This window comes from Colwellia sp. F1 (assembly GCF_056238625.1).
Genome location: NZ_JBWDLI010000001.1, coordinates 214,343 through 419,071 on the forward strand (window position 1 = coordinate 214,343; position 204,729 = coordinate 419,071).

Consider the following 204,729-nt stretch of genomic DNA (forward strand, 5'->3'; position numbering starts at 1 on the left):
GTCTTTGTTATCCGTAGTTAGTTCTTCATTTATTGCCGCAATACGAACATTACTGTCTTTATGTTGCCAGTTATTTTTACTTTTAAAGAAATTGAAAATCATGGGAGATCACGTTTCGCTGATAAATAACCCCCCTATTTTTCTTGTATGAACTTTAAAAAATAGGGTTGTGATTATTATAGGTTGGTAAAATGAGCAATATTACTCTGAGTATTTTTTTCATTGTCTGCATCGGGCTTAACACATGGTGTTGTTGGCTTATCTTTAGCGGCAGTGGTAAAGCCTGCTTTTAATTGAACCTTGTTTTTATGCACCATTTGCCCATCACTGCCAATGGTTAACATTTCATCACTATTAAGGTGACGCGCTTGGTAAGCCATTATTAATTGTAATGCAGTATCACGTTGGGCTTGATCTACTGGGGTTCCTTCTGGCCACTTGCCTGTTTCTGCTGCACACTTCAAGCGCAAATACATAGCCTCTGGCATATGTTCAATAGTATCTTGTAAGTTCATAGTTGACTCGTGTTATTTTTTTCGTTTAAAAAAGAGTAGTTTTACTCGGATAATTAAATACATAATAAAACCAATCACGGTACTGGCCATTGCTAAGGTATGCTGCCAAGTGCCTTCTTCTACATTATCCCAGAACATAAATAAGAAGCCACCGCAAAATAATAGCATGGCAATAAAGGAATAATTCATAAGTCGTTGGGCTTTATTAATTCGATTAACACGATTTATGTTTGCTATTTTCTCACTGTCTAATGCTTGTAAAGATAAGCCACAGTGACTACATTCCTTTGCTTTATCTGAAATTTTCTTTTTACATTGAGGACAATTGATGACTGCCATTTTGATAAACTTCTGTGGAATAATTTTACTTATATTCTACCTCTTTTGCGTTGAAAAAAAACGTCTGTACAGACGTTTTTTAACAGAATCACTATATATGTTGCATTAAGGCATATTTATGTCGTTATTCTTAGACTTATTCAGCCGCTCCTCCCAGAAGGTGGCATTTTTTATCCCTAACTTTTGAGGATCAAAAGTGTATGTTTTAACGTTGGCTTTTTGCTGCGCTTCATAATCTTTTAACGCTTTAATAGCGGGTTTAGACATAAAGAAAATAATAATTATCCCTATGATATTTAACCAAGCCATTAAGCCAACGCCAATATCACCAAGCGCCCAAGCAATATTAGCGGCTTTTATCGTACCGTAAAAAGCAGCAATGATAATAACTGACTTCAATATAAATAGCGCGCCTGGTAGTTTAAAAGTACGTTTAATGTAATAGATATTGTTTTCAGCAATAAAGTAATAAGCCAAAATGGTGGTAAAAGCGAAGAAAAACAGTGCTAACGCAACAAATGGCTTACCTACTCCTGTAAAAACACTTTCAACAGCGGCTTGAGTAAATTCAGGCCCGCTAGCGGCAAGGTCTCCAGCAATATTTTGTACAATAAATGTATCACCAACGCCATGTACGTTATAAGCACCTGTGATAATAATCATAAAGGCGGTCGCTGAACAAATAAACAACGTGTCAATATAAACAGAAAATGATTGCACCAAACCTTGTTGTGCTGGGTGCTCTACTTCTGCAGCGGCAGCAGCATGTGGGCCAGTTCCTTGACCTGCTTCATTTGAATAAACTCCCCGTTTAACGCCCCAGCCAATAGCAGCACCAAAACCAGCCATGGGGCTAAAAGCATCGGTGATAATCAGCATAAAGGCATTAGGTAATGCAGTAATATTTAAGGCGATAATGATTAATGAAATTAAAATATACGCTAAAGCCATAAAGGGTACGGCCACTTGAGCAAAGTTTGCGATCCGTTTAATTCCGCCAAAAATAATAAACCCGAGTAATAAAACAATAACAGTGGCAGTATAGAGTTTGGCATAACTAATAACACCAATAGCGGTGTCAATGCTACCTGCGTCTGAAAATACTTGCTCTATTGCAGAGCCAATGGTATTAGACTGCACCGTAGGTAAAAGCACACCAGTGGCGAGAATTGTGGCAACAGCGAAAATCCAAGCATACCATTTTTGCCCCATAGCCTTTTCAATGTAATAAGCGGGCCCGCCATAATATTTTCCGTCGTGCTCTTCTTTATAAATTTGAGCGTTGGTTGATTCAATATACGCCGTTGCCGCGCCAAAGAAGGCCACTACCCACATCCAAAAAACAGCGCCAGGTCCGCCAAAACCAATTGCAGCAGCAACACCGGCAATATTACCTGCGCCAACACGCCCAGACAAAGAAACAGCAAGTGCTTGAAAAGACGAAATACCCTGTGCTGAGCTTTTGCCTGACATTAATAAGCGCCACATCTCAGAAAATTGCCTTAGTTGAACAAAACGTGTTAACACACTAAAGAACAAACCTGCACCTAAGCACAAGTAAATTAGCGCACTACTCCAAATATATCCGTTAATGGTATTAATTATATTTTCCACGTAAACGCCCTCTTTTTATTGTTATTTTATCGTTTAATTACTCTGCATATTTTTATACGTTTTATTACGCTGCCTCCGTAATAAAACGCTAGTTGTAGGCCATAACTTACTGCGATTAACCTAGGGTTTACAGTGATATTTTATCTTAGGTCATCAATAATATGGAATATACCTGTTAAAAAGTCTCGTCCCAATAAACTGCTTCGAATATCAGACCAACCCATACTATAGTCGGGCAATAAATCATTATCTTTAAAGGGCATTTCAACTGTGTACGCTAAACATTTAAACTGATTTCCAACCCAGTTGGTCCCTACTGTAGGGTCCGCTTGACCAGGTTCGTCTTTGTCATAACCGCGATCATCTTGAAACTCTGGTGTGATTGATAATAGAATACTTTTAAACTTATCTTCAAGTGCTTTATGACGCTCATCATAATTAACTACGCCTTCACAACCAGCAACAAAGTTTACTGGTAAAGCTTCATCGCCATGAATATCTAAAAACATATCAACGCCTGTTTCAAGCATTTTTTCACGTACTAAATACACTTCAGGGCTACGTTCCATCGAAGGTTCTAGCCATTCACGATTTAAATTTGTGCCAACGGCATTGGTACGAAGGTGCCCGCGCACACTACCGTCTGGGTTCATGTTAGGGACGATATAAAACACTGCTTTATTTAATAATGCACGTGCAACACCATCATCTTCATCAAGTAGGCGGTCAAGTAAACCTTCAATAAACCATTCTGCCATAGTTTCCCCTGGGTGTTGTCGAGCCGTTAACCAAACAACGGGCTTGCCTTCACCCTCTTCGCCTACTTTTAATAAGCTAATATCTCTTGCGTCAAGTGTTTGGCCTAATACTTGTAGTTGGCAATCAATAGCCATTTGAGCATTGTGTAACAAGTCTTGATGACGTTCATAGCTATAAGGTGAAAAATAGGCAAAATAAACTGCGTCGTACTCAGGCGTTAAGGTGATAGTGAGCTTGTCACCGTCGAACGTAGTAGGTACACGGAACCAGTGGTCGCGATCATACGAGGCTACAGCTTGATAGTCTTGCCAGCCGTCTACATATGCGGCTTTGCCTGCGTTAGTAAGGTGAATAACATGCGCTTGTCGTGCACTGTTTGAGGTGGCATCCGTTTGTAATTTAAAATGGAACCATTGAAAAAATTCAGACTGGTTATCGTGCTTTATTTCTAATTGAATGTTCTTGATGTCAGTAGCGTCAATTACACGGATATTACCGCTATCAAAGTTGTCAGATATTTGCATAATATAAAGTGCCTTTTTCTTTCATACCAATAACTGCTTACATGGCATGGATTAAAGAGTAAGGAAACAGTGTACACAAACATACCTCATTTAACTATAATGTTACTAAAGAGATCTTAAATAAAGCCCAAGTTCTGAAGAATATCCTAAAGATTTACCAATAACCGTATTTTCTTCGCTAAAAATATAATAACTGGGGTAAGCAGAGATTGAAAAAGCTTGCTTTATGTCGTTATTACCCAATGCTATTGGAAAGGTTAATTGGTGTTGTTTGGTAAAGTCTAGTACCTCGCTGGTACTGCTGTAGTCAAGTGCGACAGCAATCACGTCAAGGTGCTCGTTTTTTTCATATAATGCTTGTAAATTGCCAATGCTCATATGGCAAATTTGACACCAAGGAGCAAAAAAGTAGATCACCGTTTTTTTCCCCTGTGCATTTAATGAAACAGTGTCACCTACTACAGTAGGTACTTGCGTAAATAATAACGCTCCTGTTGTTGATACTTTCGTGTCAGACGACAACATGCTGGTTTCTCGTACGAAGGAAACCGCATGAAAAATAACAATAACGATCAAAACTTGAAGAACAAAGCTGCGAAGCATAGCGTAATGTAGGCTATATTAAGGAGTTGTACAGTAGAAGACCTGACTATGACAAATTTATTGCACGGATACTGTAATAAATTATGACAATGGTAAGAACAAAGAGCGACTTACACACTTTTAACAATAAATTACTAGGCAAGTTAGCACACGCTGCTCTCTGTTATAGAGCTTGCCTTAAACAGAGAGCGGCGAGTAACGCATTGATTAACTGATATTTGTTAAACCATTCATGTACGGTTGTAATACGGTTGGAATATCAATACTCCCATCAGCTTGCTGGTAGTTTTCTAGCACAGCCACTAACGTGCGGCCTACCGCTAAACCTGAGCCATTTAAGGTGTGTAATAATTCAGGCTTATTGGTGTCACTATTACGAAAACGTGCTTGCATTCGACGCGCTTGAAATGCCCCCATGTTTGAACAAGAAGAAATTTCTCGGTAGGTGTTTTGAGCCGGTAACCACACTTCTAAATCAAAGGTTTTGGTGGCACTAAAACCAACATCTCCACTACATAAAACCATAGTACGGTAAGGTAATTCAAGCTTTTCTAGAATCGCTTCGGCATGGCCGGTTAATTCATCTAAGGCGGCAAAGGAGTTTTCAGGCTTTACCAACTGTACCATTTCAACTTTGTCGAACTGGTGCTGACGAATAAGGCCACGTATATCACGGCCGCCTGAGCCTGCTTCACTGCGAAAACACGGCGTGTGCGCTGTCATTTTTATTGGTAAATCTGCTTCATCAACAATTTCATCGCGATACATATTAGTTAATGGAACTTCTGACGTTGGGATTAATGAGAAGTTTTTACCTGACAAGTCAGTATGAAATAGGTCTTCGCCAAATTTGGGTAGTTGGCCAGTACCATATAAAGAATTAGCATTGACCAAGTAGGGCACATACATTTCTTGATAGCCATGCTCTTCTGTGTGGATATCCAGCATAAACTGCGCTAATGCGCGGTGTAATTTGGCAATTTTACCACGCATAACCACAAAACGTGTGCCTGCGAGTTTTGCGCCGCTTTCAAAATCTAAGCCTTTGTCAGCTGAATAGCCTAAATCAACATGGTCTTTTACTTCAAAATCAAACTCACGCGGGGTGCCCCAGCGTTTAACTTCAACGTTATCATCTTCGTCTTTTCCTTCCGGTACCGACTCGTCTAATAAGTTAGGAATTGCACTGGCAATATCATTAATTTTGGCCAGCACTTCATCTTGCTCTGCTTTTGCTGCGTCTAAATCATCACCTAATTGGCTAACAGCAGCGAGTAATGGCGCTATGTCTTCACCACGCGCTTTTGCTTGGCCAATAGACTTTGAACGTGTGTTACGCTCATTTTGTAAATCTTGTGTTTTTACTTGAATCGCTTTACGTTGTTCTTCTAACGCATTTAGTGTTGCTGTATCAAGGGTAAAATCACGTTTTGCTAACTGTGCAGCAATATTGTCTAGGTCTGTTCTAAGTTGTTTGGCATCAAGCATAATAATTCACGTTATTTCTGGTTTAAAAGTAAAATTAAGATTAAAAATAAATCGGTTATTGTTCTATTATTTGGCTATTGCTGTGACTAAATAAAGCCCTAAAGCAGCAGCAGCTATACAAAGCGAAACATTTAATAAAATATTAATAGCCGCTTTGGTTAAGTCCCCTTGTTGAATTAACAATAAGGAGTCTAATGAAAATGTTGAAAAGGTGGTAAATGCACCTAAAAAACCAATACCTAGTAAGGTTCTATGGATATTGATATCTAAAATATTATGCTCTATTAATTGGTATAATAAACCCATAAAAAATGAGCCGATGATATTAACCATCAATGTGGCAAAAGGAAAGCCCTTCCCTAGCCAATTTAGCACTAATTGTGAAAGATAAAAGCGCAAACTAGCCCCGCAGGCACCACCTAGCGCAACAAAGGCATAAAGCGTAACATTACTGATGGTGTTATTCATAAAAGCATCTGCTTAGTGCGGTTCATTAAAACAACGCATAGCGTTGTTCATTACTTTGTAGGTTAAGTTGGTTTAAATAGTCGAGCTTTTCTTTTAACTGTTTTTCCAAACCGCGGTCGCTCGGCTGGTAAAGGTTGGTATTATATCCATTTCCTTGTGAGTTTGCCTGCGCTAGCGCTTCAGGGAAATAATTTTCACCTGCGGCAAAAGCATTGACTTCATTATGGGCGTATCGGTAATCAACCCCGTGGCCTAAGTTTTTAGTAATACCACTCGTTGAGTTTTTCAAATGCGCTGGCACGTCTAAATTCGATGTTTGCTCGGCTAATACTTTTGCCTGACTAAAAGCCATATAAACAGCGTTACTTTTAGGCGCTAAAGCCATATAAACAGCGGCTTGTGCAATTGCTCTTTCGCCTTCACTGGGGCCAACGCGATGAAAAGTATCCCATGCATTAATGGCTAATTGCATAGCGCGAGGGTCGGCATTACCTATATCTTCACTGGCAATGGCTAATAAGCGCCTCGCAACATAAAGCGCATCGCCACCCCCAGTTAAAATTCTAGCATACCAGTAAAGTGCGGCATTGGGATCAGAGCCTCGTACCGACTTATGAAAGGCGCTTATTAAATCATAAAAAGCATCACCGCCTTTGTCATACAAGGCTATTTTACTGCCTGCAACTTGTGCTATGAGCTCTACCGTAATAGTAATGCTGTGCTCTTGCTCTGTCTTAAAGGCTGTTTGGCTATCAAGGCAATTTTCTAATAAGTTTAGTAGCCGTCTGGCATCGCCATCGCTTCGATTCAGCAAGCTTTTTTTAGCGTCGCTATCAATTACTATGTTGATATTATGCTCAGTTGAAACCAAGGTGATTGCTCTTGTTAGCACCTGAGACAACTCATCCATGGTAAGTTTTTTTAACGTATAAACACGCACGCGCGATAAAATAGCCTGATTTAGTTCAAACGCTGGGTTTTCTGTGGTCGCCCCAATAAAAATAATGGTGCCGTCCTCAATAAAAGGCAAAAAAGCATCTTGTTGTGATTTATTAAAGCGGTGTACTTCGTCTACAAACAACACCGTTTTACTGTCTTTCGCTAACGCTTGTGCGGCGCTACTGCTTGACTTACTCGCATTAACTTTGGCTTGCTCAATGGCCAGGCGAATCTCTTTAATGCCTGACGTGACCGCAGACAGTCTGATCACGGTCGCGTTAACATGGGTGGCAATAATTTCTGCTAAGGTTGTTTTACCACTGCCCGGAGGCCCCCAAAAGATAAGTGAATGGCAATGGCCTTGTTCAATGCTTTGTCGTAGTGGTGAGTCTTCGCCTAAAATATGCTGCTGACCAACATAGTCTGTTAAGCTTTTTGGGCGCATTTTTGCCGCAAGTGGCGCTGAGTGTGACGCCAGTACGGAGCTTGCATTTTGCTTTGGCTCGTTGCCAGATGTTGGTTGCTCTAAGCCAAATAAATTCGTTTGCTCGTTTTGCACAATACTGTTAAAACTCCTGCTTTCGCCTTGCTTGCGGCCTGTGATGGTTTAATTATTCTGTTAGTTAACACGTTGGTCATCAAGCTGTACCCCTGCTGGTAGCACAAAGTTAAACAGGCTTGCTTTGGGTTGTGTTTTATCGTCAAAATTAGTTAATTTAATATGACTCGATTGCCCTGTTGCATCTAAAAAAGAAAACTGTGTTAACTGCCCGCTATTTTCACCTGAGCCAAAGTGTAGCGTTAAGTTTTTTATTTGGCTATTATGATTTTTTGCGCTAATAACAAAAACCTCCTCTTGGGGAGCTTGCTCACTCGCGTTTTGTGTTGCGGTTTTTTCTTGGGTCACAAAATACGCTTGCCAAAGTGTTTCATCTTCACTTGTTAGGAGCAATATTGGCGTTTGCGCAATAGCAGCTGATAACGAATACGCACTGACTTGCTCTATCCATGGGTTATAAAACCAAACATCCTGCCCATCAGAAACAATCGTTAACTCGTCTGGCGCCAACGTATGCCAACGTGCTAAGTTTGGCTTACTAATGACTAGCTCACCTGTACTTTGTTCAAGTATTTCGCCTGCTTCACTGTGCACTGATTGTGTAAAGCTAGCACTAAAATGCGCAAGGTTAGCGAGTTTAGCCATTAATACACTTTTAGCGTCTATGGCTTGTGCCGTTGTTTCAAGTGCTGTTCGTGTTACTTTTTGTTTTTCTTGAGTATCAACTACTGGAGGAAGCTCCTTCGCTGTTACCCCATTGCACAAGACAGCCGTGGTAACCCCTAGGGTTAGAACAAAAACTTTTACATCATTAATAGTCATTTATTTTCCGAATTTTTACTGAATTAATCGCTAATTACTGTGTTAATCTCTAATAGGTGGTGGTGCAAGTACTTCTCGCGCACCATTATTACCCGCAGTAGATACGACCCCTTGCATCTCCATTTGTTCAACAATTCTTGCCGAGCGGTTGTAACCAATTCTAAACTGCCTTTGTACACTTGAAATTGACACACGGCGTTTTTCTGTCACAAAGTTTACTGCCTCGTCATAAAGTGCGTCTATTTCATCTTCTTCACTACCTTCAGCTAGCTCACCTGGTAATAACATATCTGGGTCGTTACCACCGGCTAAAATCTCCTCAACGTAATTAGGTTCACCGCGTAATTTCCAGTCTTTCACAACAGCATGTACCTCGTGGTCGTCAATAAACGCGCCATGTACACGAGTAGGAACGCCAGTTCCTGGCGGTAAATAAAGCATGTCACCCATCCCTAGTAACTGCTCTGCACCTTGTTGGTCTAAAATGGTACGAGAGTTTAAACCCGATGAAACCTGAAACGCCATACGTGTTGGAATATTTGCTTTAATTAAGCCGGTAATTACATCTACCGACGGGCGTTGGGTAGCCAATATTAAATGAATACCAGCAGCACGGGCTTTTTGAGCAATACGAGCGATCAACTCTTCTACTTTTTTGCCTACAATCATCATCATGTCAGCAAATTCATCCACAATAACCACAATACTGGGCAGTTTTTCTAAGTGCGGTGGTGTTTGATCTAAACCATCACTAGGCTGCCACATAGGGTCAATAATAGGCTCGCCTGCTTTTATTGCGTCCAGTACTTTTTTGTTATATCCCTTTAAGTTTCTCACCCCTAATGCTGACATCACTTTATAGCGTCGCTCCATTTCACCCACACACCAACGCAGTGCATTAGCCGCGTCTTTCATGTCGGTAACCACTTCTGCCAGTAAATGGGGAATGCCCTCGTAAACACTTAGTTCAAGCATTTTCGGGTCAATCATAATCAGGCGGACGTCTTCAGGAGTAGACTTATACAATAAACTGACAATCATGGTGTTCACACCCACCGACTTACCTGAGCCTGTTGTGCCGGCAACTAACAAGTGTGGCATTTTGGCTAAATCAACCACCACAGGTTCGCCTGCAATGTCTTTACCTAATACCATGGTTAAGCTTGAACTTGCTTCTTCAAACGCTTCGCATGAAATAACTTCACTTAAGCGAACAATTTCTCTGTGTTTATTTGGCAACTCTAAACCAATCACTGACTTACCAGGAATAACCTCAACAACACGCACACTAATTGCTGATAAAGCACGGGCTAAATCTTTAGACAAGGCGCTAATTTTACTCACCTTCATTCCTGGAGCTAAGTCTAGTTCAAAGCGGGTAATCACCGGCCCAGGGTACACAGCCACAACTTGCGCATGCACTTTAAAGTCTAATAACTTGGCTTCTACTAAGCGGCTAACCTGCTCTAATTCTTCTTGGTTTATAGGGTTTTTTGCTTTGTCTGCACGGTCGAGTAAATCTATAGAAGGCATTCCTTCAAACTTTTCTTCCACGCTCGCCACCAAGTTAATTTGGCTGTCGTCTGAGCTTGTTGTTACTTCACCACGTTGTTTTTTGTCGTCGGCAACATTAATTTTTTCAACGGCAGCAAAAGCGGCAGTTAGCTCTGAATCATTCACATGCTCTTGTACATTAATTTCAAGTGGGCCATCCATTAAGTCGTTAATATCAACGAAAGGCTCTTGGGGCTTAGGGGGCTCTTGCGCTGAGTCGTCATTGAAAAATGGCATTGCTATTTTTCTTTTCGCTGGCTCGGTAACCGTGCTGTCAGCTTTATTCTCTTTTTCCACAGGGTTTTTTTGTTTAGTTACCTCGGTATTATTCTCGCCTTGTTTGCTGTTGCTAGTACCAAAGTTGTTTTGAATGGTTTGCGGTAAATCTTTACACCACATCACGGCAGCGATGCTATAGCGGCCAACATTATCAATAAATTTAAGCCATGAAAAGCCAGTTAGCAAAACAAAACCTGCACAACTAAACATCAAAAATACTAATGTACTACCCACAAATGAAAAATAAGGCAGTAGCGTTTTGCTTAACACATTGCCTAATATGCCACCGGCCGAAAAGTAATAAATATCATTAAAATTCATACTGGCTAATGACGTTATGCCTAAATAAAAAAGAATAAAACCAATAAGTTTTAGGCCAATAGTGAAATAATCTAATTGCATTAACCGGTAATATTTCTGAAAAAGCAGCCAGCCGACAATAGCGACAACAAAAGGTAAGGTGTAAGCAATATAGCCAAAAAGGTTTAACAGTAAATCTGAAACATACGCCCCTACCGCACCGCCAAGGTTTCTTACTGGCGTTTGGTAACCTGTTTGCGCCCAGCCAGGGTCGGCTTGGTCAAAACTAAATAATGCCAGCATTAAAAACATAGCAAAGACACTAAAAAACAGTAACCCTGTTTCTAATAAGCGCTGTACACCGCTTAATTTTTTTGTTGGCTTCTCATTTAGCTGACTATTACTAGACTCTTGGGCATTTTCGTCAATGTTTTTCACTCGTTCTAAAGACAATTCAAATTCCATGATAAAAGAGGATTAATGTTATATGGCGTTATGTTAACTAAAATCAATACAAAATACTCTAAGTTAACAGACATTTCGACGTAACAAACAAACGAATAAAATAGTAAATTAAGTAAACTTTATACGCAATTTTATAAATAAAACACACGATTTTTTTGTGCTACTTATTACAAAATAAATAACTCGAGTTTAACATAGTCCGGTTATTTGTTACTCTGCGCTTATCAGTAGCGCTAGTTTTATGTTCTGTAGTATATATTGAATAGAGTAATATTTCGATATATCTCTATATTTCGACAGGTTATTCTATTAAAACCACGTGTATTTACTAGCCTAAATTTAACTTAGCAATTTCAAAGCAGTAACGCCCCTTAAACTGTTAACACAACGGTTGAAGTGGCTCTGTCATGACAAAATTTCAATTAAAAGAGAAAACTATGATTATTGGTGTGCCTAAAGAATTAAAAAACCATGAATACCGTATTGGCTTAACCCCTGCGGGCGTTAAAGAGTTAGCAGTAAATGGGCATGTAATTTTAGTTGAAAGTAACGGTGGTACGGCTATCGGGTTTGACAATGCGCAGTATATCGAAGCTGGGGCAACAATAATCGACAACGTAGCAGAAATATATGCAACCGCCGATATGATCGTAAAAGTAAAAGAGCCCCAGCCAAGTGAATATAAAATGATACGCCCAGGGCAAATTATATTCGCGTACCTTCACTTAGCGCCTGACCCACAACAAACAGCCGCATTAATTGCCTCAGGCGCAACCTGTATCGCCTATGAAACCGTTACTGATGCCGCTGGGGGCTTGCCTTTACTTACGCCTATGTCAGAAGTTGCTGGTCGTATGTCTATTCAGGCAGGAGCACATGCCTTAGAAAAAGCACAAGGCGGTTTAGGTTTATTGCTCGGGGGTGTGCCGGGTGTTGCGCCGGCAAAAGTATTAATTGTTGGTGGTGGTGTTGTTGGCACCCAGGCAGCGCGTGTGGCAATAGGCATGGGCGCTGAGGTTACTATTCTAGAACGCTCTGCATCGCGTTTACGCCAGTTAGACGCAGAATTTAATGGCCGTTTAAAAACAGTCTATTCAACCACTGACGCCATGAACCAACTTATTACTGACACTGATTTACTGATAGGTGCGGTGTTAATTCCGGGGGCAACAGCGCCTAAACTCGTTACAAAAGCACACATAAAGTCAATGAAAGATGGCGCCGTGGTAGTTGATGTTGCCATTGACCAAGGTGGCTGCTTTGAAACATCGCGCGCAAGCACACATCAAGAGCCCACTTATGTTGTTGATAATATAGTCCATTATTGTGTTACCAATATGCCAGGTGGCGTAGCTCGTACATCAACCATAGCCTTAACCAATGCTACATTGCCTTTTGTGGTAACTATTGCCAATAAGGGCGCTAAGCAAGCACTACTTGAAGATAAACATTTATTAGCTGGCTTAAACGTTGCCGCTGGTAAAGTCACTTATCAACCCATCGCCGATGTTTTAGGTTATGCGTTTGTTGAACCAGTGGTTGCGCTTAACAGTTAATATTTAAGTTTTATCACACAATATTTACTGCATAGACGCCATTAACAAAAGTTACTCTTGATAAATGAGTGCAAATAACCATTTGCGCTCTTTTTTCTCTTTCTTTTTTATAAAAATCAATATTCACACTATACACCCTTGATAGAACCTCTTATCATCCCAATTAATAAAGTTATCATCTTAGATAGGTACCCCCTATCAAAAAATTCTGGAGAACGCATTCATGAGCGACGTTAGACACTGCCCACTACTTATTTTAGGCTCTGGCCCTGCCGGTTATACTGCTGCTGTCTATGCAGCCCGCGCTAATTTAAACCCTGTAATAATCACTGGAATACAACAAGGTGGCCAATTAACCACCACAACAGACGTAGAAAACTGGCCAGGTGATGCAGATGGGTTAACCGGCCCTGCCTTAATGGACCGCATGCAAAAACACGCAGAAAAATTTGACACTGAAATCGTGTTTGACCATATCGAGTCGGTAGACTTTTCTTCAAAACCTTATAAATTAAGCGGTAGCAATGAATATACTTGTGACGCATTAATTATTTGTACCGGCGCTTCAGCACAATACTTAGGCCTACCTTCTGAAGAAGCCTTTATGGGGCGCGGCGTTTCAGCTTGTGCTACCTGTGATGGTTTTTTCTATAAAAACCAAAAAGTAGCGGTTGTGGGTGGCGGCAATACTGCGGTTGAAGAAGCGCTTTATTTGTCGAATATTGCTAGTGAAGTCCATTTAATTCACCGTCGTGATACCTTTAAATCTGAAAAGATTTTAACAGATCGTCTTTACGATAAAGTTAATAACGGTAATATCATTTTACACACCGACCGCACTTTAGATGAAGTGTTAGGCGATAACATGGGCGTAACCGGTTTACGGTTAAAAGATACTAAATCTGACGAAACGCAAAACATTGAAGTAGCGGGTGTATTTATTGCCATTGGCCATAAACCTAATACCGATATTTTTGAAGGCCAGTTAGCCATGGAAAATGGTTACATTACAATTGAAAGTGGTACACAAGGCAATGCAACACAAACCAGTGTTGAAGGTATTTATGCCGCTGGTGATGTTGCTGACCATATCTACCGTCAAGCAATTACCTCTGCTGGCGCTGGCTGTATGGCAGCGCTTGATGCTGAACGATACCTTGACGCCCAGTAACATACTGCTGTAGCTATTGACTTAAACATTAATACAGACGGCTAAAGGGTTAATTTAAACCGTCTGTATTAAACCTTGATGTAAAAATTACAGTGAATAGTGCTGGTTTAACTCGCCAACTAAAGTTAAACAAATTGCCGCCTACGGAACGAACATGCTGTATCAGCTAAATGATAATGACCTTGCCTTCCCTCCCATACATTGTGCGCTAACAGAGCCAAACGGCCTATTGGCCATTGGCGGTGATTTAACTCCCCAGCGCTTAATACAAGCCTATAGTGAAGGCATATTTCCTTGGTTTAGTGAAGGTGACCCACTGCTGTGGTGGTCGCCTGATCCTAGAGCCATTCTTAAACTAGACGATTTACGTATTAACCGAACGCTGCGTAAAGCCATTAGAAAATCTCCTTATACAATCACAGTAAACACCGCTTTTGAACAAGTGATTAAACAATGTGCAAATGCCCCATTTCGCCAAGACGGTACATGGATACTACCGCAAATGCAGGCAGCGTATATCACACTGCATCAACTAGGCTACGCACATTCAATTGAAGTGTGGCAAGAAAACAGTAACAACAATAATAACAACGGTTCAACCCCCCAATTAACATTGGTTGGTGGCTTATATGGCGTCGCTGTTAATGGGCTTTTTTCTGGCGAATCTATGTTTTACACGCAGCCCAACGCCTCTAAGTTTGCCTTGTTAGCTGTTTGTGAACTATTAACGTCTATTGACATTGATTTTCTTGATTGTCAGATACTAAACCCTTTTTTAGCTGACATGGGCGCAATTGAAATGAGCCGAGCGAATTTTGCTAACCTTAAAAATAACGCAATGAATAAAAAAATCAGCAAAAAAATTTGGCAACCACGCACGCTAACATTGTCAATTTAGGTAATAATAATTATATGAATAACGACAGTTACCAAGTAGGTATAACAAAAACATTTCCTTGTAATTACCTACCCAATCAAGAAGAGCGCTTATTAATAGCCGTTGATGAACGTTTGCAAAATAACCGTGGCTACAGCATGTTAATGGTAGAAGGTTTTCGCCGTAGCGGTGACCAAGCCTATAGACCACATTGCCCTCATTGCAATGCTTGCCACTCTATTCGTGTGTTGGTTGAACAATTTCAACCATCTAAAAGTCAAAAACGTTCATTAAAGCGCAATGCTCACTTTCACATTACAACCTCAGCGCAATTAAAAGATGAATACTACCCCTTGTATGAAAATTACATCAACACTTGCCACCAAGACGGCAGCATGTTTCCTGCTAATTATCAGCAATTTCAAACCTTTCTTTCCAGTAAATTAACCCAACAGTTATTTATTGAAACTTGGTCAGTTGAAAATGGTGAAAAGAAACTCGTTTGTGTCGCGGTCACCGATATATTAATGAATGGTCTGTCGGCTGTTTATACTTTTTATCACCCAAATTATAAAGCCCATGGTTTAGGCGTTTTTTCTATTCTTACCCAAATAGACTATTGTAAAAAGTTCAATTTACCGTATTTATATTTGGGTTATCAAATAGATGACTGCCAAAAAATGAATTATAAAAATCGCTATTTCCCGCACGAAAGATTTGCTAACCAGCAATGGTTAGCGGTTCATAAATAACCAATATACGGCAACATTTTTACTGCTCTGTTATAAATAAACCGCCACAAAGCTTTACATTAGCGGCACAATTAGGCATTATTCGCGCAGCTTTTTTTATCGGCAATAATTTATAACAATTTAAAAATAAAATAAATTGAACTTATTGCTTATTTGCACAACATATAGAGGTTTAGCGCCCCATGGCGAAAGAAGAAAATATTGAAATGCAAGGTACGGTTTTAGACACGTTACCTAACACTATGTTCCGAGTTGAATTAGAAAATGGCCATGTGGTTACCGCCCACATTTCAGGAAAAATGCGTAAAAACTACATTCGTATTTTAACGGGTGATAAAGTCACGGTTGAATTAACACCATACGACTTATCTAAAGGTCGCATTACTTTCCGTGCCAGATAGTTTACATCGCTAAAATAATAGCTGATTGCGCCTAAAACGTTAATTATAAACGTTTACTTATACATTAAAAAAACCAGTGCTGATAAAACACTGGTTTTTTCATGTAAAAATAATAGATTTAAATAAAGTCTGCTCGGCTTATTACCATATAATACCTATATCACTACAGGTTCAAACCGCTGTAGCACTACATTTTATCTATGGTTGATTCTCGCTTAACAATATGCGGAATATATTTGTAGCCCTCGTTGTTCACTTTGGGTGTTTTTTGCAATGAATCTAGAGCCAATAAAGCCGCTTGCTGTGCCATTTCATCAATAGGGTAGTGTAAGGTAGTTAGTTTAGGCCTTGAATAGCGTGAAATTAACACATCATCAAAACCGATAACTGAAATAGATTGTGGTACTTTATAACCATTATCTTCTAACGTTGAAATTGCACCTATGGCCATGGCATCATTGTAAACAAAAATAGCTGAAAATTGCTGGCCTGAAGCCAGTAAACGTTGCGTGGCTATTTCACCACCTCGCTGATTAGGCTCGCCATATTCGATGTGAGCTGCATTGATCACTATGCCCGCCCTTTTATACTCACGAGCAAAACCATTAAGTCTTAATGCGGGGTCTTCAATTTGAAACTTACTACTAATACAAGCAACATCTTTATGTCCTAATGACATCAAATGCCGAGCGGCTATTTTTCCACCCTCTTCATTGTCTAGCCAAACACATCTCTCTTTAATGCTGTCGATAACTCGGTCAATCAAAATTAAACCCGGCATTTTTTCACACAAGGCAATTAATTCAGCATCTGATAATTTTTTACTATGCAGAATAATTGCTTGGCAGCGCCTTTCAATAAGTAGATTGATGGCTGCTCGTTCAGATTCTGCGCTTTGTTGCGCAGTACTTAGCAATAATTGCATATTATGCTCGTGAGCTATTTTATTAACACCACTAGCAAGTGAAGCAAAAAATGGATCTGTTAACTCAGGTACTACCACACCAATAGTGGTTGACTTTTGAGTGACCAAAGCACGTGCATTGGCATTAGGTGTATAACCTAAGTCTTTCATCACTTGTGCTACTTTTTCACGGGTTTTTTGACCGACTTTAGGGCCATTGTTTACTACCCTAGAAACAGTAGCAATGGACACACCCGCAATGCGAGCAACATCTTTAATAGTAGACATAATGAAAACGTATAATAATTTTAAATAATGATACACCCATTACTTAGTAATGTTCAACGGCTATTAAAATAAAAGATAAATAATCTATTGCATTTAAAAATGAAAACGTTTACCCTTTTTCTATAATAAATTATATTTAACCAGATTATGAGGTTTTTATGGATTCTATTTTTGATCCAACTGAGCACCCACACCGTCGTTTCAACCCATTAATTGATGAATGGGTATTAGTTTCTCCTCATCGCGCAAAAAGACCTTGGCAGGGGCAAATCGAAACAATTGACGAAGATGAAAGACCCGCCTTTGATGAAAGTTGCTTTTTATGCCCTGGCAACACACGCATTAATGGTGAAGTAAATGATAAATATACAAAAACATTCGTATTCAACAATGATTTTGCTGCCTTAAAACGAGATACCCCAAACGCTGAGTCTAACGATCCCTTGTTTAAAATGGTTACAGAGCAAGGTGAAAGCCGAGTTATTTGTTTTTCTCCTGATCACAGTAAAACACTTCCTCAACTCAGTGTTGAGGAAATTGTTGAAGTGGTAAATACTTGGCAAGATCAATGCGCAGAACTTGGTAAAATTTACCGATGGGTTCAGGTTTTTGAAAATAAAGGCGCTATGATGGGCTGTTCAAACCAACATCCTCATGGACAAATTTGGTCACAGCAGCAATTACCTACTTTAGTCAATAAAAAACAAAAAGCTTTCTCAGCCTACTCTCAGCAATATAACAGCAATTTACTGCTTGATTACGCCAAGCGTGAAGTAGAACAAGCCGAGCGAGTTGTTATTCAAAATGATGACTGGTTAGTCGTTGTGCCCTATTGGGCTGGTTGGCCTTTTGAAACGTTATTATTACCACGTTTTGCTATTACACGCATGACAGAGTTAACACCGAAGCAAAAACGTTCACTAGCAGATGCAATTAAAAAAATTACGATTAAGTATGACAACTTATTTAATTGCACATTTCCTTATTCTATGGGTTGGCACGGTGCGCCTTATGATGGTGATAATCATTCTGAATGGACATTGCATGCAAGCTTTTTTCCTCCGCTATTACGCTCAGCAACCGTGCGTAAGTTTATGGTCGGTTATGAAATGATGGCAGAGTCACAACGTGATTTAACCCCGGAGCAAGCAGCTCAACGATTACGTGATGTGTCTGATGTACATTACAAGGAACGAATTGATGTCAAATAATATAACACTTGAAGAAAACGTGACACGAAAGACTATGATCACTGAACAGTTTATTCAACATTATCAATACGCCCCTGAAGGTGTTTTTCATGCCCCTGGGCGTGTTAACTTAATTGGCGAGCATACTGACTATAACGATGGTTTTGTTTTACCTGCAGCAATTAACTTTGGTACGGATATCGCGGCAACACTACGCAAAGACCGTACAGTCAACGTTGTAGCCATTGATTGTAATGGTGAAACAAATTCTTTTGATTTAGACAAAATTGAATTTAGTGCTACACAAATGTGGGTAAATTACATTCGCGGTACCTTACAAGTATTACAAAGTACTTATCCTACTCTACGCGGTGTCGATATGGTTGTTTCTGGTAACGTACCACAAGGCACTGGCCTTAGTTCATCAGCAAGTTTTGAAATAGCTATATTAAAAACCTTTGCCAGCTTAAACAATATTCCGCTTGATGGGGTTAAAGCGGCTTTAATAGGCCAACAAGCTGAAAACGAATTTGTAGGTTGTAATTGTGGCATCATGGACCAACTTGTTTCAGCCATGGGTAAGGCGGGCCATGCCATGCTGCTTGACTGTAGGAGTTTAATGTTTGAACATGCCATTATTCCAGAAAATATGTCATTGGTTATTGTTAATTCAAACGTTAAGCGTGGCTTGGTAGACAGTGAATATAATACTCGCCGTCAGCAATGTGAAGCTGCAGCCGCACATTTTAACAAACCAGCCTTACGCGATGTAACACTGACAGAATTAGCACAAGAAAAAGAAAATTTACCACCGGTAATTTATCGGCGTGCTAAGCATATTATCAGTGAAAATACGCGCACAACGCAGGCGCTCAAGGCATTAAATACCAATGACATGGTAACAATGAGCCAGTTAATGGCGCAAAGCCATATGTCAATGAAAAATGACTTTGAAATAACCACAGCAGAATTGGACTTTTTAGTTGATATTATTGGCGCTGTTTTACAACAACGAGGTGGCGCTCGTATGACTGGCGGTGGCTTTGGTGGTTGTGTTGTTGCTTTAACCCCTAATGATTTAGTTGAACAAGTACGCGAAACAATAAAAGAACAATACCGAGTAAAAACAGGACTACAAGCCGATATATATGTTTGTACCGTGACTGACGGTGCTTTTAGCAAGCGATAATAAACACAAAAAATAACAACTATTGTTAATATAAATTATTCAAATAAGGTTTAAAGTATGAAATTAGGATTACTCGATATTAGTATCTTTATTGCGTATGTCATGGGATTACTGATACTAGCGCTGTGGATATCACGCGAAGAGAAAGGTACAAGTAAAAGCACCGAAGACTACTTCCTTGCCAGTAAAGCATTACCTTGGTGGGCAATAGGCGCCTCATTAATTGCTTCTAATATATCAGCTGAACAAATTATTGGCATGTCAGGCTCTGGCTATGCTATTGGTTTAGCTATCGCTTCTTATGAGTGGATGGGGGCAATTACCTTGATTCTTGTCGGTAAGTACATGCTACCTATTTTTTTGAAAAATGAAATTTTCACTATGCCGCAGTATTTAGAGCAACGTTTTGATGGTAAAGTAAAAACAACGTTAGCGCTATTCTGGTTGGCAGTTTATATTTTTGTAAACTTAACAGCCGTGCTTTGGTTAGGCGGTTTAGCTATTGAAACCGTAGCCGGTGTAGACTGGATGTACGGCATGATATTTTTATCTGTGTTCTCAATCGCTTACTCACTTTACGGTGGTTTAAAGGCGGTTGCTTACACTGATATTTTACAAGTCGTTTTATTAGTGTTTGGTGGTTTATTATTAAGTTACTTGGCTCTTGATGCGGTTGCCGATGGCCAAGGTATACTGGCCGGCTTTGGTATTTTAACTGATCAATTACCTAATCATTTTGATATGATCTTAAGCCCAGACAGTGAACACTACATGAGCTTACCTGGTATATCAGTGCTTATTGGTGGCATGTGGGTAATGAACTTCAGCTATTGGGGCTTTAACCAATACATTATTCAACGCACCTTAGCCGCTAAAGATCTTAACGAAGCGCAAAAAGGGATTGCCTTTGCAGCCTACTTAAAGTTATTAATGCCATTAATTGTGGTTGTACCCGGCATTGCTGCAGTGGTTTTATATCCGCAATTAAGCGCGCCAGACCAAGCATACCCTTCAATGATGGACTTAATGCCGGTTGGTATTAAAGGGCTTGTTTTTGCTGCCTTAGTCGCTGCTATTGTTTCTTCATTAGCGTCAATGACCAATAGTATTTCAACTATTTTTACCATGGATATTTATAGCAAAATTAAGCCAGGTAAAACACAAAATCACTATGTTTTTATTGGTCGTTTAGCTGCGTTAATTTCTTTAGGAATAGCGCTTGTGGTAGCCGAGCCTTTACTTGGTAAGTTTGATCAAGCATTTCAATATATTCAAGAATTCACCGGCTTCTTTACACCCGGTATTGTAGTGATATTTACTATGGGTATGTTTTGGTCAAAAGCTAGCTCAGCGGGCGCTTTAGCTGCCGCTGTTGGTTCAGCAGCGTTTTCTATTATATTAAAAGTTTACTGGGTCACCCTACCCTTTATGGATAGAGTCGGCATCGTCTTTTTATTATGTTTAGCTTTGTGTGCATTGGTTTCACTTGCTAAACCTGATCATGGCAAAGACAGTAGTGTTAGCTTAGACAATATCGACTTCAAAACCTCAAGCAATTTTAATGTTGCTGCTCTTGGTGTTGTTATTATCTTAACGGCGTTATACGTAACGTGGTGGTAAACAGTAATTTTAACTAAATTAGGCCTATTCGTAGGCCTTAATTTTTTAACACTCATGGGTTGAGTTCAGCTGTAGGACCACAAACAGGGCTAACCCCTTTGCCAGTCCGAACAGTATGCAAACATAGCTCAGATACAGCCCAAGCTTAGCCCAGAATACCTTCCTTTTCCTGATTAATAGACACAAACAGGTTAACAATTAATTTTAACTCCTTAAGGTTATAACATGAAAGTTTTAGTTACAGGTGGCGCAGGTTATATTGGCTCTCATACCGTATTAAGTTTACTGGAAAGCAATAGTCAAGTAATTGTTTTTGACAACTTATGCAATTCGAGTATCGAGTCATTAAATCGCATTAAAAACATTACGGGAAAAACCATAGAATTTGTGCAAGGAGATATTCGTGACTCAACTGCACTTGACGCTGTTTTTCAACAACACGATATTACGTGCGTAATACACTTTGCGGCGTTAAAAGCGGTAGGTGAATCCAGTGATATTCCCCTGCAATATTACCAAAATAATGTTTATGGCGCTGTCAACTTACTCGAAGCAATGGCGAAATTTAAAGTACATGATTTTATTTTCAGCTCTTCTGCCACAGTTTATGGCGAAGATAACCAAGTCCCTTATGTTGAAACCATGAAATTAGGTACTCCCTCAAGCCCTTATGGCGCGAGCAAAGTTATGGTTGAAAGAATCATGGCCGATTATGCCATAGCAGACAGTAATTTTCGCGGCGTTTCACTGCGCTACTTTAACCCTATAGGCGCCCATGAAAGTGGTGCAATAGGGGAAGATCCAACGGGTATTCCTAATAACTTATTGCCTTACTTGGCACAAGTTGCGGTAGGTAAACGTGAAAAGCTCAATGTTTTTGGTGATAACTACCCTACTCAAGACGGTAGCTGTGAACGAGACTACTTACATGTTATGGATTTAGCGCAAGGTCATGTTTGCGCATTAAACTGGCTCAATGCTAACCCCAAGTTTAGCGGTGTTGAAGCGTTTAACTTAGGAACGGGTAACGGCACGTCAGTTTTTTCAATTATTAAAGCCTTTGAACAAGCGACCTCAAAAGCAATACCTTTTGAAATAGCGCCCAGAAGAACGGGTGATTTACCCGCATTTTGGGCCGATGCAAATAAAGCAAATACCGTTTTACAGTGGCAAGCAACACGTGATCTAGCACAAATGATGGTAGATACATGGCGCTGGCAGTCTAACAACCCAAATGGTTACAACTAATCATGACAACACATATTAAAACCACCACGTTAACGAATAAGAATGGCATGAGTGTCAGTATATGTAATTTAGGCGCGCGTATTTCGTCAATAAAACTTACTGTTGATGGCTGCCCTACTGAAATGACGCTTGGCCATGAAAACGCTAATGACTACAACCATGACAATTTCTATTTAGGAGCGACTTGTGGGCGGGTCTGTAACCGCATTAGTAATGCTGAATTTACCTTAGACGATAACACTTATACGTTAAGCCAAAACGATAACAGCCATTGTTTACATGGTGGCTCAGACAATTTTGCCCATAGGCTTTGGGTCATTGATAAAAATAGCCAAAGTAAACAGCACGTGACTTTATCCTTAGCATCACATGATGGCGACCAAGGTTTCCCTGGTAATTTACAGGTCAGTGTTGATTTTACATTAACCGAAAAAAATCAACTTATTATGCAGTATCATGGTAAAACTGATGCCGCTACGCCCATTAATATGACCAACCATGCTTATTTTAATTTAGGCGAAAAGACGTGTGAATCACTATTATTAACGCTTGATTGTTCAAATTATTTAGAAACGAACGCATCAAGTACGCCAACAGGTAATATACTCACGGTTAATAATAGCTGTTTTGAATTTAGACAAGAAAGCTGTATTGGTGTTAACCAAGAAAAAATGATGGCAACTACAAACAATGGTTTTGACCACTGTATGATCATTGATACCCCTATATTAACACAGCCTTGTGCAATACTTACGTCAAAAGAGAACAAGGTGACAATGCGACTTTTCACCGACCAACCCGCGCTACAGTTATACACGGGCTATTATTTAACTAATAAATTTAATCGTTTCCAAGGTGTGTGTCTTGAAGCGCAAGGTTATCCTGATGCTGTTAACTTCGAGCACTTCCCTTCTACTATTTTACGTTCAGATGATACCTATAATAAAACGATTATTTATCAATTTGAACAGTTTTAAATAAGCCCCAATGACATAAGTGTTATGAAAATGCAGCGTTTAAAGACACTGCATTTTTTGCGTTTTATAGAAAATATCACTTACGCTTTTTGTTCTTTCAACTAAATTAGCATGTTCTGTCAGCAATCTAATGCGCTATAGATAGCTGACTTTTATGAGAAACGTACACGCGGTTAAATTAAGCATAAGAAGGTTTTTTGTTTTGCACCTGTGTTAAATAAAACAGCTGTTAAATAAAACAGCTGTTAAATACAACAGCTGTTAAATACAACAGCCTATTTTACAAGCGATTGAAAAAATCATAGTGTTGTCTGTCATTTAATTTTTGCGACAAATATAAACCTAAATTTTTCAGTTCAGTATCATCTTGATAGCTCACTATCAGCCCTTTTAACTTCATTAATGCTTGTTTACTCTGCCCTAACCCGTCCATTGCTAAAATAAATGTATAGGCATATTGTGAATTGGTAGGCATTAAGTGCATGGCTTTTTCAAAAAGAGGTACCCCTTTTTGTATCTGTTTTTCACGCACAAAATGTAATCCATAAGCGTAATGTAAAGCCGCTGAGTGGGGATTTTGTTCAATGCCTTTTTTAAGTACTAAAGCAACCTGAAATGGCTTTTGTTGTACCCGGTACATGTCAGCTAGGTTGATATAACCTACGTCAAAGTAGGGGTCGACCTTAATTGAATGTTTAAAGGCGGCTTCAGCCTCTGTTGTTTTATTCAATTTCAGGGCTAACGCACCTTGGTTCACTGCGCCTTCTCCGCGCCAACTGTTAATAGTGTTAATTTGAACTAATGCGTTAAATGCTTGATCAAAAGCTTTTTGATCAGCGGCGGCAATTTCTGTACTCACTAAGCTATTGGCCGCAGCCACTCTCACTGATTTATAAGTGTCGCTTAATAGCGGGCTTAAATACTTAACGCGCTCTGCTGGCGGCATTAAAGAGGCCATGTTAGCTGCATTTATTCTAAAGAGTGGCTCTACGTGAGTTAAATAAGGCGCTAAAGTCGCTGCGCTTAGCGTCTGCGTTGTGTAACTGAGTAACCCGATTGCCGTAGCCCGGCTAATTACATCAAGTTTTTCATCCGCAATAATACTAAGGTGTTGTTGTAATGACAGTGCTTGGCCATGATTTAGCGACATCAATAACTGTTTACTAGGTAACACAGCTTTAGCTTTACCATGCCAGCCCTCTAAAGTTTTACTTGCCCATTGGTTTGATTTATCGTCATGGCAAGAGGTACAAGCATTAGGCGTATTAAAGGCAATGGATAAATCTGGTCGAGGTATTTTAAAGCTGTGATCACGCCTGTCGTCTACGCCCATATATCTATTATCAGGCATATGGCAATTCACACATTGAGCTCCCGCTGAGCCATCATCATGTTGATGATGTTTTTTTACATTATAAACTTCGCTGCCATGACACTGTAAACATAAGCCATTACCTTCAACCTTTAATTTCATGGTATGTTTGTCATGGCAGTCTAAGCAGTTAACTCCCGCCTCAAACATTTTACTTTGCAAAAATGAACCATAAACATACACCTCTTCTTTAATTTGACCGTCTGCATGGTAATTAGGTGAAGCTAATAATTGTGGGCTAAATTGTGCCAAAAATGGTTTGCTCGGATCAATACCATCCGTTAACGGTGAACGTAATGAATGACAGGCAAAACAAGTGTCCATAAAGGTATTATCGCGTGGTTTACCTTGCCAGTGTGCTGTTTTATCGTTAAGGTTTCTTAACCATTGCCCTGTGGGGTGTGTGGCTGAAGTGACATCTGTTGATACATTTCTATTAGCCGGCTTACTTGCTAACTTAGCAACATGGTCGGTCATATCACCGTGGCAAGATAAACAACCAACGTTAATGTTGTCAAATTGAGTATTAAAGCTTTTTGTTTCAGGGTTGTACCCGCGCACTAAACCATCTGAATGACAGTCTGCGCACATACCGTTCCAGTTTTGTAGCGGTTGACGCCAATGCAACCTGTCTTCGGGACGAATTTCTTCATGGGCATAATTATGATACCAACGTTGACCACCATCGGTTTTACTGCGGCTATCCCAAGCAAAAGGTAAAACCTGTAACTTCCCTGGTGCTGTTTCAACTAAATATTGCTGCAGCGGAAAGTGCCCAAAGGTATATTTTATTGGGTAAGTATCTGTTTTATCGTCATAAGAAATAGTAACTTGGTATTGTTCATCTTTCACAAAAAAGTAAGCTTTTTGACCATAATGCTCAACGTGCTTATTATTAAAATTCGCTAGCACTGAGGTTTTATCTGCAATGGCCATCGCTTTCGCATGATCAGATTGTTGCCAATCATCTTGTGACTGCTGGTGACAAGCAACACACGGCTGATTACTTATCGGCTTATCTTTTTGAAACTGATGGGCTATTTGCTGCTCTGTTGCCTGAATAGATAAACTAACCCAAAGCAAGGCACAAGTAATGCTAATTAAATAAAATATTTTCAAAATATAAACTTACCTAAAATAAATACATAATAACGTGACAAAGCACTTATGTTAACGCTTATCTGAAACGTAATACCTTAAAATTTAAATATCCGATAAACCTTAGGGTATTGCTTTTCTTGCAACGAGAAAATACAGCCAAAACATGAGAAAAAAGTAGGCTTAATAAACAATATTTTTAACCTAAGTGGTAAAGATTGTTTTATTACACTGACATTATAAAAACCAAGTCTGATCATTTGTACATATACAAATGAGTTATACTAATTACTGTGTAAGTAAACAGCATAACCCACTATAAATATTAACTGTATGCAGAGTAATTTATGGCGTCCAAGGTAACTTGCCATTTTTAGGTGTTAAGAATTTAGCATCAGTTTCTTTGTACCAATGATGTAATTTTTTACGCATAGTATTTACCTTTTCAGGCATTGCGGTGGCTAAGTCGTTTTGCTCACCAATATCATCCGTTAAGTTATAAAGGTGAACCTTGCCATCTTCAAAACGCTCTAACAACTTCCAATCGCCAATACGTACAGCAGCACCAGGAAAACCACCTTGATTAGAGTAATGTGGGTAATGAAAATAGATAGCACGTTCTTTTATATCGCCGCTTGCATTTAACAGAGGGTTTAACTGAACACCGTCTTGGTGTTGTTCAGGTTTAGTTTTTAAGCCAGCTGCTGTTAACAAGGTTGGATAAAAGTCAGTTGATACCACAGGTACATCTACTTTAGAGCCATTTGCCTCTGCATTAGGGACTTTCACAATAAATGGGACACGAATGCCACCTTCGTATAACCAACCCTTGCCGCCTCGTAATGGCAAGTTTGAAGTGGGCGAGCCTTCAGCTGTAGATAAGCCTCCATTGTCTGAAGTGAACACCACAATAGTATTTTTATCTAGCCCCGTGTCTTTTAACTTTTGTAAAATACGCCCTATATTTTTATCCATTTCCCTTACCATAGCAGCGTAAATAGCATGATTTTGTTTTACGCGAACCGCCCTTTTCTCATCCCTAGGCCATATTTGCTCCTCTGGCATAAATGAGTCGCTAGTATTCGTTTTATCACTTCTAGTTTGATATTCTGAAACCGTTTCAATTGGTGCTTGTAATGGCGTATGTACCGTGTAAAAGGACATATATAGGAAGAAGGGCTCGGCTTGTTTTGCGTACCCATCAATTAAATTGACGGCTTCACTCGTTAAGCGATCTGTTAAGTATTCACCTACTGGGCCGTCAGATAGACGTGGGTTTTTGTAAGGAGAAAAATAGCCGTTAGGTGGTTGGCCAAACTTCATACCACCAATATTCACATCAAAACCATGAGCCTCTGGCCAAGCGCTTTCTTCCTCTCCTAAATGCCATTTCCCTAAAAAAGCTGTTTTATAGCCACTTTCTTGAAAAGCTTCTGCTAGTGTTGTTTCTTCATCAGGTAAGAATTGGTTTAACGGCGCAGGATTGAATTTTTCGCTTCGGTGAGGCCAACCATCAATGTGAAACCAATCGGTAGAATCAACTCGTGTAGGATGACGCCCAGTTAATGCGGCATACCGAGAGGGACTACATACTGGGTTTGCTGCATAGCCGTTGGTAAATTGCACACCTTCTTTAGCAAGCTCGTCAATATTAGGTGTTTGATAAAATGAGGTTTCATTATAGGCGGCAATATCAGCATAACCTAAATCATCAACCAGAATAAAAACTACATTCATTTTGTTATTGCTCGACTCACTAGGTTGCGCCGCTGCCGACGTAGCCATTTTATCTTGTGCAACATGACTACAACCTAGCATTATTGACGCACTCATTAATACTAGTAATATTATTTTATGTTTACTTTTTTTAGAGAAATTTCGCGTAAGCTTTATCATGTTTTATACCTTTATTTTATAATTGAGTTATAAACTTTTACTTTATAGATTATGGTTTCTTTGTTTTCATCAAAATTTATCAGCTATATTTTCAATTACACTGAAGCCAATAGCCTCGCTATATAACCTTCGTGACTCATTAGTTTTTGAACGCTATGTTTTAATGCGCCATCACTTTCTTCTAATATTTTTTGTATTAACGCAAAATTGGAAGCATCAACAGTAGGGTCGTAACTATTAGGCATAACGCCCATACCTTCTAATACGGCATACCAACTGTCCTGCGCGAACAAGTCATAGTCATCGCGCATTAAGCGACCTTGGCTTTTAAATAACGCCAATTTATTGCTCAGTGATTCAGGAATAGCTGCATTTCGCCACATTTTCCAAAAAGAGGAGTCATTACGCTGACTGACACAGTAATGCAAAACAATAAAATCTCGAATACAGTCGTACTCTATATCCATGAGTCGGTTGTATTCTGTTTGGCTAACTTCGGCTAAGTTCGTATCAGGCAACATTTGTACAAAATTTAAAATGCCTCTCATTATCAAGTAAATGCCCGTTGACTCTAACGGCTCGACAAAGCCAGATGCTAAGCCAACCGCCAAACAGTTTTTATGCCAAAATCTTTCACTTTTTCCTGTAGCAAAATGAATGATTCTTGGCTCTGTAATGGCTTTTTCAGTAACGTTACTAGTGAGTAAATCGATCGCTTGTTGGTCGCTGCAAAAGTCTTGGCTAAAAACAAACCCATTCCCAGTGCGGTTTTGTAAGGGTATGCGCCAACGCCAACCATTTTCATGTGCGGTTGATTCAGTGTAAGGCGCTATTGTCGACATTTTTTCAGTTTGCATAACGGCAGCACGATTAACGGGGAAATATTGCTGCCAGTCAACAAAACCAACCTTGAGTGTTTGTTTAAGTAATAAACTACGCTGACCGGTACAATCAATAAAAAAGTCAGCATTAATTTGTTGACCATCTTTTAAGTGTAAGCTTTTTATGTTGCCATTTTCATGTTGTTCTATTTGTTCAACATGCGCCTTTATACATTTAACGCCTTTGTTTTGTGCATATTCGGCTAAAAAACTTGCCGCTAAGCTTGCGTCAAAATGTAAAGCGTAAGCAGCGCCTGAAAGATTACTGGGTTTTTTAGGGTCGGGAATAAAAAAACGATTTTCTTTTGCCATAGCCACCGCAGGTGAAAAATCAGTAAATTTAAATCCCCCCCCATGAACATGGCTTTTTAGCCAATGTTGATAAAACTCTTTCCCATCAATTTTACTGCCTATTTTACTAAACGGATGCCAGTATTCTTGACCTTGTTTAGACCAATCAACAAATTTAATGGCTAATTTAAAAGTGGCATTCGTTTTTGCAATAAACGCTGCTTTAGAGATGTTTAAAAATGACAATAAGTCAATAAATGAAGGAATAGTGGACTCACCTACCCCTATTGTTGGTATGTCTGGCGATTCTATTAACGTAATTGAAACACCGGTATTTTGTAGTACATGGCTCAAAACTGCTGCAGATATCCAACCTGACGTTCCGCCCCCGACAATGACATAAGATTTTAATGGTTGGTGCTTAAACGACATATCACTTTACCTATAAAGTTTTACCAAAGTGGTTGAAAAAGAGGTTCAAAAACCCCTTTTTCAAACTACGTTAAATCAACATTAAAACTTAACTCTTACGCCAACTTGATAACGAACTCCAGCATATTCAACTTTAGAAACACGTTCACGAATATCAATATATTCTAGTCGCCCTTCATCAGTTAAGTTAATCGCTTCTGCTGTAATAGTATATGTATCATTTATATCGTATGAAATACTGGCGTCTAATTGACCATAAGCTTCAGTGTGCACAGGTAAGGCTGCTGCAATATTTTCATCTGCACCATCTCTGGCATGTAAGAAGGTATCACGCCAGTTATAGGCTAACCTTGCTTGTAAACCATCTTGGTCATAAAAAGCAATTAAGTTATAAGAATTTTTAGCAAAGCCTTCTAAGCCATTACCAGGGTCAGTAATACTTGGTTGGTTAATCGTTTCAGCATTTTCATCTTTACTTTCAGCGTAGGTATAGTTAGCTTGTATACCAAAGCCACTTAAGAAGCTTGGTAAATAATCAAAGTAATGCAATACACTTAATTCAATACCACTTACCGTACCACCACTGCGGTTTTGCTTGCTTGTTGTTGTTTCAGGTAAAACACCTCCTGAAACACGATCTAAAACATCATCATCAATAACAGCACTGCCACTATAAGCATGTTGTGAGCTTTGTGTAGAAATAAAGTCAGTAATGTCTTTATAAAAATAAGCAATTGAATAAGTATTACCATTGTCTTGATAATATTCTAATGATAAGTCTAATTGATTTACCTTATAAGGTTTTAATAACGGGTTACCTGATTGTGTTGTTATTTGCCCTGTATTATCCACTCTAATGCTTTGGTTAACACCGGTATCACTTATCGCGGGACGTGATATTGTTTGCGCTGCCGCGGTTCGTAAGAACAGGCCATCATTTAAGTCTAAACTTAAATTGATACTTGGTAATAAATACTGGTTATCTGTACTGGCACTTAAAGGAAGCGCATCAGTAAACGTTGTATCTAAACGTAATTCTGAATCATTTGAACTGGGATTAATTTTTATCGTTGTTAATTGCTGACTAAAACCATGGGCTGTATTTTTAATATTAACATAACGTAAACCTACGTTACCTGACCAACCATAATCTGCAAGCTCACCAATAAGGTTGGCACGTGCATAAGCGGAGTAAGTCGTTTCATCATTTGAGTAGGAAGGAGCGGCATCAAATGACTCATCATTCCATTTTTGCCCTGACGCTAATAATGGTGAGCCCAAAGTATCATCTACTCGCCATCCTGTAACTGGGTCGTTGTACCAGTTTTTTTCACCCATACGTTGAATTTCATTCGTGTATGCATCAAAGTCTTTGATTACTGCCCAACTACGTGGGAAGTTACCTGATTCATTCGCTAAAAAGCCAGGGTTATCGCTTAAGCCAAATATTTTGTCTGCATTGTCAAACGTAACATTAGGTGCACCACCACAAGGAGCACAGTAACCACCATTATTGTTTAAGCTGAAGGCATCGTTTTTAGTGGTACGATCTAAATAAGCAGCACCAAATTGCACCGATTCAACTAAATCACCATCAAGAAAATAAGTGGTATCAAGCTTTAGCTCTGTTACTTCATCTTCAATCTCATTAGTATTAGCACCATGCCAATGACCACGCATACTGTCAATATCGGTAACATCAATTGTTGAGGTGGCATTTAATACATCACCTGCACCATAGTCTATTGAGATTTCACGATCATCTGGCGCATCTGGTAAGGTAAAGTGAGGAATGTATTCTCTAAGAATTTGCGTAGATTTTGCGGTTGAATAAGCGGCGTCAAACTCAACGATTAAATTTTCTTTTTCATAAAGCGTGTTAAAGCCATAAGCCCAAGAAGTTGAGTCACCACCTAAAACACGATTTAGACCATCTATATTATTATCAGTAATATTGGCACTTACTAATGAGCCATTTTCATTCACAACAGCGCTATTATATTGCGTTGCTTGAGTAGGTATTTGTACCCCAAGACTTTCAACTCTGCGGTCTAGATCAGTATACAGTACATCAAACGTTGAGATAAGATCATCCGTTGGTGCCCATTGTAAAACCAAGTTTGCCCCTGTTCTTTTACGGCTTTCTTCATGTGTTTCAAAAGCTGCTCGGCCAGGACGTCGAAAACCATCGGCATCGGCAATAACATCACCGTCTAAATTCTTTACATCATCCGTTAAACCTTCCGGAAGGCTGTATAGTTCATGCCAACGGTTAGTGCGATATTTATCAATACGGTTATTTGTTTCTTTGGTCGACAAACCAAATAAAACACCAATACTGTCGTTAGCAAAGGTATTACTTACAATACCTGAAAATTGCGGGTCTAACTCTTCTGACAAATCATTATAGTTTGCTTTAGCTGAGCCTAGCGCATGAAAGCCTGGGCTATCAAGTGGCTTAGCGGTACCTATATTAATATAAGCACCAATACTACCTGCAGCAATGTCAGACGTGGGCGTTTTAACAACATCAATACCTGAAATTAATTCTGAAGGTAATACTTGAAAGTCAAAGTCTCGACCACCATCAGTTGTTGCTAAGGTACGATCATTTACTTTAATAACATTAAATTTGGGACCAAAACCACGCACGGTTACTTTTGAACCTTCACCATTTTGACGAGATATTGAAACACCCGTAATACGCTGTAATGATTCTGCAGCATTTTGGTCTGGAAATTTACCAATATCTTCCGCAACAATACTGTCTTGAATGCTACTGGCATTTTGTTTTATAGACATTGCTTTAGTTAAAGCGCTTCGTACACCCGTGACTTGAATAACTTCAACATTGGCGGTGTTATTTTCTTCTGCGATTGCATCTGTCGTAAAAACTGTTGCTGACGCTAAAGCTGTTAAAACAGCAATTGATATTTTTGATTTGTTTATCACGTTTTAATCCCCTCGTTCTTTAATGTTTTTTTTATAAATTTTAACTTACCCTAAAACGGGTAAACGTTTTCCTTATTTGGTAAAAGATAAACAAAAAAAAAAGCCTTTGCAACCTATTTTTTTATTCTTTGTGTTATTTAGTGTTAACAAGTGAACTTTTCATCTGCTATTGTTAACGCTATGGAGTCTGAGAAACACCAACTAATACCTAGCATAGATGATATGTGTTATTTAATATCAATTATGTTGTAAATGCTTAGAATATGGGCGTGTGTTGCAAATAAAATATGTAACGCTAATAGCCACATAGCGTAAAAACTTCCAAGGTAATAAAGCCTAACCTTAAGTTTTATTAAATTATGCTATTTGAAATATAACGATATATGTAAACCAGCAATAACTGTAAACGATTACCTGTATTAGGCCAGCCAACTCGCGGCTTCTTGTAAAGAAGTTATGGGTTCTTCAGATATAGGCCAATATTCAAAGCCAACATATCCTTTATAGTCACTTCGTTTTATTGCTGAAAAAATTTGTGAGTAGTTAATTTCACCATACTGTAATTCATTACGACCGGGGTTCCCTGCCGCATGAAAGTGACCAATATACTCAATGTTAGCTAAAATGTTATTGATTATATTACCTTCACTAATTTGCTGGTGATAAATATCATACAACACCTTAATATTAGGGCTAGAAACCTGCTTGATAATGTCGAAAGCTTCTGCGCTTGCCACTAAATAATAACCTTGGTGATCAATTAACTCATTTAGTGGCTCTACCACTAAGGTAATACCTGCAGCCTCTAATAGTGGCGCTGCAGCGCATAAGCCATCTATTAATGATTGTTTTTGCTGCGATCTAGGAACACCTTCTATAAAATCACCTACTTGGGAGATTAATGTTTTTATATTTAAACTTTTAGCAACAACAATTGACTCCGTTAAGCCTTGCAAGTACGCCGCTCGCTTATGCACGTCTACTAGGCTGATAAACTTAGTACAACAGCAAGATATTGATAAATTATAACGATTAACTGCCGCTTGTAATTCAGTTAGATCCTTATCCCACCAAGACCAAAACTCGATAGTTGAAATATTAGCTTGCGCTGTTGCCCGACATGCTTGGTCGAAAGTCATATGTCTAAAAAAAGCATCAATGCAAAGCGAAGGTGAAAGTTTATCGTTCATAAGTTATTACTTTTTAAGTTGATTTTCTAAATTGATGACGGTACTAAGAAATGCTTACAAGGCTGAAATGCTCGCTATATTTTATATTGGCTCAGCAGCGTTTATTTAAGCAATAAATTGGGAGGTTACAACTATGTTGTTATAATTTCTAGTGATTAATAAATTTTTTCAGTATTAATTACGGTTCCTAACCCCCTATTATACGGTTCATCGCTAAGACAACTGCAACTGCTTAGTACATTCGACTTACCAATAAAAATAATAATTCGCTTAACAGAACATCACAAAGCAATTATACTGTACATAATTACAGTAGAGGTGTTTTATGAAAGTTATTCCAATATTTGCAGAAGCGGGCATCAGTGGTTTTGAGTCACCTGCTGCTGAATACAAAGAGCTCGGATTGTCACTCGATAAACTATTGATCAAACATCCCAATGCGACTTTTATTGGTCAAGCTAATGGTGATTCTATGCAGGGTGTTGGTATATTTAATGGTGACTTATTAATTGTTGACCGTTCATTAACAGCCAAAAATGGCGATGTTATCGTCGCCAATTATAATGGTTGTTTTGTCTGTAAACTCATCGACAAAACGCAAGCCCTTTTACTGTCGGCTTCAAGTGCTCACCCGCCTGTGCATATAAAACCAGAAGATGAATTTCAGTTAGAAGGTGTGGTCACTCGTTCAATTAGGCTACATCAAAAGTCGCCTGAAATAACCTTATGTACGCATTAGTTGATGCCGTATCTTTCTACGCCAGCGCAGAGAAAGTATTCGACCCAAGCATACGTAACAAACCCGTAGTAGTACTTACTAATAATGACGGTTGTATTTGTGCTGTATGCCCACTAGCAAGGCGCTTAGGCATTCCTAAATTTACGCCCTACTTTCAAATTAAAAACTTATTAGCAAAACATGGTGTTGTTGTGCGCTCATCTAACTATGAGTTATACGCTGACTTAAGCGAGCGTATGATGAATGTTATTGCACAATACTGTGATAACCAATATGTTTATTCAATTGATGAGTCTTTTTTAGCGTTTAACAATTACGATAACTTAATTGCTGACTGGCATAAATACGGACATAAAATCCGTAGGGCTGTTTGGCAAGAAACACGTTTGCCCGTAGGCGTTGGTTTTGGCACAACCCCTACCCTAGCAAAAGCAGCTAACCATGCAGCAAAAAAGCTTAGTGGCTTTAATGGTGTCGCGGTGATTGATAATTATCAATCAAGTGTCGCAATACTCAACCGCATGAATGTTACCGACGTATGGGGAATTGGTAATAAATTAGGCAAAAAACTTAACATGCTTGGCATTAATACCGCTGAACAGTTAATGCAACAACCGGCTAAAGACATGCGCAGGCAGTTCAGCGTTGTTGTTGAACGCACCGTTAATGAACTAAACGGCATAGTTTGTTTGTCTTGGGATGATGTAAAAGCACCTAAACAAGCAATATTTTCAACACGTAGCTTCGGACAACGCATAACTGAACAACAGGCGCTAATGTTTGCTTTAATTACCCACGGGGCTATTGTTGCTAGAAAGTTACGCCGACAACATTCATTAGTGAAGCGCTTACTGATTTTTGCTGCAAGCTCTCCACATGACCCGCAGTATTATAAAAAATCAATCGTGTATGAGTTTCCTGTAGCGACAAATAATAGCAGCCAAATAGCGTCAGCTGTCAGCATTGTGCTACAAGCTATATTTCAACCAGGGGTTCATTTTTACCGCTGTGGCGTTGGCGCTATCAGCCTAGAAAGCCAACAATACCAACAACCTGATTTATTCGCCCCTGCACAACCTAGCCCATTAATCATGCATTGCTTTGATCAAATAAACCAACGCTATGGCCAAGGCGCTATGACCATAGCGAGCGAAGGAAAAACTGAAAAGTGGCAAATGAGAAGGGATTTTTTATCACCACAATATACCAGTCGCTGGCGTGATATACCCAAAATAAGTTGTTAGTGTTAACGAGTATTGAGCCTGTTATGAGCTTCGAGTAACTCAAAATTTCTTTGGTTAGCCGAGGCTTAAAAAGATTTTACTGCTTTAACTGACTTCAAACCGCGCAACAAGTGGTAGCTTAAAAAACCTTTGATGCAAAATCAGAGGGTTTACTAGGGCAATTGTTTAAGGCGCTAGAATGTTTGAATGTATTCATTGGTAGAAATGACTCTAATAATTTATTGTTATGTTACTATTAAAGAAAAACAATGGATTACTCTAATGGCACTAACTCAAATGCAAGTAATACAGTCACTTGGCGAAGCTATGTCTTGGTTTGAACGTGAATTAAACTGGGGTGTTCCTGCTACAGAATTACGACATTTAAGTGGTCGTATAGGTGAGTTATATGCTGCGCTTATTACTAATGGTCAAATGGCAACAAGTGTGAATCAGCATGGCTATGATGTTGTTAGTGCTGATGGTGAAAGAATATCGGTAAAAACAACTGCTCGTATGGGTTCCTCTGGTCAAATATCATTTAACCCCAACACGCTTGAACTTGTTGACCGCATCATCATATTAAGAATCAACACCGAAGATATGCAGATAGAAACACTGCTTAATGAACTAACTGTCGGTGCATTAAAACTAACTGGTGAGCGAACCAATAAAAGCAAACTGGTTATTCCCATGTCAAAATTAGTAAGCAAATCAAAAACGCGCCTGAATATACCTACAATAACTTCCGCTACCTTTGATGACTACTGTATAAACGAGTTAGAAAACGGATCAATTGAGATTACACAAGGCGGTAATTTAATCAGTCCTGTAAAACCTGTTCTAAGAGAAATAGCGAGAAAGTTAAACATTCCTACAATAAATGGCAATGGTAATAACTTCAATACACGGCAGCTAGGATCGATAGTAATAAAGTCACTTAATTAAAGCGTAATAAATGATGATATTAAAGCCTATAACACAAAAAATTATCCACTTTGCAATTACTATTAGATAAGTTCAGCTGCTTCTATCCATTCCATTTAAAATGTTTATAATGTTATAAAACTTTTATATTAAAAGGATTTTCATGAATCAAACGGGCATTTACGAACAGTTAATCACGCAATTAGTTGAAAGCAATTTAGATCGCGACGCTTTTTATGTTGGTGAAAGAAAGCTAGAAACTGGCGAAGCGGCAACATGGCTATCAAGGTTCTTAACCCGTTTAATTGAAATCGCCATGGACTCAGTCCCTAATGGTGATACGCGAATTCATGATCAAATCAACTTAGCCAATACTATTGTTAAATGGCTTAGTACCCACATAAAAGACGAAGAATTAATTAGTGCAAACCTTATTGATAGCCAAGGTAAAATACTCACCGCGCTATTTGCTAAAGCTAACCCTATCTCGGCTGATTTACCCAAATATGTTGACGCGATTATGCCAATCACAGGCCTAACGCAAAGTGAGTTATTTTGTGGCAGTAACGTAGGTATATCCTTAGAAACAGAACTAAAAAGAGAAATACAATCATCGGATAAAATTTATTGGTTGGTGTCATTTATTAAGTGGGCTGGCATTCGTATATTCAAAAAGGAATTAGAGTCTTTTACTCGAAGCGGCAAACAATTAAAAATAATTACTACCTCGTATATGGGCGCAACAGATGCCAAAGCGGTTGAGTTTTTAGCAGCATTGCCTAACACCGAAGTAAAACTCAGTTACAACACCAACCGTGAACGCTTACACGCAAAATCTTACTTGTTTATGCGCAATACAGGCTTTCATACAGGTTATATTGGCTCGTCTAATTTATCGCACTCAGCGTTAACCAGCGGTTTAGAGTGGAACTTAAAAATTACCTCTAAAGAAATACCACATATTATTGAAAAATCGCTAAGCACCTTTGAAACCTACTGGGAATCACCAGACTTTGAACACTTTGATGGTGAAATAGACAGTCGAGAGAAGTTAACGAACGCACTACAAGAAGCTAAAGGCAGTTTTAACAATTTAGCACCGAGTTTTTATTTTGACATAAAACCGCACTCACACCAGCAAACCATATTAGAAAAATTACAGGTTGAGCGTGAGTTACATAATCGTTATCGAAACCTAGTGGTTGCTGCGACAGGCACGGGTAAAACTATTATTTCAGCGTTTGATTTTGCCAATTTTTACCGCGATAACCCAGAAGCTAATTTTCTCTTTATTGCCCACCGTGAAGAAATTCTAAAACAAGCGCAAGGTGCTTATCGTGGTGTTTTAAAAAATAGTAGTTTTGGGGAGTTATGGGTTGGCAATAACAAACCAACTAAGTATCAACACCTGTTTGCTTCAATTCAAAGCCTAAATTCAAAAATGAGTAATCAACTCAATACACTTAACTTGAGTGAAGATTACTTTGACTACATTGTGATTGATGAAGTACATCACGTTTCTGCCAGCAGTTATCGTGCAGTATTAAAACACTTTAGTCCTAAGATATTACTCGGCTTAACCGCAACACCAGAGCGCCATGACGGTACAGATATTTTAAGTGATTTTTGCCATGTTATTGCCGCTGAAATTAGGCTACCAGAAGCCATTAATCAGCGTCACCTTTCACCGTTTCAATACTTTGCCATTGATGATGATACTGACTTAACCAACATATCATGGGCTAAGGGTCGTTATAATATCGGTGAATTAACTAATTTATATACGCATAATGATCAGCGAGTTTTACGTATTTTGCAAAGCCTTGATGAAGTCGTAACCGACATAACACAAATGCGTGCATTAGCTTTTTGTGTTGGTAAAGAACACGCCACATTTATGGCGCAAAAGTTTACGTTAAAAGGCATTGCTTGTGGCGTATTAACCAGCGACAACAGCCAAGAACGTGAGGCATTACAGCAGGCGTTAAAATCGAAAAAAATTAATATTCTGTTTGTAGTAGATATATTTAACGAAGGTGTTGATATTCCAGATCTAGATACTTTATTGTTTTTACGTCCAACCGAAAGTTTAACCATATTTTTACAGCAATTAGGACGTGGTTTGCGTTTAACTGACAATAAAGAATGCTGCACTATTTTAGATTTTGTCGGTAATTCACGACCAGAGTATGATTTTTCAAGTAAATTTAGAGCACTAACAGGCAAAACAAACCAATCTATAAAGAATGAAATTAAACAAGGGTTCCCGCATTTACCTTTAGGTTGTCGTATTGAGTTACAAGAAAAAACACAAGCGATGATTTTAAAAAACATTGATAAAGCGACATTAACTAAAAATAAAATAATTAGCTTGATAAACAACTTCCAACACATAACGACACTACCGTTAACACTAACGAACTTTTTACATATTCAGCCCCATATTACGTTAGAAGATATTTATAAAGTGAAGGTAAACAAGTTTGGTGGTTGGCTTACTTTACTTAATAAAGCAAAAGACGAAGAAGTGGCAAAACAAGCAAAAGATATTTACGCAGCCTACTACCGCGCTATTAATAATCGCTTATTAAGTTGTACATCTATTTCATATTTGCGCTTTTTACAAAAATTGGTACAAGCTGACTTTTCTTTAAGTGCGGTAGAAAACGCCAATAAAGACGAGAAGTTATTTTCATTAATGTGTCATTACGACTTTTGGGATAAAGCAGGTAACAAACTTGGCTTTGATAATATTGAGCAGAGCTTAACTGCGCTTAAACATCCAGAGCTACAAGCAGAGTTAGCAGAAGTTATTGCATTATTAATTGACCGTTTGGATGTTAATGAATTTGCGATGCCAAAAGTGGATAATGCTGTTGTAGATAACACACCATTAAGCATGCATGTGCGTTATCCGAAAGAGCATATTCTTGTCGCGTTTGGTGATAGTACCTTTGATAAAAAATCATCTAGCCGTGAAGGCGTATTAAACATAGCAACTGCTAATACCGAATTGCTTTTTGTTACCCTCAACAAATGCGAAAAGCAGTTTTCCGCAACCACCATGTACCACGACTACGCCATTAGCCCGAGTTTATTCCATTGGCAAACGCAAAATAGCGCCAAACCGACTTCAGGGCGTGGTTTAGCTTATATCGAGCAAAAGAAAAACAAGAAAGCCTTCATTTTATTTGTGCGTGAACAGGCAAAAGACGAAAACGGCAGAACCATGGGCTTTGTAAATTTTGGCCCGGTCGATTTTGTAAAATATGAAGGTAGCCAACCGATGAATATTACGTGGAAATTAAAACATCCCATGCCAGCATATTTGTGGCATGAGACGGCTAAGTTGGCGGTTGGTTGAAATCGGACTTATTTTTTACTAATTTAATAATTAATATTTTAAATTACGTAATTTAAAATATTAGCAATAAACATTTTTTGCTCAGCCTCACCTTTGTTTGATTCAGGTGAAAACTTTATGAGATCAACGAATGGTGCTATAGGTGTATCCCCATCAATCGCGAAGCTATCCGCTATTCCTAAAATAGCTTTGTTTTTACTTTTTGTTGAAAAACCTGATATAAAGGTTGCGAATAAACCATCAACCATTTTAACCCCGTCTTTATGGTAGATTTTTATTCCATGCAAATATTTATCTATCAACCCTGATTGTGATTTTTGCTCCTTGCTTTTACCTTTACTAGGTAACCTTTGATATAACACGGTTTCATAATTACTATACTTAGCATCTAAAATAAAAATATAGCTTTTATCCTTTTCTTTATTAGTTATTTCTAACACATAGTCAGGAGTTCTTATGTGTTTTGCCCTTGTTATTTTTTTAGCTGGTCTGTTATCAGGGCCTTTATCTATTATAAATAACTCATTATCTTTTAAAGTATCTCGGTAGGGGTAAATAGTAGGTTCTAAATAAAGTTTAATTTCAAGATTAGAACTTTCTAGTTGATAGTAGTTAAATATTTCATAAGGTGGTTTGTGTAATAGGTTATCAACTCCCAAAGTTGGGAATGTATTAAAGTCGACATATTTTAAACCTACAATTTTACACTCGTGCTCATTTAAAGATTCAATTAGCTTTAATAAAACAAATAACTCATATAGCTTATCCATTGATTTTATTGAATAGAGCAATTGATTAACAGAGTCTGACTCTATAAAGTTGCTCGCATCAATATTCCACCAGCTATCCATTAATCGATACAACATCAAATAATGGTTATGCCTAGTCACATATTGTGTAATTTTAGGCCTCAAATTTCCAATATAAGTCTTTGTAAAATTTAAAGTAATGAACTTAAGGCAATTAGTAACTAATCCAGAGATACGGGAAATCAATTGAGTTTTGATATTTAATTTATCAGAAACAAAATTTTGAATAAAAGGTACGATATCAGTAAATTCAGCTTCCGCTAGTCGTACTTTTTTATAATAATTTTCTTCAAGTTGAATAGAATCGATGAATTTCTTTGTTGCTATTAAAAAAGTATAAATAACCTGATTTTCGAAAATGTTTTTATCGTCTTCAATGGTGCTTGTTGCGATATGTTTAGCAGTTAGACTTTTCCCATAGTGATTTATAAGGGTACTTTCCGGATTTGTCGTAAATTCAAGTTCATTTAAATTAGATAATAGCCATGAATATGCGCGATCATCTATTAAATCTTTAGGTGAGTAAGCTTTTATAACTTCTTTTATTTTTATTCGCTTGCAAGGCTGATTTTTGAACTTATTTCGATTTTCCCATAAATAATTAAGAGTTTTTTCTGTATGTAATAATTTAAAGTATAAATCTGTATATTCAAACTTTCCACCATCAGCATTTAAAAATGTTTTTGTAAAACAGCAATGTACCAACCTACTGTCAACCTCACTAATATATTTTAACATTGAGAATAAACGGTCAATTGTTATTTTACTAGAAAGTACATTAATAGAGCCTAAAGGTTCATACTCACTATTTTCCTCATCAACCAACTCTATTAATGCTAAACCTACATTATTGATAAAATATTTACTTTCATTCGTAAAATAATAATATAAATTATCAATTGTATCAGAAGCAAACAGCTCAATTCTCATATCCCCAATAATAATATATGGACTTACAAGAGGATGACTAGTAACTAACTCAAATGACATTGATTTAGTTTCTGCTAACTCTATATAAGGAGAGTTGCAGGACACCTCAAGCTTCATATTATCTTGAAAAGCATATAGTTTCACAATACTACCTTAATGACATGAAGTCATACGTGTCAAGGTCTTCCTCACCCTGTCGAATTAATCGACTAATTAATTCTAAGGTTATTGGCAGCTCATAATTATATTGCTGTTCAATATTTAGTAATTCTTTTTTTATAGCAACAACTCTATTTTTAAAGTAACGCCCGTGCCCATTAATTAACGGGAGTATAAACTGTGATATTGCAAAGTCGAGAAAGTATGAGTTTTTAGTTGATGTTATCCAACAAGACTCAGAGTTCACCTCACTTTGTGCAAAACTTGAATATATACTAGTACTAAGGGTAAGGTAATTTTTGATTACTTGATAACGCCTTTCTGATAAATGAATACGTGACCCATAACTTTCACTATCTGCCCCATCACTTATTAAAATGTTCTTTAAACTATCAATGATATCATTTAGGGGATCAAGGATACCGTTATCAGTATCACAGTTATTTAATTGAGTTTGGTATGTTGAGAAATCAATCGCTTTATCATCAAATTGATTTTTTAAATCTAATAAATCGTTTTCTAAAATAGTATCAAGCCCAGATTTATTTCCGCCATCCAGCTGACTAAAAACATCAAGTCTTATACATGGTGCTCGATCAAGTAACCGAGGGCTAATCGGTTCAGTGGTCATATCATTATTTATTGTGGCAACAAAACGTAAATTGTTTTTTAAGTTTATTGATTTATTATTAGTAAAGTTAAATTCAGAACCTTCAAAACTATCAGTTAACCCCATAAACTTTGACCAATAATGCTCTATTGGTGAAAGGTTAGCCTCATCTAAGAGAACGATATTAATACGTTCATCATTTGCGATATCATTAAGGTATTCATACATTCCGGTACCTGATGATATATAGGAGTTTGTTATCGGGTTAAAATAGCCTAATAGATCTCTTTCTGAACTCCACCCCCTACCCACTTGAACGTTATTAAACCTAGAGTTCAGTACTTTTTCACTTAAAATTGATATTAATGAGGTTTTCCCTGTACCAGGTAAACCACTAAGAATAGTTATAAATGAAATCTCAATGCAAACTAGTAAATTAATTATTTGTTCTATAGAGATATCTCTATTATTATCTGAAAGTGTTACTTGAATATATTTTATATAATTTATTAAATCTAAAGTACTCTTAAGCGCCAATAAACTATCACCACTTATATTATTAAACTTAATACTCACTTCTGTTGTATCTATTTGCGTTAAGACATCAATACTATTTTTTACACTCTGAAGCTCTTTTTTATATTGTGCTGAATACTTATTTGATAGCGACCTTAAGTCATCTTTTAAACCTTCAATATCAGCATTTTTTTTCCCTATTTCGGTGACTTTCCCATCATAGATTTCATTTTGAACTTCAATAGACCTTTTTATATCATCGAGTTTAGATTTATAATCGTCATACTCAAAAAGCTCTTCATATTTAATTAATAAGCTTTCTTTTTTATCACTCAGTTCTGTTATTTCTTCATTAAGACTGGTTTGTTGTTTTCTTAATTGCTCAATAACTTGTTTTTCCTTGTCTTCATTAATTTCTTTTTCTTCAAGCTTTGCTTGTTCAATTTGTTTTTTAATTATATGAAGTTCGTTAACTTTTAACGATAGCTCATCTTTCAAATCAATAAGCTGTTCATTTACATCAGTTTGTTTTTCTAAAATAGAGTTTCTAACATCTTGAATTAATGTCTCATTATTTTTTAATAACTCTAAGCAGTAATTACGTAATTTTTCATTGTCATTTAGTGCTTGTTCAAGTACTAAGTTTCTTAATTCTTCTTTCCCACTAGTAATAACTTTGTCAAATTTGATAACGTCAGATAATTGCTTTAGCACATAGTCAGTGTTGAATTTAAGTTTGTTATTTTTATTTTTAATTCTTGTTGATAATAAGGTTAGTTGGTTTTGTGTTATTCCTTTGGTATTCGTTTCTTTTACTAAATCCCCTACAGCTTTTGCAAGTTCATCGATAAAGCCGTAATCAACAATTTGTTTATCTATTAACTTGAGTTCAGACACATTACTTATAAAGGTGTGATTAAACTCAACATTATTCACTAACTTAGATAAGTGTTTAAAACTATCAACATACGGAGAAATATCAGTGTTATCAAACTTTAGGGTTGCCAGTTTAGGCAACAACATCCCTAAGTACTTTATATCACCAGGTTTCTTTAAACTTAATGTATAGTGTTTGCCATTATCAGATTCGGTCATATCATATTCGAATGGGCCATAGGTATTTTTAGCATCTTGTATAAAAATATGACGAGTTAAAGGCGGGCTTTCCACATCAATTCTAGGGTCTGATTCGTCAGGTAAATTTGAGAAAATCAATTCACAAACTGCATTAGGTTCTACTGATTCAATTTTAAAAAGATTAGACTTGTTTTTTGATAAATCTGAACCATCCTCAATATTTTTATTTTCTATACATTGTATGAGGTAAAGTCTGTTTTTATATCTTTTTTCTAATAAGGCATAATTATTTTCGTTACTTGAGTTAGGAACAATATGTACTTCGCAGTCATTAGTATCAGAAAAATATTTAATTTTATTTATAGGTGCTAACTTAGAAGTTTCTATATCTTTCTCATATAAAGCAATCGATTGACCTTTTTCTTCATTAGAATGTGGTCGGTAATTACAACAAACTATTAACCTTTGTTCAGTTTCCATCTTTTTCCCTCTAAAAAATATCGTATTAAATATATTGGTAACTCGTGTAAATCAGCATGTAAATATACAAACGTGGTGAGTATTTAATTAACATACACTACCACTCTCTCAACTGTTGCATTTCTTTCAACCGTCCGCGTTGCATTACCAGTGCTTCAAACAAATCATCAATTGATTCGTTGTTTGAATTTAACCCTGGTAAGGCGATATTGGCTTCGGCAAAAAAGCGTTTTAACTGTATGTTTGCTGTTGTTTGCTTAGCTTCGACAGGCGCTGTGAATAATTGTTTGCTGATGACATAACCCGCAGACATATCGTTAACTTCATTTCTAGTCACCGTAGCGGACGTATCTGTAATGATCTTGGTTTTGCTTTCGTTACATGGTTCTGTGTTAAGCCATGCTTGTTGCCACCAATGTTGAATGCGTTCTTTTGATTGTATTAACTTATGCTCTGTTGGTAGTCGGTCGCTTTTCTGATTATTGATAACGCTATCTGTGGGCAGTAAATTCCATAAGTCGTTATTAGGCCAACGGGCAAATGGCATACTGTGATCAATATCGTATTTATTTTTTAATAATTTAGCAGACCAAACGCATTGCGCAATGTCAGGCGTTTGTTGTTTTAGTTGTTCAAAACGTTTGCGTACTTCTGTGGTAGTGCGCACAGGCTCTAACCAGTTTAAGGCTTGGTGTAAGTAATATTGCTTTTCAGGCGTTTGATAAGCGCTGTTACCAGTATAACTTGCCATGGTTTTAACCCACTCGCTCACTAATACGGGTTCAATCCAGCAAGCGTAGCGATTAAATGCCAGCCATGTTGATTCAGGTAATGAAAATTCGCCCCATTGCTCAAGGGTTTGTAAATCTAAAAAGATGCTGTCTTTGGCTCTAACTGTGTTGCTCGCTATTTCAAATACGGGTTGGTCGCTATCAGCTTCTTGATTAGGATAAGTAATATATTTACACGGCATATTTTTAATATTACTTACCGCGGCAGAGAGTGCTTTATGTAACGCTTTAGCATCTTCTCCAACAAATAAATTACCAATACGATAATCTGATGCCGTTCTATGCGTTAATTTATGCCAACCATCAGGTTTCATAAACCCCATATTTGGGCTTTTACTCGGTGTTTGAAAAAGCTTATGGCTGTCGATTAAATCTTTATATTGATGACACCAATAAAGCGCCACTAAACCCGCAGGCAAAATAACTCGGTCACCAAAACGTGATGATTCTCGGCGTAACACCGCACCTGGGTGACCGTCGGCTATGCGTAATAACACGCGTAATAATGCGAGTTTATGCGTAGCCGATTTTCCGTCATTGATGGCAACGTGACGAATAAAGGGGAAAGCGCCTGTGCCATCGTCAGGTAATTGCAATACCACGGTTTGCCAATGAATATGATTGCGGCCAAGTTCATCGGTTTCTTTGGGGGTTTCTAATTGGGTAAATAAACCTACGTCTGTTGCGAGTTGTTTGAGTTCATCGGCGCAAACATCATACATTTTACGTGTTTTATAATCGTCGTCAGTTTGGCCATGACGCAGTGAAATAACGAGTTTTCCACCGGGTTTAAGTAAGTTAGCCAATTTACGTATTGAGCGAGCGCGGTCGCTTGGTGGAATATGCATCCAAACCGCACTTAATAGAATTAAGTCAAAACTCACTTCTTGTTTTGTTATAACCGCTAATGCAGGTAAAGAATCGTTGACCCATTTAACATTAAAGCCGTGAGTAACTTGCGCACCTAATTCGGCCAGTTGAATCGCGGGTTCAGCGGCAAAAATTTGAATGTTATGATCTTTTTTATGGGTTTTATCCGCTAATTCGGCCAGATGTCTAGCATCTCGCCCAGAGCCTGCACCTAAATCTAAAATACGTGCGTTGGGGTTTTCAATAATAGATGGGAGAAAATGCAACCAACTTTGATGAACCTGTTCAAAAGACATTGAAAGGTATTGCTCCGTAAGTGCTTTTGCATTGTCATTATAAAACTGAGGTGTCACATTATCATCCTGAATATACTTACTCTTATTTACCACAACATTAAGCGTAGCTAGCAATACCAAGGCGCATTAAATTATAAAAAATACATAAAGAACTCAAAGAGTGCTTCAGGCATAACAAATTGTCAATAATATTATTATTTAAGTTGTTAAATTATTTGCATAAATTAACTTTTAAGTAAACGTTAGAGAACGCAACCAGATGTAATGGGATAAAGCGAAGAGGTAATAAGTGTATATAACACCATGGTGAAAACACGCGACAATTCAACAACTATCAACAACTATTTTCTCGCTATTGTTAACGATTTAACCCCAGCGAGTATGCTGGGGCGATGAAGTTCGGGCATAACAATAGACATTACCAGCGATAAGTAGCGCTTAGTGTGTACTGATCACCACGGCCTGGTGTGCCAGGAATTTCTTCAAATGATTCATTCCAAAGGTTATCTACAGCAAATGTAATAGCTAACCCTTTGATCTGATCAGGCGAAACGTTTAATGATAAATGCGTAAATAATGCGTCGTCGTCACCGTTGCGAAGGGCGTTTTCTTCCTGTTTACGCCACTCGTTATCAATACGAAGTTCAACAATATCAATCGGACGCCAAATTACACCTAGGGTTACACGATGATCAGGGTAATTTAAGGCATAAAAGCTCGCGTCAATGTCTGCAGCGCCGTAATTTTCTGATTTATTTAAGAAGGTGTAACTGGTGATAATATCGGCTGTTGCAAAGCGTTTAATTGCAAATAATTCTACCCCTAAGGTGTCTATATCAACGGCGTTTGCCGTACGTGCTGAGGTTGAGTCAGCATTGTAAGTCCAATCGGTTAAGTCATCGTCTTGTCGGTAGAAAATGGCAGAGTCTACACGCCAGGTTTCTTTGTCTAACGCCAAGCCTAACTCTAGGTTTTTCGTGTTTTCTCGGCCTAAATTATAATTACTGCGGAACAAACCACCGCTGTCGCTGCCACCTATTGCGGTGTAACCGGGTACTTGGCTTGCTTCAGCATACGAAAGGTAAATGGTGCGTGAACTGCCATCCGCATTCGTTGTATTCCAGGTAATATCACCAATAAGTGACACTTCTGATTCATCTCGGTTGGTGTCGTCAAACGCCGCGCCAAGACGCACTGTTAATAATTGGTCACCTTGTAGCGCCATTGCGTATTCAGGCAATATACTAATTTTATAATAATCACGTGAGGTGAAGCTATTTTCCAGCGTAGTTGATTCAATGTTGTCACTGATAAACTGTGATGAATAGTTCAAGGCAAAGGTATCGGTTTGTGCATGGCGCCCTGAAAAAGCGACTGATTTCACTTCGGTTTCATGAAAAGCTTCAAAAGAACTGGGGTTGTCTCGTGAGTAAACATAATGGTCGTCGTTATGACGATAATAAGCAGACACTTCAAAGGTGCTGTCTTGCCCGTAAAATTGTGTATGGTTAATAATCGCTAGCTTGGTTTCAATGTTTTCGGTTTCATTTACATTAAATGGCGTGTACATATTTGGCCAACCAAAGAACTTTTGTTGACGACCAACAAATAAATCCGTTTGTGATGACATGCCCGACAATTGAATGCGTCCAGAGATACGCTCAAAGTCATGGTCGCCATTGTCTATTGTGCCATCACTTTCAGAATGTGAATATTCGCCTTCAACACCTAAATTCCAGTTGTGAGTCTCCCCTACTGGTACACTCACAGCGCTATGAATACGTTGTAGATTAAAATTATTAGTACCGCCACCAAGTGAAGCGCTACCTGAGGTTTCAATGGTTTTCCAGCGGCGAGCTACTGTACCTACCGAGCTGTTAACACCAAGTACGGCGTTATCTACCCCAGTAAGAATGTCGGCACGGGTTAACATTTCTTGGGCAATTGGGATTTCGGCAACGTAATGCCCGGTTTGCGGATCAAATAACGCGGCATTGCCTATGCTAAAGCCAGTGTTTTCAAAAATACCACCCCGAATAGTTACGTCTGCTTGTGCTTCGGCCATATTTCGAGATTGTAAATCGACACGCGGATCATATTCTAAATTTGACACGGCAGAGCCAAAAGTGCCCACTGGCTCAGTGTTAGCGGTAGCTGAGCCTTTAATCGTTATTTTTTCAATGTCAGTCGTTGTTTCACGCGCTGTTTCAGCCTTGTTATCCGTGTTTTCAACTGCTGCAAAAACTAAAGGCGACAGGCTAAATAATAAGGCGGGTATGGTAATTTTTACAACTGGAGTCATGTTAGTGTTCTCTATTGAGTGATTGTTGCTCTATTGGTCAATTTTATTTATCGTTAAGCGAGATGAATACACATGCGTACCAGTTGGGTACAGGTTAAGTGCTAGTAATATACTGGGTAATACGGATTATAAATTACAGCTAAAACAGCGAATTTAGCACCGTAATACTGGCACTACATGCTATTATTATTAGAATAAATGACTAGAAATATCATTAACCTGGGCGGTGTTAGCTACCGTGTAATCATCGCTATGTATGGGAATATTGTATCGTAGCAAATACAGTATTTCACATGAAAACCCACGTATTGCGCGTAAAGGTTTACCAATGAACAGATAACAAGCAATGTGAGTATTTATTAGCGACTACTTCTGCAAATTACAAAGCCATTTTGACAATCGCTGTGCAATAAACAAAGGGGGTTTAATAAAGCTTTACCTTTGAGTTACTTAAAGAGAATGTCTGCTGTTAAATAAGATGCTACACTAGTTGTTAATCACCTTTGCATTTTTTGCAAGTTATTATAAAACCATCAACTTATTGTTTATCATGGAAAATATGAATAACAACACCGCATCACAAAAGTCAGCAACTCAACCTACAATTCTCTGGCACGATTATGAAACATGGGGAATTTCACCGGCGTTTGATAAGCCTTCTCAGTTTGCGGGTATTCGTACTGATCTCGACTTAAACATTATTGGTGAGCCTGAAATGTTTTATTGTCAGCCACCGATAGATTGTTTACCCCACCCTGAAGCTTGTTTAGTGACGGGGATTACGCCACAAAAAGCACAGCAAGCTGGTTTATCTGAAGTTGAGTTTGCTGCGCGTATTCATACTTTATTTTCTCAAGAAAATACTTGTGTTGCTGGCTATAACAATATTCGTTTTGATGATGAAGTGAGCCGTTACTTGTTTTATCGCAATTTTTACGACCCGTACGCCCGTGAATGGCAAAATGGCAATAGCCGTTGGGATATTATTGATATGGTGCGTGCTTGTTATGCGCTTCGCCCTGAGGGTATTAACTGGCCCACGGTTGAGCGTAACGGTGAACAAGTGGTTAGTTTTAAATTAGAGCTATTAACGGCTGCTAATGGCATTAACCATGAAGCGGCGCATGATGCCATGAGCGACGTATACGCTACTATTGCGATGGCTAAATTGATTAAAGACAAACAACCTAAACTGTATGAGTTTATTTTCAATTTAAAAAATAAAAAGCAAGTAGCAGAATTATTGAATGTGGCAGAGATGACGCCGGTGGTGCACACCTCGTCTAAAATATCGTCAGTGCATGGTTGTACAAGTTGGTTTGCGCCCATTAGTTATCACCCAGTGAATAAAAATGCGGTGATTTGTGTTGATTTAGCACAAGATATTACGCCACTACTGTCGCTAACCAGTGAAGAAATTAAAGCCCGTTTATATACCCGTTATGATGATTTGGCGCCTGATGAAAAGCCTATTCCGATCAAGCTTATTCATATTAATAAATGCCCGATTGTTGCGCCGGCTAAAACCTTGTTACCCGAAAATGCCGAGCGTTTAGCAATACCGCGTGATTTTTGTTTGAAAAACTTAGCGACCTTGAAACAGCATGCTGAATTACGAGACAAGTTAAGTGATGTTTTTGCTACGTCTGATTTTGACAATACTGAGGTAGATGCTGAACAAGCCTTGTATGGTGGTAGTTTCTTTAGCCATGGTGATAAAGCGCAAATGGATATTTTACGCAGCTTAACACCAGAGCAATTGGCCAATCATCCCTTTCAATTTCAAGATGAACGTTTACCTGTTTTACTGTTTCGCTATAGAGCCAGAAATTACCCGCATACTTTATCAACAGCAGAGCAACAGAAATGGCAACAATATTGCCAAAACAAACTGCAGTATGGCGGTAAAGGTATTTTATCAATAGATGAGTTTATGATCAAAATTGAAAACCTTGCGCATGAGCATGAAGAAGACAAAGCTAAAATGTTGGTACTTAAAGCCCTGTATGAGTATATACAAGGCTAAATTTGGTACCTTGTCGTGAGTTAGTCTTTTTTAAAGCGTTGTATTAAGCTTGAGGTATCCCAGCGGTTACCTCCGGCATGTTGAATTTCTTGGTAGTAGCCATCAATCTGTTTGGTGACCGTTAAATCTGCACCGATTTTTTCTGCTTCATTAAACGCGATGGCAAGATCTTTTCTGACCCAATCAACGGCAAAACCAAAATCAAACTCGCGCGCGCACATGGTTTTACCGCGATTATCCATTTGCCAAGACCCAGCAGCGCCTTTGCCAATAGTTTCCAGCAGTTTGTCGGTATCTAACCCTGCTTTTTGTGCAAAATTAAGGCCTTCTGCTAAACCTTGAACCGTGTTAACAAAACAAATTTGATTCACCATTTTTGCTAATTGCCCAGAGCCTACGGGCCCCATTAATTGGCTAAAACGGGCGAAGGCAGCCATAACGGGCTCGGCTTTATTAAAGGTAGCCTCATCGCCACCAACCATCACGGTTAATACCCCGTTTTCTGCACCTGCTTGGCCACCCGACACAGGCGCATCTAAAAAGTGTTGGCCATTGTTATTGGCAAGCGCTGACATCTCAAGTGCAATTTCAGCAGAGGCCGTGGTATGGTCAACTAAAATACTGCCTCTTGGCATACCGGCGAATATACCCTGCTCTCCTAGGACAACTTGTCGAATGTCGTTGTCATTTCCCACACAACAAAAAACAATATCGCAACCACTGGCCGCTTGTGCTGGTGTACTTGCAACACTGCCAGAAAACTCCGCCTGCCATTCTTTCGCCTTTGCTAACGTGCGATTATAAACACACACGTCATGACCGGCTTTTTGTAAATGGCCTGCCATTGGGTAACCCATAACGCCTAAACCAATAAATGCGACTTTCATTGTTATTTCCTTTTCAAAGACTTTTATCAACCTATGTGCGATTAACGTATGGCTTGTGCTGGTATTAAGTATTTGCTTGTGGTGTTAGTGCTACTGAACTAAAGCAAATACCGTCAAAGCCTGTTTTCATAAAGTTTCTAATATTACCGTGGTCATCACCCGCTGGTTTTTTTAACACATCTTCACGGTAATAGCGCCCAAAACACGCTAACGTTTGTTGCGGGGTTAATTGATGCAGTTGCGCAAAATAAAATATTTTACATGAGCCTTCGTTGCTACCTGCGCTATTAACAAGCTCACCATTGGTAAAAGCGGTTGGGCTGTAATGATAATTATCTTTAATAACTTGCATCACCTGCTCAAATTCAACACGGTTATGTGTGTGTTGGGCTTGTTCGTTGTCTTGGGTAAGCTGTGTTAGTTGTTTTAGCAGCAAAGGTAATGTTGTCGCGTTACTCGGGCTCATAAGTTGTTTATTAACCTTCTTTAAGTTTAGCTTTAGCTGCTTCAACTTTAGCAAAGTCTAGGCCTAGCTCTGTTACCGCTTCTTCAATTAAATGCGGCTGTGTCATAACTAAGCCCATAATAGCTTGTAATTTTTCCGGTGGAATACCGAGTTGTTGCACCATGCCCATTGCCATTAACGGGTTGTCTGTTAACGCTTCAAAAAGTGCATTAATTTTTTCTTCGCTAATATTTTGCTCTTTCAGTAATTGAATAATTGGATTCATTTTATACTTCCGACTGTGGTCGCTTTAACTAAGTTAACCGCTTGGGATAATGGTTTAAGTTAACCAGTTAAAGCTGTAAATTAAGATGTTAGATGTTAAACATAAAACTTAGTGCTGATGACCGCCAACACCATGTGCGTGGCCATGGGCTACTTCTTCATCGGTTGCTGCACGTACATCAACAACGTCAATATCAAATGTGAGTACTTTACCAGCGAGTGGTGGATTAATGTCTACCGTGATCATAAACTTACCCGCTTTTAAAACCGTAACCTGGCGTTGGCCTTGTTCAGTGTGCACAACAGCAATCATACCGGCTTTCCATTTAGCATTTTTGCTAGGTAAACCTTGTAAGTGCTTAACTGGCACGCGTTGAGTTAAGTCTTCCTGACGCTCCCCATAAGCTTCTTCTGGTTGTAAAGTAACACTAAATTTATCACCGGCTTCTTTGTCGGTTAAAGCTTTTTCTAAACCTACCAAGGTATTATTTGCCCCATGTAGGTATGCTAACGGATCAGCGCCGTGAGAAGATTCAATTTCTTCTCCTGCTTCGTTTTTTAACACATAATGAAACTGAACAACGGTTTTATTGGTAATTTTCATGTAATTCTCAGGTTAAGTTTTTAATAAGTTTTAGCGCTTTAGGTTTAAAGCACTATTTAGAAAGATAATTGCGGATATTTTAGCATTAAATACTCAAACAAAAGAATGAGTATTCAGCATTAAACGTAAAAATTACAGATTATGAATTTCAATGCAATATTTTTATCGCCACTTAGGCCCACAAAAGTAAAATAACCACGCTAATAATAATTAACGCCATACCAATATATTCAATTACCGTGATTTTTTCTTTGAATAAGCGATACGTTAACGCCAAGGTGATAAAAAATTCAACCTGCCCTAGTGCTTTTACATAAGCTGCGGTTTGAAAGCTTGCCCCAGTAAACCAACCAATAGAGCCAAGCACACTGGTAATGCCAACAAATAAACATAAACGCCAATGGGTAAACATAAGTATTAGCTGTTTTTTATCTTGAAAATAAACATAACCTATTGAAATTATAGACTGTACCGTGATCATAAATACCAAGGTAATTGCCGCACTTACCAGTAAGTCAGTATTTAAGGCCAAACTAGATTCACGAATAAGTAAGGTTGTTATTGCTAAACCTAACCCTGCCGCAAGACCAAAAAACAAACCTGCCATTGCATCAGAGCCAGATAAAGCTGTGCGGGCGCTAAACTTAATTTTAGACACAAAAAATACGCCAACAACACCCACAATCACACTAAGCCAGCCCATAAAACTAAGTGGTGCGCTAAATAGTAATGCGCCTACAATAGCCACTTGAATGGCTTCTGTTTTCGCAAGGCTTGTTGCAACTGCAAAGTTTTTATACCTAAATGCTGCCACCAAACATGCAGTGCCAATAATCTGCGTGACACAGGCAATTAATGCATAAGTTAAAAAATTATGATTGAGTACCGGTACCGATACCTCACGAAAGTCTAGCATCCACCAAACATAGCCCCAGGCAAATGGTAGCGCATAAACATAACGCACAGCCGTGGTTGCCATGGCATTTAACTTGCCTGAAAGCTGTTTTTGCCCGGCTGTTCGAACGGCTTGCATCGTCGCGGCAAGTAAAGTGAAGTAAACCCAAGTGTATTCAGACGTTAATAACACTACCGTAATAGTCCTTTTTATATTGGTTAGATAATAGCGCTAACCAGCCCTGCTTATTAATTTAATAGTCGCGTATTCTAGCGCCTCTTGCCTTTAGGGAAAACACATTATTAAGACACCCATGTTAATTCTACAGTTATTAGCGTTACTACTAGGCTAATTTAGGGGTATAAAGACGTGATATTTGCCACATTTAAGGCCAGCGGGTTGGTTTTATGACGCGGTAGGTATATGATCTCTGCCTTATACTCTACACATTAAATATTATCTAAACAGCGCAGGAAGCATTAACCAGCGCAAGGTAATGGTTGCCAACAATTTTCCTTCTTTATCTCTTTTATTTATTCAACAGGTTATAAGTATCAAAAATGATTTCACAAAAATACCATAGAATAGTCTTTGCGTTTTTCATGTCACTGATAATGTCATGTATTATGTCTTTTGTTATCACTTTGTTTAACGTTGGCTTGGTTGAAAATATCATTACTATTTGGTTAAAAGCGTACTTTTTTGCCTTTGTCGTGGCTTTTCCAACAATATTTATTGTGTCACCCCTTGTGCATAAGCTGGTTAGCCTTGTATTACGCGAAGAAGATGCATAACAATAACGAGTAGTGGGAGATGTTCAGTCTCCCATTAAATATTAACGATCTAAACACCAAACAATGTTAAGCAAGTAACAGTACACTTGTACCATAGCACTTAAAGTAACCATTTTAGACTTTAGGCTTTAGGCACAGAAAATTGCTTGTCTAACGTGCTAATACCTAAACCACTTTGTTTAGTAACTTTAATTTGCACGTCAATTCTGTCTTTTAGTGCTTCAACATGGCTAATAATACCAATCATTTTACCGCTTGCATTCAAGTTGTCTAAGGCAACTAAGGCTATTTCTAAGGTGTCATTGTCTAATGTGCCAAAGCCTTCGTCTAAAAATAATGAGTCGATACTGGTTTTATTGCTCACAAGGTCAGAAAGTGCTAACGCAAGTGCTAAGCTTACTAAAAAACTTTCACCACCTGACAGTGTTTTAGTGTCACGTAGCGTATCTCCTTGCCATGTGTCGAGCACTTCTAGGCTTAAAGTATCACTTTGCTGGCACTGTAACTGGTAACGACCATCAAGGGTATTCAGCTGTTCGTTTGCTAAATATACAAGATGACTAAGGGTTAAACCTTGGGCAAACTTTCTAAATTTTGCGCCATCAGCAGAGCCAATTAGCCCATTTAAATAAGCCAGTTCATCTAAGGCAATTTGCTCGTTTTCAATTTGTTTTAATAAACTTTGCTGCTGAACTTTACTTTGCTGATCATGGTCTATCGTTTGTTGAACTTTCCCTAAGCTCAATTGCAGTTGTTTCAGTTTGTCGCTAAGTTGGGTCAGTTCAGTGTCAATATTTTGCTCTGAGAATAATAACAATTCATTGATGTTCATCGGACTATTTTTGCATAGTTCTGCCAGTGATTTTTCGGCGTGGTTTATCGCATCTTGGTGCTCTACCAACTGTTGTTTTATGCTTTCTTTTTGGCCTAACAGTTGCTGTAATTGTGCTGTTATACTTTGTTGCTCATTTTGCAGCCTAGCTAATTTACGTTTAGTCACCTCCTCTTCCTCTGAAATGTTTTTTCTAATTAAATCAGCATCCTGCGTACTTTCATCGTTAAAACCCAAAGCAACAAATTCGGTTACGCGTAACGATTTTTTATCCTTTAATTGTTGGTGCAAGGCGGTTAATTGCCCAGTGCACATAGCAAGGTTTTTTTCTGTTTGTTTTATTTGCTCAGCCAGCAACACATCCGTTTGTTCAAGCGCCGGCAACTGCTGTGTGAGTGACTGTTGCTCGGTAATTTTTTGTTCAAACAAAGTCACTTGTTGTTGCAAGTTGTCTAACCATGAATGTGACTCTAAGGCGGCACTAAGGTCAGGATTAAGTGTAGCGCCTGCTTCTAAATGTGTTTTAACATTAGGTGCAAGCAATTGTAAAAGCTCTGCTGTTAAGTCTGTTAAAAATTGTTTTACTTGCACTGAGTTCATATCAGCAATAAGCCCGTTTTGCATAACAGCTTGCTCTTGTGTTAACTGTTTTACCGCGTCACGTTTTTCTGCAGTATCCTGGCTGTTATAGTTTAGTTTTTCTTGTAACAACGCTTCTTGGTGCTGTGCTTGCGCCAACCATTGCTTAGCCTGTATTGCTTGTTGTTCAATTTGTGTTTGTTGTTGTACGCAATGGCTAAATTCACTGTGGAATTGATTAAGGCGTGCAAGCTGTGAGTCTACATCGGCTAATGTTTGTTCAATTAAGTTTATCTCTGCTATGTTGGGTTGTGCGTTAACTTCTGTGAACGATAATTTAGCGAAAGCCGTTGACAGTTCAACCTGCTCTGCGTTGATCCTTTGGGCACGTTCGTGCCGAGCTTTTAGCTCGGCATTAAGTTGCATTTCTTGTTGTGCAAGTGATTTACCCTGCTCTTCTAGCTGAGTTAATTGGGCATTAATGGTAAGCAACCTATTTTGCTGGTTGTCAACGTTTACCGTTTGATACGCGCTAATGGCAGGATGTTCAATTGAGCCACACAAGGGACAAGGCTGCTGTGGTTGCAACTTTTCGCGGTGTTCACTTAATGCCATAATCGTTTGCTGTTGTGCAATTAAGGTTTCAACATCCTGCTTTTGTTGCTTCTGCTGGGTAAACTGTGTGCGTAAATCGACTAAAGCGAGGTTAATTTTTGTTAGCTGTGGCGTTGATAGTTGCGTTTGCTGATCAAGTTGCTCTTGCTCTTGTCTTAGTGCATCGTTTCGCTTGGCAAACTGAAGTGCTTGGGTGTAGGTGTTTTGCTGTTGTTGCCAGTGATTAATTCTCGCATTGAGGGTGTCGGTTGTTAGTGTTTTATGATCTAGATTAACGGCTGTTAATAAGCGTTGATTTTGTGCCAATAACTGTTGTTTTTGGCTATCAAGCGCCTTTTGCTGTTTTTGTAATACGTTGGTTTGTTCATTATTGTTACTTACTACTATTTTTTGTTTGTTTTGCTCGGTTGTTAGCGCTAGGTGTTGATTAGTAATAATGGTTAGCTGTTGTGTTTTCTCAGCAATATTCTTATTAATTTGCGCCAATCGAATAACTTGGTCGCTCCACAGTGGCAACTTGTCTTTAACCTGGGTTAGTGGTTGATTTTCTGTGAGATAAGTTTGTAGTTGGTCAATGTCTGCAATTAATTGTGCTTTGCTTTGTTGTGTTTGTTGCTGCTGTTGTTTTAATAAGTTAAGTGCTTGTGTTTGTGCTGTTTGTTCCGTTGATATTTGTGATAATTGTGTATTGATGTGGGCAATATTACTGTCTAACGGTAAAATCTTATCAATCAGTGTGTTTTCAATACTCTTATGTTGGGCTTCTTGCTGCGCTTGTGTTGTTATACATTGCGTGAGTGCAGCTTGGCCATTTTCTACCTGTTTTTCTATGGTTTGGCTTTGTGTTGTTATGTTGTGTAGTTGTGTTGTTTTTTTTTGGTGGGCCGCCTTCAATAATACTCGCTCTTTTAATGCAAGATATATTGATTGCGCTCGGGTAGCCTCTTCCGCTGCTTGTTCTATTTGCACTTTGCTTGCCAGCAATTCATTATATGCTTGCTGTGTTAGTAACATAACCCCTTGAGATTTAGCCTGCATTAACTGTAATGATTTTTCTGCTTTTTTATGGTTGTCAAAGACCTGCTTAGAAATGTCTCCATAAATTTGTGTGCCTGTTAACTGCTCTAACAGTTGTGCTCTGTCATTGGGCGCTGCATTTAAAAAAGCGGCGAACTCACCTTGTGATAGCATCATTGATTTTCTAAACCTTGAGAAGTCTAGCCCGGTAATTTTGGCTATATTGTCTTTAACTTCTTTGAGCTTTTCACCGACAATGGTTCCGTCAAGTAACGACAGCTGTGCTACTGGGGCTAATAAATTACCATCAACCTTGTTTCTAGCACGTTTTTGGCTCCAAAATGCCCGGTAGCCTTGCCCTTTTACTTCAAATTCTACTTCTGCCATACAGTTAGCGGTAAAACGTGTCATTAATTGATTTTGGCTCGCAGACACTTTCAGGCGTGGGGTTTCATGGTATAAAGCTAAGCATATTGCATCAAGAATAGTGGTTTTACCTGCACCTGTTGCTCCCGTAATAGCAAAAAGGCCATTCGAGTCAAAAGGCTCTTGAGTGAAGTCTACTTGCCAAGCCCCTTTAAGCGCATTAATGTTTTCAAAGCGCAAACGCAATATTTTCATGATTCACCTGCTGCTAATACTTGCGCAACTGTTTGTTTAAAAAGTGTTTGTAAATGCGCTTTTCGTTTTACTTGTGCCTCTTTCGCCAAAGGCTCACTATGTAGCCAGACTTCTTGTTGCAAGCGTGAGTCGAATACTTCTTCAAGGGTGAGTTCATTTAGCGTGCTTTGCGCTTGTTTTTTCGCTTGTAATAACCCTTGCCTAACCTGTTTTTGCCTGCGCACTAGTAATACTTCAACAGGAAAGTCTTGCACTAATGCCGTGATTTTAGGTTGTAAATCACTTAATATCCCTGTATTTGCTAGTTCAATATCAAGCCAAAGCTTAGTTGTGGTATTGGTATTAATGTCTGCACTTACATTTAAGTTACTGTCATTTGAATTACTGTTTGTTTTTGCTTTATTCAAAACAGGGTCTTTGAATGAGGCTTGCATCAGCACGGTTAAGTCTTGCGTTAATGTCTCTACAGTAGTTTTTAACATTGCTAATGGCTGAAAGCATGGCACGACTAGCTCGGTTACGTTAGCTAGAGCGCCTTCGAAAAAGTCGACCATGAGCACACATTTATTTTGCTTAGCTTCGTCAAAGCTTAGCGCTATGGGGGAACCACAGTAGCGAATATGTGTTGTTTTACCCACTTTTTGCGCGCGATGTATATGGCCTAAGGCAATGTAGTCTGCTGGCGGGAAAGCATTACTGGGTAAGGCTTCTAACGTACCAATATAAATATCGCGTACCGAATCAGAGGTGGTTACCCCCAACGCGGTTAAATGCCCTGTGGCAATAATGGGTAACTTAGTGCCCTTAGATAATTGTTGATGTTGAGCAACCAGCAATTGTGCCTGCTCAAACAAGGCTTGATAATGATTAACGATTGCTTGTTGTAACTGTGTAGACTTATCGGTTGCTGATTGCCCAGCGTGGCTTTTTATTACGTCACGAGGCCTAATAAAAGGAATTGCACAAATAACCGCTTGCGCGACGCCTTGTTTATTCTTTAAGGTAAATACTTGCTCGGCTAAATTGACTGGCGTTGAAATATCGGTGACATTAGCGATGACTTTAGTCGATAATGCAGTTAATAATGTTTTTGATTCTGCTAACATACTGACAGAGTCATGGTTGCCTGCCAAAATAATTAACTGACAATCAAACGCTTGCAGCGCGCTAATAAAGTTAAAATACAATTGTCTGGCATAACTTGGCGGTGTGGCTGTATCAAAAATATCACCGGCAACAATAATGGCATTAACGTTATGTTTTTCTACTTGTATTAATAACCAGTCTAAAAATTGTTGATGTTCATTTTCACGGCTTTTACCATAAAAATATTGACCTAAATGCCAATCAGATGTGTGAATAATACGCATAGAAAAAAAGAAAATATTAACAAGTAATGTGTTGATAAGTTTACCTGAACGGCATAAATAAACCATGAGTGATGCGCAAGTAATTAATATTACCGTTAAATTAACTGTTAACCTAGCTAACATTGAGGCTAAACGAACATGACACCAGCAACACAGCTGTTAAAACAAAAAAATATACCTTTTGAACTACTGCACTATGAACATGATGTTAATACCAGTTCATTTGGTCTTGAGGCCGTCACTAAGCTTGCGCTTGATGCACAGCAAGTATTTAAAACACTGGTTGTTTGTTGTGACACAAACCAGCTTGCCGTCGCTATTGTGCCCGTTAACTTAAAGTTGAATTTAAAAGCCATGGCCAAAACATTACGGGTGAAGAAAGTAAAAATGGCTGACGCTAAACGTGTTGAAGCCACTACTGGTTATGTCTTAGGCGGGGTAAGTCCATTGGGTCAGAAAAAACGACTACCAACGGTTATTGATAGCAGCGCAAATCAATTTGAGTGCATTTATGTTAGTGGTGGCAAGCGCGGGTTAGAAATAGCCTTAGCGCCCCAAGCGTTAAATGCTTTATGCCGGGCAACTTTTGCAGGGATTGCTAGCTAATAACACTCTAACAGAGCCAGATGGGTAAATAGAGAAGTTAAAGTGAAAATTCAAGTAGCTTTGCTGCCGTGATCGGGCGACTAAAATAATACCCTTGTAAATAGTCACATTGTAATTTATGCAGGGTTTTTACTTGCTCTTTCGTTTCAACCCCTTCAGCGACGACGATTAAGCCTAAGCTATGTGCCATCGATATGGTGGCCTTTACAAGGTCAAAATCCGCTTTGTCAGTGGTAATATCATTAATAAAACTACGGTCAATTTTTAAGACATCAAATGGGTATTTTCGTAAATAACTTAGGGATGAATAACCGGTGCCAAAATCATCCATTGATAGCTTTATTCCTAGCTTGTTAAGCCCAATTAATGCGTCGCTGATATAAGATTGACCATTCATTAGTACCCCTTCTGTTATTTCAAACTCTATACTTTGTGCGCTAACATTGGCTTCGGCAAGTGCTGTCTCAATAAAGTTGAGGAGTTTTAAATCTCTAAATTGGCGTGGCGATAAATTAATTGCCATTGTGCAAGGGTTGGGTTGAACTTTTTGCCATTGATGTAACAATTGTAATGATTGTTTAACAACAAAGCGCCCAATAGGAACAATTAAGCCAGTATGTTCGGCAATAGGAATAAATTCATCGGGTGTTACATTGCCCAACACACGGTTTGACCAACGTAATAAAGCTTCAGCGCCCACGGTTGAGTTATCTTTACTATTAACTTTAGGTTGATAGTACACTTCGAACTCATTGCGCTCGAGCGCACCGTGCATTTGATTTTCTATTTCTAAGCGCCTTAACATGCTTGTATTCATTGCTTTAGTAAAAAAAGAGTAGGTATTGCGCCCTAACGCTTTTGCTTGATACATAGCAACATCAGCATTTCGCAATAACTCGGAAGCAGTTCGACCATTGTCAGGGTAAATAGCCACGCCTAAACTTAAGGTCAGTATTAATTCTCGCCCGTCTAAATTAAAAGGCTCTCGAAATGCCTTTAATAAGTTTTGTACAACAAACAATGCTTGACGCTCTTCTGTTAGGCCTCTTAATAAAACAATAAATTCATCACCGCCTAGCCGTCCAACCGTGTCTTCTTTGCGAACTACTTTACTTAGCTTATTGGCTGACTCTATTAGCAGTTTGTCACCGACTTCATGGCCTAAAGTATCATTCACTTTTTTAAAGTCGTCTAAATCAATGAACAGTATTGCTATTCTTTCGTTATTTCGTTCAGCCTCATTCACTAGCTGTGATAACCTATCTAACGCTAAAAACCGGTTAGGTAACATTGTCAGTGCGTCGTAATAGGCGTGCTGCTTAATGATTTCATCTGTTTTATGTTGCTCGGTAATATCACGAATGATAGTCACTATTTGCTTATACTCTGGCAGGCGACTTATCCTTGCTTCGTAATATGCTAGACCTTCGGCGGTATCAAGTGCATATTCAAAACAAACGAGATCAGTTTGTTTTATTGCTTGAGCAATATTGCGTGTAAACTTGTTGGCAACATCTACGGGGACAAGATCCATGATGGTTTTGCCAATTAAATCTTCTGATAATAACGAACATTTTGCTTTGTTGTTGGTGTGATAATAATTAATAATGCCTTTTTCATTCATTAAAAAGAATAGATCAGGTATTGCTTCAAATGCTGCTTTTAGCATGTGCTCTTGGTATATTACTTGTGCTTGTGCACTTTTGGCCTCAGCTAAATTTATATCAATGCAATAAATTTGTTTTTTATTGTAGACGTTGGTAAAAAGAACATGGCTAGAATAAACAAACACTTCACTGCCATCTTTATGTTGTAATGTTATTTCTTCAGCGGGAATGTCTATCTCTTTTTTTAACCAATCTTTTATGTTTTGTACCGCGAGGGCTTTCATTGCCGGTGGAATAATTAACGCTTCGAGTTTTTGTCCTAAGGCTTCAGCCTGCGTATAGCCATAAAGTAACTCGCTGCCTTTATTCCAGTATATAACGCATCGATTTTCATCATACCCCTGTACCGCTATTGATTTAACAGCGTCAAATAAGTTATGTAGCGGGTCGTTAAGAATAAATTGATGATTTAAAGGATTAACATTTTTTGTCGGTTCCATACTTAAACAACACCATAAGAATTGCGAGAGACAAGCTAATTTTAGACCCTAATTGCAAAGTCTGCCTCTTTTCATCATCTTTATTTGATTTTTTCTATGGTATCGTCTTAGTCTTTGCAATGAGCACGCTAACGTTTCTAAGGTCAGTAAAAAAGCACCACTAATTAACTAGTGATGCTTTACTTGGTAAAGTTTGAGGGTAATGTTTGAGGAACAATGACGAGTGAAGTCAGTTACGTTAATTTATTTTGCTTGTTTTTCTGCAAGGTATAACCAGGTAGGTAATACCGTATCAGGATTTAGCGAAACACTATCTATCCCCTGCTCTACTAACCATGCGGCAAAGTCTTCGTGATCAGACGGCCCTTGCCCACATATTCCAACATATTTACCGCGTTTTTTACAGGCACTAATTGCCATAGACAATAACATTTTGATCGCTGGGTTACGTTCGTCAAATAAATGCGAAATTAAGCCTGAGTCTCTGTCTAAACCCAGTGTTAATTGCGTTAAATCATTTGAGCCAATAGAAAAGCCGTCAAAATAATCTAAAAATTGATCAGCAAGTAAAGCGTTTGAAGGTAATTCACACATCATAATAATGCGTAAACCATTTTCACCACGCTTTAGACCATGCTCAGCTAGAATATCAATCACGGCAGCGGCCTCTTCTAGCGTACGAACAAAGGGGATCATCACTTCAACGTTAGTTAAGTCCATGGTGTTTCTAACACGTTTTATTGCTTCACATTCAAGGGCAAAGCAATCACGGAAATCTTTTGAAATATACCGTGCGGCGCCGCGGTAGCCGATCATCGGGTTTTCTTCATCGGGCTCGTATTCTTCTCCGCCCACCAAGTTTGCATACTCATTAGATTTAAAGTCAGACATACGCACTATCACTTTTTCGGGCGAATAAGCGGCAGCTAAGGTTGAAATACCTTCAGTTAGCTTGGCGATATAAAACTCCACTGGGCTGTCATAACCGGTAATAATATCGTTGATTTCATCTTGCAAGTCAGCAGACTGTTTATCAAAATTAAGCAATGCTTTCGGGTGAATGCCAATCATTTTATTGATGATAAACTCTAAACGCGCTAAACCAACACCTGAATGCGGTAATTTAGCGAAGGCAAACGCTCTGTCTGGGTTACCAACATTCATCATGATTTTTAGGGGTAGCTCGGGCATTGCATCAATTTCAGAGGTGGTAACGGTATACGCCAGTTTGCCTTGATAAATAAAACCAGTATCACCTTCAGCACAAGAGACGGTAATATCATCGCCAGTCGCAATGAGCTGAGTCGCATTACCACAGCCTACGACGGCTGGAATCCCCATTTCACGCGCAATTATCGCTGCATGACAAGTTCTTCCGCCACGGTTAGTAACAATAGCAGAAGCTCGTTTCATGATAGGCTCCCAATCAGGATCTGTCATATCAGTTACCAGTACATCACCGGGTAAAATTTTATCCATTTCGGCAAGCGACGCTAACACTTTGGCTTCACCATTGCCTATTTTATGGCCAATAGAGCGACCTTCACAAATAACAGTTGCATTAGTTTGTAACTGAAATTGTTCCATTACATTGGTACTTTCGCGACTTTTTACGGTTTCAGGGCGCGCTTGAACAATATAAAGTTTGTTGTCTATGCCATCTTTAGCCCATTCAATGTCCATAGGACGGCCATAATGTTTTTCAATGATCACGGCCTGTTTAGCAAGCTCTTGCACTTCGTCGTCGGTTAATGAAAAGCGGTTTGCGTCTTTTGCATCTATATCAACAATGTCAACTTGCTTGCCATGTGCTTGGTTTTCTTGTGTGTTAGCGTTATACACCATTTTAATAGCTTTACTGCCAATATTACGGCGTATAACCGCAGGTTTTCCTTTGGCTAAAGTCGGCTTATGTACGTAGAATTCGTCAGGGTTAACTGCGCCCTGTACGACCATTTCACCCAAACCAAAACTGGAGGTGATAAAAACAACCTCTTCAAAGCCTGATTCGGTGTCAATTGAGAACATGACACCTGAAGATGAAATATCACTACGTACCATGCGCTGTATACCGGCAGATAACGCAACACCACGGTGGTCATAACCTTGATGGACACGATATGAAATTGCTCGGTCATTAAAAAGTGATGCGAAAACATGTTTAATGGCGATCATCACGGCGTCTAAGCCACGTACATTTAAAAAAGTTTCTTGTTGTCCGGCAAAAGAGGCATCTGGCATGTCTTCTGCCGTTGCTGATGAGCGCACAGCAAAAGAGGCATCGTCTGTGCCTTTATCATTGATAAAGTCAGCGGCTAATTTGGTGTAAGCTTGTTCAATGTCTTGTTGCATTTGGGGCAGAAATGGCGTGTCGATTATCCATTGACGAATGGTTTCACCACAGTTTGCTAAGGCATCAAGGTCGTCAACGTCAAGTGTATCAAGCAATTGGTATATTTTTTCATTAATACCGCTTTGCTCTAAAAACTCATTAAAAGCAAAAGATGTTGTAGCAAAGCCTGTAGGTACTTGTACCCCTACATTAGCCAAATTTGAAATCATTTCTCCAAGCGATGCATTTTTACCACCAACGCGGTCGACATCACCCATTCCTAAGTTTTCATACCAAAGTACATTTTCCTGCACAACAATTCTCCGTTAAATCGACAAAAAGATAAAAGCTTTCAAAGGTAACACTATATTTATAGTTGAGGACATTCTACACTGCCAACTATTCAAATTAAAAGACAAAATGAAAATTAGTACGAAAACTTTCACAGCCAATGTCATTTAACTTACAAAAGGATCCACTATGCGTACCGCTTTTTATATTTCTGATGGCACTGCCATTACCTCTGAAGTGTTTGGTCATGCTTTACTTTCCTTATTCCCGACGAAGTTTGAGCATCAAACTATCTCTTTTGTAGAAACAATTGAAAAAGCCCAAGAAGCTAAAGTAACAATAAACAAAGCCTGTGCTCGTTTTGAAGAACCTGCCTTAGTTTTTCATACTTTTGTTAATAACGATATTCGCGCAATAATTGATAGCTGTGATGGCATTACTTTTAACTTTTTAGAGCACTTTGTTGAGCCATTAGAGAAAAAGTTAAAAATGAAAGCTAAACCTAAAGCTCACAGAACTCATAGTATTCAAGAGCAAAGTTATGATTACCGAATAGAGGCTGTTAATTATGCTTTAGCTAATGATGATGGTTCAAATATTACCAATTATGAAGATGCTGATGTTATATTAGTTGGCGTTTCTCGGTCTGGCAAAACGCCAAGTTCGCTTTATTTAGCGCTGCAGTATGGTATTAAAACGGCAAACTACCCTTTCACCGATGATGATATGGACGAACTGCGCATTCCCAGCTTTTTAAAGCCGCATAAAAAAAAGCTGTTTGGTTTAACGATTGATGGGCAAAGGCTAGTAGATATTCGCGAAGGCAGAATGTCTAATTCTAAATATGCATCAGCAAGACAATGCAAGATGGAAGTACGTGAAGTAGAGAAACTGTATAAAAAAGAAAAGATCCCCTTTATTAATACGACCAAATTATCCGTAGAAGAAATTGCTGCCAAAATAATGAATGAAGCAGGTTTGCAAAGATATAAGTACTAATTGTGTTTTTTTCGCTAGAATTAGAGGAAATTAATCCTAGTTGGTGCTAGTAAAACAGTTCACTTTTTGCCGTAAATTCGCTATGTTAGCGAGCATAATTTACTTTATGCGTACTGTTGTACTTTTCAAGCTACACAAAGCGCATAACGCAACATAAATAACCTACATGACCATAAAAACAGATGAATTACGCACAAGTTTAATTGACAACTTAGTGTCTCCGAGCGAACTAGCAAAACAAATTCCGCTTAATAAAACTACCGCTGATTTTATTATAAAAAGCCGACAAGAAATTGAAGCGGTTATCAGCGGTGAAGATAAACGTTTACTCGTTATTATAGGTCCCTGTTCAATTCATGATACCCAAGCGGCTATCGACTATGCCCAGCAGTTAAAAAAATTGCGTGTTAAATACAGCAATGAGTTATTGATTGTAATGCGTGTCTATTTTGAAAAGCCTCGTACCACCGTTGGTTGGAAAGGCTTAATTAGTGATCCTGATTTAGACAAATCATTTAAAGTTGCCAAAGGCCTTAACCTTGCCAGACAATTATTAGTTGATATCAATGAAATGGGCTTACCGGCTGGTACCGAGTTTTTAGATATGGTGACCGGTCAGTATATTTCTGATCTAATCAGTTGGGGCGCCATTGGCGCTCGCACTACAGAAAGCCAAGTGCATAGAGAGTTAGCGTCAGCACTTTCTTGTCCGGTTGGTTTTAAAAATGGTACTGATGGGAATATTAAAATTGCCTTAGACGCCATTAAAGCGGCTAGTGCATCACATGTACTTTATTCGCCTGATAAAAGTGGCCAAATGTGTATTTATCGTACTGACGGCAACCCTTTTGCTCATGTTATTTTACGGGGTGGCAAAGTACCTAACTACCATCACCCTGATATTAAAGAAACAACAGAGCAATTAGCGCAAGCAAAGCTGAATAAAAACATTATGGTTGACTGTAGCCACGGTAATAGTTACAAAGATCATACCAAACAAATTGATGTTGCCCGATCACTGGCAAGGCAAATAAAACAGGGGGAAAACAGCATTTTTGGTGTTATGGTTGAAAGCTTTATTGAGTCAGGCAATCAGGCAGTTAAAGACGGTGTACCGCTTATTTATGGTAAAAGTATCACTGACGCTTGTGTTGATTTACCTGAGAGTGAAGCAATATTAGCTTTACTGGCTGATGCAGTAAAACACCGGTTTAACGCCTAGTTTTTTAGTTTTCCTGTTGATCGAAACAGAATGTATGCAACAAGCAGTAGCGGTAAGGAAGTTGCTACCTAGGTTTGTTTTACTTACAAAGTTACTGCCAACAACCTCTTATTTTATAAGTAGAGTTAGCCTGGCTATTATTTGTTCAAGCTAACTTAAACAGCACTGCTATTTTAGTTGCGATAATAAGCCATCACTTGCGTCTTCGACTAAGTCGAGCACAAAACGAAAGCCATTAGCGCCACCGTAGTATGGGTCAGGTACTTCACTTTCTTCATGATTTTTTGCAAAATTTAAAAAAAGCTGTGCTTTGTATTGTAAGTGTTTCGGTGCAAGAGCATGTAAATCGGCAAGATTGCTGTTGTCCATCGCTAATATTAGATCAAAATCATCAAAGTCTTGCACGGTAACTTTTCGTGCTTTGATACCGTCAAACGAATAACCTCGTGCAACAGCCACTTTTTGCGATCGATGATCTGGTTTTTCTCTAACATGTGCTCCTACTGTGCCTGCAGAGTCTATTTTCAACGACACCCCCTTAGCTTTTGCTTTATGCCTAAAAACGGCTTCAGCACTTGGTGAGCGGCAAATGTTACCCATACAGACAAAAAGTACGCTTTTAATTCCCTTTAAGTTCAATTCGTTAACAGTCATCTTTCCTTCCATTTTTTGTTAATTTATCAGTGTTTGTACCCTAATTAAACCAACAGATTGTAATTTTTTGTTAGGGAATATTCAATGTTACATTGGCTATAATATTCAACAGTATTATTTGGCTAACTAACTGATGATAACAGCGCATCAAGTTAGCTAGCGCTGCAAAAACCAAAGTACCTTGGTTTTTGCACTCTACACTACTTTCGTGTTACCCCTACTACAGTTTTCTTCTTTATTTAGCTTGTTTTATACTTTGCTTTGCTGAAATGCTCGCATAAAAAATACCAATATTGCTAAACCTAATAATGCTAAGCTTGTGGGCTCGGGCACAGTGACAGCGTCAACTTCAAAATTAAAAGTACGGCTGTCTTGATTGGCAAAGCCAATAGTTACCTTATCACTAAAGGCGACATAGTCGTTACCCACCGACGAGCCAACGCCAACACTGATAGCACTAATATAAGCTTGGCTAGAGTACTGCTGCTGCCAATCACTAATACCGTAATTATATTGCGCTGTAACACCTATATTTGTTTGGTATTGCCAGAAATTATCTGAAAAATTAGTGCTATACCAAGTGTCGCGCGCCGTAACGCCATAAGTGCCATTGTAAGCGCCTTCCCAAATTAATTCGCTACGTTGCGAGCCATCCCAAATGTGTAACCTTAATGCAGGGGTATAATCTGAATGTAAAGCAGATACACTGCTTGTTGCAATAGACCAGTCGAAGGTGAAGTCAACCAAGTCGGCAAGTAGGCCAATATTACTCGTTGGTGAAAATGGATTACCTAAACCAAAAAATCGCGTACGATCACCATGTAATTCTAATGAGCCATTACCATTATAAGCAACGGTATTGGTAATGGCGCTATTAGCATCTGCGGCTATCCAATCCACTGTGGTTGGGGTAACCTCAATTATAGCTGCATTAACGCAGAACAGCATAAATGATGAACACGTTATTAACCATGTCGATATTTTAACTTTGCTTTTATTCATAATTTAACACCTCAGTTTAAAGTTCAAGGCTACTGATGCAAGGAATGTGCAAGCATTACAAGCAAGCAAAACACCTTGATTATATGATAAAAACTGTTAATACACCGTTAACAACTCATTACACTAACTTTAGCTGTAAAAATATTAGACACTTTATTTTGTGCTTTGAACGGTGAAGTCAGCCACTGAGTAGCTGCGTGTTTACTTGAGCACTAACCAGCAAGCAAACACTGCGCACTACAGACAATTAAAGTTTAAATTTAGCTATTTCAACTTCTAGGTTGTTTGTTAACTCCTGTATCTGTACTGATGATTCTTGTACCTCGTGTGATACCGCTAAAGTATTGTCTGAGGTGTCTGAAATATTAGTAATACGCATAGCGGTATCTTCACCCGCTGCTAATTGCTCTACCGCGGCAATAGATATTTGATGGCTCATTTGTGAAATGCCTTCAAGTGAGTGAGCGATATTGACTAATTCCGCTGAAACTTGTTTGGATTTAATCACGGTTTCTTCACTGGTTGCGATACTTTGCGTCACCGAAGATTTAGCCTCTTTTGTCGCATTTTGTAATTTAGAGATCATTTGATGAATCTCTTCAGTGCTTGCCTGAGTACGTTGCGCTAGTTGGCGCACCTCATCGGCAACTACGGCAAAACCTCGGCCCTGGTCACCCGCTCTCGCTGCCTCAATTGCAGCATTTAATGCCAGTAAGTTAGTTTGCTCTGCAATACCCTGAATAACAGCCAAAACATTAGCGATATTACTCACTTCATCATCAAGAATTTGAATATTAGCCCCAGCATTATCAATTTGGCTTTCAAGTAACACAACAGATTTAGAAGCTTCTTGAGTCAATAAGTTAGCTTGTTTTCCTTGTTTCTCAGCCTCTACAACAGAGTGTGCTGCGTGTTTGGCATTTTCAGCGACGGCATTAGCAGAAGCCGTTAATTCGGTCACGGCTGCGGCAACGATTTGCGTTTCATCACGCATTGTTTTGGCTAAATTGTCTAAGTCTGCTGACCTTACTTTAGCCGCATCGGTTTGATTATATAAATTATCGGTCACACGCTTTATACCTTGAACTACGCCTTGTAGCTCTTTTTGCATATAATTTACTGCTCCGACAACGCTGTCATCGTTTGCATTAATAAATCTCTTATTTTGCTTTAGGTTACCACGCGATACTCTAATTACTGCTTCACGTACATCATTCACTTCAGCACCTAAAGCAAAGTTTAGTGACAAACCAAAACGCGCTAAAGCAAACGCTAGAATAACGGCAATAATAATTGAAATTGATAGTGACCATTTAGCAGCAGACCAGTAACGCGCATTCGCTTCTGCATAACTAATGCCGGTCCCTATATACCAGCCCCAATGTGGTGTTTTTTGTACAACTGATGTTAGGTCAACAACGCTCCCTTCGCGTTCTGAGTCCCAATGGTATGTGATTATTTGCTTGGTTTTATCACCCACTAATTTTTTTACCATTTGCCCAACACTTTGGCCACTGGCATCTTTAAAGTCATTAAAACTGGTACCATGGAGTTGTGGATCATGTGGGGTTGCAACAAAGTTTAATTTATTATCAACAACATAAACGTATTCAGAGTCATGGTATTTATTTTCTCTTAACATCTCAATGGCGAAAGCTTGCGCTTGCTCTTGCGTTAACTTACCGTCGACAACAAGTTGTTCAAATTCTTCAACAATATTAACTGTCGACTTCATTAATTGATTAATACGCGCAATATTATCATCTTCACTTGCTTTACTAAGTACCTGCAGGCCTAACAAAGCAATGCCCACTAGAGAGAAAAACAATACCGCCACAAACGTAATAATTTTTGCTTTTAAGCCCATAAAATACACCTCTTTATACTACCTACTATTTTATATAATAGATGCAGTAACCAACCGACCCAATAAACGCTAAGCTTCTTAATAAACAGTGATTTATTAAGCTAGACTTATTTAAGAGACATTCGAGGGCTTTGTCAATCATAATTACTGCCCGAGTGCTACCCCTTCTCTGCGGGGATCAGCGCCGCCAACATACCCTGCTTGGGTTATTTCGATAATATGCACACCACTATTTAAGTCACGTACTTGCACCTTATGCCCCATTTTTTCTAACAATAACTTTACAGCGCCAGCGTTATCGCTTTTTTCTAGGGTGGTTATTCCGTTTCTATTGGTAATATTTGCTAGATTAACGGCTGTTTGTGGGTCTAACTGCCAATCGAGTATGCCAATAATAGTTTGTGCTACATAATTAATAATGCGGCTACCGCCCGGTGAGCCAACCAATAATTTTAACGTGTTATCTTTGTTAAACACCATGGTCGGTGCCATAGAGCTTCTAGGTCGCTTATTGGCCGCGACACGGTTTGCCACCCACTGGCCATTCTGTTTAGGGGCTAATGAAAAATCAGTTAATTGGTTATTTAAAATGAAGCCTTCTACCATTAACGCTGAGCCGAAGCCATTTTCTATGCTGCTGGTCATTGATACAGCATTTCCTTGTGTATCAACAATACTAAAATGCGTGGTTGATGGCCGCTCGATTGCCGTATCATCTACCAACGCGAGTGCGCCACTAGGCACACCAGGCAAGGCTTTGCCCATATCTTTATTAGGGTTAATTAAGGCAGAGCGCTTGGCTAAGTAATCTTGCGCAAGCAAGCCTGGAACAGGTACATTAACAAAGTCACTGTCTGCGATATAACGGTTTCTATCGGCAAAAGCGAGCCGAGAGCTTTGGGTAAATAGGTGAGCAGCAATCACGCTGTCGGGTTGGTATTGCGCTAATTTAAATCTTTCTAATTGCGCTAGTATTTGAATAACGGCTATGCCGCCTGAGCTAGGGGGTGCCATACCACAAATAGTATAGTCATGGTAATTGCCGCAAACTGGTGCGCGCTCTTTTGCTTGGTAGCCAGCCATGTCCTTCATTGACAATAACCCAGGGGCAATAGCCGAGTTTTGTACTTTCTCTACTATTTTTTTACCGATCCAACCTTGGTAAAAAACATCAACCCCTTCTTTAGCAATGCTTTTAAAGACCTTGGCCAATTTTTTATTAACCAGTATGTCCCCTGTTTTTACTGATTTTCCGCCAGGGAAAAAATATTGATTAATGTCTGGTAATGTATGCAAACCGGGGTTAAAATTCATACTGAGCAGTTTTTCTAAACGGGGAGAAACGACAAATCCTTTTTCAGCCAGGGTGATCGCTGGGGTAAATAAGCTTGCCCAAGGTAGTTTGCCATACTTATCGTGTGCCTTTTTTAAAGCAGCCAATACCCCAGGTACTCCTACTGAGCGGCCGCCAACAACGGCATCGGCCCACTTGAGTGGTTTACCTTGTGAGTCTAGAAAAAGGTCACTGCTCGCTGCCGATGGCGCGGTTTCTCGCCCGTCAAAACTTGTCATGCTTTTGTTATGATTATCCCAATGCAGCATAAATGCACCGCCGCCAATGCCGGAAGATTGTGGCTCAACAAGGGTTAACATTAATTGTACTGCAATGGCAGCATCCACAGCACTGCCACCTTGCTCTAACATAGTCACACCTGCTTTGCTGGCATAAGGGTTAGCAGCTACTACCATAAATTTATTGGCATGAACGGCTTTTTTAGTAACAAAACCTGTTGCGCCCTCAGGCTCTCTGATTTCTCTTTTTGCTTTTATTGGGTCTGGTGTTATTGCAAAAATGTTATTACTGATGATAAGCAAACTTGCAGTAGATAAGGTAAATAATTTTTTGATAGACATTTAAGGCACGCTTTTGGTTTATATGAAAACAGTTTCAATAGTTACTATTTGAGTATTGAATAATTACGGTCTAAAAGATAACTGAAATTGATTAAATAGGGAAAACTGATTTAGCATCGGTTGGTAACGACCGCTATTGAATGTTTGATGCTCTAGTGCTGCTATATCAGCAACGGGGTATTCTAACGCCCCTGCCCCCTGCTTTTCTATTGTTAATTCTCCTTCTAACAAGGCTAATGCATAGCAAGTAGCCTCTAAACTCGATAAGGCATTTTTTTTGGCTACTTTACGAATTAAATATTGCCCGCTATTAGCAAGTATTTCAGGTAAGCACACCTGGGTTAATGCCTGTAAGTTTTTTGATAACATCAACATGCGATAAGCTTTTTTCCACGTACCATCGAGAATAATTAATAATAGTGGCTTTTGTTTTATGATGTTTATTTCTATACTAGGCGCGTTAGTTTCACCTGGGTTATTAGGTAAACAAAGTACTTTTGCATCGTCACCTGGGTAAAGTAATAGGGGGTGATGTGTCGCTAGCATGTGGTTAAGCGCGGTATGTTTTGAAAAGTCTTCGCCAATAAATACCTGACAAGCGGTTAGTGAACGTTGCAACAAAGCAACAGTTCCTTTACTTTGCTTAACTTCTTTGGGGTGTTGTAACACTAACACGGGGGTTTTATTGTGAGTGTGAGTGATAAAAGCGCAAATACAAGCGTTACTTGGCCGTTGGCACTGCCCGCATAAATTTCTAGCCATAGCTACCATAAAAGAAAAGTGTTCAATAATCTTAAAATTAATATGATGACATTGTATACTCCTGTGTTAATTAGTTCAGCCTAAAGCAACAATATAAATGAAATTAAGCTCTTTCCCCCTTACTAAACAACACTCATTAAGCGTTTTAATCATTTTATTGCTGTCAGTATTTGCTTTTATAGCGGAGTATTTTTTGGCTGAAAGCTTTAGCCAACTTTTTGTCTATCAAAGAGAAAAAATAGTTCTCGGTGAAATATGGCGCTTATTTACCGGGCACTTTTTACATACCAACGGCTTTCATTTAGTACTTAATGTGGCCGCGCTTATTTTATTATGGGCATTGCATGGCCACTTTTACACGATTAAAAACTATTGTGCTCTCTTTTTCTTTTGCGCCATTAGTACTAGCGTGGGGATTTTTTATTTTGACCCGTCACTAACGCAATATGTCGGTTTATCTGGCGTGCTACATGGCATATTTGTTTTTGGTGCAATAAGGGATATTAACGCTAAAGATAAAACAGGTTATTTACTTTTTATTGGCGTTTGGCTAAAAATAGCCCACGAACAACGCTATGGTGCCAGTGCTGAGGTAAGTAATTTAATCGCGGCCAATGTCGCCATAGATGCCCATTTATGGGGAGCGTTGGGCGGTTTATTGTTTACGATGCTTTATTGTATTGTTGGTTGGCGGTTAAGGTCTGCCACTGAGAATACCTAAAAACTAGCACATTAACCTTTGTAATAAGCTACCAGCAACCGTCCATGGTTGCTTTTTTTATAAATCGAAGCGCGAATAAATATCCGCTAACTCAATTTACAACTACAAGGTGTTTTCAAACAACTTATAAATACGGCGGTACTCATTTAACCATGAACTTGGTTGGACAAAACCATGTGGCTCAACTGGGTAAATAGCCGTTTCAAAGTCTTGTTTTTCTAGCTCAATTAAACGCTGTACTAAACGCACGGTATCTTCAAAGAACACGTTGTCGTCTACCATGGGTGCATTAATTAATAAGGGTTTTTCTAGTCCTTGCGCAAAATATATCGGTGAACTGCGTTCATACGCAATAGGATCATCTGCAGGGGTATTTAATATGTTAGACGTATAGCCGTGATTGTAATATGCCCAATCTGACACTAAACGGATCGCTGAGCCTGACTCAAACAAGGTTGGGTCAGTAAACATCGACATTAACGTTAAAAATCCACCGTAAGAGCCACCATAGGTACCAACACGTTTAGGGTCAACATTGGCATGTTCAACCATCCACTCAACGCCGTCACGCATGTCTTCAACTTCAACTTTGCCCATGTGGCGATAAATACTGGTGCGCCAGTCACGGCCATACCCTGCTGATGCACGATAGTCCATATCAATAACCACGTACCCTTGTTGCACTAACAAAGAATGGAACATAAACTCACGAAAGTACCCAGACCAACCTAAGTGCGAGTTTTGCAAATACCCTGCGCCATGGGTGAACATCACCGCTCGATTTTTTTCTCCGTTAGTATCGTAGTTTTCAGGTAAATAAACTCGTGAATAAATCGGCTCGCTTTGGTTGCTAGAAGGGACAGCAACAATATTTGGCGCGACCCACGGCAAGGCTTTAAACTGCTCAGATACTGTGTGTGTTACTTGCTTAGCAGGTTTTTTTTCCTTAAGCGATTGCACATAAAGCTCTGGTGGCATCGTTAAGCTAGAATGCTCAATGAGTAGTTTTGACTCATCAGGGCTGAGCGCATATTCATTTTTTCCGCCAAGATCTGTTAATGCTGTTAGCTGTTTTGCCAAATCAACTTGATATATTTCATAGATCCCTGGATGCTTTTGATTGCTTTTAAAAATAAAGCGCTGCTGATCTTGTGTTAAGGTCACATCGCTTACTTCAAATTTTCCTGACGTGAGTTGCACCGTTTTACTGTTATTTATGTTTTTATGGTAAAGATGCGAATAACCAGTTTCTTCAGACAAATAATACAGCGCGTTATGGCCTAACCAACCAAATTCATTAAAGCGCCAATTGATCCATGCGTCATCATGCAGCTTATGTTGGTTTACTAAGGCTTCATTGTCAAAATCAATGGTGGTTAACCAACGTGTTTTGTTGTCCCAAGCTTCTAGCATGATAGCTACTTGGCTACCGTCTTTATTCCATTTTACTGGGTTTGACATTTGTAATAGGTGAATATTTCGTGCTTTGCGCTTGCTTTTATACTGCTTACCTTTGCGCGCGTAATTTTCTTTCTTTACCGCCGCAAGCACATCGGTATCAAAACTGGGGAGTGTTTTATAACTTAAGGCTACTTTTTTACTTGTTTTCAAATCTATAAAAAATAATTCTTCTTTATATTGACGATTGTTAGCCACACGTGCCCGCACTTTCTCAGCCGCAATAGTACCGTCTTGGGTAACATAATTGGGCATAATATCAGTGTCATCACGGCTGGGTGTCGCGGCTGTAATACTGACAAACAATTTATCACCTGCGGGCGATAAGCTTGCATAGCTCACTTTGTTGCCTTCACCAAAGTAATATGTTGTGTTTGTAATCGTTTTGTTTTGCTTTGCTAACTTTTCTTTTTGTTGTTCTTTTAACTCATCGTTACGTTGCTCTAATGCTATGTAGCTGATCAGCTTATGCTGCTCTTTAGCGAGGTAACTTGTTGGCGTTTTAATGCCGCTTGGCTGGTCTGCCATTTGTAAATTAGCCAATTCAACTACTTGGCCACTCGCTAAGTTGTGAGCATAAAAAACATTATTAACGCGATAAGCTATGCTGTTATTTGTTAAAAATAATGGGTCACGTTCGTGGGCTGAAGTATGCGTGATTTGCTTTACCGTGTTGCTTTTAAGGTCTTTAACAAAAACATTGCCTTTATACGTATAGATTTCAAGGTTGTTGGCGTTATTACGTTTTGCATTACGATCCGCAGCGCGATGCAATTGTGACAAACTAACTTGCTGCGCTTGTGTATTGCTCGCTAAGTTTTGCACCCATAAGTCTCGTAATGGGTTACCTAACTGCTTTTGCTGATAATAAATTGTATTACTGTCATCACCCCAATACCAAGACTCTGGTGCGCGACCAATCCAGTCAGGGTCGGCCATTATCTGTTCTAAGGTAATGGTTAGATTAGCATTAGCTAATGTTTTTGTGCTCGCATTAGGTGATAAAACAGTACTTGACGGCTTGACTGAAGCAGCGCTCGCTTGTGTTGTATCATTTGTGCTAACACAAGCAACTAAAGAAACACTTAGCACGGCTGCTATTAAGGTTAATTTCATAAATATATCTCTTAATTGGAGAAGAATACAGGGCATTAATGGTTATACATTGTATTTTAAGCGAGTAGTTATACTCACCAAATTAATATTATTCAATATGGTGCTGGTAATAGTGTAGGTGAGTTTTTACTAAAAGTGTAAGGGAATGCCGCCAGTTGTAGAATTTTCACGTTAAGCGTCTTTATGTTAAGATACGCCATCATTAAAGTTCACCTTTGCGCGTATATTATCAATGCCTAAGTTAAACAATAAACCATGCTACTGCGGTTCAGGGAAAAGTTTTGCTCATTGCTGCCAAAGCTTTATTGAACCGGATAATGCGATATCGCCAATATTCCCTAGCACACCTGAACAATTAATGCGCTCACGTTTTAGCGCCTATGCTGTTGGTAATAGCCAGTATGTATATGACACTTACGCAAATAAAAGCCAAGGCGAACAGTCAGTTAAAGAAATTAAGGAGTGGGCTGATTCTTGCTCATGGATTGCCCTTCACATTCATTCACATAACAATACCGATTTAACCAAGGGTGATATAACTCAGCCGGAGCTAACGGAGCAATTTGTGAAGTTTTCAGCTTTTTATGTAACCGACAACACCTTGTATGAGCTAAAGGAAAATTCGCGTTTTATTGTTGAGCCTGCATTGTTAACCAGCCTTCAAAGTAACAATGATACAACAATACAGCCACTACAATGGCGCTACCTTGACGGCGATATTATGGAGCACCGCGCCCTTGCAACAATAAAGCAAAAAGATATATGCCCATGTAACCAGTATACTTTTACTTGGTCTACTAAAAAAGGTAAAAAATTTAAACACTGTTGCGGTGCATAAAATGACCATGCATAAAGGCGAGTAATACTGTTAGCCACTCCCTGATTTTCCACGTTAATTTAGAGGTGCCAAGGCAGTATACAGTTAACTGTATATTAGGCGGCAACAGACACTAAGCTAGACTCAACAAGCGATTTTTGTACTGCTTTCAACCAGCCGTCAACATTCATGTTCAACGGTTTGTTAATAACGTCATCCTCATTACCTTGTGCGTGCTTTATTTGGCATATTACTTGGGTATTAGTTAAAATATTATGCGCGATATGCTTTTTATCATCGCGAAAAGCAATAGGGTTAGGTGTCATGGCGTTGGCTAAATGAAGTGCTGCTAAGTTGTTGTCTGCCACTAGCTGCCCTTGGTTATAGCGACTAACTTGTGCAATGTTTTTTAACGCTAATGGCGCTTCTTCTGGTAGGTCAAAATGCTTTCTTAACGTTTGATTATTAACGTGCGCAAGATCTGTTGAGGTACCATCAATAGGCGACGTTTTAGGAAGGATAAACTGGCTTTGCTCTCTAACGTCGTCACACAGCATTGCTAACATTAACGAAAAATCTGAGCGTCTTGCTTGATGCACACATTCATTTAACTGCTCGCCTAACTGCAATTCATGCAACAAAGGGGTAGCTGTTACTGAGTTATTGTTAACTGTGTCATCTTTTACATTTACCGCCACTGGATTATTCTCTTAGTTAGTTTTTTACGGTGCTATAAACCGTATCGACCTAAGAAGTTAAAACTTTAGCGATAATTTGCGTCTTTTTAATAAAATTAAATATAGTGATAAAAAATTGATAAATAATGCCCTAACAATGCAATTATTAATCGTTTAAAAGGCAATAAAGAGGTTTTTGCAAAGGCTTTCTGTTAGCATTATCAACAAATTTTTTTTGAGTCTGCTTTATGAAAATTATCTCTTTTAACATTAACGGCCTGCGCGCGCGTCTGCATCAATTACAAGCTATTATTGATAAACACCAACCTGACATTATCGGTTTACAAGAAATTAAAGTGCACGATGAAGTATTCCCACTAGAGGCCGTTGAGGCCATGGGTTACCACGTATACTTTCACGGACAAAAAGCCCATTATGGTGTGGCGATGCTTTGTAAAAAAGCACCAACTAAAGTACAAAAAGGTTTTCCTACTGACGATGACGAAGCACAACGCCGCATGATTATGGTTGAAACAACCAATAATAAGGGCGAAAAAATTACCGTATTAAATGGCTATTTTCCGCAAGGAGAAAACATTAACCATGCAACAAAATTCCCTTATAAACGAAAATTTTATCAAGATTTAATGACCTACCTTAATGAACATCACACAAAAGATGAACACATTATTGTAATGGGCGATATTAATATTTCACCGCAGGATTTAGACATTGGTATTGGTGAAGTTAATCGTAAACGTTGGTTAAAGTCAGGTAAGTGTTCATTTCAATTAGAAGAGCGTGAATGGTTAGCTACCTTGATGGATTGGGGTTTTGTTGATACTTTCCGTCACCTTCATCCAACACTTGGTGAAAAATACTCTTGGTTCGACTATCGCTCGCGTGGTTTTGATGACAATCGTGGTTTACGTATTGATGTTATTTTGGCAACAAAAAACTTAAGTGAGCAATGTATTGAGTCAGATATTGATTATGAATTACGCGGTATAGAAAAACCGTCTGATCATGCCCCTATTTGGTCTACCTTTAATCGCTAAGCAAATTAAGTTTTAATCGTCTTATTATGTACTTTAATCTTTAATTTTACTTTAATTATTAGCACTATTTACCGTGTTTTTGTTTAATTTATACCGTATTTAGTGCTACAGGTAAGTTATGTCTCAATTAGAAAGTAACCCGTTAGTAAGCTCGCTTGCAGCCAACTATTGTTGCCCCCTTTGTCAGCAAACATTAACGCTCGCTAACAAAACTTATCGTTGTAATAATAATCATAGTTTTGATCAAGCAAAACAAGGGTATGTTAATTTATTGCCGGTACAGTTTAAACATTCAAAAGCACCCGGTGATAATAAAGCGATGGTTAACGCCAGACGTGCTTTTCTTGATCAAGGCTTTTATCAACCCTTGGTTGACAAAATGCTAGCGCTTTACCAACAATATGCTGAACAAAACGCACCAGTGCTTGATGCAGGCTGCGGTGAAGGTTTTTATACCCACCAACATAAAACGAATTCAAATACCGTTTATGGTGTTGATATTGCAAAAGAAGCAATAAAAATAGCAGCCAAACGCTATAAAGCATGCCATTTTAGCGTTGGCACATTAGCAAATTTAAGTTTTAGTGAGAATGAGTTTGCTTGGCTTATTAGTGTTTATGCACCCATTTTAGAAGCGGAGTTTACTCGCATACTAAAAAATGGCGGTTATCTTTTAACAGTAACACCTGCAGAGCAGCACCTCTTTGAATTAAAAGCGTTAATTTACCAACAAGCAAATCAGCACGATACCAATAAATACCCGATTGAAAATTTAACCCTAATTGAAGAGCAAAGATTAACCTACCCGATGCACTTTACAAACAGCGATGATCTTTTAAATTTGCTCGCCATGACCCCTTTTGCGTTTAAAGCGTCTAAAGAAACCCTAGAGCAACTACAAAGCATGACCAACTTCACTTGCCAAGCAGATTTTGTTTTACGTTTGTATCAAAAACCAGGGAGTCAATAGCAACATAGAGATACGGCCAACAAAACCAGGGCCAAGTGGCTAATGCCGCACTAATATATACACGTGATTATATGCAAGTGATGAAGGAAGCTGCTCTCTTAAGACAAAAACTACTGTTATTGCGAGTTTCGCGCTGAAAAAGTAAGTTGTATAAGCTGAGCTAAATCAATATATCTTGGGTTAGCAATAGCTAACTCTTTAAGTTTATTGCTATTACCTTGCGCTCTCGCCTTATCTAAACCACTGCGATACCAAGAAGCTAGTGACGGCGGTAAAAACTTATCAGCTCTCACTCCAAGCATTACCAACGCTTGTACGGGAATTGACAGTAAAAACACGCCATAAACCAACCCTTGGGGTAATGCATTGATGGCATTAGTAATACTTCCTGCCCCCGAGAATAAGCCTGAAGCAAAATAAAGCTGCATAATAACAGTAAATAAAGCTAAGGCTGGAAAGTAACGACAAACAAAACGCGTACTTTGTACGGCACGATAGTCAGCAAAGTACTGCGATAGTTCAGCCTTTTCTGGCCAAAGTTCACTGTACCTTTGGCCTAGTTTTATAAGTTCTACTACAGATAAGTTCATCAGCAAATTATAGCACTTTTAAGTAATTTGGAGAAGTAAGTACAGGCACAAGCTTGTAATGTTTTGTTAAAAATATAAATTTTATTGATTTTTTGCCTTAAATCAACCTTTGTTGTCAACAATAAAGGTATACTCGTTCTACATTAATAATTTAGCAATAATCTATCTTTAACGTCATTATGAATAAGCCTACACCTGCACCAAATCTAGCCAGCTCCACTGCAATTTTAATCATTAATTGTGGTAGCTCTTCCGTTAAGTTTTCATTAATTGATCCTATCTCCGGTAGCAATATTTTATCCGGTTTAGCGGAGTGTTTATCAACACCACAAGCAAGTATTAAAATAAAGTATGACATCGATAACCAAAGTCAAACTGAAACCAGTACCTTATCTGCCCCTTTTGATCACCAGCAAGCGTTAAATACTTTGGTAACAAAGCTAAATTCATTAGACCTAGTTGAAACTATTAGCGCTATCGGTCATCGTGTTGTACATGGTGGTGAACATTATTCTCAGCCAACCTTAATTAATAATGAGGTGAAAGAAAGTATTGCCAAACTGGCAAAACTTGCTCCATTACATAACCCGGCTAATTTAATTGGCATTAATGCTTGTCAAAAAGCGTTTCCAGCGTTACACCAAATAGCGGTTTTTGATACCGCTTTTCATCAAACCATGCCTGCAAAGGCTTTTATCTACGGCTTGCCCTATGAGCTTTATAGTGAACATTGTATAAGGCGCTATGGTTTTCATGGTACAAGTCATTATTTTGTTGCTAATCAAGCGGCGAAACAACTGAATAAACCGTTAGCACAATGCAACTTGATCAGCGCCCATTTGGGCAATGGCTGTAGTGTTACCGTAATAAAAAATGGTGAAAGTGTTGATACCAGCATGGGCATGACTCCACTTGAGGGAGTAGTCATGGGCACTCGCAGTGGTGATATTGATGCGGGCATAGTTTTTCATCTTGTCGAGCAACAAGGCTATACACTAGAACAAGTTGATAACTTATTGAACAAAAAAAGTGGTTTGCTGGGCATATCTCAATTAAGTAATGACTGTCGTGCTTTGGAAACTGCCATGGCTGATAAGCATCATAAGCAATCTGCACAGGCCAAACTAGCATTAACAGTATTTTGTTACCGGATGGCTAAAAAAATCGCCTCGTATAGTGCGAGTTTACAGCAATTAGATGGGCTAATTTTTACCGGCGGTATTGGTGAAAATTCATCTTGGGTTAGACAACAAATTATTGCACAACTAAGCTTATTAAACTTTTATGTTTGTGAAGAAAAAAATCAAGCGACTCGCTTTGGGGCAAATGGCAATATTGCCACAGATTCTTCTAGAGCTTGTTTCGTTATCCCAACTAATGAAGAATTAGTGATTGCGCAGCAATCGGCTCAATTGCTCAACTAACCGTTGTTGGGCATTTTTATGAAGAACAATGGTGCGGCGAGTCAGATAACACCAAAAGAATTTAAGAGAATAAACAATGTCAAAAATTGATCAACCCGAAGTCATACCAGCAACAAAAACGCGCACTGCGCCAATACAATCTCATAGAATTATGCTGATTCCGGTTGGCTCTGGTGTGGGGCTAACCAGCGTTGCCCTTGGTTTGTTACATACCTGTGAACAAAAAGGGATTAAAGTTGGCCACTTTAAGCCGATTAGTCAACCATCAAGAAACTCATTAGCCAAAAAAGATCAAGCCATTGAGGCTATTAGTCTTTCACAAAATAGTCGTTGTATTTCTCTGAACCATTTTGAAGAGAAAATGGCCAACGGTGAGCACGATGTGGTTTTAGAAGAAATTGTGGCAAACTTCGATGACTTTAAAAAAGATCATGAAGTTGTAATTATTGAAGGCTTAGTCCCCACCACAAGACAACCTTACGCTGGACGTATTAACCGAGATGTTGCACGCGCGCTAAGTGCAAATATTGTCTTAGTGGCAGCACCAGGCAACGATTCCGCTAAAGCGTTTGAAGAAAGACTAGAAGTTAGCGCAGAAACCTACGGGGGCACAAAAAACCAACGTTTACTGGGTTGTATTATCAATAAACTAAATTCTCCAGACCAAGATGAATTTGGTTTATTACCTACAGAAGAAGCAATCAATGCCAATTTTGATATCACACCGTGGCAAGAGCTGTCGATATTTAACAACAAAAATTTTGATTTGTTAGGTGCTATTCCTTGGGAAATAGACTTGGTTGCCCCCCGTATTATGGATATTAGTAACTACTTAGAGGCCAAAGTTATCCACCAAGGTGAAATGGAGCATAGACGCTTTCGTAGTGTTGCTTTTTGCGCCCGAAGTGTTAGTAATTTGGTTAGTTATTTAGTACCAGGTCGATTAATTGTGACCCCAGGCGATCGCACTGACATTATTATCGCAACCTGTTTATCCGCGTTAAACGGCACGAAATTAGGTGCGTTGGTGTTAACCAATGGTTTTGAACCATCAAAGCAGGTATGGGAGTTATGCCAACAAGCATTAGACTCGGGTTTGCCCGTATTATCAGTACCATGGGACACCTGGCAGACGTCTCGCCATATTATGAATTTCAATCCGGAAATTCCACAAGATGACATTCAGCGCCAGGAAAAAGTAAAGCAGCATGTGGCTGATAATTTGTCCAAAGATTGGATAACCCAGCTTTCTGCGGAACTTGAAGCCAATTACCTACTTTCTCCACCAGCCTTTAGACATAAGTTAACTGAACTTGCCAGACAAGCAAATAAATTAATTGTATTACCTGAAGGTACTGATATTCGTACCATTAAAGCTGCAGCAATCTGTTGTGAGCGAAACATAGCACGCTGCCAATTAATAGGGAATAAAGAAGAAATATTACGCATTGCTGAACAGCAAGGTATTAATTTACCAGATAATTTATTAATAACAGACCCTGAAAATATTCGTGAAAATTATATAAGCCCACTAGTTGAATTACGCAAAAGCAAAGGCTTAACCGAAGTCATTGCTAAAGAAATGCTACAAGACAATGTCATGCTTGCCACCATGATGCTACAACTAGGTCAAGTTGACGGGTTAGTTTCTGGTGCTGTTAACACCACCGCCAATACTATCAGACCAGCTTTGCAATTAATCAAAACAGCCCCAGATAGCTCATTAGTCTCGTCTATCTTTTTCATGTTGTTACCAGAGCAAGTGTTAGTGTATGGTGATTGTGCAATTAACCCAGAGCCTAATGCTGAACAACTCGCTGACATTGCTATACAGTCTGCTGATTCTGCTGTTGCTTTTGGTATACCGGCACGTGTCGCTATGATCAGTTACAGCACAGGTAGCTCAGGGCATGGCGCAGATGTGGAAAAAGTAACCAAGGCAACTAAACTGGCACAACAAAAAAGGCCTGACTTAATCATAGACGGCCCATTACAGTACGATGCAGCCATCATGGAGAGTGTTGCTAAGAAAAAAGCACCTAACAGTCCGGTAGCGGGTAAAGCGACTGTCTTTATTTTTCCGGATCTTAACACCGGAAATACAACCTATAAAGCCGTACAGCGCTCTGCTGATTTAGTCAGTATTGGGCCAATGTTACAAGGTATGAATAAGCCAGTGAATGACTTATCACGAGGTGCTTTAGTTGACGATATTGTTTATACGATTGCATTAACAGCTATCCAAGCAACACAATAATACTAAGTGGACGCTTTAAAGCTAAAAAAAGCACACACGTCAAAAACCCATTAAACTACATTCAAATCAGTAGCTTAACTCAACGATGGGTGTTTGCGCACAGGGATATCCACAGGGATGCTAACAGCATTTGTGGATACTCCTGTACTACTGAGATTAAAGCGAGGAAAATAACAACGCTAAAAGTTGTGCTGCTAGCGCCAAGCATTTAACCGTCGAAAAGTTTTATAGTTGTCTAAAGTACTTGCGCTTATTAAATAATTCAAAATATAGCTTGTTGTTTATCACTGACCATTTATCATTAGTGCTTGTCAGCTGTAGCTCACAAGCACTAAACCCCAAATAAATAGACCAACACAAAAATATTATGACTAAAACAATAACCCTTTATGGCATTAATAACTGCGACACTGTTAAAAAATCATTAAAATGGCTTGCTGCCAATAATATTGAACATCAGTTTTATGATTTTAAAAAACAGCCAATAACCAAGGCGCTGTTAACACGCTTTGTACAGTTAAATGACTGGAGCACTTTACTTAATAAACGCAGTACCACCTACCGTAATTTAAGTGATGACATTAAAAACAATCTCACCGATGACATCGCTTTTGAACAAGTATTAGCACAACCAACCTTATTAAAGCGTCCTTTATTATTAATAGAAACATTAAATGCACCAAAGCCACAACTACATTTAGGTTTTAAAGCTGAGCTTTACCAAGAGATTTTCAATAACTGTTAAGTAACATACTTACGAGCCAATAGCGCACATTAACTTGAACAATTGAAGGCGGTTTATGTCAGAAAAAATTCATAACACCCTAAAGCAAGACATCAAAAATGTATTATCGGCACAAGTATTAGGCTTAACTGATGATCACATAGCGTTTTTAAAGCCCAAGCCAGCTAATGCAACACCAGTCGCCCATGCAAAGCAAGTGGGTATTCATCACATGATGCTAAGTGATTATAACGCGCTAGTAAAAAGTGCGGCGGCGGCGGGTATTAATATTAAAATTGCTAGCGGCTTTCGTTCATTTGAACGACAACTACTTATTTGGAATAACAAATTTTTAGGCCGCACTGCCATTAAAGATATAGAGGGTAAAATTGTCAATATTAATCAGCTGTCTGAACAAGAGCTAATTGAGGCAATTTTATTATTCTCTGCGCTGCCAGGTGCCAGCCGACACCACTGGGGCTGTGATATTGACATTTATGCACCAAATTTATTAGGGAATAGCCCGCTACAATTAGAGCCATGGGAATATGCCGCTGCGGGCCCTATGGCAGAGCTCTCTTCTTGGTTAACAGCACATGCGAGTGAACACGGTTTTTATTTTCCTTATAACCGTTTTCGCGGTGGTATTGCTGCAGAGCCTTGGCATTTGTCTTACGCCCCGGTCGCGAAACAATACCAATGCCACTTGAGCGTAGCCTTACTACAAGCACAATTATTGACAGTAGACATTGCCGGCAAAGATACTATTCTTAAACATTTACCCGACATATTTAAACGTTATATTACTAACATAAACCTACCCCTTTAGTCGTATTTATGCCGCCTAAAGTAAAGAGCAAAAACACAAAGAGGATGAACAATGGAAACTTGGCTAGCGCTATTAATTATAGGGGTAACCATTGCCCTACTTATTGGTAACCTTACTACATTTTATAAAAGCAGCCAGCATAAAATGCGGGCGCAAGGGTTAAATGATCGCAAAGAAACTTTGCCTCGTACACAGCAGTCTGAGCATAAAATGCCCACTTTTGAGCAACACAAATCAAAGCGGTAATGACACTAAAGAAAAGCCTTTAGCGCACAAGTGCTAAAGGCTTTATTAAAATGATTTATCAAGTATTACTAACGCTTGAACTCACCATTAGCTTTTTTGTTTGGCCATAAGAAGGCTGCCAAGGCCGGTAGAACAATAACCGCTGCTAACATGTTTACTAAGAACATGAAGGTTAAAAGTATCCCCATATCTACTTGGAACTTTAAAGCAGAAAAGAACCAAGTTGAAACACCAATGGCAAGGGTAATACCAGTAATTAACACCGCACTACCACGCTCTTTCAAGGCGGCAAGATACGCGTTTTGCACATTCACGCCATTTTTCAATTCGTTGTTCATGGTAGATAAAATATAAATACCGTAATCAACACCAATACCCACACCTAATGCGATTACCGGCAATGTTGAGACGGTTAAGCCAATATCAAGAACTGCCATCAACCATTGCGCTAAGGTTGAAACAATATAGAGTGGCAATACAACCACTATGGTTGCTCTTACACTTCTAAAACTTAATAAACATAAAATAATCACTGCACCGTATACGTATATCATCATCGGTAATTGCGCTTTTGCTACCGCTTCGTTTGTCGCTGCCATGACACCGACAGGACCAGAGGCTAGTTTAAATTGTAATTGCTCATTGCCCAATTCTTTAGCTGCACGTTTTACTTCCTCGACAACGCGCTCAATTGTGTCAGCTTTGTGGTCTTGTAAAAATAAAATTACCGGCATTACACTACAGTCACTGTTGAGTAAACCACTTGACGATGGCACGCGGGCAATAGATTGCACTAAAGTTTGCTGATTACGAGGAATAACACGCCATTTGGGGTTACCTTCATTATATCCCGCATTAACCACTTTTGAGATAGAAGCCAAGCTCACGGCAGATTGGACACCTGGAACGTTTTCCATGCGCCATTGGAATCTATCTATGGTATTCATTGCCTCATAACCAGTACAAGCATTAGCCGTCGTTTCGATTATCACCGACATGTAATCAACACTAATAGCATAGCGGTCAGTAATTAAAAACGTATCTTGATTATAACGAGACGACTCATGTAGGGCTGGTGCGCCTGCATGTAGCTCACCTATTTTAAGATTTTGTGAATTAAAAAGCCCTGCCCCGTAAAGCAGTACCGTAAAAATTAAAATAAAAAACGCAACTTTTTTCGTAGCGAAACTGGCCATAAAACGCCAAATAAAGCTATTTTCACTAATGTTACCCGCATGATTTTTTCTATCTTTTGGGGTTACCTTTAAATAAGACACTAAAAGAGGTAACAAAATTAAATTAGTAAGAATGATCATAGCAACACCTAGTGACGCTGTGATGGCTAATTCTCTAATGACCCCAATATCAATAGACAGTAAGGTCATAAAACCAATAGTGTCTGACAGTAACGCAATAGCACCTGGAATAAGTAAAGCCCTAAAGCTTGCTTGCGCTGCAGCTTGGCTAGACAAGCCTAAACTCACCTGTTTAACCACTGAGTTAATCATTTGCACGCCATGGCTAACCCCAATAGCAAACACTAAAAATGGTACTAAAATTGACATAGGGTCTAGGCCAAAGCCTAAGGTAGACAACATGCCCATTTGCCAAATAACGGCCACTAAAGAGCAAACAATAGGTAATAAGGTTAGGCTAACTGAGTGACAGAATAGAAATACCATTACTGCTGTAATTGCTATGGCAATTAGAAAGAAACCAACCACACCTTTAGCGCCATCTGCAACATCACCCACCATTTTAGCAAAGCCGATAATATGTACCGTGATATTATCTTTTTCAAAGGGTTGGCGAACTTCTTCTTCAAGTTGAGTAGCTATTGTTAACGTATCCAGTTTTTCCCCTGTATCAGGGTTAAAATCAAGTAATGACGCTTTCACCATTGCGCAACTATAGTCATCAGCCACAATACTGCCAACAATACCTGCTTTTTCAATATTACCTTTAACTACCGCTAAACCACGCTCGTCTGGTTGAAAATCAGCCGGTATAACAGGGCCGCCAGCAAAGCCATCTTCAACAACTTCAACAAAGCGCGTACTTGGAGAATATAAAGACTTTACTTGGATGCGATCAACACCTGGAATAAAAAATAGCTGATCATGAACGCCTTTTAATGCTTGAAAAAAATTGGCGTTGAAAATGTCACCATCACTGTTACAAACTGAAATTAAAATATTATTAGCGCCACCAAAGTTTTCTTGATGCTTTAAATACGTTTTCATATAACTATGATTTAACGGAATATTTTTAGTGAACGAAGCACCTAGCTTTATCTGTGACGCTTGAAACAACAGAAATATGCTGACCAAAACAAACATCAACAAGACAACTAACTTGTGACGAAACAGTGTGGTTTCTATGTGTTGTGCGAAAGAAGTTTTCATAATATTTTACAACCCAAATTCTTTTAACTATTAATTATTATTATGGTTTAGGCTTATAAAGATATAACCTTTACACCAACACCCGAAACAGCAACTAATTGCCCGTTAAACCAAACACCTGCAATCAATGCTTTGCCGTCTTTTTGCGGTCTTAAACGGTAGCTTTTTCCGTTATCAACGCTTTCAAGTAAAGTACCGTTATTGCCTAGTAAAAAAATACGTTTATCTTCACTTAACACAATATCGTTAATTAGTGCGGTAACATTTGTTTGACCTTGTTGCCATGAAGCACCTTTATCTTCACTGTTAAAAACATGGCCGCGTAAACCTACCACTAATAAATTAGCTTGTGGAGTGCTTGCGATATCAAAAAAAGATCCTTGGTATATTTCATCAAAAGGCTGCCAAGTTAGCCCAAAATCATTACTTTGAGCAATTAAACCCACTTCACCCACCATATATAAGGTGTTGCCATCGAGTACTAGACGGTTAAAGTGCGGTAAAATAAAAGCAGCTTCGTCGGCATAAGCCGCTTCATCTTCTGCTCTCAATTCAGCTAGATATTGTGCGTCGTCAGGTAAAAGGAATTCACTATGAAATTCGTCTTGCCACGTTTTACCGCCATCGGCTGTTCTAAAAACAAGACCATATGCGCCAATCGCAATCCCGTCTGTTGAGTTTTTAAACACTATATCGAGTAAAGGTTTTTCTAATGCTGGTTTGTATTGTTGTACTTGCCAGGTTAAACCACCGTCAGCTGTATTTAAAATAACAGCGTCGTGACCAACAGCCCAACCGAGTTTGTCATTAATAAAAAAGACACTGGTTAACGTTGTTTGTACTGGCACTTTTGCTTGTTGCCAATTCACGGTGTCACTCGACAATAAAATATGCCCATGCTCGCCAACCGCAACTAATTTATTAGGTCCTATTGTAGTAATATCTAATAATAATGACTTGCTCGCTAAACGAGCTTCAACAGAAGAACTGGTGCTTATTACCTGAGTACTTTTCATCGATGGTTCACCCGCAAAAACTATGGGGGTTAATGAAAATAACAGTAATATAGTAGTAAGAGGTGAGGAAATATAGCGCATCGTTGAAATTCTCGAAAAGTAAGTACACAAAAATTAAAAAACAGTATAAAAAGCAAATAATGACAAAAATTGTCAATAACAATTAAAGAGCATCAGGGAAACATAAATATCAAAGTGTAGAACAAAAACGGCTGACATCTGCCAGCCGTTTGTTAAGTAAATAAGATTATTACCTTCTACCTTCTCGCCTTAATGCTGCTGGTGTAAAGTTTTTATCTTCAAGCTCAACAGAAAAGTCATACATTTTTGCTTCGTTGTCTAACCCCATCGCAATATAGCGTCTTGACTGAAAATCATGGTAAACCTCAAGTGTCGACCACTGTGTTGGTACTTCATAATAGTTTAAACCATGAGCAACAGCTACGCGATATAACTCATCTCGGTTATCATAAATATCAGAAACAGCAACTTGCCAGCTATCTTCGTCAATATAGAAAACACGTTTTTTATAAGTATGACGGGTGTTGTCCTTTAAGTTAGCTTCAACTACCCAAACTCGGTGTTTTTCATAACGTACTAAGTCAGGGTTAATATGGCCGGCATGAAGAATTTCATCATATTTAACCTTATCGCTGTGTAAACGGTAATCATTATAAGGAATCAGTAGTTCTTGCTTGCCTTTTAATGTCCAGTTATAGCGATTAGGTGCTCCGTTATACATGTCAAAATCATCGGTAAGCCTTAAACCATCTGAGGCGCTACCGGGTGCATCATAGGCTACATTGGGCGCACGTCTTACTCGGCGTTGTCCTGTATTGTATGTCCATGCTTGACGTGGCGTTTTTATTTGATCCATGGTTTCATGCACTAGTAAAGCGGTACCTGCCAAACGTGCAGGCTCTGTTACTTTTTGCTTAAATTTAAATAAAATATTGGTTTGTTCAAGCTCAGCAGGTGTTACCCCTTTAACGCCATATGGTAATAATAACTCCTCATCAAAACCAACAAATGTGTAGCTGCCTGATGCTGTTGGCGCTGCTTGTCCACCTTGTCGCACTAGCGCTTCACCACGATATCGAACAATGTGGTTCCAAATAGCTTCTAAGCCGTTTTCAGGTATTGGAAACGGAATACCCACCGCGGTATTTTTTATACCATTACCGCCTTCAACCAAGGTTGCTTTTGTTGCGTTGGTTTTTACTGCTTTATAAACGTGCTCAGGAAACGAAGCACTTCTGCGGGTTTGGTAAACATTGATTTTGAATGTTTCAGGGTAAGTCTCAAAAAGTTTAATTTGCCCGGGCGTTAATAAATTTTTGTACTCAGCCAAATTGCTGGCTGTAATAGTATATTGCACTTTATCATTAGGGTAAGGGTCGATGTGATGATCACCCACGTTATATCCTGCCGGCGCTTTCGTAATACCGCCTGTCCAAGCAGGGATTGAACCGTCTTTATTTGCTGCTTGCACAGCACCCATTGGGGTGAGTTCATTACCTAACTTTTCAGCATCTTTTGCTGAAATTTTGGCGAAGGCACTACCAGACGTCAGTGCAACTGATATGGCTAATAAGAGCGCTTTTTTCTTAACAGAAAAAGGATTTAAGGTCGTTTTCTTCAACGTTTGCTTGTTTATCATTGTCACTTCTCCTAAATTGAATAACTAATACTAAGCGACACATAATCGCGATCTTCCATTTGGTTAGTCGTACCAACCCCGCCGAAGAAGCTGTTATAGTTTATATCTGCTTTCCAAGTGCTTTGGTAATCGAAGCTCAAACCTAAAGCAACCGACTTTCTATCTTCAATAAACAAAAATAATGGATCAGGTGTTATTCCATCAACGTCATGTGAAAACACAACACGTGGACTTAAATTAACACCGGCAAAAACGTTGGTGTATTCAAGTTTACCTACCACCTTATAACCCCAAGCAAATGCCGTTGGGAATGGATTTGTTTCTACGCCATCTTGTAAGCCTAGCTCTAAACCAGGCGCTGCAGCGACACCGCCATTTCTGGCCGTGCCTGGGCCATTTAAGCGCAATACACTTTCATCTGGCATATCATTGATGTTTATACCACCTATTTCAACTAAGCCAACAAGCTGACTTGCGCCTAGGGTCGGACCAAATAAGTGAGTCATGGTCATTTGCGCTTGCACTGTATCTGATAAGATAAAGCCATTGGCAACCTCTGAAGGCCCAAAAGGTTGGCCTGTTTGAGGGTTATTTAATTGGGACACATTATTTAAGTCGTCTCTTAACCCTGCGTTATATAATTGCTGCGGCATGGCAGCAAATAGCAACTCTACATCATCAATTTGTAGTGGTTCATCTTGACGATAGCTTACCTCACCTGCAACCGCAGTTGTGCCTAAGGTAGTATTAAAACTCATGGCATACATTTTAATATCTTCAGGGTACGCGAGCTTCACTTGGGAGAAAGTGCTAAGGCTGTAAAGATTATCTTCTGTGATAGTATTACCTGCGAGATAAGCAAGATCTTGCCCAATAGATTCTGCGCCAAAGTTTGCTGTTTGCCCCGAGAATAATGGACGGCGACTATGGTAGTTGACGTAATAAAAACTTAATTCAGTGTCATTGAGTTCAGGTAAATATAAAGATAAACGTAAACCGTATTGGCCACCGTCTTCTGGTTGCCATTCAGCAGATTCGCCTGGAGAACGTAGAGTTACTTTCGTTGGGTACGCTAAATAGGCTTGCGCTGCGGATGCGCTATCCATAGCCCCTGTTTTTAACAAGTCGCCGATTTGGTTTAAGCCCGCCATTAACGTATATACATCTATGTCTGGGTTGCCAGAGAAGCCTAATTGAACATTATTATGGTTACCACCGTCACCGGCAAAGTCGTTGGTGGAAAAATAGCTGCCTGGTGGTGGTAAAATGGTTTTTTCCCAATTGTATTGGTAAAAGGCTTCAATATTAATGTTTTCAGTTATACCTAAAGAGCCCCACACCGCACCAAAGGGAATAAAAGCTTCTTTAAGTTCAGCGCCTGGCGCTCGAAGTCTGGCGATATCAACTGGGTTTATTTCGCTAATGCCATGACCTATCAGAGTGCTTTCACCCCAACTAATCACTTGTTGGCCAACACGTACTGAAAATGGCATATTGCCAATGTCAAAGTTACCGTAAGCATAAGCGTCAAGTAAGCGAATATCAGTACAAACTTGTTTTTTTGCTTCACTGTCATTACAAGGGTCATTGGCTTGCCCGCTAATAGGGTTATTCCAATCTCTATCACTGTCCATCATAGCAAAGTCGTAGTAATACATACCACGCACAAAAACGCCCATACCATCATAATGAACGTCTAATTCGTGTGTACCTTTAAGAATTTGTGAGAAAGCTTCGCCTGCATCAAAGTTTAAATTACCGCTATCACCGTTAGAAGAATAGCCCCCTTGGCCTTGCCAAAGCGTTTCTTTGGTTGGATTGGCATTAAATACGGCATTGTAGTTACTAAAATCAAAGCCATTATTGGGGTTATTGACTTTAGCAACATTGTCATTCCAGTTGCGGTTTTCAGTCCGCCAACTTGAACCAGCACTAAATGTCGAGTCAAAACTGACATCAACATCACCAAAGCTCCACCTTGCTGCTTGCGCATTATTAAGTGTTGCACCTAGTAATGTCATTGAAAGTGCTGCGGCAATACCAACGGCAATAGGTTTTTTATAAAACCTGCGAGGGTTATTGTTCATATTCTATCTCTCCCCTGAAGCGAATCAAATAATTTTAATGTAATCTTTTTATTAAAGATTGAAAGAGTACAGTTTTGATAAAATTAAAGTTGTTAATTATTATTTTATGTATAGACCACAAATGTAAAAGTTAAAACTCAATTTGACAGTTATTCAATAATTGCATCATTTTCATTAGGTAGCAAGTGTAAAAACAAACGTTAAACCGCTGTATTTTAATGATTTGCCATTCATTATAGTACAATAACTGTCAGGCGTTTCAAACGTGCGTTTAAAAAATAAAAAACTCAGAAAAATATATTTGAACTAAGTTAATGAAATACCGCTTGTTTATAAAAGAAATCAGCAGCAAACAAGCACTTTAATGGTCAGACCACCGTTTAAAGCTATTACTCTAGTTCTGTTGAAATTATTTTTCTTTATTTTAATTTTTTCAATGATAAAAACTTATTATTTTGTGTTTCTAAACAAAAGTGGCCATAAATACCCCCTGATGTAATGTATTTACGTAAGTGCATTGCTGGAAATTTAACCGTAGTACCTAAGTTAGTCGTGACAACAATAGACTGAATTTCACCACGGTAATAAGGGAGGAACTCTGTTTTTGTAATATTTAATGAAAAATAATATTTCATGCGACTTTCATTCTTTCATAAGTAGGCCGGGTATTGATTCAGCGTACACCGGCCAGGTTTAATATTAATAGATTTAGGTTATAAATATTTATAGGGTTAGTGCTGCATCTAACTTTTCTTTTAGGTCATTTGACAGGTTCGGTAATAATTGCAAGCGCGCTAACTGTGCTTTCATCAAGTCACTATAAGGCTGAGCAAAACTTTTAAACTGAATTAGCGGCGTTAATAACCTAGAGGCTATTTGCGGGTTGATGTCATTAAGCGCTGCTATGTTATCTGCTAAAAACGCGTATCCCTTACCTGATGCACAATGGAAATACTTTGGGTTGTGCATGACAAAGGCATTAATTAGTGATCTCGCCCTATTAGGGTTTTTCAAACTAAATAATGGATGCTCGGTTAATTGGGCTAAACGGTTAAAGATATTGTCATTAACGAGGCTAGCTGATAAGGAGAACCATTTATCCATCACTAACGGTGTTTCTTGCCATTGTTGTTCAAATAACTGCATTTGCGTGGTAAAGCTTGCTAAATTATATTTGGCGCTGCAATGTAAGGCCGCCAGTGAGTCTGTCATGTTGTCTGCTGTGTTAAATTGCTGCTCAACCAGCGCTTCGTGCTGCTCCAATGAGGCTAAATAGTGCAAGCAAACATTTTTTAAAGCTTTATTGGCCACAATTTCTGCCGTTGAAATATTCGCTGTTTCAGCGTTAGCACTTCGCAAAACAGCCTGACAACCATGCAACCTTGCTAACAGAGGTTGCTCTATTCCTTTTGCAATAAATAATGTTAGCTTTTCTAGGGCATTCACTAAACTGGCTGGGCACACTTGGTCAATACTGTCGGCCGACTCATCAAAACTCGGCAATACTAGCTGTTCAGCGATAAAGGCGGCGTCTTCATCTGCGGTTAAAATACCAGTAAAACAGGTTAAAAGGTGTTGGGGTATGACGAAGTTAGGGTCTAAAGTAAGCGATTTAATATAAGACATTAAGAGTTTTTGCCCCGCATCCCATCGACAAAAACTATTGTTTGCTTTAGCCACTATGGTAAATAAGTCTTGCTCGTCTTGAGCAAAATTGACTTTTACCGGGGCACTAAAATCAGCTAATACTGCTAGGGTTGGTTTTGCTTTTATCCCCTTAAAATCCCAGCTTTGCATATCTTGCGTTAATTCAATCAAATGCTCTTGTACGGTTGTTAAGCCATTTTCTACTGTGATCAACTCAAGTTTAATTGGTATATGCAGTGCCTTAGGCGCTACTTGTTTTGTTGTTATAGGTGACTGTTGTGCCAAGGTTAAGCGGTAAGTATCATTTTCTTGAGTAAAGCTTTCACTGACGCTTATTGATGGCGTGCCTGATTGACTATACCAACGTTTAAATTGTGTTAAGTCTTTATTTGAAGCGTCGCTCATCGCATCAATGAAATCATCACAAGTCACCGCCATACCGTCGAAACGTTCAAAATATAAGTTCATCCCTGCCCTAAAGCCATCTACCCCCAACAAGGTATACAGCATGCGGATAACTTCAGCGCCTTTTTCATAAACAGTTAAAGTGTAGAAATTATTCATTTCCAATACTTTTTCAGGGCGTATAGGGTGCGACATTGGGCCTGCATCTTCAGCAAACTGCTGCGAGCGTAATAGCCGAACATTTTGAATACGCGTTACCGCGCTTGAGTGCATGTCGGCACTAAATTGTTGATCACGAAAAACAGTGAGCCCTTCCTTTAGGCTCAGTTGAAACCAATCACGACAAGTAACTCGGTTACCGGTCCAGTTATGGAAATATTCATGGGCAATAACTGCTTCAATATTAAAGTAATCACTATCAGTTGCGCAGTTTTTATCTGCTAAGACATATTTACTATTAAAAACGTTCAAGCCTTTGTTTTCCATTGCGCCCATATTAAAAAAGTCGACGGCAACAATCATATAAATATCTAAGTCATACTCTAAACCAAACGTTTGCTCGTCCCACGCCATTGATTTTTTTAACGACGCCATGGCATGTTCCGCCTTGTGTAAATTGCCTTTATCCACAAAAATCTCTAAGGCAACCTCACGGTTTGAACACGTAGTAAAAGTATCCGTTAGTAGGTCAAAATCACCGGCAACAACTGCAAATAAATAACTCGGTTTTGGGAAGGGGTCATGCCAGGTGACAAAGTGTTTATTATTATCAAGATCTCCTTGCTCAATAACGTTACCATTAGACAATAGATAAGGGTATAAATTTTTATCTGCAATAACTTTTGTGGTGAAAATGGCCATGACATCTGGTCGGTCTAAATAATAGCTGATGCGTCGAAATCCTTGAGCTTCACATTGTGTGCAAAAAGCATTGCCTGACTTAAATAAACCTTCTAATGCAGTATTTTCAACAGGATTAATTTCGGTAACAATAGTAAGTTCAAAATTATTTTCCGTTGTTGTCAACGATAAACTATTGTCTGTTAATTGATATTGCTCAGGTGACAACACTACATGGTTAATAGCAATAGATCGTAAGGTTAGTTGCTCACCGTTGAGCACTAAGGCGTCGTTGTGCTTACCTTGGCGAGTCACCGTCATTTTATTGGTAACTTGCGTTTGCGTATCGTCTAAGTTAACTGTTAAGTCGACCGTTGCAATGGTAAAGGGTGATGGGCGGTAATCTGCTAAAAAATGTGCTGCATGTTCAGTCATAAAATGTCCAACTATCAAATGTGGATAACGTTACCCTAGTACGGGTAAATTCAGTAAGATTTATTAATCATTACGAGCAAGATCAAGCTTTTTAATTTTAAAGCCTGTATATGCATATAAGATTGCGATAAAAGGATTGATTAAGTTAAAAAAGCAATAAAAAATATAGTCGTAAGAGCTTAGAGCCAATGCACCAAACATAAACGCCCCACAGGTGTTCCAAGGGATTAACGGCGAGGTGATGGTACCAGAGTCTTCTAGTGTGCGACTCAGTACGGTAGGGTGAAGCCCGCGGCGCTGATATTCTTCTTTAAACATTCTACCTGGCATGACAATAGCCATGTACTGATCCGCAGTAATTAGGTTAGTTCCAAAGCAAGTCACTAAGGTGCTACTTATTAAGCTACCAATAGATTTAGCTGTTTTTAATATGGTTTTAACAAACTTCGCTAACATACCAAGACGCTCAAGTACTGCACCAAAACTTAAGGCACACATCACTAGCCAAACAGTATTAAGCATACTAGACATGCCACCACGACTTAATAACTTATCAATTTCTTCGTTGCCGGTATTAACCACAACCCCATCAAAAAAAGCAGTCCAGATCACAGTAACGTAAGCCGTGCTATTGGTAATACCTTCTTGTGCTATAGTCATAATTAATTCTTGTTGAAAAATACCTGACCAAATACCACCAATAATTGCGCCAATGGCAACCGCTGGAAATGCTGGCATTTTTTTATAGGCTAAGGCAAGTAATATAAATAACGGGATTAAATTTAAGGCTGATATGTTGTAAGTAGACGCTAAAGTGGCTGTTAATGCTTGAATACTGTCTGTGCCTTCACCACTGTTAGTTGAATGGTTAAAACCTATGATTAAAAATAAAATTAACGCAATAACAATTGAAGGTATGGTCGTCCATAACATGTAACGAATATGGGCGAATAACTCACTGCCTGCGACGGCGGGTGCTAAGTTTGTTGTTTCAGAAAGTGGAGATAATTTGTCACCAAAATAAGCCCCTGAAATAACCGCACCAGCCGTAACCGCACTAGACATTTCAAAACCATTGGCGATACCAATACAAGCAACCCCTACAGTTGCTGCCGTTGTCCAAGAGCTGCCGATGCTCATAGCAACAACACCACAAACAATACAACAAGCGGCATAGAACCAATTAGGATCTATTATTTGCAAGCCATAGTAAATCATTGTTGGTACTGTTCCAGACAATAACCAAGTGCCGATTAATGCACCAACTGCGAGCAGTATTAGCAGGGCGCCAAGTGAAATGGAAATACCATTAATAATTGCTTTTTCAATATCAGCCCATTGGTAGCCATTTTTCAGGCCTATTACAATCGCCACTCCCATAGCCAGCAAAAGTGCTATTTGATTTGGCCCAAAAGATGAATTATCACCAAAGTAGGAAACTGAAGCCGTAAGCATGATGACCAGTGCGATCAAAGGAATAACGGAATCGAGCATGCTGGGTTCTTTTCTGTCTAGTGAATTTTTATTTTTTAGAGGCGCTTGATTTGACATACGGGGCAACTAACCTTTTATTATAGTTTTTATATTAATATTAAGTTTTAATCTTGGCATTTTATTTCTCGGTATCTAACCTGTACTCAGCTTAAGCTATTTTCACTGACTTGAAATAATTAACATTACTTTATACAACACGCTAGCTTGACAGTTTTCTTAATTCAAAGCCAATTTCTCTGCAATAGCGCGGCTATTGCAAGTAAGTTTAACAATGGCGTTAGGAAAAATAGCTACTAGAGATACGCTTATTAGGCCGAGCTAAGGTTATCTATATATTGTTTATTAATTTGTTAAGAATAGCCAATTTATAAGTAAAAAAGCCGCCCTCAGGGCGGCTTTTTTATTTTACACATTACTATTTTATATGGGTTGTTTTTTAGCTAATTTACCTAAATTAACCCAATCAAAGGTGATGCGAGCTGTTTCATCTAAAAACGGATCAAGTTCATCTAACGCTTCTGGTAAATCTTCTAAATCTTCCACTGGTTTTTTCCCCATACTCACGAGTCGCTTATTCGTTCTTATGAGGCGTTTTTGTTTTCGCTCTTCACGCTTTTGTTTACGCTTGGTTATATTTAATGAAATAGATTTGTCATCTTTTTCGGCTTTGTAAGTTTCAATATCAGCAAGTAAGTAATTAAATTCGCTGTTATCTTTAATTCGCGCTTGGTACAAAGATGTTAAATAGCTGATATCATCACTAACATCATGCAATTTAACGTAGTCTGCTTTATTTATTTGATCCCAAGGCAATGCGTTTTCTTCTTTACTTTCGCCCCAATCTTCTGGGTCTACTGCAGTAGGAAAGGCAATATCAGGCACAACGCCTTTATGTTGTGTGCTACCGCCATTAATACGGTAAAACTTAGCGATAGTGTATTGAATGCTGCCAAGGGGATTCTCATACAAGTCATAGACACGCCCTAAACCGCGGTGCTGCTGTACTGTACCTTTACCAAAGGTATGCTCCCCTACAATAATACCGCGGCCGTAGTCTTGAATAGCAGCAGCAAAAATTTCAGAGGCAGAGGCGCTATATCTGTCAACCATAACGGTTAACGGCCCATCATAATAACTAATACCATCGGTATCTTGGTGAACATCAACTCGGTTAGCACCATTTCTAATTTGTACCACTGGCCCCTTATCAATAAATAGACCTGTCAGTAATGTGGCTTCTGGTAAAGAGCCGCCACCATTACCACGCAGGTCAATAATAATGCCCTGCACTGCTTGTTTTTTTAGTTTTTCAAGTTCTTTTTTTACGTCAGTAGATAAATTATTATAAAAGCTGGGAATCGTAATGACCCCTAACCTTTCACCACTTTTATCTGTCGCAACTTTAGCGGTAACCTCAGCTTTACTCTTGTCTGTTTTAGCACTGCTATCATCAACACTGTCTTTATTTTCAGTTTTTTCAAGGCCGCTATCTTTAAAGTAAATTGCTGATTTTGCTGCTTTGTTTTCTAATTTTATTTTGTCTCTGACAATGGTAATGACTTTAATTTCTGAAATATCGTCAGACTCACCTGACAACACTTGAAGCCGAACGGTAGTGCCTTTAGGGCCTTTAATTTTTTCAACTACATCGTCTAAACGCCAACCGATAACATCCTCAAAGTCTTTATCAGCTTGTGCTACGCCAACAATACGGTCTTTAGGTTTTAAGCCTTTTGATAGATCAGCAGGCCCACCACTAACAACACTTTGTATAACGGTATAATCTTCTTCTGCGCGCAACACTGCACCAATGCCTTCTAATGATAAATTCATTTCCATTTGAAAGCGTTCAGCATTGCGGGGCGATAAATACGAGGTGTGAGGCTCAACAACGCGTGCAAAACTATTCATGACCAATTGAAAAACATCTTCACTTTCGCTTTGTTTAACACGTTTGATCGCATATTTATAACGTTTTGTTAGTATTTCTTTTGCTTTAGGCCAGTCTTTGCCGGTTAAAAATAAATTTAAGACGTCTGATTTAACTTTTGTTTTCCATAATTTGTTAAGTTCAACCGTTGACTCTGCCCAGGGGGCATCTTCGCGATCATAAAAGTAAACATCATCTTTATTGAAGTCAAACGGTGAGTTTTTAGATTTTTCGTCTTCTGGGTAGGTGCTGATCACCTCTGAGTTAAGTAACTCGAGTGCATATTCGTAACGTTCGACACGACGCTTCATATTTAAATTGTAAATATCATAAGCAGCTGTCAGTTTTCCATGGGCGAAAACATCATCAAAGCCTTCACTATATTTTTGTAATTGAGCAATATCTGCTGCTAAAAATATATTACGTGAATAGTCTAATTGTTTAATAAAACGTTCAAATACTGCCTGTGAAAGTGAATCACCAATTTTTATTTTTTTATAATGACCACGTGTGAATCTTGCTGTAATACGCTTACTTGCTGTGACGTGTTGGCTTTCAGGAGCCAGCACTGGTAATACTAACTCTTTCGCTTTATCAGCAAATGCAAAAGCATTGTAGCTCGCTATTGAAAAGCTTACCGATAAAGATACGGCAAGTGCTATACGACAAATTTTTTGCATGCACACTACTCCAAACTATGATTAATCAAGCGGTAATTAACTAAACGGTCATTAATATTGATACTGAATGACTTGAACGGGATTACGAATATATATTTTGCATTTTTGTTTTAATGGTCATGCCTGATTCAAGCTGAACACTAATGTCTTGCCCTGCAATTTCAGTAATCGTTGCATTCATAGGAGCATTACCTAACTGAACTTTTACTTCACTACCTACTTTAATGGTAGTTGAATCCACTTTTTTCAATGGGGGTAAGTCTTTTTTTACTTCTTTGCGTTTCGCTGACTTAACAGACTTAAACTTAGCAGCGTTGCTTTTAACGCCACTGCCAGTGTTGTTGTCAACTTTGGTTGTATTGGTTTTGGCTGAATCACTTTTAGCTGTTTTTTTATCTTGTGGCTTTTTAGCGGCAACTTTTTTGCCAAACTTCTCTTGGCTTTCTTTTAATGTTTTACTGGCATAGTTTGCTTGTTCTTCGTCAATTTCAGCAGCATCATTGCCGTTTATATCAACACGAAAAGCACCTACCTTTATCGCCTTTAGGTAACGCCAGCTGCTGGTATAATGTCTTAAGGCTTGACGTAAGCGAGTTTTACTCACGGTTTCATCATCACTGAGTTGCTCAGCTAAATCTTGAAATATCCCTACTTTCAATGGTTTGACAGGACCTTTAACAGAAAAACATTGGGGAAATTTTTCTGCCAAATAAGTAATGATGTCTTTAGTGCTTATACGTTTAATTTCAGTTTCCATAAATACAACTTTTATACAGTTTCAGTTAAGTAGTTTAAATTAATAATCTTGCGTTTGTAGGTGTTGGTCTCTATTTTCTAAGATATTACGACACCAATCATATATATCATCAGATTCTACGTTGGGTAGGTCTTCTTGCCCAATCCAATTATCCCATATTAAAGCGAGTAATTGCTCTAATACTTCGGTTTCTATGTCTTCTTCCGCTAAGTAATAGAATGTATGGTAAATTTCATTGATTTTCTCAACGACCAACTCTTCTTGTCCGTCCCAATCACCAACAATTTCTTGCGAGACTAAATAGTCATGTATTACTACAAATTCTTTCATTAGATTACTTTGAGCACTTTGTGAGTAAACTTTGTTCAAATACCTTTACTATCGCTTCTAAACCATTTTGATCTGCTTGGTCAAAGCGTGCAAACTCGGTACTGTCAATGTCTAAAACCGCTATTATATCACCGTTGAGTTGAACTGGAATAACAATTTCAGCATTCGTTGTTGCATCGCAAGCAATATGACCATCAAATTGATGAACATCCTTTACACGTTGCGTTACTTTTGTTTGCGCTGCTACGCCACATACACCGGTTCCCATCGGGATTCTTATACAGGCAACTTTGCCTTGGAATGGCCCTAAAACAAGCGTTCCGTCCACCACGCGGTAGAATCCAAGCCAATTAACTTGATCTAAGGCGTCAAAAAGTAAAGCGGATATATTGGCCATATTGGCGATAGGATCTGTTTCATTACCAATTAACGCTTTGGTTTGCGTTAATAACTCTTGATAAAATTCTGCTTTATTTACCATGTGATTAATCAATAATATTGTCCAAATACGCTACGCTAGCATCAAAAAGCACTACCTTAGCTTCAAAAAGCCTTACGATACCCCGAAAGGCACATTAATTAAAGCTTTTATCCATCTGATGGTTTAATTAATACTAATGCATCACTCATTAATCGCATATTTAACCAAAACACTGGCATTAATCTCTTGACTACCAACTTGAGAGCCATGGCCATAGGAAGAGTCTATTTTCATTGCTGAGCTATATACCGCTCTGTAGTGATGACTACTTGTTTCTTGCACATAGGTTAACTTCCCTAAGTGTTGGCCTGTTTGTTCAGCAATTTGTGCTGCTTTTGCCTGTGCTTTTTTAAGGGCTAAGGATAGCGCTTTTTGGTAGTATTTTTCGCTATCAGCAACTGACATACTTAATGGCGAGATTCGATTAACGCCTATTTTAATAATTTTACTTAGAAAATGGTCATAGTCGTCAATCGTTGAAAAGTTAATGCTAATGTTTCTGCTTAATTCAAAATATTGCGGCTTAACCTGGCTTACGTTATCAGGACTATTAGTCCCGAGCATCACTTTGCTTTTAGGGTTGTTCGGTAAGTTTTGTTTAACTTCTATTGCTTGTACGTTTACGTCATTCTCGTTTTTAATAACACGCAAAGAGACTCTAGCTGAGTTAATATTAGCTAACTTAATACCTAAACTAGTTGCTATATCGATAACTTGATTACTTTTATCATCAACCACAGCCCTAATTTTATTAGTAAAATACCCTTGTTCTGTTATTCCTATTGATAAAGAAAAAACATCGGGCTGTGCTAAAACACTGGCTTGCCCTCTTACTTCTATACCTGATTTTTGCGTGTTTGCTAACACAAGGCTAGGTGAAATGAAAAGAACACATAGACTGACGGTACAGGCACTCAGTAAACGTGTATTTAAGAATGTAAACATGTTTTTTCCTTTTTATTTCACTTGCTCTATTACTGACTCTCTTTGCCCCCCATTCTGCCATTGGCGATTGAACTGAGTCAATGCGTTAACTTGTATCAAAGTATTAATCACTCGTGTTAATTACTTGCTTCTATGCTTTTGCTAGTGTGGGCATTGTGTTTGCTAATAGCTATTAGCTGGTACACGCACCCACCCTTCCATTAATACTCTTGCGCTGCGGCTCATACTCACTTTATTAACCGTCCAATTGCCTGATATTTCTTCAGCTTCAGCTCCTACTTTTAAGGTACCTGACGGGTGCCCAAAAGTTACCTTGTCGCTTGCTTTTTCACTGCTGCTTCCTGTGGCAGCACGTGCGACAAGCGTACCTGGTATGGCGGCGGCGGTTCCTATGGCAACCGCTGCTGTTCCCATCATTGCATGGTGTAATTTACCCATTGATAAAGCACGCACATGTAAATCAATTTCACTTGAGGAAATTGGCTTGTTGCTTGAGGTAATATAATCTTGGGCAGGTGCCACAAACGCAATTTTAGGAGTGTGTTGGCGGTTTTTAGCTTCTTCGAGTGTTGAAATTAAACCCATTTTAATTGCACCATAAGCACGAATTGTTTCAAACCGCGCTAGCGCAGCATCGTCGCTATTAATGGCTTCTTGTAATTCAGTACCGGTATAGCCAATTTCATTCGCATTTAAAAAAATGGTTGGAATACCTGCATTGATCATAGTCACGTTCACTGAACCGTGTGCGACAATATCCGTTGGCAGCGTTAGCTTATCAACAAGGTTTCCTGTTGGAAACATGGCTTCGCTTGGGTCAACGGGTGCAATAAACTCTACCGGCACTTCTGCGGCTGGGAATGTAACGCCATCGAGTTCAAATTCGCCAGTTTCTTGTACTTGTCCATTACAAATGGGTACTTGGGCAATAATTGTTTTTGAAATATTTTTTTGCCATATACGCACAGTGCAAACACCATTGTCAGGAATACGGGTGCTATCAACTAAACCTGAATATATGGCAAATGATCCCACTGCAGCGGTAAGGTTGCCGCAATTGCCACTCCAATCAACAAATGCTTTATCAATAGCAACTTGGCCAAATAAGTAATCTACATCGTGGCCTGCTTGTGCTGACTTAGCTAAAATAACGGTTTTACTGGTGCTTGAAGTGGCTCCGCCCATGCCATCTGTTTGTTTACCGTAAGGATCAGGGCTGCCGATAACACGCAGTAACAGCTTATCACGTGGCTCGCCTGGTACCTGACAAGTTTCTGGTAGATCTGTTAAATTAAAAAATACCCCTTTTGATGTACCGCCACGCATATAAGTTGCCGGTATCTTTACTTGGGGGGGATGTGTTTGATGAGAGTTTTCACTTGAAGCTGCAGACATTAGGCTACCCTTATATTACGATATTTTACTAGTAAAGTGGCGCTTGTGCCGTTCACCAGCATGCGCCTTTATTTATTATGTTACACCACTAACGCGGCTAAACTACGCTGATAATTTACAAGTTCAACCTTACTAGGTAAGGAACTTAACTGTATTTCATAGTGGAAAGCGCGATATCAACTTTCATTAATCAGCGCTTTCCTAAATAAAACAAGCTAATAAGGCACTTAAGTTGTAGATTCAAGAAAGTCGTTAGCAAACTTTTGTAATACACCACCAGCGGCATAAACCGACGCTTCTTCTGCTGTGTCTAACCGACACTTCACTGGAATGTTAATTTGCTCACCATTGCGACGTGTCATTACCACTGTCATTGGCTCACCGGGCACCATAGCGTTGGTGTTTGCGTTTTTAACATCAAAGGTTTCACTCCCGTCTATTTTGTAAGTATGTCGCGTTTCACCTGGGATAAACTCAAGCGGTAATACCCCCATACCCACTAAGTTTGTTCTATGAATACGCTCAAAGCCTTCGGCTATAATAACTTCCACACCGGCCAGACGAACCCCTTTTGCCGCCCAGTCGCGTGATGAGCCTTGACCGTAGTCAGCCCCAGCAATGATAATGAGTGGCTGTTTACGTTGCATGTATGTTTCAATAGCTTCCCACATGCGAGATTCTATGCCCTCTGGCTCAATGCGCGTTAACGAACCTTGTTTTACTTCACCGTTATCATCCTTGCACATTTCATTAAACAACTTGGGATTAGCAAAGGTTGCTCGTTGGGCAGTTAGGTGGTCACCACGGTGGGTTGCGTATGAGTTAAAGTCTGCTTCAGGTAAGCCCATTTTTTCAAGGTAAGCGCCTGCTGCACTGTCTAACTGAATGGCATTAGAAGGCGATAGATGATCCGTTGTGATGTTATCGCCAAGTACCGCTAACGGTACCATGCCCTTCATGGTGCGAACACCGGCGATTGCGCCTTCTCCTTCTTTATTCCAGTAAGGTGGGCGACGAATATAAGTACTGGTTTCATCCCATGCATACAGTGGGCTTTTGGCAGGTTCAAACGCACCTAAGTCAAACATGGGGGTGTAAATTTTTTTAAATTGTGCAGGTTTAACACTTGCCGCCACAATAGTATCTATTTCTTCATCACTGGGCCAAATGTCTTTTAATGTAATGTTGTTGCCCTTTTGATCTTGCCCTAAAATATCTTGTTCAATATCAAAACGAATAGTACCTGCAATGGCATAAGCAACAACTAAAGGGGGTGACGCTAAAAATGCTTGTTTAGCGTATGGGTGAATCCGGCCATCGAAGTTACGGTTACCTGATAATACCGCTGTCGCGTATAAATCACGGTCTATTATTTCTTGTTGTATTTTGGGGTCTAATGCACCAGACATACCATTACAGGTGGTGCAAGCATAACCAACAATGCCAAAGCCAAGTTTTTCCATTTCAGTAAGCAGTCCAGCATCTTCTAAATAAAGTTTGGCAACTTTTGACCCTGGTGCAAAGGACGATTTAACCCAGGGTTTACGTACTAGGCCGAGCGCATTAGCACGTTTGGCAATTAACCCTGCGGCGATTACGTTGCGCGGGTTAGATGTATTAGTACAACTGGTAATGGCGGCAATAATAACGGCGCCATCAGGTAATTGACCGCTGGCTTCTTGCGCTTTACATGCGGCTAAGTCTTTGGCAATATTTCTTGCTGTTAGGTCTGTTGTTGCTAAACGACTGTGTGGGTTAGAAGGTCCAGCTAAATTTCGACTTACGGTTGATAAGTCAAATTCAAGTACCCGTGGGTATTGTGCCTCTACTAAATCATCTGCCCAAAGGCCTGTGTGTTTTGCGTAATGTTCAACTAGGGCTACTTGCTCAGGCTCACGCCCCGTCATTTTTAAATATTCAATTGTTTGCTCGTCAATATAGAACATGCCAGCAGAGGCGCCATATTCTGGCGTCATATTGGAGATAGTAGCTCTATCCCCGATGGTTAATGACCTAGCACCTTCTCCAAAAAACTCTAAATAAGCAGAAACCACTTTTTCATGACGAAGAAATTCAGTGATGGCTAAGACTATATCGGTCGCAGTAATACCAGGTTGACGTTTACCTGTTAATTTAACACCAATAATGTCAGGTAAGCGCATCATTGACGGACGACCTAACATGACAGTTTCGGCTTCTAACCCGCCAACACCAATAGCAATAACACCTAACGCATCAATATGCGGTGTATGGCTGTCGGTGCCAACACAGGTGTCTGGAAAGGCAACTCCGTCACGCAACTGAATAACAGGTGACATTTTTTCTAAGTTAATTTGATGCATAATGCCATTACCGGCCGGGATTACATCAACATTTTTAAAGGCTGTTTTGGTCCATTCTATAAAGTGAAAACGGTGTTCGTTACGTCGGTCTTCTATGGCGCGATTTTTCTCAAAAGCGTCAGGATCACACCCAGGTGCTTCCACCGCTAATGAATGGTCAACAATAAGTTGTGTTGGCACCACAGGGTTAACTTTAGCCGGGTCCCCCCCTTGTTCGGCAATGGCATCACGCAGTCCAGCTAAGTCAACTAAAGCAGTTTGCCCTAAAATATCATGACAAACTACGCGAGCAGGATACCAAGGGAAATCTAGGTCTTGTTTGTTTTTAATTATTTGCTTTAACGAGTCAGTTAAACTTTTCGGCTCACAACGACGTACTAACTGTTCAGCTAATACACGTGACGTATAGGGAAGTTTTGCATAAGCGCCGGGGCTAATATCTTCTATTGCGGATCGGGTGTCAAAATAGTCAATATTGACGCCATTAATGGTATAATCAGGGAGTGGTTTTCGGTATTCGTAATTCATAATTGAGTTCCTAAAAGAAATGAAACTCGAATAGCGATTTAAATCGCTATTCGATACGCGTCGCGCGGCGCTACTATCTTTTTGAAATAGCGACTACTTTACGTGGCTCTGCGCCAACATAATCAGCTGAAGGACGAATAATGCGGTTATTAGCGCGTTGCTCCATCACGTGTGCTGCCCAGCCGGTTAAACGTGAACAAACAAAAATAGGGGTAAATAATTTGGTTGGAATACCCATATAGTTATAGGTTGACGCATGAAAAAAATCAGCATTACAAAAGAGTTTTTTGGTATCCCACATAAACTCTTCGCACGCCACTGAAATATCATAAAGCGTCGTATCACCGTTTTGAACAGCAAGTTTTTCTGACCACGCTTTTATGATGACATTACGTGGATCAGATGTACGATAAATAGCGTGACCAAAGCCCATAATTTTTTCTTTGCGCTCAAGCATACCCGCCATTTGTACTTTTGCGTCCTCGGGTGATGTAAACTTTTCAATCATCTCCATTGCTGCTTCATTAGCGCCACCATGTAAAGGCCCACGTAATGTGCCTATAGCACCGGTGACACATGAAAACATATCAGATAAGGTTGAGGCACAAACACGTGCTGTAAAAGTTGATGCGTTAAATTCATGTTCTGCGTATAGAATAAGTGATACATCCATCACACGCTCATGTTGCGCTGACGGGCTTTCTCCCTTGAGTAAACGTAAAAAGTGTCCACCAAGTGACGCTTCATCACTCATGCAGTCTATTTCTTCCCCTTCATGTGAATACTTGTACCAAAAACACATAATCGCTGGAAAAGCTGCTAACAAACGATTTGCTGCTTTATTTTGTTGTGAAAAATCCGTTTCTGGCTCCACATTACCTAAAAAAGAACAACCGGTACGCATAACGTCCATCGGGTGAGCATCTTTTGGGATCAGCTTTAATACATCTTTCAGGGCTTGGGGTATATCACGCATTGCTAGTAATTCAGCTTTATATTCAGCTAATTCATTTGCGTTAGGCAGTTCGCCGTTAAAAAGTAAAAAAGCGACTTCTTCAAAAGTGGCGTTTTCTGCTAAATCAGCAACATCATAACCACAATATGTTAAACCGCTGCCTGATTTTCCTACTGTACATAAAGCTGTTTCGCCTGCGCTTTGGCCACGTAAGCCTGCACCACTTAATTTTTTATCAGCCATTGTTTTCTCCTCATTAATATCGCTAGTTTCTTATTTATCTATTTGTTTATTCGTCTAAAATATAGTCTGTAGGTTATAATAATGTGACTTTATTTATTCTTACCTTCTGCAAATAGTGAATCTAATTTTTGTTCATAGTCGTGGTAACCTAGGTAGTCGTATAAATCCATACGGGTTTGCATGTGAGCAATTTCAGCTTTTTGGTCGCCATCACTAAGCAAGGTTTTATAAACTGATTCCGCGGCTTTATTCATTGCTCTAAACGCCGATAAAGGATAAAGCACCATAGCACAGCCCCATTCACCTAATTGCGCTTTGTTCCAAAGTTCAGTTTCCCCAAACTCTGTAATATTAGCTAATACAGGAACATCTAATGCTTGCGTAAATGCTTGGTAATGCGCTTGGGTTTTCACTGCTTCAGCAAAAATACCATCAGCACCAGCGGCAACATACGCTTTAGCACGTTCAAGTGCTGCTTCTAAACCTTCCTGTGCGAATGCATCAGTTCTGGCCATAATGAAGAAGTCGGGGTCAGTACGGGCATCTACAGCAGCACGAATACGATCAACCATTTCTTGGGTTGAGACAATTTCCTTATTAGGACGATGCCCACAACGTTTTTGAGCAACCTGATCTTCAATATGTACTGCAGCTGCACCAGCTTTTTCCATATCACGTATTGTTTTAGCAATATTAAAAGCCCCGCCCCAGCCAGTATCTATATCAACCAATAAAGGGAGAGAGGAAGCACTGGTAATGCGCGTTACATCGGCAATAACGTCATTTAATGACGTCATACCTAAATCAGGTAAACCATAAGACGCATTAGCAACACCTCCGCCTGACAAGTAAATAGCTTGGTGGCCGAGTCGCTCTGCCATCATTGCACAATAAGCATTGATGGTTCCCACAACCTGCAGTGGTTTATTATTTGCTAATGCTTGACGAAATTTAGCACCCGCTGATATTTGCTTTGACATAGTATTTCCTCTACTTGTTTTCGTTTAGGTCTCACAGCGTTTGCTGCATAATTTTATTTTCAATGTTCTTTCTAGAGGCGGCAATATGCCGACGCATCAATATTTCAGCTAACTCACCATCTCGATCACAAATGGCTTGAATTATTTGCGAATGTTCATGAAAAGCGCGACTTGCTCTTGGGCTGTTCATGCCAAACTGACAACGATACATACGGACCAAGTGATATAACTGACCGCAAATCAAATCAATTAATTGTTTATTATGGCTACCTAAAATTACTTTGTAGTGAAAGTCTAAATCGCCTTCTTCTTGATAGTAGGCTATGCCATCTTTAAGATCTTGCGTTTGGCTATGTAGTGCAAGCATCGCCTGCATCTCAGCTATTTCAGCATCCGACATATTAACAGCCGCTTGACGACAAGCCATGCCTTCAAGCGCCTCGCGGGTTATATAAAGCTCGATTAACCCTTCAATAGTACAATTAACGACTCTTGAGCCAACATTAGCTTTACGTTCAATTAAATGACATTTTTCCAAGCGGTTTAATGCTTCTCGCAAGGTCGAGCGGCTAATTTGATAACGCTTAGCTAATTCAGGCTCACTTATTTTACTGCCTGGGGGAATATCACCTTCAACAATCGCGAATTGCATTTGTTCAAACACTTTGTCTGCGGTGGTGACTGCGGTGGTTTGCGTTGGGTTTATTAAGTGCATGCTAGCTTGTGCCTTATTAGCTCTGATAATTGTCGACATATTTTCATTCTAATAAGAATAATAACTTACTTTCAGTGTATAGCAAGTAGACTTAAGTATTATTGTCGACACAAAGTGTATTTAACGTGGCATTGAGCTAAGCAGGTAAGCGCCAAATACTGGCTTGATTTACTGCGTACTAGGGGATTGGAGAAGTATTACTCTCGGTAATATTGTCGACAATAAGAGGTTAACAAGTAGTGTCGACTAAAAGATTGACGCTCAAGCAAAGGCTTTAGCCTAGGCAATTTAAATGATAAAAACAAAAAAGCCCACGCAATACTTAACTATTGCGTGGGCTTTCTAATTTTCACATTTCGTACACTTATTTACCGAAAATAAGTGGCATCCCTAAGGGGATTCGAACCCCTGTTACCGCCGTGAAAGGGCGGTGTCCTAGGCCTCTAGACGATAGGGACACTGAATTAACAATTAGCTATAATTATTAATAAAAACTATCTACCAGATCACTCTGGTGATTTAATTTCCAATATTATTGCATAATATGAAAATTAAAACTCTACACTCTTATTTATTTTTCTACTAAGATAACTCTTTTCAAAAAATTCAGTATAAGAAAACTGATTCACTTTTTATATGCACTTTCTTATATAAAAAAGAAAGTGGCATCCCTAAGGGGATTCGAACCCCTGTTACCGCCGTGAAAGGGCGGTGTCCTAGGCCTCTAGACGATAGGGACACTAAAACTGGTAAATTACCAATTCTGAACAGTGCTTATTATTTTATAAGTATAAGCAAACTTAATATTTTAACACGCGATTGTTCTCACAATGCATATTAAAAAATAGTGGCATCCCTAAGGGGATTCGAACCCCTGTTACCGCCGTGAAAGGGCGGTGTCCTAGGCCTCTAGACGATAGGGACACTAAAACTTGAAACAAGTTAAAACTATCTATTCTTTGTTAAGTTACTTATTAAATAACATAACAAAGAACCTAAATATTGGTGGAGCTATGCGGGATCGAACCGCAGACCTCTTCGCTGCCAGCGAAGCGCTCTCCCAGCTGAGCTATAGCCCCGCTTGTTTAAATTTTTATTTTATAAATAAAACATTCAAACGGTTATATTTAATAACTGGCCTAATAGCTATTAAGTATATTGCCTTATAATTATTTTTTGTAAACAGTTATAAGTGTTTTCATTATGTTTAAATGAATTTTCTTATTGAAAAAATCAAACACTAAAGTAAATGACTTAAACAATACTTAAACAATTAAAGTCTTGCTGAAAACGAGGCGCATTCTAAGCAGCGGCCTTGAAACTGTCAACTCTTTTTTTAACAAATAACGAAAAAAAAACAAAAAACAGGTTTGAGTGATCATATAAACACCAAGTTGGTTGTTTTTTACCTAACCGTTTGTTTACCTGTATAATTTATCAGCTAAAGCGCCATATCACTTCTGTAGTATTTCAACCGACATTTAAGTGATAAATAGCGAGCTTAAAGGCGCCCTGCTTTCTTTTGTTCACATTTACAGGTATTATTCGCGCACAAAATACATGATTCCTCTCTCCCATCCTAAGAGTTGTTAATAAAGAATGCAATTGAACGAATTAAATATTGTTGCTATTGGTGGCGGCCATGGTTTGGGTAGAGTTTTATCTACTCTTTCTTTTATGGGTGACAAACTAACAGGTATTGTTACCACTACTGATAATGGCGGTTCAACAGGCAAACTCAGAAAGCGCAGTAGTTCTATTGCCTGGGGTGACTTGCGAAATTGCTTAACCGAGTTGGTTGATAGTGACTCTATTGGTAGCCAGCTATTTAATTTTCGTTTTGATGGCAATGATGAATTAGGTGGGCATAACTTAGGTAACCTTATATTATACGGTTTAGGTGAAGTACAGTCTCGTCCCTTAGACTCAATTAAGCTCGTTAGACGTATATTAAGAGTTCGTACGCAAGTATTACCAATGTCTGAAACCCCTACGGATTTAATTGCTTTTTACCCACAAGGGCGTTGTCGTGTGGGCGAGCTTTCAGTCGACGATATGCCAATAATGCCTAAAAGCTTAATGTTAGCACCTTTTGTAAAGTCGATAGAGCCTTGCATAAACGCAATTAATAATGCTGATCTTATTATTTTAGGTCCGGGTAGTTTTTTAACAAGTATAGTGCCCCCCTTGCTCGTGAGAGATATTAGTAATGCCATCGCCAATAGAAAAGGCCACTGTGTTTTTATTGACAATATCGTCTTAGAAAATAGCCCTGCGGCAAACTTATCAATTGATGAGAAGCTAACTTGGATCCATGAAAATATAGGCTGCCTGCCTATTGATAGTGTTATCTGCCAATCGCGTGAAGCAAAATCAGACAAAGTCAATATTATTTGTCGTGATTTAGCGCACAGTAAAGTTCCTCATCATCATGATAAAAAGAAACTTATTAGCGCATTAGAAGCGTGTTTAGTAGAGACTGCTACGGCGTTCACTAACAAACAGAAACGCTAGAGGGTTTAATAGCCAATGGTTAGGCAACCAAGCTAACCATTGCTATACAGGTTTTTTTGGTGTTATATTTTCTTCAACACCGACTGTTTATCCTCACTGATACGGCTAGCGACCGCCCCTTTTTGATCTCTGTATTTCGCATCAAGACGCTTGTTATAAGGGCGCACTGAACTTGATGACATGGTTTCAAAGTTAAGTGCTGCTATTTGCATTTTTGGTCGTAATGCTAATGGCAGTTTGCCTGAATTAAAAAACTCTAAAACAATTTGTCCAGACCAACCTGGGTCTATTCTATGGGCTGTGACATGTACCATTAAACCCAATCTGGCCAGTGAAGAGCGACCGTCTAACCAACCAACAATATTGTCAGGTAAGGTCACTGACTCATAGGTAACTGCTAATGCTAACTCCCCAGGATGTAAAAAAAAGGCATCACCGTCAGCAATGATAATTTCATCGCTCATCACTGAGTTCATCGCCTGTTGCATTTCAGCTTTTGGACCACTTAAGTCAATGTAAGGTGCTGCATGAGCTTGAAAGACACGAAATTCATTCCCTAAACGAATATCAACGCTCACGCCTGAAATCATGGAACTGTCAGGGGTAGGTGAAATTACTATTTTCTTATCTGCAAGGTGTTGCTCTATATCTTTATCGCTTAATCTCATAATGTTTTTTCTTGTATTATCTTTGATGTTATTTACTTGTATTCTGACTATAGTTAAGTACAAAAGGCTACGCTGGTTAACTAAATGCACCGAACATAATCGTTTAGCTACTGGTTTGTGCTTTACCGTGCTATTTGTCTGTATAGTCGACTGTTGCTGTTAATGGGCTCGCGTTATCAAGTTGCAGAAAAAGCTGCCCTGCCATGTTACGGGCTATTCTACGGTACAAGGCTGCTATATCGCCAGTGCTATTTTCAATGATATCTGAGCTACCAAAATCTGCATCTTGGCGAATATTTATATCAAGTGGTAATTGGCCGAGTAATTGCGTCTGTTTACATTCAGCCATGTCTTTACCACCTGCTTCACCAAAAACATGGCTTTTATGACCACAGTTATCACACAAGTGATAGCTCATGTTTTCAATAATCCCCAACACCGGCACTTGTACTTTTTCAAACATGGCAACACCTTTGGCAGCATCGATTAACGCCATATCCTGTGGTGTTGTTACAATAACTGCGGCTGCAACAGGTACTTTCTGTGCCAGTGTTAATTGAATATCACCTGTACCTGGTGGCATATCAATAATTAAATAATCAAGTTCAGGCCAGGCTGTTTCATTCAGTAGTTGGTTAAAAGCGCCACTGGCCATTGGACCACGCCACACGGTTGCATCCGACTCATCAACAAGAAAACCTATCGACATAGCGTGTAGGCCATGCGCAACAAGCGGCTCCATTAGTTTGCCGTCATTAGAACTTGGCTTCACTCCCTTTAAGCCCAGTAATGTTGGAATGGATGGACCATAAATATCGGCATCTAAAATACCCACTTTCGCGCCCTCGGCTATCAGTGCATAAGCAATATTTACTGCTGTTGTCGATTTACCAACACCACCTTTACCCGACGCTATTGCAATAACATTTTTAATATTGCTCACTTGAGTATTCAGGCCAATTGTTCTCACAGCCTTTACCTCAAGTTTTACTTGTATTGTCACTTGCTCGCACAGAGAGCCTGATAAACTCAGTGCAATAGCCTCTAATTCACCCTGACAGGGAAATGGCATGGTTAATGTCACTGTTAGGTGGTTTGCTTGTTCACTGTCAATCTGAAAACTTGTACACACAGCAAGCACTCCTTGAGGGAAGTTACTTGACCGATACACTGTTAATGCTTCTTCTATGACCTGTTTATTCTCTTGCAATGTTAGCGCCCTTTTATCTGAGTTATTAAAGGTGGCAGGCGTAAGCGCTTGAACAATATTTTCTGTTTTTATGGCTTTTTTCTTGCTGTTTTTCTTATTGAAGAACTTACCGAACATATTATATAACCCATACTAGATTAATTATTTGAGTCTAAACGTTAAATTCTGTACTATTGCAGCCATTATTGCCATCAAAATACGTTATTTATTCATGTCTATCGCTATTTCTTCGCAAACCTTACCAAAAAAACGCAAAATTTTAGTTACTTGTGCATTACCTTATGCCAATGGTTCAATTCATTTAGGTCATTTACTTGAACATATTCAAACGGATATTTGGGTTAGATTTCAACGAATGCGTGGCCATGAAACTTATTTTGTCTGTGCTGATGATGCTCACGGCACGCCGATAATGTTAAAGTCACAAGAGTTGGGGGTAACACCGGAAGCAATGATCAGTGCTGTGCGTGAAGAACACATGGCAGACTTTGCTGATTTTCACATCAGCTTTGATAATTACCACACCACTCACAGTGAAGAAAATGAAGCTTTAGCAAGCGATATTTATAATAAACTCTATGCCAAAGGCCATATAAAAACACGGGTAATATCACAACTTTACGATCCTGAAAAAGGCATGTTTTTACCTGACCGTTTTGTCAAGGGTACTTGTCCTAAATGTAAATCAGAAGACGAAAATGGTGACAGTTGTGACAGTTGTGGTGCTACGTATTCACCTACAGAGGTAATTAACCCGCGTTCGGTGGTTTCAGGCGCAACCCCCATATTAAAAGACTCTGAGCATTATTTTTTCGACTTGCCTGCTTTTGAAGGCATGCTAAAAGAATGGATTCGTAGTGGTGCTTTACAAGAGGAAATGGCCAACAAGCTTTCTGAATGGTTTGAGCAGGGATTAAAGCAATGGGATATTAGCCGTGACGCCCCCTACTTTGGTTTTGAAATCCCAAATGCTCCTGGTAAGTTTTTCTATGTTTGGTTAGATGCACCTATTGGCTATATGGGTAGCTTTAAAAACTTATGTAACAAACAACCTGACATTGACTTTGATACTTTTTGGGCAGAAGATTCTGACGCTGAGCTTTATCACTTTATTGGTAAAGATATCATCTACTTTCACAGCTTATTTTGGCCAGCAGTGCTTGAAGGTGCGGGCTACCGTAAACCAACGAGCGTTTATGCTCATGGTTTTGTTACCGTTAATGGTGAAAAAATGTCTAAGTCGAAAGGCACTTTTATTAAAGGTCGCACTTACTTAGAGCATTTAAACCCTGAGTATTTACGCTATTATTACGCTGCTAAGCTAACAAGCCGTATTGATGATTTAGATTTAAACCTAGAAGATTTTGCACAACGCGTAAATTCTGATTTGGTTGGTAAAGTAGTGAATATAGCCTCTCGCTGTGCTGGTTTTATCACCAAACGTTTTGATGGCATGTTATCAAAAAATATTGATAACCAAGCCCTAGCTGATGAAGTCATGAATGCTGGTGACAGTATTGCTGCACATTATGAGAGCCGAGATTTTGGCCGAGCTATGCGCGAAATTATGGCACTAGCAGACAAAGTAAATGAATACATTGCCGTAAAAGAACCCTGGCAGTTGATTAAAGACGAAACAAAACAACAAGAGGTACAAGATATTTGTTCACTCGGTATCAATATGTTTCGCACCTTAATGATTTATTTAAAACCCGTGCTTCCTGTGCTTGCTGACAATACCGCAGCGTTTTTAAATGATGAATTAGTATGGAGTGGCCATAAAACTCTATTAACCGATCATAAAATTAATAAGTTCAAAGCCTTATTACAACGAGTAGACATGGATAAAGTAAACGCTATCATTGAGGCTTCAAAAGATAATTTATCTGGTACTCAATCAGAAGAAAGCAAAAAGCCCAAACATAATAAAAAAGCAACAACCGCTAAGGTCGAAGACAACAGTGCTGCTATAGCAAACCCATTAGCTAGCGATCCGATCAGCGAAGAAATTCAATTTGAAGATTTTGCAAAAATAGACTTGCGCATTGCTAAAATTATTAAGGCAGAGCATGTAGAGAAAGCCAACAAACTGCTCAAACTGACCTTAGCGCTAGACAATGAAGGCGTTGAAACTCGTCAAGTATTTGCCGGCATAAAATCTGCTTATCAGCCGGAAGACTTAATTGGTAAAAATACCGTCATGGTGGCTAATTTGGCCTCACGTAAAATGCGTTTTGGCTTATCAGAAGGTATGGTATTAGCCGCAGGCCCTGGTGGTAAAGACTTATGGATATTAAATCCAGATGATGGCGCACAACCAGGCATGCGAGTAAAATAAACGCAGCGCTAACGTTGGTCACTTCACCTAAACAATGTGTAGAATATAAAAACAGATGCAAAAAGATAATGTATAACAAGGTGTAAAGGCATTACGCTATTTATACCTTGTTATCCATAAAAGCCAAAAACAGGCCGAACAAACCAATAAACACTGAGCGTAAGTATGTTCACAAAACTAAAACGTTTATTAAACAATACACCTGCTTCCTTGCTGATTTTAATTGCTATGTTTATTGGTTTAGTTGTTGGCGCAAGCACATCAACAGTTTATCCTGGCGTAAATGAAATAGCCGATGCTTTTGTTATGCTTTTACAAATGACGGCATTGCCTTATATCGCCTTGTCATTAATCATTGGGCTAGGTAGTCTATCTGCGCATAGAGTTAAAGGCGCAGTGAAAGGCAGCTTGGCAATAGTACTTGCCTTAACCGCTACGGTACTCTTCTTTATCTTGCTTACTCCTATCGCCTTCCCTAACTGGGTCAGTGCCGACTTTTATAGTTCAAATACCATACAAGCTGCACAAGAACTTGACATAATTAAGCTGTTTATTCCGACCAACCCCTTTTATTCCTTTGCACATGGCTTAATTCCTAGTGTCGTCATGTTCAGTATCCTCATGGGTATTGGGTTAATGCAAGTCAGAGCAAAAAAACAAACCTTAATGGCATTAATAGGGCTTAATAACGCCGTAATTAATGTGAGTTCCATGGTAATAAAGTTAGCGCCTATCGCTATTTTTTGTATTGCACTTCGCGCTGCTGCAACCATAGAAAGTACACAAATTGATGGTTTGATGGTTTATATTGCTTCAGTTACTGTTTTAGTCTTATTGTTAGCTTTTTTAATACTGCCGGCTATTATTGCCATTATTACTCCATTACGTTATGCCGATATATTAAAAGCTTCACGTGAAGCCATGATCACCGCCTTCGCAACAGGTAGTTTTTTTATTGTTATTCCGCTAATTGTAGAAAAAACTAAAAAATTGATTGAGCGCATGCCCGCGCCTAGTAGCCATTTGCACAAAGATGCTACCATGGCGCCAAGTATCATTGTTCCCATTAGTTTTAGTCTACCGGTAGGTGGCAAATTATTAGCGTTGTTATTTGTTTTATTTGCTGCGTGGTTTTCTGGTTCTCAAGTTAGTACGAGTCATTATGTTTATTTAATAACCGCTGGCTTACCTCAGTTATTTAGCTCAAGTACAGTGGCTATGCCTAACTTATTAGAAATATTTAACGTGCCTAACTCCTTGTATGAATTATTCCTTGTCTCAGAAAACTTAATTGTTGGCCGTCTTAACGCATTACTTTCTGTCGTTTTTTCATCAAGTTTAGCAATTTTAATTGCAACAAGTATGCTTAAGCAGTTAACTTTTAAATGGTTTAAGTTTAATAAATACTTGGTTATTTTGCCGGCAATTTCAATTATTGCATTTCTTTCTCTTCGCTACACCTTTGACAATATAAGCTATCAATACCAGGGTTATAACAAATTTATTGAGCGAGACTTTGTCTTATTTAACACCCCTAGTACCGTACTTAAACAACCTGAAAACATCAGTGAAAACTCCCTGCCTAAGCTAGGTGTGTTAGCAAGAATAGAAAAAAGAGGCTTTATTCGCATAGGTTATTTTAGAGACGACTTACCTTATGCTTTTCATAATAATCAGGGTAAACTGGTTGGCTTTGACATTGAAATACTTAATTTACTCGCCGACGACTTAGGTGTAAACATAGAGTTTGTGCGCATTTTTCATAAGCAAGCACAACCGTTACTCTCGTCAGGGTATTTAGATATGACAACTGGTATCCCTTTGCTGCCGGTTAATATGAAAAAGTTTACCTTAACTACGCCATATAGCACGCAATCACTTGCTTTTATTGTTAAAGACAAACGTCGCAGTGAGTTTAGTGACTGGCAAACTATTTTTAACAATGAGCAACTCATTATTGGTATTCCCGAGCTCTACTACAGTGAAAACTTGGTAAAACGTTACTTTAAAAATGACAAGGTTTGGGAGATTTCAACCCCACGGCTGTATTTTAAAGAAGAGTATAAACATATTGACGCTATGCTTTTTGGTGCCCCCACTGCCTCTGCCTGGACTTTACTTCACCCAGAATACACAGTAATTAGCCCCAAACCGGCACGGGCACCTTTATCAATGGCCTTTGCAATTAACAATGAAGATATAGCATTTGAAATATTTATGCGCAACTGGATCCAAATAAAAAAACAAAACAATACCATTGAACATTTATTCGAATACTGGATTGCAGGGAAAGAATAACCTCCCTACTTGGTGCGATTACAGCTATCGCTAAGTAGTAACCTAGCTATTCGCTTTTTTATTATGATACAGAGGTGAAGTTCACTGCGATCACACTAATAAATATAAAGCGCACCGGTAAAAACTGATCAATATTAACCATGGCATTTAACTAACCTTGAGTCAAAAAATGAAAAATAAACCTTTATTCTGCTTTGTCCTTCTCTTACTCACCAGTTGTAGTAATCCTCTTATTTCCACTAACCTTGATCAAGAAAATTTTAGTGAATACTTTGCTGTAGCCCATGTTGATATTTACAAAAGTGAGCAAGACTTTAATGCGGGCTATCAGTTTCTTGGCGTGGTTGAAGGCCAAGACTGCCAAGTTAAAGCACATCATGCTGCGCCAGATGCAATCAATGCCCGAACACAAGCAAGACGGCAAGCCTATGCTAAAAAAGCCAATGCTGTAGTATTTTCAAAGTGCGCACTGTTACCACAGGCACAATTAGCGCAATTAAATAACAGCAATGATGCACAACAATGCCATGCAGTCATTATTTGTTACGCGAAAGCCTACGCCGTTGAAACTAAGCCGAGTAAACATGACTAACGCTAAAGTAAATACCCCCAACGTGCATGCAAACAACCAAGGTACAACTGCGCCCTATACCAATAATAACGTAAATTTACAGCCTATTGGTATTGTTGATTCGCCATACAAAGAAAAATTTGCTATACCACGTCAACCTGGTTTGGTAAGTGCCGCTAAGGGCACTATCAGGCTATTAAACGACGTTAATACCCGAGAAAGCGTTAGAGGGCTTGAGCAATTTAGCCATATTTGGCTGTTATTTATATTTCACGATACTCACGCCCAAGGCTGGCAACCCTTAGTGAAGCCGCCACGTTTGGGTGGTAATAAGAAAATGGGCGTACTAGCAACCAGATCCACCTTTAGACCTAACCCTATTGGTATGTCTGTCGTTAAATTAGATAAAATAGACTGGGTTGAACAAACGATAAAGTTGCACATCTCTGGGATGGATTTATTAGATCAAACGCCTGTTATTGATATAAAACCTTATATCCCTTATTCAGACGTCATACCTGATGCAAATGCTGGCTTTGCACAAACCCCACCGCCCGCTGAACTCATCGTAACGTTTTCAGCGCAGGCAAAACAAGTCATAAACAAGTTAAAACTTGAATCCCCTGCGTTAGTACATTTACCAATTGTGATTGAGCAAATATTAGCGCAAGATCCTCGCCCAGCTTATAAAAAAAACAAACCCGATACAAAAGTTTATGGTATGCACCTGTATAACCTTAATATTCAGTGGCAAATGCTAAATCTAGAGACGATAGAAGTCATACAAGTTTGCACCCTGCCCTAAGCAAAAGCACGGTGGCACACAATATTTTTATAGTTTTTTAACCAGTAACAAGGTAACGCCTTTTGTACATAATTGTGCGTCTGTGCTTCAGCTTAGCAATGGGCTACTATTAGTATTGTTTAATGAAACCATTACTGTTACTTTAGCGCTCCTTTTTGCTTCGTCCTGATGTTTTTTATGGTTTTTGATAGAAAAAATAAACATACACTTTTTGGTATCGCGGCAATATTATTGTGGAGCTGTCTGGTCGCCTTAGTAAGAGATATAACGGAGATCTTTAGCCCTATTGGCGGTGCAGCGCTGATGTATTCAGTCAGTGCTATCTTTCTACTATTGGTGATGGGGCTACCAAAACTTAAAAATTTTTCACCACGCTACCTTATTATTGGCACTCTATTATTTGTATCTTACGAAATTTGCCTTGCTTTAGCTTTAGGTATGGCAACTAGTCGCCAGCAAGCAATGGAAATGGCGGTAATTAACTATTTATGGCCAGCACTGACAATATTACTTACGGTTATTGTAGCGCGAAAGCCAGTTAGTTTTTGGCTTTACCCTAGTGTATTAATTGCTTTTATTGGTGTTGCTTGGTGCATTACAGGTGATAACCAGGTATCTGTTACGGTATTGGTGCGTAATTTTTTAAATAACCCTATCAGCTATTTAATGGCTTTTTCCGCCGCTTTTATTTGGGCGATTTACTGTATAATCACCCAAAAAAAAAGCGAAGGAAGAGATGCTATTACCCTCTTTTTTTCCGCTACGGCGATAGGTCTATGGGTGTTATACGCCTTTAGCAATGAAGCAGCGTTAGCATTTTCCTATAACTCGGTTGTAACGCTTTTACTGGCGGGTATTGTTGTAGGAAGTGGCTATGCTTTATGGAACAAGGCAATCATAGGAGGTGACCTTATATTGTTGGGCACCATATCTTATTTCACGCCGGTATTTTCTACTATAGTTTCATCTATTTACTTGTCAATAACTTTAAGCACTTCTTTTTGGCAAGGCGTTTTTATGGTAACTCTTGGTTCGCTGATCTGCTATTGGGTTACTCGAGATTAGCTGCAACAACATAACACTAATAGCCATTTCATTCAGTTGTTGAGTTTGTTGTGCGTAGGAAAGCTATTTCAGGGCACAGGTTATTTGCTCCAGACATCACCTAAGTACCTACATCCTTGTAAGCAAGGCGCTTGATTGAGCAATAGCTAGCGAGTGTGGTTGAGAGTAGCGACGCCATGGTCGTATTTAAACCAGCACAAGTGGGCAATAACTTAGTCAAATTGGTATAAGTTAACCAGCCTATAATTCAAGAACAAAAAAGCCCTGCCTCTATAAGAGGCAAGGCTTGAGTTTAGTTGTTTATATAGCCTTTATTTTTCAGGAATTAACTCTTTTTTATCTTCAAATGAAATAACGAGTTTATCTTTTTTAACACCTACTTTAGCAACCCCCCCTTTGGTTAATTCACCAAAAAGTAATTCATTCGCCAGTTCTTTTTTCAGTTTCTCTTGAATTAAACGTGCCATTGGACGTGCGCCCATACTTTTATCGTAGCCATGTTCAGCGAACCATTTTTTAGCTTCTCGCGTTAACTCTAAAGAGACTCCTTTATCATCAAGTTTAACCTGCAATTCAACAATAAATTTATCAACAACTTGTTGAATAACTTCAGTACTGAGATGATTAAACCACACTATATTATCAAGACGATTTCTAAACTCAGGTGAAAAAACTTTATTGATCTCACTCATGGCATCTAGGCTGTGATCTTGCTGTTTAAAACCAATCGATTGACGTACTGTTTCTTGTACACCAGCATTTGTTGTTAATACTAATATAATATTTCTAAAGTCGGCTTTACGGCCATTATTATCGGTTAATGTGCCGTGGTCCATAACCTGCAATAAAATATTGTAGACATCTTCATGGGCTTTTTCTATTTCATCAAGCAATACAACGGCGTGTGGGTGTTTTATAACTTCATCGGTTAATAACCCACCTTGTTCATAACCAACATAACCTGGAGGAGCACCAATTAAACGGCTGACGGCGTGTTTTTCCATATACTCTGACATGTCAAAACGTAAAAGCTCAACCCCAAGTATTTTAGCAAGTTGCTTGGTAACTTCAGTTTTACCGACACCCGTGGGGCCTGCAAATAAGAATGAGCCAACAGGTTTTTCATCTTCCCCTAACCCCGCACGTGATAAACGAATAACCGACGATAACTCTTCAATTGCCTGATCTTGGCCAAACACAACTAATTTCAAATTGCGATCGAGCATTTTAAGACTGTCTTTTTCCGTCGACGACACCGATTTTTCTGGAATTCTGGCCATTTTTGCCACAATATTTTCAATATCAGTATTACTGATAGTTTTCTTCCGTTTAGATGGCGCTACCAGTTGTTGTCTAGCACCAGCCTCATCAATAACATCTATGGCTTTATCAGGTAAAAAACGCTCATTGATATATTTCGCTGACAATTGTGCTGCAGCGCGCAAGGCTGCGTTGGTATACCGAATACCATGGTGCAATTCGTACTTCTCTTTTAAGCCTTGTAATATTTTAGTGGTATCTTCAATGCTTGGCTCGATAATATCAATTTTTTGAAAGCGTCTGGCTAAAGCACGATCTTTCTCAAAAACACTTTGATATTCTTGATAGGTTGTAGAGCCCATACAGCGCAGCTTGCCTGCTGAAAGCAACGGTTTAAGTAAGTTAGAAGCGTCTAGCATCCCGCCAGATGCAGCTCCTGCACCAATGATGGTGTGAATTTCATCAATAAATAGTATGGCATTTTCATCTGTTTCTAACTCTTTTAATAACGCTTTAAAACGTTTTTCAAAATCCCCCCGGTATTTTGTACCGGCAAGTAAAGCGCCCATATCTAGCGAGTATATGGTGGCATTACTTAAAAACTCAGGTACGGCTTCATTAACGATTAAATTCGCTAGGCCTTCTGCAATCGCTGTTTTCCCTACGCCTGCTTCACCAACAAATAAAGGGTTGTTTTTACGGCGACGGCTTAACACTTGTAAAGCTCTTTCAAGTTCACTATCACGGCCTACTAAAGGATCTATATTCCCTTTTAGCGCTTCTTCATTGAGGTTAACTGAAAAATTTTCAATGGTGCGTGGCTCTTCTGCGACTTGTTCAGCATCTTCAATAGGTGAGTTATGCATGTCGCTGTCTATTTTAGCAATGCCGTGCGAAATATAATTAACAATATCTAAACGGCTAATATCAGCCTTTTTTAAGATATAAGCCGCTTGCGATTCTTGCTCACTAAAGATGGCAACCAACACATTTGCGCCATTGACTTCATTTTTACCTGAAGATTGAACATGAAAAACAGCGCGCTGTAGCACCCGCTGAAACCCTAGCGTTGGCTGCGTATCTCTGTCTTCTTCCTCAGCAGGAATAATGGGGGTAGTTTCTTGGATGAACTCAAGCAAATGCGTGCGTATTTTAAGTAAGTCTGCCCCGCAAGCGCCTAGCACTTCAGTTGCTGATGGGTTATCTAATAAAGCCAATAAAAGGTGTTCAACGGTCATAAATTCATGACGAGATTCTTTGGCTTGACGAAAAGCTAGGTTAAGGGAAATTTCTAAATCTTTATTCAGCATAGGTACTCCAATTTAATTCCTTGCGAACTTCTTTCTTCTCTAAAAATGATAACTTTTTGGGAAAATAAGGTTGCATTAAGCTTTTTCTAAAACACACATTAATGGATGATTATTATTAAGTGCATAACGGGCTACATGGTCCACCTTTGTTTCGGCAATATCGGCAGTAAATGTACCGCAAAGCCCTTTACCTTCATAATGCACAGTTAACATGATATCTGTTGCTTGTTCTGTGTTTTTATGAAAAAACTTACACAGGACATCGACAACAAAATCCATCGGCGTGTAATCATCATTCAGTAAAAAAACATGGTATTTAGGTGGTTCTTCTATTTCATCTTTAATTTCTTCTTCAACAAATTCATGGCTGTCGATTAACTCTTTCCAATTACTCATATCTTTATCTTAGTCTCTGCTGATATTTTTTGCTGTAAATTTTTTGTAAATAAATAGTTACTTTTTAGCATATTTCACTTGACTATTCTTATTATTTATCTACGATTCAATAAGCGACTATTTTTTAGCCGCGTATCTTATTATGTTTATGCTTCATTATACCTTATTTTTAAGCGGCTAAGGTCAATTTTAAAATGGGTGTGTTGCATGACATATAACATTAAAGGATATAGAAGGAAGTAGCAGTATGGCTCACGGTACAGTTAAATGGTTTAATAATGCAAAAGGTTTTGGTTTTATTCGTCCTGATAATGGTGGTGAAGATATTTTTGCTCACTACTCAACCATTGAGATGGACGGTTACCGCACCCTTAAAGCTGGCCAAGATGTTAACTACGAACTTAGTGATGGCCCTAAAGGCCAACATGCGGCAAGTATAAAACCCACCGATGAAGAATTAGATTAATAAAAACGCTCTGGTGTCATTTTCTACAATGTAAATTCTACTTACGTTGTAGAAAATTTATTTTACATAAAAGAGATTGATAGAGTATCAGTATTGCTCCTTAAGGATAGCTGTGCTCTTTAGTCTAGTTCTTCTATTGCTATACCAATTAAATATAAGCCTTCACACTCTTCTTCAACACGAACAACTTTACCACTTATATCCAGTGCCTGAATCTGTTCAGAAGCCGAATCTAATTTCACTTTAAGGTGGGTAGACATCGCTATTGGGTGCTCTACTTCAATGGCCATTCCTGTAGCACTTAAGTCACGACAAGTTGCTTTTATTTGGCTATTCGTTTCATCGTCAATAATGGTAACAACCACTTCAGTATTTAACATCATACGATAAAAATTACGCTTATCATCAAAATTTATCATGTTTACCTCAATGTAATAGAACTTAAAAAATCAATAGTTATGCCAAGCTTGCTTAGCAATTGATACAAGCCCTGCTTAATTCGCTAATAGGGTTAGTTATTTATACTGAGCTTGAGCCTGTGTGTCAAATAACTGGGGTAAGCATTTTAAGTGAACTGTTTTAAATGGTTGATAATTCTTTTTAAAGAAATGGGTTGTGCTGTCCCTAAGTTTTGCGCGAACAGTGATATTCTTAGCTCTTCGATCATCCATTTCGTTACTAAAATATCTTGTGCTATCGGTTTATCTTTGCGTTGTTGAGCTAACACATTGGCATATAAATCAGCCGCTTTGTTCACTTCAATTAACTTTAACCTATCTTGGTTAGGGTCTATGGGCAGTTTTTCTAAACGGCGCAAAATCCCCTTTAAATAACGGGTGATATCATCTAATTTATCAAAGCCTGATGTGCTAACAAAACCTTTAAAAACTAATTGTTCACTTTGTTGCTTAATATCACTATGAGATTGAATAACGTTTAGGGCAACATTGCCTTTGAGTTTTTTAGCTATGTCATGTCTTAAGCTTAAGGTTTTTTCAACTTTAATCGCCGCAGTTAATACGCAGTCTGAAATTTCAGCACGGACATATTCCCGCATTAATTCAAACGCGTGATCAGTTCGAGGCAAGTACCTCATACCATTGTTGTCCATATACCTTTTCACTAAATAAGCACATGCCCCTTGAATACAGTCTTGCAATAAGTCGGTAATTGAGCCAAAAGGGTTAAAATATAAACCTAGTTTGGCCTTGTTTGGCATTTTTTCTTGTAAATATTTTAATGGCGATGGGATGGTGAGTAATATAAGGCGGCTAATCCCATTTAGCATCGCCTGCTCGGCATGTTCTTCTTGTTCAAATAACTCAATGGCGACACTATTGGTATGATCCACTAAAGCAGGAAAGGCTTTAATTGTCATATTAGCTACTTTTTTTTCATAGCCTTTAGGAAGTGTGCCAAAATCCCATTGGGTCAATTGAGTTCGCTCTATACCCTTTTCTGCCACTTGTTTAATCGAGGCTTTTACTTTACCTTGTAGCTGCGCTTTAAGCTGATTAAGATCTCGTCCCTGTTTTAGTAATTGCCCTTTCTCGTTAACTATTTGAAAGTTCATGGTTAAATGTGTTGGTATTTCTATGGTTTGCCAAACATCCTCTGGCAGCCTTACACCCGTCATACGCAAGAGCTGTTTTGCTAGTGCATCAACCAAAGGCTGTGGTTTTTTGCTGTCATAAACCATATTTTCTAAACAGGCTTTGGCGTAATTTGGCGCCGGAACAAAGTTACGACGTAACGCTTTGGGTAACCCTTTAATTAATGCCACAACTAGGTCGTAGCGTAGTGCAGGGATAAGCCAGTCAAACCCTTCTGCTTGGCACTGGTTTAATAAGGCAACCGGAATTATCACACTAATACCATCATCAATATCGCCGGGGCTAAAATGATACTTTAGTGATAGCGTAAGATTATCTTGCTGCCATGTGTCAGGGTATTCTCTTGCGGACACCTCATCTGACGACTTATTAAGTAAAAAATCTTTAGTAAAGTTAAGTAGTTTATCGTTTTGTTTTTTAGTTTTTTTCCACCAAGCTAAAAAGCTTCGCTGACATATCACTGTTGCAGGCAGTTTACTGGCATAAAAGTCGACCAGTTGTTGTTCTTCAATCAAGAAGTCTTTACGTCGAGCCTTTTGTTCGAGTGCTTCAATGCTAGCAATTAAGGCTTGGTTTTGCTGTAAAAATTTTTCTTTTATAACGCTGTCACCATTAACGAGCGCTTCACGAATGAATATTTCTCTACAGGTAACGGGTTCAATGGTATTAAAGTTAATTTTTCTTTTGCTAACAATAGGTAAGCCATAAAGGCTAACCTGTTCAAAGGCCATAACAGCGCCTTGTTTTTTCTCCCAATGCGGTTCGCTGTAACTCCGTTTTAATAGGTGCTCTGCTAGTGGTTCAATCCAGCTTGGGTCAATACGTGCATTCATTCGAGCAAACAAACGACTGGTTTCCACTAATTCAGCCGACATTAACCATTTGGGCGGTTTTTTCGACAAGGCTGAACCTGGGAAAACAAAAAACTTACTGCCCCTAGCGCCTTTAAATTCTCTATTTTCATCTTGTTGCCCTAAGTGGCTAAGCAAGCCTGACAGTAACGCTTGATGAACTGTTATTAAACTACTCGGTAATGCTTGCTCTTTTTTATTGGTGGCTTTGTCTTGAGCTGTTTCGTTCAGAGAAAACTGATAGTCAACCGAGGTGAAAGCTATTTTTTGTTCTTTTAGGGTGAGCTTAAGCTGGCTAAAAATGTCTTGCCATTCGCGTAAGCGTATATAAGATAAATACTCTCGTTGACATAGTTTTCTAAAATGGTTTTGTGACAAGGCCTTCTTCTGACCGTGAATATACTGCCATAAGTTAAGTAAGCTGATAAAGTCTGAGTTTTTGTCTTTAAAACGGTTGTGTTTTTCGTCTGCTGCTTGTTGTTTCTCGTGGGGTCTTTCTCGTGGGTCTTGAATACTTAAAGCACTAACAATGATCAACACTTGTTCTACACAACCTAAGTCAATGGCTGTTAGTACCATTTTTGCTAGGCGTGGGTCAATGGGGAACTTAGACAACAAGCGCCCTGATTTGGTGAGTTGTGTCGCCGATCTTTTCGCACTTTTAGTTGTTTTTGTGCGTTTAGCTTTACTGTCTATCGCTGCTAATTCTTCTAGTAGCTTCACACCGTCATTAATATTGCGGTTATCGGGCGCTTCAACAAAGGGAAAGTCTTCTATTTCGCCTAGGTCTAATGCCAACATTTGTAAAATAACGGTAGCTAAATTAGTTCGCAGAATTTCAGGGTCGGTAAATTCAGGCCTGCTTAAGTAGTCATCTTCACTGTATAATCGTATACAAACCCCTGATGATACACGGCCACAACGGCCTGAGCGCTGATTCGCACTTGCCTGTGAAATAGGCTCTATGGGTAAACGCTGCACTTTAGTACGATAACTATAGCGTGAAATACGAGCCGTACCTGGATCTATCACGTACTTTATACCCGGTACCGTTAAACTGGTTTCTGCAACGTTAGTCGCTAAAACAATGTTACGACCAGCGTGCGGTTTAAAAATAAGGTTTTGTTCACTGACGGTTAACCGTGCATAGAGTGGTAATATCTGTGTATGAGGTAAATTCGCTTTGTGGAGCGCAGCGGCAGTATCACGAATTTCACGCTCACCATTTAAGAAAATTAAAATATCACCTAAGCTGTCTGCACAAGGCTGTGAGAGTTCTTCGATGGCCGTTAAAATACCGCTAATGACATCATTTTCATCATTACGGCCTTCATTTACACTACCCTCTTCGTTTGTGTCATGACTTGCTGCACTGTTGGTGTCATTTAATGGTCTATAGCGTATTTCTACTGGATAAGTTCTGCCGGACACTTCAATTATTGGCGCTGCTTTACCATTTTTATCAGCAAAATGATTTGCAAAACGCTGTGGGTCAATGGTGGCAGAGGTTACAATAACTTTGAGATCTGGTCGTTTAATTAATATTTCTCGTAGGTAACCTAAAATGAAGTCAATATTTAAGCTGCGCTCGTGGGCTTCATCAATGATAATGGTGTCATACTGGCGTAGCAGCCGATCTTTTTGCATTTCGGCTAATAAAATACCATCTGTCATTAACTTGATATAACTGTGTTCGCTTACTTGGTCATTAAAGCGAACTTTATAGCCAACTTGTTCACCGAGCTTGGTATTAAGCTCTTCAGCGATTCGGTTAGCAACAGTTCTAGCGGCGATACGCCGAGGTTGAGTGTGCCCGATTAAACCGTCAACACCACGCCCTAATGCCAGACAAATTTTAGGGATTTGTGTGGTTTTACCTGAGCCGGTTTCACCAGCAATTATAACAACTTGGTTATCACGGATGGCTTGAGATATCTGCGCAGCATTGTCACTAATGGGCAAGCCTTGCGGGTAAGTTATGGTAGGCAGGCGCTGTAGTTTTTGTTGTTTTTCAGTGATTGACTTGGCAATTAATTGTGCTGTTTTATTTAACTTTTTTTGCTGGTTTTCTTCTTTTTGTCCGTCAATAGGTATCTGAGCCATCAGTCTTTTATGCTGAATTAGCTGTTTTTTCAAGCGATAATAATCAGACTTTTTCACCTGTGCTAAACTATCAAAAAGGTGTTGGATATTCAGGGGTTCGTTCAGAGAAGTGTTTGACGACAAAATAGGCTCAACTAATAAAACAAAAGAAAGGTATGAAAGGTTATTTTATCAGTTATACCTCAATTACTTCAAGAGCAGTGAAAGCTGGGCTGGTTAACTTGTTTATTTCACAACCATTGATTGCCAAACGTACTAAAACGTTATCGTGCCTAGTCGTTACTCACTAGGACAAACCGTCATGCGTACTGTGACCATTAACCATACCCCATTACTTAATTACTGAGCTGCTCTTTTTTCACCTGACTTTAAGTTCTCGCGCAAGACTGTATCAATAGCTCGTAAAACATCGTTACGGCAAATAGTACCTAATAAGTTGTTTTTCTCGTCAACAACAGGATACACCTTAGGTTTATTAGTGATCAATAACCGCCCTAATTCAATGATACTGTCGTAAGGCTTCATCGATAAAACGTCTTTACGCATTAGATCTACAACATTAACAATATGCTCGTTGTGATACATGGTTGCTAGCATTTTATCCAGCACATCACTTTCAGATAAAAAGCCAATCAGCTTACCACTTTCATCAATAACGGGGCCGCCTATTTGTTTAGTTTTTAAAAACCGTAACGATGCTTCTTCAACGCCCATATCAGCAGTGAAAGTAACAGGATAGTGGTTCATGTATTCTTGTACTGTGAGTGAATCCATTATAAATCCTTAAACATGATTAAAAAGTGATAGATTTTTAAACTTGTGCTAACAACACGTAACTTCAAGGTGATAACAACAAGTTTTGGCGAAACACGTTATATTCGCGTGTAATTTAAGTTATCTTGTTACTTTTAATGTAGAGTGTTTTTATGCAAAACACCAGTTTTTCATCTGTTTACCGATTGTTTTCTCACCTGAGTGCTAACAATGACTGAAACTGCCTACTCAATGTTTAGCATCATCCTCCCTTTGTAATGGACGACACTAGGATAAAAATTTATTTTCTGCATATAAAGTAGCCGCTTTTAACCAAATAGGGCCAACGTTACCCTTACCTACAGGATTACCGTCAAGTTGGGTTACTGGCGCAATCTCTTTGGACGAACTTGTGATCCAAATTTCATCTGCAGCACGTGCTTCATCTAAAGTGATAGTGCGCTCTTCTATAGTGAGTGAGCCATCTTTTGCTAATATATCAATCACTAAACGACGCGTAATGCCGGGCAAAATTTGGTTGTCTTGTACAGGTGTAGCAATAATGCCATTTTTTACGATAAAAATATTAGAGGAACTAGCCTCTGTTAATTCATTTTTACTATTAAACAACAAAGCTTCTTGACAGTCTGCCTCCACACCTTCTTGAAAATGCAAAACATTACCCAGCAATGACGTTGATTTAATATGACAACGTTTCCAACGTAAATCTTCGGTGCTAGTTAACGCGTAACCTTTACCAACCGTGTCTAAACAAGGCACCTTAGGTACGGGGATTTCAAAGGCCATCGCAAAAACGGTTGGTGTAATATTGTTTGGAAAAGCATGAAAACGTTTGGTGTCTGCACCACGGCTAACATGTAAATACAGCCCTAGTGGTCCTGCGCCGTTGCGTATAGATAATTGTTGACATATTGCTAACCACTGGCTGTCATCCCAGTCTAATACAATACCTATGGCTTTTAAGCCATCATTCATGCGGTCTATGTGTGGCTGAAAACCAACCATGTTACCAAAATACGAGGGAATAACTTCATAGATACCGTCGCCAAATAAAAAGCCACGATCTAAAGGAGATATTTTGGCTTCTTCCATTGGCATATAATTGCCATTTAAAAATACTATACTCATTGTTTTGTCCTGATAATTTATTGTATTGTCTGAGAAGAACAGGCGATTAAAGCGCTTATTCTCGAAATTAAGGCAATGCCTTCGCAGGCGGGCAAACTGTCTTCTGTTAATTCATTTCTGCGGGTCACGCCGTCAAGACTGCCTAAGCTGGAAATATATTTAAGCACCTGTGCAGGACATGTTATATTTAAAAGATCTTTTTTTGACCACAGGCTTAAAAAGGCTAAAATTCCATAAACGCCCCAGTTCGACACATCACTGAGTATCAACTCGTCACAAGGAGTAACGGCAGGGACAATACTAAACGATGTGAGTAATTTTTTTACATTGCCCATACCTACCTCATTGCCACCATCGCCTATGGCGATCGTTGGGCAGTTGGCTTGTGTCATAAAAAAATCAAAACTGGCTGCGTTAGCACTAATATCTTCACCACGCATATTATGATAATAACCATTTTCTGCTCTGCCTGGGCATTCTATCGCTACAATGGCTTTAGGTTGGTAATACGCCAGTGCTTTTTTTGCTTCTGACAAACCTGCTTCTTGATTGCCAACACTGATAGTACACACATTGTAGTCATGCTCAATTGCCTTAGCCATGGGGTTACCACAAACAATTACTGGCGTAGCACCTAGTTGCTCTAAGGCTTTATATAATACAATAGCTCCCACAGGGCCGTCGGTTTCAAAGGTGTCTAATACAGGGAAACCTGTGCCTATCAGTACCGTTCCTTGAATATTTTTTAATAATGTAGCGGCGCGTAAACAATAGCCTGGCGTTACTTGTTGTTGTAAATTTTGCATGCCTCGCAAATTACGCTCCACCAACATTTGCTCTATTTGTGCACTTAATGACTCTTGTGTTGTTATTTGCATATTCACATACCAAAGTTGTCGTAATTTACTCACATACGTTGAGTTGTTGACGATTAAAGCGACTTAAATTCAAATGAAAGTCGTTATGAGCATCTTCCATACTAATGGCTTCAAAATGTACTTTGTCACCTTGTTTTAATTGCCCGAGTTTTGCTGTATCAATCGCGGTAACTGCGCCAATTTTAGGATAGCCACCAATGGTTTGACGATCGTTCAATAAGACAATCGGCTGGCCATTAGCCGGAATTTGTACCGCTCCATGGCAAATTCCTTCTGATAAAATACCGTCAATATCACTGGTTATTTTTTTTCCTGTTAGCCTGTACCCCATACGATCAAAGCTTTGACTGACTGTATATTCACTCGAAAAAAACAACTTTTGCTCAAATGGCGAAAAGTGCTTTTGTTGATAGCTTGGTACTGTGCGTAATACTACGTCATTAGCATATTTTGGCCTTGAAGACTCCACTAAAACTAAATTATTTTTTCTGACGCTTGTTGCACAGGGTAAAATATCACCTGCCTTAAGTTTTTCTCCCGTTAAACCACCAATACCTTCACGGCAAACCGTTGCTGTACTGCCAAAACTCTCCTTAATAGTAAAGCCACCAGCCACAGCTAAGTAGCTTCGTATACCTTGGCTGGCAAAACCTAAAGCGATGGAGTCTCCAGCTTTTACATAATGGCTGCGCCATAACGGTTTTTCATGCTGATTAATAGTTAACGACATGTTTGCACCGGTAACTGCAATGCTTGTATCAAGCTGTGCTGTTAGCACTAAGCCCCCCATAGTGACCTCAATGGCAGTGGCATTTAACGCATTAGCACATAAGCGGTTAGCCCAGTGAAATGCTGTTAAGTCTATTGGACCACCATTGGTTAAACCTATATTAAACGCGCCAAAACGGCCGGTGTCTTGGATCAGGCTTAGCATGCCTGGTTCATTCACTAAAAACCCTGTTGCAACTTTCATGATGTTTTACCAAACCCCGCAGGAAGCTGACCACCCAGTGATAAATACTCTGCTTGAGTGATCCCTTTAAACTTTACTTTATCACCCACTTTAACGGGCATGGTAGGCGTTGCTGTAACGTCAAACATATCTACAGGACATAGACCTATAATATTCCAGCCCCCTGGGGAACTGTTTGGATACACGGCGGTTTGTTTATCGGCAATGGCTACCGCGCCTTTTGGTACTTTCATTCTGGGGGTACTTAAGCGCGGGGCTGCAATTTTTTCATCAACCTCACCTAAATAAGCAAACCCAGGCGCAAAGCCGATAGCATAAACATGATATACTTTTGCTTGATGTAGCCTAATGACTTGCTCAACCGTTAATTTATTTCGTTCAGCGATAACGGTTAAGTCAGGCCCTGACTCTAGCGAGTAATATACCGGCAGTTCTAGGGTAACCTCGCGATCAACCTTACTATGATCTTTTTGTTTTTCCGCGTTATTCTTAGACAAGTTACTATCAAGACACTGCAGTAGCGCTCGCAACTTATTTCCTATGTGGTAGTGGTCAGTCGTTAGCATATTAAAAACCACTAAAATGGAGGCGTAGGAAGGGATAAAATCAATAATATCGTCAACTAGTTCATTTTGCCTTGCTTGTTGAATGAGTTGACCAGCCTGCTGTATTTTTGCGGAAGTAGCGCTGCTGGTTTTATCTGAAAAATAAATAATTAACGCATTTTCACCTGCAACTTCAATGATTGGCTGACGCTCAATTGAGTTACCTTTTTCCCCTGCTGTTAGCATTAGCCGATAAGCTCCCGAATAGATTCAACCGCCTGTACAGCTTCAATATTGTCACCATGAACGCATAAACTGTCTGCTTGTAAAGGAAGCTTTTTTCCGTTAACAGTAGTAACACAACCTTGCTCTTTTAGCTGCTTAACTTGAGCTAACATGTTTTCTTTATTATGAACCGCGCCCGCTTTAGTACGCGAAAGTAATTTGCCATCGTCGTCATAACACCGATCTGCAAAGGCTTCACTTAATATTTCTAGGTGATATTTTTTAGCTTCTGCTTTGTGTTGTTCAATGTTGGGTGTCGCCTGAATCATTAGCTTAAGCGGCCGATAATAACGGCTTAACGCTTGTAAAATAGCGCCTCTAATCTCTTTATTAACCATCATATCGTTATATAATGCGCCATGAGGTTTCACATAGGCTAATTCAATACCCAGTGATTTTGCCACCCCATCGATGGCTGCAATTTGATAGGTCATCAAGGCGATGAGCTCATCTGTTGAACACTGCATTGAGCGACGCCCAAAACCGACTAAATCAGGGTAACCTGGATGTGCACCTACGCTAACGTTATGCGCTTTAGCGAGCGTTAGGGTTTTTTGCATAACTACAGGGTCACCCGCGTGAAAGCCACATGCAATGTTTGCTTGGTCAATATAAGGCATAACTTGTGCGTCAAGCCCCATCGCCCAAGGACCAAAACTCTCACCTAAATCACAATTTAATTTCATTTTTTTCTTACCTTAAGGCTTTGCTTATTTTACTATACTTGCCAAAGCTATAGTACAGCTAAGGTTGAGTTAGCAATATCAGTAACTAACATTTTACCTGGGCTATGCGTGATACAAAATGGTGGTTTAGTGTGCTCAAGTACCAACTGCGGTGTTACGCCACAAGCCCAGAACACAGGGACTTCGTGCGCTTTAATGGTAACGCTATCGCCATAGTCAGGTTTGTTTATATTATTAATGCCAATGAGCTCTGGTTGGCCAAAGTGTATAGGTGCACCATGGACTGAAGGAAACCGGCTGCAAATTTGAATTGCTCTGATCGCATCTTTAGCAAGCATTGGCCGCATACTCACCACGGTTTCACCGCTAAATCTCCCTGCGGTTTTACAGGGTATGTTAGTACGATACATAGGTACATTCTTATTTTCACTGATATTACGAATTTCTAGGCCATCAGCAATTAAGGCTTCCTCAAAAGAAAAAGAACAACCTAAAACAAAAGTAACTAAATCATCACGCCAAATGGCTTTAATATCACTAAGCTCTTGTGCTAGTTGGCCCTCTAAAAACAAGCGGTAGCCAGGTACATCGGTGCGAATGTCAATGTCTTTGCCTAATTCAGGTAAAAGGAACTCACCTGCTTGTGCTGACATACCAATTAACGGACAAGGCTTTGGGTTAAATTGACAAAACTGTAAAAAATCACTTGCCCAATCTTTAGGTAAAATAACAATATTGCCTTGTACACGGCCTTGTGCGAAACCTGAGGTGTTTTCATTAAACTTACCTTTACGAATGCGTTGTCGCAAATCGTAAGCGCTCAGCTGGGGATAAGCAGGGATATTAATATTTATTGACATAAGAAATCATTTTATCCGTAAAAGATAGTTAGTATACTGTATAGTCGCTAATTATTATTAAAAATCATTGCTAAAACCATGACAATAATCAACTTTTATGACACTTTACCTATTTAACGCTATACTCGCTTGCAACACTGACATTCAATAATGACAGACCACCGTTGAATAGTACTAAAACCATAACAAACATAACAAAAAATACAATAAGACACCAACTATGTTAAAACGCTTTCTTTTATATACCTGCTTCTATACTGTGCTTGTTTCTTCTTCTTTATTTGCACAAACATTTGATGAATTATTTGAAAATTGCTTGGTTGAACAAATTAAAACCTCTGATAAAAATGTCAGACTAAAAACAATTGAAGATTTATGTGAAGCAGAGATAGTAAAGCAACATTTAGGTGGGCAAGCGCTAGGCGCAATAACTGAGCGAATCATTCAAGAGAAAACAACCGCCTTTAATCCATATGTTATCACACCGCATAAAATGAATTATATTCTTCCTGTCAATATTACGGATAATATTAATAATGAAGCATATGAAACAGATTCAAACTGGAGTGAACACCTTAAAGATATAGAAGCTAAGTTCCAACTAAGTATTAAAGTCCCTTTAACTAGCGGCAGTTTGTTAAACAAGGGTGATCAAATATTTTTTGGTTTTACCTTAGAGTCATGGTGGCAACTATATACGCAAGATATTTCGCGACCTTTTAGGGAAACGAACTACCAACCAGAGTTTTTTTATTTCACCCCAGTAAAGTGGCACCCTTTTAATACAAATGCAGCATTTATCGTTGGGTTTGAACATCAATCAAATGGACGTTCTGAACTTTTATCAAGAAGTTGGAACAGAATTTACGCTAACTTTCTTTTTGAGAAAAGAAATCTCGCCATATCATTTCGCCCTTGGTATCGAATTCCAGAAGGCGACAAAGCAACCACCATCGATACTGTGGGCGATGATAACCCAGACATCAATCAATACATGGGGTACTTTGAATTAGGCGTAGTGTATAAGTGGCAGAAAAAATATGAATTTTCAATGAAGTTAAGGGAAAGTTTTGCCAACCATCATGGTGCTATAGAGCTTGGGGTTACTTTCCCTTTATGGGGAAAGCTAAGAGGATACGCGCAATACTTTAGTGGCTACGGAGATAGCTTAATTGACTACAACCATAAACAACAACGATTAGGTATTGGCTTTGCTTTAACTGATATTTTATAGCCTAGCTTATACTAAAACGTATAACTTACCGCGTTTATGAACAACATAGTATTTAGAACAATTGCGTGTAATGCAGTGCACGGCGTGTTTTTACGATTTTCACCTAAAAAATAAACGAGTACTCAAGCGCCTATGTTAAAATATATATCTTCTTATTCACCCAAAATTCAAAACCAAGTTCAAGCAATGCTTGATAATAACACCTTAAGCCAGTATTTATTATCGAAATATCCGCAGGCGCACACCATTGTAAATGATAAAGCCTTAAGAGCTTTTGTCATGGGTTTAAAAAATCAATATTTAAAGAAGTCTTCCCCACTGAGTAAAGTGCAGTTCGACGATAAAATTCACGTAATTAATAATGCATTAGGCTTGCATACGTTTGTTGCAAGAGTACAGGGCAGCAAATTAAAGAGCAAAAATGAAATACGGATTGCCAGCGTTTTTAAAGCTGTGCCAGAAGCATTTTTAACAATGATTGTCGTACATGAGTTAGCACACTTGAAAGAAAAAGAGCACAACAAAGCTTTTTACCAGTTATGCCAGCACATGCTACCTAATTATCATCAACTTGAGTTAGACTTAAGAATTTATCTGACACAAATAGACAATATCGGTAAAATTTATGGCTAATAAAAATAACCGCACCTTAAATTTAAGATACGGTTAGTAAGTTTTCTAATTGGTTTACTCACTGCTGGCGAGTAATTTACTAAAGCTTAGCTAATCACTTTAAAATAATCACCTTAGAAAAGTCGCCTTCTGGTTAGTCATCTTGTTTAATCTCATTTTTGTGAATTAAACGATACAGTGTTGGCAATACTAATAAAGTGAGTAGCGTCGATGAAATAATCCCGCCAATAACTACCGTTGCTAACGGACGTTGTACTTCTGCGCCTGTGCCAACATTTAATGCCATTGGTACAAAGCCCAACCCAGCCACTAAGGCTGTCATTAATACCGGCCTTAACCTAAGCATAGCCCCATCAATAACCGCCTGTTCAACGGTTGCATTAATACACACAGGCTGCTCAATAGCCGTTTTTATTAAAGCGATACGCTCCCTACAGAGCGCACGAATAAAAGACAGCATTACTAACCCGTTAAGTGTTGCAATACCTGATAAGGCAATAAAGCCAACCCCTGCTGAGGTTGATAAGGGCATCTCGCGCAGCCATAAGGCAATAACCCCTCCTGTGAGCGCCAGCGGTATACCTGTAAAAATAATTAACGCATCTTTAACGCTACCAAATGCCATTACCAATAAACCTAAAATTACGGCTAAAGTAATAGGAATAACTAAAGTTAAGCGTTTATTTGCAGAAGCAAGTTGTTCAAATGCTCCGCCGTATTCCAGCCAATACCCAGGGGGAATATCCACTTTTTGCTGAATAGCTTCCCTAGCATTATTAACAAAAGACCCTAAATCAGTGCCACGTACATTGGTGGTAACAACAACACGGCGCTTGCCATTTTCACGACTAATTTGATTTGGGGCTGGAGCGATTTTAAGTTCAGCCACTTCCGATAAGGGAACATATGTTAACTCTGCCCCATCGCTAGGCATTGTAGTGCTAGGCGCTACACCGCCTAAAACAATGGGGAGATCTGCCAAACGGTGAATATCAGCACGAATATCTTCAGGCAGCCTGATTACCATATTAAAACGGCGATCACCTTGATAAATAGCACCCGCTTTTTCACCACCTATCGCAGTAGCTAACGCGTGCTGTAATTGCGTAACCGTTAAGCCATAACGGGCAAGAGCGATACGTTTAGGTGTAATTGATAGCATAGGTAGGCCAGTTACTTGCTCTACTTGTATATCACTAGCACCTTCTATTGTTTCAAGCACTGCTCGAATTGCATTAGCTGAGCGTAATAACTGGTCTAAATCATCACCGACTACTTTAATACCTAGGTCAGCACGAACGCCTGAAATAAGTTCATTAAAGCGCATTTGTATTGGTTGCGTTAATTCAAAATTATTGCCTGGCTGATCTGACACTGCTGCTACAATTTGATCGGCAAGGTCTTGGTAACTTAATGAAGGATCGGGCCATTGCGCCCGTGGAGCATACATGACATAGGTATCAGCAATATTGGGTGGCATAGGGTCATTAGCAACTTCTGGTGTACCAATACGTGAAAATACATTATTAACTTGTGGAAATTTAGTAATTTCAAGCTCAAGTTTTTGCTGCATTTCAATTGATTGACTCAGGCTGGTGCCAGTAATGCGAATGGCTTGAAGCAATAAGTCTTCTTCATTAAGCTGTGGAATAAATTCAGAGCCTAATGTACTGGCAAGCCATAATGAAAAAGCGACAAGCAAGGCACACGCCGATAATAACCACCAACGTAATTTCATAGCGGCCAGTAATAAAGGTTTATAAACTGACTTTGCCATGCTAACAACACGACTTTCTTGTTCTTTAATTTTTCCTGTCATAAAAAGCGCAACTGCTGCGGGCACTAAAGTCAACGACAATACCAGCGCTGCAATAAGCGCCATCATTACCGTTGCCGCCATTGGGTGAAACATTTTTCCTTCTACGCCACTTAAACTAAATAACGGTATATATACAATGGTAATGATAAAAATACCAAACAGGCTGGGTCTTATTACTTCATTAGTAGCAGAGTACACCACATTTAAACGCTCTTTTGTGCTTAACACCTTACCACTGCTACGTTGCGCATCACCTAACCGCCGAATAGAGTTTTCAACGATGATCACAGCACCATCGACAATTAAACCAAAATCAAGTGCGCCAAGACTCATTAAATTAGCCGACACCCCCGCTTTTACCATGCCGGTTATAGTAGCTAACATAGCAAGGGGAATAACCGCAGCAGTAATTAAGGCTGCGCGAATATTACCCAGTAATAAAAACAAAATAACGATAACCAACAAGGCGCCTTCAACCAAGTTTTTTTGTACTGTGTACATGGCTTTATCAACCAAGGTAGTACGGTCATACACTGCTTCTACTATGACGCCTTCTGGCAAAGATAGTTTTATTTGTGCTAATTTTTCAGCCACAGCTAACGCAACTACTCGTGAGTTTTCGCCTACGAGCATCATAGCACTACCTATGACTGTTTCTTTGCCACCTCGGGTTGCAGCACCGGTGCGCAATGACTTACCGATAGCCACCTCGGCAACATCTTTAATGCGAATGGGCGTGCCATCAACTAGCTTAATCACCACCTGCTCTATATCAGCGATAGAGGTAAGCTGTGCAGGCAAGCGTACGGTAAGCTGTTGACCATTTTGCTCAATGTACCCAGCACCACGATTACTGTTGCTATTATTTAGCGCATTATGAATATCATCAAATGTCACTGAAAACGCCAACATTTTATGTGGCCAAGGTGTAATATGGTACTGTTTGTCATAGCCACCAATGGTATTAATTTCAGTCACGCCCTTAACTAAAGACAGTTGTGGTTTGATGATCCAGTCTTGTATTTCACGTAATGCAGTTGCATCAAATGCCGTACCATCGGCTTGCTTGGCATCTGCTGAAGCTTCAATGCTGTACATAAAAATTTCACCAAGCCCTGAGGTGATTGGCCCCATTTCTGGACTTAGTTCGCTTGGTAATTGGTTTTTAAGAGCGCTTAACTTTTCATTCAATAGACTTCGGGCAAAATATAAGTCGGTACCTTCGTCAAACACCACGGTCACTTGTGATAAACCATAACGTGAAATAGAACGTGTGTATGACAAGGCAGGAATGCCGCGTACTGCTGTTTCAATAGGGACGGTTATGCGCTGTTCCGTTTCAAGCGGTGAATATCCTGGGGCACGGGTATTAATTTGTACTTGTACATTGGTAATATCAGGCACCGCATCAATGGGCAACTTTTGATAACTAAAATAACCTAAACCTATTAGCAGCAAAATCATGCTCATCATTAACCAACGACGTGCGATAGAAAATCGTAATATTGTTTCAATCATGGTTAGCTCCTAATGAACGTGCGCTGCACCCGCTTTGCCTAAATCAGCTTTAAGCAGGTAACTATTTTGAACTGCGTACTGTTCACCAATATTTAACCCTGATAACACTTGGGTAAAGTGTCCGTCAGTTTGCCCTAAAACAATATTATCACCTGCGTTGTAACAGGGCGTATAACAAAGTTCGCGGGCTTCATAACCATGCGCATTCACGACAAAAATAACTTGTTTGCCATCAATCTCTTGAAAAGCACGATTATCAATTGCCCTATCTACCGCTTGTTCTGTAAGCACTATACTAGCCGTTAATAATTGCCCAGCACTCCATTTACCTTGTTTATTATCAAGGGGGGCAATGGCTGTGGTAAAGGGATTGTTTTTATTGGCTAACAAGAGATTAATCGTGCTTTGGTTAGTTTTTTCACCTTTGCCTTTTGCTTTATTTACATTGCTGCTTTTTGCAGTTAACGATTCTGACTCATTAACTGCCGCATCAAAAATAATGATACTCATGCCCTTTTCTACATTTTTGACCAAGGCATTACTTTTTTGCTGTAAGCTAGCCTGCTGGCTTGGGAAAATCATGAATTGAGCCCACAATTGATCATAATTTTCGATAACGATTAACGGTTGTTGGCCAGTAAGATCTCCTGGGTTGGCATACCTTTTAGTGACCACGCCCGTTATGGGCGCAACAATATCATACTGTTTAAAGCTATTATTCGACTCGACTTGTGCAACTAAATCCCCTGCTGTTATGGTATCACCAACATTCACCGACAACTGGGTAATAACTCCAGGAAAGCGTGCTTTCACTTGACTAATACTGTCTGGTTTTACCACAGTTTTGCCATAGACTGTCATCGTCTGTTTAATACGCGCTGCAGTGGCCACCTCATTAACTATACCAGCTTGTTTGGCGTTCATTGCGCTCATTTCAATATGCCCTTCTTCGTGCTCATCACCGTGTTCGTCTTGATGTTCGTTAACGTGACCATGATCATCCTGTGCTGCACTTGCCATGACGCCATAACTAAGCACAACATAACTAAGTGCTGTAGCGAAAAGCTTAAATAAATAATTTTTGTGAGTTTTCATCGTAACCTTCTAAAATTTGGTATTTGTTGTACGTGTAAGAGCGTTATTTGGCCATATAGCTACTTGGTGTTGTCCTTGCGTGTTGCGCTGCAGGCAAAGGCTCAGCAATTAATTGCTCTATTTCAGCCCCGTAACGTAACGCAGCTGCGGCAGAGTCAATCATAGCGCGACGCGCAAATAGCAGCTCTTGCCTTGCAGTTAAATAGTCAACATAACTGTAGAGACCACCCTGATAAGCTTTTTGCGTTTGATGTAATGCCTCAGTTAAAATAGGCACTATGCTGTTTTGTAGGTTTTTTACAGTAAAAATAGCTTGTTTTCGGTTAGCATAAGCGCGATATAACTGGCTATGTAGGGCAACTAACGTGACTTCTCTTTGCGCTACAATGTGATCACGCTCCGCTTGTGCCGAAATAATCGTCCCAGCATTACGTTTAGAAGAAAATAACGGCACCTTAATACTGACAGTTAGGGCTGTGTCGTTAACGGCTTGGTATTGTTTCACACCAACCGACCATTGAATGTCTTGGCTTGATTCTGTTTTTGCCAAGCGAAGTTGCGCTTCTTTTACCCGTGCTTGAGCGCCATAACTTAATATCTCAGGATTTTGTTCAATTTTTTTATACAAAACATCAAATGGCACGTCAGGCGGAAAGTTAAATAAATCCCCTTGAACCTCGCCAAAGCTTGGGGTATTTTCTTGCCACATCATTGCTAACAGTATTTTGGCATAATTAAACTGTTGTTGCTCTGATGAGGTAATTAATTTGGCGTTACCTAACGCAGCTAAAGCACGTTTAACTTCGGCTTCAGGTACAGCACCAGCTTTCGCACGTTTTTCAACTTCAGTTAAGACCTGTTTCGCTAATAAAACGCCTTCCTTAGCAAGCGACAACCGTGCTTTTGCAGCAATAATATCAATATACCTACGGGTGACTTCACCAGATAAGTTTAACGCAGCGATTTTTCGTTTTGCCTTAAGTTGCGCGCTACGGCTATTAACCATATTAACGCGAGCGCTAGTTTTACCACCCAGTTCAAAGACGGAAGAAAGTGATAAAGTCAATTCGCTATTATCAAACACACCAATATCGCCAGTGCCAGCAAAGTCTTCTATTTCAACCCCTAAAATATAGCCCGGTGTTAATTGCCCACGCTGTAACTCACCTTCTAACATACGTTGACGATAATTAAAAACATTGAGTGTTGGGTTATGTTTCAACGTTTTTTGAATAGCGACAGCTAACGTGATGACCTTATTATTTTTCGCTTGTGCATTAAAAATAACAAAGTTAGACACTAGCAGCGACACTACACACAGAGACACACTCAACCGCAGACGGAGTTGATTTATTTTCACAAACACCTCTTTAACTAAAACCGTTAATTTACTATCAACCAAAGCCCAGCCATTTTTTAGTGAAACAATGATTGTATAACCTTATTTTTTCCGACATCATAAACCTTACAGTAAGTGTAAGGTCAAGTGTGATGAAAATTAATCAACTAGCAAAACTAACAAACGTAGCAAGTAAAACCATTAGGTATTATGAAAAAGTGGGCTTACTCCCTAAAGCTGCTCGAAACAATAATGGTTACCGTGAATATAGCCTAAGCGACGTAGATAATTTAATTTTTATCAGGCGTTGTCGAGAGTTGCAAATGCCAATTGAGCAAATAAAAACCTTGATATTACTGCAACGCGATAAAACGTCATCTTGCCACGAAGTTGACCAATTAATTGAGCGACAACTAGAGAAAGTACAAACGACGATTAAAGAACTGTCATTATTAGAGAGTACACTACAAACATTAGCGATATCGTGTTCAAACGAGCTCGTTGGTGAATGTGAAATATTGAAAAGTTTAACACAAAATACCTAGTGAAAAGCCTGGCCAAGGCAAACTAGGTTCACTCAGAGCCATATCAACTTAAGCACAAGCGATTAACACCTAATCGCTGCTCCAATAGCAGCGAATAAAGCCAACGACAAAGAAGCATTATTATTTTGTGAAAAAAATAATAATGTACTTGGAAATTCGTACAAAACAATTTAGAATGAACGTTCACCCTAAACATAGAGAATAGTTAACATGCAGCGTTCACGCATCATTTTTTGTCTTGTCACTGCTTTAGCAAGTGCAATAGTTTTATCCGGTTGTGAAAAAAACCAGCAGGCTAGTATGCCTGCTTCACAACCTATCCCTGTTGGCGTTATTAACTTAACAAGCCAACCTCTCACGCTTACAAAAGAGCTGCCAGGTCGTGTGACAGCTTCTCAAGTAGCGCAAATTCGTCCACAAGTAAATGGTATTGTACAAACACGATTATTTACTGAAGGTGGTGAGGTTAAAAAAGGCCAAGGGTTATATCAAATTGATCCAGCCACATTTGAAGCCCAAGTAGCTACCAGTAAAGCGGCGATCACTAAAGCGCAGGCCAATATTACGAATGCAAAAGCGAAATCAGATCGTTATGCAGAGCTACTAGCGATAAAAGCAGTAAGCCAGCAAGACTTTGATGAAGCAGATGCTAGTTACAAAAGTGCACAAGCTGACTTACTCACTGCAAAAGCGCAGCTTAAAACTGCACAAATAAACCTCAATTACAGTAAGGTTTCATCGCCTATTAGTGGCAGAATTGGTAAGTCTGCCGTTACAGCAGGTGCCTTGGTAAGCGCTAATCAAGCCATGCCATTGGCAACAGTGACACAACTTGACCCTATTTACATAGACTTAACCGAATCAAGCAGTGAGTTAACTCGCTTGAAAAAAGCCATTGCCAGCGGTGCGCTACAACGTGATCTTGCCGCAGAAACTAAAGTTGAACTAAAAATGGAAGATGGCTCTGTCTACCCTCATCAAGGTACTTTACAGTTTTCAGAAGTGCTGGTTGACCCAAGTACTGGCTCTGTTACCCTACGCGCCGAATTTCCGAACCCTGAAAAACTATTATTGCCGGGCATGTATGTTAGAGCGGTAATTGTAGAAGGGGTTAAACCTAACGCAATTTTAGTACCTCACCGTGGCGTAAGTCGCAATACCAAAGGTGAACCTACGGCCATGGTTGTTAGTAAAAACAATACCGTAGAAGCACGCGTGTTAAAAACTGACCGCACCATAGGCGCTAACTGGTTGGTAACAAGTGGCCTTAGTGATGGCGATCAAGTAATTGTTGAAGGCTTACAAAAAATAGCACCGGGTGCCCCTGTCAATGCAGTGCCAGCCGAACCAATTGCTAAAACTCAATAACGGAGCATATTAATGTCACGATTTTTTATCGATAGGCCTATTTTTGCTTGGGTACTTGCCATTGTTGTTATGCTGGCTGGTGTTCTTGCACTAAAGAGTTTACCTATTGCACAATACCCATCAATCGCACCGCCTACGATTAGCATTCAAGCGATGTACCCAGGTGCGTCTGCACGCACTTTAGAAGATACGGTTACTCAAGTTATTGAACAGAAAATGAAAGGTTTAGATGGGTTGATTTATATGTCATCTACGTCTGAGTCTAATGGTTCAGCGACCTTAACATTAACTTTTAATGCCGACACTGACCCTGACATTGCACAGGTTCAGGTTCAAAATAAACTTGCCTTAGCAACCCCTTTGTTACCGTTAGAAGTGCAGCGCCAAGGTGTATCGGTGGCGAAAGCTGCCCGCAACTTCCTAATGGTTGTTGGTTTTGTTTCCGAAAATGACAGCATGAGTAATATCGACATTGGTGATTATGTTGCCTCGAATGTCCAAGATATTGTGTCACGAGTAAATGGTGTTGGTGAAGTTCAATTGTTTGGTTCTCAGTATGCGATGCGTATCTGGTTAGACCCAGATATGCTACAAAAATATAACCTAACGCCAGCTGATATTAGTGTGTCTATCAGTGAGCAAAATGCGCAAGTTTCCGCAGGCCAGCTAGGTGCGTTACCCGCGATTTCAGGCCAGCAATTAAATGCCACGGTAACAGCACAAAGTCGCTTACAAACGCCTGAGCAATTTGAAAATATTTTTGTTAAAACCAATGCCGACGGTTCCGTTGTTCGTTTACGCGATGTTGCTAAAGTCGAGCTTGGTGGTGAAAGTTATGCGGTAGTTGCACGCTTTAATGGTAAACCTGCCTCTGGTTTAGGGATTAAATTGGCTAGTGGTGCTAACGCACTTGATACCGCAGACTCAGTCAAAGCGGCCCTTAAAGAGTTAGAGCCACTTTTCCCTGAAGGTTTAGTCACAGTTATCCCTTATGACACAACACCTTTTGTTAAACTGTCAATTGAAAAAGTTGTTACTACACTAATTGAAGCTGTCTTTTTAGTGTTCTTAGTGATGTACCTGTTTTTACAAAATTTCCGCGCCACATTAATTCCAACAATTGCTGTGCCCGTGGTATTACTGGGTACATTAGCGGTACTACAAACTTTTGGTTATTCAATTAATACACTTACCATGTTTGCTATGGTATTAGCCATTGGCTTATTGGTAGATGATGCCATTGTTGTGGTTGAGAACGTAGAGCGTGTTATGACGGAAGAGAAATTATCTCCGCTAGAAGCTACGCGTAAATCAATGGATGAAATTAAAAGTGCCTTAGTTGGTATTGCCATGGTGTTGTCAGCAGTATTTGTGCCCATGGCTTTTTTCAGCGGCTCTACTGGCGTTATTTACAAGCAGTTCTCGGTCACTTTAGTTACCGCCATGGGGCTATCGGTATTAGTTGCCCTTATTTTAACACCTGCATTATGTGCAACCATGTTAAAGCCAAGCCATGTGCATAAAGATTCATCATTGATTGGCCGCTTCTTTATCGCTTTTAACCGCGGTTTTGATAAAACCAATGCCGGCGCACAAAGCTTTGTTGGCCGTATGATTAGACTCAGCAAACGCTATTTATTATGTTATGGCTTAATTGTCGGTGGCATGATTTATATTTTTACCCAGTTACCTTCTGCATTCTTACCCGATGAAGACCAGGGTATTTTATTCAACTTAGTCAGCTTGCCAGCAGGTTCAACCACTGAGCAAACGTTAAGTGTTGTGAAAAAAATGGAGCACCATTATTTAGAAGAGCAATCTGACGCCGTACGTTCAATATTTACGGTAACAGGGTTTAGTTTTGCCGGCTCTGGACAAAATGCAGCTATTGGTTTTGTTGGCTTAAATCATTGGGATGACCGTCAAGACCCTAGCCTTTCTGTTGGTGCCGTTGCTGGTAAAGCGATGGGCTTTTTCTCAACCATAAAAGAGGCGTTTGTCTTTGCCTTTCCACCTCCGGCAGTGATGGAACTTGGTACAGCAAATGGTTTTACCTTGTTTTTACAAGATCGTGTTGGGCTAGGCCACGACAAATTACTCGAAGCACGCAATATGTTGCTTGGTATGGCAGCGCAAAATCCTGTGTTAGCCGGTGTTCGTCCGAATGGCCAAGAAGATAAACCAGAGTTAGAGCTAGATATTGATTTAGCTAAAGCACAAGCGCTAGGTTTAACGCAAGCAAGCATAAATAGCACTTTATCTACCGCGTGGGGTAGTAGTTATGTGAATGACTTTATCGACCGTGGTCGCGTTAAAAAAGTATTTTTACAGGGCAATGCTGAATCTCGTATGGTGCCTGAAGACTTAAATAAGTGGTATGTGCGTAACAACAATGGCGATATGGTGCCGTTTAGCGCTTTTGCTCAATCGTATTGGACTTACGGCTCTCCCCGTCTTGAACGCTATAACGGGTTTTCAGCAATGGAAATTCAAGGTGCTGCTGCGCCAGGTTATAGTACGGGCCAAGCGATGGATGAAATCGAAAAGCTAGTGCAAAACCTACCTGATGGTATTGGTTTTGAATGGACAGGTATATCATACGAAGAACGTTTAAGTGGTGGTCAAGCACCACTATTGTATGCCTTATCACTACTCGTTGTATTTTTATGTTTGGCGGCATTATATGAAAGTTGGTCAGTGCCTGCAGCTGTTATGATGATAGTACCATTAGGTGTTTTTGGTGCTACCGTGGCTGCGTTTACGGCGGGTTTATCAAACGATATCTACTTACAGGTAGGTTTATTAACCACAATAGGCTTAGCGTCTAAAAATGCAATTTTAATTGTTGAGTTTGCTATTCATAAAATGGATGAAGGCATGCCATTAGTTGAGTCAGCCATTGCTGCGGTTAAACTACGTTTACGACCAATATTAATGACGTCAATGGCGTTTATTTGTGGTGTATTACCACTCGCTATCGCCTCAAGTGCTGGCTCTGGTGCACAAAATGCACTAGGTATTTCAGTGATTGGTGGTACGTTAGCGTCATCATTAATTGTGGTGTTATTTGTACCATTATTTTTTGTGTTAGTACGTAGAGTCTTCCCAGGTAAACATAAAGCTGTAATACAGGATAAATCATAATGACATTTAAAAGGTTTAGCTTAGCAAGTCTAAGTGTCGTGGTACTCAGTGCCTGCCAAATGGCACCACCACGTGAAGATATTGTGCTTCCCGTGCCAGAAACTTATGCCATACAAAGCGAACAAGGTAATACAGCCGATTTACACTGGCAGCAATTTTTTACTAATGAAAAATTACAAAACTTGATCGCCCAAACGTTAACCCATAATAAAGACATCACGCTTGCTGCCTTGAATGTGCAGCAAGTCCGTGCACTTTATCAAATTGAAGAGTCAAACTTATACCCGTCACTTGATATTGCTGCTTCTGGCACGCGTCAGCGCTTACCCGCTGACTTATCATCAACGGGTAATGCACACATTAGCGAGCGCTATTCTGCTACCGTTGGTATGACTGCGTATGAGCTTGACTTGTGGGGTAAGGTTCGCAATCAATCTGATCAGGCATTGCAAACTTTGTATGCTTCAAAGCAAAGTAAAACGAGTGTAGAAATTAGTTTAATTGCTGAAGTCGTCAGTGCCTGGTTAAATTATGCTGCTGATAAAGCGCAATTGGCACTCGCACAGGACACGCTCAAAAGCCAACAAGCTTCATTAGCATTAATTGAAAAGTCTTACGCATTAGGGGCTGCGTCACAGTTAACCTTAGCGCAAGTTCAAAGCACTGTCGCAGCAGCACAAGTGGCTGTAGCTAATTATGAGCGCTTATTAAAACGTGATAAAAATGCTCTTGATTTACTCGTAGGTACGCCTGTTTCATCTGAGCTATTACCTGTTGAAAGCTTAGATGAACTATTACACTTTCCTAAGGTGCCCGTTGGTTTACCATCTGAGTTACTTGAACAACGCCCTGATATTAAAGCCGCTGAGTTTACGTTATTAGCCGCAAACGCTAATATTGGTGTGGCTAAAGCAGCCTTTTTCCCCAGTATTACCCTAACGGCAAATGCAGGCACAGCGTCGGCTGATCTTGATAATTTGTTTTCAGGCGGTACTGGTACCTGGAGTTTTATTCCATCAATTACAGTCCCTATTTTTAATATGGGTCGTAATCAAGCAAACTTAGCGGTGGCAAAAACTCAGCAAGCGGTAGCATTAACCAATTACGAGCGCTCTATTCAACAAGCGTTTAGAGAAGTCTCTGATGCTCTGGCTGATAACGCTGGTTATAAACAACAGCTAAGCGCACTTGAGGCGCTTTACAAAAGTAATCAAGTATCGTTTACGCTGTCTGAAGCACGCTTTGACAAAGGTGCTGATAGCTATTTACAACTGCTGGATGCGCAGCGTAATTGGTACAGTGCTAAGCAACAGCTTATTAGTGGCAAACAAGCATATATGATTAGCCAAATTAGTTTATATAAAGCGGTTGGCGGTGGCTGGCAACAGCCTAATCAACAAAATCAATAGCCCTAATACTATACAGTTAGCGATTAGTTACTAGTTTACCAAAGGTGTTTTTTAAACGTAAAAGCAAGGGTCAAGCCCAGGTAAACTAGTTATCTTGATTCAGCCAAACTGTGTTTTTTGGAGTTACTATGAAAGAGAAATCGACACGAAAAACAGATCCTGCTATTGCACTAGCACGACGCGAACAAATTCTGTGTGCAGCTGCAGACTGCTTTAAACGCAAAGGCTATCATGGCGCTGGTATGGCTGAAATATCTAAAACCGCGGGCATGAGCGCAGGCCATATTTATAATTACTTTGCCAGTAAAGAGGCAATTATAGAATCGATTATTGAACTTGACATGGAAAAAATGTTTTCAATTTTTCAACAGTTTCAAAATCAGTCTGGTGACTTAGTCACAATTTTACTCGACGGTTTAGATCAAGCGGTGGACCATCATAGTGATGTCAATCAACGGGCGCTTAATTTGGAGATGTTCGCCGAAGCCGCGCGTAATGAAAAAGTGTCGCAGCAATTACAAAAGTCTGACTTTTACGCCAGAAAGCAAATGCGTAACCTGTTAGTGGGTGAACGAAGTTTAATAAAAGATCACAGCTCAGCAGAGCTTGAAAGCCGTATTGAAATAATGTTTTCAATGATAAGCGGTATTACCTTACGCAGAGCCCTTAATCCAAATGTGGATAAAGAAACGCTTTTATTAGCCTTGCGCCCAGCAATGCGCTTACTTTTATTACCATTTTCGTCTGAAGAAAGTTAAAAGAGAAGCAAAAATGATTAAGTATAGTGATTCTATATTTTTCAATTTTTGGGGGTTAGCAATTGACTTAAGCCGAGTTTTGATGACTTAGATTTGCGCTAGCAATACAAAAAATAGATGCTTAAGTTTTAAGCATCTATTTAAATTTTCTTGCATATAGTCGATAACAGGCTTGTGCATGTTGGCTATCACATCAGGTTAACTTTTATACCCCTTTGACTGCGACTATACACGAAGCACTCTGCCCTGTGACTAAAAATCCCATTTTAGGCCAACTTCAAATTGCAGACCTTTTGTTTCACTTTGTATGAGCGTATCTTCAAATTCTATTGCTTTGTCTTCACCAAGTAAGTTTTGTACTTTAAAGGTTAAGGTGGAAGAAAAAGTAGGATAGTAGGTATAAACCATATCTAAAGAATGAAATGGTTGCTCGTAAGCATCATCTCTCCCTTCAATACCCGGTATAATAATACGTTCGCCAAAGACATTATAAACTAAAGTAGCACTGTGGTTACCATTAGGTGCATCCCACCCTAGATTAAAGTTAACGACATATTCTGAATGTCCTGTCATTCTCCGTGTAGGGTTGCTAATGCTGGTAGATACGCCCGTTTGTTCAACAACACTTTGTGTATTAATGTTAATTTCAGAGTCGCTTAACGTTACATTACCTGATAAAAATAAATCTGCGCCATTAATTAAACCTAAATCACCTAAAGCTGTAAAGTCTTTTAAAAACTCCAGCTCTATACCGTAAACATAACCATCTTCAGCGTTTGCGATACGAATAAGCGATGGTCCGTCTTGCGCTGGTGATTGCACTGACTCAATAGGCATATCCATGTCTTTGTAGAATAAACCAACAGATAAATTTTCTCCTGTTTCTAAATACCATTCCCAGCGCACGTCGTAATTGATTATATCCGAGCTTTCAACACCTGGCGTTCCCCCAATAGGAAAACCCGTTAATGGGTCAATATAGGTAGCAGGTGCTACTTCACGTAAATCTGGACGTATGGTGGATTGCCCAACGGATGCTCGAAATTGCATGTCGCTATTAACAATATAGGTGAGTGCAAACGAGCCGAAGAGTTCATCCTCTTGAAAAACTAAGTCTGCTAAGTCTGCCGTTGTGGGTTGCGCTGGTAAATCGAATTTGCCTGTTGCAGGGTCAAGCGGTGCAACAACTTGTCTAAAATCCTCATAACGTACGCCAGCAACTGCACGCCAACGATCATTAATGAAAAAGTCTGCTTCTAAGTAGTATGCATCAATCATTTGCCCTGAATAATAATCATCGCCCGCAATTGACGTATCACGCATAATATTATCATTACCACTAAGTGGCTGATTTAACATCACATCATCAGTTAATATGTTGTTTAACCCACTTCCGCTAAAATCAAGCCCATCAAAGGCCAAGGTATTAAGATCAATACGTCTAGCAAAGGCTTCTCTTGATTTTTTAGTAAAGTTACCACCAAATTTCAGCTCTATTTCAGTGCCAGATACATTAAAGGGTAATGATAAGTTATAACCATAATTTTCGACTTCATCGTCTAACGTTTGAAAGGTATAACGTGTTGAAGTATTTGCTCTTCGTAATGAGCTTTCATTGATATAATCAAATCGGCCATCTGCTGGTTGCCCATTGTAACCATCTTGAATGATATAACGTGTTTCTATATTTCCTGGCGCATAGCGATTAGAGCGAGCATCTGAATAAAACCAATCTAGCCCTAAGCCCCACCAATCATTGAAGTTGTGTGTACCGCGTAATTGATTAGAAATCATTTCACGTTCTTCGTAGATTACTTCGCTATCACGTATTCTTAAGCCGTCACTGAGCAATACGTTGTTGGTATTACCTCTTTTGTCACTTACTTGATCACGTGTGTCATGTAAAATAAGTGAGGTAAAGTCGAGTCGATGATCACGTTTATATTCCAACCCTAAACTGACCATGGCTGAAAAGCGTACTGAATGTTCGGTAATATCAACTTCATCAAAACCGCGCACTAAAGACCAAGTGCCCTCCCCGTTTTCAGACTCGCTGTAAGTGAAATCTTGTCCTTCATAACCTTCTGACACTTCCCATTTGTTGTCGTATGAAACGGCAGAAAGAAAGCCTAAACGAAAGTCATCAAAGTCTACTTTGTTCCCTATGGTCATATCTAAGCCAGCATTAGGGCCAATGCTTTCAACACTCGGGTCATAATCACGATTGAGCTGTGCAGCTAGCTGACGGTTTTCTTCCTGGCTTAAGTTATTAATTGATGTGTGGCTATCCCATAGGTTTGCTATAGCTGCAGGTACTGATCGCGTGCCATCATCTACACCAAACCAGTCGTCACCTCCCCCGTTATAGGTTAAGCCGTCATCAACGTTACTGGTGTTACCACCCAACTTGCCTTTGATATTAAAAATAAAGTCTGTGGGAATGGTTTTTAATCGTATGTCAACATTACCACCAGCAAAGTGTGCTGGCATGGTTGCAGAATAAGATTTTTGCACTGATAGTGATTCAATGATACTTGCTGGAAATAAATCCAGGGGTATTACCGTTCGTGTTGGATCAGGACTAGGTACAGCAGCGCCATTTAGCTGTGTGCTAGAAAAACGCTCACCTAAGCCGCGAACGTAAATAAATTTACCGTCAACCAGGGTAATACCTGTTACACGTCGCAATGCTGCTGCGGCATCTGAGTCACCGGTGCGAGAAATTTGCTCGCTGCCTAGAATATCAGCAACAAAGGCTTGGTTTTTCCGCTCTTGCATAACAGCACTTGCTGTCCCTTTTAACCGGCTAGCCTTAACCACAACCTCTTCTAAGGCTTCGCTATTCTCTTCTGCTGCAATTACTTGTCCTGTGCTGGTCAACACAGCAATGGCTAGCGAGGATAAAGCAAAAGATCTAAACTTGTTATTCATTGTTAACCTCATGAATTAGGTGTTTGAACATGAGTACCAATATCACTGATTAGGTTAGCTACTCAATGATATGGATATGAAATGCTGTAGCATTTAGCTCAGCTACAGCATTTTATGCACTAGTTTGTTAGTCTTCTAAACCAACAGTCCAGCCTGCAGTCCAGTTGTTTTCTTCAGTTACCGCGCCAATGTGCTCAGCGTTATCGAAGAAAGCATCACCTGTAAAGTCTTTCGGGGTAGTGGTATCAATGGTAAATATGCCGTTTAATACTGCGCCCATATTTGCCGCTGTAGTGTTATTCGTGTTTAACGCAGGGTTTTGATTAAGCACCCAGTCTTTCACGTCAAGCAAAACAGTACCGTCGGTTGCAATGGCGTTTTTGAAGTTTTCGTCACAGGCAAATACTGAGTTTGAAATAACGGTATCACCATTAATAGCTTGGTCTGTAGTAACAGATGAACTACCACCTTCAAGCTCTAAACATTCACCCATGCCTGAAGTACCAGTAACGACAAAGTTATGTAATTGTGCTTTGGTGCCTTCACGTAAATAGATACCTTCAGATGCTTTATCAGGTGTGTCAAAACCATTACCAATGATGGTCATGTTCGCGATGGTTGGGTTAGACTGTGGCAGTTTACCTGGGTTGCTACCGTCATTATCTGCTTCAATAGCGCGGTTGGCTTCGCCATTATTATCCGCTTGCTTCACTAATACATACTGCAAGTTACCGATATAGCCATTGTCCCAATCAACACTGTCGTCTTTGTTTCCGGTAAGAACTAAATATTTAGCGTTAACTGCGCCACCAAAAAACTCCACTCCATCATCTGCATTTTCATGCACTTGAATATATTCTACCGTTGTTGCAGAGCCTACACCGCCAAAGGTAATGCCGTTTAACTCGTTGTCAGGAGCAATTTCATAACCAGCGTGTTTAACGACAACATAACGTAAAGTGCCCGAGTCATCTTCGTTATTAGTACCACCAAACACACCACCTTCAGCGACACCTTCAACTTGCAAAGCACAATCACTGCCGTCTGTAGGACATTTATTTGATATACCATTACCAAGAATAACTAAGCCACCCCATTGACCAGAGCCCGTAACACCACCAGCAATATCTTCACTTGACGTCAGCGTAATGGGTTGCGTTTTGGTTCCGTTAGCTTCAATTTTTGAATCTCGGCTAATCACTAAATAGTCATTCCCTGAGCGACCATAAATTGTTGTGCCTGGCTCTATAGTTAGCGTAGCACTATTGGCTTTGTCACCGCCGATAAATACAGGGCCATTTAAGGCATAAAGGTTACCCGCTGTGAGGGTTAAATCACTAGTGATTTTCCCCGTTAATTGACAAGTTGTTCTTTCATCTATTGAGGTAATTGCTGTAGTTCCTGTCGGGCAGGTTTCAGCTTCTGAGCCCGCAGTAGCCGTAACTTCCCCCCCGCCAAAACCAAATGCCCACCCTGCACGCCAATCATCAGTGCCGTTTAGCGCACCAATATAGTCAACAGAGTCAAAGAATCCATTTTGCGTATTCGCCACATCTTGGCCTGCACCAGGTGCGATCAGCGGTGAGTTGCTATCAGGAATGCCTGACTCACCTATTAAAATTGACGAACTTACACTGTTTGAAGGCTCTTCAGTGAACCATTGTTCAATATCGAAGGTGCCTGCGTTTTTAAATTTCTCGCCCTCACATGCCATAATAACGTTTTGCATAACAATTTTGCCGCTATTAGCATTGTCTACCGTCACACCGCTTTCAAACTCTAAACATTCGCCCATTTCACTTGGGCCTGTGATCACAGTATTAAAAATTTTAGCCGCGGTACCTTCACGTAAGTAAATACCCTCAGAGGCTTTGTCAGGTGTATCAAAGTTATTACCAATAATGGTCATGTTTGATAACGTTGGGTTAGATTGCGGCGTCTTACTTGGATTGCTGCCATCGTTATCAGCTTCAATAGCACGGTTAGCCTCGCCTGAGTTATTTGCATGCTCAATATAAATATGTTGTAGCATACCTTTATAGCCATTATCCCAATCAACACTGTCATCCTTATTACCGGTTAACACTAAGTGCTTTGCGTTTACCGCCCCTCCAAAGAACTCAACACCATCATCGGCATTACTGTGTACTTGAATGTAATTCACTGTTGTCGCTGAACCAACACCACCAAAGGTAATGCCGTTTAATTCATTGTCTGGGGCAATTTCAAAACCCGCATATTTAACCACTAGATATTTTAAAGCGCCTGAATTATCTTCCCAGTCAGTTCCGCCAAAGACGGCACCTTCACCAACGCCTTCAACTTGCAGGGCGCAATCACTCCCGTCTGTAGGACATTTATTCGAGGGTGCATTACCTAGGATAACTAAGCCCCCCCACTGCCCTGAATCAGTTTGCTCACCTTTCACATCTTGTACTGACGTCATTATTATCGGGTTGTTTTTAGTCCCTTCTGCCATAATTTTCGCATCACGGTGAATCACTAAGTAATCATTACCTGATTGACCAAAAATGACAGTGCTTGGCTCTATTGTTAACACAACATCATTTTCGCTACGTGTTGACAGGCCACCTACTTCTACCCCTCCGCTTAGCGCATACATAACCGTTTTACCGTTGCTATCTTTTGCGACTAAGGTGGTATTTTGAGTTATTCTTGTATCTAGTACTTGTATTTGCACATCAAAACCTAATGCTGCAGACACTTGTGCACTTAATTGTGTATTTGATTTACCCGGTAATACTGCATCAGGGTTTGTTGGTGTTGTTGGGGTTCCTGGGTTTGTAATCACCGTATCACCGACAGAATTATCAACATTTGACTCTAGGTTTATATCACCACCACAAGCAGATAAGCCAAGGGATAATGCTGCTACAATTGCCACATTAGTTGCACTGTGCTTAAAGGTTTTATTCAATTTCATCTTTCTCTCCGAAGAGTTAGTTGTTTTAATAAAGGGTTATTAATTTTTCCAACATGCTACAAGAGAAAAATGACAGAAATGTTTTAAAAATATGACTGTTTTGTTACAGCGGTATTTCATTTTGGTGACAGGGTCACAATAATAACCACTACAATGCGAAAACTTAACAGCGCTTCAGGTAAAGCGCTTGGGACTAGTATGCTATACCTTAGCCCGTGGTTTTTACAAACAAAAAAGGCTGGTAGTTAACCAGCCTTTTATTCATGTATTTGTGTTTATATATTAACGTAAGCTTAACTACCGTGCACAATACGTTTGGCGATCAAGTCATCAACTACGCTTGGGTCGGCGAGTGTCGAGGTATCACCTAAACTGTCTACTTCGTTTTCGGCAATTTTACGCAAAATACGGCGCATAATTTTTCCTGAGCGTGTTTTCGGTAAACCTGGCGCCCATTGTAAATAATCAGGTCTCGCAAAGCGTCCTAATTCTTTAGCCACATATTCTTTTAGCTCTTTGTTAAGTTCATCGCTTTCGACTGTATTCCCCATCAGTGTGACATAACAATAAACCCCTTGGCCTTTTATTTCATGCGGATAACCAACTACTGCTGCTTCTGCAACGGCTGGATGCTGCACTAAGGCGCTTTCAATTTCAGCCGTACCTAAGCGGTGCCCTGAGACATTGAGCACATCATCTACACGCCCTGTAATCCAATAAAAACCATCTTTATCACGTTTAGCGCCATCACCTGTGAAGTAATTACCTGGGTATTGACCTAAATATGTGTGGTAAAAACGGTTATGGTCGCCGTACACAGTACGTAGCTGCCCTGGCCAGCTATCTGTCATCACTAATAGGCCTTCACTTTCACCTTCAAGGTTATTACCGTCTTTGTCAAATATGGCAGGTTGTACACCAAAGAATGGCTTACCGGCACAGCCAGGTTTCATGTCAACAGCGCCAGGTAATGAGGTGATCAAAATGCCACCGGTTTCTGTTTGCCACCAAGTATCAACAATAGGACAGTTACTTTTACCTACAACGGTATAATACCAATGCCATGCTTCAGGGTTAATTGGCTCACCGACCGAGCCTAATAAACGTAATGAAGAAAGATCATGCTTTTCAACTAATTCATCTCCAACACTCATTAACGCACGAATAGCCGTTGGTGCAGTATAAAATATATTGACTTTATGTTTTTCACACACTTGCCAAAAACGACCGGCATCAGGGTAAGTGGGTACCCCTTCAAAAACTAATGTAGTTGCGCCATTGGCTAATGGTCCATAAAAAATATAAGAGTGGCCCGTGATCCAGCCAGCATCGGCTGTACACCAATAAACTTCACCGTCTTTATAATCAAAAACATATTTATGGCTCATTGCAGCATAGACAATATAACCACCACAAGTATGCACAACCCCTTTAGGTGTGCCCGTTGAACCCGATGTATATAAAATAAATAAGGGATCTTCAGCATCCATTACTTCGGGTTCACATACCGCTGGTAAATTAGCGACAGCATCAGCATAGTTAATGTCTATTTTATCGTTCCAAGCAACATCACCACCAGTTCTAGCAACAACAATTACTGAATGTACATTCGGGCATTCTGCTACGGCAGCATCTACATTAGCTTTGAGTGGGATACGTTTACCACCACGCAGTGATTCATCAGCAGTAATCACTACTTGACAGTCTGCATCGACAACACGCGCTTTAATTGACTCAGTAGAAAACCCACCAAAAATAACAGAGTGGATAGCACCAATACGCGCACACGCTAACATGGCATAACCAACTTCAGGAATCATCGGCATATAAATACAAACACGATCTCCCTTTTTAACACCACGCTCTTTTAGTAAATTAGCAAAGCGACAGACGTGATCATGTAACTCTTGGTACGTTACTTTTAGGTCATCGTTAGGGTCATCGCCTTCAAAAATAATGGCCGTTTCGTTAGCTTTAGTTGCTAAATGACGATCAATACAGTTATAGCTTACATTAAGTTTACCGCCAGCAAACCAGCTTATTTCAGAGTTTTTTAAATCAATTTTGCTAACGCTATCCCAAGGCTGGTACCAATCAATAAATTCTTTTGCTTGCTCCGCCCAAAACACATCGGGCTGCTCAATAGATTGCTTGTACATAGCGTCATAAGTGGCACTGTCTAAATGTGTGTGCGCTTTCGCCTTTGCTGATACGGGATAACAAGATTTTAGTTCATTCATAAGATATTCCTTCTTGGAGATTAACACCCAACATAATAATTTTTTATTTTATGTAAATAGCTAAGATTGGGTTCATGCTAAGTATTTTACGTTAGTTTTTATATACGCCTTTAGTCTTAAACCCAATACGCATTTCGCCCTATTAAAAGATCAAGGTACGTATTAAGTAACATTGTTGCCTTGCACTATTTAACAAGATTACCAGCGACGATCGCTTTATTTAAGCATAAAGGTTACCATTGCCACTGGCGATTGACAACGCTGTCAAGCAGGGTCGATAACAGCAATGAATATTTACTATTAAGCATATAAATTTTTCTATGAAAGCATTTCATTACAAAATATTAACGTTTATAGGGGTGACCCAATACTTAATAAAGTAGTTTACTGTAAAAAACATCAACTATAACTTGCGAATGTTTGATTATTTTACATTAACATACATTAATTAAATTGCGGTTTAAAGCAAAAAATGAGCGATGAAAACCATGCTATAAGCAAAGCAGCAAACCGCTTATATCAGTAATTATGATTTGTATCATGAATATCAATAATATGAATTGTCTTTGCCATATTTTATATATCATTTTAAGCCCTCTTTCGTTAAAATCAGCGAAAAATTTAATACCTCCGCTTCCATCAAAAACTTGAGAATAAACATGAAACTACTTTTGCTCATTTTAGTGGCAATGCTTTTACCTAGTATTGCTTTTGCTTCTAATGCTGCTCATCAAACCTTAAATTTAACTGCACACTGGATTGGTTACACTGCCATTGTTATTTTTGTGTTAGCTTATGTTTTAGTTATTTTAGAAGAAAGATTACACCTAAGAAAATCTAAACCTGTATTACTTGCCGCGGGCTTAATTTGGATAATTATTGCCTATTATTATAATTCGCAAGGCCTGCCTGACGCTGCACAAACCGCTATCCGTCATAATTTTTTAGAATATGCTGAGCTATTTTTCTTCTTACTTGTTGCGATGACTTATATCAATGCTATGTTAGAGCGTAATGTGTTTGATGCGTTACGTGACTGGCTAATTGGCAAAGGATTTAGCTATAAAGCACTCTTTTGGCTTACCGGTATTCTTGCCTTTTTTATTTCACCTATCGCTGACAACTTAACCACAGCTTTAATTATGTGTGCTGTTGTCGTTGCTGTAGGTAAGGAAGAACCTAAATTTATCGCGATGAGTTGTATTAATATTGTCGTAGGTGCTAACGCAGGTGGTGCATTTAGCCCGTTCGGTGATATTACAACCTTAATGGTTTGGCAAAAAGGCATGGTAGAGTTTAATGAGTTTTTTGTTTTGTTTATTCCTGCTGTCGTCAACTTTGTGATACCAGCCTTTATAATGCAGTTTTTTCTCCCCAAAGGTCAGCCAACAACAGAGTCAAGCGATATTACCCCCATTAAACATGGCGGTTTAGTTATTGTCGGTTTATTCTTGTTAACCATTGTTACCGCGGTGTCCTTTCATACCTTTATTCATTTACCGCCTGTCTACGGCATGATGATGGGCTTAGCCTACTTAAAATTCTTTGGTTACTATATTCGTAAATCAGGTAAAGGTGAAATTGACAGAGCTAAAATAGAAACTAATCATAAAATTAAAGAAGATTTTGATATTTTTGACCGCATCGCCAAAGCAGAATGGGACACCTTATTCTTCTTTTACGGCGTAATTTTAGCTGTAGGTGGCTTAGGTTTTATCGGTTATTTAAGCATTACTTCTGAGTTTATGTACGGTCAACTTGGGCCAACAAGTGCTAATATTTTAGTGGGTATTTTATCAGCCATTATTGATAATATCCCAGTGATGTTTGCGGTATTAACCATGAACCCTGAAATGTCTCATATGCAATGGTTACTGGTAACATTAACAGCCGGAGTTGGCGGTAGCCTATTGTCTATTGGCTCTGCCGCAGGTGTTGCTTTAATGGGGCAAGCAAGGGGTTATTACACTTTCTTTAGTCACCTTAAATGGACGCCTGTTATTGCCCTGGGTTACGCTGCGAGTATTTATACTCACTTTTTAATTAATGGTTAAGTATTGACAGTTAAAAAAGTCAGTATTTCTCATAACAACAAACCGCATTAATTGGTATTATTAAAGCTTCTACATAACTTTACTGTAATGTAGAAGCTTTTTATCGTTAACGTGAATAGAGAATGAGCAAAAATGAAATTTTTGAGTGAGTTAACAACCAACACTAAGGCTTGGTTATTGTTATGCTTATCAGCTTTAAGTATCGAGCTATGTGCATTGTTTTTTCAATATGCCATGAATTTGGCCCCTTGCATTATGTGCGTTTACCAACGCCTTGCTGTTGCTGCCATTATGATTGCAGGCTTGGTTGGCATTATTGCTTGTCGCTATTTACTCGCGAGACTAGTCGCTTATACTTTATGGGCGCTTGGTGCGATTTGGGGCTTATTCATTGCATTAGAGCATGTAGAAATGCAAAGTAATTCAGGGTCATTATTTTTTAGTTGCGATATTATTCCTAATTTCCCCGCATGGGCTCCGCTACATGAATGGGTGCCTTTCATGTTCGAAGCCACCGGCAGTTGTGGTGATATCGACTGGCAATTTTTAGGGTATAGCATGCCACAGTGGATGATTGTTGTTTATGGCATTTACACACTCGCTTTTGCTGTTATTATTATTAATAGACTAGTACACAGCAAAAAACTATAGTAATCAGATGTTACCTCATTAAAAATCGATTGTGATGCATTAAATATGGCAGATAACCCGCGACTAAAACAATAAACTGTTAGCGAATAATAGGGGCTGCAACTCCTGCTGCCACATAAGGTATCACTTGTTTAATCACGCCCGCTATGTCGACTTGGCGATCAAAGTCATTTAAAGCGATATCAATAAGGGCGTCACTTGAAGACATCGTAAAAACAATCGTTCCCATAGTAAAATGCAAACGCCAAAACATTTCTTCAGCGCTCAGCTCTGGGTAGGCCTTGTGAACGGCATTGGTAAAGTTAGTAAAAACGTTAGGGTATTGGGTTGTTAAAAACCACCTTAAAAAGCCTTGGCTATCAGTGTAGCCTCGTCCAAGTAGTTGCAAGAACGTACTTGTACCGTTATGTTTAAAGTGATTCAGGTGCAGTAATGGTTCGATAAAAGCAGAAAACACCTCAATTAGATCAGGATCAGCTTCATCTGTACACAATGCGCCTAAGGCTGATTCTAATCTTGGGCTAAGTTCATTCATGTACCTAGACATAACGGCCTTAATCAACTCTTTTTTCGAGCCAAAATGATAGTTCACCGCAGCTAAATTAACTTCTGCATGGCTAGTGATCTCTCTTAGTGATGTTCCGTTAAAGCCTTTATCAGCAAAAAGGACTTCTGCTGCATCTAATATTTTATTTTTCGTACTCATAATTCTTTTATACCAAAACGATCACTCATGTTATTTTTAAAAGGGATAACATTAAAATTCAAACAAGCGTTTAAAATAGCTTATTTACCTCATTGAGGTCAAGTAGCATCAGCGATAAATAATAATTTAAAAATTTTACCACGATTTATGGAACTAAATGCAGGTTTATACGTCATACAAGAGGTGAACAGCATTAACAACGTTATTTGTTTACTCCCTGACTCAGTGGCCTGATCTGTCAATCTACACTGAGTCTTTTTTTACCTCAGGTTAATTACTTACCGCACAGCTCGGCTTTGCCAAGTACATACGTCATTTTCTTTAGACCATATAGCCTTTTTATTTAACAAAGTATAAGCAAAATAAACGATAATTGTTACGCATTCTATACACAAAATAGCCTTATATTAGCGATAGTAACGTCAGTATAACTGAGCTCCTAATTAGTGCCAAATAACAACAAGGCATATTACATAAGCCTTAGCGCCACATTTTCCTTAATTTTTATATTTTTTTTCTGCGTAACACAATTCTTTGCCCCATATAATGAAGCGACGGTTGTGACGTTATATTCCTTTGCTTGAATATTTGCATTAACACTCGCTTTGAATATACTAAATTAACCTCACAATTTATAAAACACTTAAACATAATGAAAAATATAACAAATACATTTAAGTTCACCGCTATTGCACTCGTTGTTGCAACTTCATTAGCCGGTTGTAATGCTACGTCAAAATCACAAACACAAAACACCCAAACATCATCCAAAGCATTAACCAGCAAAGACGCTCAAGAATTTCTTGATGAAACGTCTAAAGAGCTTGTAGAGCTTGGCATATCAGGGGCAAGGGCCGCTTGGATAAATGCTAACTTTATTACCGAAGACACTTCTGCGCTCGCAGCAGAGGCAGATCAAAAATCAACGGAGGCGGGTGTTCGTTTTGCTATGAAGGCTGCTGAATTTGATACCGTTGATGTAACTGCTACTCAACGTCGTCAATTGAATATACTGAAACAGTCTTTGGTGCTGCCTGCACCACCAAATTCGGCCAAGTCTGCCGAGCTTGCGCAAATAGGCGCAGAATTAGGGAGCATTTATGGCAAAGGGACTTATACGACAAAAGCCGGTGAAACTCTAAGCTTAGGCGATATGACTGCAACAATGGCAACGTCGCGTGACTATGACCAGCTATTAGAAATGTGGCAGGGTTGGCGTGAAATTAGTCCGCCGATGAAATCTTTATATGCTAGGCAAGCAGAGCTAGCCAATGAAGGAGCAACCGGTTTAGGTTATAAAGATTTAGGCGCTATGTGGCGCTCAAACTATGACATGCCGGCTGATGACTTTGCGCAAGAATTAAACCGACTTTGGGGGCAAGTAAAACCCTTATACGACGATTTACATTGTTATGTTCGTAGCGAGTTAGGTAAGCAATATGGTGAAGACAAAGTACCACAAGACCAACCTATCCCGGCGCATTTATTAGGTAATATGTGGGCGCAATCTTGGGGAAATATTTATGATTTAGTTGCACCTGAAAATGCGGATCCTGGATACGATGTTACCAAACAGTTAGCTGCACATAATTACGATGAAATAACGATGGTTAAGGGCGCAGAAAAGTTTTTTACTTCTCTTGGTTTTGCACCACTACCTGAAACTTTTTGGACACGCTCACTCTTTACTAAACCTAAAGACAGAGATGTCATTTGCCATGCTTCTGCTTGGAATTTAGATGCAAAAGATGATTTACGTATTAAAATGTGTATTCAAAAAACCGGTGAAGAATTCTCAGTAATTCATCACGAACTTGGTCATAACTTTTATCAACGCGCTTATAAAGAGCAACCAGTATACTTTCAAAATAGTGCTAATGATGGTTTTCATGAAGCCATTGGCGACACGATCGCCCTGTCGGTTACCCCTAAATATTTAAAAGAAATTGGCTTAATTGATACAATTCCAGATGCATCTAAAGACATTGGTTTATTAATGAAGATGGCTTTGGACAAAGTTGCCTTTATTCCTTTTGGCTTAATGGTTGATCAATGGCGTTGGAAGGTATACTCAGGGGAAGTAACGCCAGAAAATTACAACACTGCATGGTGGGAATTACGTGAAAAATACCAAGGGGTAGCAGCACCCGTTGCACGCGATGCTGATGCATTTGACCCTGGCGCAAAGTACCACGTACCCGGTGGCGTACCCTATAGCCGCTACTTTTTAGCACACATTCAACAATTTGAATTTCATCGTGCTCTATGTGATATAGCCGGTAACACTGATCCTATTCACCGCTGTTCTATTTACAACAACAAAGACGCCGGTACGGCCCTTAACACTATGTTAGAAATGGGTTCAAGCAAACCTTGGCAACAAGCTTATAAAGTACTAACCGGTAATGAACAAATGGACGCTACCGCCATTTTAGATTATTTTGCGCCACTACAAACATGGCTAAAAGAGAAGAACAAAAATAAACAATGTGGCTTCTAATAACCAATTAACTTTTTTCTCTTGTTGATTGTACTTGATACCCTAGGCCCTAATATCATTGATGTTAGGGCCTTAGTTTACCCATTAAACGCTTCCAGTAAAGTTTGATAAAATCGACTATAACACGCCCTTTTCAACGCTAGAGTATATCAACCCTACTGTAGCAACCTTTCACACAAAGCAGATCACACAGCATGCCCGACTTTTTACTTTCACAATTACTCGTTACTGTAACACTTATTATTGAATGCTTTGCTATGCAACTAAAGAACAAAAACTATATTTTGGCTTTATTGTCTGTTAGTTGTTTATTTAATGGTTTTCATTACTTATTACTTGAGCAACCCACTGCCGGTTTTATATTTTTGTTTTCAAGTATTCGCTTTTTAATTTCGATTAAATGGAAGTTAACATGGGTTAGCTTTGCTTCGCTTGGGGTAAGTTTACTCATCACCCTGTACACTTATATTGGCCTGTTAAGTATTATTGGTTTTATTGCCACAGTTTTTATTACCATCGGGGCATTTAGCAAAAATGATAAATTTCTACGCTTAATGATGGTTTTAGGTGGTTCATTATGGCTTGTTCACAATATTATTCTTTGGACCCCTGTTGGGATACTGGTTGAGACTATTTTTGTTGGCAGCAGCCTTATAGGGTATTACCGTTACTATGTAGTGAAAAAAGCACAGTAAAAAGTGTGTACCCTAAGCACTAATGAAAAGTAAAACTCCGCGCTTAGAGTGAACGAAGTTTGTAAAACGCGTGTGATTTGGCTTGGTGTGAGTTGGGCAAACTGTGCTAAATCAAAATAGTACTAATGCTATACCACAGGTGTCGCTAACTCTGCCCCCCGTACCCTTATCTTTTATTTTTTCTGCCCCGGCCCCGCGCTAATTTTTTAGCTGCTCGAGCGGCTACTTTTTTCGCTTCTTCAGCGAGAAAATAGGCATTTTCTTTTTCAATATTTTCCGGCATTTCAAAGGTGATTTCACCTAAGGTTTTATCTCTTATTTCATTTATTAAAATAACTGACGCTTTGTGCATGTCTACATGACCACCACTTTTCACACAAGCACGTTGTCGCCCAATTGCGGCAATTAAGTCTTCTTCATGTTGTGGTAACTCGGCCAGTTTATAGCGTTCAATTAAACGCTCTGGATAGCTTGCCAGTAAATATTCGGCAGCAAAGTACGCAATATCATCGTGATCAAAGGCGGTATCTTTAACTGCACCGGAAACTGCCAAACGATAACCACTATTTGCATTAGCTATTTTCGGCCACAGCATTCCTGGTGTATCAAAAAGATATAAGCCTTCTTCTAACTTAATGCGTTGTTGCCCTTTGGTTACTGCTGGCTCATTACCTACTTTTGTTTTCGCTTTACCGACTAAGGTATTAATTAATGTAGATTTCCCAACATTAGGAATCCCCATAATCATGGCATTAATTTGTTTACCTTCTTCGTCTTTACCCGGCACGAGTTTTTTTATTAGCGCGGGTATCAGCTTTGCTGTCGCATTATTTTGTGTTGTTAAAGCAATCGCCTTCACATTGTGTTGAGACTCTAAATAATCTAACCAAACTTTTGTTTTGTCTGGATCCGCTAAATCACTTTTATTAAGAATTTTAATCAGTGGTTTATCACCTCTGATTTCAGTAATCATTGGGTTTTCACTACTAAAGGGTAAGCGAGCATCGCACACTTCAATGACCACATCAATTTGCGGTAAAATTTCTTTAATTTCTTTTTGCGCTTTGTGCATATGACCGGGAAACCAGTTAATTGCCATGAAACATCCTAATTGCAAGTTTTATCGATCAATTTTAGCAAGATTTAGCTTAGGCAGGAAGGTCATTCGACAACTAATAATTATTCTACAGAAGTAATGTTGCTTAAAAATTAAACTTTTTATTCTATCGGCCGATTACCTAGGTAATGAACTCAATAACGATAGCGAATATAGCAACAACGAACGTAACGATAAGCAAGAGGAATACTCCCTAAAATACTCAGTTATTTGTTGGGTGTATGTAAAGCCTATGAAATATATAAATGATTTAACTTATCTTAGTACTCTTACCCAAGCACAACAGCTGACTAAAGATAAAAAACAAAAAAATAAATACCGTCAAACGAGGTTATCCCCAAAAGCGGACGATGAGCCTGATTTAGCGGTTAATTCTAATGAAAAATTAAAGGCTTCACCTGTGGTAGCTGAGGAAAATGATCGCCGCAGTAAAGGAGGTGACCGTCGTAAACACCAGCAACCGCGTGGCCGTTATGTAGAATCTCGTGCTAACAGAGATCGTCGTTACAAAAAAGAATTGTCAGTTGTCATATAGCGACTTTGGTGTTGTAACTTATATTGTCTTGGTGTTAGGCCGTAAAACAGCTTAAAGCAACGGCTAAAATGACTTGCGTTATTAAAACCTAAAGCAAAACAGGTTTGTGTAATTTGTTGGCCTTGCTTGATCAATACTGCCGCTTTTTGTAAACGAAGTTGCTGCTGAAAAGTGGCAGGAGTACAGCCAAAGTGAAGGCGAAACTCTTTAAAAAACTTTGTTCGACTCATGCAAGCAATGCGAGCTAAGGTATCTATCTGTAAACTGGCTGCTATATTGTTTTCAATATGGCTTACTACAGCAGTTAACCCATTAGTATCAGGTTGCTGCTGACAAAACGACAGCATAAAATCGCGTGTTTGATGGCGTAACAACCGAATAGTTAACTCAGAAATAGACAAAGAAATCATAGCGCTACGGTCTTGGTGGTTTTCAGTATAAATTTGCACGATACGGTTTAATAATGCTTGGGTTTCACTATTATGGTGGGTATGAACCAGTTGGTTATGATACCGCCAATGCCCAAAAGCCTGATGCATTGGCATAGTTTCATTTAGGCTTGCTACTACTTGTTTAATTCTCTCAGTTGATATTTCTATTGCTAGACAAGTGGTGGGTTTTGCTAGTTGTGCAGTAGGGAAGTCTATTTCAACAACACTCTCTGGTGCCATCACAAACGATTCATGAGGTAAAAACTCACCATAGAAACATGCCTCACCGCCGTGCATCACTTTTTTACCGGTAACCATAGCGCAAAAGAGTAACTGATCAGACTTTAGCTGTACTCGTTCTGCCCGCTCATACGTATCATAAATACTTAGATCAGCTTCAGGGCCGGCAAAAGTCACCTTGTTTTCAACAAGCACTTTCGGCGCATTTCGCTTATTATTTGTGGGTTGTAACATCATAACTGGCTATATCTTCTATGACTGATTTTTCAGGTTGCTTACTTGTTCTATTTTTTGCTGTGCTTACTTCACCTTTTCTTACTTTACCTATTTTCTTTTTTTTAGCTACTTTTTATTAAAATTAGTGAACTGTTAGCTTAGTTTTTTGAATTTTTAGCATAGTTAAGCTAAACCTTAAAGACTATGTTAATAGCTCAAGTTTAACGACTTGAATACTAAAACAACTAAAAAAGGAAGAAATTATTATGATATATGCAGCACCAGGCACAGATAACGCAGTAATGAGTTTTAAGCCTTGTTATCAAAACTATATTGGCGGCCAGTGGGTTGAGCCAGTAAATGGTAAGTATTTTGACAATATAAGCCCTGTCGATGGCAACGTATTTTGTCAAGTACCTCGCTCAGACTCAGCCGATATTGAGTTAGCACTTGATGCCGCGCATCAAGCAAAAGACGCTTGGGGCACAATGTCTGTTGCCGAGCGTTCAAATACATTATTAAAAATTGCCGATGTTATTGAACAAAACATTGAATTACTTGCCGTTGCTGAAACGTGGGATAACGGAAAAGCCATCCGTGAAACCTTAGCAGCCGATATTCCCTTAGCTGTTGACCATATACGATATTTTGCTGGTTGTTTACGGGCACAGGAAGGTGCTATAAGCGAAATAGACGAAAATACAGTGGCTTATCATTTTAACGAGCCTTTAGGTGTCGTAGGACAAATTATTCCCTGGAACTTCCCTATTTTAATGGCTGCTTGGAAGCTTGCTCCCGCCTTAGCAGCCGGTAACTGTGTCATATTAAAACCTGCTGAACAAACACCTGCTTCAATTTTAGTATTAGTCGAGTTGATTGGTCACTTATTGCCCGCTGGCGTGCTTAATGTGGTTAATGGCTATGGTAAAGAGGCCGGTGAAGCTTTAGCTACCAGTAAGCGTATAGCTAAAATTGCTTTTACCGGTTCAACCCCTGTTGGTTCACATATTTTAAAATGCGCTGCTGAAAATATTATTCCTTCAACGGTTGAATTAGGTGGCAAATCTCCTAATATTTTCTTCAACGATGTTATAGAGCAAGAGGATGCTTATTTAAGCAAGTGTATTGAAGGGGCTATTTTGGCTTACTTTAATCAAGGCGAGGTTTGCACCTGCCCTTCAAGGTTGTTAATTCAAGAAGATGCCTACCCTAAATTTATTGAAATGGTTTTAGCCCGTACCAAAACCATTAAACGTGGCAACCCACTTGACACGGAAACTATGGTGGGTGCCCAGGCGTCAAAAGCTCAATTTGATAAGATTTTATCTTATATAGATATTGGTAAAAAAGAAGGCGCGCAAGTCTTAACAGGGGGCGAAATAGAGCAAGTATCAAGTGATATTAGTGACGGGTACTATATTCAGCCTACCTTATTAAAAGGCACAAATGACATGCGTATATTCCAAGAAGAAATTTTTGGCCCTGTCATTTCAATCACAACATTTAAAGATGAGGCAGAAGCACTTGCTATTGCCAATGACTCTGAGTTTGGCTTAGGTGCTGGGGTCTGGACCCGCGATAGTAATCTAGCCTATAGAATGGGACGAAAAATTCAAGCCGGCCGTGTATGGACAAATTGCTACCATATATACCCTGCTCATGCCGCTTTTGGTGGGTATAAAAAATCGGGGGTTGGTCGAGAAAACCATAAAATGGCACTTGGCCACTACCAACAAACCAAAAACCTACTGGTGAGTTACGATGTTAATCCGTTAGGTTTTTTCTAATGGCTAGTAACCGCTTGAATCGATTTTTATCGTTTGAGTCAACTTACCGTTAACCTTGTCGTTGCTCATAATTAAAGCGCCATAACAATTGGGTTGTTATGGCGCTTTTTTCTGGCTATACGCTAAAGTTTTATTGATAATAGCTATCAGTATCCTTATCAAGAAAAATTTATCCTTTATGAGCAAAAAATATTATGTGGTTTGGAAAGGCGCTAAAACAGGCGTATTTTCAACCTGGGCCGACGTTCAAAGTTACACTCAAGGACGTTCCGATGCCCAGTTTATGGGCTTTCCTTCTGAAGCTGAGGCACAAGCAGCTTTTGCATCAACTTACACAAAGGCATTAATGAAGCGCTCTTTAGCTAATAAAGGAGGTGCAAGCAGTAGCTCGAGCGTTAAACAGTCAACTAGAACAAAAACCAGCAACCCTAATAAAAACCTATTTGCCAACAGCCCTCCTAACGTCAGCGCCGAATTACAAATCTACTGTGATGGTGCTTGCTCTCCTAACCCCGGAGAATCAGGCACTGGTTTAGCGGTATACCAACATGGTAAGTTGGTTTCGCTTTATTACGGCTTATACCAAGCAAATGGCACTAATAATACCGCAGAGCTTAATGGTTTATTGTATTCCTTCAAGTTAGCAAAAAAATACTTAGACCAAGTTGAGCAAATACAAATATTAACTGACTCTAAATACTCAATCGACTGTATAACCAAGTGGGCTATAGGTTGGCAAGCTAAAGGTTGGACCCGCGGTAAAGGCGAAGCGATAAAAAATTTAACCTTAATTCAAGAATGTTTTGCCCTGTACCAAGAAATAAAAAAACACGTCTTTATTAGCCATGTTAAAGGCCATGCCAATATTGAAGGGAATGAGTTATCAGACCGAATGGCGGTATTAGCAAGAATACAAAAACAAGCATCGCTCATTAAATACCAGGGTGAACTTGATGTTAAGGTTATTTTAGCAATGGAATCTGGCTAATAATGATTATTGTTTTCACTGTAATGGCGCTTATTGTTGTTAGCGCCATCATACTAAGTAAAAAACTTCACTTACCTCGAAACATTAGCTTGCTTTTCATCGCTCAACCCTTAGTTACCTGCTCTGCGCCTATTATTGTTTTTATAGGCGGTATTCTATCAAGTGAATTATCTCCCTCGGCTTCATTAGCGACTTTACCTATTAGCCTGATGATATTAGGCGTCGCTGCGGGCTCTATCCCTGGGGCAATAATAGCAAAAATTAACGGGCGTAAGTTTGCTGTTTTTACCGGCTTTAGCTGCCTTTTAATTGCAGCCTTATTCGCAATTGTTGCAACAAAATTAGCCCTGTTTAGCCTGTTTTGTCTAGCAAGCTTTTTATTTGGCATTGGTGGCGCTTTCACCCAGCAACTCAGGTTTGCTGCCATAGAAAGTAGCGAAAATGAGGCTGACATTCCGAAAATTTTATCTGTGTTAATGTTAAGTGGTGTTTTTGCAGCTTTTTTAGGGCCTGAAATTGCCGTAACCGCCAAAGACTGGCTTATTTCACCTTATGGGTATGCTGGTTCATTTGCTTTACTGACCTTATTTATATGTTTAGCCGCCTGCATAATGATCTTTTTTGAAGAGCCAGCAATCAATGAAACCACAAATACAGGTGAAGTAAGACCCTTAGTTGTTATTGCTAAACAGCCCGTTTTTATTATTGCAATTAGCACCGCTACCATTGGTTTTGCACTGATGAGTTATTTAATGACTGCAACACCACTGAGTATGCACAACCTGCAAGGACACAGTTTACAAGAAACAAAGTGGGTAATACAAAGTCACATCGCTGCTATGTATCTTCCGTCGTTATTGACGCCTTGGTTGGTGAACAAGATTACGTTAAAAGGTTTGCTAGCATTGGGAACTGTTATTTATGTTATGGTCGCGTTAATTGCCTTTTCTGGTCAAGCAGTGATGCACTATTTGTGGGCCTTAATTTTATTAGGCGTTGGTTGGAACTTTCTCTTTTTAACTGGTACTTCATTGCTACCTCAAAGCTACAACGCCTGTGAACGACACAAAGTGCAAGCCACTAATGATTTCGTATTATTTGGCTTTCAAGCATTTGCATCGTTAATGGCTGGCTGGGTACTATTTTTTGGTGGATGGCATTATGTTGTACTAACTAGCCTGCCTTTGCTTGTTATTTTAATTATTCTCACCATTGTTTACCTTCGTTATAAAACCCAGTAACGTGCACACACTCAACAAGGATAATACGGGACTAGTTTATGCAGTTAATAATGAAAACAGAGTTTGATAACTTAAGCGCAAATAAAAACCATCACTACGACGTCAATACAAATGGCGACAAACAAGTAGTTAAAGTGTATTGTGGTGAACAATTAATTGCCAAAAAGCTCAAACAGAAAAAATCAATTCGCTATTTTGGTATTCGAGAATATCAGCAATACTTAGTGGCTGAAAATTAATGTTCAACCGCTAACGCTTAACACTCAGTTGGTAAAAGTAAATGGTGAGGTGTTGCAGTGTTGTGCTGGCCATTATTTTTTCAACAGCGATTTTAAATCTGCAAATGGGTTATAAGTGGCAATATCTTGGTTGGTATCTCCCGCTTTTACTTCCGTCTGATAGTTAGCATGTTCGGTATACTTAGCATGCTCATTATCATGACAATAAATGCATAATAACTCCCAGTTACTGCCATCATTAGGGTTGTTGGTATGGTCGTGATCCATATGATGTACCGTTAATTCTTTTAAATTGGAGTACACAAATTCACGGGCACACCGACCACATACCCAAGGGTATAGTTTTAAAGCCCGGTCACGGTAACCTTGCTCTTTTTGTTTATAATTGGCGCTAGTGCCAAAGCGATCTGAAGACATAATGAACACTACTCTAGGTAAGTTATACTCTTATTATATGAAAAAGTTTGTTGCTGCTCAATCTTGCTTTTGTTCGCTATAAAAGGAAGATCATTAAGTGCTATACTAATATCGTATCGAGCTTAACGCTAAACTGCTTCATGAACAACAACAGCATCAATGACGTGGTTATTAATGTAAAACTGCCTTAATGGGTAAGCCTTTGCATATTTCAGCTTCTGCAATTAAAATTTCTTCTAAACGCTGATCAACCTCTGTTTTATCAAAATATTCATAAGCCAATTCAACAAATAAGTTTTTGTGTTTTTCTTCTGATTTGGCAATGGCGACATAGAAGTCTTTGTCTTTACCTGCTGGCAATGCTTGGGCAACCAACCAAAACTTTTCATGGCCACGTGCTTCAATCACCGCTGCAACCAATAAGCGATCCATTAAAAACAAATTCGTGCCATTACGAAAAAGTGCACGGATTTGGGTAATGTAGGGATCTTTTTTGTCTTGTCCTAAGGTAACGTTACGGGCTATTAGTAATTTTAACACTTGCTTAAAGTGTATTAACTCTTCAATCGCTAAATCGGTCATTGCGCGCACCAATTTTGCTTTATCTGGGTAATGAGACAACATAGCCATAGCCATGCCAGACGCTTTTTTCTCAGCTGCTGCGTGGTCTTGTAGAAAGCTGGGAAAATCAGCTAACACAGCATCTGTCCATGCCTGTGTGGTATTAAACTTTAATTCAAACATAAATACTACTTCAATGATTCAATATGAAAAGGAATTTTACAATGCAAAGGGCTAATTTTACAGGTCAAAGCAAAATTATACCAACTTTATCAATAAAGCTTTTTATCAATACGCCCTTTATTGGTTGACTCTATTTTTAGTCTATTATTTATCGCTTGCCAAGCCTTAACCTTACCGCCAATATTAATTTTTTCAAAACCTTTATCGCTAGCATTTTCAGGAGAAATATTTAAAAACGCTAACATTTGCTGATAGCTACTGGCCTCACTTACATCAATGGTTAACAGGTCTTCAGGTCTGGCACGAAAGTAATCATAAACACCTTGTTGATGGCGTTGATAACACTGATAAAGAAACTCATCTTGGGCAATGTTATCTGCTGTTATTGGCGAGAAGACCTCATTATAACAACGTTTTAAATGAGGGTTAAAACCACCATCATTGCGCTGTAAATTAACTAGCATACGTTGCAAAAGCTGCTTTATTGACGGCAACCAATGTTCTTTATTACGTGTTAAGTAAATAAACTTGCTGTTTTCAAAGTGCTTATCAAGCATTTGGTAGTCACAAAATACGGGGGTATCTGCAATAACTTTTGCTTCACGAAAAGCATTTTCGGTATAAGCATTATGGGCCGTTTTAAAGCCTAAACCCAACATTGCTAAACAAACACTGGTGGTAGCAGTTCTCGGTAAGCCAATAATAAATATTTTATTCGTTGTCACGTAGTGTACTCAAAACAAAAGAAAGTGAAGTAATATATATGATACCACTGACTTCATACAATAAAAATTTGACCACGGTCAATAAGGTTTATTTGGCTTAAGTCATACTAGTTTATCTAGAATAAACGTATCTCTTTAGTCATACTTATAGCTAATAGCTTAGGTTACTATAAAGTGTTTTAATAAGACAACTACATAGTATTGCGCTATAAATGCACTAAAAGTATAACAAGGCACTACAATAGGAATTTTCATGTCAACACCATATGAAGAACGCGATAATATAAATTGGGAAGATTATTTAAAGTCAGGTAACCGAATATTTATTGGCTCAGGTGCTGCAGTACCCAATGCATTAATTGACGACTTAATTGCTAATTCAAAACAATTACATGATATTGAAACAGTACATATTTTAACGTTATCAGAAAACGTGTGGGCAAAAGTAGAGCATAAAGATCTTTTTAAAGTGAATAGCTTGTTCATTGGCGGAAAAAATATCCGAGAAGCTATTGCCGAAGGACGTGGTGATTATACCCCCTGTTTCATTTCTGATATCCCCCGGTTATTTAATGAAAATAGCTTGCCGCTTGACGCTGCATTGATCATGGTTAGCCCTCCTGATGAATATGGTTATTGTTCGTTAGGGGTTAGTGTGGATGTGGTCTCTTCTGCCGTCAAAGCCGCTAAATACGTCATTGCCCAAATAAACCCAAAAATGCCGCGCACTAACGGGCATAGCTTTGTGCATTTAAATCAAATTCATGCCTGGATAAACCAAGCGCAAGACTTGCCCGAAGTGATTCCACCTGCATTAGACAGACGCACTGAACAAATTGGCCAATATGCCGCTATGCTGGTAGAAAACGGCGCAACGTTACAAATTGGTATTGGTAAAATCCCTGAAGCGGTTTTACGTTATTTAGCCAACCATAAAGATTTAGGAATTCACAGCGAAATGCTGTCTGACGGCATTATTGAGTTAATGCTAAAAGGGGTAATTAACAATCGCAAAAAAACCTATCACAAAGGAAAAGCCGTAGTCACTTATTGTATTGGTAGCCAAAAGGTATACGACTTTGTTAATGGTAATCCTCATATTGAGTTTTACCCTTCAGAGCATGTTAATTCACCGGTTAAAATAGCCAAAAACGACAACATGGTGTCTATTAATAGTGCCATAGAAGTTGATTTAACAGGCCAAGTGGTTTCCGACTCAATCGGGTATCAATTTTACAGTGGCATAGGTGGGCAAGTAGACTTTGTGCGAGGATCCTCCCTAAGTAAGGGGGGTAAGTCTATTATAGCGCTACCTTCAACCACCAAAGACGGCCAAATATCACGTATTGTTGCACACATCACTGAAGGCGGCGGCGTTGTCACGTCACGCGGTCATGTTTCTTATGTAGTCACTGAATTTGGTATTGCTTCATTGCAAGGCAAAAGCATTCGTGAGCGAGCCTTAGAGCTTATTCGTATTGCCCACCCTAAATTTAGGGAACAATTATTAGCCGATGTTCGTAAGCATTACTGGGTACCTGAATACCAAGAAAGCTCCCCTAGTTCAGTGCCTGAATTAGGCGATGTCGAATTGAAAAAATTCAAATTTGCTAATATTGATTACATCCTGCGCCCGTTATCTCCCTCTGATGAACGCAAACTACAAGAGTTTTTTTATTCACATAATAAAGAAACCCTGATCATGCGTTATAACCATCACATAACACAAATGACTCGTGAGAAGTCATGTAACTTAGTTAGTGTTAATCAACATGTAGATTTAGCCTTATGCTTTACTCGCAAAGATTATTTAGGCGAAGCCATACAAGCCGTGGCGCGATATTACTATATTGAAAACATTAACTCTGGTGAAGTGGCTTTTGTTATTAAAGAAAGCCTGCGTGGCCGAGGCATGGCAACTGCCTTATTAAATGAGATGATCGCTATTGCTACGATTAGACAACTCGACAGCTTGGTGGCCTGTGTTCGTCGCGATAACGCCTCTATGCTTAAGGTTTTTGAACGCGCTGGTTTTATTCGCCAACCCAGTGATGATTTTGATGAAGTCAGTTTAAAATTAAGCTTAAAGAGCGACGAGACAGAACTATTGAGTGCTGAGTAATCAACACTGTAGCTAAGTAATCGCTAAGAACCAGTACTAAAAATTAATGAGAATATTATGACTGTTGGAATAATTAGCCACTATCGTTGTGGCGAACACGATATGGGTGAACACCACCCTGAAAATGGTAAACGCTTAACCGCCATCTCTGATCAACTCATTCGCAGTGGCCTTGATTACGTTGTACGCCAATTTGACGCAAACCCAATTGATAAATCACTACTGACGCTAGCACACCCGCAAGAATATATTGATTATATTTTTGATAACGCCCCCACCGCTGACAATGAAAAGTTTACTGTTGGCGAGGACTCAGCCATGAATTCAAAAACGTTGAATTCTATTTTGTTATCTGCAGGCGCTGCTATTGACGGCGTTGACTTAGTTATGAACAAAACACTGACCAGTGCTTTTTGTGCCACCCGCCCTCCCGGACACCATGCTGAGCATAACAAAGGAATGGGGTTTTGTTTTTTTAATAATATTGCTATTGCGGCTGCCTATGCCAGACAAAAGTACAAACTCAAACGGGTTGCGATTGTCGACTTTGATGTACATCACGGTAATGGGACTGAAGATATTGTTAGAAATTATTTTCCTAGTGTTGATAAGAGTGCTCATAAAGGGTATTTATTTTGCTCTAGTTACCAATACCCTTTTTATCCTTTTGACATTAAAGAAAGTGATACACCACCGGTAATAAACACACCACTTGCTGCGACTACTAAAGGTGATGACTTTCGTCAAGCCATTTCAAGCCATTGGTTACCAGCGCTACGTAAATTCAAACCTGAAATGATCTTTATTTCAGCTGGTTTTGATGCGCATATTGAAGACGACATGTCGCAGGTTAGTTTAACCGAAAACGATTACCGCTGGGTCACAGATGAGCTTAGAAACATTGCGCAACACTATGCACAGGGCCGCATAGTGTCTGTCTTAGAAGGCGGTTATTGTTTAAGTGCGCTAGGGCGAAGTGTTGTTGCACATATTAACGGTTTAATTGGTAATTAAGCCCAGTGTTCATGAATTACAGGCTAGTTAAACACTTGCTGGTACCACTTATCGATAGATTCAAATAATGCAATGGTTGCGTTTCTACTTGGTGCGAGCAATTCATCACTAGACTTTTCCAAAGTATCTAGCATGTCATTACCGCTGTCTTTTATGCTATGCCATGCTTCATTAGCAAAGTTCGCTGAGTCTTGTTTACCTTGTGCTAAACAAGCTTGCATATCAAAGACATTAGCTGTATCAAATAAAACATTAGCGTCATCATTTAGTATGCGCTGGTCATCACAGTACTGACTGATTTCTAAATACGTTAAGGTACCAATCACAGCGACGGTGCCAATAGTGGCGGCTGACACCGCCGTTACGGCCACCTTTTTGCCTGAGCGTTTAATAAAGCGCTTAGAAACATTGGCCTGTTTAGTTTTATGCCTGCTTTTCATTTTTTGCACTATTTTTTTTGAATGCGTTAAGCTCGCTAAATTGTCAACGGGCACAGCGGCATAACCAAATAACGAAAAAATACTCACAAAAAAGAATTTAAAGGCAATAAAAGCACAAAAGCTGATAGCAGCGATAGTTGATATTATTGACTTCATAAACTCACCTTATTGATATTATTTAATCTAAATTCAACTGAAGGCATATTAAATTACTCGACCTAATAATTAGCCTCGCCATACTCCAATTAGCCGACCATTTGAGCATTACTAACGCACCATAATATAACTGGCTATAAAGTAAGCTATAAGTGCTAAAGCGCCACCAAACAGTGAGTATGGCAACTGTGTTTTAACATGTTCTAATAGATCGCACCCCGAAGCAATTGCCGAAACACATGTACTGTCTGATATAGGCGAGCAATGATCACCAAACACCCCACCACCTAAAATAGCTGCAATAACTAACGAAGGAGGCAAACCTAAGGTTTGAATAAGTGGTACGCCAATAGGAATTAATATGGCAAAGGTTCCCCATGAAGTGCCCGTACTAAATGAGATAATACCACCAACAATAAACAGCAAGGGCACTATCAATACTAAAGGTAAGTTATCACCAACAAAACCTGCAATAAAAACCCCAGTACCTAATGCTTTAAGACTGGCTCCAAGTGTTAATGAAAACAACACGATAGTAACTAAAGGCAATAGTTCAGCAATCCCTGAAAAACCAACGTCAACTAATTCTTTATGAGAAAAACGTTGATAAAATAATAATAAAAAGTAAGCAACCGCCACAGCTAAACAAGTTGCATACAATACAGACTTACCGCCACTACCTTGCGTTATATCCCCTTCACCGGTCCAATACATAAAAAAGAACATAGTTGAAATCAAGCTTATTAAAGGCACAACCATAAAGCGTGCTTTAGTGGGTTTGACTAGCGCCTCTTTTAACTCGTTGTTATCATTTTGTTTGTCCAATAAAAGTTCAGACTGTTTCAATGGCCCATAAACTTTATCAGTAACAACAGTATAAAAAACCAGTAGTAATGCAATAATGGCATAAAAATTAAAGGGAATAGTCCCCCATAAAATCGACATAGAGGATTGATCAAATTGATAATTATTAAGTAGGCCCAGCACATAAGCGCCCCAACCATTTAACAGAATTAAAATACAAACAGGTGCAGATGTGCTATCAATAATGTAAGCAAGCCGAGCACGGCTCATCTTAAATTTATCAAATAAATCACGCGATAAAATACCTGCAGTTAGCATACTTAAGTTAGACTCTATAAAAATTACCACACCAGTAAAGAGAGTGACTGTGCCTACTTGTCGCCTACTTTTCGCTATACCTTTACTGACCAGTTTATTCACCATAGCTGTTACGCCACCTGAATTTTTTACATAAGCTAACAAGGCACCAATTAATAAACTAAAAACGAGTATTCGTGTATTACCCGCAGCAGTCGCAACCGCGATTGTTCTTTCAATAGACCCCTGAAATGCATAAAAAACAATGTTCGAATGATGTTGCAGAGCAAGCAGTAACTCAGCGCTAAATATAGCCATCAATAAAGCAAGAATCACCTCTTTTCGCCATAACACTATAATTATTGCTACAAGCGGCGGAGTAACTGACAACCATTCCATAAGAAACCTTTAACATTGGTAGGATAATGTTTTAATTGGCAAGTATTTACAATCATGATACTAGTGCTTGTAACGTAGCGAGCACTAGTATCATGCGAATTAGGATTGTAAACAATGTAAACAAGACACCCATAAAAATAGTTGGTAATTGTAACCAAGAAATAGCTGAAATAACATAAAATAGTGTGAACAACTAGCACTATGCCAGTGCAGGACGGTGTAGGCAGCATAACAAAAACGAACCGATATCCAGCAAACCGCTTCACTATGATGGGGGCGGCTGGTGTTAGAAACCCCCTTTATCATAGGGCGATTAACCTACAATAACGCTCACCACATTGCATTACAGGCTAACGCTCTTTTAGGAGGCTTAGTGTGAATTATACTGCTTATTTTCGTGCTTTATGCAGAACTACAATTATTATTATTAAATAAAGTATCTTTTTTTATCCAAGTTTTGTTTTCTGAAGTTACTTCTAACTTGGCCCATCGCTGAAATTCTTTTAGGCTGCAGCTTGTTGGTACTGAAACATCATCACCAACCACTGTTTGATAATTTACTTTTTTCTTCTGCACGTCAAGTACTTGACGAACACTCCAGTGCTTTCCTAAAGCAGCATTACTATAAAAACAGTTCTGCTTTAATGGTATTTTATTTTTTTTCATGCAGTGATTAGCATTTTCTAAGGCTAAATCAAAAATTAAGGCAAGCTCTTCAGCACTTACGTCAATGTAGGAGTCAAGATGAATTAAAGCAGCACTAAAGTCTTCATGACTTAAGTTACTCGAGTTTTTTGGCGAATTCACATGGCGTAAGTAAAAAAAGGAAGGATAACGACGCCAATGAAACAAATTATTAAAAGCTAAGCCAACCAGTAAAATAACCGCAATATTAAAAAATAGTGTTTCAAATATCAGGGCAACATTAAAACTTTGTGTGCTGTAACCGGCTAAGACAACAAATAATGCGGTCGCCCCCCCAGGTGGGTGAATACTGCGTGTTGCGTACATTACTAAAATAGCCCCCCCTACGGCTAAGGCGCTTGCCGTTGTAACATCAGGTGCAATAGTTAAAGCGATATAACCGATTAGTGCAGAAAAGAAATGCCCTCCTGCTACGTTCCAAGGCTGTGATAATGCACTGTGTGGTGTTACAAAAATCAGTACTGATGTCGCTCCTAAAGAAGCAAATAAAATATGACTTTGTTCCGTGCCTAAGGCAGAGCTAGTGATAAAATAACTAAAGTATATCCCCACTACACTACCAACACTAGAAATAAGCTTTTCATAAAATGAGGTATTAGAAGACTCAATGCCTAACATTTTAATCATATTAATTAGGGTGTTTTTTTTCATGTTATCATTCATACACTGTCACGATTGGAAGCTAATACTAGCACATAAGAAACTTTGAAAGCTAAGCCGGTTAAGATCAACGTGAAATGCCAAAACATTGTCCACGCCAGTGGTAAACTTATCTCCGCTACAAATAAAACATAAACAGCAACAAGTATGATGACAAAGGTTAATGCCATACTAGTAACACCTAATTTATACATTCAAAACGCCTCTTAGAGAAAATTCGCGCTTAGTATAATAAAAGTATAAACTTAACTATAATGAATAATGACAATACTTAACTTCAATTATTTTCATATTAATTTATTAATATAATGTGTTAGCTAAGTTTTACCTAAAGATATTACACATGGATATTATACTCGCAAAAACATTCTTAGAAATCATGAGTACCGGCACTTTTGTCGAAGCTGCCCGCAGATTAAACATTACCCAAACCGCGGTAACAACACGTGTAAAAACATTAGAGCGAAAGCTCGGCTGTAAATTATTTATTCGTAATAGGTCAGGTGCGCAATTAACCCGGGAAGGTGAAGTCTTTGCAACACACGCGCTAACACTGGTTCAAGTATGGCAACAAGCGCAAGACCAATTAAAGCTCCCTGCCAACTCTACGGAATCAATTCAGATTGGTGCCGATATTAGCCTATGGAATCCGATAATGACTGAGTGGCTAGAGCAAATCACAACAACCTTGCCCAAGTTGAATGTTCACAGTGCGATAAACCACACTGCGGAACTTGTGGAGCAGTTAAAAAACAATAAATTAGATGCTATTGTTGTGCATCTTCCTCACTACTTTTCTGGTTTAGTTGTTGAGCAAATAGTGGAAGAAAAACTGGTTCATGTTCGCTCAACCATTACTTCTACCCCTTACCTGCTCATTGATTGGGGCGACGACTTTAAAAACCAATTGGATTCAATATTACCTTTGTCACGCCAAGCAACACTCAGTTTTAATTTAGGCCCAATGGCATTAAAATATCTTGTAAATAAAGGTGGTAATGGTTATTTTAGAACCCGCGTTGTAGAGCCGCATTTACAATCAGGTAAACTTGAAAGAGTACTTAGCTCGCCAGAGTTTTCTTATCCTATTTTTGTACTCTACCGTGAAAATAATAGTAAAAAGGTATTACCTAATATTATTGCTTGTTTAAAACACAGTGTGAAAAATAACAATTTGTGGGCTGTATAACAGAAAATGCTTGACGCTGTGAATTTAAGCTAGCGACTGAGTGTTAAACGTTGGTTGCTTGATATTAACCGATGGAAAAAAAGCGGTGATCTTGCCAGTCTATCTGTTTATGTTGTATTTTGGTCACTTCTGCTTGCTCAGGCCCCTGTTGTAGCCAAGCTAACATTTGTTGAACATGATCAGCTGCACCAGAGAGTACTAACTCTACATCACCGTCAGCTAAGTTTTTAGCATAACCACTTAAGCCGTATTCAATGGCTTTTTGCTGGCTTGATACACGAAAAAAAACACCTTGTACTTTCCCCGACACATGAACAATATAACTGACATTCATTATTGATTCTCACTTTAGTTATACTATTTAAAGCAATAGTAAACAGCTTATATAATATAGAGTATAGACGTTTTTCTTAACTAAAAAGGTAAATGGGAAAAAAAATTCAAAGATATAACAATAAGAATATTCAAATAATAAAAACTAGCAACTAATGGCTTGCTTCACTTTGTCTTTATAGCTTCTACTTACTTTTAAAGTTTTCCCATTTTTTAATACCAGTAAACACTCTCCACTGGATTGACTACAAAATTTTTCAATATAATTTTTATTAACAATAGTAGAGCGATGATTTCTAATAAAGATTTTGGGATCAAGGTGCGCTTCAAGTTCTTTCATCGTTTTTCGTAAAATATGAGTGTTGGCAGCAGTGACTTCTTGTGTGTTACTTTGTGTGTTTGTTAGGGAGTTTTGTTGAGTACCTTGCATGTAGTTAACCGTATGAACACACATATAGTCGCCTGCTGCGTCTATCCAAATAATATCATTAACGGGTACACGGGTGACTTCACCCACATCTTTAATCGCTAATATATCTGAATACCTCGATACACTAACCGGTTGGTTGTTGGTAAGTTCTGTTAAAATTTGCTGGTAATTATTCCCTGTGACATCACTCACTAGATGAATGAGTTTAGATTTATGCTCTGCATCTGTGTTGAGTTTAAAATGTTGCCTAACTTTATCAATTGTTTGTGCTAGACGTTCTTCATCAGCAGGTTTCAATAGGTAATCAAGGGCATGTACTTCAAACGCTTTAATCGCATAGTGATCAAACGCAGTAGCAAATACTACCATCGGCATTTTCAGGCCTTGCTTTGTGATTTCTTCAATAACTTGAAAGCCATTTAAGCCCGGCATTTGAATATCAAGCAACATTAGGTCAACCTCATGGGTCTGTATTGCTTCAATCGCTTCCCGACCATTACAACACTGCTTAACAATCATAATGTCGCTAAAATGCTGTAAACGAATAGACAAACCTTTGCGAGCAAGTGGTTCGTCGTCAACAATAATAGTACGAAAAATCATAACCTAACCTTGATAATCTCTGGTATCCCACTATGTAAACTCAATTGTAGATTAAGATAATTCAAAGGGCATACGCATACTTACTTTAACACCAGAGGGTGTATTATTATTAACAACCAGTGAGTAGTCATTAGCATATAAAGCATGCAGCCGCTCTTGAGTATTGACTAAACCAACACCATTTTTTCTGTATAAATTACCATTAATTATTTCTGCACCTGGCCCATCGTCTGCTAATTCAATGAGTAAGTCATTTGCAAATTTATTAACAGTAAGTGTGATACTGCCACCTTGTTCTTGCGTTGCTATGCCATGTTTAATTGCATTTTCAGCAATTGGTTGTAGGATCATACTTGGTACCAGTGCATTTTCGCAATCACCACTAATATAAAAATTAACCTGGAGCCTGTCTTCAAAGCGCACTTTCTCTATGGCCAAGTACAACTCTAATGCTTGTATTTCACTGCGTAATTTTACTTTTTTCATTGGGTCTTTGTCGAGTGAGTAGCGCAAAAATTCACTGAGCTTAGTCACCATACCATTTGCAATTGTATTCTCTTTTAGCAAAATTAAAGTAGATATGGCATTAAGTGTATTGAACAAAAAATGTGGGTTAAGTTGGTAGCGAAGCATTTTTAACTGTGCTTCTTGCGCCACTGAATTAGCTTTGAGTACGTTTTGCTTTTCAACTTGCAACATTTGATAGTACTTAGTACCAAAATATAAAACACTCCAGCTAAGAATAATATAAAACGACCAAACACTTGATTGAGTATACATAAGTAAAAAATCAGGTTTATAGCCGTGTTTATATATTTCCCAATAATTAAGGTTTTTTACAACCTGCCACAGAACACCTGTGAGATAAGACGAAAATATAACAACCAAGGCAATTTTAACCGGGGTGAAATTCCAAACTCGGCGATATAAATAGCGAAGCGGCACGGTGAATAACCAACCAGCATAAGCATTTAAAAAAATAATAACGACAAAGATATCACGTAGATCATGCAATAAAGACCCTAAGTAATGCACTAAAGCAAAGCCAAACCAACCTGCAGAATGTACAAGCCAAAATAAGCGATTTCTATTTTCTAGTAATGCTTTCCAGTTCACATATAACCCTAGCAGCCGCAATGATTGTCTAAAGGGCTTAATTATGCGTTAACGACAAAAAAACTGCACTGTCTTTAGTCTTATGTTTATAGCGGTTTGTCGTTTTTATTTCTCCTTTAATAAGCTTTGCTAAAACTAGATAGCAAGCATTGGCCCTAGTTGCTGACCACCGAGTAAGTGCATATGAATATGAAACACTTCTTGACCGCCGTCATTATTACAATTAACAATTAAACGATAACCGTTTTGGTCGATACCTTCTTGTTTGGCTAATTTTTTAGCGACTGAAAACATGCGGCCCATAGCGAGTTCGTCGGCTTCGGTCACATCATTCGTGGTGGGAATGAGTTTATTAGGTACAATTAAAATATGCGTATTGGCCCGAGGGGCAATATCTCTAAAAGCACTGACTAAATCATCTTGATAAAGTAGTGGTGTAGGGATTTCTTGTCTTATAATTTTAGAAAAAATAGTTTCAGTTGTCATAAAAGTCTCTGTTGTAGGTAGTTTGTTTTAGTAAGTGCATTGCTAAGGTTTGTTGTACTTTACAACAATTATCGGTCAATAAGTCAATTTTAAAAGCTAAAGATACTCATAGGCTCTCTTTAAAAATCACGACTGATCAACCACTTTTATTGACCTTAATCAACACGAGCCTGAATAGATATATGACATTATAAGCTTGCGGTTTTTAATTATCCAATAATACAACACGTAGGTAATCCAATGGAAACAGATTTTAACGAGCTCAACTATCTACATAATCCAACACATAAAGAACTTAATGCTGATTATGAGCAATTTCTGCTTTCAATGATAGGCCCTACTGTTATTGATATTACCGGAGCATATACAAAAAAATATCGAGTTATCAATACATTACTGCAAGGCGATGAGCCCTCTGGCTTAATTGCTTTACATCGTTGGTTAACAACACGAAGCGAAAATGAGCTACCCCAAACCAATTTACGTTTTATTATTTGCTCAGTAGAAGCCGCGGCCAAAAGCCCTTTTTTCTCAAGACGATTTCTTGAGGGCAGTAAAGATATAAACCGTTGTTTTGGTCAAGCACCCGCATTAAACAACTTTAACAACAACCAAGGTAAAAGCAATTATCAAGGCTGTTACCAAAGAGCTAAACTGATTGAAAATGCTATTCGTGAAGTGAACCCTGAAATGGTGATCGATCTTCATAATGCGGCAAGCCCCAACCCAGCATTTGCAATTAGCGCTAAAGTGACGACTGAAACCTTGTCATTAGCTTCATTTTTTTGCCAAACATTAATCCTGTCTGATTTACATTTAGGCTCATTAATGGAGCAAGACTTCCCCTGCCCCTTTGTTACCATTGAATGTGGTGGCAGCAAAGATGAGCAAGCCCATGAAGTGGCTTTTGCTGGTATCTCTCGTATTGCTTCCTGCAAAACAATCAGTTACATACACCAAGAAAATAATGTTGAGGTTATTTACCGACCGTTACGTCTACAAACCAAAGCCGGTGTTAACCTTTCCTATGCACAGCATGACGAAGGCTATAGCGGTGTTACATTAAAAACTACCATTGAATATTTAAACTTTGGTGGGGCTAAACAAGATGAAATGATCGGTTGGATTGACGGCAACGGCATTGATAACCTTCAATTACTGAACAAAAAAGGCATTGATGTTGTGCATGACTACTTTTATATGAGAGAAAATCAGCTTGTATGCCGCCAAAATTTACGTATATTTAAAGCGACTACCAATAAACAAGCAGCCTTAAATGACTGCTTGTTTTATTTAGTCAATATCCCTATTACGGCGCCTACCTAGTCTTAGTCATCGTAAATCACTTGTGGCTCAGTTACAGGTTCGTCAGTGAAAGTGACGGCATTTAGGTATTGCTGTACTGCTAGCTCTGCACTGGCGAGTGAATTGGCGTGAACTCTGGCAACCACATCTGTGCGGTTCACACGTGTGCCAATAGGCAAAATACGATCAAAGCCGACGCTGTGATCTATCTTTTGATCATTGCTAATGCGCCCTCCGCCTAAAGCCACGACAGAATAACCTATAGCATCAGTTTGCATGGCTTGAATATAACCATTACAAGGTGACAATATTTCAATGATATGCGCTGCTTTATTCATTGAGCGCCAAGGTTGCTCTAGCAAATCACTTGGACCCCCTAGTGCACTGATCATTTTAGCAAAAACTTCTGCGGCTTTTCCTGACGTTAAGGCTGTCTCTATTTTTATTTGTGCATCAGCCTCATCTCGGACAATTTTACTATTGAGTAACATTGCTGTAGCCAAGCTAACAACCACTTGATGAAGCCTTGGTTCGCGTTGCTTGCCTGTTAAGTATTTTACCGTTTCGTATATTTCTAACGCGTTACCAGCAGTGCTACCAAGTACTTGATTCATATCAGTAATAATAGCCTGGGTATTAACCCCAGCTTTATTGGCAATTGAGCTAATACTATCAGCTAAAGCTTTAGCTTGGCTTAGGCTTTGCATTTGGGCGCCATTGCCCATTTTGATATCCATCACTAATACATCAAGCCCAGCAGCAAGTTTTTTCGACAAAATAGACGCGGTAATCAGTTCAATGGAAGGCACTGTCGCTGTGACGTCGCGAATTGCATACAAACGTCTATCTGCTGGTGCTAATTCAGGGGTTTGCGCAATAATTGCCACACCAATATCAGTAACAATACGTTTAAAGTCTTGTAAATTGGGCTTAACATTATACCCTAAAATACTTTCAAGTTTATCGGCAGTCCCGCCGGTATGCCCCAAGCCTCTGCCTGAAATCATAGGAACATAACCACCACAAGCGGCAATTATAGCCGCTAGCATAAAGCTAACTTTATCGCCAACGCCGCCTGTTGAGTGTTTATCAATAACAGGGCCATTTACATGTTGCCACGATAAGGTTTGACCTGAGTTTACCATCGCTTTTGTTAACTGCACCGTTTCTTGCGCGTTTAATCCTTGTTGATAAATAGCCATTGCCATCGCACCAACTTGCGCATCATTAAAATTATTTGAGACTAAGCCTTCAACAAAAATATTAATTTCATTTAAGGAAAGTACGTTAGCGTCGCGCTTTTTTGCAATAATTTCTTGGGGTAATAACATGAATGTAAACTCCTGTAATCATTATTTTTTTAATAATTTTATTTGTTTATTGTTTACTACTATTGTGCCTAACGACTTGGTCAGTTAAAAGACTCTCTGTTATGTAAATTTTCTGGCGTAAAAGCATCAGGGAGTAAGGCGCCTACTGTCCATCTTTTGTGTTGGTTAAGGTGATTAACTGCTATAACCTGCGCATCTTTTGAAAAAAACTCACTGATCACTTGCCGACAAGCACCACATGGCGGTGTTAGCGTTTCTTGTTCTGTGTAAATAACAATGCCACTAAATTCAACGTTACCGCCACTTGCGTTATTAATGACCCCTTGGGCAATGCAATTACGCTCAGCGCAAACGGTTAAACCATAAGAAGCATTTTCAACATTACATCCTTGGACAATGTCATTGTTCGTTGTTATGGCAGCAGCTCCTACCTTAAAGTGGCTGTATGGAGCATAGGCTTTTTGATACGCCTGCTTCGCTTTTTCTGTTAGTGTTAACCAAGTGTTTGGCTTAACCATGTTTTGTTTCATTTCACTCACTTAACTTGATAACTTTATTTATAAACCTAAGCTTACAAACAAACTGACCACATGGTCAAACATTTAACTGTAATAGTATTTATCATGACAATTAATAGCTGATATTTAAAAGCTAAACCTGCACTTAAAGCATAAAAAAACCGTGCTAACAAGCACGGTTTTTATCGGTTAACGCATAATTAAATATACATTAAAAGTCATAACTAACACCTATACGCATTTCCCACAAAGAAGCGTCTTTGTAATAAACTTGGTCTTCGTTACCCGCGTTAAACTTTTCGTAGACATATTGGCCATTTTCAATAGACATAGCAACCATGCGATTACCGACAAACTGACCTTGGTTCATAACCCCCCAATCATCATTAAGCATGTTGCCTATATTTTTAATGATAAAAAAGGCATTACCCTTATGATCATCTTTAAAGCCAGGGATTTCTTGGTTTATTTTCAAATCAAATGACGTGTACCAATCAGCATTTTGTGCATTACGCCCTGTAATTTCACCACGTGTTAACCCTTTAGCCGCAATAAAGTCATCAAAGGCTGCTTTATCAAAGTCAGCACCGTAGACAACGTTAGGATCATTTTCTAAAGGTACATATAACAACTGACGGTCACCATTCCAGTTGCTATCACCATAAGCGCCATCAGAGCCGTCAAAAGTATATGAGAACGCTTGACCCTGACTAGCTTGGCCAAACAGGCTAAAGCGGGTAGTCAGACCATCAATAAGTTCAGTTGCATAACTCAAATTCATGGTAAAACGATGTGGTATTTCATAATTTGATGTTGCTATACCAGGGTTAAGCGCATCAGTCACCGCTAAGTTACCGTAGTTAGAACCCGAAACTGCACTTGTCATTGGGTTTGCGTCTTCAGAATTAGTGTAAGAGTAACCAAATGAAGTATCTAAGCCAAAATCAAAATTTTTGCTTAGCGCAAGTGAAATGATGGTTGAGCTACTATCTAAGAAGTTATTTGTTAGTACGTAGTCCGCTGAACGGCCGGCTACTTCTTCATACATAGGACGGCCATCTGGCGCAGTTTTACCTGAGTATTTTAAACCAGCATCAATAATAGTCGCTGAGTTAACTTTTTGGTTATATAACAAGTCTGCCGATAAGATTACATCGTCTTCTGTTGTATAAGTCGCGCCGATTGAGTATTTCCATTCTGACGGCATTTTAAAGTCTGGATCTAATGCGTTAACAGCGCCATCGCCGCCTTGAACTGGCGAATTTTGCACTTCGTCGTACATATCTTGCGGTATTTCATAGCCTGGTGTTCCACCATTGGTCATTGGCGTGTTAAATAAATCAACATCACTACGCTTTAAACCTACTTGCACTAAGCCATCATTTGAGTAGGAATTAGATAACCACACATTGGGATTACCACCAGAATAAAGACCAAACCCTGCACGCACTTCTAAACTTTCATCAACGGTCCAGTTAAAACCAACGCGTGGTTGCAACAAAGAAATACCATCAAAAGTTTCATTGTTAGCAAAGCCGTATCGTTGTTCAAAGTTTTCATTATATCTTGGCTGATCATCACTGGTGTAGGTATCGTAACGTAAGCCAAACATTAACGTTGCGTCAATATCGGTAAAGGTATATTCATCTTGTATATAAAAAGTATGCATTGCATAAGTAAACTCTTGGCTAGCATCACTAGGCACGTTGGTACCGGCCGAGTTGTTATAATAAACTGCTGACGCCATACCGGCTTCATAATCGTCAATAGAGTCAAAGCGGAACTCACCTTGAGTATGTTGCATAAATAAATTAAATGCTGTTAGTGTCTCATATTCATAACCCGCGGTAATTGTATGTTCATCTAAGTAGTAATTACCTGCAATTTTAAAGGTGGTGTTTTCCCAGTTCATTTCGTTTGATTGACGAGAGTCATCTGGGCCTAAAAAGATTGTGGTACCGTTATGTCTAATTTGAACTTCACCAAAGCTACTGGCTGCATCAAGTGATTTTTGTCTACCTTCTAATTCAGTATGACCCACTCGAATTTCGGTAGAAAAGTTATCAGACCAATCAGAGTTTAATGCACTCGTAAATGAATTGAGCTCTGCACCTTTTTCATAGAAATGGCTGTCTAGCGTTAACCCCCACGAATCAGATTGATCTAATTTAAAACCATCATTGTAATTATAAATAAAGCTTGCACGATGTGCTTCATTTATATTCCAGTCTAATTTAAGTAAAATCTTTTCATCTTCTACTGGCATACCGGCTGGCATACCACCTGCTGCGTAGTTATAAACATCACTTGAGATTTGAACAACACGGTCTAAGTCAGCTTGGCTAACATTGCTGCCAAATGGAGAGTAAACAAACAACTCTTCGCCGTCTAATTTTTCATACGACATAAATAAAAACAATTCGTCTTGAATTAATGGCATGCCTAAATTAAATCCATAGCGCTTTTCTGAATAAGAGCCATTGTTTTGCTCTTCGCCTTCAATTGAATCACCTTTCATTGAATCATTAGTGTAGTCAATAAAAACGCTACCATGAATTTCATTTGTACCTGATTTAGTTACCGCATTAATATTACAAGCTGTAAAGCCACCATATTTTACATCAAAAGGGGCTAGTTCAACCGCAACTTGATCAATGGAGTCATAAGAAAAGGGAATTCGAGTTGTTGGGTAACCATTGTCATTCAACCCGAAGCTGTCATTCATCCGTACGCCATCAACGGTTAAACTATTAAAGCGCGGACTACCACCACCACATTGAATCGCATCACTGCGGCTTTCATCAATATAAATACGTGGGTCTATACGCACAATATCTTTTAAGTCACGGTTAATTGCCGGTGCGCTACTTAAGTCATCAGCACTAAAATGTGTTGAAGGCCCTGTACCACCACCATGCATACTTATTGCACGTCCAGTAACCACAATGGTTTCTAGATCTTGTTGTGCATTGAGCGCCACATTTACAGGGTAAGTTTCACCAAGTGTTAAAAAAATATCATTAACTGTGGTATCTTCAAACTTATCTGAATCAACAACAACAGTGTATGGCCCTCCTACACGTAAACCTTGTGCAACAAAAATACCAGCATTATTAACAATAGCAGACTTAGTTGTGCCTGACGGAACATGGGTAATGGTAACCTTTGTCCCAGGTGCTGGATTACCCTGAGGACCAGCAATTTGCCCTTTAATTGCTGAGGTGGTATTAGCTAAAGCACCTGTTGAAACAACTGAAGTAGATAACCCTAACGCCACTACAAGTGCACCAGCTATACGAGATAACGAATAAGTTTTCATCTTAATTTCCTATATGTTTTATATTTCTTTTATTATTTTCTTGGTTTGGGCCTTATGACGCTATACCGCCACAAGGCTGGTTACTATTAAACTGCGACTATAAGCTTGTTAACTGAAGCCATTAAAACAAAGTTTCTTTACAGTTTTATTTCATTATAGATAAATTAACTTAATTTTTACTAAAAAAACAAGTTAAAATAAAAACAAACCATAAGGTCAGGTTTTATAGACTGACAGGCAAAAGCTATGCATACTGGTTAAGCTGACAAGCTAAAGTTAGACCAAAAGGACAGGTTCCTTAAATCTTCCCTAAGTATAGACGAAAAATACAGCGTGTAATATTAATGTAGTGTAACTTTGCTTTAATAATTACCTCGTTCAGTAAAAAATTATAATTTAACTTTTAAAGCGCCTTTACTTAGGTTAATAAAATTTACTTTTAATCAGCCTCTACTTTGTTTGATTTAGGTAAGTTATTATGAATAAATAGCAAATATTCTTTAAAAATCAAGTATTCATTAGAAATAAGACCAACATGAAAAGTAATAGTAAATTAGCAACAAAATCACAAAAAACAAGAGCGCTTAATCGAGATAAAATACTTACTGCTGCACAAGATGAATTTATAGTTCACGGTTATAAAGGCGCTACGGTTCAATCAATCGCTGATAGTGCGGGCCTACCTAAAGCCAATGTTTTGTATTATTTTAAACACAAAGAGAATATTTATCATGCAGTGCTTGAGCAAACACTCGATATGTGGGACCAAGGCATTGGTGATATTCTGCCCGAAGATGGCCCCAAGCTCGCCATAGAAAAATTTATTCGCGCTAAAGTGGCTATGTCCTTTAATAACCCTAAGGCCTCTAAAATTTATGCCATGGAAATAATTCAAGGTGCTCAGCATTTAAAGGATTTTGCCCGCACTTATCTTCGCCAATGGGTAAGAGACAAAGCAAAGATTTTTCAACACTGGATCAATAAAGGTGAGATGCATGGGGTTGACCCCGTCAATTTAATCTTTCTCATTTGGTCGTCAACGCAACATTATGCTGATTTTGACAATCAAATATTAACCATTATGAACCGTGCTGAGTATGAGCAAGACGATATTGAGCATGTTACGGCGTTTCTCACCGATATTATTCTGCGTGGCTGTAAATTAAAATGATGAATTATACGATGACAACAATACCTTTATTCATACTCTATGTTAGCGCACTATTTTCTAGCAACTATGCAGTAGGAACAACAATAGTGAGTAGCACAATGCCAGCAACAACTGTCCTAGCTCAGCCAATAAAACAAACAACGCCAAAACTGCGCGTTGCAACTTTTAACGTGAGTATGGAAGCGCTCAATTACGTAAAGTCTTTGCCCAATAGCGCAACTGACACGACCAAGGAAAATTCAGGAAACGTTTCAGGTAATGAACTGTCACAAGCATTACGAAATAATAGTCAGCAAATTAAAAATATCGCTGAAATAATTCAACGTGTTAATCCTGATATTATATTACTTAATGAATTTGACCGTACTGACAACAACCTCAACAATATTCATTACTTTATTAACCACTACTTAGGGGTTTCGCAAAGTGGCCAAGCAAGTGTTCACTACCCTTATGTTTATCAAGGCCCGGTTAATACTGGTGTTAAAGTCAATGGTGATGTAAATCGCGATGGTAAGCTTAACCAACACCCTAGTGATACACATGGCTTTGGTTATTTTGAAGGTCATTTTGGGATGGTATTGTTGTCCAAATATCCTATCAATGAAACAGCAATTCGAACTTTTCAGCATTTTAAATGGCATGACATGCCCAATGCTTTACAACCAACATCCCCTAACACTGAACAAGCTTGGTTTAGTGAAGAAGTGTGGCAAGCACTCAGGTTGTCATCGAAATCGCATTGGGATATACCGATTAATGTCAACGGTAAAACCATACATATTTTAGCTAGCCACCCTACACCACCGGTTTTTGATGGCCCTGAAAACCGTAATGGTAAACGTAATCATGACGAAATTCGTTTTTGGTTTGACTACATCAATAATGAGCAAGGCTATTACATTTATGATGACAAGGGTAAAAAAGGCGGACTAGCTTCTGAGCAAGCCTTTATTATTTTAGGGGATCAAAATGCTTCAAGTGTTGAAGGCGATGCTATCAATGCCAGCATTGAAGCCTTACTCAGTAGTGATAAATTACAAGATCCGATGCCAGCAAGCCTAGGAGGACAATTACATAGGCCTGACAATATACATGCCAAGTTTCATACCGCTTATTGGGGTATGCGAGCAGACTACGTACTACCTTCAACCCGTGGCTTTTCGGTGAAAGCAGCAGGTGTATTCTGGCCACAAAAAAACGATGAAACATTTCGATTAATCAAAGATAGACAAGCATCATCTGATCATCGTCTGGTCTGGGTTGATCTGTACTTAACTAAATAATTTGCTTTACTTATAGGACTAACCAATGAAATTTCTTTTACCTGTTTTATCGCTATCATTACTTTGTTTTGCATGTACCACTGCCACCCATGCTAATAAAAGTATCACACCAATAGCCCACTCAACTTATGCTTCATTAGACGAAGCACCGAGCGATGTACCTCGTAATATTATAATGGTGATTGGTGACGGTATGGGCCCAGCTTATACTTCGGCTTATCGCTATTTTAGTGATGACCCGACAACGGCTGTAGTAGAGCCAACAGTATTTGACCGTCACCTTGTTGGCTTATCAAGCACCTATCCTGACCCTATTTCAGGAATAGTCACCGACTCAGCCGCCAGTGCTACAGCGCTGTCAAGTGGTATAAAAACCTATAACGACGCCATTGGCGTTGATGTGAATAAGCAACCGGTTCAAACCGTTTTAGAGTGGGCTAAGTTACAAGGTAAAAAAACAGGCATAGTAGTAACATCGCAAATAAACCATGCAACACCTGCATCCTACCTTACACATAATGAGCACCGTAGAAATTATAATGATATTGCTGACAGTTATATAGATAATGGCATTAAAGCTGATGTTTACTTTGGTGGAGGCTGGCATTACTTTATTCGTGACGACAGAAACTTAGTGAGTGAATTTAAACAAGCAGGCTTTCATTATATTGATAACTATCAAGGCTTGGACAGCTTGCCTAAAAACCAACCTGTATTAGGTCTATTTGCCAAAAAGGCGTTACCTTGGTCGTTAGATGATACCGATAAGCACCGTTTATCAACCATGACCAAAGCCGGACTTCATCACCTTATTGATTTGCAACAAACAGATACTTTAACCGACGACTTAGCTAGCAATGGCTTTTTTATGTTAATTGAAGGGAGCCAAATAGATTGGGCTGGCCATGGTAATAATGTCAGTGATGCCATGGCTGAAATGGACGATTTAGCTAAAACATTAGAGTATTTAGAGCACTTTGTTGAGCATAACCCAGACACTCTTGTTATTGTTACTGCAGATCACAGCACAGGCGGTTTTACCATTGGCGCAAACGGTCGATACGAATGGCATGCTGAGCCCCTACGTACCATGAAACATTCTGTGGATTTTATTGCTAACGCATTAACCACTGGTGAAATAACGTCTGAAAAAACCGCCTCGTTATTTAATTTTGATCTAACGACAACAGAGCTTAATTTGCTTAGAGACAGTAAAGTAAACCCCAAAAAATACATTAATGTTAACCTTTATCAAGACCCAAGTATTTCCTTAAAAGGACAAGCCTTAAATAACAGTGTGAAGAAAATCATGACCGACCGTACTAATAGTGGCTGGACTTCTGGTGGCCATACTGCTATTGATGTACCGGTATTTTCTTTTGGTAAACAAAGTGAGTTATTTCACGGCTTGCAAGATAATACTGACATCGCAAAAAAAATATTTATGCTATTAGGTAAGCAGCCATTACCAAGCAAGCGAGTCAACTAAAGCTGGCACAGGCAACTGACATCAACAATAAAAATAGGGAGCCTTTTACGCTCCCTATTTTTTATTTAGGCATCACTTTTTTATACAAAAAGATATTAGATATTATCTGGCCCAACACGTACAACCAATTTACCAAAGTTATCGCCTTTTAATAAACCAATAAAAGCATCAGTTGCACTTTCAAGCCCTTCTACTCTATGTTCTTTATACTTTATCTCACCTGCCATTAACCACTTAGCCATTTGTTCGCTAAATTCATTATAGCGGTGGCCATAATCGTCAAACACAATAAAGCCCTGCATTTTAATACGCTTAACTAATAACAAGCCCATTAATGCTGAAAGCCTGTCTGGGCCACTGGGTAGTTCAGTGGCATTATATTGAGAAATAAGACCACACAAAGGCACACGAGCACAAGCATTTAACAATGGCATTACGGCGTCAAATACTTTACCACCAACGTTTTCAAAATAAACATCAATACCTGATGAACAAGCTTTGGCTAATTGCTCAGCTAAGTCATCACTATAGTGGTCTAAACAGGCGTCAAAGCCTAAGGTGTCTACGGCATATTTACATTTAGTTTCGCCACCGGCAATACCGACAACTTTACAGCCTTTTAATTTAGCTATTTGTCCTACTAAACTCCCTACGGCGCCTGTTGCTGCTGCAACCACCACCGTTTCGCCCGCTTTTGGCTGCCCAATGTCAAGCAACCCCATATATGCGGTTAACCCCGGCATACCTAATACACCTAAAGCATGTGACGGGTTCGCCATATTATTGTCAAGTTTTAGTAATTCTGCGCCATTGATAACGCTGTAATCTTGCCAACCGCCAAAAGCGACTACCCAATCTCCCGCTTTAAAGTCATGATGATTTGACACCTCTACGCGGCAAACGCTACCGCCCACCATTACCTCATTAATTGCCACAGGGTCTGCATACGATTTAGCATCGCTCATGCGTCCGCGCATATAAGGATCTAGTGAAAGGAATACAGTACGCAGTAAAACTTCCCCCGCTTTAGGTGTCGGCTTTTCAGTGTTAATTAAATTAAAATTTTCTGCCTCTGGCGCACCAAAAGGTCGTGAAGCCAATACTATTTGTCGGTTTATATCCGTTGTTTGAGTCATAATGTTTCCTGCGTTGTTTAGAGTGCTTGCGTTAAAATTTCACGGCTTATATCTAAAGTAATATCGCTTTTTTCACCAAGGGCGGTCATACCGTGTTGCGCTAATCGTTCAATAAGTAAGTCAATATCTTTGCTATCAAGATCTACCTCTGACAAACGTGTAGGGACTTGCATCTTTTTGAAAAATTCCTCTGTTAAATGGATGGCTTGGTCAATACGTGCATCATCATCACCTTCGTTTATTTGCCATACCCTTGACGCATATTGTAATAATTTTTCACGTTTTTGCTCACGGCGTACTTTCATCACCGCCGGCAATACAATTGATAAAGTACGTGCATGGTCAATACCAAAAGCACCGGTTAATTCATGCCCTATCATATGCGTGGACCAGTCTTGCGGGACACCAGCACCGATTAAACCATTAAGTGCCATAGTCGCTGACCACATAATGTTTGCTCTAACCTCTAAATCATTTTTAGTTTCGGGTAATAAGGCTTTAGGCCCTTCCTCAATTAACGTTTGTAGTAAGCCCTCACTAAAACGATCTTGTACTTTACCATTAACACTATAAGTTAAATATTGTTCAATAGTATGTATAAAGGCATCAACCACCCCATTACCTATTTGACGATCAGATAAAGATAAGGTTACAGTAGGATCTAATACGGCAAATAACGGACGTACTAAAGGGCTAGCAAACGGTAATTTATTTCCGTCGCGTGTTACCACAGAATTACCATTACTTTCAGAGCCTGTCGCTGGCAATGTTAATACAACGCCCAAAGGTAAAGCTTTCGTCACTGGTGCTTGTTTGGCTAAAATATCCCAAGGATCATCACCTTGATAGAAGGCCGCTGCTGCAATAAACTTAGCGCCGTCAGCAACAGAGCCACCACCCACAGCAAGTATATAGTCAATACTTTCTGCTTTAATAATGTTTTGGGCTTTCATCAAGGTGTTATACGTTGGATTGGGTTCAATACCTGAAAACTCAAACCAAGTGTGTTCACTAAGTGCACTTACCACTTGGTCATATACACCATTACTTTTAATTGAGCCGCCGCCATAAACCACTAACACCCGTGCATTTAAAGGGATTTCTTTTGAAATAACACTAACTTGACCCTCACCAAAATTAATTTTGGTCGGATTTTGAAAAGTAAAATTTAACATCTGTTTATATCCTGTATTTAACTAAAAATAATAGCAATTTTTTAAGAGTCTACTCACTTCTTTATACGCAATGATATCAGTAGACGAGTTGCATTAAGTATTAAGGTGAGCCAATAACTTTTCAGCAACAAGTGCTGAACTTGCAGGGTTTTGTCCCGTAATAAGTAACCCATCTTGTATAGCAAATGGGTGGAAGTCTTGTGCCTTTTGATATTCAGCGCCACGTTTAATTAATTCATCTTCAAGTAAAAAAGGTACAACGTCAGTTAACTGCACCGCTGCTTCTTCGCTGTTGGTAAAACCTGTAACGGCTTTGTTTTTAACAATAAAGTCTTTTGAATCTTGTTTTACATTTAATAATACCGCCGTTGCATGACACACTGTTGCTACCGCTTTGCCTGCGCTTAGAAAGTCTTCTATTAAAGTAATTGAATCCGTATTTTCGGTCAGATCCCATAATGGACCGTGACCACCAGGATAGAAAACACCGTCAAAATCAGCTGCACTTTGTGAAGACAGTGTTAACGTAGTGGCAACTTTTGCTTGTGCCTCTTTGTCGGCATCATAACGTTTAGTGTCTGCGGTTTGAAAGTCTGCCAACGTGCTACTTGGGTCAATAGGGGCTTGCCCGCCTAGTGGCGTTGCTAAGGTTACTTCCACGCCCGCATCAATAAAAGCGTAATAAGGTGCGGCGAATTCCTCCACCCAAAAGCCTGTTTTATTACCTGTGTTACCTAATTTATCGTGAGAGGTAAGTACCATTAATATTTTTTTAGCCATAATCATTTATCCTCTTAACTGTATATACCCAAGAAATACACAAATCATTTCAAGGTGCTGGATTAGTTTGAATAACAATCCTCCTTAGGCACGGCATTAATTGCTGAGTAGGGTTATTCTCTTGTCAAAATCAATGTCGCTAGTATATGCCTAAGTCTTCAAGTGAACAATGCAGATAAAACTAACATCATTGTATCATTTATTGATACAATAGTTTATAAACACTACACATAAATAATAAAGACTCGCTATGGATATTTCATTTGAACAGCTAAAAAGTATGGTTGTGTTTGCACAAGTTATTGAACAAGGTAGTTTAAGTGCTGCTGCAAAACATTTAGGGCTTTCTCGTGCGGTTGTCAGTTATCATTTAAAAAAGCTTGAAACACAGCTTGAGGTAAAACTACTTAACCGCTCTACCCGCACTATTAACTTAACAGAAGCAGGACAAGGCTATTATGAACGTTGCCGCGCTATTGCCGAGCAAGCAAGTGCAGCCAACCAACAAATTGAGAATTTTAAAAATGAACCCATTGGTTTACTTAAAATAACTTGTCCGGTGAACATTGGTTTACAAATTGTTGTGCCGGCATTGAATGAGTTTAAAAAAATCTACCCCAAAATTACGCTTGACGTTATGTTAACCGATGAAGTCGTTAATATTATGAAAGAAGGTATCGATTTAGCGATTCGGGGTGCACCCTTGCCTGATTCAGGCTTACAAGCAAGCAAACTGGCAACTTTACACACCTGTTTATGCGCTGCGCCTGGGTATTTTGCTCAATATGGCAGGCCATCAACCCCTGCCGATTTAAGCCATCATCAATGGGTAATTTATAAATTAACCTCTGGGGTTATTCATTTAACCAAAGGTAATCGTTCATTCAGTGTTACCACTCAAGGCAGTATAAGCACCAATAATGCTGCCGCAAGAACATCTTTTGTTGAGGCCGGACATGGTTTAGGGCGCATTCCTACTTACGACGCACTACCTAAAATAAAAGCTGGAACATTAGAAGCTGTGCTGAGTGATTACACACTTAACGATATAAACGTTTTTGGTGTGTTCCCGCCTGGCACAGCTAATTCTAAAAAACTGAGGTTGTTAATTAATTTTTTAAAAGACTACTTTAATCGCCAAGTGAATTTATAAAGTAGCGCTTAGAACTTGTTCAATAGCCAAATAATGTCTCGGCCTCGCGATAGCTATTATTATTTATTCGGTTAAATAATAACCTAGAGGATCCCAACACTCACCAGTAATATGGTAATAACTATTCCCCAAAAAAGAAGAACACCACTTTCAGACTGATGTTTAGCGTATTCCTCTTTTGCATTTTTAGAGAACAAAAGAAACGTTGGTTCGGATTTTTTGCTATTTGATTTTTGTCTATTAAGCAGGACTAACACCAGTAAAGTAACAAAGGTAACTAATAAAAAATAATTCATGTTACTTCCTTAAAATAAGTCAAAAGCCAATGATATCTTTGCTTTTTAAGTACCTTACATACTACCTGCTTTAACCTATAGTTCGGTCCGCAACAAGTGATTTAGGGTTTTCACCATAAGCATTTGCATCATGACTATCTTGAACCAAGAAAAAAATCATCACTATTAAGCCTATCAGAGGAACAAAATAAATTAGCTGCCACCATCCTGAGCGACCTGTATCATGTAACCTTCTAGCAGTAATGCTAATACTTGGCACAAGCAGAGCAAGACCGACAATAAGTGAAATAATATCCATCCCAAGTACTGTTAACACAATATTGATAACCATATAAATCAGTACAAACATCCAATATTCTTTTCTGCGTGCTCGACCGTTAAAATCAGCATACTTCTTTAATGCGCCTATAAAATAATCCATTGTAGATCTTCCTTGTTGATTAGAATTTAAAAAACTAGCACTTCTTTAAATGGCAAATGCTAGGTAGTAGACTCTCCCATCCTTAGTGCGCGAGATAATAAAAAGGTTACCACACTACTATATAATAAAAAGTCCTAATAGCTATCCTACTAGCATTAACGATGATTTAGCAAAACTTATTCGAACTCATACTTTTAATTCCATTAAATTTAAATAAAAAAACATTTTCAGGAGGGTTAGACAATCCACCGAATGAACTCAACCAACTTATCTCAACCTAACTAAAAAACCTAGTGTTTCACCTTATTATACAGTGAGTTAAATGTAATTATTATATTTTTTATAAATAATAGTTGCACAAATTTAAAACTCGCATTATTATCTCGCCGCTTCTTGATGATAGCCAATCCAAGTACATTACAAATTGAGTTTGTAGCAAGGCAATGAGTAACTATCCAAGAGTGAACTTGACTGTGCATAAGCACTATTAATATCACTTAACTGACTCGTAGGTAAACCTTATCTGAGCAGTTGCTTAAAACGTAAAAAATACGTTTTGACTCGGAGACACTATGGCTTTATCAACAAAATTACAAGGTTTTCAAAACCAAGTACCTGCAGTTGCGGCTAACGAAAGCGAATGTTTTGCTTATACGCAACCAACTAATCAAGAAATTGAACAACTTGCAGCACAATATGGTGCGCCTTTAATGGTGCTTGACTGTGAAGCTATTCGTCGTCAATACCACGCACTTAAAAATGCATTACCCAATGTTACCCTACACTTTGCCTTAAAACCTTTGCCATTAGCCGCAGTTGTACGCACATTATTAGCAGAAGGTGCAAGCTTTGATTTAGCAACAAGCGGTGAAGTAGACCTAGTGGCCAGCGAAGGTGTGCCATGTGAGCGCACTATTCACACACACCCTATTAAACGTGATAGCGATATCCGCGATGCGCTCGCTTATGGTTGCACTGTGTTTGTGGTGGATAACATCAACGAACTGGAAAAATTTATTACGTATAAGGATCAAGCTGAAATTTTAGTACGGTTAAGTTTTCGTAATACAGATGCATTTGCTGATTTATCTAAAAAGTTTGGCTGCAGCCCTGAAATGGCCATTGAAATTATTACCTATGCACAACAGTTAGGCATTAGAATCAAAGGCTTATCATTTCATGTTGGCTCACAGTCACCAAATCCAACTAAATACGTAGAGGCAATAAATGCCTGTGCGAAAATAGTATTACAGGTAAATGAATTGGGGCTACCTGCATTAAGCACATTAGATATAGGTGGTGGTTTTCCGGTGCCTTACAGCGATGACGTATTACCAATTGATGTGTTTTGCGCACCGATTAACGTCGCCCTTGCTCAATTACCTGAAACCATGCAAATACTGGCTGAACCGGGCCGCTTTATTGTTGCAAGTTGCGTAACCAGTGTGGCCTCTATCATGGGGCAAGCCGTGCGTGAAGGTAAAATATGGTACTACTTAGATGACGGTATTTACGGCTCATTCAGCGGTTTAATGTTTGATGAAGCAGCCTACCCAATAGACAGTGTAAAACAAGACTTTACCCGTTTTGACTCCGTGCTTGCTGGCCCAACATGCGACAGTATTGATGTTGTAAGCGAGTCGATCATGCTACCTAAACTCAACAATGGCGACTTAATTGTTAGCCGTATGATGGGCGCTTATACTTTAGCGACAGCTACCGACTTTAACTTCTTCAAACGCGCAGAAGTTGTCGTGTTAAATGAGCAATTACACAAACAAGAGTTAACGGGCTAAAGTTTAATTTAAGCTTCCTGCACACTGCAGAGTAAGCCTTGTATCCCTACAGAGTAAACGCAGTTTAGTACTGCGTTTTTAAGTTAAACAACACTATAATAAAGTGGTAAAACACTATTTTTAGACGTGTGAAAAGTCAAAAAGCGCGCTGTCATTTTCATTAATTCAAGATGATTTTTTGGTTTAAACGGTAAATCCTTTGGCATGGTTTTGCGTGGATTCCCCACAAGGGACAGTAGCATTTTGGGCGGTTTTGCTTTTTTATCTGATACAACACGTTATGATACGTTAGTGTATTTTAAACCTTCAGGGTTTTCGCTAGAGCTACGTAAATCCAACTTAACCGAGTGTCCGGTTTAGTTACTTAATAAAACCAAGCTACTGCAAAAATAATGGCCACATAAAACGAAAGACCAATTAAATATTGCGTGAAAAAACTACGATATGATTTTGTTTTCAATGCGTTAAATTCAGTGTAATTATAAATTTTAGCTTTGTAAAAACCAAAAGAAATAATCTTTAGTACACTTGCACCTGTAATATAAAGTAAAAAATCAAAAGCCAAAGCTGCGAGTAAACTTGGTACAAATTCTACAACTAATCCCATTTTATTTTCCTTGCTAAATTGAAACAAAGCCACCTTTAACACCAGTAAAGGGTCACTTATAAAATAAGCCTAACTATTGTTAAAGTGACCGCTTGATTATTTATGCGTAATAAGTGATTTATTTTTTTTATTTGCTTTTGTTTTACTTCTTTTGCTCGCAAACCAAACAAGAATAAAAAACATCACGAAATACACAGGTGTTTCCACAAAGGTGTCATACGTGAGCCACTGTTCTTCGGTTAATTGAGTTGCAACACTAAAATTCAATGCTGCCATACATAAACCGATCAACGCCAAACCTAAAACAAAGTACTGATGTTGAATGGGTGAATTTATATAGCGCTCAAAACGGGTGCCAAAGTAACTACCTTTATTAAAGACACCATCCGCTACAAGTGCAGTTGCACTGATTAACCCCATAAAAGTACCTTTAAGCTGCACTAAATACTCACTTTGAAAAACTATGGAAAATATTGCTGATAGTAAGAGCATCATCGTCCCAAACACTGCAAACCCACCGAGTAAGTCGACTTTAACAAAGCGTTGTATAATAACGAGCGCTACTCCTAAAAATACCCCCGTAAATGCAGCCAAACTTAGATCTCCAGTTATTTTTGCTACCACAAAAAATGCCGCTCCAATGCCTATATCAGCAAAAATAGAAGCTTTGTTTTGTCGCCACTTTTCGTTTTGTAGTTTTCTTTTTTCATTTATCGCTACTGAATTACCAGAAACACCCAAATTTTCTAGTTTTTTAGTTGCAAAGTAAATATCTTTACCTGGGTGGCTTTCGTAAACTAACTCACTACCTACCCTTACTTCAATACCGACATTCAACCAACTAAAGTAACCTACAGAAACTATTATTTCTTTGGCTCCTTTATTAGGTTGGTTGGCAGGTTGAAATTTATGTACAACCACTTTGAAGTCGCCATCAAATGAATGTGTACATTTCTCTAATAGTGTTCCATTATAAAACAGCTGTGACGTATAAGTTTTAAATGAAAAAGAGTATCTCACTTCATAATTGTTACCGTCATATTGAAAAGGCCTTTTATAAGTCCATAAACATATAGTCATCCTGATTTTCCTGTTCATACGTTTTAAAATTTAGGAAAAAAAATTGGAAAAATCTTAATAACCTAAATTGTTATTTTGTTGAAACAATACTATCTTGATATTTTTGATATATCAATTGAGCATTCAAATGGTGCATATTATCTCCAACAAAAAATTTGCTAAATTTGGGATAAATTTGGTCGGGGGAATAAATTTGGAGAATAAATTTGGAACACCCAAGTATTGATTTACCTAAGCTGTTATTTTTAAATTTGGGACACCCAAATATTGATTTACCTAAGCTGTTATTTTTGTTATTCACGCAGAAATTATAATTAAATCCTAATTTTCAGTTTATTTATTCAAATCCCAACTTGTTCAGCCATTTTGCTGAATCTCAGGCAAGGCTAGCAGTAATCAAGGTAGTAATTAGATTTTACAGGGGGACAAGGGTAAATTTTGGACACCCAAGTATTGATTGATAAATTTTGGACACCCAAGTATTGATTTACCTAAGCTGTTATTTTTGTTGTTCACGCAGAAATTATAATTAAATACTAATTTTCAGTTTATTTATTCAAATCCCAACTTGTTCTGCCATTTTTGCTGAATCTCAGGCAAGGCTAGCAGTAATCAAGGTAGTAATTAGATTTTACAGGGGGACAACGGAAGTTGAGCTGAACTGGCGTTAACCAAACACACAGGTTTGCTGTCGCTGCCCACTTATCCATTTTTTATTGGTATGCATGGCAAAAGCGTTGAGTTCATCAACCGTACCAACCGC

Annotated in this window: 157 protein-coding genes and 4 tRNA genes (1 of these 161 running past the window's edge); 60 read left to right on the plus strand and 101 right to left on the minus strand. The window is 39.1% G+C overall.

The window, feature by feature from the left end; genetic code table 11:
- The 11 genes from AC0UA9_RS01015 to AC0UA9_RS01065 form a co-directional block, all read right to left on the minus strand.
- On the minus strand, nucleotides 1-102 hold the 5' portion of the coding sequence (locus AC0UA9_RS01015; protein WP_475655840.1) for a DUF349 domain-containing protein. 2,943 nt of this gene lie to the left of the window's left edge; 102 of the gene's 3,045 nt are visible here — the first part of the coding sequence; its start codon is at nucleotides 100-102; its stop codon lies beyond the left edge, outside the window.
- Nucleotides 103-176: 74 nt separating this feature from the next.
- Nucleotides 177-515: a YeaC family protein gene (locus AC0UA9_RS01020; protein WP_475655841.1), complete on the minus strand. Its 339-nt coding sequence runs from the start codon at nucleotides 513-515 to the stop codon at nucleotides 177-179.
- A 12-nt stretch (nucleotides 516-527) separates the two neighbouring features.
- Nucleotides 528-854: a zinc ribbon domain-containing protein gene (locus AC0UA9_RS01025; RefSeq protein ID WP_475655842.1), complete on the minus strand. Its 327-nt coding sequence runs from the start codon at nucleotides 852-854 to the stop codon at nucleotides 528-530.
- Between the two features lie 105 nt (nucleotides 855-959).
- Complete coding sequence (locus tag AC0UA9_RS01030) at nucleotides 960-2,468, minus strand: alanine/glycine:cation symporter family protein (RefSeq protein ID WP_475655843.1); 1,509 nt, start codon at nucleotides 2,466-2,468, stop codon at nucleotides 960-962.
- A 140-nt stretch (nucleotides 2,469-2,608) separates the two neighbouring features.
- The gene (locus tag AC0UA9_RS01035; protein WP_475655844.1) at nucleotides 2,609-3,751 is read right to left on the minus strand and encodes a M14 family metallopeptidase; all 1,143 of its coding nucleotides are present in this window, start codon (nucleotides 3,749-3,751) and stop codon (nucleotides 2,609-2,611) included.
- Between the two features lie 105 nt (nucleotides 3,752-3,856).
- Nucleotides 3,857-4,276 (minus strand): TlpA family protein disulfide reductase, encoded by a 420-nt coding sequence (locus AC0UA9_RS01040; RefSeq protein ID WP_475655845.1) that lies wholly within the window; start codon nucleotides 4,274-4,276, stop codon nucleotides 3,857-3,859.
- 285 nt (nucleotides 4,277-4,561) lie between these two features.
- Nucleotides 4,562-5,842, minus strand: a complete 1,281-nt coding sequence (serS, locus tag AC0UA9_RS01045; protein ID WP_475655846.1) for a serine--tRNA ligase — start codon at nucleotides 5,840-5,842, stop codon at nucleotides 4,562-4,564.
- Between the two features lie 66 nt (nucleotides 5,843-5,908).
- Nucleotides 5,909-6,310, minus strand: a complete 402-nt coding sequence (gene crcB / locus AC0UA9_RS01050; protein WP_475655847.1) for a fluoride efflux transporter CrcB — start codon at nucleotides 6,308-6,310, stop codon at nucleotides 5,909-5,911.
- Nucleotides 6,311-6,335: 25 nt separating this feature from the next.
- Nucleotides 6,336-7,694, minus strand: a complete 1,359-nt coding sequence (locus tag AC0UA9_RS01055) for a replication-associated recombination protein A (RefSeq protein WP_475656162.1) — start codon at nucleotides 7,692-7,694, stop codon at nucleotides 6,336-6,338.
- A 174-nt stretch (nucleotides 7,695-7,868) separates the two neighbouring features.
- On the minus strand, nucleotides 7,869-8,630 hold the full coding sequence (gene lolA, locus AC0UA9_RS01060; RefSeq protein WP_475655848.1) for an outer membrane lipoprotein periplasmic chaperone LolA: 762 nt from the start codon (nucleotides 8,628-8,630) through the stop codon (nucleotides 7,869-7,871).
- A gap of 42 nt (nucleotides 8,631-8,672) precedes the next feature.
- Complete coding sequence (locus AC0UA9_RS01065; RefSeq protein ID WP_475656165.1) at nucleotides 8,673-11,192, minus strand: DNA translocase FtsK; 2,520 nt, start codon at nucleotides 11,190-11,192, stop codon at nucleotides 8,673-8,675.
- A 473-nt stretch (nucleotides 11,193-11,665) separates the two neighbouring features.
- On the opposite strand from AC0UA9_RS01065, the gene ald reads away from it, so the two are divergent.
- The 5 genes from ald to infA all read left to right on the plus strand — a co-directional run bounded on the left by ald (nucleotide 11,666) and on the right by infA (nucleotide 15,985).
- On the plus strand, nucleotides 11,666-12,784 hold the full coding sequence (ald, locus tag AC0UA9_RS01070) for an alanine dehydrogenase (protein WP_475656167.1): 1,119 nt from the start codon (nucleotides 11,666-11,668) through the stop codon (nucleotides 12,782-12,784).
- A gap of 223 nt (nucleotides 12,785-13,007) precedes the next feature.
- The gene (gene trxB, locus AC0UA9_RS01075) at nucleotides 13,008-13,955 is read left to right on the plus strand and encodes a thioredoxin-disulfide reductase (RefSeq protein ID WP_475655849.1); all 948 of its coding nucleotides are present in this window, start codon (nucleotides 13,008-13,010) and stop codon (nucleotides 13,953-13,955) included.
- A gap of 154 nt (nucleotides 13,956-14,109) precedes the next feature.
- Nucleotides 14,110-14,853 (plus strand): leucyl/phenylalanyl-tRNA--protein transferase, encoded by a 744-nt coding sequence (gene aat / locus AC0UA9_RS01080; protein ID WP_475655850.1) that lies wholly within the window; start codon nucleotides 14,110-14,112, stop codon nucleotides 14,851-14,853.
- Nucleotides 14,854-14,867: 14 nt separating this feature from the next.
- Nucleotides 14,868-15,584, plus strand: a complete 717-nt coding sequence (locus tag AC0UA9_RS01085; protein WP_475655851.1) for an arginyltransferase — start codon at nucleotides 14,868-14,870, stop codon at nucleotides 15,582-15,584.
- Between the two features lie 182 nt (nucleotides 15,585-15,766).
- Nucleotides 15,767-15,985 carry a translation initiation factor IF-1 gene (gene infA, locus AC0UA9_RS01090; RefSeq protein ID WP_114325846.1) on the plus strand — a complete coding sequence of 73 codons (219 nt, stop codon included), beginning with the start codon at nucleotides 15,767-15,769 and terminating at the stop codon, nucleotides 15,983-15,985.
- Between the two features lie 187 nt (nucleotides 15,986-16,172).
- Here infA and AC0UA9_RS01095 read toward each other — a convergent pair whose 3' ends face one another.
- A complete protein-coding gene (locus AC0UA9_RS01095) occupies nucleotides 16,173-17,177 on the minus strand; it encodes a LacI family DNA-binding transcriptional regulator (protein ID WP_475655852.1) in 1,005 nt (334 codons plus the stop codon).
- Between the two features lie 158 nt (nucleotides 17,178-17,335).
- On the opposite strand from AC0UA9_RS01095, the gene AC0UA9_RS01100 reads away from it, so the two are divergent.
- From AC0UA9_RS01100 to AC0UA9_RS01120, 5 genes are all read left to right on the plus strand, one after another.
- Complete coding sequence (locus AC0UA9_RS01100) at nucleotides 17,336-18,388, plus strand: UDP-glucose--hexose-1-phosphate uridylyltransferase (RefSeq protein WP_475655853.1); 1,053 nt, start codon at nucleotides 17,336-17,338, stop codon at nucleotides 18,386-18,388.
- Nucleotides 18,378-19,556: a galactokinase gene (gene galK / locus AC0UA9_RS01105; protein ID WP_475655854.1), complete on the plus strand. Its 1,179-nt coding sequence runs from the start codon at nucleotides 18,378-18,380 to the stop codon at nucleotides 19,554-19,556. Before AC0UA9_RS01100 ends, galK begins: the two co-directional genes overlap by 11 nt.
- Nucleotides 19,557-19,613: 57 nt before the next feature.
- The gene (locus AC0UA9_RS01110) at nucleotides 19,614-21,176 is read left to right on the plus strand and encodes a sodium:solute symporter family transporter (protein ID WP_475655855.1); all 1,563 of its coding nucleotides are present in this window, start codon (nucleotides 19,614-19,616) and stop codon (nucleotides 21,174-21,176) included.
- A gap of 225 nt (nucleotides 21,177-21,401) precedes the next feature.
- On the plus strand, nucleotides 21,402-22,424 hold the full coding sequence (gene galE / locus AC0UA9_RS01115; RefSeq protein WP_475655856.1) for a UDP-glucose 4-epimerase GalE: 1,023 nt from the start codon (nucleotides 21,402-21,404) through the stop codon (nucleotides 22,422-22,424).
- A gap of 2 nt (nucleotides 22,425-22,426) precedes the next feature.
- Nucleotides 22,427-23,401: an aldose epimerase family protein gene (locus AC0UA9_RS01120; protein WP_475655857.1), complete on the plus strand. Its 975-nt coding sequence runs from the start codon at nucleotides 22,427-22,429 to the stop codon at nucleotides 23,399-23,401.
- 280 nt (nucleotides 23,402-23,681) lie between these two features.
- Here the strand turns inward: AC0UA9_RS01120 and AC0UA9_RS01125 are convergent, their stop codons facing one another.
- From AC0UA9_RS01125 to AC0UA9_RS01145, 5 genes are all read right to left on the minus strand, one after another.
- Entirely contained in the window at nucleotides 23,682-25,892 is a 2,211-nt protein-coding gene (locus AC0UA9_RS01125; protein ID WP_475655858.1) for a multiheme c-type cytochrome, read from the minus strand.
- A gap of 324 nt (nucleotides 25,893-26,216) precedes the next feature.
- Nucleotides 26,217-27,767, minus strand: a complete 1,551-nt coding sequence (locus AC0UA9_RS01130; protein WP_475655859.1) for a sulfatase — start codon at nucleotides 27,765-27,767, stop codon at nucleotides 26,217-26,219.
- Between the two features lie 95 nt (nucleotides 27,768-27,862).
- The gene (locus AC0UA9_RS01135; RefSeq protein ID WP_475655860.1) at nucleotides 27,863-29,371 is read right to left on the minus strand and encodes a tryptophan halogenase family protein; all 1,509 of its coding nucleotides are present in this window, start codon (nucleotides 29,369-29,371) and stop codon (nucleotides 27,863-27,865) included.
- Between the two features lie 81 nt (nucleotides 29,372-29,452).
- Nucleotides 29,453-32,323, minus strand: a complete 2,871-nt coding sequence (locus AC0UA9_RS01140; protein WP_475655861.1) for a TonB-dependent receptor — start codon at nucleotides 32,321-32,323, stop codon at nucleotides 29,453-29,455.
- A gap of 419 nt (nucleotides 32,324-32,742) precedes the next feature.
- Complete coding sequence (locus AC0UA9_RS01145; RefSeq protein WP_475655862.1) at nucleotides 32,743-33,513, minus strand: TIM barrel protein; 771 nt, start codon at nucleotides 33,511-33,513, stop codon at nucleotides 32,743-32,745.
- A gap of 325 nt (nucleotides 33,514-33,838) precedes the next feature.
- Here AC0UA9_RS01145 and AC0UA9_RS01150 point away from each other — a divergent pair, with 325 nt between their 5' ends.
- The 4 genes from AC0UA9_RS01150 (at nucleotide 33,839) to AC0UA9_RS01165 (ending at nucleotide 39,766) form a co-directional block, all read left to right on the plus strand.
- Entirely contained in the window at nucleotides 33,839-34,252 is a 414-nt protein-coding gene (locus AC0UA9_RS01150; RefSeq protein WP_475655863.1) for a LexA family protein, read from the plus strand.
- Nucleotides 34,240-35,496, plus strand: coding sequence for a Y-family DNA polymerase (locus AC0UA9_RS01155; RefSeq protein WP_475655864.1), 1,257 nt, complete (start codon nucleotides 34,240-34,242; stop codon nucleotides 35,494-35,496). Before AC0UA9_RS01150 ends, AC0UA9_RS01155 begins: the two co-directional genes overlap by 13 nt.
- Nucleotides 35,497-35,757: 261 nt before the next feature.
- On the plus strand, nucleotides 35,758-36,423 hold the full coding sequence (locus AC0UA9_RS01160) for a DUF6998 domain-containing protein (RefSeq protein WP_475655865.1): 666 nt from the start codon (nucleotides 35,758-35,760) through the stop codon (nucleotides 36,421-36,423).
- Between the two features lie 142 nt (nucleotides 36,424-36,565).
- Entirely contained in the window at nucleotides 36,566-39,766 is a 3,201-nt protein-coding gene (locus tag AC0UA9_RS01165; RefSeq protein ID WP_475655866.1) for a DUF3427 domain-containing protein, read from the plus strand.
- Nucleotides 39,767-39,804: 38 nt separating this feature from the next.
- On the opposite strand, the gene AC0UA9_RS01170 is transcribed toward AC0UA9_RS01165, so the two are convergent.
- From AC0UA9_RS01170 to AC0UA9_RS01185, 4 genes are all read right to left on the minus strand, one after another.
- Nucleotides 39,805-41,649 carry a hypothetical protein gene (locus AC0UA9_RS01170; protein WP_475655867.1) on the minus strand — a complete coding sequence of 615 codons (1,845 nt, stop codon included), beginning with the start codon at nucleotides 41,647-41,649 and terminating at the stop codon, nucleotides 39,805-39,807.
- A gap of 4 nt (nucleotides 41,650-41,653) precedes the next feature.
- Nucleotides 41,654-44,347, minus strand: coding sequence for an AAA family ATPase (locus tag AC0UA9_RS01175; protein WP_475655868.1), 2,694 nt, complete (start codon nucleotides 44,345-44,347; stop codon nucleotides 41,654-41,656).
- 97 nt (nucleotides 44,348-44,444) lie between these two features.
- Nucleotides 44,445-46,361 carry a class I SAM-dependent methyltransferase gene (locus tag AC0UA9_RS01180; protein WP_475655869.1) on the minus strand — a complete coding sequence of 639 codons (1,917 nt, stop codon included), beginning with the start codon at nucleotides 46,359-46,361 and terminating at the stop codon, nucleotides 44,445-44,447.
- 361 nt (nucleotides 46,362-46,722) lie between these two features.
- The gene (locus AC0UA9_RS01185) at nucleotides 46,723-48,606 is read right to left on the minus strand and encodes a TonB-dependent receptor (RefSeq protein ID WP_475655870.1); all 1,884 of its coding nucleotides are present in this window, start codon (nucleotides 48,604-48,606) and stop codon (nucleotides 46,723-46,725) included.
- Nucleotides 48,607-49,156: 550 nt separating this feature from the next.
- Here AC0UA9_RS01185 and sbcB point away from each other — a divergent pair.
- Entirely contained in the window at nucleotides 49,157-50,632 is a 1,476-nt protein-coding gene (gene sbcB / locus AC0UA9_RS01190; protein WP_475655871.1) for an exodeoxyribonuclease I, read from the plus strand.
- Between the two features lie 20 nt (nucleotides 50,633-50,652).
- On the opposite strand, the gene AC0UA9_RS01195 is transcribed toward sbcB, so the two are convergent.
- The 5 genes from AC0UA9_RS01195 to AC0UA9_RS01215 all read right to left on the minus strand — a co-directional run bounded on the left by AC0UA9_RS01195 (nucleotide 50,653) and on the right by AC0UA9_RS01215 (nucleotide 53,940).
- Nucleotides 50,653-51,525 carry an NAD(P)-dependent oxidoreductase gene (locus tag AC0UA9_RS01195; RefSeq protein ID WP_475656171.1) on the minus strand — a complete coding sequence of 291 codons (873 nt, stop codon included), beginning with the start codon at nucleotides 51,523-51,525 and terminating at the stop codon, nucleotides 50,653-50,655.
- A gap of 58 nt (nucleotides 51,526-51,583) precedes the next feature.
- Nucleotides 51,584-51,985 carry a HopJ type III effector protein gene (locus tag AC0UA9_RS01200; protein ID WP_475655872.1) on the minus strand — a complete coding sequence of 134 codons (402 nt, stop codon included), beginning with the start codon at nucleotides 51,983-51,985 and terminating at the stop codon, nucleotides 51,584-51,586.
- A 10-nt stretch (nucleotides 51,986-51,995) separates the two neighbouring features.
- Nucleotides 51,996-52,250, minus strand: coding sequence for a DUF2999 family protein (locus AC0UA9_RS01205; protein ID WP_475655873.1), 255 nt, complete (start codon nucleotides 52,248-52,250; stop codon nucleotides 51,996-51,998).
- A gap of 108 nt (nucleotides 52,251-52,358) precedes the next feature.
- A complete protein-coding gene (locus tag AC0UA9_RS01210) occupies nucleotides 52,359-52,853 on the minus strand; it encodes an FKBP-type peptidyl-prolyl cis-trans isomerase (protein ID WP_475655874.1) in 495 nt (164 codons plus the stop codon).
- A 172-nt stretch (nucleotides 52,854-53,025) separates the two neighbouring features.
- Nucleotides 53,026-53,940 carry an EamA family transporter gene (locus AC0UA9_RS01215; protein WP_475655875.1) on the minus strand — a complete coding sequence of 305 codons (915 nt, stop codon included), beginning with the start codon at nucleotides 53,938-53,940 and terminating at the stop codon, nucleotides 53,026-53,028.
- A gap of 368 nt (nucleotides 53,941-54,308) precedes the next feature.
- Between AC0UA9_RS01215 and AC0UA9_RS01220 the strand changes: the two genes are divergently transcribed.
- On the plus strand, nucleotides 54,309-54,542 hold the full coding sequence (locus AC0UA9_RS01220) for a DUF2798 domain-containing protein (protein ID WP_475655876.1): 234 nt from the start codon (nucleotides 54,309-54,311) through the stop codon (nucleotides 54,540-54,542).
- Between the two features lie 121 nt (nucleotides 54,543-54,663).
- Here the strand turns inward: AC0UA9_RS01220 and AC0UA9_RS01225 are convergent, their stop codons facing one another.
- Both AC0UA9_RS01225 and sbcD read right to left on the minus strand, forming a co-directional pair.
- Nucleotides 54,664-58,206: an AAA family ATPase gene (locus AC0UA9_RS01225; protein ID WP_475655877.1), complete on the minus strand. Its 3,543-nt coding sequence runs from the start codon at nucleotides 58,204-58,206 to the stop codon at nucleotides 54,664-54,666.
- Nucleotides 58,203-59,642 (minus strand): exonuclease subunit SbcD, encoded by a 1,440-nt coding sequence (sbcD, locus tag AC0UA9_RS01230; RefSeq protein ID WP_475655878.1) that lies wholly within the window; start codon nucleotides 59,640-59,642, stop codon nucleotides 58,203-58,205. The genes AC0UA9_RS01225 and sbcD overlap by 4 nt, the downstream gene beginning before the upstream one ends.
- Before the next feature lie 72 nt (nucleotides 59,643-59,714).
- On the opposite strand from sbcD, the gene ybaK reads away from it, so the two are divergent.
- Nucleotides 59,715-60,182, plus strand: a complete 468-nt coding sequence (gene ybaK / locus AC0UA9_RS01235; protein WP_475655879.1) for a Cys-tRNA(Pro) deacylase — start codon at nucleotides 59,715-59,717, stop codon at nucleotides 60,180-60,182.
- A 37-nt stretch (nucleotides 60,183-60,219) separates the two neighbouring features.
- Here the strand turns inward: ybaK and AC0UA9_RS01240 are convergent, their stop codons facing one another.
- On the minus strand, nucleotides 60,220-62,289 hold the full coding sequence (locus AC0UA9_RS01240) for a sensor domain-containing protein (protein ID WP_475655880.1): 2,070 nt from the start codon (nucleotides 62,287-62,289) through the stop codon (nucleotides 60,220-60,222).
- 243 nt (nucleotides 62,290-62,532) lie between these two features.
- Nucleotides 62,533-64,935 carry a phosphoenolpyruvate synthase gene (gene ppsA / locus AC0UA9_RS01245; RefSeq protein WP_475655881.1) on the minus strand — a complete coding sequence of 801 codons (2,403 nt, stop codon included), beginning with the start codon at nucleotides 64,933-64,935 and terminating at the stop codon, nucleotides 62,533-62,535.
- Nucleotides 64,936-65,101: 166 nt separating this feature from the next.
- Here ppsA and ppsR point away from each other — a divergent pair, with 166 nt between their 5' ends.
- Nucleotides 65,102-65,911 (plus strand): posphoenolpyruvate synthetase regulatory kinase/phosphorylase PpsR, encoded by an 810-nt coding sequence (ppsR, locus tag AC0UA9_RS01250; protein WP_475655882.1) that lies wholly within the window; start codon nucleotides 65,102-65,104, stop codon nucleotides 65,909-65,911.
- 166 nt (nucleotides 65,912-66,077) lie between these two features.
- A complete protein-coding gene (locus AC0UA9_RS01255; RefSeq protein ID WP_475655883.1) occupies nucleotides 66,078-67,133 on the plus strand; it encodes a 3-deoxy-7-phosphoheptulonate synthase in 1,056 nt (351 codons plus the stop codon).
- Nucleotides 67,134-67,301: 168 nt separating this feature from the next.
- Here the strand turns inward: AC0UA9_RS01255 and AC0UA9_RS01260 are convergent, their stop codons facing one another.
- From AC0UA9_RS01260 to AC0UA9_RS01280, 5 genes are all read right to left on the minus strand, one after another.
- Nucleotides 67,302-67,787: a low molecular weight protein-tyrosine-phosphatase gene (locus AC0UA9_RS01260; RefSeq protein WP_475655885.1), complete on the minus strand. Its 486-nt coding sequence runs from the start codon at nucleotides 67,785-67,787 to the stop codon at nucleotides 67,302-67,304.
- 249 nt (nucleotides 67,788-68,036) lie between these two features.
- Nucleotides 68,037-68,789, minus strand: a complete 753-nt coding sequence (locus AC0UA9_RS01265; protein ID WP_475655887.1) for a PEP-CTERM sorting domain-containing protein — start codon at nucleotides 68,787-68,789, stop codon at nucleotides 68,037-68,039.
- Nucleotides 68,790-69,036: 247 nt separating this feature from the next.
- Nucleotides 69,037-70,656 carry a methyl-accepting chemotaxis protein gene (locus tag AC0UA9_RS01270; protein ID WP_475655890.1) on the minus strand — a complete coding sequence of 540 codons (1,620 nt, stop codon included), beginning with the start codon at nucleotides 70,654-70,656 and terminating at the stop codon, nucleotides 69,037-69,039.
- A 144-nt stretch (nucleotides 70,657-70,800) separates the two neighbouring features.
- Nucleotides 70,801-72,570, minus strand: coding sequence for a gamma-glutamyltransferase (gene ggt / locus AC0UA9_RS01275; RefSeq protein WP_475655892.1), 1,770 nt, complete (start codon nucleotides 72,568-72,570; stop codon nucleotides 70,801-70,803).
- Nucleotides 72,571-72,633: 63 nt separating this feature from the next.
- Entirely contained in the window at nucleotides 72,634-73,332 is a 699-nt protein-coding gene (locus AC0UA9_RS01280) for a tRNA-uridine aminocarboxypropyltransferase (protein WP_475655896.1), read from the minus strand.
- Nucleotides 73,333-73,429: 97 nt separating this feature from the next.
- On the opposite strand from AC0UA9_RS01280, the gene rrtA reads away from it, so the two are divergent.
- Entirely contained in the window at nucleotides 73,430-74,053 is a 624-nt protein-coding gene (rrtA, locus tag AC0UA9_RS01285; protein ID WP_475655900.1) for a rhombosortase, read from the plus strand.
- 102 nt (nucleotides 74,054-74,155) lie between these two features.
- On the opposite strand, the gene AC0UA9_RS01290 is transcribed toward rrtA, so the two are convergent.
- Nucleotides 74,156-76,627, minus strand: a complete 2,472-nt coding sequence (locus AC0UA9_RS01290; RefSeq protein ID WP_475655904.1) for a S9 family peptidase — start codon at nucleotides 76,625-76,627, stop codon at nucleotides 74,156-74,158.
- A gap of 232 nt (nucleotides 76,628-76,859) precedes the next feature.
- On the opposite strand from AC0UA9_RS01290, the gene AC0UA9_RS01295 reads away from it, so the two are divergent.
- Entirely contained in the window at nucleotides 76,860-77,465 is a 606-nt protein-coding gene (locus AC0UA9_RS01295) for a YchJ family protein (protein ID WP_475655906.1), read from the plus strand.
- Between the two features lie 95 nt (nucleotides 77,466-77,560).
- Here the strand turns inward: AC0UA9_RS01295 and AC0UA9_RS01300 are convergent, their stop codons facing one another.
- Nucleotides 77,561-78,142, minus strand: a complete 582-nt coding sequence (locus AC0UA9_RS01300) for a VC2046/SO_2500 family protein (protein ID WP_475655908.1) — start codon at nucleotides 78,140-78,142, stop codon at nucleotides 77,561-77,563.
- A gap of 227 nt (nucleotides 78,143-78,369) precedes the next feature.
- Here AC0UA9_RS01300 and xthA point away from each other — a divergent pair, with 227 nt between their 5' ends.
- Together xthA and rlmA are read left to right on the plus strand one after the other, a co-directional pair.
- The gene (gene xthA / locus AC0UA9_RS01305) at nucleotides 78,370-79,179 is read left to right on the plus strand and encodes an exodeoxyribonuclease III (protein WP_475655910.1); all 810 of its coding nucleotides are present in this window, start codon (nucleotides 78,370-78,372) and stop codon (nucleotides 79,177-79,179) included.
- A 118-nt stretch (nucleotides 79,180-79,297) separates the two neighbouring features.
- Entirely contained in the window at nucleotides 79,298-80,149 is an 852-nt protein-coding gene (gene rlmA / locus AC0UA9_RS01310) for a 23S rRNA (guanine(745)-N(1))-methyltransferase (RefSeq protein ID WP_475655912.1), read from the plus strand.
- A gap of 116 nt (nucleotides 80,150-80,265) precedes the next feature.
- Here the strand turns inward: rlmA and yfbV are convergent, their stop codons facing one another.
- Nucleotides 80,266-80,739, minus strand: a complete 474-nt coding sequence (gene yfbV / locus AC0UA9_RS01315; protein ID WP_475655914.1) for a terminus macrodomain insulation protein YfbV — start codon at nucleotides 80,737-80,739, stop codon at nucleotides 80,266-80,268.
- Between the two features lie 179 nt (nucleotides 80,740-80,918).
- On the opposite strand from yfbV, the gene AC0UA9_RS01320 reads away from it, so the two are divergent.
- From AC0UA9_RS01320 to AC0UA9_RS01340, 5 genes are all read left to right on the plus strand, one after another.
- Nucleotides 80,919-82,163, plus strand: a complete 1,245-nt coding sequence (locus AC0UA9_RS01320; RefSeq protein WP_475655916.1) for an acetate/propionate family kinase — start codon at nucleotides 80,919-80,921, stop codon at nucleotides 82,161-82,163.
- 151 nt (nucleotides 82,164-82,314) lie between these two features.
- Nucleotides 82,315-84,420: a phosphate acetyltransferase gene (pta, locus tag AC0UA9_RS01325; RefSeq protein ID WP_475656174.1), complete on the plus strand. Its 2,106-nt coding sequence runs from the start codon at nucleotides 82,315-82,317 to the stop codon at nucleotides 84,418-84,420.
- A gap of 367 nt (nucleotides 84,421-84,787) precedes the next feature.
- A complete protein-coding gene (locus tag AC0UA9_RS01330) occupies nucleotides 84,788-85,165 on the plus strand; it encodes a Spx/MgsR family RNA polymerase-binding regulatory protein (protein ID WP_475655918.1) in 378 nt (125 codons plus the stop codon).
- 55 nt (nucleotides 85,166-85,220) lie between these two features.
- Nucleotides 85,221-85,973, plus strand: a complete 753-nt coding sequence (locus AC0UA9_RS01335; RefSeq protein ID WP_475655920.1) for a M15 family metallopeptidase — start codon at nucleotides 85,221-85,223, stop codon at nucleotides 85,971-85,973.
- Between the two features lie 51 nt (nucleotides 85,974-86,024).
- On the plus strand, nucleotides 86,025-86,219 hold the full coding sequence (locus tag AC0UA9_RS01340) for a hypothetical protein (RefSeq protein ID WP_475655923.1): 195 nt from the start codon (nucleotides 86,025-86,027) through the stop codon (nucleotides 86,217-86,219).
- Between the two features lie 68 nt (nucleotides 86,220-86,287).
- Here AC0UA9_RS01340 and AC0UA9_RS01345 read toward each other — a convergent pair whose 3' ends face one another.
- The 21 genes from AC0UA9_RS01345 to AC0UA9_RS01445 form a co-directional block, all read right to left on the minus strand.
- Entirely contained in the window at nucleotides 86,288-88,624 is a 2,337-nt protein-coding gene (locus AC0UA9_RS01345) for an efflux RND transporter permease subunit (protein WP_475655925.1), read from the minus strand.
- A gap of 53 nt (nucleotides 88,625-88,677) precedes the next feature.
- Nucleotides 88,678-89,640: a WD40/YVTN/BNR-like repeat-containing protein gene (locus tag AC0UA9_RS01350; protein WP_475655927.1), complete on the minus strand. Its 963-nt coding sequence runs from the start codon at nucleotides 89,638-89,640 to the stop codon at nucleotides 88,678-88,680.
- Between the two features lie 250 nt (nucleotides 89,641-89,890).
- Nucleotides 89,891-91,300, minus strand: coding sequence for a DUF1329 domain-containing protein (locus AC0UA9_RS01355; protein ID WP_475655930.1), 1,410 nt, complete (start codon nucleotides 91,298-91,300; stop codon nucleotides 89,891-89,893).
- 11 nt (nucleotides 91,301-91,311) lie between these two features.
- Entirely contained in the window at nucleotides 91,312-93,387 is a 2,076-nt protein-coding gene (locus AC0UA9_RS01360) for a DUF1302 domain-containing protein (protein WP_475655932.1), read from the minus strand.
- A 419-nt stretch (nucleotides 93,388-93,806) separates the two neighbouring features.
- Nucleotides 93,807-94,022 (minus strand): DUF2835 domain-containing protein, encoded by a 216-nt coding sequence (locus AC0UA9_RS01365; RefSeq protein ID WP_475655934.1) that lies wholly within the window; start codon nucleotides 94,020-94,022, stop codon nucleotides 93,807-93,809.
- An 88-nt stretch (nucleotides 94,023-94,110) separates the two neighbouring features.
- The gene (gene pepN, locus AC0UA9_RS01370) at nucleotides 94,111-96,714 is read right to left on the minus strand and encodes an aminopeptidase N (protein WP_475655936.1); all 2,604 of its coding nucleotides are present in this window, start codon (nucleotides 96,712-96,714) and stop codon (nucleotides 94,111-94,113) included.
- A gap of 63 nt (nucleotides 96,715-96,777) precedes the next feature.
- Nucleotides 96,778-98,265 (minus strand): Na+/H+ antiporter NhaC, encoded by a 1,488-nt coding sequence (nhaC, locus tag AC0UA9_RS01375; protein ID WP_475655939.1) that lies wholly within the window; start codon nucleotides 98,263-98,265, stop codon nucleotides 96,778-96,780.
- Between the two features lie 363 nt (nucleotides 98,266-98,628).
- Complete coding sequence (gene prc / locus AC0UA9_RS01380; RefSeq protein WP_475655941.1) at nucleotides 98,629-100,818, minus strand: carboxy terminal-processing peptidase; 2,190 nt, start codon at nucleotides 100,816-100,818, stop codon at nucleotides 98,629-98,631.
- 82 nt (nucleotides 100,819-100,900) lie between these two features.
- Nucleotides 100,901-101,575, minus strand: coding sequence for an RNA chaperone ProQ (gene proQ, locus AC0UA9_RS01385; protein ID WP_475655943.1), 675 nt, complete (start codon nucleotides 101,573-101,575; stop codon nucleotides 100,901-100,903).
- A 39-nt stretch (nucleotides 101,576-101,614) separates the two neighbouring features.
- Nucleotides 101,615-101,905: a hypothetical protein gene (locus AC0UA9_RS01390; protein ID WP_475655946.1), complete on the minus strand. Its 291-nt coding sequence runs from the start codon at nucleotides 101,903-101,905 to the stop codon at nucleotides 101,615-101,617.
- A gap of 4 nt (nucleotides 101,906-101,909) precedes the next feature.
- Complete coding sequence (locus AC0UA9_RS01395) at nucleotides 101,910-102,386, minus strand: GAF domain-containing protein (protein WP_475655948.1); 477 nt, start codon at nucleotides 102,384-102,386, stop codon at nucleotides 101,910-101,912.
- A gap of 141 nt (nucleotides 102,387-102,527) precedes the next feature.
- A complete protein-coding gene (locus tag AC0UA9_RS01400) occupies nucleotides 102,528-103,331 on the minus strand; it encodes an SIMPL domain-containing protein (RefSeq protein WP_475655950.1) in 804 nt (267 codons plus the stop codon).
- A 162-nt stretch (nucleotides 103,332-103,493) separates the two neighbouring features.
- Nucleotides 103,494-104,726, minus strand: coding sequence for a 2-methylaconitate cis-trans isomerase PrpF (gene prpF, locus AC0UA9_RS01405; RefSeq protein ID WP_475655952.1), 1,233 nt, complete (start codon nucleotides 104,724-104,726; stop codon nucleotides 103,494-103,496).
- A 227-nt stretch (nucleotides 104,727-104,953) separates the two neighbouring features.
- Entirely contained in the window at nucleotides 104,954-107,596 is a 2,643-nt protein-coding gene (gene acnD, locus AC0UA9_RS01410; protein WP_475655954.1) for a Fe/S-dependent 2-methylisocitrate dehydratase AcnD, read from the minus strand.
- A gap of 73 nt (nucleotides 107,597-107,669) precedes the next feature.
- Nucleotides 107,670-108,794, minus strand: a complete 1,125-nt coding sequence (gene prpC, locus AC0UA9_RS01415) for a bifunctional 2-methylcitrate synthase/citrate synthase (protein WP_475655958.1) — start codon at nucleotides 108,792-108,794, stop codon at nucleotides 107,670-107,672.
- An 89-nt stretch (nucleotides 108,795-108,883) separates the two neighbouring features.
- The gene (gene prpB, locus AC0UA9_RS01420) at nucleotides 108,884-109,762 is read right to left on the minus strand and encodes a methylisocitrate lyase (protein ID WP_475656176.1); all 879 of its coding nucleotides are present in this window, start codon (nucleotides 109,760-109,762) and stop codon (nucleotides 108,884-108,886) included.
- Nucleotides 109,763-109,805: 43 nt separating this feature from the next.
- Entirely contained in the window at nucleotides 109,806-110,489 is a 684-nt protein-coding gene (locus AC0UA9_RS01425; protein ID WP_475656180.1) for a GntR family transcriptional regulator, read from the minus strand.
- 382 nt (nucleotides 110,490-110,871) lie between these two features.
- Nucleotides 110,872-110,947 (minus strand) — tRNA-Glu (locus tag AC0UA9_RS01430).
- A gap of 205 nt (nucleotides 110,948-111,152) precedes the next feature.
- Nucleotides 111,153-111,228, minus strand: a tRNA-Glu gene (locus tag AC0UA9_RS01435).
- Between the two features lie 109 nt (nucleotides 111,229-111,337).
- Nucleotides 111,338-111,413, minus strand: a tRNA-Glu gene (locus AC0UA9_RS01440).
- Nucleotides 111,414-111,492: 79 nt separating this feature from the next.
- Nucleotides 111,493-111,568: transfer RNA gene (locus AC0UA9_RS01445), tRNA-Ala, on the minus strand.
- 520 nt (nucleotides 111,569-112,088) lie between these two features.
- On the opposite strand from AC0UA9_RS01445, the gene AC0UA9_RS01450 reads away from it, so the two are divergent.
- A complete protein-coding gene (locus AC0UA9_RS01450; RefSeq protein WP_475655959.1) occupies nucleotides 112,089-113,003 on the plus strand; it encodes a gluconeogenesis factor YvcK family protein in 915 nt (304 codons plus the stop codon).
- Between the two features lie 62 nt (nucleotides 113,004-113,065).
- Here AC0UA9_RS01450 and dcd read toward each other — a convergent pair whose 3' ends face one another.
- Together dcd and apbC are read right to left on the minus strand one after the other, a co-directional pair.
- The gene (dcd, locus tag AC0UA9_RS01455; RefSeq protein WP_475655961.1) at nucleotides 113,066-113,671 is read right to left on the minus strand and encodes a dCTP deaminase; all 606 of its coding nucleotides are present in this window, start codon (nucleotides 113,669-113,671) and stop codon (nucleotides 113,066-113,068) included.
- Nucleotides 113,672-113,801: 130 nt separating this feature from the next.
- Nucleotides 113,802-114,998: an iron-sulfur cluster carrier protein ApbC gene (gene apbC, locus AC0UA9_RS01460; RefSeq protein WP_475655962.1), complete on the minus strand. Its 1,197-nt coding sequence runs from the start codon at nucleotides 114,996-114,998 to the stop codon at nucleotides 113,802-113,804.
- A 94-nt stretch (nucleotides 114,999-115,092) separates the two neighbouring features.
- Between apbC and metG the strand changes: the two genes are divergently transcribed.
- From metG to yddG, 5 genes are all read left to right on the plus strand, one after another.
- Nucleotides 115,093-117,219 (plus strand): methionine--tRNA ligase, encoded by a 2,127-nt coding sequence (gene metG, locus AC0UA9_RS01465; RefSeq protein ID WP_475656182.1) that lies wholly within the window; start codon nucleotides 115,093-115,095, stop codon nucleotides 117,217-117,219.
- A gap of 165 nt (nucleotides 117,220-117,384) precedes the next feature.
- Nucleotides 117,385-119,517: a cation:dicarboxylate symporter family transporter gene (locus AC0UA9_RS01470; RefSeq protein WP_475655964.1), complete on the plus strand. Its 2,133-nt coding sequence runs from the start codon at nucleotides 117,385-117,387 to the stop codon at nucleotides 119,515-119,517.
- Nucleotides 119,518-119,686: 169 nt separating this feature from the next.
- Nucleotides 119,687-120,109, plus strand: coding sequence for an Rcs stress response system protein RcsF (gene rcsF / locus AC0UA9_RS01475; protein ID WP_475655965.1), 423 nt, complete (start codon nucleotides 119,687-119,689; stop codon nucleotides 120,107-120,109).
- Nucleotides 120,102-120,893 carry a tRNA (N6-threonylcarbamoyladenosine(37)-N6)-methyltransferase TrmO gene (tsaA, locus tag AC0UA9_RS01480; RefSeq protein WP_475655967.1) on the plus strand — a complete coding sequence of 264 codons (792 nt, stop codon included), beginning with the start codon at nucleotides 120,102-120,104 and terminating at the stop codon, nucleotides 120,891-120,893. Before rcsF ends, tsaA begins: the two co-directional genes overlap by 8 nt.
- 177 nt (nucleotides 120,894-121,070) lie before the next feature.
- Entirely contained in the window at nucleotides 121,071-121,958 is an 888-nt protein-coding gene (yddG, locus tag AC0UA9_RS01485; protein ID WP_475655969.1) for an aromatic amino acid DMT transporter YddG, read from the plus strand.
- 311 nt (nucleotides 121,959-122,269) lie between these two features.
- Here yddG and clpA read toward each other — a convergent pair whose 3' ends face one another.
- Nucleotides 122,270-124,528, minus strand: a complete 2,259-nt coding sequence (clpA, locus tag AC0UA9_RS01490) for an ATP-dependent Clp protease ATP-binding subunit ClpA (RefSeq protein ID WP_475655971.1) — start codon at nucleotides 124,526-124,528, stop codon at nucleotides 122,270-122,272.
- Nucleotides 124,529-124,603: 75 nt separating this feature from the next.
- Nucleotides 124,604-124,924 carry an ATP-dependent Clp protease adapter ClpS gene (clpS, locus tag AC0UA9_RS01495; RefSeq protein ID WP_475655974.1) on the minus strand — a complete coding sequence of 107 codons (321 nt, stop codon included), beginning with the start codon at nucleotides 124,922-124,924 and terminating at the stop codon, nucleotides 124,604-124,606.
- Nucleotides 124,925-125,171: 247 nt separating this feature from the next.
- Here clpS and cspD point away from each other — a divergent pair, with 247 nt between their 5' ends.
- The gene (gene cspD, locus AC0UA9_RS01500) at nucleotides 125,172-125,390 is read left to right on the plus strand and encodes a cold shock domain-containing protein CspD (protein WP_475655978.1); all 219 of its coding nucleotides are present in this window, start codon (nucleotides 125,172-125,174) and stop codon (nucleotides 125,388-125,390) included.
- Between the two features lie 119 nt (nucleotides 125,391-125,509).
- On the opposite strand, the gene AC0UA9_RS01505 is transcribed toward cspD, so the two are convergent.
- From AC0UA9_RS01505 to AC0UA9_RS01545, 9 genes are all read right to left on the minus strand, one after another.
- Nucleotides 125,510-125,809 (minus strand): PilZ domain-containing protein, encoded by a 300-nt coding sequence (locus tag AC0UA9_RS01505; protein ID WP_475655981.1) that lies wholly within the window; start codon nucleotides 125,807-125,809, stop codon nucleotides 125,510-125,512.
- A 146-nt stretch (nucleotides 125,810-125,955) separates the two neighbouring features.
- Nucleotides 125,956-130,050 carry an ATP-dependent RNA helicase HrpA gene (gene hrpA, locus AC0UA9_RS01510; protein WP_475656184.1) on the minus strand — a complete coding sequence of 1,365 codons (4,095 nt, stop codon included), beginning with the start codon at nucleotides 130,048-130,050 and terminating at the stop codon, nucleotides 125,956-125,958.
- A gap of 246 nt (nucleotides 130,051-130,296) precedes the next feature.
- On the minus strand, nucleotides 130,297-130,731 hold the full coding sequence (locus AC0UA9_RS01515; RefSeq protein ID WP_475655984.1) for a CBS domain-containing protein: 435 nt from the start codon (nucleotides 130,729-130,731) through the stop codon (nucleotides 130,297-130,299).
- Nucleotides 130,732-130,998: 267 nt separating this feature from the next.
- Nucleotides 130,999-131,859 (minus strand): D-amino acid aminotransferase, encoded by an 861-nt coding sequence (locus AC0UA9_RS01520; protein ID WP_475655988.1) that lies wholly within the window; start codon nucleotides 131,857-131,859, stop codon nucleotides 130,999-131,001.
- Nucleotides 131,860-131,876: 17 nt separating this feature from the next.
- Nucleotides 131,877-132,737, minus strand: coding sequence for a glutamate cyclase domain-containing protein (locus tag AC0UA9_RS01525; protein WP_475655991.1), 861 nt, complete (start codon nucleotides 132,735-132,737; stop codon nucleotides 131,877-131,879).
- A 25-nt stretch (nucleotides 132,738-132,762) separates the two neighbouring features.
- Entirely contained in the window at nucleotides 132,763-133,710 is a 948-nt protein-coding gene (locus tag AC0UA9_RS01530) for a 5-oxoprolinase subunit C family protein (RefSeq protein WP_475655994.1), read from the minus strand.
- On the minus strand, nucleotides 133,707-134,501 hold the full coding sequence (gene pxpB, locus AC0UA9_RS01535; RefSeq protein ID WP_475655996.1) for a 5-oxoprolinase subunit PxpB: 795 nt from the start codon (nucleotides 134,499-134,501) through the stop codon (nucleotides 133,707-133,709). Before pxpB ends, AC0UA9_RS01530 begins: the two co-directional genes overlap by 4 nt.
- Nucleotides 134,501-135,226 (minus strand): 5-oxoprolinase subunit PxpA, encoded by a 726-nt coding sequence (locus tag AC0UA9_RS01540; protein WP_475656000.1) that lies wholly within the window; start codon nucleotides 135,224-135,226, stop codon nucleotides 134,501-134,503. The genes pxpB and AC0UA9_RS01540 overlap by 1 nt, the downstream gene beginning before the upstream one ends.
- A 47-nt stretch (nucleotides 135,227-135,273) precedes the next feature.
- Nucleotides 135,274-136,086: a putative hydro-lyase gene (locus AC0UA9_RS01545; RefSeq protein WP_475656004.1), complete on the minus strand. Its 813-nt coding sequence runs from the start codon at nucleotides 136,084-136,086 to the stop codon at nucleotides 135,274-135,276.
- Between the two features lie 220 nt (nucleotides 136,087-136,306).
- On the opposite strand from AC0UA9_RS01545, the gene AC0UA9_RS01550 reads away from it, so the two are divergent.
- Both AC0UA9_RS01550 and AC0UA9_RS01555 read left to right on the plus strand, forming a co-directional pair.
- Nucleotides 136,307-137,320, plus strand: a complete 1,014-nt coding sequence (locus tag AC0UA9_RS01550; protein ID WP_475656007.1) for a phospholipase A — start codon at nucleotides 136,307-136,309, stop codon at nucleotides 137,318-137,320.
- Between the two features lie 132 nt (nucleotides 137,321-137,452).
- Nucleotides 137,453-137,953, plus strand: a complete 501-nt coding sequence (locus AC0UA9_RS01555) for a M48 family metallopeptidase (RefSeq protein WP_475656011.1) — start codon at nucleotides 137,453-137,455, stop codon at nucleotides 137,951-137,953.
- Between the two features lie 133 nt (nucleotides 137,954-138,086).
- Here the strand turns inward: AC0UA9_RS01555 and AC0UA9_RS01560 are convergent, their stop codons facing one another.
- Genes AC0UA9_RS01560 through AC0UA9_RS01570 form a run of 3 tightly spaced genes read right to left on the minus strand, consistent with a single transcriptional unit; the run spans nucleotide 138,087 to nucleotide 143,745 of the window.
- The gene (locus AC0UA9_RS01560) at nucleotides 138,087-141,290 is read right to left on the minus strand and encodes an efflux RND transporter permease subunit (protein WP_475656015.1); all 3,204 of its coding nucleotides are present in this window, start codon (nucleotides 141,288-141,290) and stop codon (nucleotides 138,087-138,089) included.
- A 9-nt stretch (nucleotides 141,291-141,299) separates the two neighbouring features.
- Nucleotides 141,300-142,385 carry an efflux RND transporter periplasmic adaptor subunit gene (locus tag AC0UA9_RS01565; RefSeq protein WP_475656019.1) on the minus strand — a complete coding sequence of 362 codons (1,086 nt, stop codon included), beginning with the start codon at nucleotides 142,383-142,385 and terminating at the stop codon, nucleotides 141,300-141,302.
- A gap of 43 nt (nucleotides 142,386-142,428) precedes the next feature.
- Nucleotides 142,429-143,745, minus strand: coding sequence for a TolC family protein (locus tag AC0UA9_RS01570; protein ID WP_475656022.1), 1,317 nt, complete (start codon nucleotides 143,743-143,745; stop codon nucleotides 142,429-142,431).
- 131 nt (nucleotides 143,746-143,876) lie between these two features.
- Here AC0UA9_RS01570 and AC0UA9_RS01575 point away from each other — a divergent pair, with 131 nt between their 5' ends.
- The 5 genes from AC0UA9_RS01575 to AC0UA9_RS01595 all read left to right on the plus strand — a co-directional run bounded on the left by AC0UA9_RS01575 (nucleotide 143,877) and on the right by AC0UA9_RS01595 (nucleotide 150,948).
- Nucleotides 143,877-144,269: a Cd(II)/Pb(II)-responsive transcriptional regulator gene (locus tag AC0UA9_RS01575; protein WP_475656026.1), complete on the plus strand. Its 393-nt coding sequence runs from the start codon at nucleotides 143,877-143,879 to the stop codon at nucleotides 144,267-144,269.
- A 210-nt stretch (nucleotides 144,270-144,479) separates the two neighbouring features.
- Nucleotides 144,480-145,637, plus strand: coding sequence for an efflux RND transporter periplasmic adaptor subunit (locus tag AC0UA9_RS01580; protein WP_475656029.1), 1,158 nt, complete (start codon nucleotides 144,480-144,482; stop codon nucleotides 145,635-145,637).
- 12 nt (nucleotides 145,638-145,649) lie between these two features.
- The gene (locus AC0UA9_RS01585) at nucleotides 145,650-148,781 is read left to right on the plus strand and encodes an efflux RND transporter permease subunit (RefSeq protein WP_475656031.1); all 3,132 of its coding nucleotides are present in this window, start codon (nucleotides 145,650-145,652) and stop codon (nucleotides 148,779-148,781) included.
- The gene (locus tag AC0UA9_RS01590) at nucleotides 148,781-150,190 is read left to right on the plus strand and encodes an efflux transporter outer membrane subunit (protein WP_475656032.1); all 1,410 of its coding nucleotides are present in this window, start codon (nucleotides 148,781-148,783) and stop codon (nucleotides 150,188-150,190) included. Before AC0UA9_RS01585 ends, AC0UA9_RS01590 begins: the two co-directional genes overlap by 1 nt.
- 128 nt (nucleotides 150,191-150,318) lie before the next feature.
- Complete coding sequence (locus tag AC0UA9_RS01595) at nucleotides 150,319-150,948, plus strand: TetR/AcrR family transcriptional regulator (RefSeq protein ID WP_475656035.1); 630 nt, start codon at nucleotides 150,319-150,321, stop codon at nucleotides 150,946-150,948.
- A 252-nt stretch (nucleotides 150,949-151,200) separates the two neighbouring features.
- On the opposite strand, the gene AC0UA9_RS01600 is transcribed toward AC0UA9_RS01595, so the two are convergent.
- The 3 genes from AC0UA9_RS01600 to acs form a co-directional block, all read right to left on the minus strand.
- On the minus strand, nucleotides 151,201-153,879 hold the full coding sequence (locus AC0UA9_RS01600) for a TonB-dependent receptor domain-containing protein (RefSeq protein WP_475656038.1): 2,679 nt from the start codon (nucleotides 153,877-153,879) through the stop codon (nucleotides 151,201-151,203).
- A 127-nt stretch (nucleotides 153,880-154,006) separates the two neighbouring features.
- Entirely contained in the window at nucleotides 154,007-156,823 is a 2,817-nt protein-coding gene (locus AC0UA9_RS01605; protein WP_475656041.1) for a hypothetical protein, read from the minus strand.
- Nucleotides 156,824-157,116: 293 nt separating this feature from the next.
- Nucleotides 157,117-159,063 carry an acetate--CoA ligase gene (acs, locus tag AC0UA9_RS01610; RefSeq protein WP_475656045.1) on the minus strand — a complete coding sequence of 649 codons (1,947 nt, stop codon included), beginning with the start codon at nucleotides 159,061-159,063 and terminating at the stop codon, nucleotides 157,117-157,119.
- A 659-nt stretch (nucleotides 159,064-159,722) separates the two neighbouring features.
- On the opposite strand from acs, the gene nhaD reads away from it, so the two are divergent.
- Nucleotides 159,723-161,117 (plus strand): sodium:proton antiporter NhaD, encoded by a 1,395-nt coding sequence (nhaD, locus tag AC0UA9_RS01615; RefSeq protein WP_475656048.1) that lies wholly within the window; start codon nucleotides 159,723-159,725, stop codon nucleotides 161,115-161,117.
- A gap of 132 nt (nucleotides 161,118-161,249) precedes the next feature.
- Complete coding sequence (gene dsbB, locus AC0UA9_RS01620; protein WP_475656051.1) at nucleotides 161,250-161,768, plus strand: disulfide bond formation protein DsbB; 519 nt, start codon at nucleotides 161,250-161,252, stop codon at nucleotides 161,766-161,768.
- A gap of 79 nt (nucleotides 161,769-161,847) precedes the next feature.
- On the opposite strand, the gene psrA is transcribed toward dsbB, so the two are convergent.
- The gene (psrA, locus tag AC0UA9_RS01625) at nucleotides 161,848-162,474 is read right to left on the minus strand and encodes a TetR family transcriptional repressor PsrA (protein WP_475656053.1); all 627 of its coding nucleotides are present in this window, start codon (nucleotides 162,472-162,474) and stop codon (nucleotides 161,848-161,850) included.
- Nucleotides 162,475-163,126: 652 nt separating this feature from the next.
- On the opposite strand from psrA, the gene AC0UA9_RS01630 reads away from it, so the two are divergent.
- Complete coding sequence (locus tag AC0UA9_RS01630; RefSeq protein ID WP_475656056.1) at nucleotides 163,127-164,974, plus strand: M2 family metallopeptidase; 1,848 nt, start codon at nucleotides 163,127-163,129, stop codon at nucleotides 164,972-164,974.
- 194 nt (nucleotides 164,975-165,168) lie between these two features.
- A complete protein-coding gene (locus AC0UA9_RS01635; protein ID WP_475656058.1) occupies nucleotides 165,169-165,669 on the plus strand; it encodes a YgjV family protein in 501 nt (166 codons plus the stop codon).
- A 166-nt stretch (nucleotides 165,670-165,835) separates the two neighbouring features.
- Here AC0UA9_RS01635 and ylqF read toward each other — a convergent pair whose 3' ends face one another.
- Nucleotides 165,836-166,768 (minus strand): ribosome biogenesis GTPase YlqF, encoded by a 933-nt coding sequence (ylqF, locus tag AC0UA9_RS01640; RefSeq protein ID WP_475656060.1) that lies wholly within the window; start codon nucleotides 166,766-166,768, stop codon nucleotides 165,836-165,838.
- A gap of 250 nt (nucleotides 166,769-167,018) precedes the next feature.
- Between ylqF and AC0UA9_RS01645 the strand changes: the two genes are divergently transcribed.
- The gene (locus AC0UA9_RS01645) at nucleotides 167,019-167,321 is read left to right on the plus strand and encodes a hypothetical protein (protein ID WP_475656063.1); all 303 of its coding nucleotides are present in this window, start codon (nucleotides 167,019-167,021) and stop codon (nucleotides 167,319-167,321) included.
- On the opposite strand, the gene AC0UA9_RS01650 is transcribed toward AC0UA9_RS01645, so the two are convergent.
- Nucleotides 167,291-168,229 (minus strand): AraC family transcriptional regulator, encoded by a 939-nt coding sequence (locus AC0UA9_RS01650; RefSeq protein ID WP_475656067.1) that lies wholly within the window; start codon nucleotides 168,227-168,229, stop codon nucleotides 167,291-167,293. The genes AC0UA9_RS01645 and AC0UA9_RS01650 overlap by 31 nt on opposite strands.
- A gap of 245 nt (nucleotides 168,230-168,474) precedes the next feature.
- On the opposite strand from AC0UA9_RS01650, the gene exaC reads away from it, so the two are divergent.
- The 4 genes from exaC to AC0UA9_RS01670 all read left to right on the plus strand — a co-directional run bounded on the left by exaC (nucleotide 168,475) and on the right by AC0UA9_RS01670 (nucleotide 172,463).
- Complete coding sequence (gene exaC / locus AC0UA9_RS01655; RefSeq protein ID WP_475656071.1) at nucleotides 168,475-169,995, plus strand: acetaldehyde dehydrogenase ExaC; 1,521 nt, start codon at nucleotides 168,475-168,477, stop codon at nucleotides 169,993-169,995.
- A 178-nt stretch (nucleotides 169,996-170,173) separates the two neighbouring features.
- Nucleotides 170,174-170,983 (plus strand): ribonuclease H1 domain-containing protein, encoded by an 810-nt coding sequence (locus AC0UA9_RS01660; RefSeq protein ID WP_475656074.1) that lies wholly within the window; start codon nucleotides 170,174-170,176, stop codon nucleotides 170,981-170,983.
- 2 nt (nucleotides 170,984-170,985) lie between these two features.
- A complete protein-coding gene (locus AC0UA9_RS01665; protein WP_475656077.1) occupies nucleotides 170,986-172,224 on the plus strand; it encodes an MFS transporter in 1,239 nt (412 codons plus the stop codon).
- A 38-nt stretch (nucleotides 172,225-172,262) separates the two neighbouring features.
- On the plus strand, nucleotides 172,263-172,463 hold the full coding sequence (locus tag AC0UA9_RS01670) for a hypothetical protein (RefSeq protein ID WP_475656079.1): 201 nt from the start codon (nucleotides 172,263-172,265) through the stop codon (nucleotides 172,461-172,463).
- A gap of 72 nt (nucleotides 172,464-172,535) precedes the next feature.
- Here AC0UA9_RS01670 and AC0UA9_RS01675 read toward each other — a convergent pair whose 3' ends face one another.
- The 3 genes from AC0UA9_RS01675 to AC0UA9_RS01685 form a co-directional block, all read right to left on the minus strand.
- Nucleotides 172,536-172,880: a YajD family HNH nuclease gene (locus AC0UA9_RS01675; RefSeq protein WP_475656081.1), complete on the minus strand. Its 345-nt coding sequence runs from the start codon at nucleotides 172,878-172,880 to the stop codon at nucleotides 172,536-172,538.
- Between the two features lie 171 nt (nucleotides 172,881-173,051).
- Nucleotides 173,052-173,624 carry a tRNA-(ms[2]io[6]A)-hydroxylase gene (locus AC0UA9_RS01680; protein WP_475656084.1) on the minus strand — a complete coding sequence of 191 codons (573 nt, stop codon included), beginning with the start codon at nucleotides 173,622-173,624 and terminating at the stop codon, nucleotides 173,052-173,054.
- A gap of 89 nt (nucleotides 173,625-173,713) precedes the next feature.
- Nucleotides 173,714-174,349, minus strand: coding sequence for a sulfotransferase (locus AC0UA9_RS01685; protein WP_475656086.1), 636 nt, complete (start codon nucleotides 174,347-174,349; stop codon nucleotides 173,714-173,716).
- 253 nt (nucleotides 174,350-174,602) lie between these two features.
- Between AC0UA9_RS01685 and AC0UA9_RS01690 the strand changes: the two genes are divergently transcribed.
- The gene (locus AC0UA9_RS01690) at nucleotides 174,603-176,471 is read left to right on the plus strand and encodes a GNAT family N-acetyltransferase (protein WP_475656089.1); all 1,869 of its coding nucleotides are present in this window, start codon (nucleotides 174,603-174,605) and stop codon (nucleotides 176,469-176,471) included.
- 57 nt (nucleotides 176,472-176,528) lie between these two features.
- Nucleotides 176,529-177,485, plus strand: coding sequence for a histone deacetylase family protein (locus AC0UA9_RS01695; RefSeq protein WP_475656091.1), 957 nt, complete (start codon nucleotides 176,529-176,531; stop codon nucleotides 177,483-177,485).
- A 23-nt stretch (nucleotides 177,486-177,508) separates the two neighbouring features.
- On the opposite strand, the gene AC0UA9_RS01700 is transcribed toward AC0UA9_RS01695, so the two are convergent.
- The 3 genes from AC0UA9_RS01700 to AC0UA9_RS01710 all read right to left on the minus strand — a co-directional run bounded on the left by AC0UA9_RS01700 (nucleotide 177,509) and on the right by AC0UA9_RS01710 (nucleotide 180,937).
- Nucleotides 177,509-178,081 (minus strand): hypothetical protein, encoded by a 573-nt coding sequence (locus AC0UA9_RS01700; RefSeq protein WP_475656094.1) that lies wholly within the window; start codon nucleotides 178,079-178,081, stop codon nucleotides 177,509-177,511.
- Between the two features lie 111 nt (nucleotides 178,082-178,192).
- Complete coding sequence (locus AC0UA9_RS01705; RefSeq protein WP_475656096.1) at nucleotides 178,193-179,581, minus strand: Na+/H+ antiporter NhaC family protein; 1,389 nt, start codon at nucleotides 179,579-179,581, stop codon at nucleotides 178,193-178,195.
- A gap of 402 nt (nucleotides 179,582-179,983) precedes the next feature.
- Nucleotides 179,984-180,937, minus strand: coding sequence for an HPP family protein (locus AC0UA9_RS01710; RefSeq protein WP_475656098.1), 954 nt, complete (start codon nucleotides 180,935-180,937; stop codon nucleotides 179,984-179,986).
- Between the two features lie 352 nt (nucleotides 180,938-181,289).
- Here AC0UA9_RS01710 and AC0UA9_RS01715 point away from each other — a divergent pair, with 352 nt between their 5' ends.
- Nucleotides 181,290-182,135 carry a LysR family transcriptional regulator gene (locus AC0UA9_RS01715; RefSeq protein WP_475656101.1) on the plus strand — a complete coding sequence of 282 codons (846 nt, stop codon included), beginning with the start codon at nucleotides 181,290-181,292 and terminating at the stop codon, nucleotides 182,133-182,135.
- A gap of 64 nt (nucleotides 182,136-182,199) precedes the next feature.
- Here AC0UA9_RS01715 and AC0UA9_RS01720 read toward each other — a convergent pair whose 3' ends face one another.
- The 4 genes from AC0UA9_RS01720 to AC0UA9_RS01735 all read right to left on the minus strand — a co-directional run bounded on the left by AC0UA9_RS01720 (nucleotide 182,200) and on the right by AC0UA9_RS01735 (nucleotide 185,103).
- Nucleotides 182,200-182,469 carry an acylphosphatase gene (locus tag AC0UA9_RS01720; RefSeq protein WP_475656104.1) on the minus strand — a complete coding sequence of 90 codons (270 nt, stop codon included), beginning with the start codon at nucleotides 182,467-182,469 and terminating at the stop codon, nucleotides 182,200-182,202.
- A 144-nt stretch (nucleotides 182,470-182,613) separates the two neighbouring features.
- On the minus strand, nucleotides 182,614-183,501 hold the full coding sequence (locus AC0UA9_RS01725; RefSeq protein ID WP_475656107.1) for a LytR/AlgR family response regulator transcription factor: 888 nt from the start codon (nucleotides 183,499-183,501) through the stop codon (nucleotides 182,614-182,616).
- A gap of 51 nt (nucleotides 183,502-183,552) precedes the next feature.
- The gene (locus AC0UA9_RS01730) at nucleotides 183,553-184,617 is read right to left on the minus strand and encodes a sensor histidine kinase (RefSeq protein ID WP_475656109.1); all 1,065 of its coding nucleotides are present in this window, start codon (nucleotides 184,615-184,617) and stop codon (nucleotides 183,553-183,555) included.
- Nucleotides 184,618-184,752: 135 nt separating this feature from the next.
- Nucleotides 184,753-185,103, minus strand: coding sequence for an HIT domain-containing protein (locus tag AC0UA9_RS01735; protein WP_475656112.1), 351 nt, complete (start codon nucleotides 185,101-185,103; stop codon nucleotides 184,753-184,755).
- Nucleotides 185,104-185,343: 240 nt separating this feature from the next.
- Between AC0UA9_RS01735 and AC0UA9_RS01740 the strand changes: the two genes are divergently transcribed.
- On the plus strand, nucleotides 185,344-186,429 hold the full coding sequence (locus AC0UA9_RS01740) for a M14 family metallopeptidase (protein WP_475656115.1): 1,086 nt from the start codon (nucleotides 185,344-185,346) through the stop codon (nucleotides 186,427-186,429).
- A 2-nt stretch (nucleotides 186,430-186,431) separates the two neighbouring features.
- On the opposite strand, the gene deoA is transcribed toward AC0UA9_RS01740, so the two are convergent.
- The 3 genes from deoA to AC0UA9_RS01755 all read right to left on the minus strand — a co-directional run bounded on the left by deoA (nucleotide 186,432) and on the right by AC0UA9_RS01755 (nucleotide 191,576).
- Nucleotides 186,432-187,739: a thymidine phosphorylase gene (gene deoA / locus AC0UA9_RS01745; protein ID WP_475656117.1), complete on the minus strand. Its 1,308-nt coding sequence runs from the start codon at nucleotides 187,737-187,739 to the stop codon at nucleotides 186,432-186,434.
- 80 nt (nucleotides 187,740-187,819) lie between these two features.
- Nucleotides 187,820-188,269, minus strand: a complete 450-nt coding sequence (locus tag AC0UA9_RS01750; protein ID WP_475656120.1) for a cytidine deaminase — start codon at nucleotides 188,267-188,269, stop codon at nucleotides 187,820-187,822.
- 199 nt (nucleotides 188,270-188,468) lie between these two features.
- The gene (locus AC0UA9_RS01755) at nucleotides 188,469-191,576 is read right to left on the minus strand and encodes a TonB-dependent receptor (protein WP_475656123.1); all 3,108 of its coding nucleotides are present in this window, start codon (nucleotides 191,574-191,576) and stop codon (nucleotides 188,469-188,471) included.
- 535 nt (nucleotides 191,577-192,111) lie between these two features.
- Between AC0UA9_RS01755 and AC0UA9_RS01760 the strand changes: the two genes are divergently transcribed.
- From AC0UA9_RS01760 to AC0UA9_RS01770, 3 genes are read left to right on the plus strand one after another with little or no spacing between them, the layout of a single operon-like run.
- Entirely contained in the window at nucleotides 192,112-192,747 is a 636-nt protein-coding gene (locus tag AC0UA9_RS01760) for a TetR family transcriptional regulator C-terminal domain-containing protein (protein ID WP_475656125.1), read from the plus strand.
- A gap of 11 nt (nucleotides 192,748-192,758) precedes the next feature.
- Nucleotides 192,759-194,033: an endonuclease/exonuclease/phosphatase family protein gene (locus AC0UA9_RS01765; RefSeq protein WP_475656127.1), complete on the plus strand. Its 1,275-nt coding sequence runs from the start codon at nucleotides 192,759-192,761 to the stop codon at nucleotides 194,031-194,033.
- Between the two features lie 25 nt (nucleotides 194,034-194,058).
- On the plus strand, nucleotides 194,059-195,522 hold the full coding sequence (locus AC0UA9_RS01770) for an alkaline phosphatase (RefSeq protein WP_475656129.1): 1,464 nt from the start codon (nucleotides 194,059-194,061) through the stop codon (nucleotides 195,520-195,522).
- Nucleotides 195,523-195,617: 95 nt separating this feature from the next.
- On the opposite strand, the gene AC0UA9_RS01775 is transcribed toward AC0UA9_RS01770, so the two are convergent.
- The 3 genes from AC0UA9_RS01775 to AC0UA9_RS01785 all read right to left on the minus strand — a co-directional run bounded on the left by AC0UA9_RS01775 (nucleotide 195,618) and on the right by AC0UA9_RS01785 (nucleotide 198,613).
- Nucleotides 195,618-196,658, minus strand: a complete 1,041-nt coding sequence (locus tag AC0UA9_RS01775; protein WP_475656131.1) for an NADP-dependent oxidoreductase — start codon at nucleotides 196,656-196,658, stop codon at nucleotides 195,618-195,620.
- Nucleotides 196,659-196,675: 17 nt separating this feature from the next.
- Complete coding sequence (locus AC0UA9_RS01780) at nucleotides 196,676-197,833, minus strand: iron-containing alcohol dehydrogenase (RefSeq protein ID WP_475656132.1); 1,158 nt, start codon at nucleotides 197,831-197,833, stop codon at nucleotides 196,676-196,678.
- A gap of 93 nt (nucleotides 197,834-197,926) precedes the next feature.
- On the minus strand, nucleotides 197,927-198,613 hold the full coding sequence (locus tag AC0UA9_RS01785) for a type 1 glutamine amidotransferase domain-containing protein (protein WP_475656135.1): 687 nt from the start codon (nucleotides 198,611-198,613) through the stop codon (nucleotides 197,927-197,929).
- A gap of 250 nt (nucleotides 198,614-198,863) precedes the next feature.
- Between AC0UA9_RS01785 and AC0UA9_RS01790 the strand changes: the two genes are divergently transcribed.
- Entirely contained in the window at nucleotides 198,864-199,766 is a 903-nt protein-coding gene (locus tag AC0UA9_RS01790) for a LysR family transcriptional regulator (RefSeq protein ID WP_475656139.1), read from the plus strand.
- Nucleotides 199,767-199,849: 83 nt separating this feature from the next.
- On the opposite strand, the gene AC0UA9_RS01795 is transcribed toward AC0UA9_RS01790, so the two are convergent.
- Both AC0UA9_RS01795 and AC0UA9_RS01800 read right to left on the minus strand, forming a co-directional pair.
- Nucleotides 199,850-200,062, minus strand: coding sequence for a hypothetical protein (locus AC0UA9_RS01795; RefSeq protein WP_475656141.1), 213 nt, complete (start codon nucleotides 200,060-200,062; stop codon nucleotides 199,850-199,852).
- 70 nt (nucleotides 200,063-200,132) lie between these two features.
- Nucleotides 200,133-200,483 (minus strand): DUF805 domain-containing protein, encoded by a 351-nt coding sequence (locus AC0UA9_RS01800; protein WP_475656143.1) that lies wholly within the window; start codon nucleotides 200,481-200,483, stop codon nucleotides 200,133-200,135.
- 572 nt (nucleotides 200,484-201,055) lie between these two features.
- Between AC0UA9_RS01800 and AC0UA9_RS01805 the strand changes: the two genes are divergently transcribed.
- A complete protein-coding gene (locus AC0UA9_RS01805; protein ID WP_475656145.1) occupies nucleotides 201,056-202,279 on the plus strand; it encodes a type III PLP-dependent enzyme in 1,224 nt (407 codons plus the stop codon).
- Between the two features lie 364 nt (nucleotides 202,280-202,643).
- Here the strand turns inward: AC0UA9_RS01805 and AC0UA9_RS01810 are convergent, their stop codons facing one another.
- Together AC0UA9_RS01810 and AC0UA9_RS01815 are read right to left on the minus strand one after the other, a co-directional pair.
- Nucleotides 202,644-202,886, minus strand: coding sequence for a hypothetical protein (locus AC0UA9_RS01810; RefSeq protein ID WP_475656146.1), 243 nt, complete (start codon nucleotides 202,884-202,886; stop codon nucleotides 202,644-202,646).
- A gap of 96 nt (nucleotides 202,887-202,982) precedes the next feature.
- Nucleotides 202,983-203,966, minus strand: coding sequence for a hypothetical protein (locus AC0UA9_RS01815; RefSeq protein ID WP_475656148.1), 984 nt, complete (start codon nucleotides 203,964-203,966; stop codon nucleotides 202,983-202,985).
- Between the last annotated feature and the right edge of the window lie 763 nt (nucleotides 203,967-204,729).

Excerpts from the sequence above, each read along its gene's own strand:
- AC0UA9_RS01020 (WP_475655841.1), bottom strand. The coding sequence starts at position 515 with ATGAACTTACAAGATACTATTGAACATATGCCAGAGGCTATGTATTTG.
- AC0UA9_RS01025 (WP_475655842.1), bottom strand. The coding sequence starts at position 854 with ATGGCAGTCATCAATTGTCCTCAATGTAAAAAGAAAATTTCAGATAAA.
- AC0UA9_RS01035 (WP_475655844.1), bottom strand. The coding sequence starts at position 3,751 with ATGCAAATATCTGACAACTTTGATAGCGGTAATATCCGTGTAATTGAC.
- AC0UA9_RS01040 (WP_475655845.1), bottom strand. The coding sequence starts at position 4,276 with ATGTTGTCGTCTGACACGAAAGTATCAACAACAGGAGCGTTATTATTT.
- serS (WP_475655846.1), bottom strand. The coding sequence starts at position 5,842 with ATGCTTGATGCCAAACAACTTAGAACAGACCTAGACAATATTGCTGCA.
- crcB (WP_475655847.1), bottom strand. The coding sequence starts at position 6,310 with ATGAATAACACCATCAGTAATGTTACGCTTTATGCCTTTGTTGCGCTA.
- AC0UA9_RS01055 (WP_475656162.1), bottom strand. The coding sequence starts at position 7,694 with ATGCGCCCAAAAAGCTTAACAGACTATGTTGGTCAGCAGCATATTTTA.
- lolA (WP_475655848.1), bottom strand. The coding sequence starts at position 8,630 with ATGACTATTAATGATGTAAAAGTTTTTGTTCTAACCCTAGGGGTTACC.
- ald (WP_475656167.1), top strand. The coding sequence starts at position 11,666 with ATGATTATTGGTGTGCCTAAAGAATTAAAAAACCATGAATACCGTATT.
- trxB (WP_475655849.1), top strand. The coding sequence starts at position 13,008 with ATGAGCGACGTTAGACACTGCCCACTACTTATTTTAGGCTCTGGCCCT.
- aat (WP_475655850.1), top strand. The coding sequence starts at position 14,110 with ATGCTGTATCAGCTAAATGATAATGACCTTGCCTTCCCTCCCATACAT.
- AC0UA9_RS01085 (WP_475655851.1), top strand. The coding sequence starts at position 14,868 with ATGAATAACGACAGTTACCAAGTAGGTATAACAAAAACATTTCCTTGT.
- infA (WP_114325846.1), top strand. The coding sequence starts at position 15,767 with ATGGCGAAAGAAGAAAATATTGAAATGCAAGGTACGGTTTTAGACACG.
- AC0UA9_RS01095 (WP_475655852.1), bottom strand. The coding sequence starts at position 17,177 with ATGTCTACTATTAAAGATGTTGCTCGCATTGCGGGTGTGTCCATTGCT.
- AC0UA9_RS01100 (WP_475655853.1), top strand. The coding sequence starts at position 17,336 with ATGGATTCTATTTTTGATCCAACTGAGCACCCACACCGTCGTTTCAAC.
- galK (WP_475655854.1), top strand. The coding sequence starts at position 18,378 with ATGTCAAATAATATAACACTTGAAGAAAACGTGACACGAAAGACTATG.
- AC0UA9_RS01110 (WP_475655855.1), top strand. The coding sequence starts at position 19,614 with ATGAAATTAGGATTACTCGATATTAGTATCTTTATTGCGTATGTCATG.
- galE (WP_475655856.1), top strand. The coding sequence starts at position 21,402 with ATGAAAGTTTTAGTTACAGGTGGCGCAGGTTATATTGGCTCTCATACC.
- AC0UA9_RS01120 (WP_475655857.1), top strand. The coding sequence starts at position 22,427 with ATGACAACACATATTAAAACCACCACGTTAACGAATAAGAATGGCATG.
- AC0UA9_RS01130 (WP_475655859.1), bottom strand. The coding sequence starts at position 27,767 with ATGATAAAGCTTACGCGAAATTTCTCTAAAAAAAGTAAACATAAAATA.
- AC0UA9_RS01135 (WP_475655860.1), bottom strand. The coding sequence starts at position 29,371 with ATGTCGTTTAAGCACCAACCATTAAAATCTTATGTCATTGTCGGGGGC.
- AC0UA9_RS01145 (WP_475655862.1), bottom strand. The coding sequence starts at position 33,513 with ATGAACGATAAACTTTCACCTTCGCTTTGCATTGATGCTTTTTTTAGA.
- AC0UA9_RS01150 (WP_475655863.1), top strand. The coding sequence starts at position 33,839 with ATGAAAGTTATTCCAATATTTGCAGAAGCGGGCATCAGTGGTTTTGAG.
- AC0UA9_RS01155 (WP_475655864.1), top strand. The coding sequence starts at position 34,240 with ATGTACGCATTAGTTGATGCCGTATCTTTCTACGCCAGCGCAGAGAAA.
- AC0UA9_RS01160 (WP_475655865.1), top strand. The coding sequence starts at position 35,758 with ATGGCACTAACTCAAATGCAAGTAATACAGTCACTTGGCGAAGCTATG.
- AC0UA9_RS01165 (WP_475655866.1), top strand. The coding sequence starts at position 36,566 with ATGAATCAAACGGGCATTTACGAACAGTTAATCACGCAATTAGTTGAA.
- AC0UA9_RS01175 (WP_475655868.1), bottom strand. The coding sequence starts at position 44,347 with ATGGAAACTGAACAAAGGTTAATAGTTTGTTGTAATTACCGACCACAT.
- AC0UA9_RS01185 (WP_475655870.1), bottom strand. The coding sequence starts at position 48,606 with ATGACTCCAGTTGTAAAAATTACCATACCCGCCTTATTATTTAGCCTG.
- sbcB (WP_475655871.1), top strand. The coding sequence starts at position 49,157 with ATGGAAAATATGAATAACAACACCGCATCACAAAAGTCAGCAACTCAA.
- AC0UA9_RS01200 (WP_475655872.1), bottom strand. The coding sequence starts at position 51,985 with ATGAGCCCGAGTAACGCGACAACATTACCTTTGCTGCTAAAACAACTA.
- AC0UA9_RS01205 (WP_475655873.1), bottom strand. The coding sequence starts at position 52,250 with ATGAATCCAATTATTCAATTACTGAAAGAGCAAAATATTAGCGAAGAA.
- AC0UA9_RS01210 (WP_475655874.1), bottom strand. The coding sequence starts at position 52,853 with ATGAAAATTACCAATAAAACCGTTGTTCAGTTTCATTATGTGTTAAAA.
- AC0UA9_RS01220 (WP_475655876.1), top strand. The coding sequence starts at position 54,309 with ATGATTTCACAAAAATACCATAGAATAGTCTTTGCGTTTTTCATGTCA.
- AC0UA9_RS01225 (WP_475655877.1), bottom strand. The coding sequence starts at position 58,206 with ATGAAAATATTGCGTTTGCGCTTTGAAAACATTAATGCGCTTAAAGGG.
- sbcD (WP_475655878.1), bottom strand. The coding sequence starts at position 59,642 with ATGGTTTATTTATGCCGTTCAGGTAAACTTATCAACACATTACTTGTT.
- ybaK (WP_475655879.1), top strand. The coding sequence starts at position 59,715 with ATGACACCAGCAACACAGCTGTTAAAACAAAAAAATATACCTTTTGAA.
- AC0UA9_RS01240 (WP_475655880.1), bottom strand. The coding sequence starts at position 62,289 with ATGGAACCGACAAAAAATGTTAATCCTTTAAATCATCAATTTATTCTT.
- ppsR (WP_475655882.1), top strand. The coding sequence starts at position 65,102 with ATGCGTACCGCTTTTTATATTTCTGATGGCACTGCCATTACCTCTGAA.
- AC0UA9_RS01255 (WP_475655883.1), top strand. The coding sequence starts at position 66,078 with ATGACCATAAAAACAGATGAATTACGCACAAGTTTAATTGACAACTTA.
- AC0UA9_RS01260 (WP_475655885.1), bottom strand. The coding sequence starts at position 67,787 with ATGACTGTTAACGAATTGAACTTAAAGGGAATTAAAAGCGTACTTTTT.
- AC0UA9_RS01265 (WP_475655887.1), bottom strand. The coding sequence starts at position 68,789 with ATGAATAAAAGCAAAGTTAAAATATCGACATGGTTAATAACGTGTTCA.
- AC0UA9_RS01270 (WP_475655890.1), bottom strand. The coding sequence starts at position 70,656 with ATGGGCTTAAAAGCAAAAATTATTACGTTTGTGGCGGTATTGTTTTTC.
- ggt (WP_475655892.1), bottom strand. The coding sequence starts at position 72,570 with ATGTCTATCAAAAAATTATTTACCTTATCTACTGCAAGTTTGCTTATC.
- AC0UA9_RS01280 (WP_475655896.1), bottom strand. The coding sequence starts at position 73,332 with ATGGCTAGAAATTTATGCGGGCAGTGCCAACGGCCAAGTAACGCTTGT.
- rrtA (WP_475655900.1), top strand. The coding sequence starts at position 73,430 with ATGAAATTAAGCTCTTTCCCCCTTACTAAACAACACTCATTAAGCGTT.
- AC0UA9_RS01290 (WP_475655904.1), bottom strand. The coding sequence starts at position 76,627 with ATGAAATTAACCTTAATAGCAGCCGTGCTAAGTGTTTCTTTAGTTGCT.
- AC0UA9_RS01295 (WP_475655906.1), top strand. The coding sequence starts at position 76,860 with ATGCCTAAGTTAAACAATAAACCATGCTACTGCGGTTCAGGGAAAAGT.
- xthA (WP_475655910.1), top strand. The coding sequence starts at position 78,370 with ATGAAAATTATCTCTTTTAACATTAACGGCCTGCGCGCGCGTCTGCAT.
- rlmA (WP_475655912.1), top strand. The coding sequence starts at position 79,298 with ATGTCTCAATTAGAAAGTAACCCGTTAGTAAGCTCGCTTGCAGCCAAC.
- yfbV (WP_475655914.1), bottom strand. The coding sequence starts at position 80,739 with ATGAACTTATCTGTAGTAGAACTTATAAAACTAGGCCAAAGGTACAGT.
- AC0UA9_RS01320 (WP_475655916.1), top strand. The coding sequence starts at position 80,919 with ATGAATAAGCCTACACCTGCACCAAATCTAGCCAGCTCCACTGCAATT.
- pta (WP_475656174.1), top strand. The coding sequence starts at position 82,315 with ATGCTGATTCCGGTTGGCTCTGGTGTGGGGCTAACCAGCGTTGCCCTT.
- AC0UA9_RS01330 (WP_475655918.1), top strand. The coding sequence starts at position 84,788 with ATGACTAAAACAATAACCCTTTATGGCATTAATAACTGCGACACTGTT.
- AC0UA9_RS01335 (WP_475655920.1), top strand. The coding sequence starts at position 85,221 with ATGTCAGAAAAAATTCATAACACCCTAAAGCAAGACATCAAAAATGTA.
- AC0UA9_RS01340 (WP_475655923.1), top strand. The coding sequence starts at position 86,025 with ATGGAAACTTGGCTAGCGCTATTAATTATAGGGGTAACCATTGCCCTA.
- AC0UA9_RS01345 (WP_475655925.1), bottom strand. The coding sequence starts at position 88,624 with ATGAAAACTTCTTTCGCACAACACATAGAAACCACACTGTTTCGTCAC.
- AC0UA9_RS01350 (WP_475655927.1), bottom strand. The coding sequence starts at position 89,640 with ATGAAAAGTACTCAGGTAATAAGCACCAGTTCTTCTGTTGAAGCTCGT.
- AC0UA9_RS01355 (WP_475655930.1), bottom strand. The coding sequence starts at position 91,300 with ATGATAAACAAGCAAACGTTGAAGAAAACGACCTTAAATCCTTTTTCT.
- AC0UA9_RS01360 (WP_475655932.1), bottom strand. The coding sequence starts at position 93,387 with ATGAACAATAACCCTCGCAGGTTTTATAAAAAACCTATTGCCGTTGGT.
- AC0UA9_RS01365 (WP_475655934.1), bottom strand. The coding sequence starts at position 94,022 with ATGAAATATTATTTTTCATTAAATATTACAAAAACAGAGTTCCTCCCT.
- pepN (WP_475655936.1), bottom strand. The coding sequence starts at position 96,714 with ATGACTGAACATGCAGCACATTTTTTAGCAGATTACCGCCCATCACCC.
- nhaC (WP_475655939.1), bottom strand. The coding sequence starts at position 98,265 with ATGTCAAATCAAGCGCCTCTAAAAAATAAAAATTCACTAGACAGAAAA.
- prc (WP_475655941.1), bottom strand. The coding sequence starts at position 100,818 with ATGCAAAAAATTTGTCGTATAGCACTTGCCGTATCTTTATCGGTAAGC.
- proQ (WP_475655943.1), bottom strand. The coding sequence starts at position 101,575 with ATGGAAACTGAAATTAAACGTATAAGCACTAAAGACATCATTACTTAT.
- AC0UA9_RS01390 (WP_475655946.1), bottom strand. The coding sequence starts at position 101,905 with ATGAAAGAATTTGTAGTAATACATGACTATTTAGTCTCGCAAGAAATT.
- AC0UA9_RS01395 (WP_475655948.1), bottom strand. The coding sequence starts at position 102,386 with ATGGTAAATAAAGCAGAATTTTATCAAGAGTTATTAACGCAAACCAAA.
- AC0UA9_RS01400 (WP_475655950.1), bottom strand. The coding sequence starts at position 103,331 with ATGTTTACATTCTTAAATACACGTTTACTGAGTGCCTGTACCGTCAGT.
- prpF (WP_475655952.1), bottom strand. The coding sequence starts at position 104,726 with ATGTCTGCAGCTTCAAGTGAAAACTCTCATCAAACACATCCCCCCCAA.
- acnD (WP_475655954.1), bottom strand. The coding sequence starts at position 107,596 with ATGAATTACGAATACCGAAAACCACTCCCTGATTATACCATTAATGGC.
- prpC (WP_475655958.1), bottom strand. The coding sequence starts at position 108,794 with ATGGCTGATAAAAAATTAAGTGGTGCAGGCTTACGTGGCCAAAGCGCA.
- AC0UA9_RS01425 (WP_475656180.1), bottom strand. The coding sequence starts at position 110,489 with ATGCACTTAATAAACCCAACGCAAACCACCGCAGTCACCACCGCAGAC.
- AC0UA9_RS01450 (WP_475655959.1), top strand. The coding sequence starts at position 112,089 with ATGCAATTGAACGAATTAAATATTGTTGCTATTGGTGGCGGCCATGGT.
- dcd (WP_475655961.1), bottom strand. The coding sequence starts at position 113,671 with ATGAGATTAAGCGATAAAGATATAGAGCAACACCTTGCAGATAAGAAA.
- apbC (WP_475655962.1), bottom strand. The coding sequence starts at position 114,998 with ATGTTCGGTAAGTTCTTCAATAAGAAAAACAGCAAGAAAAAAGCCATA.
- metG (WP_475656182.1), top strand. The coding sequence starts at position 115,093 with ATGTCTATCGCTATTTCTTCGCAAACCTTACCAAAAAAACGCAAAATT.
- AC0UA9_RS01470 (WP_475655964.1), top strand. The coding sequence starts at position 117,385 with ATGTTCACAAAACTAAAACGTTTATTAAACAATACACCTGCTTCCTTG.
- rcsF (WP_475655965.1), top strand. The coding sequence starts at position 119,687 with ATGAAAAATAAACCTTTATTCTGCTTTGTCCTTCTCTTACTCACCAGT.
- tsaA (WP_475655967.1), top strand. The coding sequence starts at position 120,102 with ATGACTAACGCTAAAGTAAATACCCCCAACGTGCATGCAAACAACCAA.
- yddG (WP_475655969.1), top strand. The coding sequence starts at position 121,071 with ATGGTTTTTGATAGAAAAAATAAACATACACTTTTTGGTATCGCGGCA.
- clpA (WP_475655971.1), bottom strand. The coding sequence starts at position 124,528 with ATGCTGAATAAAGATTTAGAAATTTCCCTTAACCTAGCTTTTCGTCAA.
- clpS (WP_475655974.1), bottom strand. The coding sequence starts at position 124,924 with ATGAGTAATTGGAAAGAGTTAATCGACAGCCATGAATTTGTTGAAGAA.
- cspD (WP_475655978.1), top strand. The coding sequence starts at position 125,172 with ATGGCTCACGGTACAGTTAAATGGTTTAATAATGCAAAAGGTTTTGGT.
- AC0UA9_RS01505 (WP_475655981.1), bottom strand. The coding sequence starts at position 125,809 with ATGATAAATTTTGATGATAAGCGTAATTTTTATCGTATGATGTTAAAT.
- AC0UA9_RS01515 (WP_475655984.1), bottom strand. The coding sequence starts at position 130,731 with ATGGATTCACTCACAGTACAAGAATACATGAACCACTATCCTGTTACT.
- AC0UA9_RS01520 (WP_475655988.1), bottom strand. The coding sequence starts at position 131,859 with ATGAGTATAGTATTTTTAAATGGCAATTATATGCCAATGGAAGAAGCC.
- AC0UA9_RS01525 (WP_475655991.1), bottom strand. The coding sequence starts at position 132,737 with ATGCAAATAACAACACAAGAGTCATTAAGTGCACAAATAGAGCAAATG.
- AC0UA9_RS01530 (WP_475655994.1), bottom strand. The coding sequence starts at position 133,710 with ATGAAAGTTGCAACAGGGTTTTTAGTGAATGAACCAGGCATGCTAAGC.
- pxpB (WP_475655996.1), bottom strand. The coding sequence starts at position 134,501 with ATGCTAACAGCAGGGGAAAAAGGTAACTCAATTGAGCGTCAGCCAATC.
- AC0UA9_RS01540 (WP_475656000.1), bottom strand. The coding sequence starts at position 135,226 with ATGAAATTAAATTGTGATTTAGGTGAGAGTTTTGGTCCTTGGGCGATG.
- AC0UA9_RS01545 (WP_475656004.1), bottom strand. The coding sequence starts at position 136,086 with ATGTCAATAAATATTAATATCCCTGCTTATCCCCAGCTGAGCGCTTAC.
- AC0UA9_RS01550 (WP_475656007.1), top strand. The coding sequence starts at position 136,307 with ATGTTAAAACGCTTTCTTTTATATACCTGCTTCTATACTGTGCTTGTT.
- AC0UA9_RS01555 (WP_475656011.1), top strand. The coding sequence starts at position 137,453 with ATGTTAAAATATATATCTTCTTATTCACCCAAAATTCAAAACCAAGTT.
- AC0UA9_RS01560 (WP_475656015.1), bottom strand. The coding sequence starts at position 141,290 with ATGATTGAAACAATATTACGATTTTCTATCGCACGTCGTTGGTTAATG.
- AC0UA9_RS01565 (WP_475656019.1), bottom strand. The coding sequence starts at position 142,385 with ATGAAAACTCACAAAAATTATTTATTTAAGCTTTTCGCTACAGCACTT.
- AC0UA9_RS01575 (WP_475656026.1), top strand. The coding sequence starts at position 143,877 with ATGAAAATTAATCAACTAGCAAAACTAACAAACGTAGCAAGTAAAACC.
- AC0UA9_RS01580 (WP_475656029.1), top strand. The coding sequence starts at position 144,480 with ATGCAGCGTTCACGCATCATTTTTTGTCTTGTCACTGCTTTAGCAAGT.
- AC0UA9_RS01585 (WP_475656031.1), top strand. The coding sequence starts at position 145,650 with ATGTCACGATTTTTTATCGATAGGCCTATTTTTGCTTGGGTACTTGCC.
- AC0UA9_RS01590 (WP_475656032.1), top strand. The coding sequence starts at position 148,781 with ATGACATTTAAAAGGTTTAGCTTAGCAAGTCTAAGTGTCGTGGTACTC.
- AC0UA9_RS01595 (WP_475656035.1), top strand. The coding sequence starts at position 150,319 with ATGAAAGAGAAATCGACACGAAAAACAGATCCTGCTATTGCACTAGCA.
- AC0UA9_RS01600 (WP_475656038.1), bottom strand. The coding sequence starts at position 153,879 with ATGAATAACAAGTTTAGATCTTTTGCTTTATCCTCGCTAGCCATTGCT.
- AC0UA9_RS01605 (WP_475656041.1), bottom strand. The coding sequence starts at position 156,823 with ATGAAATTGAATAAAACCTTTAAGCACAGTGCAACTAATGTGGCAATT.
- acs (WP_475656045.1), bottom strand. The coding sequence starts at position 159,063 with ATGAATGAACTAAAATCTTGTTATCCCGTATCAGCAAAGGCGAAAGCG.
- nhaD (WP_475656048.1), top strand. The coding sequence starts at position 159,723 with ATGAAACTACTTTTGCTCATTTTAGTGGCAATGCTTTTACCTAGTATT.
- dsbB (WP_475656051.1), top strand. The coding sequence starts at position 161,250 with ATGAAATTTTTGAGTGAGTTAACAACCAACACTAAGGCTTGGTTATTG.
- psrA (WP_475656053.1), bottom strand. The coding sequence starts at position 162,474 with ATGAGTACGAAAAATAAAATATTAGATGCAGCAGAAGTCCTTTTTGCT.
- AC0UA9_RS01630 (WP_475656056.1), top strand. The coding sequence starts at position 163,127 with ATGAAAAATATAACAAATACATTTAAGTTCACCGCTATTGCACTCGTT.
- AC0UA9_RS01635 (WP_475656058.1), top strand. The coding sequence starts at position 165,169 with ATGCCCGACTTTTTACTTTCACAATTACTCGTTACTGTAACACTTATT.
- ylqF (WP_475656060.1), bottom strand. The coding sequence starts at position 166,768 with ATGGCAATTAACTGGTTTCCCGGTCATATGCACAAAGCGCAAAAAGAA.
- AC0UA9_RS01645 (WP_475656063.1), top strand. The coding sequence starts at position 167,019 with ATGAAATATATAAATGATTTAACTTATCTTAGTACTCTTACCCAAGCA.
- AC0UA9_RS01650 (WP_475656067.1), bottom strand. The coding sequence starts at position 168,229 with ATGATGTTACAACCCACAAATAATAAGCGAAATGCGCCGAAAGTGCTT.
- exaC (WP_475656071.1), top strand. The coding sequence starts at position 168,475 with ATGATATATGCAGCACCAGGCACAGATAACGCAGTAATGAGTTTTAAG.
- AC0UA9_RS01660 (WP_475656074.1), top strand. The coding sequence starts at position 170,174 with ATGAGCAAAAAATATTATGTGGTTTGGAAAGGCGCTAAAACAGGCGTA.
- AC0UA9_RS01665 (WP_475656077.1), top strand. The coding sequence starts at position 170,986 with ATGATTATTGTTTTCACTGTAATGGCGCTTATTGTTGTTAGCGCCATC.
- AC0UA9_RS01670 (WP_475656079.1), top strand. The coding sequence starts at position 172,263 with ATGCAGTTAATAATGAAAACAGAGTTTGATAACTTAAGCGCAAATAAA.
- AC0UA9_RS01675 (WP_475656081.1), bottom strand. The coding sequence starts at position 172,880 with ATGTCTTCAGATCGCTTTGGCACTAGCGCCAATTATAAACAAAAAGAG.
- AC0UA9_RS01680 (WP_475656084.1), bottom strand. The coding sequence starts at position 173,624 with ATGTTTGAATTAAAGTTTAATACCACACAGGCATGGACAGATGCTGTG.
- AC0UA9_RS01690 (WP_475656089.1), top strand. The coding sequence starts at position 174,603 with ATGTCAACACCATATGAAGAACGCGATAATATAAATTGGGAAGATTAT.
- AC0UA9_RS01695 (WP_475656091.1), top strand. The coding sequence starts at position 176,529 with ATGACTGTTGGAATAATTAGCCACTATCGTTGTGGCGAACACGATATG.
- AC0UA9_RS01700 (WP_475656094.1), bottom strand. The coding sequence starts at position 178,081 with ATGAAGTCAATAATATCAACTATCGCTGCTATCAGCTTTTGTGCTTTT.
- AC0UA9_RS01705 (WP_475656096.1), bottom strand. The coding sequence starts at position 179,581 with ATGGAATGGTTGTCAGTTACTCCGCCGCTTGTAGCAATAATTATAGTG.
- AC0UA9_RS01710 (WP_475656098.1), bottom strand. The coding sequence starts at position 180,937 with ATGAAAAAAAACACCCTAATTAATATGATTAAAATGTTAGGCATTGAG.
- AC0UA9_RS01715 (WP_475656101.1), top strand. The coding sequence starts at position 181,290 with ATGGATATTATACTCGCAAAAACATTCTTAGAAATCATGAGTACCGGC.
- AC0UA9_RS01720 (WP_475656104.1), bottom strand. The coding sequence starts at position 182,469 with ATGAATGTCAGTTATATTGTTCATGTGTCGGGGAAAGTACAAGGTGTT.
- AC0UA9_RS01725 (WP_475656107.1), bottom strand. The coding sequence starts at position 183,501 with ATGATTTTTCGTACTATTATTGTTGACGACGAACCACTTGCTCGCAAA.
- AC0UA9_RS01735 (WP_475656112.1), bottom strand. The coding sequence starts at position 185,103 with ATGACAACTGAAACTATTTTTTCTAAAATTATAAGACAAGAAATCCCT.
- AC0UA9_RS01740 (WP_475656115.1), top strand. The coding sequence starts at position 185,344 with ATGGAAACAGATTTTAACGAGCTCAACTATCTACATAATCCAACACAT.
- deoA (WP_475656117.1), bottom strand. The coding sequence starts at position 187,739 with ATGTTATTACCCCAAGAAATTATTGCAAAAAAGCGCGACGCTAACGTA.
- AC0UA9_RS01750 (WP_475656120.1), bottom strand. The coding sequence starts at position 188,269 with ATGAAACAAAACATGGTTAAGCCAAACACTTGGTTAACACTAACAGAA.
- AC0UA9_RS01755 (WP_475656123.1), bottom strand. The coding sequence starts at position 191,576 with ATGAAAACTTATTCGTTATCTCGTATAGCTGGTGCACTTGTAGTGGCG.
- AC0UA9_RS01760 (WP_475656125.1), top strand. The coding sequence starts at position 192,112 with ATGAAAAGTAATAGTAAATTAGCAACAAAATCACAAAAAACAAGAGCG.
- AC0UA9_RS01765 (WP_475656127.1), top strand. The coding sequence starts at position 192,759 with ATGACAACAATACCTTTATTCATACTCTATGTTAGCGCACTATTTTCT.
- AC0UA9_RS01770 (WP_475656129.1), top strand. The coding sequence starts at position 194,059 with ATGAAATTTCTTTTACCTGTTTTATCGCTATCATTACTTTGTTTTGCA.
- AC0UA9_RS01775 (WP_475656131.1), bottom strand. The coding sequence starts at position 196,658 with ATGACTCAAACAACGGATATAAACCGACAAATAGTATTGGCTTCACGA.
- AC0UA9_RS01780 (WP_475656132.1), bottom strand. The coding sequence starts at position 197,833 with ATGTTAAATTTTACTTTTCAAAATCCGACCAAAATTAATTTTGGTGAG.
- AC0UA9_RS01785 (WP_475656135.1), bottom strand. The coding sequence starts at position 198,613 with ATGGCTAAAAAAATATTAATGGTACTTACCTCTCACGATAAATTAGGT.
- AC0UA9_RS01790 (WP_475656139.1), top strand. The coding sequence starts at position 198,864 with ATGGATATTTCATTTGAACAGCTAAAAAGTATGGTTGTGTTTGCACAA.
- AC0UA9_RS01795 (WP_475656141.1), bottom strand. The coding sequence starts at position 200,062 with ATGAATTATTTTTTATTAGTTACCTTTGTTACTTTACTGGTGTTAGTC.
- AC0UA9_RS01800 (WP_475656143.1), bottom strand. The coding sequence starts at position 200,483 with ATGGATTATTTTATAGGCGCATTAAAGAAGTATGCTGATTTTAACGGT.
- AC0UA9_RS01805 (WP_475656145.1), top strand. The coding sequence starts at position 201,056 with ATGGCTTTATCAACAAAATTACAAGGTTTTCAAAACCAAGTACCTGCA.
- AC0UA9_RS01810 (WP_475656146.1), bottom strand. The coding sequence starts at position 202,886 with ATGGGATTAGTTGTAGAATTTGTACCAAGTTTACTCGCAGCTTTGGCT.
- AC0UA9_RS01815 (WP_475656148.1), bottom strand. The coding sequence starts at position 203,966 with ATGACTATATGTTTATGGACTTATAAAAGGCCTTTTCAATATGACGGT.